The following is a 230686-nucleotide window of genomic DNA, read 5'->3' on the forward strand; positions in this document are numbered from 1 at the left end:
CGGGAGTCCACGCGAAAGCCCCACCCTCAACGAAGCGAACGGCAAAGCCGTGAGTGAGTAGGGTGGGGTAGTTTACTGGCATCTTTGCAGTCGCAGTGATGACTCCCTTTTTCTTCGTCGGATTCGACGTCGTCCCACAGACTGCCGGAGAGGCAGACGTATCGATGCGGTTCCTCGGCATGGTTATCAGCGTATCCGTCGCCTTCGCAGCGCTCTTCTACATCGCTGTGATCTGGGCTGCAGGGAGTTCCGTCCCGACCGCGACGCTGGCTGACAGCACTCTTCCAGCGGCAAAAGCGATGGCTATCGTCTACGGAAGTGACGTCGCCGGGACGGTGATGGCGTTGGCCGGTCTCGCCGGAATCCTCACGAGCTGGAACGGATTCATCCTCGGGGCGAGCCGAGCGATCTACGCCCTCGCCGAATCCCACATGCTTCCCGACCAGTTAGCGCGGGTCCACTCTAAGTACAATACGCCCTCAAATGCCGTGTTACTCGTCGGCTTCGTCGCAGGACTGGCTCCCCTGTTCGGCGAACAGATGCTGGTATGGGTCGTGAACGCCGGCGGATTCGGACTCGTCATCGCCTGGGTGATGGTCGTGATTTCGTTTTTCGTTCTCCGGCGACGAGAACCAGAGATGGACCGTCCGTTCCGGCTCCCTGCCGGACGGTTTATCGGCGGCGTCGCACTCCTCCTCTCTCTGTTCTTCGTGACGCTGTATCTCCCGGGGTCGCCGTTGGCCCTCGCGTGGCCGTACGAATGGGGTATCATCGTCGGATGGATCCTTCTCGGGGTCGGTCTGATCGCTATCAACGGTGGCCTCCCGGCGCAGTCAGAAGCTGAAGTACACATGCTCGAACAATCGGATTGACTCACATTCCAATAATGAACGAGGTGGCACGTACGGGTCCAAGCAACATCGCCCGACTCCAGCGACCTCGCTGGCAGTACCGTCAAAATCAGACACAGATGCGGTAGGCTCGGATGAGCAACTCGCCGAACGGTTCGCTGATCGTCGGAGTTCGAAGCTGTCCGTAGCTACTCAACATTACGACGAGACGGACGGGGATGATTCAGTCCATTGAGGGAGCCGAATCCAGGTTCTGCATCCACTCGCGGACTTTCTCCTGGGTGGGTGGCCCCGTGAGCAGGCTCACTACAGTGAAGGTGAGGAAACTCGCGGTCAAGCCGTAGATGATGGGGAGGTTCGAAGAGAAGCCCTGCATCCAGAGAGTGTAGACGACGACAGTTGCGCTGACCGCGATGGACGAGAGCGCTCCCTGCCAGGTCGCACGCGTCCAAAAAAACGCCCCGAAGATGGGGACGAAGATGCTGCCGGTGAGCAGGTCGTACGCCAGGATGAGCGCCTGAACGACGTTGCCGATCGCGATCGCAGCGTAGATCATGATGCCCCCGAGGACGAGGATGACGATCCGGGAGACGCGCGAGTAGGTCTCGTCCGAAGCGTCCGAGTCGACGAACCGTTTGTAGATGTCGCTCGTGAAGAGGGTACTGGAGGCGAGCAGGGCGGAGTCTGCGGTCGACATCATCGCGGAGACGAATCCGGCGAGGATGAGTCCGGACAATCCGACGGGGACGACCTCCAAGATCATCCGAGGGAGCGCAAGTTCGGGGTCCTGCAGGTTCGGAAGGAGAACGAGCGCGATAGCGCCGAGGAACGCCGTCGCGATTCCGTAGATGATCGCGTACACGCCGGCAGCGATACTTCCTTTCCGGGCCGTTTCGGCGCTTTCCGCGGTGAACACCCGCTGCCAGATGTCCTGGCCGATCATTATCCCGAGGACGTACAGGAGGAAGTAGCTGGTAATCGTCTGCCACCCGATCGCAGTCGGGTCGAAGTACGTCGGATCGAGTTCGGCCGTGAGGCCCGAGATTCCGCCCACGGAACTGAGACCGAGGGGGAGGGCCAGCAGAAAGATGCCGACGGTCATGATGCACCACTGGACGAAATCGGTCATGGTCACGGTGAGCATTCCGCCGAGTGACGTGTAGGCGATGATGATGAGTCCGCCGACGAGGATCATCGTGTTTTGCTCGAACCCGAAGAGCGCCCCGAGGACTTTCCCGATGGCGATAGTCTGGGTGATGGCGATCGTGAGTGCATACACGCCGGCGATGACTGCGCCAACCGTACCGGAGTACTTGTCGAAGCGGCGTTCCAGGATCTCACCGAGCGAATACGCTTTCAGGTTCGCCAGGTTGGTCGAGATCAGTAGTCCGAGGGCGATGGTGCCGACTCCGAGCGAGATTACGAGCCACGCGCCCGAGACGCCGTGCTGATATCCCAGTCCGCCGCCGCCGATGGTGGATGCTCCGCCGAGGATGACCGCCGACATGACCGGGACGTACATCCAGAGAGGGATGTTCCTCCCGGCGACGAGATAATCGTCGAGAGAATCTGATTTCTGGTATCCCCAGTACCCGACGCCGATCATGCCGAGCATGTACAGTACGAGGACTCCCGTGTCAATGACGGACACTGCCATGGAATGACCATGCCACATTTAATATTTAACTCTTTGCAATCGTCTGCGAAACTTCTCTGAAATCACGAATCTACCGAATCGAACTACCAGCGGAAGGAACACGTTTATCGGCAGGTAACACCGTCGTACTGGCATGTCTGAGACTCTCGACCGACGAGCCTACGACCTCCTCCGGCTCATCGACGCCCACGAACCCATCGGTAGTCTTCGGCTCGTCGACCTCTTGCACCGGCATGGCTATTCCATCAAAGGGCGCACGGTCCGACTGACGCTCTCCAATCTCGACGATGCCGGTTTCACCGAGAAACTTCCGGGGAAGGGTCGACGCCTGACCGAGAAAGGCCGCTCCGAACTCCAGCGCGGCCACATCAACGGCCGCCTCGAACACGTCCGCGAACGAATCGCGATGCTCACCGGCCAGGTGACCTACGACCCGATCGAGGACACCGGCGAGGTCATCGCCTCTAGCGTTACCGTGTCCCGTGGCCGACTCTCGGACGCGCTCGAAACGTTGGCCCCACTGACGGACTCGCCCCTCGCTCCGGTTCCGATCGCCGTCGAGGACGAACCGGCGGAGTCTGCGGAATCCGACTCGGCCCGTATCTTCGCCCCATCGAGCATCACTCTCGATGGCGTCCTGCTCTCTCGCGGCATCAACGTCGAACTGCAGACGGCCGGAATCGTCGAATACCATCCCGACCCGGAGCCGGAGCAGTTTCCACACGACGGGGACGTGCTCCGCGAACACGGCGGAGCAGTCCTCCGATACACCGACGCGATTAGCGGCGAGGGCTCGACCGTCGACGTCGTGAGTCTCCTCATCGAGGCCGGTCGGACCGACGTCCGTCGGGCCATCGACGGTGATGACCCGAGTCTCCTCGTCGTCGACAACCGAGAGTTTCCCCTGATGCGATACGAGGAGGCAAACGACCTCACCATCGAGACCCGAGAGCGACTCGGTGGCGTTCTCGACATTCGGAAACCGCGAGAATCGGGGCCGTTCCCGAGCGAGAAGCCAGGGTGGGAGTTCGCAGCGCTGACCTACGGCGGCGTCGGCGAACTCCTCCTCTCGCTACTCGTCGAGGACGGCTACGCGGACTCGTGGGAAACGCTGTACGGGTTAGTTCCTCGGTCGACGTTCGAGCCGCTTCCCGCCGTCCGGGCACGGGAAAAGTAGCCGGCCTCATTCGGCGAACTGCCGCTCGACCAGCGTGACGAGGAGGTACGCTCCGAGAGTCTGCGTCGCCTTCGTCGGGTCGTACTCGGGCGCGATTTCCATCAGATCGGCCGCGCCGACCGCGTCGTGCGTGCCGAGAATCTCCATGACTTTCAGCGCCTGATGGGCGCTCAGTCCGTCCGGTTCGGGCGTCCCCGTTCCAGGTGCAACGCCCGGGTCGACGGAGTCGATGTCGAACGTCACGTAGACGGCGTCCGTGTCCGCTGCGGCAGCCTCGACGGCCTCCGTTACGACGTCGGTGATACCCTGCTCGTGCACGTCACGCATCGTGTACAGGTCGAGGCCGGTGTCCTCGACGAAGTCGAAGAAGTTCGGACTCTCGTATCCTCTGATGCCGACCTGACTGACGTGTTCGTAGTCGCTGTACTCCGATTCGGCGATGAGGCGGGTGCTCGATCCGTGGAACTGTTCGCCGAACACGGGACTCTCCTCGGCCGTATCGGTGTGAGCGTCGATCTGGACGAGGCCGACGTCGTCTGCGTCGGTGCCTTCGGCGAAGCCACGGAACGCGGGATAGGTGCAGTAGTGATCACCGCCGATCATCACGGGAAACGCCTGGTCCGCGGCGGTGGCAACGTGGGCAGCGATGCTCTCGGCGGTCTTCTCTCGATCCATCGGAAAGACGGGGATATCCCCGCAGTCGGCGAGGTTCAGGTCCGAGAAATCGACCTGAGTGGCCGTGTTCATGTTCGTCAACCCACCCTTGTATCCGGAGAGGTACGCCCACCAGCCGCTCGCGTGGCGGACGGCGTCGGGTCCGTACCGGGCGCCCGGCCGGTTGCTCGCAGCGGCGTCGAACGGCGCTCCGAGGACGGTGGCGTCGACATCACCGAGGTTCGTGACGTCTCTGGCCGGTGCCTTGAGGAACGTCTTCGGGTTGGCGTACGCCAGTTCGACGTTGGCACCCTCGTGTGCACGCCGGAATTCCTCGGCGCGCGAGGGCTCTGGATCACTCATCCGTGGTCTCCTCCCGAAGGGCTGCCCGAAGCGCACTGACGGTCCGTTCGAGCTGGTTCCGGGTGATCGTGAGCGGTGGCTGGAATCGCATCACGTTCTTGTAGTATCCGCCGACCCCCATGATGATACCTCGTTCCCGAAGCGTCTTCGCCACTGACGATGCGAGCGCAGCGTCGGGAGCGGCTGCGACCCCTCTCGGCCCGGTTTCGGCCGGGTCGACGAGTTCGACGCCGTGCATGAGTCCGCGACCGCGCGTCTCACCGACGACGCCGAACTCGGACTCCAGTTCGTCGAGTTGCTCCGAGAGCCACGTTCCCTTGGACGCGGCGTCGTCGACGATGCCGTCCTGCAGTTCGTCGATCGTCGCGAGGCTCGCCGCACACGCCACCGGATTCCCGCCGAACGTCGAGAGGTGATCGCCGGATTCGAACGCGTCTGCCACTCGTTCGGAGGCCGTGAACGCGCCGAGCGGCAGACCGTTCGCGATGCCTTTGGCCTGGGTGAGGATGTCCGGAGTCACGTCGGCGTGCTCGCTGGCGAACAGTTTCCCCGTTCGACCGTAGCCGGTCTGTACCTCGTCCACGACGAGCAGTGCGTCGTGGTCGTGGGCGATCTCCTGCACCTGCTGGAGCCAGCCGGCCGGTGGAACCACGATTCCTCCCTCTCCCATGATCGGTTCGACGACGATAGCGGCTACGTCGTCGCTCGTGTGCGTCCCGATGACGTGCTCTACGGTGGCAGCCGCCCGCTCCGCGAACTCTTCGTCCGACAGGTCGCGGTACTCGGATCGATAGCGATAGGGTGCGGGCGCGTGGGTCGCGTCGTTCATCGTCGGACCCATCTCGTGTTTGTAGGAGTGGTTCCCGGTGAGAGCGAGGCTTCCGAGCGTTCGCCCGTGGAATCCCATTTCGAGGGCGATGACTTCCTTACTCCCCGTGTACTTCCGTGCGAGCTTCACTGCTCCTTCGACGGCCTCCGTCCCCGAATTACAGAAGAAGCTCTTCTTGAGATCTCCGGGCGTCACTTCGGCGAGCCGTTCAGCGAGTCGACCGGCTTGCTGGTGAGGATGAACGTACGAACAGCTGTGAACCAGCTTGTCCAGCTGGTTCTTTGCCGCTTCGACGACCGCGTCGTTGCCGTGCCCCACGTTCGTTACCGAAATACCCGAGAAAACGTCCAGGTACTCGTTCCCCTCGAAATCCTCCAGCACACATCCTGACGCGCGCTCGATGGGGACGTTGAGACTCTTCCAGATCGGCATCAGGTACTCCCCGTATCGGTCTTCGACCTCCTCGTTCGCAACCTCTAATCTATTCTTTCGTGACATTATGTAGGCGCCCTGGTGGCAAGTACTTGCCACCGTTGCACCCTCTATCACCGCCTGGTAAATAATTATTGATGGTCAGTGGACAGGGTGTCGACACTACGAAGTCGAATCCTCACTGGTCGGTCGTAGCGTATCGGCCACGTTTCGTCGCCGAGAGATCGACCGGATCGCGTACCGCCGTTTATATCCCCATTGTAAACAAGGAAAATAGGTGCTAATACTTTCAATAGTTTAATGAAGGATTACGACTCTAGAGCTGTAATTCATGGTTCATAAAACGTTACGTAATAATCACACCACTTAGAAGATGTTCATATTAATCAGTTTCTCCTTGACCCCCTCATTGTGGTAGGAAGACACCCGGTTCTACGGAATCTCGCAGTCGCCGTACAGCTCTGACGGTCACCGTCGTACTCGATGACCCGACGTACTGGCCGACGGAGACGCCAGCTCTCTGTAACTTCGACGACACACTGCTGGAAGACATCCCTGTGGGTGACCTTCCGGAGCATGAGAGCTGGAACCTCTGTGCATCGTTCGTCTACCAGACTCTGTTCGACGGCGTCGCACGAGTCCTCGGCTGGGCGTTCGACGACCGTTACGGAAGTGCGAGGAGAAAGCCCCGCCGTAAACGGCGGGGATAAATCCTCACCCCCACCACAGACCACGTTCGATGTGCAGGACGGCTGTTTTAAGTCATCCAATCCCGTACTATTAGTCAACCGAGGCGGCCTGCCCGCCCACTTAATCGGACAGTATCGGGATTCCCTGATTCCACACAGAAAGCACCCTCTTTCTGTGGTGGGACTTCGGGGTGCAGTCAGCAAAAGTACCTCCGAATTCCCTGCCGGGAGAGGAGTAACGGCTGGTTGGCACAGCCAGTAGCCGTCCAACGCGGTGGCTACAAACCGTAAACATCCCACCCCAGCGGTGCGGTGCCGTGGGAATCCTCGCCCTTCAGGGCGAGGAGGATGTCAACCGTACGCTTACTTCGCCCCGACGACCACTGTCGACGACGTCGCAGTCGGCTACACGGAGGGTTGGATTTCCAACTCGGGAGCCACTGTCACCTCCCGACCACACGAGGCTGTGACGTATCGTCTATTCCCGGATTCGGACGACTGAACCGGTCCTGGCGGACTTGTGAATCGCCTCGATCGCGCGTAGATCGACCAGCCCGTGCCGGCCATCGGCGTCTATAGATCGACCGGAGAGGACGTGGTCGGCGAAGTATTCGAATTCCTCACGCATCTCTCGCTCGACGTCCAGCGATTCCATCTCGAGGGACATCGAGACTCCGTCGCGTGTGAGGTGGAGGTGGCAGTCTCCGTGAAACGCCGGCGACAGTTCGATACGTCCATCGGTGCCCACGAGCGTGAGCTCCGTGTCCTCAAGGCCGTTCTGACTCGTCGTACAGGCCATCTGGACGTCGTCTTCGAATCGCAGGACGAACGAGGCGCGTTCGTCCGGTACGTCGGAGAAGGCCTCGTGCACGGAAACCATCTCCGCCCGTGCCTCGATGGGGTCGCGTCGCAGGAGAAATCGCGCCGTGTTCAACGGATAGATGCCGAGGTCCATGACGGAGGTGCCGTATCCCGAGGCATCGGAATCTAGCCGCCACTGGTCGTGATTCGGATTGATTTCGAGGAGACGCTGGGAGTTCGTTCCATAAACGTGGACTGGATCACCGAGGAATCCATCGTCAACGAGTTCACGAGCGCGACGGACGACGGGATCGGTGTGCATCCGGTACGCAACCATCAACGGAATGTCGTTGGACTCGGCCACGTCTACGAGCCGACTTGCTCGCTCCATGCTTGCCTCCATCGGTTTCTCGACGATGACGGCCTTCCCGAGTTCTGATGCTGTCTCCACGTAGTCGAGGTGGTAGGCGTTCGGCGTCGCTACGTACACTGCATCGTACGTCTCGCTTGCTCTCCCCTCGTGGAACGCATCGTACGTGAGAGCGACGTCTGCAGCGCTATCGTCGACGTAATCCTGGGCCTTCTCCTCGGAGCTACTTACGAGCACCGTCGTTTCACAGATATCCGAGGATTCGAGGGCAGGAAGCACAACGTCCGTCGTCCACCAGCCCAGGCCTACCAGAGCGAATCGTACTGTCCCGCTGGGATTTGTCGACCAGTCTTGACGGTCCAACTCGTCGAACCAATCTCGGTAGTTCATACCCGTGTAGTCACGGAACAGTTATTTCATGGTTACGCTGTCTCATACGGAATCGCAGAGTCTACAGGCGGAGCAGGCCGAGTGCCTCGGGGCGTGACCCGAGGCGGTTCACCCAAACGCAACGCTCTCTAAAGGTCGTTTCTCAGCGAAAAGCAACAAACGAGTTGGGTTCGTTCAACACTAAAATTAAGTAAAAAACTTAATAGTATCAGTGGAGGATTTTGTATAGAAACTTCGTTATTTAGAATTGCAGAAGAGAAGGGAAGTATGGTCGGAAATAAAGAGAGATTGTCGCAGATAGAATCGGAATACTATAACTTACCATAATACGTTATTATAAGATTACTATATATAGTTGAACAGTGAAGGACAATTCCTCGCCAGAAACTGTAGTATCGTGGATTAACGGATTGCCACATCAAAAACGGTCAATATATTTTAACAGTCGATACAAAAACGAGGACTACGTTCTTTTTACCTACTGTGACAGAAGTCTTGAAAGACACAAAGGTCGAATTCACTTATGAGCTATCTGAATCCCATTACAATGCACTACGGTAACAGTGTGTACAAGGAACTAAAACCGTTGATTACCGTCTTTCAACAATGAAATCACCGTGGGATCTCCCTCCGAACTCGAACGTACGGTGACCAACTGGCGGCGATACTCCGAGACTGCTGTGTGTACGCCATTTCACAGACCATCGAGTTGATGCGCGACAGCAGGAGTAACGGACGGAATCTGGGAGCGACCGGACGTTGTCTGTTCTGAGGGCATGTCTCACGACTGTCGTAATCTGGGTCGGGGATATTCTGTGTCGGCCGCGAACGCTGGCACAGATATATCTCGAAGAAGGTTGACACAGTGGATAGAAATGAAAGGGACGTCACGGCAATACACTGACGGGAGAGAGACACCGGTCGATGAGTCGGATCGGCTTTGGACCGACGGAGGAGAGGAGAACGCAGGTAATTCCACTCTGGGAGAGACGTCGCCTATAAGCCAAGAATCGCACGGCGCGGATATCGAAGCCAGTGAGGAAGAAACACCAGTTCTCTATCTTGATTTAGAGGGATTGTTTCTCGATCTCCTCGGTCTCGAAGTGGACCTCGACGAGGTCGAGCTAACCATTACTGCCACGTCCGGACCCCGGCGGTTGCTAGGAACGAAAGTCAGCAACGCGCTGTCCACGGCAACTCCGGAAGAGAACCTGAACGACGACGGGAGCAAACGGCGAAGCGAAGACGAAGAAACGAGAGAAGAGGAGACGGACAAAACTTCATCGCTGCAGGAGATGTCCGATACGGAACTGCATTCGCTCGTAACCGAACTCCTGGATCAGCTCAGGCGCCGATAACCTCCACGCTAATGACAGGTGCGCTCGGCAGGTACCCGTCGCTCGAACCGGCCCGGATTAACGCTCGCTGTTGGCGGCGTGGGTCAGCAGTCGGGTTCGTCGCTACTCTCCTGTTCCTGGCACTGGCGTCGGCCAGTCGAGCGACGAACGAGAACGGGACGAGAGACGAGTACTACTAGCGGTTTGGTATCGACACTCCCGAGGTATCGAGCACGCGATTTCGTAGTGCTTCGCCCGTCTCGGCATCGAACAGGTGTATCGTCTCCTCGGGAATACGGGCGACGACCTCCTCTCCCGCTTCGACGGTTCGCATTCCGCCGAGCGTGACGACGAAGGTTCGGCGCTCTTCCGTCGCTTGCCCCTCCACCGTCGGGCCCTCGTCGCGCGCGGCAGCGAACCAGAGGTAGACGTTGTTCTCGTTGCCCATCGGCTCGATCACGTCCACGACGGTGCGGAAGTCGTGACCGTCGCTCTCTCGGTCGCTCTGTCCCGGGTCGTCGCTCCTGTCACGGACGATTTCCACGTCCTCCGGGCGGACGCCGAGGGTGACCTGCTTCACGTCGTCCAGTGCGGAGCGGGACTCCGAAGAGAGTGGGTACTCGAAGTGCTCGCCGACGAGCGTGTCGCCCTCCAGCGTCGTTTCGAAGAAGTTCATCGACGGTTCGCCGATGAAGCCGGCCACGAACCGATTCGCGGGGCGGTGGTACGCCTCGATGGGCGTGCCGACCTGTTGAAGTTTCCCGTCGTTCAGGATGGCGATGCGGTCGCCCATGGTCATCGCCTCCGTCTGGTCGTGGGTGACGTACACCGTCGTCACGCCCAGGTCCTCCTGCAGTCGCTGGAGTTCCGTCCGCATCTGTGCCCGCAACTTCGCGTCCAAATTCGATAGCGGTTCGTCCATCAGGAACACTTTCGGATCGCGGACGATGGCGCGCCCGAGTGCGACGCGCTGTTGCTGGCCGCCGGAGAGGTCGCTCGGCTTGCGGTCCAGCAGGTCGGCGATGCCCATCATCTCGGCGGTCTCCTCGACCCGGCGGTCCATCTCGTCGGCGGACAAGTCCGTCGACTCCTCCAGTCCGAAGCGCATGTTCTCTCGCACGGTCATGTGGGGGTAGAGCGCGTACGACTGAAACACCATTGCGATGTCCCGCGTCGTCGGCGGTTGGTCGTCGATGACCGTCCCGTCGAGCCGTATCTCGCCGGACGGAACGGTTTCCAGCCCCGCTATCATCCGTAGCGTCGTCGACTTGCCACAGCCCGAGGGACCGACGAGGACGAGGAGTTCCCCGTCCCGAATCGTCAGCGAGAGGTCGTCGACGGCGACGATTCGGTCACCGCCGTCGTCGAAGTGCTTGCTCACCCCGTCGAGCGTTAGTTCGGCCATCGTCTCACCCTCCGTTCGTTGGTTGCGTAGCGTTCGTCATGTTTCACCTGCGACGCCCTCGGCGAACTGCTCGCCGAACAGGACGTACACCAGCAGCGTCGGCAGCGCAGCGAGGAACGCGGCGGCCATCTGTAGGTTGTACTGCTGGACGAAGGATCCTTGCAGTTCGTTCAACGCCTGGGTCACGACGAAGTTCGACCGCGACGAGACCAGCACGAGCGCGAACAGCAGGTCGTTCCAGATGTTAGTAAACTGGTATATGAGCGTCACCGCGAACATGGGCTTCGACAGCGGCAGGACGATTCGCCGGTAGATGCGCGCCGTGCTCGCACCGTCCAGGCGAGCGGCTTCCAGCATCTCCTCGTCGAGCGTCTGGTAGTACCCCCGGAACAGCAACGTGCATATCGGCACTCCGTAGGCGGTGTGAGTCACGGTCAACTCGATCAGGTCGGTTCGAGAGGCCAGCGGCTCGATTCCCGCGAACAGCGTCCGCAAGTCCACTATCGTCCAGAACCGCGTGAGCGGAACCAGCACCGACTGGTACGGGATGAACACGCCGGCCAGAAACAGGAGCATGATTCCGACCTGCCCCCGCCAGTCGATGAGCGTGAGGCCGTAGGCCGCCAGACTCCCGAGGAACGCCGAGAACACCGTCGCCGGCACCACGAACAGTGCGCTGTTGACGATCGCGAACTCCAGTGCGTTCCATGCCTTGCCCCACGGCTGGACGGTGAACCCCTCGGGGGACGGCGGCGCGAACGGCGTCGTCCTGATGAACTCCGCCTGGGTCTTGAACGCCGTCGTCAGACCGCTTTCGAGCGGCGCGAGGTAGAACCCGACGAGCGCGACCAGCACCGCGTACAGCGCGACTCGACGCGCGCTCACTGCCGTGAGCGTCCGACGGAGTCTGGACCATCGGGACTCCTCCCGGACTGCCGGTTTCCCGCTCATAACTCACCCCGCTTGTGCTGCATCCAGAGGTACGGTGCGATGACGGCCAGGGCCATGACGAACAGGACCGTCGCGATCGCTGAGCCGTACGCCCAGTTGGTCGAGGAGAACGCCTGCCGGAACATCATCACCGAGAGGATGTCGACCGAAGGTCCGGGCGTGTCTCCGAACATCACGAACAGGAAGTCGAACGCCTTCAGCGCGAACACCATGAGCACGACGGCAGCGCTGGTCGTCGAGGCCCGGAGCTGGGGGATGATAACTCGTCGGTACATGCGGTAGGTGCTCGCACCGTCGGCCCTCGCAGCCTCGTACTGCTCCGTGGGAATCCCCCGGAGACCGGCGAGGTAAACGACCATGCAGTAGCCGCTGAACTGCCATATCAGCGCGAAGATGACTGCCGCCAGTTTGAACTGGGGGTTGCCGATCCAGGCCCGCGTCAGAAAGTCCAGGCCGAGCGTTCGCAAACCCACGTTTATCATCCCGACTCGCGGGTTGTACATCCACGCCCAGAAGATGGCGGTCACGACGAAAGACAGACTCATCGGCAGCAGATAGATGGTCCGAAAGGTGTTCTCGAACCGGATACCCCGGTCGATGAGGATAGCCAGCGTCAGCCCGACCGCCAGCGACGCGACGGTGAACGCCACGAGCAGCACTAACGTGTTGCCCAACGCGTTGACGAACGTGGGATCCGACACCATCTGCTCGTACGTCGAGAGGTCGAGCGAATCGTACTCGGGAGTGCCGAGACCGCTCCAGTCGGTCAGCGAGATGACGACGTTCCAGCCGATAGCGCCGTACACGAACAGGCCGACGAACAGCCCCCCTGGTAGCCAGAACGGAAGCGACCGGAGGAAGCCGCTTCGAAACACCGACCACACGGTGGCGCGTCGTCGGGGAGTCGTTCCGCCGTCGGCGCTCGGTTCGGGGTCGTCACTGGCAGTCAGCAGCCGGCGCGCGAGCGTCCGTAGCGAATCCATGGAAAGAAACCCGTCGAGGTCAGTTGAACGCGTTGACGATGCCCTGGTAGGTGGCGTCGACGTTGAACTGCTCGTTGAACCCGGAGAACGCCTCCTCGATCGCGGTTTTGGTCTCGGGGTCCACCCCCGAGCCGTGTGCCACGGTCAGCGGCTGGCTGTCGGAGTCCGAGAAGTCCTGCTTCTGTTGGGTGAGGAACGGCCCGAACTCGTCGTCCGGAACGTCGGTGCGCGGCGGAATCGACCCCTTTATCGGGTTGAACCGCTCCTGGGCGTCCACGCTACCGCAGTAGTTGAGGAACGCCTCGGTCGCTTCGGGCGAGGGGTTGCTGTCCGGATAGACGAACGAGTCGATCACCATCGAGTAGGCCCCTTGCGTGCCCGGGAACGGGACGTAATCCCACTGGTCCTGGTACGCGAACCCCTCCTGGGCCCTGTACTGGCCGGCCGCCCAGTCGCCCTGATGGATGAACGCGGCGTCGCCGTCGATGACCCTGGCGTTTGCCTGGTCCCAGGTCACCGACCCGGAGTCCTCTGGGAAGAACTCGCTGTACTGTGAAACGAGTTCGAGCGAACTCTTGATCTGGTCTTCCTGATCGGACGCGTTACCGTCCAGGAACCGCTGGAACGCCTGCAGTCCGTGCTGTCCGATGAACACCGTCTCCCACAGTTGAACCGTCGACCACGGCGACTGGGTCTGGTGGGCCATCCCGATGACGTCGGTCTCGGACTGAACCGTCTCCATCGCCCCGACGAGCGCGTCCGGACTGTCGATGCTGGACGGGTCGACGCCCGCCGACTCGACGACCTCGACGTTGTAGAAGAGGTTGTTCAGCCGGTGGATGTTGATCGGGACCGCCACGAGGTTGCCGGCCGGCCGTGCTACGTTCTGGACCGATTCGAGGTAGGCGTCACGCATCCCCTGTCCCCAGACGCTGTCGCCGATATCCACCAGGACGTCGCTCTCGATGTACGGCGTCAGCGATTCCCCCGGCCAGATCTGGAAGGTGCTCGGCGGGTTCTGGTTGACGATTCGATTTCTGATGACCGCGTCCAGTGCGCTTCCCGCGCCGCCGGGCGCGGGGTTGTTGTTGATTTCGACCTGTGGATTCTGCTCCTTGAAACCGTCCAGCAGGGCGTTCAGCGCCTCCTCCTCGCCGCCCGCCGTCCACCAGTGGACGATTTCGAGCGTCTGTCCCTGCTGCGCTCGGCTGGATCCAGCCATCCCCGCGAGACCGACCGCCCCGGCGAGACGTTTCACGTAACCCCGTCGTGATAGCCAGTGTCTTCCCCCATTCATCGTTATGATTCTCCAGTGAGAGTAACGCCGACCAATCACTTAATGGTATTTACATTTATTCAGGGGTGAGCTTCGAACCGGTTCAACACCTCGAATCGACCGAACAAACAGTCGGCCGAAGACGACGACCAGCCCACAGCAAACGCTCTCTCGACGAGCCGACACGACCGCACCTCGCCGAACTCCGTGCCGGGTACCGACCGTCGACCAGAAATCGACCGTCGCTCTGGTCCCACGGGCGTGCGCGGGCCGGGAACGGAAGGCCTCGGCTACCGTCGTAGATCGTCCAGCGGTCTCACCTAGTCGACGGCTCGAACACCTGTGTCAGTCTCAGTACGGTGCATCGAGTACGTCAATGGTACGTCTCGTCTCGTCGCCGACGAGGCAGTCGAATCGGCCGTCTGCGATTCTGTGAACTCGACGGTGACTTTGACGTCCTGATTCGTTCGCCGTTCGATCTCCCCTTCTAACCGCTCTGCGAGATCTGCATACCCCTGATTGGATGTTCGACTCACCTGCACAGTCACGTTCGTCGGTTCGACTCTCCCGCTCGGCCCGCCGTACGTGGTCTGTACGTTCGAGAGCGAGAGATTGGTGTACGCCGGTTGGTCGAGCGTTCGATCCACCTCCTGGTTCACCGCCTGTGTGAAGACGATATTCGTTGCGGTGAGATACCCGGTGCCGAGCGTCACCACCAAGAGCAAGAACAGCATGCCGTAGACGGCCACTTGGTGTTCAGAGGGTACCGACTCGCGAAGGGAGTGGTCTGCAACTCGCCAATCGGGCTGATAGCCCATTCCGAGCAACGTCAGAAAGGCACCGAGATTGATGGCGAGGATGTTGACCAGCAAGAGGAGGAAAGCACCGATACCGAACAGCGGGGCCATCCACGCCATCGCGAGGCCGGTTGCTGCAGCTGCAGGAATCAATGCGGCAGCAATCATGACACCGACGAGCGTGGTCGATTGTTCGGTCGTGTAGCCGAACGCACCGACGACACCCGCAATCACGGCTCCGATCGTCGAGAGGAACGTCGGTGCGAGGCGAACGCCGACCAACTCGATATCTGGGAGAACCAATCCTGGAGGGACGAATCCGGTCCAGCGAACGAGCCAGCCAAACACAGCAGCACCGATGATCGCAACGCCCAGACCAAGAGCCTGCTCTTTCACGCTGTCGACGAACAGCTTCCAATCGCCCAAGAGAATCCCGGTAGGGGCTGCGAGGGCCGAACTCACCTGCGGCGCGATAATCATCGAGCCGATGATGAGCGCTGGCTGATCGAGTAGAAGTCCGGCAGCCGCTGCGATGACACTCAAGATGGTACCGAGGTAGTACAGTTGATAGGGCCACTGGATTTCTCGGATTTTTTCGTGCAGCTCGGCCTTTGCGAGCTTTCGAACGGTGGTCGAGTGGCGTTCCCGGAAGCCGTCGAAATTTGGCGTCTCGACGATCTCTGCTTTCGTTAGGACCGTGTACGATTCGTCGTCGATACCCGCCTCTCGTAGCTCATCGAGGATAAGGGAGACCGCCGCCGTTGGGATCGGACACAGAACGAGAGTGTCACCCTCGTTTCCGGTTATCGTCGTAAAATCCCCACCGTAATCATCGAGGATCGATGTGACATCGTCGAGACGTTCGTCAGGAATTCGGATATGAAGCTCTCTCATGAACGACCGTGTGTACCTTCTATCTCCTGTGGTTTCTGGCCAGTACGATTGCGAAGATGTAGCTTACTGGCGTGGAACTCGACCGAACGATGATACGTTACAACTGTTCTCCGATGCGTACAGTCCACCGCAGTATCTAAGAAAAGAAAGGTCAGTGCTCTCGATCGTCTCCTCGTCGATATCGCTCGCTGAGCCGATAACCAGTAATGGTTCCCGACTCGTCGACGGTGATGCTGTACTGGCCCAGGATGTCCTGTGTGTCCGGTACAGCGCTGCGCTCTACCACCTCGACGAAGACCTGCCAGCCGTCTTCGTCGGCCGTTATCTCGATGATGCGGTCGAGGGGTTCTCTGAGGAGCTCGTTCGCCGCCGTCTCAACCCGGTCGCGGACCGCCATCACGCCGAAGTCGTCTTCTGTCTCGGAGCTCGGCGACCCGCTCTCCGCGTCGTCCGCGTCGTCCTCGTCGGCGGTCGAACTTTCTTCGAGGACGTCGTCGTACAACCCGTCGTCTATCGTCTCGTCGTCCGGCCCGTGGAGGTGACAGAATCCGTCTTCGCCCGCCGCGTTCGAGCAGCGCTCGCCGTCGGCGGTGAGTGCGCGACACTGCTCCTGGTCGCCCGTCGCCTGCTCGTCGGCTACTTCGGCCACGTCAGATCACCTCCCGAACCGTCTCACGCAACGGGTCGATTTCGCCCCGCGTCGCGGTCTTCGACGCCATCGCGTCGACGCAACACTGCACGACCGCGTCGTCGTCCGCACTCTCGTCGCCCCGTTCGAGCGCGGCGACGGCCTCGGCGGCCATGACGGCGGCGCGCGTTCCGACTGTCACGTCGAGCTGCGCCCGGACGGCGCGCACGGCGTCGACCACCGTCTCGACCAGGTCCGCGTCGGCGTCCTCGACGCGCGCCGCGACTATCTCGCGTTCGGTTTCGGCGTTGTAGTAGTCCAGATAGACGCCGACGAGCCGGTCCAGCAGTGCGTCCTGTGGCTCGTGAACGCCCGCGTACTCGGCGTCGTTCGACGTGAAGATGGCGCGGAACTCGGGGTGGACGTCGACGGATCTGTCCTCGCCGCGCTTTCCCGGGAGTTCGAGGACCCCCTCTTCGAACATCGACAGGAAGACGTTGTTCGCGGCGGGTTTCGTCCGGGAGAACTCGTTGTAGACGAGCGTCGCCCCCTCCCTGACGGCCGTCGTCAGGGCGTTGTCCACCCAGCGGTCTCGTTCGACGTCGGTGCGCTTCACCACGTCACGGACGAACTCGTCGCGGACCGAGTACCGCTCGCGTTCGCCGTACTCGCCGACGAGGTCGGCGGTTCGGAGGCTGGCGTCGCCGTTCACCAGGACGACGGGTCGGTCGCGCTCTGCGGCGACGTGGAGTGCGAGCGCGGTCTTGCCGCACCCCGTCGGCCCGACGAGATGGACCGGTCGACCGACCGACAACCAGTGTCCGACGCGCTCGCGGACGTCGCTGACTGCCTCCGTTTCGACGAACGGGTCGGGCGCGAGTTCCGAGCCATCTCCGAGGTCGGGCGAGGCGTCGTCGCGGTCTTCCAGTTCCTTCTTTCCTCTCCTGTTCTCTTTCTGCTTGCGGGGCGTCCGAATCTGGCGACCGCGCGTTCGCCGGTCGTGCGAGGATTCGGTCATCTTACGACGACGCTTCCACGTCCAGTTCCTGATACTGGAGGTCCTCCGAGGCCTCGGCTTTTTCTATCTTGGATATCTCTTCTGCGTAGTGGAGGAAGGTGTCCACCGACGCCGCGACGACCCGGGCCTCGACGGTGAGCACTTCGATACCGACGACGGAGATGCGGGCCCAGACGTCGATGACGACGCCTTTGTCCAGGATACGGTCCAGTACCTCGGCGAGACTCGACGCGTTGGGTTCCGCTCGTGACATAGGCTATACTCACCTTGTGTCAGAAAAATTGGTCCACACGTATTTGACGATTGGGGCCGATAGTGCAAGCCTCTTTTTAATGACACCGCAGAGCGATAAACGCTCGATTACGCCAGGTCGAGGTTCGGCGCTCGGACCGCCCCGACGGCTCTCTTAGACGGCGGTTCTGCGGGATTTCGGCGGAGTATCGACGGCGTGTCGTGAGGAAATCGCGCGTTGTAGGCGGACGAGCTGTAATCGTAGAAACAAGCGGAGTTCCGGAAACGGTGAACGTCGACGGCCGACGGACGAACGGTTGAGGGCGCCTCGGCCGTCTCTCCGCCGCCGTCGAGGGAGGCCCTCGTTCGGGATGCCGGATCGCCGCGGCGGTGGTCGACCGCGACGCTCGACACGACGGACCTCCTCGGTCGTTCCGTCATCGCTTTCGGCGATGCGGTCCGGAACTAGCGCCGTCTCGACCGATACGGTCGCGGCGACGTCGGCGGGCAGTCCGCCGCGGACGCGATGGAACGCGCGGCGGTGTGGCGGCGCGACTCGTCAGCTCGACGTTTCCACCTCCATCTCCTGGTAGTCGAGGTCGTCCGCGGCGCTGGCGTTCTCTATCTTGGATATCTCTTCCGCATAGTGGAGGAAGGTGTCCACCGACGCCGCGACGACCCGGGCCTCGACGGTGAGCACTTCGATACCGACGACGGAGATGCGGGCCCAGACGTCGATGACGACGCCTTTGTCCAGGATGCGGTCCAGTACCTCGGCGAGACTCGACGCGTTGGGTTCCGCTCGTGACATGGTTACGCTATTGGCAAGTGGGACAGCTATCGATTACCGGTTCAGGCTGCTAGGGCAAGCCCTTTTTACCCGTACGACCGTCTGGGAACAACCTCGGCGGCCCGCCAAACAACTTATTAGTGCACGTATCCAACTGCGAAGGGAAGAGTCCGTACTCCTCACCAACGATGAGCAGCCCCAATCTATACGTGTACGGAGTCGTGGAGCAGACCGATGTCGAGTTCGACGCGGATGCGGTCGGCGGTGCGGAGAGGGTGTACACCGTCGATTATCGGAGCCTTTCAGCCGTCGTCTCCGACATCGACACGACCGACCCCGAGCGCACGGACGAAGACAGCAAGGCCCACGACGAGATACTTCGTCGAGTCCTCGAATCGGACGACGTCGATAGCGTCGTCCCGATGCAGTTCGGGATGGCGTTCGAGGACGCACGGACGTTGAAGAGTGTCCTTCGCGGCGGCCGACGCGCGTTCACGAAAGCACTCAACGACGTGGAGGGGACCGTGGAACTCGGCGTGAAACTCGTCGTCGACGAGGACGCAGACCTCCCTCGGGACGAGATTCGTCAGGAGGTCGGCGACCGTCTGTCGGCCGTGAGCGAAGGGGAGACGGACGACGACCTGTTCAGCGACCGTCTCCTGCTGAACCGGTCGTATCTCGTGGCCGACGAGGACCGCGAGGCGTTCGACGAAGTAGTCGCCGACGTGCGCGAGGAGTACGACGGTCTCACGGTCCAGTACACCGGACCGTTCGCACCGTACAACTTCGTGGATATTCGCGTCGGAGCACAGCGATGATACTCGTCGACGACCTGCTCGTCAAGCCGTTCGTCTCGCTTCTCGACATCCTCCACGCGATGGCCGTCGAGGAGATGTACGACGTGGAAGCCATCCAGGACGAAATCAAGGAGAATCGACTCCTGTACGAACTCGGCGAGCGCCCGGAGTGGGAGTACGAGCGCCGTAAAGCGGACCTGGAAGCGCAACTCGAAACCGCCGAAGAAGTTCGTGAGCGACTACGGAACGGCAAGGTCGAGGTGAAACGATGACAGGAATCCTCCAAGGGCTAGCTCGACTCGCGTCGAGACTGGCCGACGACGATACGTTACGTGCGCGTGTCGGAGACGACCCCGGCACGCGAATCAACTACGGGGTCAGTATCGACTCCATCCGGAAGAACCGCTCTCGGCCGCGTCGCGGGGAGGCGTCTGAGCAGTCGAGGTCGCGCCGAGACGGCCGCGAACGTCGGACTCGACCACGGCCTCAGCGGTACCTGACTGACGCCCGCCAGGAGGACGGCGACGTGGTCGTGACGGTCGACCTGCCGGACGTTGCGGCAGACGACCTCTCCCTGGCCCGCGTCCCGGCGACCAACGAGGTCGTGATTCGCGATGGGGACGACCCCGTGAAGCGATTCGAACTCGACTGGGACGGCGAGGTGACCGACGCATCGTTCACAAACGGCGTGCTGCAGTTCCGAATCGAGGGAGTCCCCCAGAATGGATAGCGACCGTCTGCAGGAACTGGACGAGAGCGCTCGGTCGGGCATCGAACGCCTCGAATCGATGTTCGAGGACTCGGATTCGGACTCGTTCGAGACGATAACCGCCGAAGCGGAAAACCTCTGGGAGGTCGTCGAGGAGGCCGGGGAACTGCTGGAGGAGGTCGACCTGCGCGAACTCAGCGACGCGGTCGACCACGCCGACCTGACGGAGGCCATCGACTACGAGGACCTGCCGGAGGCGATGAAGGGCGACGTCGGGGAAGCGGTCGACCTCCGGGGACTACTGGCGGCGGTCAAGCTCCGCGAACTCTGGAACTCGACCGACGTTCGCGAGGTGTGGCGCGAGAGCCGGGAGTTCACCGAGGCAGTCGAAGAGGTCGGCGAGACGATGGACGACGACTCGAACGGTTCGTCGGCGGACGAGGACGACTTCCTCGACGTCGACGCGGACGAACTCGGCGTCAGCGACCGGGACGAGGTACCGACGGTCGCGTACCAGACGAAACTACAGACCGAACTCGCCGACAGCGTCGAGACGTTTCGCGAGAAGTTGCTGGACACCCGCAACCAACTGAAGCAGGCCAGGGAGGAAAACGAGTTGAAGCAGGCAGAGCGGTCCCGGAACCAGCCCGACTCCCGGAACCCGACCGCGTACTCGACGGTGCCGTCGGCTCGGCCGGGCACGGGGAACCCGGCGAAGTTCTCGACGGTGCCGAGGGAGACCCGCCACTCGACCGCTCCGAACTTCGAGCGCGTGTACGGCGACCGGTTCGAGGAGGACCACGACGATGAGTGACACGACCGGAGGTGAACGATGACCGACCCTGGACCGACGCGGAGCCAGGCCGACCTCGCAGAGATGCTGGAGATGCTGCTCGACAAGGGCGTCGTCATCAACGCCGACATCGCGGTGACGGTCGGTGAGACGGAACTGCTCGGCGTGAAGCTCCGGGCCGCAATCGCCTCCTTCGAGACGGCCGCCGAGTACGGCCTCGAGTTCCCCGAGGGGACTGACATGGAGCGCGTCGAGGCGGCCTCGGACCGGGACGCAATCGACGCCGAATCGGAGCGAGTGAGCATCGAAGCCTCGGCGTCGGACGACCGGAATGAGGCGGACGACGCCGACAGGACGAACGACGAGGGCACGGAGGAGCGCGAAACCGAGGAGTCGAGCGAGGAATCCCCGGACGCGGAGGTCGAAGACGGATGACGGAGATAGAAGTCGACGGCGAGGAGACTCGCTCGGGACTCGTCGCGCTCGTCGTTACCGTCGTCGAACTGCTGGTGGACGCGCTGGAGCGCGAGGCGGTCCGTCGGATGGAGCACGACGACCTCTCGCCGGCCGAGATAGAGCGCCTGGGCTCTCAACTCGCCGCGCTGGAGGAGGAGATAGAGCGCCTGAAGGAGTCCGAGGGGGTCGAGTCGGAGGTCGACGACCTCCGGGGGGACCTCGACGGCCTCCTCCGGCAGGCGCTCGTGGATACCGCGGACTCCCGTCCAGGAACCGTCCTCGGAGGGAACGATGAGTGAGAACGCGTCGGGGGCCGAGACGAACCGGGACGCGCCGGCGTTCGAGACGGGACGCTACCTCTACTGCGTGGTCGCGGCCGACGAGACGGACGAGTTCTCCGAGACGGGAATCGACGGCGAACCGGTGTCGCTGGTCGCGAGCGAGGGAGTGGGAGCCGTCGTCCAGCCCTGCGGAGACGCCTACGACTCCGACGACCTGGCGGCGGTCCGGGAGTGGCTGTTGACCCACCAGGAGGTCGTCGACGCGGCGGGCGAGGCGTTCGGCACGCCGCTGCCGTTCCGCTTCGACACCATCCTCAAGGGCGACGACGACCGCGTTCGCGAGTGGCTGGCCGACCAGCGCGAGACGCTCGCCGACTACCTCGACGACTTCGCCGACCACTGGGAGTATCGCGTCTCCGTTACCTGGGACGAGGAACGGATCCGCGAGGAGATAGCGTCCGGCGACGAGGAACTCGCCGACCTCCGCGAACGCATCGAGGACGCCGACGAGGGTACCGCCTTCCTGCTGGAGAAGCAGTACGACCAGCGACTCGGCGAGCGTCGCGAGGCCAGGCGACGCAGCCTCGACGAGCGCCTGCGCGAGCGACTCGACCCGCTGGTCCGGGAGTTCGACGACCGGGAGGACCAGGGTGGCCTCCTCGGGGACGACTCCGACAGCGTGGTCGACGTGGCGTTCCTCGCCCACGAGGACGACGAGCGAGCGGTCGGCGAGGCGCTCGACGAGATAGCGGCGGACCCCGGCGTCGAAGTCCGATTCACGGGGCCGTGGCCGCCGTACTCGTTCGCACCCGAACTCGACGCATGAAACCGACGAAGGACGACCACGCCGCCGTGGAACTGCTCGACGTCCTCCTCCGGGAGGGTGCGATAGTCCAGGCCGACGTGGTCGTGACGGTGGCCGACGTGCCGCTCGTCGGCGTCAGCCTCAGGGCGGCCATCGCGGGGATGTCGACGATGACGGACTACGGTTACTTCGAGGAGTGGGACGCCGTCCAGCGCGAACGTGCCCTGGACGAAGACGTCGAACGGTCGCTCGCCGCGGAGTCGTCGGGGCGCGCGCTCGGCGAGCAGGCGTCCGAGCGTCCGGACCGGGACGGTCCCGGAGAACGACCGGAGCGGTCCGACTCCGGGGAAGGAGAGTAGGTCCGGTACCACCGGCCGGCCACGGACGACGCTCACCGTCCACCCTCAGGCGATACCCGTGGAAGAATCGGCGCGTCAGTCGGCGAGTCGGCTCTCGGGAACAGTGCCATCGTTGGCCCATCCACGAACCTCGTAGTACTCGTCGAGCGCGGATTCGAACCCCTCTATCTCATACGGTAGTTCGTCGTCGTTTCGGTCGAACCCTCGCTGGTTGTTGAAGTGGCGTTCGAGGTCGACGATACGACTCCCGACGTCGAGCAGGTCGTCATAGTCGGCGCCAAACAGCGCCTCGTACCGCTCGGGGTTCATGTAGTCTCGCGAGAACTTGCAGACGATGCTGCTGTCGTTGAGCGCCATTAAATCCTCCTTCTCGACGAGCGCGGGTGGTTTCCCGTCCAACCCTTCGGGGTCCATCGCCTGCTCTTTGCTCACGAGGGGATACTCGTAGGAGTAGAAGACCGCGTACATGTGGTCCGCACCTCGATTGGCCGTCGCGTAGCTCAGCCCCTGTCCGTTCAACGTTCGACCGTCGTGCGCCGGGAACGCCAGTCCCTTCACGGTCCAGTTCTTCACGCCGAGTTCGTCGGCGAATCGGTCGATTCCCTCCGCGAGGACGTCACCGATTCCCTCCCGGTGAGCAATCTTCTCGACGGTCTCGTGGACGAGTTCCGCGTTTCCGAACTCGTCTTCGGCTTCGAGATACGCGGAGACGGCGTTGCCACAGGAGATGGTGTCCATGCCGAGTTCGTCGCAGAGTTCGTTCGACTGCATCACGTCCACGACGTCGTCGATCATTGGATTACCGCCGAAGGCCATCACGGTCTCGAACTCCGGACCTTCGGTTTCGACGCCGCGCTCTTCGTCTTTCGTCGGGAGTTTGCAGGCGAACGCACACGCGGAACAGGTTCCTTTCTCGTATTTCTTCGACTCGACCGCGTCGCCGTTTATGTTCTCCGCGCCGTCGAACGACTGCCGTTCGAAGTACTTCGTCGGGAACGCCTCTATCTCGTTGGCGAGGTCGGTGACGCTCGTCGTCCCCTGTCGCTTCATGATGTGGTCGTCCGTCGCGGCCTCGCGATGGATCTCCATCTGCGTCGCCGGAACCTCCACGTCGGGGGCCGAGTCGCCGCGGAAGCTGACCGCCTTGACGTTCTTCGAACCGAGCACCGCCCCGAGTCCCCCGCGACCGAACGCACGGTTCTCGCTCGTCATGATGGACGCGAACCGAACCCGGTTCTCCCCCGCAGGACCGACGACCGCGAGGTTGTCGACGCCGAGTCCGTGTTCCTCGGCCATGTACTCGTCCGTCTCGGGGACGGTCGCGCCGGAGAGCTTCGGTATCGACTCGAACGTGACCCCGTCGTCCGAGACGTGGACGGCGAGAAGGTCGTCGCTGACGCCCGTGATTTCTACGGCAGCGTACCCGGTGTCGGCGAAGTTGCGCGACACGAACCCCCCCGCGTTCGACGAGAGGAGTCCGTCGGTCAGCGGTGAGATACCGGTGCAGTTCGTCCGCCCGGTGAAGCTCATGTTCGACGTCTGCATCGGACCGGTCGTGAAGAAGAGGCTGTTCTCGGGCCCGAACGGGTCGGCGTCGAACGGAAGTCGGTCGTGCGCCAGTTTCGTGCCGATGCCCCGCCCGCCGATGAACGATTCGAGGACGTCGTCGATGGACTCCGTCCGTGTCTCTCTCGCCCCCACGTCGATAGTGAGTAGTTGCCCGCTCGTGTGAAGCATCACCGTGCCATTCGTCGGCGTAGCGTCAAAGTGGTTACGGAAACTGTGTACACTATTACCTAATATCGAACCCATTCTGAGATGCACAATCAGATATCGTATATGGCCTATATGGAAATCGTGGATAAGATATTTATAACTGTTCGACATGGTATGGCGTATGACGGCTGGTCCGCCGATCGATCAACTTCACTACGAGGATGCACCGAACGTCGAGACAGTTCCCGGCCCGAACACTCGCGAGTTACTGGACGAACAACGCGAGATAGACAGCAGTGCGGTCGCCTATCCCGAAGACATCCCCGTCGCGTTCGAGGAGGGCAAAGGCGCAACCGTTCGTGACGCCGATGGAAACACGTACATCGACATGTTCGCCGGCATCGGCGTGCTGAACGTCGGGCACGCTAATCCGTACGTGCTGGAAGCCGTCCACGAGCAGGCGGACAAGCTCGTCCACACCGTCGACTTTCCGAGCGAAGCCCGCCTCGAACTCATCGATAAACTCGACGAGATTGCTCCGGGACGGCTCCAGGGGAACAATCGGGTGCTCTTCGGCGGCCCGACCGGCAGCGACGCCATCGAGGCAGCGATAAAGCTCGCCAAGTACAACACGGGTGGCGACGGTCTCATCGCCTTCCGCGGCGGCTATCACGGCGCAACCAGCGGTGCGATGAGTCTCACCGGAAACAAGGATTTCAAGGGCCACTATACGCCACTCCTCTCGGACGTCGTCCACGCACCGTATCCCCATCCGTTCAGACAGGATGCGGCGCCGGAGGAAGCTGTCGACCGAGCGCTCGAAGAGGTTCGAGCGATCCTCGAAGATCCGTACGGTGGGTTGGCGAACCCGGCGGGCATCTTCGTCGAACCGATTCAGGGTGAAGGCGGCGTCATCGCCCCACCCGAGGGCTTTCTCGAAGGACTGCGGGAGATCGCCGACGACAACGACGTTCTGCTCGTCTTCGACGAGATTCAGAGCGGACTCGGGCGCTCCGGCCAATGGTGGGCGAGCGAGTGGTACGACGTCACGCCGGACGCGATGACGACGGCCAAGGCACTCGGTGGCGTCGGGTTCCCCCTCTCCGCGACGATCTATCACGAGGACTTCGACACGTGGGGTTCGGGCGATCACGCAGGCACGTACCGTGGGCACGTCGTCGCGATGCGCGCCGGGACGCGCGCCATCGAGTACATCCAGGACCACGACCTCCTCGCTCACGGGCGCGAACTCGGCGCACACATCCGGAATCGGCTACGCGACGTCGCAGCGGAGACCGATAGACTCGGAGAGGTTCGAGGGAAGGGACTGTTCATCGGCGCCGAGTTCGTGGACTCGGACGGAAATCCGGACAGCGACACCGTCGACGCCATCCAGCAGTACTGCTACGAACACGGCGTGCTCGTCTGGAAGGCCGGACGTCACGGGAACGTCCTGCGACTTCTCCCGCCGCTGGTGCTCACCGAGGAGCTGGCCGATACCGCGTTGGACGTCATCGTCGAGGCCGTCCAGCACGTCGTCAGCGAACGGCAGCCCACCGCCTGAATCGGTTCTAGAATCATGAACGATACCGACCGAATCGTTACGGACGATGCACCGCGCAACGACAATCCGTACTCGCAAGGCGTTCGCGCCGGGGACACGCTGTACGTCTCCGGCTACGGCCCCGTCGACCCCGAAACTGGAGAGGACGTCGAGGGCGGGATTCGAGCGCAGACCGACCAGGTTCTGGACAACGTCGGCGCCGTCGTCGACGACGCGGACGGCGATGGTCTCGCCGACGTGGTCAAGGTAACCGTCTATCTGACGGATCTCGACGACTACGACGAGGTCAACGAAGCCTACGGCGCCCGGTTCCCCGGCGACCCACCCGCGAGAGTCTGCATCGAGGTCTCGCGCCTTCCGGGAGACGTGCGCGTCGAGATGGACGCAGTGGCGTATCTCGGCTGACGGTTCCGTCGGAGTACGAATCAGTCGTTCAGGTCCTCGACGCGCTGGTCGCGCTGCTCCGCGGCGGCGTTGACCTTCGCGATGAACTCGTTCATCTGTTCTTTCATCTCCGAGCGCATGGACGTCGCGGAGAAGTCCTCGGATTCGGCGAGGAGACGGACGAACGCGCGGAGTTCCTCGTCGGTTATCTCGTCGAAGTCACCGAACTCGAGTTTGTCGATGACCTCGTCGACGTCTATCTGACCCACGGGGTCGACGTTGAAATCCACGGTCACCATGCGATAGTCCGACCCCGCCAGTTCTTGTTCCGCCTTGTTGACGCCCTGGCCGAGCATGTCCTTGAACGGAGTGTAGTATCCCATCGTCCCGAGGTGGAGGAACGCGAGCAGGTCGGTGATACCCTGCGTGTAGGCGTCCCTCGCGTCGTCGTCGGGATTGAAGACCGTCTCCCGATCCCGATCTTCGAGGTGTTCGAAGATGATCGTGAAATCGAGAATCGCGTTGCGGATGCGGCGGCGAATTCGATTCCGCTTCTGTTTCCGGGAGTGTTCGGTGTAATCTGACTTCCGACCGATCAGGAACTCCCTGTCGCTCGGCGTGAGGATACCTCGGTCCCGGTCAGCGGAGTAAGCGAGGTTATCCGGGGCCTCGAACTCGTTCGAGTCGTCGTTCATACACAGTTTTTGTATATTAGCAGGATTAAGGGTTACGGAGCATCCCCCCATCGTGTTCGACCCAAGGGGCGCGGCGGGGAACGGCTTGCGAAAGCGGTCCGTCGGCCCTCTACACCATTCACGGCGTTTCCCTCTTCGTAAACTGTGTCTGCTCGAACAGTCGCGGTTATCCGCGGTCTCGATAGCGTTATCGTGCTCCTCGCCGAAATATGCTCTGCGCCTTACCTGTTGTCGGCGTACACGGATACCGTTCTCGGGACAGTCTTGTAAACGTATACTGTATCCGCTGGCATCGATATCCGTAATATTTATCAGGGTCTTTCACGATGAGGGACGTGTGGCAACGCACGGCATGGTGAACGAGAGCACGCACTATCCATGACATACGAACTGCACGACCGCTGTGAGCACGAATCAGGGAATCGACTACCGAGAACGCATTCAGAACGAACCGGTTCGCGGTCGTGGGAGTGCAGGGACTCGACCCTCGAACCGGCGGTCGATGGGCCGCTGGACTGTCGGAAAAGAGGTGAAGCCGCGTGAGTTCGCCCGACGAACACGGTGCCGTCGCCGAATTCCTCGACGAGATCGAACCGACGATATTCGCGTTCGGCGCCGGAATCACGCTCCTGTTCGTCGCTGCTTTCGGGCTGAGCCCCGACGCTGCGTACAAGACGGTCGACGGAATGCGAGTCTGGATTCTAGCCCACTTCAACTGGTTCTTCCTCATCACGATGCTGGGGTTCGTCCTCTTCCTCGGATTCCTCATCTTCGGCCCGTGGGGCAAACTTCGGTTAGGGGACGAGGAGCCGGAGTACAGCTACTTCTCGTACTTCGCGATGATGTACTCCGCGGGTCTCGCGGCAGGCATCGTCTTCTGGGGGCCAGCCGAGGCGCTGTTCCACTACTCGTCGGTTCCACCGCTGTACGACGTACAGGCGAAGTCGGCCGCTGCGATGCCGGTCGCGGTCCAGTACTCGATTTTCCACTGGAGTCTCACCCAGTGGTCCTGTTTCACCGTAATGGGGCTCGGCATCGGCTACTTCGTCTACAACTACGGTGCCCCGCTCAGAGTGTCGGCAGTGTTGACGCCGATTCTCGGTGCGGATAACGTCGATGGGACGTTGGGGAAAATCGTCGACATCCTCGCGGTGTTCGCCACTATCGGCGGCGTCGCCACCTCCCTGGGGTTCATCGGGAGCCAGTTCATCACGGGTCTCCAGTTCCAGTGGGGTATCGAGCTCGGCGACCTCGGAACGATCCTGGTCATCACCGGAATGACGGTCATCTTCACCGTCTCCCTGGTGCTGGGAGTGGACCGTGGCATCCGGCGACTGTCGAATTTCAACATGACGATGTTCCTCCTGCTGATGGCCGCCACCCTCATCTTCGGCCCGACGGTCCGCATCCTGGAACTGGGGACGCAGGCGACCGGCAGATTCGTCGGCGACTTCTTCAAGACGAGCCTCTACACCGACTTCACCGGCGGTGGGGAGTGGGCGAACGCCTGGACGGTTTTCTACTGGCTGTGGCCGCTCGCGTGGTCGCCGTTCGCGGGACTGTTCATCGCCCGCATCTCCCGCGGTCGGAGCGTCCGCGAAGTCGCGTTCGCCGGCATCGGAGCGACGTCGATGGCGACCATCCCGTGGTTCGTCATCGTCGGCGGGTCGGCGGTCATCATGCAGAACAGGGGCACCGCGAAGATTCTCGGTCCCGTCACCGAGTACGGTGAGGCGGTGTCGGGATACGTCATGTTCGGCGCGCTCCCTATCGTGGGAACCGTCCTCCTCTTCGCCTTCCTCGTTCTCGTGACGACGTTCTTCGTCACGTCGGCGGACTCCTCGACGCTCGCCGTGTCGATGATGACGACCGGCGGAAAGGAACACCCCTCTTCCATCAACCGCGTCTTCTGGGCGTTGCTGCAGGGGACGGTCGCGTCCATCCTGATGGTCATCGGCGGTGTCAGGGCGCTCCAGTCGGCCGCCATAATCACCGGCGCTCCCTTCGCCATCGTCTGTCTCGTCGCCATGCTCGGACTCATCAGGACGTTCCAGGACGAGTACGGGCCCACCCTCCTGCAGGATCGCACGACGCTCTTCGGCGCGCCCGGCGGGAGCGACGAAACCGCAGGGCACGCGAAGGTGGCCGGGCAGGACGACGACTGACCGGCGACCGTCGTCGGCAAGAAAAACCACAACAACTTTTATTAACGCCATATACGAACTTTGTGTATGGACAGGGATACGGCTGAACCCGATGCGGACGCGCTTCCCGGGCCGAACGCGCAGAAGTGGATCGATTTCCACCACGAGCACGCAGCACCGAGCGAGTTCTCGCACGAGTTCGTCTGGGACGTCACGAAGGAAGCTGACGGGCCGTTCGTCACCGACGTCGACGGAAACGTCCTCCTCGATTTCACCTGCCACATCGGTGCGGCGCCACTCGGCTACAACAACGAGAAACTCCTCGACAAACTGCGGGAGTTCTCGCTCGTCGAACCGATGAAGATCGCCGGACAGGACATGTACTTCGGCGCAGGGGAAGACCCGAAGACCGCAGATTTCCCGGCGTCCAGCCACCTCGTCGAGAAACTCGTCGACGTCTCCAGCCAGTACGGGATGGACACCGTCTTCCTCTCGAACTCCGGGGCCGAGGCCGTGGAGAACGCGATGAAGATAACCCACGACCGCAACCCGACCGCCAAGTACGCCTACACGTTCGAGGGGAGTTTCCACGGACGGACGCTCGGTACCCTCTCCGTCACCCGTTCGAACGAGGTGTACACGCGTCACTACCCCGAAATCGCTGGCGTCCGCACGGTTCCGTTCTGCGACGACCACGACGGGACTGCCAAATCCTGCGACTGCGGATTCTTCACCGGAGACGGCTCACAGCTCCGAAACGCGCTTCAGCCCGAAGGAGGCCACGTCAACCCCGACGAGGTCGCGTTCGTCGTCGTCGAGCCGGTCCAGGGCGTCGGCGGCTATCGATTCCCGAGCACCGAGTTCATGGCCGAAGTGGGTGACGTCTGTGAGACGTACGACGTCCCGCTCGTCGTCGACGAGATTCAATCCGGCATCGGTCGCACGGGCGAGATGTGGGCCTCGGACCACTATCCCATCGAACCCGACGTCATCGCCAGCGCGAAGGCGCTCAGAGTTGGTGCCACGATCTCGCGGTCGGACATCTTCCCGACCGAGAAGAACCGGTTGGGTTCGACGTTCGGCGGCGGAGACGTTCTCTCGTCGATGCAGGGCGTCTTCACGCTCGAAGCTATCGAGGAGCACGACCTGCTCGCCAACGCGACGGAACGGGGCCAGCAGGCCCAGGAACTGCTCCGAGACGATGCGCCCCCGCACGTCGACGACGTGCGCGGCAAGGGACTGATGCTAGCCGTCGAGTTCGATACGGCAGAGCGGCGCGACGACGTCGTCCAGGAGGCGCTGAAACGCGGACTGCTCACCCTCGGCTGTGGCGAGAAGACGATCCGCCTGCTCCCGCCGCTCGACTCGACCGAGCGCGAGATCGAACTCGGCATCGGCATCATGAACGAGGCCATCGAGGCCGCCCGGATGACGGTATCGAGATAGCCGAAACGACCCTCAGCGGTTCTTCACCCGCGAGACCCGACCGAGAGGCGTTTCATTCGTCGAGGGTATCCTCGGCAACACTGATTCCGTTCCGTTCGTCCAGCGCATTCAGGACGTCGGAGAGGTGTTCCGGTCCGCTTCCCGCTACGCCGACGGTCACCGGCGTCCGGTTCGGGTCGTCCGTAGCCGTCCGGCGAGCACGCTCCAGCACGTCGAGTTCCGCACCGTGCCGTTCGACGGTCGCCGTGAGCGTCTCGACGCCGGTCGGCCAGTCGGCGATAGCGAGGCGGACCTCGGCGTACCGTCCGAGTTCCATGCGACCGGTGCGCGTGAGTTCGCCGTGCTCGGAGAGGTTCACGTTACCACCGGAGACGACGACGGCGACGTGTTCGTCGTCGACGTCCACCGTGCCGGAGAGCAGCGCGGCGAGCGGCGCTGCGCCGGCGGTCTCGGCCACGGTCTTGGCGCGTTCGGCGAGGAGGGTGACGGCGACGCTCATCTCGCGGTCGCTGACGCTGACCACGTCGTCGACGTGCTCGCGAACGACGGCGAAGGTCTTCTCTAGCAGGCGCGTGTCGGCGATTCCCTCCGCGACGGTGTCCACGTCGGAGAGTTCGTGGATCTCTCCGCGTTCGAGCGACGGTTTGGCGTGAGACGCCCCTTCGGGTTGAACGCCGACGACCCGGACGTCCGGGTCTCGGGCCTCGAGCACGGTTGCGATACCGGAGATCAGCCCGCCCCCGCCGATGGAGACGAGGACGGTGTCGAGTTCGGGGTACTGTTCCAACAGTTCGAGGCCGACGGTCCCTTGCCCCGCGATGATCGCCTCGTCGTTGAAGGGGTGGACGAACGACAGGTTCTCCTCGTCGGCCAACTCGAGCGCGTGTTCGTAGGAGCGCTCGTAGATGTCGCCTTCGACGACGACATCGGCACCGTAGCCGCGCGTCGCTTCTATCTTCGCGGAGGGGGTCACCTCGGGGACGACGATGGTCGTGTCGACCTCGAGCAACCGTCCCGCGAGGGCGACTCCCTGAGCGTGGTTGCCCGCACTCGACGCGACGACGCCCCGCTCGCGCTCCTCGGGCGAGAGCTGGGCCATCGTGTTGTACGCGCCGCGGCTCTTGAACGACCCCGTCCGCTGCATGTTCTCGAGTTTGAGCCCCACCGACGTCGCTCCGCTCCGTTCCGCGAACGTCGTCGAGCGGTCCAGCGGCGTCCGGTGAACCACGCCTTCGAGGCGTTCTCGGGCAGCTCTCACGTCGTCGGCGGTGACGATGTCGTCGGCGGTCGGCAGCCCGCCGTTCGTCCCTTCGGAACTCATTCACCGTCCTCCTCGACGGCGAGTATCGACTCGACGAGCACGTCGACGCCGATTCCGAGGCTCCGTTCGTCCACGTCGAACGTCGGCGTGTGATGACTCGTCGGGTGGTCGGTGCCGACGATGAGATACGTCGCGAGGCCGCCTTCCTCCTGCACTCGCTGCATCAGGAACGTGGCGTCCTCGCTCGCACCGAAGTCCGCGGTCGGGACGACCGAGTCGACGCCGTCGACGTCGCGGGCCACGTCCGCCACGACGTCGACGAGTTCGGGGTCGCTGTCGGCACGGGGGGATTCGCTGACGACGTCGACGTCGACGTCACATCCGTGCATCTCGGCTGCGGCTTCGAGCGTCCGCGTCAGACGGGACTTCACGTACTCCTTGAGTTCGGTCGTCTCGCCGCGCGCCTCCGCCTCGACGTGTGCGGTCTCGGCGATGACGTTGCTCGCGGTCCCGGCCTCGGCTCTCCCGAGGTTCACTCGCGTCATGCCATCCGAGTGACGGGGAATCGCGTAGGCGTTCTGGATGGCGGTTCCGAGCGCCTGCATCGCGTTGTCGCCCTCCTGGGGCGCTTTGCCCGCGTGCGCGGACGTTCCCGTGAACGTCGCATCGACGTGGCACATGGCGAGCGGGCGCTCGATGCCAGCGACGACCTCGCCCGTCGGATGGTCGAGACCGACGTGGACCGCGAAGAAGTAGTCGAGGTCGTCGGCGAACCGACTCTCGGCCATCGGACGACCGCCGCCGGACACCTCCTCGGCCGGCTGGAAGAAGACTACGAGTTTCCCGTCGAAGTCGCTCGCTTTCACGGCTTCGAGGGTGGCGAGGCCCCACGTCATGTGTGCGTCGTGGCCGCAGGCGTGCATCGTCCCCTCCCGTTCCGACCGGAACCCCTCGGCGGCGGGCGCGTGGTCGTCCGCCGTCGACTCCTTGATGAACAGGGCGTCGATGTCGACCCGGAGGCCGACGACCGGCCCGGGACCTTCGTCGAGGACGGCGACCGCTCCCGTGTGTCCGCCTTCGATTCGGTCGAGGAGGTCCGGGTCGGCGCCGCGTTCGAGCGCCCGCTCGTACCAGCGGTCCACGTCGTCGTCTTCGGGGACGGCCATGCGGTCTTCGCCGTCGTACGCCTCGGTCCCGACGGCGAGTTCGTCGACACCGATAGCGCGCAGTTCTTCGACGAGGCGGTGCGTCGTGTAGAATTCGCGCCACGCCGGTTCCGGATACCGATGGAACTCGCGTCGTACGTCGGAGAGTCGCTCCTGTATCGACTCGGCCATGTGTGGCGCTGACACTCTCCAACTACTTAATTGTAAACGCTTTTCGTTGATAGCGGTTACACAAAAGGACTAAGTTGGGGTGTCACAATCCTTCGACCATCGATTCGCGTCCGCCACGCGATGGTGAGAGAATGAGTGTGAACCCAGACATCGTCGTCCTCCGCGAGGGGACAGAAGGACTCTCGATGGAATCGTACGCCGAGGAACTACGCGAACGTCTTCCCGACCGGACGGTCGCACTCGCCCGGACACCGAAACAGGAGCGCAACCTCGTCACGGACGCACGGGTCGTCACCGGAATCACCGTCGACGAGGACCTGCTCACCCGCGCCGAGCGACTCGAACTGTTCGCGTGCACCTTCGCCGGGACCGACCACGTCCCGATGGACGCTTTCGCAGAACGCGGCGTCGCCGTGACAAACGCCGGAGGCATCCACGCACCCGGAATCGCCGAACAGGCCATCGGCAACGTGCTCGTCTTCGCACGTCGCCTCCACGAAGGCTGGCGACGCAAGCAACGCGCCGAGTGGCGACATTTCCAGTCGGGCGAACTCACCGACAGCACGGTCACCGTCGTCGGTCTCGGCTCCATCGGCAAAGCGGTCGTCCAGCGTCTCCAGGGGTTCGACGTCGAGACCATCGGCGTCCGGTACACGCCGGAGAAGGGCGGCCCGACGGACGAAGTCGTCGGTTTCGAGGAAGAAGCCATCCACGACGCCTTCTCGCGGAGCGAGTACGTCGTCGTCGCCTGTCCGCTCAACGATATGACGCGCGGGCTGGTCGGGGAGTCGGAGTTCGCGACGATGCCGACGGACGCTGTGCTCGTCAACACCGCACGCGGACCCATCGTCGATACCGACGCACTCGTCTCCGCACTGCGGTCGAACAAGATCCGCGGGGCGGCACTCGACGTTACCGACCCCGAACCGCTCCCGGCGGACCATCCGCTCTGGAACCTCGAGAACTGCCTCGTCACGCCACACACCGGCGGCCACACGCCGCGACACTGGGAACGACTCGCCGACATCGTCGCAGCGAACGTGGAGCGACTCGACACCGGTGAGACGCTGGAGAACCAGGTGCTCGCACCGAAACCCGACTGACGAGACGATGGCATCACAGGACCCCAGACCCGCCCGTGAACGGGCGGACGTGGACGCAGACACCGACTCTGCAGGCGACCCCGCAGACGACCCGCGAGCCGATTACGACTACGCGGGTGGCGACGTGACACGTCCGGGTCTCGTCGCTGACCTCAGCGACCGCGTCGAGGGCGACGTGCGATTCGACGAGTACACCCGTCAACTCTACGCGACCGACGCCAGCGCCTACGAGGTGACGCCCGTCGGCGTCGTCTTCCCGGAATCGACCGCAGACGTGGCGGCGGTGATGGAGTACTGCGCCGAGCGCGAGATACCCATCCTCCCTCGGGGCGGTGGCACGAGTCTCGCCGGACAGGCGGTCAACGAGGCGGTCGTTCTCGACTTCACGGACGCTATGGACGACGTCGTCGATGTCGACCCCGACGAACGACGAGCGCGAGCGCAGGCCGGGACCGTCCTCGCCGAGTTGAACGCGACGGTCGCCCCGCACGGGTTGAAGTTCGCGCCGGACCCGGCCGCCGGGAATCGGAGCACGCTCGGCGGCGCTATCGGGAACAACTCGACAGGTGCGCACTCGTTGAAGTACGGCAAGACCGACGCCTACGTCGAAGAAGTCGAGGTCGTGCTTGCCGACGGCACGGTGACGACGTTCGGCGAGGTGACCGTCGACGAACTCCGGGCCCGCGCCGACCCGGAGGGCGACCGCGAAGCGCAGATACACGACGCGCTCCGCCGCGTCGTCGACGAGCAAGCGGACGCGGTCCGGGAGGCGTTTCCTGACCTGAAGCGCAACGTCTCGGGGTACAACCTCGACCGACTGGTCGAAGAAGCGTGCGAGACGGGACACGCCTCGGACGAGACGGCTTCGCCGTCTCGCCGCTCGCGAGAAGACAGCGACGCCGCGAGCGAACCGGGGTCGGTCAACCTCGCTCGCGTCTTCGCCGGAAGCGAAGGAACGCTCGGCATCGTCACCGAAGCCACCGTCTCGCTCGAACCGAATCCCGAGACGAAGTCGGTCGCCCTCCTCACCTACCGCGACCTCCTCGACGCGATGGCCGACGTGAACGCCATCGTGCGCGACCACGACCCGGCCGCCGTCGAAGCCGTCGACGACGTGTTGCTCGACCTCGCGCGGGAGACCGAAGAGTTCGCGGAGGTCGCCGCGCGACTCCCGGAGGGGACCGAGACGGCGCTGCTCGTCGAATTCTACGCCGACTCGGACGACGAACGACGCCGGAAGGTCGCGGACCTCGTGGCCGACCGCGTCGGCGACCAGACGACAGCGGAGGCAGGCTCCGGTGATTCCGACGGAAACGACCGGTCGGGTGCGTTCGCTGCACTCGAAGCGTACGAGGACGACGAGCGCGAACAGCTGTGGAAGCTCAGAAAGAGCGGGATGCCCATCCTCCTCTCCCGAACGTCCGACGCGAAACACATCTCGTTCATCGAGGACACCGCCGTCCCGACCGAACATCTCGCCGACTACGTGGCGGACTTCCAGGAGGTGCTCGAAGACAACGACACGTTCGCCAGCTTCTACGCCCACGCCGGCCCCGGATGCATGCACATGCGACCGCTCGTGGACACGAAGAGTCCGGCCGGGGTGAACCAGCTGGAAGCCATCGCGGACGGGGTGACGGACCTCGTCGTCGAGTACGGCGGCAGCGTTTCGGGCGAGCACGGCGATGGCCGGGCGCGCACGCAGTGGAATCGGAAACTGTACGGCGAGGACGTCTGGGCGGTGTTCCGGGACCTCAAGACGGCATTCGACCCCGACTGGCTGTTGAACCCCGGCCAGGTCTGCGGCGACGTCGACATGACAGAAAATCTCCGATTCTCTCCCAGTTACGAGTTCGAATCGGGGTTCGAGCCGGCACTGAACTGGGAGAACGAGAACGGCTTCCAGGGGATGGTCGAACTCTGTCACGGCTGCGGCGGCTGTCGCGGCGGCCAGGAGACCACGGGCAGCGTTATGTGTCCGACCTACCGGGCCGCCGAAGAAGAGAGCCTCAGCACGCGCGGACGGGCGAACCTCCTCCGGCAGGCGATGAGTGGCGACCTGCCGGAGGGCGAGCAGTTCGACGTGGAGTTCATGGCGGAGGTGATGGACCTCTGCATCGGCTGCAAGGGCTGTGCCCGCGACTGCCCCAGCGAGGTCGACATGGCCAAACTCAAAGCCGAAGTCGAACACGAACACCACCAGCGCCACGGCGCGAGCCTCCGCGACCGCCTCTTCGCCGACGTCGAACGGCTCTCCGAACTCGGCAGCGCGCTCGCGCCCGTTTCGAACTGGGCGTCGAAGGTGCCGGGGGCGCGCGCCGTCATGGAGAAGGCGGTCGGCGTCGCCCGCGAACGAAGTCTGCCGACGTTCCACCGCGAGAGCCTGGAGGACTGGTTCGAGAGTCGCGGCGGGGCGCGCGTCCCCGAGACTGCGGCGACCCGGAGGGTGCTCCTGTTCCCGGACACCTACACGAACTACAACCATCCCGAGGCCGGGAAGGCAACCGTCCGGGTGCTCGAAGCGGCGGGCGTCTACGTCGAGATACCCGACGACGTGACCGCGACGGGGCGACCAGCGCATTCGAAAGGGTTCCTCGACACGTCTCGGGCACGAGCAGCGGACAACGTCTCGGCGCTCGCGCCGCACGTCGCCGACGGGTGGGACGTGGTTCTGGTCGAACCCTCCGACGCCGTGATGTTCCAGTCCGACTACCGCGACTTGCTCTCGGGGCAAGCCGTCGAGCGCGTCGCGGCGAACACGTACGGCGTCATGGAGTACCTCGACGCCTTCGACCTGACGGACGACCTCGCACTCGGAAGCCCCGACGAGCGTCTCACGTACCACGGCCACTGCCACCAGAAGGCGACGAAGAAGGAGGGTCACGCGGCCAACGTCCTCCGGGCGGCGGGGTACGAGGTGGACACACTCGATTCGGGCTGTTGTGGGATGGCGGGCTCGTTCGGATACGAGGCGGAACACTACTCGCTGAGCCGAGCCATCGCGGGCATCCTCTTCGACCAGATCGACGCCAGCGACGGGGACGTGGTCGTCGCGCCCGGCGCGTCGTGTCGAACCCAGATCGGCGACCGAGAGCGAGGGACAGAACCCGACCATCCGATCGAGCAGGTCGCCGAATTGATGCGGTAGCGGTCGCCGGTCGAGGGATTTCGACGTCGAAGGGGAAGGGACGACCACGGCCGAGAGAGGTGGAAGAGAGCGTCGATGAGGGCTGCGGAGTTCGGAAACGGCGAACGCCTTCTCTTCGACGAGACTGGAAGGCGAACCAGTGGCAGTCGGAGATAGAAACCGGGTGAACGCGACGGCCTCCGATTTTCGCTACTCTCAGGCAGTGAAGAGTTCTCGCGGGAACTCGGCCAGTGCTTCGGCACCGGTCGACGTGACGCGGAACGTCTCGCTGAGTTCGACGCCGAAGTCGTCGAACCAGAGGCCCGGAATCATGTGGAAGGTCATGTTCTCTTCGAGCACCGTCTCGTCGCCCGGCCGGAGACTGGCGGTGTGTTCCCCCCAGTCCGGCGGGTAGCCGAGCCCCATGGAGTAGCCGATTCGGTCTTCTTTCTCGATGTCGTACTTTCCGATGACGTCACGCCACGCCCGTTCGACCGACTCCGCGGTGACGCCGGGTTCGGCGTGGTCGAGCGCTGCTTCGAGTCCTTCGACGACGATTTCTGCCCTGGATTGCATCTCCTCGGGTGGGTCGCCGACGAAGGTCGTCCGCGCCAGCGGGGAGTGGTAGCGGTTCCGACAGCCGGAGAGTTCGATGATAACGGGGTCGCCACGCTCGAACGGGCGGTCGGTCCACGTGAGATGCGGCGTTCCCGTGTGGTCTCCGGACGGCATCAGTGGAACGATGGAGGGGTAGTCGCCCCCGAACTCGTCGGTCCCCCTGATGAGGCCATCGTAGATTTCCGCCGCCACCTCGTACTCGGGGACGCCTTCTCCGACCGCGTCGAGTCCGGCCTGCATCGCGTTCTCGGAGATGCGTGCGGCCTGCCGCATGTACTCCAGTTCCTGCTCGGACTTCCTGACTCGAACCCAGTTGACCAGGAGCGTCGCATCGTCGAACTCCGCCTCGGGGAGGTTCTGCTGAAGACGGGTGTACGACTTCGCAGTGAAGTAGTACGCGTCCATCTCCACGCCGATACGAGCGTCCGCTACATCCAGTTCCTCCAGTACGTCGGCGAAGAAATCCATCGGATGCAGGTCGTACGGCGAGTGAACGTGGTCGTCGCTGTACGACCAGATGTTCTCCTCGGCGAGCCACGTCGTCGCTCGCGCGCCGTTCGCATCCATCTCCCGGCCGACCCAGACCGGTTCGTCGCGTTCGTGGGTCACGATGACGGCCTGATGAACGTAGAACGACCACCCGTCGTAGCCCGCGAGGTAGTTCATGTTCGCGGGGTCCGAGACGACGAGCGCGTCCATTTCTGCCTCGCGCATCCGCTCTTTCGTCCGCTCTATCCGCCGTTCGTATTCGTTCCTGTCGAAGACTGCCTGTGGCATGACAACGTCGTTCAAATAGTCGAACGAGATATTTCTTAAGCTTTTTGTGTACCATACAAACGGAATGTGTGTACAGGGGGCCGTCGAGTCTCGCCTCGAACCATCCCCGGGACGGTGAACCGGCGCACGGCTACCACTTCGCTCGATGACACTATACGCTGGTTTTCCGCGCGACGATGGCGAGAACGCAGAAGTTACGTTCGCGAACGCCGTCGGTTGGGCTCGTTCTCCGTGACGGTTCGAGCGGCGTCCCATGACAGTGAGTATTTACCACCGGCGGACCATCGCCCCGCCATGGGTTATCACGTCGTACCGTTCGAAGACGTCGCCCCGACGCCGGACCGGCCCTCCGAACAACGGTCCGTGAGCGACGCCGTCGGCCTGGAGCGGATGGCACTCAACGTCTATCGAGCGGAACCGGGTGAACAGCTACCGCTGGCCTATCACGTCCACGACAAGCAGGAGGAAGCGTTCGTCGTTCTCTCGGGGGTACTCCACGTCGAGACGCCGGAAGAGACCCACGTCGTGGGCGAAGACGAGGTGTTCGTCGCAGAGCCGGAGAGCCCGCACCGGGCCTACAATCCGACGGACGCCGACGAGACGGTCCGGGTACTCGCCGTCGGCGCACCGTCGACCGACGACGTCCATCCCTACGAGCCCGAGGACGCGTGACGCCGACGCTGCCGAGGACGCTACGACGGGAAAGCTCGTAGCTATCATTATCGTTCATGTGTTTCTCCGCACCACGAGAACGAGAAACAATTTCAAGATAGGAGATATTTTAGGCTGAAGGAAAATGGAACCAGCCGAAAGCGGTACGGGACTCCTTTCGGCTCTCCCCTGTTCGCGGCAACGAGTCCAAGGTCGTCGTCCCGTTCGTCGGAAGGAACCGTAGTGGACGTGCCAGAGCTTAGCAACGCCGTAACTCGTTCGTACCGTTTTTGCGCGCAGTCGAGCTTTGAACTGTTCTCGGCGGTCCCGATTCGAGGCAGGGGCGCCGTGACGTACTTATCGACACGCTAACCCGATAACAACCGTTCGTCGTCCACGAACTGCCAGGGGTTATCTTATCCGTGGACTGTGGAGGAACAATCGCATCGTGACGGCCGGACGCCGGTTCGGTCGACCGAGCAACCAGAGGAACCGTTCGACGAACGCCAACCGTTCCCCGATCCGAGCCGCCCAACATGGACAACACGACGCATCTACTCAAAGAAACGCTGACCGTCGTAACGATGTTCACGACGTTCGTAAACACCATCGTCGAGTTCGCACAGGTAACGCACGTACGAATCGTCATCGTGATTCTCCTGGCCTGCCTACTCGGAGTGAATCTCCTCGTAACGGAGTGAGGACGAGGAGCGACAGCGACGCGCTCCTCGCGCCGGAGTAGTCAAAGCGTCGTCTCCCCGCTTCGACGAGGCTACGCGGTACCGATGTCCGCTAACCAGATATTCCGCCCCCCGAGCTCTGAGTACCGTTACGTCCCGCTAACTTTTCGTTCGAACTCCTGTATCGCGCCGTCACTGCCGGCGAGGAACACGTCGTCGCCGGCCTCGATCGTAGCGTGTTCGTCGGTGTGGACGGTGCCGTCGCGCGAGATGCCGACCACGGTCCACCTCTGTTCTGGCAGACGACGGGCGTCCGCCAGCGTATCCCCGACGAACGACGCCGCGTCGGCCCGTATCAGCCGTATTTGGCCCACAGGGTCCACGACTCGTTCGCCGTGAACCTCCGCCGCGACCAGGCGTGCGCACACCCGCTGGACGGAGAGGACGTAGTCGGCACCGGCTCTGAACGCCGCCGACGCTTTGTCGGCGTCGGTCACGCGTGCGAGAATCTCCATGTCATCAGAGAGTGAGCGAGCCATCGCTATAGTCAACAGTGCAGTCGCATCATCATCGACAGTGACGACCAGTGCCGATGCATTCTCGATATTGGCCGCCTGGAGCGTTTCTGGTTCAGTGACGTCACCGACGACATCGGGGTTCGCGTTCGCTGACTCGTCAATAGTGGTGGCCGACACACCCGTCGGAAGTGCATTGATAGCTGCAGTCCCGCCTTCGCCGAGGCCGGCGATAAGTACTCGCGATTGCGTCGATGCCCGCGGTGTCCGAACAGCGGTCAACTCACTTGTGACCGCGTTAATTTCACTCTCCGGTCCAGCAACGACCAACACAGTGTTGGGCGTGAGACGTTCGTCTGGCGAGGGTGACAGGCGTAACTCACCGTCGAACCACCCAGCGACCAGTGTCAAGTCCGGATGGTTCGTGAGTGGCGACTCTCGCAGTTGGACACCGTGGAGTGGACTGTTTCGCCGCACAAGTATCTCGCGGATGGTAACCGGGTCGGCGGTGGTCGACACGTCGACCGTGACTGGCGTCGTCGCTTTCTCGGCCAGTCGCCGGCCGATAAGGGCGTGCGGGGCAGCGATTCGGTCGACACCGATTTCGGCGAGCGCTGCCTTGCGGCGCGTCGAGGCCGTGAAGCTGATGACCCGTAGGTCCTCGTTTGCTTCTAACGCCGTCAGGACGATACTCGCAGTACTGTCGCCGGCGTCGGTGATGAGTAGCTTTGCCTTCTCGATGCTGGCGCGGTCGAGGTCCGAGCGCTCCTCGGGATCACCATTGATCACCTGATAACCGTCGTCGGAGAGCTGCTTCGCTTCGTCCTCGTCGGACTCAATGAGAACGTAGCCCACGTCCAATTCTTCGAGTTCGTCGAGCAGGACGCCGGTGTCGCGCTGGTACTCTGCGATGACGACGTGGTCGTTCTTTATCGAGAGGCGGTCGTCGAGGTTGAGCGGCGTCCGCTCGAACAGCGGGATGACGAGAATACGTAACGTGACGAATCCGATAGCGACGCCGGTGACCTGCATCGTCACCACCAGCAGATTCATCGCTGGCGTCGACCACGGTGAGTCCGCACCGTACCCCGTCGTCGTCATCGTCTCCGTGACCGTCTGGAGTGAGCGGAAAATCGACTGGGGACGATCTTCGAGCGTTCGCATTCCCAGGTTGTAGACGACCGTGTAGACGAGGATGACCGAGACGAGCCCGACCGCGTAGACGAGTATCAGTCGCTGTCGACGAGAGAGGTCTCGGGGGTGTAGCCCCTCTATATCTCGGAGTTCGCGCATTGGATGGCTCCCTACGTTCTGCCGATGGCTCTGTTCGCCCACTAAACCATCGGTATCTCGACCGACTTACGGGCGAGCAAGCAACACGGACGTGTCGACCGAGCGGACGACCCGGTCGGTCGTACTCCCGAGAAGGTGTTCTTTCAGGCCCGACCGACCGGTCGCCCCCATGACGACGAGGTCGACGTCGTGCTCGGAACAGTACTCGACGATTGCGTCGTGCGGAAATCCTTCGAGGATGGCCCGCTCGGACGCGACGTCGGCTCCTTCGGCCTTCGCTTCCGCCTCGCCGAGTATCTCGTTCGCGTCCTCTTCCAGCGTCTCGGTGAGGTCGTCAGCGACGGTTCCGACGCCGGACGCGGCCATCTCCGTCCCGACGTTGATCACGTGCAGGAAGTGCACCGTCGCGTCCTGCGGCGCTGCGATCGCTACGCCCTGCTCCACCGCCGCATCGCTCGCAGCGCTCAGTCGGTCGGAATCAGTATCTCGTCGTACACGTCGCTCGGTTACGTCGCCACGGCCAAAAGTCCGGGGACCGTCACCGGTGGGACGGTGGAACCGCTACTGCGTCAGCCCGAGGGCTCCGTCACCTGTTCCTTGTCGAGCGGGTCTTCGATGTCGCCGGTGACCGACTCCAGGAGGTCGGTCACGGTCACGAGACCGACGACCTCGCCGTTCTCGATGACGAGCGCGAGCTCCTGGTTCTCGGCCTGGAACTGGTCGATGGCGTCGCTCACGTCCGTGTCCGGCGAGAGCGTCATCGGCGGCGCTGCCAGTTCGGTGAAGTCGACGTCGCCCTCGGCCAACTTCTCGCGGTGACGGGCGAGGATCGGGAAGTAGACGATGCCGTGGAAGTCGGTCAGGTCCTCGCCGACCAGCGGATACCGGGTCTGTGGGCGCTCTGCCATCCGTCGGAAGTTCTCCTCGCCGTCGACTTCCGTGGAGAGCGCGACGATGTCCTCCGCCGGAATCATCATTTCCTCGACGGGTTGTTCGCCGATCTGGAGGGCGTTCATCACCTCCTCGTGGCGTTCGTCGGACAGATCCCCTTCTTCGAGAACCGAGCCGAGGCGGTTTCGGAGATCGGCTCGCGACTCGATGGCCTCCTCTTCGGTTTCGAGCCACTTTCCGGTCATCTCGATGCCGAAGAGTCCGAGCGTCGCCTTCGCCACCCAGTCGCCGACTTTGATGAGCGGCGAGATGATGTAGTTGAACCAGTACAGCGGCGCAGCCCCGTACCGACAGACCATCCGGGACCGTTCGACGCCCAGGTACGTCGGCGTCTGCTCGCCGTGCGTCAGGTGCACGAGGTTGATGATGAGGAAGGCGATGATCGCCCCGCCGCCGAGGGCCGCCACCGCCGTGTTCGCGAACAGCGGTTCGAACATGGCGGCCAGCGCGGGTTCGGCGACGATACCGACCGCGATACTCGACGCGGTGATTCCCACCTGGCAGGTCGTCAGGTAGATCTCCAGGTTCTGGGTCATTTCCCAGGCGCGCTCCAGCGAAGAGGAGTCGCCGACGAACTCCTCTTCAGTAAACTGGCGGGCGCGAGTCAGCGCGAACTCGATCGCCACGAAGAACGCGTTCGCCAGTATGAGTCCGATACCACCGAGTAGCCGAATCCAAATCTCGAGAGTGTTCATCGTCCCGGCAGTGACCTTCGAGCGTCAAATTATTGGTGGTATTTTACCGGTGCGAGGCGCATCGATTTCGCGATGCGCTCGCTTGGGAACCAGTACCACTGCGCTCGGCAGACGACGTTTATAATCGCCAGGACGGAGTACTACTAGTCGAATGGCTCGCGACGCTCCGAGGGTCGAGAACTTTTCGATGCCGGTAGTACGACGTGACCGGGGCGTGCTAGCCCTGGTAATCTTCGTCGTCCTGTTCGCGCAGGTGCTGCTCTATCCCGGAATCACGGATCTTGTCGCGACGCTCGGAGCGACGACGCAACTCGATGCCAGCACGTGGTTTCTCGCCGCGGAGTTCGTTGGCTTCGTTCTCTTCGCGGGCGTCTGGGGGGTGCTGAGCGACCGAACCGGCCGTCGCGTCCCGTTCATCGTCGTCGGAGCGCTCGGCGGGGCCGCGGGCTATCTCGCTCTCGCGTCGCTGGGGCCGGGTCACCACGTCGGCTTCGAGACGCTCCTTCTCCTGCGCTTCCTGCAGGGAGCGTCCACCATCGGTGCGTTCTCCCTCGCCATGACCATGCTGATGGATCTGGAGGGCGGCCACGGACGGAACATGGGGGCAGCAGGCATCGCCATCGGACTGGGAACGGCCCTCGGTGCACCGCTCGGTGGTCTACTCTACGAACGAGGTACCATCGTCCCGCTCTGGGTAGCGGGCGGTGCCCTCCTGCTGGCTGGCGTGCTGGCGACGCGACTCGTCGACCGGGCACCGTCCGAAGGGCGTCCGGGACTCCGTGAGGTGGTCCAGCGCCTCCGGACGACGCCGGCACTGGGCTTTCCGTACGCGTTCGGGTTCGTGGATCGACTCACGGCCGGCTTCTTTGCGCTCGTCGGCACGGTCTACTTCCGCGATACGTTCTCGCTTGACGCGGCGGGAGCCGGAATCGTGCTCGGACTGTTCTTCGGGCCCTTCGCACTCCTCCAGTACCCGCTGGGCGTTCTCTCCGACTGGGTCGGACGAAAGATTCCGGTGACGCTCGGCTCGCTCTGTTACGGAGCCGCCGTCGTCGCAGTGTATCTGGCACCGAACCTCTGGCTCGCTGGCGGTGCGATGGTACTGCTGGGCGTGTTCGGCGCCCTCGTCTCGCCGGCGACGATGGCACTGGTCTCCGACCTCGCGAGCGACGCCAATCGAGGCGTCGCGATGGGCGGCTTCAACGTCTTCGGTAACCTCGGTTTCCTCGCCGGGTTCGTCGTCGGCAGTGTCGTCACTGGCTCCTTCGGTTACGGTGCCGCATTCCTGACGGCCGGGCTTCTCGAAGCCGGAATCGTCGTCGTTACGCTTCCGGCGTTCCTCCGGCTCAATCTCACCCAGTCACCGACGTTCAGTGAGCGATAAGCGACGCCGACTGCTGGTCTACCGGCAGCGTCCGGGTACCAGCGACGCGACCGACCGAGGCGGCTGGTCATTTCAAGGATTGGCGTTCGGTCGATGCAGACACGCGTCGTGACACACCGGTCGTCGGCCGAAGAACATACGGGGTCGCCCATGCTTGGCTGGCCCGTGGACGACCTTCCCCGTCGTGAATTCGGTACGCTGCTAGCGACGTCGCTGGGAATCACTGCCGGCTGTAGTAATCTCATGACTTCAACGCAACCGACGTCGAACGCCACGGAGAGTACGCCAGGGAACGAGCCGAGCGAATCGGGAAACATCACGGTCGTCACGACGACTGAAGAGCTCGAGGCGGCCTTCGACGACCTTTCACGGGGTGACACGATACGCATCACCGACGAGAATGCGCCCTACCGGACGACGAGCTGGCTCGATATCGACGTCGATGGCGTGACGGTCGTCGGTCCAGGGATACAGACGCTCATCAAACCCGCCATGGGGGCGAACGTCGGTGGTATTCGGATCGGCCACCACAAACGCTGCCAAGAGATCGACGTTCGCGGTATCGGCTATCACGGCAACAGGGCCAACCAGAGCAGTAGCGCCGAGCGACTCCACGGAATCAGCGTCCGGAACGCCGAGAACGTGACGATCACGCGGAACCAGATTCGGGAAACGCATCCGCGGAAACACGGCAACGGTGGGAGCGGCATCAGCGTCACGCCGCGCTGCTCGGACGTCCGCATCTTCAACAACCAAATCCACGAGTTCGGTGACCGGGGCATCCAGCTCGGCGGGAAACGGCTCATGGTGTTCGGGAACGTCATCACGAACGGCCTCGATCGACCGATCGCCTGCGATCTCTGGTATCCCGACGGCAAAAACCGTACCGCACAGAGTGTCTCCATCTTCGGCAACCTCGTCGGTAACAGCGTCGAGGGGAGCCTCATCGGCGTCGCTCGAAACACCCCGACCGCCTCGAATAAGGGGTACGTCAACGTCTTCGGTAACGTCGGGTTCGGTTCGCACAAGTCGTTCTGTCACGTCCGTGGTCCGAAAGCGCTCCAGAACATCAGCATCCAGAACAACGTGAGCCTGCAGAAGACCGCCGGACTGCACACCGAGCAGACGACCAAGTTCGCAGGCATCGCCGTCGACGTCGCGAAGGGCCGGAACCTCGCTATCAAGAACAACGAACTCTACGATTACAGCGGCCACGGCATCCACATCGACAGTGACATCGAAGACGTCACCGTTCAACAAAACAGCGTCATCAGACCAGGAATCACGGGTATCCGACTCGTCGACGCAACCAACGGACTGGTCGACGGCAACCTCGTAACGGAGCCGAACGAGGCCGGGATTCGTCTCAAGCGAACGTCCAATCTCGCCCTCAGAGGGAACTACGTCGAACGAGCAGGGACGTACGGAATCGAAACGAGCGGCGCACGATCTACTCGGTCGGGCAACGACGTCGCAATCAACTACGTCGTGGACGACGACCAGCAGTCCGACGAGAATCTCCCCGCGATTCTCGTCCGTGATGTCGGGACGCGCGTACGAGGGAACACGATTCGTCAAACTGAGGGACCAGCCATCGCCGAGGCCGACGGCGCAGCGAGGAACCTCTACGAGAACAACTGGGCGGACGACACCCAACCCTGGCAGATATCGGCTCCCTCGTCGCAGGTGCAGAACCACACGCCAGCACTGGGGGTTCATCGCAATCTCTCGCCCTCCGCCGACAGTAACGAGATCGCCGTCGAGTTCGACAAGCCGTACGCTCGCTCACCGCGACTCGCGTTCGGACGTGGCCGGACGGCAGTGCAGGACGTCGAGTACGAGACCGATTCCAGCGGGAACTACGTCGGTGCGACGATAACGACCGAAGGGAGCGACGCGACACTCGACGTCTTCGTGGACGCTGACTGACGAACTCACTACACGGCGGCGGGCGCTGTAACGTCCCGAACGGCTTCGACTGCCGTATCCCGTATTCAGCTCTGTCATTCAGGTGCGTGCGGTGTGAAGACTCCCGGGCTTCTCGCGGGCATACTACTCGGGGAAGAGGCTGCCACGTCCACCGTGGATTATGTTGGTAATCCCATCGGCGTGCTGGACCAGGACCGTTCCGAGAATACTCATCACTAAGACGTAACCGACGGCGAACGCTGGAATCACCGACCGGAGCGTCTCCGTTCCCGACCCGGCAGCCAACGCCGCGATGACGAGCGAGAACTCCCCTCGCGGGACCAGGCCCAGTCCGACGCGGAGCGACCGCGTCTCGTCGAGGTCGTACACTCGACCGGAGAGCGTACCGCTCGCGACCTTCCCGACGGTCGTCAGGACGACGGCACTCGCGAGCAAGAGCACGACGTCACCGAGCACGGTCACGTCGGTCGTCAGTCCGATCGCGAAGAAGAACACCGCGGCGAAGAAGTCCCGGGTGGGAGCGACGACGTTCTCTATGCGTTCGGTGTGACCGGTGTTGCTGAACGCCGTCCCGACGAAGAACGCCGCGACGGCTTCGCTCAGTCCGACGGCTAGCGCGACGCCGGCGACGAGCGTCGTCGTCCCGAGGATGCGAAGCAGGAACAGTTCGTCCGACGGGACGTCGAACGCTCGCTCCACCGTCTCGGCCCCGTACCACGCAACGATCGTCAGGACACCGAGGAAGCCGAACGCCGTGCCGACGGCGGTCAACGCACCCACGACGGAACCGCCGCCGAGGACCACCGCGGACAACAACGCGAGATATATCGCGATGAGGATATCCTCGAACACTAACGTCCCGAGTATCGGACTGCTCTCCGGGTTCGCGATCCATCCGTTCTCCGTCAGCGACTTCGTGATGACCGCACTCGAGGAGATATACACGATGCCCGCGACGAACAGCGTCTCGACTATCGAGAACCCGAACGCGACGCCGAGAACGATTCCGAGCCCGAAGTTGACGAGAAAGTCGACGGTCCCGGCCTTCACGATTCGCGTTCGGTCGTTCAGCAGTTGCGAGATGCTGAACTCGAGGCCGAGAAAGAACAGCAGGAAGACGATACCGAGTTCGGCGAGGACGTCGATGAACTCGCGGTCTTCGACGAGCGTGAGCGATATCCCGGCGATGGACGACGGTTCGTTCGGGCCGATGAGGATGCCGACGAGTATGTAGGCGGGGATGACGGAGAGACCGATTCGGTTGGCCAACGTGCCAGCGACGGCGATACCGGTGAGTGCGATTCCGACCTCAAGCAACAACACCTCTGCCATTCTTAGGCGTCCTGGTCGTCGACTCGTTCGACGAGGTCGGAGAACGCCCGCTGTTCGTCCCGCATCCCGAGAGTAACGAGAACGTCGTCCGCCTGGATGACCGTGTCCGGTTGTGGATTGCCGATGGTCTCGTCGCCACGCTGGATTGCGAGCACGGAGACGCCCGTTCGCTCACGGATGTTCGCTTTCTGGAGTGATTGCCCAGCTAACGTCGACTCGGGGTCGATTTCGACCCACTCGATGATCGCATCCCCCATGGGAACCTGGATCTCGTCCATCTCGACGGGCTGGAAGTACGCACCTTCGAGAATCGACCCCAGCTGGCGGGCGCGCTTCCCGGGAAGGGCGAACAGCTTCTGACTGTCCGCGTTCTCTTCGGGGCGAAGATAGACCTCCCGCTTTCCGTCGTGATGGATGATTACGACCAGCCGCGAGTCCCCGTCGAGTTCGAGTTCGAACTTGTGTCCGACTCCCGGAACCTCCGTCTCGTAAATCGTCATGGAGGATACACTGAGCCGAAAAACGATAAACGTCATGTGTTCGCGAGACCGCTAGCTCGACGTCTACTCGCTCGTCCGACGTTTTCGCCGACGACTGCGGTTCCGACCCCGGCTTCGAGGCTCGAAGGCCGGTCCTCGATAAAGGCGATTTAAGTCCGTTCGTGACCATGTGGTAACGATGAGCTTCGAGACCCTCTATCTCCGTCTCGAGAAAGCAGACGCCCACGGGATTATCTCCGCGAAGGTGGAGGGCCTCCGTTCGAAGAGGGTCGACGATTCCATCGAATACCGGGGTACCGACGGGATGCTTCTCGCCGTTCTCTCCGATATCGACTCCGACGACGCGAGGGAATCGAAGTTGCGATACCAGGTCGGTGATCACACCGCCACTCGCTCACGGACGGACCAAAGCACGCGAAATACACGACGCCGTCGCCGAGTACAAAGAATCCCGGTAAAACACGACGACTGATTGCGTTCTTCCGGCCCCGCCCGGTCGTGGTCATCACCTACTTCTGACTCGGTATCATAGCGCATGAAGCTGAAGTAGCACTCCGGAGCGATTCGATGACCAGAGAGACCACCACAACCGACGCGGGCGAATCGAGCGGCACTCGTCGTGATTTCCTGCAGGCGGTTTCGTTCACGGCCGTGGGAGCGGACGCGGTGCTGGATCGGTCACTGGACTACGACGAGGAGGGCCGTCTCGACTCTCCCGACGGCGCCCGACTCGAACCGGTCGCCGACTTGCCGGAGGACGTCACCCGGCCGTGGATCGGCGACCAGTTCTGGACGAATCGGTTGCAGGACTGGCGACTCCACGACGGTCGCATCGAGTGTCGTCGGGGCGATTCGAAGCTCCCGGTTCGCACCGTCGGCGTCCTCACGCGCGAACTCGTTCGCCGGAACGCGCCGGGTCGCATCAGCGTCACTGCCGGTATCGTCGATACCGACCGTCGGTCCGACGGAACCGAATCCGGTGGGTTCTGCGGACTCCTCCTGGGGGTCAACCGGTCGCTCGACTACCGCGCCGCGGCCCTGGCACAGCAGTGTTCGGGAACGGGCGGCGGCTTCCTGTGCACGTTCGGTCGCGACGGGGTCGCTCGATTCCGTGAACACACGAGCACGACGACGCCCCTCGCGTTCGCCGAACTGCCGGCCGAACGACGAACGCCGACCGACGAGTCGACGGGGGTGACTCCCGGCCGGCGAATTCGGCTCGACGTCGACGTCGTTCCGGTAGCGGAGGAACGGTTCGACGTACGACTCGTCGCGCGCGACGCGGAGAGCGAGGACGTGCTCTCGGAGACGGTACGCCGCAACGTTCCCGAAACGGACCTGCTCGGGAGCATCGCACTCGTCTCGTCGCCGGGACAGGCCGGGACGCGCTGGTGGTTTCGCGACTTCCGAACCGGGGGCGAGAAGATCGACCGACTTCCCGACCGGACGTTCGGGCCGATCGCCGGGACGCTCTACTCGCTGAACGGGTCGGTGCTCAGGCTATCCGCGCAGTTCGTGCCGCTCGGTGCAAGCGACCCGCGAACGACGGAACTTCAGTACCGCCGCGTCGATACCGACGACGAGTGGACGACCGCTGGGACGGCCGACGTCGGTACCGGATACGCGGCGTTGTTCCGCGTCGAGGACTGGGACCCGACGCGTAGCTGGGAGTATCGCATCGTCTACCGGGACGGGAGGGGGGAACGAACGACGTACTCCGGACGGATTCGAGCAGATCCGGAACCCAGCGGCGACTGTTCTATCGCCCTTCTGGGCTGCTTCGCACCGACCGTCCGGGGGTTCCAGCGAGGCCGAAGACGGCGCGCTGCCAGCAGCGACGTCGAGCAGGTCACTCGGAAGCAGGCGAGCAAGTTCGGCCGCTACACGTCCGACAACTTCTACTTTCCGCACGACGAGTTAGTGCAGAACGTCCGGAAACAGGACCCCGATCTCCTCGTCTTCTCCGGGGACCAGTACTACCAGAACAACCCCATGACCGGGCTGGACGACGAGGATCCGACGCTGGATTACCTGTACAAGTGGTATCTCTGGATGTGGGCGTTTCGAGGATTGACGCGTAACAGGCCGACAGTGGTGCTCACCGACGACCACGACGTGTATCAGTCGAACCTCTGGGGTGCGAAGGGCAAGAGCGTGCCCTTCAACCACTACCGCCGCGGCGGATACGCCGGTACCAGCGAGTTCATCAATCTCGTCATCCGGACGCAGTGCTGTCACAACCCCGACCCGTACGATCCGACTCCGGTTCGAAGAGGGATCTCGGTCTACTACGGCGCGTTCCGTTACGGTGGCGTCGACTTCGCGATCGTGGAAGGTCGAAAGTTCAAATCGCCGCCGAAGAAGCCCGGGGACCGGCAGTTGCTCGGGAGGCGACAACGGCGATTCCTGCACGAGTGGGGAACCCGTATCGCCAGCGGACCGGCGCGAATGTGTCTCACCCAGGTGCCCTTCGCGTGTATAGAGACGACGCCGGAAGGACGGCCGAACAAGGACCTCGACTCCAACGGCTTCCCGAAGGATGGTCGGGACGACGCCGTCAGACTGTTGCGTGACGCTGGAGCGCTCGTACTGTCGGGTGACCGTCACCTCTCGACGCTGGTTCGCCACGGTATCGACACCCACACGGACGGCGTCGTCGAGTTCACCGGTCCCGCAGGCGGAACTCTCTTCCAGCGCTGGTTCGAACCGTCGCGACAGCTTCCCCACGGTACTGGCGAACCGAACACGGGACATTTCACCGACGCGTTCGGAAACAAGATTCAGGTACTGGCCGCCGCAAACCCGACGATTTCGTACGAGCGGTTCCGGCAGCGCGTCGACGGGCAAACGCGGAGTATCGGCGACCGAACGTGGAAGCGTGAGGGGTACGGACTCGTGCACGTCGACCACGAAGCCGAACGGTTCACGATCGAATGTTGGCCGTGGAACGAGGATCCGACCGCCCCGGACGCCGAACAGTTTCCCGGATGGCCCTTCCGGCTTTCGTTCGACGACGTGGCCCACGGAAAGTCAGCTCCCAGCGAGTGACATCGTCATGGAGTGTGGCCCCCCCGAATTCCCGGCGTAGTTCGAGAGGGCTGGCGGTTACCTTCGAGACGTCGGACCAAGAGTTTTGAACTCGGGGATGGTGGTAGAAACATGGGACAACCCAGTCTACACCACCACGGTGTTTCGGTAACCGACCGTGACCGCTTAGTGGAGTTCTACCGTAATGCGCTCGGATTCGACGTTATCGACCAGTACACGCTCTCCGGCGATGCGCTCGCGACGGCTATCGACGACGAAACGGCCACTGGTCATTTCGCACATCTCGCGGCCGACACGGCGCGTATCGAACTTGTCGAGTACGAAACCGACGGCGACGACGTGAGCGGCGGAGAGGTGTACGACGACGGGGCGAAACACCTCGGACTGAAAACGGACGACATCGACCAGTTCTACGCGAATCTCCCGGACGACGTCGAAACGATCAGCGAACCACAGACGACCGAAAGCGGAACGCGGATTTTCTTCCTACGAGACCCCGACGGGAACCTGATCGAAATTCTAGAAACCTAGACCGTACTTCTGTGTCGCGTAATTACGGGGAAGGTAAACGCATCACAACCGGTATTGCGCCTCCGTCGTTTGCAGCGGCACAGAGTGCCAATCCTACGCGTCCGGTCGTTTCGAATCGAGTAATCCCCTCACCGTCTCCGGGTCCTCCCAGAGGACCACGTCACCGTTCCGGGCATCGTACTCGATATACTGGTAGTCTTCCAGTTTCGGGAGATGGTTGTGATGCAGGGCCACCTCCATACGCTCGACGCGCTCGTAGGAAACGTCCTCGTCTCGCACGAGCTTCTCCGCGAGTTCTGCCCGAGTCAGTGACCCGTCGTCGGCGAGGAGCACCAGAACCTTTTGACGAACGGGATGAGTGAAGGCACCGAATCCACTCGAAAATAGCAGGGAGTCGTCGAGTCCTCCCGAAAGGACGAGTGCGAGATCGTCGACGAGACTCAGGAAGATTACTGTCAGCTCTTGTGCCATACCGACGACCATACCCGGTCAACTGTTCGTTCGTTCAATAAGGATTTCGCTGACTTTCGTCTCCACTCTCCGATAAAACGACTCGTAGTTCTGGTTAGGGCATCAGCTAGCGTCGGGTCACGAAGCTGTCGTCCACCGTAGACTTGCTGTTTCTCCCTTGAAGACGGCGGAAACGTCGAGTGGGCGAGAACGTGACGTGTCTCGGTCGTCTTCGCCGTCAGGCGTCGTAGTAGCCCCCGCCGTCTTCCTCAGTTGTCGTCTCGGTTGCCGTGCCCGTCGTCGATGTCTCGAATCCGGTCCCCAGTTCCACGTCGCCGCGCATGTCCTGGGGGGTGGTACTCGCAGTAGTACTCGGCCATCGCCTCGTCGGCAGTGAACGTCACGGAGACGGTCGCGCCCTGCTCGGTCGCAGAGTCACTTTCTACAGGCTGAGTAGGGCGAGTGCCTCGGGGTCGTTCGAGAGAGCGAAGCTCTCTCGTGATGACGAGACGCCGTCCAGATCCATCCACGTGATTTCGTACTTCTGGCCCGTCCGTAGCGAGAGCCTCGGGTTCTCCTCCCCGTGAACCGGCTCCGGTGCGAAACCGAGCCAGTGGCTCCCCTCGCCGCCGAGGAGAATCGGTATCGCGTCTCGTGTCTCGGCGGCCGTCGTTTCTTCCTCGACGGTCGTCTCCTGTCCGACTGTGACGCCGCCGATGCCCACCACAGTCCCGACGACGCCGATCGATTCGAGAAAATCCCGCCTTGATACCCGTCGAACGGGTCGTTGCGTGTCATTTCCTCTACCCCTGGTCGGGGGTACGACGCCGCCGTAGTAAGCCATGATTATTGTTCAAACACAACTTTCGGTCGACCGAATACGACCTCGTCGCCCGCAATCCGATAGAGGGGGACTGATTCCGACCGCTCCGATCGCTGCCAGAACGGGGTCCGGTACTGCTGGCCGCTTCCGTTCGGTTCCCGTCCAGTGTAGCGTCTGCCGGGAGCGTCGAAGGAGGAGAGGCTACTTTCGTCGACCGACGATTCAGTGGACTGTCCGGTCGTCCGACGCGTCGATTTCCTCGATGGCGGTGTGGTTCCCACGGACGACCTCCGGTCCATCCTCGTTCGGCGTAGCCCACTCGCAGGCGTTGCGGAGCACCTGTCGAATCTCGTCTTGGTGATAGACGGGATACGCTTCGTGGCCCGGTCGGAAGTAGAAAATCCGACCCTCGCCGCGATAGTAGCAACAACCCGACCGGAACACCTCGCCTCCTTCGAACCAGGAGGTGAAGACGAGCGAGTCAGGTTCGGGAATGTCGAAGTGCTCGCCGTACATCTCGGCGTCGGGAACTTCGATGTACTCGTCGACGCCGTCGGCAATCGGGTGAGCGGGATTCGTTACCCAGAGCCGCTCGGTCTCGGCGGCTTCACGCCACTTCAGCGCACAGCTAGTCCCCATCAGTTCACGAAATATCTTGGAGAAGTGCCCCGAGTGCATCACGACGAGCCCCATTCCGTCGAGGACGTGGGACTTCACCCGCTCGACGACCGCGTCATCGACCTCGTCGTGGGCAGCATGCCCCCACCACGTGAGGACGTCGGTCTCGTCGAGGACCTCCTCGGAGAGTCCGTGTTCGGGTTCGTGTAGCGTTGCGGTCTCGACGTCGAACCCGCCCTCGCGGAGCGCATCGGCGACGACAGCATGAATGCCGTCGGGGTATATCTCGGCGACCGTCTCGTTCTCTTGCTCGTGGACGTACTCGTTCCAGACGGTGACGCGAACGTCGTTCGACATGCTTCCTCGTTTGGCTAGACTTCGTATAAGCGTGCCTCTCTGGACAACACTCACCGGTGCTGGCTCCATCCCTATCGGGTCAGATGCGTATCGACGATGCAAGCAGGTGAATCCCGACTCGTATCTCCTCGTGCGAACGACGTTCGAAGGGTCCCTCGTCACGACGTTGGAACCGGATCGGGTACCGCTACCTCGACTGGCTCGTTCCGGACGAGCGTCGGGACGAGTTGCGCCGGGACCGGCGGGTAGTTGCTATCCACGGGATTCGCAATCGACGCCCATCTCTCGCTCGGATGAGCACTGATCCGGAACGTGAACGTTCGGAGCTGACAAAAACACGCTCCCGTTGAGTAGCGAATATTATACGTTGTAAATGCTACGAGAGGGCAAAATATTTACCCCTATCTGCGGAGAACGTCGGGGCGATCGTCGTCGCCGAAGGCCATAAACCAGTCGGCATCGTCACGGACCGGGACGTGGCGCTGGCCGTCAACGAGGAGGGCGACGTCGGGGGTAAACAGGTGCAGTCGGTCATGTCTGAGGACCCGGTGACGCTTCACGAAGACGAAGAAGCAATGGAGATCTCCCGGACCATCAGTGAGCACAACGTTCGGCGGATCCCCGTCGTCGATGACGAAGACAAACTGACGGGAATCGTGACGTTGGACGATCTCTACGCGACGATTGGGGAACAGTTAGATATCGCCGCAGACACGATCGAGCAATCACCCGAGTACAGCCCGTGAGGTCGGCGGTACGTCTCATCGAGGGCGCATTTTAACGTACCCCGATTCCGAGACCGCGGCGGTCGTCCGGAATCTCCTCGGTCGACCGACCACCGTTACTGCCGATGGATCGACCGTATATCGTCGGCAGCGTCGACTCGTTCGTCGACGAGAGGGAGACTGCGGAGCTGTTTCGCGTTCAGTCTGGCGATGACCCCACTGCGAACGGAGTGCGCCTGCGAGTCAGCGTACGCTTCTTCGATGTCTTCCTGGCTCGCGGCGGTCCGACAGCGAACGGTCGTGCCGGAAGCGTCGACGTCGAGTAGCGCGTACGCCTGGGGGAACGAGGAGAGCGGCGGAGCAACGAAGCCACGAACGCCGCTGTTCCAGAGGAGCGAAAGGAGGTGGACGTGCCCCGACAGATGCAACGGGACGTCGTGACACGAGAGGACGTCCAGGAGCGCGTCGGCGTTTCCGACCGGCGGATAGGGTGTCCACCCGTGCCCGCCGATGTGGTCGTGGAGTCCCGGCAGGTTGTGGTGCGTGACTACGATAGGGTCAGTCGCTGTCGGAAGCGTCTCCTCTAACCAATCGAGTTGCGCGTCCGATACGACGCCCCGTTCGACGTCACCGGTCCCTGGAGTCATCGCACTGTTCAGTCCGAGAACGTCGAGACCGTCGAGACGCTTGCGTATCGGAAATCCGTTCTCCGTGAACCGTCTCTCGAAGCGCTCGACGCTCACTTCCTTGACGTCGTGGTTACCGGGAACGACGACCATGGGGACGTCGTCGAGCACGGACTGCATCCAGTCGAGGTTGCGCTCCTCACCGTCCTTCGTGAGGTCGCCAGTGATGACGAGCGCGTCGACCTCTTCACGCTCGAGAGCGACCAGCGTCTCTCGAAACCGCTCTCGCGACCGGTGGTACATTTTCCACGTTCCACTCGCGTCGACTGCTATGTGGGGATCCGAGACAACCCCGAGCGTCGTCGGGGAAGTGGCCCGCGGGCGGTCGAAGCGTGCAACCGGTCTCCCGTACTCGACGAGCGACCGGAAAGTAGCTTCGTGAGTGGGACCGTCCCCGGTAAAGAGCGGTTGGTCGGAGAGCTTTTCGAGACTCATTCTCGTCTCGGGCTAGCGGTAAATAGAGAGATAAGCGTATCGTCGAGATATCGGGCCTCGTCTCCGCTCCCCCGCCCGCCGGGACTTCCAGCGACGACCGAGAACTAATATTTCAACCATAAGGTAGGGAATATAAGGGGTTACGCTCGACGTTTCCGGAGACGTATCTGCCTACACCGTCTCGTTCAACGAGACGACGTACCTCCAATCCTCGACGCTGGGCTTCGAATTCCAGAACCAGCCGACGTTCGGCGCCGCGACAGAGGGTACAGCTGGCACGAATATCACGATAACGGGCAGTGAAACCGGTACGTCCACCGAAACGTGGAATCCACTGTGGGACCAGTACGCCACCATCTCGGAGGACTACACGTTCCTCCGCGTCGGGTTGGCCGAGACGAGCGCGCCGAGTCGAGAAGCGAATCTGGAGATTCGCGTGTTCAACGACGGATTGGGATTCCGGTTCGCACTCAACGACGGTTTTGCCAGCAACAGCGGAAACGCTGTCATCACCTCCGAGAACACCCAGTTCAACTTCGCCGGTGACTACACGGCCTGGTGGATCAGAAACGAGTTCGTCAATCCCCGGTTCGAGCAGGAGTACCAGGAGACGAAGCTCAGCAGCGTCGAATCCGGCACGCGAACCATCCGACCGAACGACAACACCATCCGAAACGGTGCGCACACGCCGTTCACCGTCAAGGCCGGCGAGGACGCGTACCTGAGTATCCACGAAGCGGACCTCACGGACTACGCGACGATGTCGCTTGCTCCCCGATCTGACGACGGTGCGACGGACTTCGCGGCGGAACTCGCGCCACTCCCCGACGGAACGAAGGTGTCGACCAAAACCCCGGCAGTGACTCCCTGGCGGACGATACAGCTCGGAACGAGTCCGAGCGACCTCGTGGAATCGTCGCTGATTCCGCTCCTCAACGACGAACTGGACGAATCGGTCCTGCCGACCGTCGACGGCGAACCCGACACGAGCTGGATTACACCCAGGAAGTACGTCGGCATCTGGTGGACGATGATCGCAGGGAACGCCCACTGGGAGTACAAACCCGACGCTGAGATAGAGGCGAATGGGAACGACCCGGCGGCGTACGTTCACGGTGCCCGCACCGAGCGGATGAAGCGATACATGCAGTTCGCCAGCGAGAACGACATCGATAGCGTGCTCGTCGAGGGATGGAACCAGGGCTGGGACAGCTTCCCCGGTTCCGAGGTGACGATGGACTTCGACCAGTCGTATCCGGACTTCGACTTGGCCGAGGTTACCGACTATGGGCAGTCGCTCACACCGAGCGTCGAGATGACCGCCCACAACGAGACGGCCGGGAACCTCGTCACCTACGAGGACCAGATCCTGAACGACGACATCTTCCGGTACTATGAGAACAACGATATCCGGAGCATCAAGAACGGCTACGTCAACGACGACGGAATCGGCCACGAGGGAGACGGCGGGACGGCGACAATCAACCACCACTGTCAGATCGCGGTCAACCACCACGAACTGGTCGCACGGGAAGCGGCCGGAAACAGACAGTTGCTGGAGCGCCACGAAGCCGACAAACCCACCGGGAAACGCCGCACGTATCCAAACCTGGCGTCCACTGAAACGGTCAAAGCACAGGAGTACGACGGCTTCGGTGCGCTCGGCTCGGACGTCGGTCGAGACCACCACGTCACGCTGCCGTTCACCCGGATGCTGGCCGGCCCGGCGAGTTACCAGCCGGGGATCTTCGATATAACCTTCAACGACGACACCGGCGGGCAGATTCAGACGACCAGGGCGAAACAGCTCGCGATGTATCCGAACTACAACGCCGGACTGCAGATGGCCGCCGACCGCATCGAGGCCTACATCAATCCGGAACTGTCGGTCGGTGAACTCCTGCAGGCGGCTAGCGGAGACCTCGACGGGTTCGTCACGGGCGACGAGTGGCGCAACGCGTTCGGGACCAACTACGTCGCGGTCGACCCGGGTCGGGTGCCGTCTGGTTCTTCGGTCTCGTGGATGGTCACGGACGTGCCGTCCGACGGGACGTACGACCTACACCTTCGGTACGCCAGCGCGCCCGAAGAGAACTCGCCCCGAGTGGTCGAAGCCGGCGAGACGCGAGCAACCCTCCGGGTGAACGATTCGACCGAGACGATCAACCCGTCGTTCACGGAGTACTGGGACGACTGGCAGGTGTTCACGACGCAGGTCGAACTCACCGAGGGCGAGAACGCTATCGCCATTGAACTGCACTACGACGACTCCGGGGAGACGTTCACCGGCGACGTCGGCGGGTTCAACCTCAACACGGTAGCCGTCACGGAGAGCGGCGTTGAATCGCCGATTCCGGACAGCTATGCGGGATATACTCCGGGGAACGAGAACTTCGAGACGGAGACCGAGTTCGAGTTCCTCGAGAAAGTACCCGCAGGCGGCTGGGACGACACGGTCGTCGTCGATGCCGAAATAGGGGAGTACATCGTTACCGCTCGACGGAAGGCCGACGAGTGGTACGTCGGTGCGATGACCAACGGGGACGGTCGCGCCGTCGACGTTCCGCTGGACTTCCTCAACCTCGGGAAGAACGGCGGGGCAGAGGGCCCGAAGCACGTCGCCGAGATTTACTCCGACGGAAGCGACGCCCGCTACGACGAGAACCCCACTGACGTGTGGGCCGACGAGCAGATCGTCGACCCGAACTCGACCGTCCTCGCCTCGATGGCCGCCAGCGGCGGACAAGCGATCCGACTGCGGCCCGTGAACGCGACGGACATGAAGGAGCTTCCCGACTACGAACCGCCCGAGCAGGAATACGTCTCCTTCGAAGCGCCGGAGGTCGGAGTCTCCGGGCAGTCGATCAGCGTCGGAATCTCGGGGACGAACTCCGGGTCGGTCATCGGCGGGGAGGAGCTGAGCGTCTTCATCGACGGCGAGGAAGTCGAGGCCTCGTTCGTCCGGCTGGCCCCCGGCGAGAGCGAGAGCACCATGCAGTTCGAGCTACCCTATCTCTCGTCCGGCGATCACGAGATTCGAATCGGGCGGTCGCTGGACGAGGCGCTCCCGGCGCAGACGATCCGAATCCTACCGGCGATGCCGCTCTCCTCCGCCTGGCTGTTCCACAGGGGCGACGACGCGGCCTGGGCGGCCCCCGACTACGACGACGGCGACTGGGAGCGTGTCGAACTCCCTGCGAGCTGGGAAGACCACTCGGGGTACACCGAGGATCAGGTCTTCGGGTGGTACCGAAAAACGATCACCATCCCCGAGTCCTGGGAGGACTACGGAGAGGACCTGATACTACCGGTGGGCAAGATCGACGACGTCGACCAGACGTTCTTCAACGGGAACGCGATCGGCCAGAGCGGAGCTTTCCCTGAGGACGGTTTCAGTACGGCGTGGCAGGTGACGAGAGAGTACTCGGTGCCGGCCGAGAACGTCAACTTCGGTGGTGAAAACGTCATCGCGATCAGGGTCTACGACGCGTTCGGAGGCGGCGGTATCTACGCGGGGCCGCTGGGCCCCGTCCGGCCTAATTACGACAGTTCCTGAACCGGACTGATCGTCGCTTTTCGACGCTATCGACCGAGACGCTTTGCCGAACTCGGGGACTCCGCGATCAAACCTCCTCAAGGGTTCCCGGATCGAGCGGGGTCGCGGCGTCCCGGTACCGAGCGAAGGTCTCGTCGGCCCACTGTTTTACGGCCGGGTCATCGGTATCGACCGACGCCTGGAGGACGCCGTTCTCGTCGCGCAGCAGGAGGTGGACGACGTCGTCGGCGATGGTCACCGCGAGCGGAATCTCCTCCTCGCAGATCCGTACGTCCGCGCCGTCGGTCTCGAGCAGCGAGGCGAGTCGACGACGGAGTCTGGAGTCCTCGGCGAGTGCGTCGAGGACGTTCCGGGAGAAGACGCCCTGGAAGGTCTGCTCGCCGGTGGTCGTTCGCTCTTCGACGACGGTGAGACTCTGCACGTTAAACGCGTGGGAGAACACGCGGACGTCGTCGGCGTCGCGGATGAGATCGAGGACGCGTTGTACCGGAGCGTTCGGCCGCGTCTGGCTCGGCACCGTGATGGTCGCGGCCGCGAGATTCCGGAGGTCGAAATCCAGCGCGTCGGCCGGCAGGTACTCCACGACATCCCGAAGTTTCGCCTCGACTTCGAAGATGTCGAGCATCTCCGCGAACCCGTCCGCGACGAGCGTGCCCGTCGGCGTCGCGACGTATTCGCCGTCGTCCCGTTCGATCCAGGAACGCTCCTCGAAGTCGTGGAGGATGCGACCGATCGTCGCTTGCGAGGCGTCGGTAGCGTCTGCGAGTTCGCGACGCGTCCGTGCGCCCTCTGAGAGGACCGTAAGTACCGTGACCCGATTGGTCGAGAGTGCGAGAAACTCGATGTCCGCCAGTTCCTCTTCCATGTTGGTTCTGGTCGCCGACGAGGGAAACCGTTTTCGCACGTTAAAAATATTTCACGGTGCGCAACCCACGAGCGGCAGGGCGTATTTTACCGGCGGCAGCGTTTTTCTTACTGCGAAAATTTTCCTGAACGGAATTATAAGGCCGACCGTCCTATTCGGAAGTAAGATGACCCCAACTACCGATACGACGGCCCGACCCGGCTGTCGAGAAACCGTCGAGGTGATTCCGTAAGATGATCGGGCGTCGCACACTCGCGTTCTTCGCGGCGACGAGTATCCTCTTCGGCGGTACGTTCGTCGCGACGAAGGCCGGTCTCGACTACCTCCCGCCGCTCCTGTTCGTCGCACTACGGTACGACATCGCGACAGTTGCGGTCGCTCTCTACGCGGTCTACGCGATTCCGCGGAAGCAACTCCTACCGCGGACCGCCGGCGACGTCGCGAGTATCCTCGCGACCGGTGTCTTCGCGATCGGCCTGACGAACGCGTTGCTGTTCGTCGGCCAGCAGTACACGACCAGCGCGGTGGGTGCGATCATGTTCAGTCTCAACCCGATACTGACGCCGGTGTTCGCCGCGGTCCTCCTCGCGGACGAACGGCTCTCGGCGCGGGAGGCGGCCGGGATGGTGCTCGCTCTCGCCGGCGTCGTTCTCGTCGTGAATCCCGACCCGGGAAACCTGACTGGCGGCATCGTCGGGAAGTCGATCCTGTTCGCCGGGGCGGCGAGCGGGGCGCTCGGGAGCGTCCTCATTCGGCGAGCCGACAGCACCGTCTCGAGCACCGTCCGGACTGCCTGGGCCCTCCCCATCGCTGCCGCTCTCACGCACGGTCTGAGCTGGTGGCGTGGCGAGTCGGCCGCGTCGGTGGTCTGGACGTCGGAAGCCCTGTTCGCCCTCGCGTACGTCGGACTCTTCGCCGGCGCGATCGCGTACGTCGCCTACTTCGGTCTCATCGACGAAGCGGGCGCGATCCGCGCTAACCTCGCCTTTTACGTCGTCCCGGTCGTCGCCAGTCTCGGTGGCTGGGCGCTCCTCGGAGAGGTGATTTCGGGACTCGCCGTCGCGGGCTTCCTGACGATCCTCCTCGGGTTCGTCGTGCTCGGGAGCGACTCCATCGACGTCCGCGTTGTCTTCCCGGCTTTCACGGTCGAGAGTGGGGACGATGCCTCGGCGTCGATGCCAGAGCGCTCGAGAAACCCCGAACAGACCTGAGGACGAGGCACTGTAGCGTCGAAGCCGGTCACGATACTCGTCTGGTGCGAGCGCCAGCGAACGTGCTGACGCCATTCGGGCGGCGGATTCCCTCCTTGTAAGAAGATGGGCCGTCACGTTCCGAGGGTAGCCGTGAAGTCACCGTGGACGGCGAGACCGCTCTTGATCGCGTCGTACTGGTGATAGAGGGCGATACCCTGTTTCACCGACGATTCGTCCTTGATACCGAGCGCCGACGCAACTTTGAGAAGTGGCGTGATCGCGATCGACAGGAACAACTGCCGACGTGACGACGGAAGGATATAATCGCGATGGTTATCGAAATCGACGTTCGTGAACCCCAGGTCCGTGAGGTGGGCTCGAAAGTCCGCGACGTGAGAGAAGTTGGGAACGGCCCAACCATCGGCCAGCGTACGCATCGTTTTCTCTTCGTTAGCCGTTAAATCGTACTGGTTGACGAACCCGTCCGAGAGGAGGATTTTTCCACCGGGTTTCAAGACGCGTCGGGCCTCCCGCAGAAAATCCTTCTTGCGTTTCGTGTGACAGACGGTCTCGATTCCGGACAGCGCGTCGAACGTACTGTCAGGATACGGGATGTCGAGAAAGTTAGCGACCTCGAAATCGGTGTTCGATGCAACTCCCCGGCGGCGAGCGTTCGCTTTTGCCTCGTCTACGTGGCGTCGATCGATATCGATGCCGTGGACGTCTGCTCCGACGTGTTCGGCGATCCAGATTGGAAGACCACCACGGCCTGTTCCGACGTCCAGGACCGTATCTGTTCTTTCGACCCCCAACTTCTCCGCGTAAATCCGATTCGAATTTACCATCGCTTCCTCGTGGGTAGTGTGGTTCTCGTCGTAGAATCCGTAGTGGAGGTTGAAATCGCTCCAAAACGCTTTGTACTCCCACGCCGTATCGTTGTAGAATTCCACGATTTCCTCGGTGGTAAAGTCCTTCTGCTTCATGAATTTGCTTTGAGTCATGTTTTGACGGTGTTGTAGCCCGAATCGAGGAGCACATCCTGGGAGGAATGAACCCGAGTCGAGCGATGGGTGTCGTCGGATGCGCGGATAGTACCTGTTCCCGGCCTCATCTGTTACCCTTGGAACTATCTTTCGCAGTTCTGTGTTTAGATGGGTGGATTATTCAAAAAACTGCCGCGCCAAGCAGGCTCTTTATGTCGAAGCTCACCGGTAGACTGTGCTATCTCGTTCGAGATCGGCCGGCTCTGGTCGTGACTGTGACCGTCGATTCCGGCCGAATCTCGTGCGAACGTTCGGAGAAGCATCGCGGACATCGCCGCCCCCGTCCTCTCTCTTGACTTCAATCGCCTCGTATGAGAGTGAGTAGTCTTAGAGCGGTGCGAGAACGAAGTGAACCCCACATGGCCCAGAGTCCGAATCTTTGGTCGGACGAGTACGAGCAGTTTGGAATCCCGGAGACCCTTGAACCGTATCCGGATGAACCAGTTCACCGGTTTCTCTACGAGGCCGCGGACGAACATCCGGAACAGGGCGTCGTACAGTTCGGACGCAAGTTCACCTATCCGGAAATCGTCGAGGAGGTCGAACGGTTAGCAACCGCACTGCGAGAGAGGGGCGTCACGAAGGGGAGCCGCGTGGCAACGATTCTCCCCACGTCGACGCAGTTTATCGTCGCCACGAACGCGATCTCACGAGTCGGCGGCGTACACATCCCGAACGACTTTCTCGACGCGAAGGAGGACCTCGTCTACCGGCTAGAAGAGGGTCGTCCGGAGGTCCTGATCGGACACGACGAGCATCACGAACTGATCCGTTCCCTTTCGGAAGAGCTCGGAATCGAGGACGTCATCTTGACCTCGATAGACGACTACTCGGCGGACCCGCCTGCGAACCACGAGGAACTCGACGGCGTCGACTGGTGGACCGACGTCGTCGCCGACGCGGAACCACGTCCGCCAGACGTCACGTTCGACGTCGAGCAGGACGTTCACACGCTCTTGTTCACCGGCGGAACGACGGGCCTCCCGAAAGGATGTCTTCTCACGCATCGGAACCTCGTCGCCAACGCCCTCCAGGGGGTCGCCGCTCAGTCCAGGATATCCGAGCTAATGCGTGGCAGCGAGGCGGCCGTGATGGCGTTGCCGATGTACCACGCGTATGGGTACTCGGTCGCGAACTCCTTGCTCGAACTGGCACTGGACGTCCTCGTCGTCCCCGACGCCCGCGATACAGAGGTGATGAGCCAGCTCATCGAGGACCACTCCCCAGTTATCATGCTCGGCGTGCCGACGCAGTTCATGGAGATCGTCGACGAAGAGCTCGAAAACGACGTCATCGGAATTTCCGGTTCTGCACCGTTGGCTAACGAGACGAAAGAGCAGTTCCAAGACGAGAGTCGGGGGGTCTCTCAGGGGTACGGCCTATCGGAGATGTCGCCGATAACCCATTTCAACGTCCGAGGTCTACAGGAGTCGCTCACGGGGTCGAGTGACGAAACGGCCGGATACGATCAGCCGACCATCGGCGTTCCGGTGCCCGACACGGAGGTCAAGCTTGTCGACGTCGACTCGGAGGCGGAAATCCCGCTCGAACGAGCCGCAGCGGAGGAGCTCGAAGGCGAAATGCTGGTCCGTGGCCCACAGCGGATGAAAGGCTATCTCGACGACGGCAAGCAACCGTTCGACGAGGAGGGATTCGTCTCGACTGGAGACGTTGCGAAGGTTGATTCTAACGGTCAGTTCTACATCGTCGACCGCGTCAAGAACATGATCAACGTGTCGGGACTGAAAGTGTACTCGGAGGAGGTCGACGAGATCATGTTCGGCCTCGACGGCGTCAAACGTGCCGCCACCATCGGGATACCGGACCCGGAACGGCCGGGCAGCGAACGCGTCAAAATATACGTTGAACCCGACCCGGCGTACGATGGAGAGCTTTCGACGCAGGACGTCGTGGACTATCTCGAGGGCAAGGTACCGAGACAGGCGATGCCGTGGGAGATCGATTTCATCAAGGAGATACCGCTGACGGACGTCGGCAAGACGGACAAGTTCGCCCTTCGAGAACACGAGTCTGAAGATCGGTGAGCGGAGGGCTGATAGCGACCTCGGCTGTTTCACCGTATCGACGCCCTCCTCCGAAGGGCGACGAGTCCCACGTCGGATATCGTAGTCTGCTCCTGGGAGCGATAACTCGGAGATACTGTTGTCCAATATTCCCGGCACCGTTCACGTCAACGTTCGCTACCGTACTCTATTCGTCACAGACGTACGATCTACGTTCGATACGGTTTGCCTTCTGCTCTCGACTACAGCACGATCACGATTGGACGTGTTGCGTGACGCGGAGAAAACGGCGCTGGCGAGGACGAGACGAACGGTTACCCGTCCTTTTGCCGTCGCGGCGATGTCTCGCCGTTCTATCGGGGCGTCAGTTGAGCTCGCCCTCTTCTTTCAGCCCCGCCATGACGTCATCGACCAATGCGTCGGGGTCATCGTACGGGAAGTCCTGTCTGCCGCTCGCCCGGGCGTTTAGCTCCATGGCGGTGAAGCTAGTATCGCCAGATTCGAACTTCGTCGACGGCCCGTTCGGGAGCGCCGGAACGAGGTCCATCGGGTTACTGACGGGGTAATCCGCTCCCTCGAACGCTTCACGGAGTTGTCGTCTGAGATCGTCTCTATCGACCATTGCGTCCATGCGTAGTTCCCCGTACCAGGTAGCACTGATGCCTCCGATGAGAGGGAAATCAAGTGCCATCGTCGTCCGACCGGTTTCACCGATACTCCCTCGGAGCGTTCGCGGGCGGAACAGAATCTCGCTGCGAACGGCGGGGCATCTTCTCGGCGACGCTCTTCTACGGTGGCGGTGCCCGCGACTATGACGCTAACGCGACAGTCGCCGGCGACTGCCTCCGCGATTCGAGTCCGATGGTCGTCCGCGAGACGGGGCGAGGAGGAAGAGACGTCAGCTGTAGCGGGCGAACGTTCGTCAGGTCGTTGAGACGGCGTTTGGTCACGTCTACCGGCACGACGATTCACCGTCGGAATCAGTTCCGGATACGATACTCCACATCAAGTCCCGCGCATACGAGGGGAAATCGGCTTTTCGTCACGTACTAACGTTGAACACAGCGTACTCCCGATGAACTATACTACACCCGTCGTAGTGAAGGCGTACAGGACACCGCAGGGCAAGGAGGACGGCGTCTTCGCGGACGTTCGATCCGAGGACCTGTCGGTCCCGCTCGTCGACGAGATACTGGCCGAGACCGCTCTTTCGGGGGAACAGATAGACGATCTGATGTGGGGATGTGCACAGCAGCGCGACGAGCAGGGGAACAATCTCGCAAGAGTCATCGCGTTGCTCTCGGAACTGGGCGAGTCCGTTCCAGCAACGACGCTCAACCGCTGGTGTGCCTCCTCCGCACAAGCCCTCATCAGCGCCGCGGATGCCATCCGTGCGGGGCAGCGTGACGCAATCATCGCCGGCGGCGTCGAGAACATGAGTCGGGTGGAGATGGGAGCGAACATCCAAAATTTGCATCCGGAGTTGCTTGCGCACTACAACCCTTCGGACCTCCAGATGGGGATGACCGCCGAGAACGTCGCCGAGGAGTTCGACATCGGCCGGGAGACGCAGGACGAGTACGCCGCCCGCTCTCAACAGCGCGCAGTCGCGGCGACCGAGGAGGGACGCTTCGACGACGAAATCGTTCCCATCGAAACCGACGAGGGGGCCGTCGAAACGGACGAGGGGCTCCGCCCCGACACGACGGCCGAGAAGCTCGGCGAACTCCCGACCGTGTTCAAGGCGGACGGCACTGTCACTCCCGGCAACGCCTCGCAGGTCTCCGACGGGGCGGCGGCGCTACTCGTCACGAGTGCCGAGTTCGCGGACGAACACGGGTTGGAAGTGCTCGCCGAGGTCGGCAACAACAGCGTCGCCGGGGTCGATCCGACGATGATGGGAATCGGACCGATTCCCGCAGTCGAGGAGCTACTGGAGCGGTCGAATCGAGAGATCGACGACTACGACCTCGTCGAACTGAATGAGGCGTTCGCCAGCCAGACCGTCCACTGCAAGCGGGTTCTCGGAATTCCCGACGAACGATTCAACGTCAACGGCGGCGCTATCGCCATCGGACACCCGCTCGGGGCGAGCGGTGCGCGGCTCCCCGTGACGCTAGTTCACGAACTGCGGAAACGCGGGGCTAAACGCGGCTTAGCGACGGAGTGTGTCGGGTTTGGTCAGGGAGTGGCGATCGATTTCACGCTCCCAGAGAGATAGTTCATGTTCGAAAACATTCCCTTCGAGCGCGAGACGAAAGCGGTGTTTCAGGAGCGAGTGACGGAGGGTATCAACACTACCGCGATCAAAGTGGGCGTGGCGGTTGGCGTTCTCGTGAGTATGACCAGTCTACTGGTGCCCCTGTTCACGCAGCTGTACGGTGGACTGGTCGGCGGACTCGTAGCTGCGTACATCGTCGGTGGGACCGTCCGCGGTCCGATTCATGGTCTCCTCAGCGGCATAGGAGCTGGTCTGTCGCTGGGCGGGTTTGCGATGGTTCAGGGCGTGCTGCTCGGTATGTATCTCGAACCGCCAACGATGATCGGTGAGTTCACTGGGCCGATCGCCCCAACGTTCACGTTCGTCACGTTCGGTCCCCTGTTATTCGTGTTCGCGATAACGCTCTTCGTGGCTGTCGACGGAATCATCGGAGGCGTCCTCGGAGGAGTTCTGAGAATGCTCCGAAACGTAGCCGAATGAAAGACGATGCCTATCGACGGAATCGTTCGACTGACCATCCAAGCTAATATCGAAGACAAAGATGTCTCAAAAACGAACCGACGACGCGGCAGAGATCGTCCAACAGTACATCGACGAACGCCACAGCTACCTATCGTGGTTGGGCGCACGAGTGGAGAAAATAGAGCACGGAGAAGTCGTAGTGACCATCCCGTTCGACGAACGACTGACGAACAAGCCACCGAAAGGGGCGGACAGCGACCCTGAGCTGGGACCACAGATACACGGCGGGGTCGCTGCGACGCTGATCGATACGGCGGGCGGCATCGCACTCCGACCGTTTCTCGACGACCCGTTCAGCGGCAAGATAGCGACGGTGAACCTCAACGTTAACTACCTCCGTCCAGCAACCGACGACCTGACCGCAACCGCCGAAGTGATCCGTGCGGGGAGCACCATCGGCGTCTCGACGATCACCGTCGAGAGTGAGCAACCCGGCGGTGATACCCAACCCGTCGCCATCGGCCACGGCGCCTATCGGATGTTTCGGTCTGCCGGCGAGTAGTCTCCGTGCAGTATCGGGGAACGCTGCTTTCGCGCCACGAGCCCACGCGGGAGAACGGACGAAGTGTACTACGGGCTGATTTGTGTGAAAATCTTCGACTCGATTTTCCGGAGGTGTTCGCCGACGGTTCCGCCGGTCAGGTCGAGTTCTCGGGCGATGTCTTCGTGTGTCGCCTGCCGGGGAACGTCGTAGTATCCCACTTCGACGGCTTTGACAAGCGTGTCCTGCTGTCGGGAGGTGAGCTGCGCGAAAAACCGGTCTGCAGTCGGTACGTACTCTCCCGTCTGTTCGAGTTTGATTCTGACGTTTTTCGGCACCGCAGGAATAGCCTCGCGAATGGTGTTTTGCTTCCCGATGAGCCTGACGCTCAGTCCGCCGAGTTTCGTATACACCAACGGCGTGTCGAGTACGAGTTCGTACTCCTGCAGTACCTTCAACAGCTGATAGACCGTCTCGTTCGGGTCGAAGTGGATATAGGCCAACACCTCATCTCCGGTGCAGGTCGTGTTGTGCGTTATCACGTCGGACGAATCATCGAGGATCTCCTCCACACGCGTCGCGTCACCGGAAAGCTGGTACAGGGTGACTATCGTGTCGTCGCTCAGCAGGTTGATGTTGTGGAGGAGCTTCACGCTTACGTCCGTTTCGTTGGCCAACTGTTGTTCCGTCGGGTGTAGGCCTCCCTCGTCCGGGATGAGTACACACTCGACGTATCTCATACTCCAGGTGATTGTGGAAATCCTTATATAGATTTTGGCTAAAAGATGAAACATTCTCGTTCGGGGTGAACGCAAGCGTGGAGGAAGCGAGGTGTCCTTGGACGCGCTCATCCGCTTCCCGTAGCGCCTGCGTTCGTTCGTCAGACAGACGTAGAAGGGGACGTGAGTGAAGGCCGGACCGGCCTCACGGTTCGTCTGCTGTTTTCGTATACGGATCGCTATTAAGGAGTCTTGCATAAGAGGAGGAAAGTATACGCGGTTCCTCCATCGACTATCTGTGTGAAACAATGGCGAACAAAGACTCCACAACTGACTCGCTGATCTTCCCGAGCCAAGCGTGGTTCTCGACGTACGAAGATCGAATCAACGAGGACGATGAGTACGAGGAGATAAGCGAGGGCTGGGGCGTCGGATTCAATGGCGATTTCATCTTCGAACTGACGGAAATGCCCGTCGACGAGATGGATATCGACGCGATGCCCACGTACCTCCAGGAGGAGATCACTACCTACCTACGGGAGACGGACGATAGAGGGTACGTCGGACTCGCGTATCTCGGTCTGGAAGACGGAGAATGCACCGGAACGCGACTCGTCGAGAGCGAGGACGAGGTCGATAACGGATTCCATCTAACGGCGACGACCGAGAAGTGGAAGTCCCTCCTGAAGCAGGAACAGGGAATCATCGACGGGCTAATGAGCGGCGATTTCGAACTCGACGGCGACATGCAGAAAGTCCTTCAGTACTCCGACGCCGCGGTTCGACTGACGGATCTGGCGGGCTCGCTCGACGACGAGTTCGCAGACGAGAAGTTCAGACGGGGGTGAACCGCTTTTCCCATCGCTACTGTCTTTGCGTCGGTAGTGTGTACGAACCGCTAGTGTAGCCGAGTAGCGTCAGTCGTAACGCTCGACTGGTCGCGCGCCCACCCATTGTCGCATCCCGAACCGCAGCCCCAGTGACGGAAATGATTCATAAATAACGCTTCAGTATAACATTTATTTTATAATTTGAATTGATTCTACGTATGATATTCTACATTGGTATAAAGACCCTTGGATAAGGGACCAAAGACTGAGTACTAACAATGATAAAGAAACCTCCCAGGGTCATGGCACAACACACCATGATTCAGCCAGTACCCCGAGCAAGCGGACACACCAGGACACCACACAATGTACAATAGGAAACTATTCGCAAAGAGCATGGGAGCATCGTTTGCAATACTCGCAATCGTCGCGATGGTGATTATCTCGTCGGGTACCGCGTACGCACTACCGGTTGCCGGCGTCGGCGGATTCACTATCAAAGCCGACAAGATCACCGCATCGGATCAGATGCTCTACCCGGGAGTCGAAGACACGAGCGAACAGAAAGCCTACCCGGTGGCGGTCGTCGAACAGAAGAACACCAGAATCGTGAACATGGTGTTGATCAAACAACTGCCGGTCGACGAGGTGCCGATGTTGAACGGGAACGCACGCATCGTTATCTCCTCGAAGAAGGATAAAGTGAGAATAGACGAACAGATACTGAAAGCCAGTAACATTCAAGCGGAGAACGCGACGTTCGGTGGACAGCTAATCGACGACCATCCGAAAGGCTACGAGGACTCGTTCGGCATCAGAAACGGAAAGGAAGTCCAAGCGCAGGGAAAGATGGTTAACATCTCGGGGTCCAAACCGGCGGTCGTTCTCAAGGACGCCGAAATACAGGCCCACTACCTCGCCACGTCCCAAATTTCGCTGCCTGGTCTGCAAATCGACGTCCAGTACGACCCCGACGGTGACGGCAACTACGAACACAAAGCGACCGGAAAGGACGTCGAAGGGGACGACAACAGCAGTAACAGCTCCAGTTCGGGAAACGACAGTTGAAGTGTACGATTAGAAACGCAACCGAGAACTACGATTCAAACACCGAACGACTATGACTCCACAATCCGTCGAAACACGACTACGAACGATACGCAACTCCGTCAGTCGTCCGCGGCTTCCGTTCAAGGAGTACCGCTCGCGCCGACCGTTCCTCGGCGGAGTCCTATTGTGCGTCGCTGGACTCCTCATCGGCTGGGTGCCGCTACAGTTCGCCACTGAGCTCATCTTCGTCGGCGGTTCCTACACCTTCATCGGGCTGTTTTTCGCCGCGGGTGTGTTCCTCAGCGGCGTGTTCACGTTCATGCGCCCGGAGTTTTCGACCCAGCTCGGTATCGTCGGCGTGGCATTCTCGATTCTCTCGCTCTTCGGAGCCTTAGGAGGTCTACTCGTCGGCATGATCATCGGGATAATAGGTAGCAGCCTCTGTATCTCGTGGACTCCGAAGGAGGTCACCGAGGACGAACCGAACACCTCAGACGAATCGACCGAGTGATGAGACAGATACTACGTCGGCTCGGATCTGGCTTGACGAGTGCTCTCCCTGAATCGATCAAAAACGGCCGCTTCGTTCCACGTCGGGACAATGAGCGAACGTTTTGGGACGGCGTCACTGTCGGGACCGAGTCGACCAGCGAATCGGGGCGGACAGCGACGCAGGTCCGCTGTCTCGCGATAGTCGTGCTCCTCGCCGTGAGCACCACGATAGCAACGGTGCCAGCGACACAGGCCCAGGAGAGCGGCGGAGGCGGAGGCGACGACGCTATCACCGTCGAAATCGGCGCAATCGCCCTCCAGTCGGACGGGCGTATCTGTGCGGAGAAGCTGGACGACGGTCGAAACAAGCTCACAATTCAGAATGCGACGCTCAAGGAGTTCACCCTCTACTTCCCCGGAAGAGAGCGAGTACACACGGAGCGGGCACGAGTCGACGGACCCGTCGTACTGTACACAACCGGTGAAAACAGGGAGGTCAACCTACTGAGCGCCGCTAACCAGTGCGTCTCCACCGACCAGCTGAACCCCGGGGTGGTCAACGCTACTCAAGTGAGCAGTTCGTTATTCGCGACGAACTCCTTCGCGTTCGACTCGCTGAATGCCTCGACCACCGTCCCCGAACCGCACGGGTTCGAGTTCGGGGTAACGCCGGAGAACAACTCGACTGCGGAGTCGAATCACACCGTCACGAACGGGACAAACGACGCCCCGGGAGCGACGAATCCGGACTCCATCGACCGACCGCAGAAAGACGCCGAAGACGCCACGAACCGAACGACTGCCCCGGTCGACGATGCGGTGAATCGCACGAAAAACGAAACGACGGCCACCACTCCCGCCGATGCTGGACAGAACGCTACGGAACAAGTACCAGAGAGCGCAGACGACGCCGTGAAACGGGCAAATGGCACCGTCGACCGAACGACAGACCGAGCCACCGACACCGTCGACCGGGTGACGACCCGGACCGACGACGCAACGAATCGTACTAGCGACGGCGTCGACGACACCGTCGAAACGGTCGAAAACACGACGGAGCAGGTGAACGAATCAACAGGAGATGCAACGGACCGGGTAGCAAACGAATCGGACGACGTTACCGACACGGTCGAAGAGACGAAGGGCCGAGCGACGAACCAGACCGACGAGACGACCGAACAGGTAGCCAACCGAACCAACGAGACGGTTGACCGCGTGAAAAATGAAGCTGAAGAATCTGCCGACTCGACCGAGAAGACCGTAGAGCAGGTGACGAACCGGACTGACGACGCAACGAACCGTACCGGCGACGGCGTTGACGACACCGTCGAAACGGTCGAAAATACGACGGAACAGGTGAACGAATCAACGGGAGACGCGACGGAAACGGTAGGGAGCCAGACCGACGACGCGACGAATTGGACAAAGGATACCACCGAGACGGTCGAACGCACGACGAAGCAGACGAAAGAGTCGGTCGAAAGTACGGCACAACAAACGAAGAACGGAACCGACGGCGCCAACGAGACGATCGACGATGCGAAACGGACTACGAGTAGTTCCGTCACAACGGCGACGGAGACCGTCGAGACTACAACCGCGACGGAGACGAACGAAGAGACGCAGTCGGGAGAAAGCGATACCGTCTCGACGACATCGCCGACCGATTCCAGTGACAGCGCCTCTTCGGATGGGACGGTCACCGATGGTGGCACAAACGAGACCAACGTGCAGAAGTCGACCGAAACGACGTCGACCTCGACGACCACTGCGTCGACGTCGTCGAGTACCACTCCCGAGACGGAAAGGGCGACCGACGGTACGACGGCCTCGAACACGTCGCTAGCCCAGACGTCGTCAACCCCCGATACGACCATTCCCACGACCAAGCGCGAGACTCGTTCGTCGAAGTCGGCAGGGACGAACGCCACGAGCACCGGCACCGATTCCGGTGGAACGAACGAAGGGGAGAACACCACGTCGGGGGTGTCGCTGTGAAGTTCGATACCCCCTCCCTCGCCGATTTCGACCTCAGCCTCGGCGTCGACGAAGGTGAGGCGATCGTCGCGGGCGGGCTCGCCGGCGCGGTGCAAGCGGGACTAGTCGTCCAGCTTTGGGACACGTCCTCGATCCACAGAATCGGAGCACTCGTCGGTGCCGACTCGCTCAACGGCGGGTGGCTCGTGCTGCTTGCGCTCGGCGTGCTCTTCGCCGTTCCGTTCGGCGTGTTCGTCTCGGGATCGATAAACACCTTCGTCAACCGCGTGATTATGCTGTCGAGCCAGCGTCCGATGCTCCAGAAGGTGCTCGTCCCGCTACTCAACCGGTCGGCGCTCGCGGTCACGACGAACGCGCTTGGGAACGTCTACGGACTCGGCGTCGGTATCGTCTTCCACTTGGTCCTCATGCCGCTGTGGTTGAGCGTCTTCATGGGGGTTCAAACGCCCGTTCCGTACCTCACCGTTACGGGTCTCGTCGGCGTCCTCGGATGGACCCTCTACGGCGGCGTGCTCGGACTGGTCTACGGCCTCGTCATGGAGGCCTGACCCGCGCCGAACGGAATCGTCCGTTCTCGACGACCGGAACGCCGCCCAACGACACTGCCACACGAACGGGGGCGTTCACAATCAACGCGACTCGAAGTCGTCCGTACTGTTTTCGAGCAATCGCTGATGCCTGAACGGTGACGCCCAGCTTGCCGCAGGGAACTCCGTGGAGTGGTTGCCCCCGTTCCACGTTCGACATCGGGGACTGCGTCCGTTTGGACCGACAGACTCGGGAAATAAAAAAGGGCCCTGTATGAGAGGCGAAACGGTAATCGACGCTGCGGAACCATGTCGAACCGGTGTAAGAGTCAATGTCTCACAGACTACCGAGCGTGAGAGACGGACGGCGAGAGGCGTCGAGCGAATCGTACGTAGACCTCGTCAGCTGGCGGAGAAGGAGGACGGTCGGTCGGATATCCGTCGCAGAATCAGAACGGCGCGACGGTACGCGAGCGCGGTTTCGATCGGCGTGGGGCATAGAATGAATAGCTGATACGTCCAATGATACAACGGAAGTACTACGATGTCGACCGCATCGACGTGAGCGACCCCGTCCGAGAGCGACATCGGAACGCCGCAGCGGACGTCGTGAGCGAGGAGGAGTACGGCCTGCTGATCGGCGGAGATCGCTGCTCGTCCGCGAGCGGCGAGACGATGGCGGCGGTCGACGCGACGACCGGGGAGACGCTGGCGACGTTTCAGAACGGAACCCCCGAAGACGTCGAGCGCGCCGTTACGGCTGCACGAGAAGCGTTCGACGGACAGTGGGGAAACAAATCACCGCAGCAACGTGCGGCGCTCCTGAACGAGGTGGCCGACGAACTCGAAGAACGGAAGACCGAACTTGCACGGCTCGACAGCCTCGAAGTGGGGAAGGCCAACCAGCATTCGCTGTTCGTCGACACGACGATTATGATCGAGCAGTTCCGCCACTTCGCCGCCCTCGCCCGGACGACCGACGAAGGTCGTCTGCCGCCGATGGGTGACGACAAGGTCGGGTACACGCTCAAAGAACCCTACGGCGTCGTCGGCCAGATCAGCGCGTGGAACTTCCCCGCGATGTTCGTCGCCTGGAAGGTAGCTCCCGCGCTCGCGGCGGGGAACACCGTCGTCTACAAACCGTCTTCGCGCGCCGTCCTCTCCACGCTCGAGGCGGCGCAAATCATCGATTCGGTGCTCCCACCAGGGACGATCAACGTCGTCACCGGACCCGGTGGCGACGTGGGCGACGCCATCGCCAGCCACGACGCCGTCCGAAAGGTAGCGCTCACCGGCTCGACTGGCGCCGGACGACACGTCATGGAAAACGCAGCGCAGACGATCAAACCGGTCGCGCTCGAACTCGGCGGGAAGAGTCCGAACGTCGTGTTCCCGGACGCCGACGTCGAGAAGGCGGTCGAAGGGACGCTCATCGGTATCTTCTACAATCAGGGCGAACAGTGCACCGCCGGCTCTCGGCTGTACCTCCACGAGGACATCTACGACGAGTTCCTCGCGGAGTTCGTCGACGCCATCGACGGCCTGACCGTCGGCGACCCGCTCGCTCCGACAACCGATATCGGTCCGCTCGTCGATCACGACCACTTGCGAGACGTGCGGTCGTACATCGAGACGGCGGTGGAGGACGGCGCGAAGGTAGCGTACGGCGGGGAAGAGCCCACTGACTCCGATCTGGACGGTGCACCGTTCGTCGAGCCGACCGTCCTCGTCGACGTCGAGGACGACGATACGGTCGCCTGCGAGGAGATATTCGGCCCGGTGTTGAGCGTGTTCGAGTGGTCCGACCCGGAGCGGCTGGTCCGGCGGGTGAACGACACCAGGTTCGGCCTCGCCGCCGGCGTCTGGACGACCGACCTCGAGACGGCCCACCAGATGGCGAGCGCGATCGAAGCGGGCACCGTGTGGATAAACACCTACAACGACCTGTTCGAACCCGCGCCGTACGGTGGCTACAAGCAGAGCGGCATTGGACGCGAACTCGCCGTCGAGGCACTGGAAGGGTACAGGCAGGTCAAATCGGTCAAGCTCAACTTCGACGAACTTCCGAAGCTGGGGTAGCGGACGTGATTGAAACGCCAGAACGAACCAACCAACCATGAGAGCAGCAGTCTTTCAGGGGCCGAAAGAGCCCCTCGAGATAGAGGACGTCGAGCCGCCGGAGTGCGACGACGCCGGTATCGTCGTCGAAACGGACGCCTGTGGCATCTGCCGGAGCGACTGGCACGCCTGGCAGGGCGACTGGAGCTGGATCGGTATGCGACCGACGCCCGGACTCGTCTTCGGCCACGAACCCGTCGGCACAGTGGTGGAGGTCGGCGACGACGTAGAACGTATCAGGGAAGGCGACCGCGTCACCAACCCGTTCAATCTCAGCGACGGAACGTGCGTCCGCTGTCGGGAGGGACGAGGAAACATATGCGAGCGGTCAGTTCCGATGGGGTTCCTCGATTTCGCGCCGGGTGCGTTCGCCGAACGGTATCCCGTGCGTGAAGCGGACCAGAACGCCGTCGTGCTTCCCGACGGCGTCGACCCGACGGCGGTGGCGAGCCTCGGGTGTCGATTCGCCACCGCGTTCCACGGCGTCGCCCACCGCGTCGACGTCGACCCCGGCGACTGGGTCGCCGTCCACGGATGCGGCGGCGTCGGCCTCTCGGCCATCCACGTCGCCGACGCGCTCGGTGCGAGCGTCGTCGCCGTCGACCTGAATCGGGACTCGCTCGACAAGGCAGTCGAACTCGGCGCCGACGAGACGGTACACGCCGCCGAGGTCGCGGACGTTCCGCAGACAGTCAAGGGAGTCACCGAGCAGAGTCGCGGCGTCGACGTCTCCATCGATGCGCTCGGTATCGCGGAGACCTGCAAAAACTCGGTGAACAGTCTGGGAAAGGGCGGTCAACATCTCCAAATCGGGCTCACCACCACCGACGAGGAGGGAGAGGTTTCGCTCCCAATCGACATCATGGTGACGGACGAACGGGAGTTCTACGGCTCGTACGGCATGCCACCGCAGGAGTACGACGAAATCTTCCGCATGATGGAGCGGGGTAAGCTCGACCCCGGACGGATAGTCTCGGAGACCGTCTCGCTCGAAGACGTTCCGGAGAAGATTGCCACCCTCGGCGACTACGAGACGGTCGGTATCCCGGTTGTCAACGAGTTCTGATTTCGGGTCGGCGTGCTCGCCGCGACTCACCGCAGTTTTGTGGCGTCCCGACGTTCGACCGTGGTGTCACGGCAGGTCGAGGCCGAGTAGCTCCTCCTGGATCTCGTCTCCGGCTCGAAGGCGACAGTCGGCGCGAGGATAGGCGCTACACAGCAACACGTAGCCGTCGGTCCGTTCGTCGCGGTCGAGGGCGGTTCCGTCGCTCTGGTCCACCTCGCCTTCGAGCAGTTCGCCGGTACAGGAGGTGCAGTTTCCGCTTCGGCACGAGTACGGTAGATCGAGGCCCGTCTCGAGGCCCGCATCGAGGATGTACTCGTCGTCGGCGACTTCTATGTCGCGCGTCTCGCCGTCGAGTTCGACCGTAACTGTGTGCGTCGTCATAGCTTCTGCCTGAGCCTGTACAGCTCCAGCGCCTCCAGACGCGGATCGCCGGTGCTTCCGACGTCGTCTTCGAGGGCCGCACCGCTCACCATCTCGTTGAACGAGGTGCTGACGCCCTCCTCTTCGAACGTCGAATCCATGATGTACGCGACGTTGTTCCGGACCTCCTCCTCGCTCTCGTCGAGTTCGTCCGCGGCCTCGGCGATGGCCTCGTCCACCTCCTCGTCGCTCGCGGTGAACGACGCGCCGCGCGCGAGTTCGTGGAGTTCGCGGTCTCTCGCCATCAGCCCTCACCGCCATCCGTCGCGATGCTGCGCTTGCGCCGGTAGTGGGCCTGCTGATCGTCGAGCCTGCTGTCGATGTCCCACTCCCATATCTCATCGTAGCGGTCGCCGACGACGTCCATGACCCTCCGGTAATCGACGTCGCATCCTAGCGTTTCGTTGTACATTCCGTCGATGAGGTTGCTACCGCGCAACAGGACTTGGTCGATGTCGAGTTCGAGCGGGTCGTCCACCGCGTCGGTGAACATGTACCCGAAGTCGGCCATGTACGGGACGTCCTTGTAGAGCGTGTCGACGATGCCTTCCTCGACGCCTTGGAACTTCGGCTCGCCGGCGCGTTCCTTGTCGAGGAGTTCTTTTAGGAGTTCGACGCCGTGGGTGATGTGCCGGCCCTCGTCGGTGCTGATGAACTTGAAGGCGTAGTTCAGCAACGGGAAGTCCGCACGCTCGGGAAACCGACTGATCGCGCCCGCCCCCACCCGCGCGAGGACGCCTTCGACGTTCAGATGGTAGTTCGTCGCGGCCCTGGCGATGTCGACCGGATCGCGGGTCTGGGCGGCCTTCGCGGTCAGGAGTCCCTGACGTTCGAACACCTCGCCGAGCCCCGTCGCCTGCACGATCGGGACGCGCGTTCCCTCGCGCGGATCGAGTTCCGTGTAGTTGTCTCGGTCACACATCACCTCGTTCATGTAGATGTCGATGAACTGGGTGTGCTTGTGCTCGGTGAGCGTGAGCATCGTCATGAACATCTCCTTCTGGGTGTTGCCTTCGAGACAGTCGGCACCCATCACGCGCGAGAGATTCGTCGCAGCATCGCCGGCGACCTCGGTCTCACCGTCGAGGAAGCCCGATAGCAGGTATCGTATCTGGTCCCGCTCTCGCGGTTCGAGCGACTGCCACGACTCCCGATCCCGTTCGAACCCAATCTCCTCGAACAGTTTCTCGACGTTCCAGGTCCCGAGTTCGACGCCCTTCTGATACAGTTCGTACCACTCGTCTTCGGTATCGATTCGCTGACCCGTGTAACCAGGCTTGGGTGACTTTGACATACACGTTACTTCTATCGTCCCCTCACTCGTATCAGGATTGTTCCTGCCATTCTCGGCCATTAAAATAGATACCGGCTCTCCAGCCGCGCGGCGGTATCCCCCAGTTCTTCCGCGGCCTCGTTGTACGGGAGAATCGTCGTGGTCGATCCGTCGAGTTCGAGGCTCTCGGAGAAGATGGACTGCATGACGTCGGTCCCCTCGAGGAGGTCTTTCCAGTGCGCGTACGGACCAGTAAGGCCGAACCCGGAATCGCGCGCCGAGGGATCCTCGAGGACGTCCGTCTCTCGGCACCTACCGTCGTACAGGTCGACGTACGCGTAGATGGTGTCGTCGTGGACGTAGCGCTCGAACTGGTCGAGCAGGTCGTCGAGGTCGGGAGGATACTCTTCCCTGAGATCGGGGAACGTCGTCGCCGGCGTCTCCTCGAGTGACGTCGAGAGCAACGCCCCGACGAGCCGTTCACGCTCGGTGCCCTCGTGTTCGGCCATCCGATCTTCGAGCGCCGCTGGTGCGCCGGCGAGAAGTTCCTCGACGCGTTCGTCGGGGAGGGACCCGACGTTCTCGCGGAGCGGGTCCGTGAGGTCGTCGGGGAGATCCCCGACGGTCGTCTGCTCCACCGGAACTTCGGTGATTTCGAACAGGAAATCGCCGTCGAAGTCGACGCCCCATCCTTCGCTCCCAGTACGGTACGCCTCGTTGGCGTTCAGTGCACGTCGGTACGCCGCGAGCCATTCGCGGGACGGAAACCACTCGGCCATGGACGCACGTGAACGTTCGACGGGGAAGGCAGTTTGCGCTCGGATGCGCGGTCGTTGATATGCCGAACGGTGGCAGGAGCCGCCGGCGGGGAGCGATCCCCCTCCCGATTCCGCGGACCGGCTACGACGGTAGCCGTCTAGTCGAACGGCCTCCGTGACGTAGCCGTCACTTGTAGGCGCTCATCCCGGTCAGTTCCTTGCCGACGATGAGCTTCTGTATCTCGGTCGTTCCGTCGGGGATGGTCGTGACGCGCGCGTCGCGGTAGTAGCGCTCGAGTCGGTTCTCCGTCTTGAGTCCTTCTCCTCCGAAAATCTGAATGGCGTCGTCGGTCACCTCCTTGCTGGTCTCGCTGGTGTAGCCCTTTGCGAGCGAGGAGAACAGTCGCGCGTCGGTGTCGCCCCGTTCGAGCAGTTCAGCCGCCCGACGAGCGAGCTGTCTCGACGTCTCGAGTCCGGCCCGCATGTCGTAGAGCTTCTCCTGGACGAGCTGGTGCTGCGCGATTGGTTTGCCGAACGTCTCGCGGTCGGCCGCGTACGCGACCGCCTCGTCGAACGCGGCCTGCATGATACCCACCGCCATGAAGGACATTCCGGTCCGCATGAACGAGAACGTGGCGTTCAGGGGCTTTTGGTCGAAAAACAGCTGCGTAACGCTCTCCGGAAACGGAACGATCTCGTTCACGTCCTTCCCCGCCATGACGGCGTTGCTAAACATGTTCGACAGACGGTTGTCCGCCGGCACACGCACGTCGTTGAACGTGATTTTCGCGTTCGAGACGCCCTTCCAGCCGAGTTTGTCGATCTCCTCGGTCTCGAACGTAGCGTGCTCACGGTCGACCAGGAACATGTCCTGTGCCTCGGCCGACTCGTCGTGAGCGACGACCAGACACACGTCCGCGTAGTGGGCGTTCCCCACCCAGGTCTTCTGACCGTTGATCACGAACTCGTCGCCGTCTTTGCGTGCGGTCGTTCGCGGGCGGGCAGTGTCGCTCCCCCCGCTCGGTTCGGTCACCGCCAGACTACCGAGGCACTCCCCGGCTTCGAGCTTCGGCATCATCACCTCGCGGGTCCGTTCGGAGGCGAACCGGACGAACAGCGTGGGAAACGACATCAACAGTCCGACGTTCAGGCTGGGCCAGACGCGGCTTATCTCCTCGGACGCGATTGCGAATCGCCACACGTCGCCGAAGAACATCGGCGCGGTCTCGGGGTCGAACCCGATGCCGAGTTCTCGAAGGTCGGCGATGAACTCCATCAGGGTGGAGCGATCCATCGGTCCGTTCCGGTCGAGTTCGTCGACGACCGGATCGACGTTCTCCTGCAGGTAGCGACGGAGTTCGTCCCGGAATGCCGCCTGGTCGTCAGTCAGGTCCATAGTATGCCAGTACTTTCACGGGGTCGAGTATGGCCTTATCTCGCCGGATAACCGGCGATTTAAGTGTCCGTCCTCCACCGCACGACGTGCACGTTCCGCGGTACGTACGGTTCGGACGAACCCGTAGTTCTGGGCCACGAGCGTTGGGGGACGGGCGGCCGTCAGCCCGCTCCGAAGTCGGGGTCGGACGACGCCCGGGGACGGAGTGGCCTCGTTCGAGAGTGGTCACCGACAAGTCCGTGACTTCACCCACGGACAGTTGACTGCCTCGTCTCGTCGACGACGTCTAGCCGTAGCGACGCCCATCTCGGATGCCTTAATGCCCCTTGGATGACCGGAGGTAGAGATAGGGCGCTGTCCGCTGGAATACGTCGTATGGCGACGCAGACTCGTCCAGAAATGTTGCACCGTACCGACGGTCAGGGCCGGTACGATGACTGAGGTGGACCCCCTCACCGAGGACATCGTTCCCGAACACGCACGCGAAGCCAAACGGCAAGCCCGTGCGTTCGCGAACGAACACGTCGCTCCGAACGCCGAACGCTACTACCGAACAGGGGAGTACCCGTGGGACGTCGTCGAAGAGGCCCGAGAGCAGGACCTTATCGGGGCGAACGTCGGCGAAGAGTACGGAGGCCAGGGACTCGACATCTACGAACTGCTGGCGGTCGGCGAGGAACTGTTCCGCGCAGACGCGGGCATCGGACTCACGCTCAGTCTCGCCGCCTTCGGGACGGACATCCTCGAAAAGTACGGCGCGGAGTGGCAGAAAGAGGAGTTCCTCCGGCCGATTCCCGAGGGCAACGCGCTTTCCGGCCTCGCCGTCTCCGAACCCGTATCAGGGAGCGATCTCGTCGGGATGGAGACCACCGCGGAGAAAGACGGCGACGAGTGGGTCATCGACGGCGAGAAGTACTGGATCGGGAACGGCGTCGAGGCGGACTGGGTGACGCTGTACGCGAAGACCGGTGACGACGAGGACAATCGGTACGGTAACTACTCGCTGTTCGTCGTCCCGACCGACGCTCCGGGGTACGAGGCCGAACACGTTCCGGAGAAGATGGCGATGCGCGCATCCAAGCAGGCGGACGTGACGCTCGACGACTGCCGCATCCCCGAAGAGTACCTCATCGGAGCAGAAGGAGCAGGGTTCTACATGCTCGCCGACTTCTTCAACAAGGGACGGGTCGTCGTCGGAGGCCACGGCCTCGGTCTGGCGTCGGCCGCCATCGAAGAGGCGTGGACCTTCGTCCAGGACCGCGAGGCCTTCGACCGAACGATCAGCGACTTCCAGGCAGTCCAGCACGACCTCGCCGACATGCGCATCGAGTTCGAGTCGGCGCGCGCACTCAACTGGCGCGCCGCCGAGAAGGTGGCGAACGACGAGAACAGTGGACTGTGGGCCGCGCTCGCGAAGACGAAGTCGACCGAGGTCGCGACGACGTGCGCGAAGCGGGGAATGCAACTCCACGGCGGCCGGTCGATTTTCACGGACCGCCGTATTGCCAGGGTCTTCCGCGACGCGCGAATCCCCGTCATCTACGAAGGGGCGAACGAGGTCCAGCGGAACCTCATATACGGTCAGTCCAGGTTCTGACTCGTTTCCGTCTGAGACTGACAGACGAATTGCGTACGACGGGGAAAGCAGTTTTGCAGATGTGGCATGACACGACGTAGTCGATCCGCACACCTATTTACCAGCCTGTACGCTGTGCACCGTGTCCGAAGGGGCGATCTCGACAGCGGCGTGCGACCCAATAAACGGCCTCCTATGCGGCGAGAAATGACCTTGTGTTCGTTCTTCCATTATCTACGTGAACACCCATGGATTTCGGACTGGACGACAAGACCGCTCTGGTAACCGGAGGCGGCGGTCGAATCGGGAGCGTCGACTGTGAAGTTCTCGCCGAGGAGGGAGCGGAGATAGTCGTTCTCGACGTGGACCTGGACGCGGCGCAGAACACCGCCGACGAAGTCGAAGCGGTGGGCGCCACGGCGCACGCGGTCGAGTGCGACCTCACCGACCGCACGGACGTCGCGAACACGGTCGCTAGCGTGGAGGAGGAAACCGGCGGTATCGACGTCCTCATCAACAACGCAGGCATGGTCGACGCTCGGTCGCAGCTCAAGGACTTCGAGGACGACCTCTGGGATCGAGACGTTTCCGTGAACCTCGACGGGACGTACAACGTTACGAGGGAGGTGTTCCCGAACATGCTCGAGCGGGAGTGGGGTCGCATCGTCAACATGTCGTCGATCGCCGGGTGGCAGGGTGGCTTCGGCCAGGCCTCGTATGCCGCCACAAAGGCGGCGTTGATTGGATTCGGGAAGACGCTCGCACTCGAAGGAGCACAGAGCGGCGTCACCTGCAACGTAGTCGCGCCGAGTATCGTCGTTGGCGCGTTCGCCGACATGGACGTCGATCAACTGGAGAAGATGGACGAATACTTCGCCCGCATCGCCAAAGCGACCCCGATGCGTCGACTGGGGACCGAAGAGGACGTCGCCAATCTGGTCGCGTTCCTCTGCTCCGAGCAGGCGAACTACATAACGGGGCAAGTTATCGGCGTCACCGGAGGAGTCGACCTGTTCAGCTTCTGAACCGGGCTAAAGACGGTTGACTGCTGGCGAGAGTCATTCACCGTCTCCGGCCAGCTTTCCCTCCTGCATCGAGAAACGCGTCGTATCGGGTTCTCGTCTCTCCGTGGCTCAGCCCGGAACGTTCGACGAGAGCGTGTTCATTATCGGTGCCAGACGCGTGCCTTTCTGGACGGGGCCGTCCATCTCGTACCGCTGTTGCATGAACCCCTGAATCGGGTCGACGTTGCCGGTGATGAGACCGACGAGGACGTCCGCCGGACCGCTGATCTCGAGCGTCGGGTCGTCCACGTGGCCCGCCCCGCCGGCGACCGTCTCCGTCTCCTCGTCCACTTCGAGATGCCCTTTCATCGGACAGTCGTTGGCCGTGAAATTGACGGTGATGTCGTCGTTGATCTCCTCTTTCACTTCCGGAGTTCTCTCGACGAGCACGTTCATTCCGGTCCAGAGCAACGTCTGGAACTGGTCCGCGGTGTCCGGATTGGCGGAGACGAACTCGGCGATGTCCATTGTCTCCATTCTGTTTACGGTTCGTCCGAACACGGCCGGGTGCTCTCGTGCGAACTCCTCCGTCTGTCCTTGGATGTCGTCGAGCAGCGACGGAAGTTCGTCTTCGAGTTCTTCGTCCGATTTATCGATCGACGCTTCGATTCGTTGAATCAGTTCGCCATCAGTCATTGTAGATCACATCTGGGTTTTGCCACGGGATTCGCGATCCCGGTCAACACCCGTAGTTTCGGAGGAACAGAGCATGAGCCTAATCCGCCAGATGCGAGGTGATTTAATAGCCCTTCGGAAACGATACCCACCTACTCGAACCTGATTTCGAATTGACAGACGGCTGAAGCATTTGCTCTCACCCAGTCGGTGATCGGCGCCCCGGCGAGATAAGCAATACTTAAATCGTCTCAGTTTCATTGAACCGTTGTGTCGAATTACGACTGTATGGAATCGACGGCGAGAAGACGAAATCGGCGTTAACAAACCATGTCGGACGAGCAACGCGACGTTATCACCGGGATGCCCGTGGACAGGGAGTACGATTTCGAGGAGTACCACCAGACGGACGTTCCTAGGTACGTCCAGAACGAGGACGAACTCGACCGCATGCTGGCCGACATCCGCATGCGGAGGAAAACCGGGAAACTCCCTCGATTCCTGCTCGGCGGACCGACGGGATGCGGGAAGACGCACTGCGCGCGCTACTTGGCCTCTCACTTGGACATCCCCCTCATCACCATCCAGGGGAAGTACAGCCTCCACGAGGCCGATTTGCTCGGTTCGCCGGTTCTCGTCGACGATCGGACGATGTGGAACGACGGACCGCTCACCAGAGCGTTGCTCGCGAGCCGAGAGGGACCGGTCGTTCTCCTGCTCGACGAGGTGAACCGCGTCCGGCCCGAGGCCAAAGGCGTTCTGTTCAGCGCCCTCGACGACCGGGGGCGCGTGGAACTCGACGGTCGCGGCGGAGAAATCGTCCAGGGAGACCCGCAGAACCTAATCGTGATCGCGACGGTCAACCAGGGACCGGAATACGTCACGGAGCGTCTCGACAGGGCCGAGCGCCGGCGCTTCGGTAACAAGTTCTCGATCACCTATCTCGGGCTAATCGACGTCGAGAAGGAAGCGCGACTGGTTTCCGATCAGACCCCCGTATCGTTGCCGCTGGCCACCGAGATCGTGAAGACGGCGAACGACATCCGCACGCAAGCCAACGACGAGAACGGGTCGGCGATAAACGCCGGCGTCCCCACCGCGATGGTTCTCTCCTGGGCGCGCACCGCCTTCGCGTACCAGGACGCGGGTCTCGACGATCCGGCGGTCGAAGCGGCACGCGACGCCGTTCTCCACCCGTTTTACGACGAGAGCCGCGCCGCGCGGGAACAGGCCGTGGAGATAGTGAAGGACCGACTCTCCGGCATACCCGTCGGAAGAGACGCGGTCGAAGACTGGCTCGCCGACGAGCGAAGGGCGGTGAAGGGGAACGGGAGCGCGTAACTTCCGTCCGGACACGAACTGGAGACGACAATGGTGTTACGAGAAAGCGACGCGCTCCGAAATCTCCTCGAAACGCTCTCGAGCGTCCATACCGACGGCGAACGCCTCGACGTGGTGTTCGCCGACCGTTCGTCCGTCGTCGACGAGGACACGGTCGCCGTTTCGACCGACATCGACGCCGACGTGGAACTGTCCGAGGCTAACGAACTGCGGTTCGTCGTCGACGCGTTGAGTCACCACGCCTGGCGAATACGTACAGGAGCACGCGACGAGTTCGAGGGGTTCGTCCGCGACTATCCGACGGCACCGCACGTGGCTGGAGTCGTACGGAGTCTGGTCGAGAACGTGTACGTCGACGAGCAGCGGACGAACGAGTTCAAGGGACTGCGACGAACCGTCGCGTTCAAAGCCGACGTCGTCATGGCCGACGACGACCGGCGGCCGCCGCTGGACGCGCTTCCCCGGGAGGCGGCGCTGGTCGAGGGAGTCTGTCAGCTCGCCCTGGCGGGCCACGCGAAGGGAATCGCGTCGGTAGACGACGGCGTTCGCGCGTTCCTCGGCCGAGCCCGCTGCCACTTAGTCGAAGCCAGACGCGAACACGACGCGTCGCGACGACGGGAGCGGGCGCGTCGCGTGACAGACGCGCTCCTGTCACGGATCGCCGTCCCGCGAATCGCCGACGAGTACGCGAGGGACGCGACGTTTCCCACTGACTCCACTTCCGACGTTCGCCGCGTCCCGGGGGACGCGGTCGAACCGATAACCGCGCGTGCAGTTCTTGGCGACGCGCTGAGAGACGTCTCCTCGACCCTCGTCGCCGTCACCGTCCTGTTCGCCAGCGGCCTTCTCGGCGCGATACGCTGGCTACTCGGGAAGCTCCGCATACTCGCTCTCCTGCGGTGGGTAGCCGAAACGTCCGGAGTGCTCGGGGCGTGGCGCTGGCTACTCCGCACGTTCACCCTCGGACTCGCCGGTCGTGCCAGCGACGAGGAGCAGCGCGAGGCGACTGCGGCCGCGCTGTACCATCGGCTCGCCGCGGCGGGACACTCCGCGGAGGGTTTCCTGACCGCCGACGGAACGTTACCCCATGACGTCGACCCCGAGGCGGTTCGGCCGGAGCGCATCGACGTCGACGCGCTCCGCACGGTTTCGCCGGAGGCCCTGGTGACGCTAGACCACTCCGACCTCTCCGAACTGGACTCACCCTCTCCGGACGGGGACGAACTCGAGTTGGACGACAGCGCGGAGCGGGAGACCGCGACGACCGTGGGCGCGACGACGGACGTGGCGGACGAGGGCACGGCCGCCGACTGGTACCGGTGTAGCGACCGTTCGTACGGACGGCCGGACGCGAACACCGCGCATCGGTGGCGCGACCTGCAGCGGACGGAACGACTCCCGGCGAACGACGTCACGGCGCGGAAAGCGGCCCGTGACGCACGGACGTCGACGCACGGCGACGCGACGGACGTCAGAGCCGAACTCGACAGACGGGGACTCGCCCGGGAGATAGAGGCGGCGTTCTTCGCGTTCGGGACACGTACCGCCGAGCGGAGGGGACGGCGTGGCGAGCGTCTCGACGTTGGAGCGGCCGTGCGTCAGCGCGCTGGCGCATCGCACCGACAGGACGTGTTCCGTCACCGGCGGCGAACCGACGCCAGCGACCGAACGGTCGGCGTCGCAATCGACCTGAGCAGGAGCATGGACGTCTTCGAGGCGAAGGTCGCCCTGGGCGCGCTCTCCAGGGCGGCCTCAATCGTCGGCGACGACGTCGTCGCCAGCGGGTTCGGAACCGACAGGGAGAACGGGAACCGAATCGAAACACCGCTCGTAACGGGCCCCAACGAGACGTTCCAGTGGCGCCACCTGAACGCTATCAGCGAGATGGACGACACGCCGACTGCCGCGGGAATCGAGGACGTCCGCGGTCTCCTCGAGACCGACGGCAGCAGAGAGCGAGTGCTCATCGTGATAACGGACGGGAAACCGAACATTCCGCTCCGCGGAACGACGCCCGATCCGGAAGCGGCGGTGACGGACGCGAGAGAACAGGTTCGGCGGACCCGTCGCGATCACGACGCCGCGGTCATCGGCATCGGAGTCGGCGACGAAATAGACGAGGGAACCCTGCAGGAAGTCTTCGGGGAGTGGGGATACGCGCTGGCCGGCCGGTCGAACCTCACCGAGCGACTCGTCGACGTGTATCGCGGCCAGGTCGAGGGCGCTCGCCGCAGTGACGACGTCTGATGTCTCAGGGAACGCTTGTTTTCGGCTGAATCACCGTGGAGCGATAGATATGGAGGTTCCGAGCGTACGGAAGGCTCGTGCTCGATTATGGGGGATTTATGCTCGTCATCCTCTGGGTATCGGAACAGCAGATGCTCGCGTGGAGAACGAGACGATACATCGAGAACGCTACCCTATCGTCGTCGTTCAGGGTATCGACGTGCGACTCGACGGGCCCTCGGGGCTGGTCATCCCTCCGAATCCGCGGCAGCCACCCCACATCCCTATTAGTATCGTCGACGGCGCCGACGAAGTCCACAAACGCACCGTCGCCCACGATACCTTCGAAAACGTCGATCCAGGCGAGATCGAAAATCTCCTACACTACGAGCAACGATAGCTGCGTTCTCATTCGTATCTTCGGCTAGCGGGGGGCATGGATAATTGTCAGAGCCCCTGCGATGCCGACGTTCCGGACGCTAGAAGTCGTCCGGAATCGTCACGTCAGTCGTCGATTGGACGTTCCGCGACGACCGACCGACGAGCAGTTCGTGCGTTCCTGACAGTTCCGTCCACCCGGACTCCTCATCGTAGTAAGTGAACGCATCCCTGTCGAGCGTCACAGAGACATCGGTCTGCTCGCCTGGGGCGAGGGTGACCCTGGCGAATCCTTTCAATTCCCGGCCAGGACAGACCGCCGGCGTGTCTCGTTTCCGAACGTAGACTTGGACTGTCTCGGTTCCCTGGCGCTCGCCGACGTTCTGGACTGGGATGGTAACCACGAGTTTGCTATCGGCCGATTCAACGGTCGCCTCCCCGTACTCGTACTCGCCGTATGAGAGACCGTGACCGAACGGGAAGGCGGGATCGATATCTTGCTCGTCGAAGTGACGGTAGCCCACGAATATCCCCTCGTCGTATCGTGCTTCGTCTCCGACGCCCGGGAACCGCTCGTCACCGTTCGTCGGATAGTCCTCGACGGAACGGCCGAACGTGACCGGAAGTCGGCCCCCAGGATCGGCCTCGCCGAACAGAATGTCGGCGAGCGCGTTCCCGTCGGCCTGACCGGGATACCACATCTCGAGGACAGCGTCGACCTCGTCCAGCCACGGCATCTCGATCGGACCGCTCGTCCGAAGGATCACGACTGTCCGTTTGGCAGCCTCCGCGACGGCGGAAATCAATTCGTCCTGCCGACCCGGCAACCGAAGGCTGTCCCGGTCGAGAGCTTCCGTAGTATCGTCCTGGACGATGACGACCGCCGTGTCTGCTTTCTCCGTGGCGGCTACCGCGTCGTCGAGGCTGGCGTCTGGCGACGTCGTGGAGTCCGCTTCCGTCTCGTCAGTGACGAAGGCATCGAACAGCGACGTCTCTTCGACTGGGGGAATTCCCCGCTCGAACGAGATATCCGTTGCTCGCTCACGGAAGGCGTCAAGTGGGGCCGTCTCGACGAACGGCGCCACTTCCGAGGAACCACCGCCGCCAAGTTTGGCCGAATCCGCGTTCGGACCGATGAGGGCGACGGACTCGTCTGAATCGATCGGAAGCGTTCCGTCATTCTGCAACAGGACTGCGCCCTCGATGGCGACACGACGCGCCAGCTGGCGGTGTTCGGGCGTGTCCAGTTCCCCCTCGCGGTCGGCGTCGTCTAGAAGGCCGATCGAGTCCATCGTCCGGAGGATCCGCCGGACCTTTTCGTCGAGTACGAGTTCACTGACGGACCCGGACTCTACGGCGTCCCGAAGCGACTCCCCGAACAGTCGTCCCTTCCGCATGTTCGGAAGGAAATCCGGTATATCAACCTCCGACGGATCGACCCCTTCAGCGTCGAAGAGCTCGTAGGAGATATCCTCGAACGTGGTTCCGGGCATCTCCAAATCGAGTCCAGCATTGGCGGCGTCGACGGTGCTCTTGGTTCCCCACCAGTCGGAGACCACGAAGCCGTCGAAGTCGTACTCGCCTTTCAGCACCTCGGAGACGAGACGTGCGTGATCGCTCATGTGGATTCCGTTGACGCGGTTGTACGCAGTCATGACGGACTGTACGTCCGCCTCCTCGACCGCGGCACGGAAGGCAGGGAGGTAGATCTCGCGGAGTGTGCGCTCGTCGATTTCGGCGCTCACGTCGTACCGGTTGGTCTCCTGGTTGTTCGCTACGTAGTGTTTGATCGAAGCCACTACGTCCTCCGACTGTATTCCGGTCACACACTCGGCTGCTAGTCGGGCGTTCAGATACGGATCCTCGGTGTAGTACTCGAAGTTCCGCCCACCTTCGGGAACCCGAACGATGTTCACGCCCGGTCCGAACAAGACGTCTTGATCGTACGCCTTCGCTTCACGCGCCATTGCGGCGCCCTGTTCACGGGCGAGCGACGGATTCCACGAGGAGGCTAGGGAGATTGAGGCGGGAAATGCTGTCGCGGATTCGCCTTCCGCACGGATTCCTAGTGGACCGTCGACGAGCTTCAGCGGCGGTATGCCGAGCCGCTCCACGCCCGGAACGTATCCGGTTGCTCTCCCTTCGGGGGGAGCTACGCCGTGAACGAGCTGAATCTTCTCGTCGAGGGTGAGGTCGTCGACGAGGGACTCGATACGATCCTGCATTATCAACCCTCCTCTCTGATATCCTCACACGCGGGCTTATCTTTTTCCAGTTCTGTCGTCGGGCCGGATAGACGTCGGGCTTCTCGAGAGATACTATATAGCAGCTTTCACTTCCGCGTACTACCCACGGAACCATCAGAACTATGTGTACTGTTGCTCACATGTCGTATGAAGCGCTCTATGACTTGCCGGCTCGCGTGTCGTCCGGTGTTTGATCCGCTCGCGCCCCCCGCCGCGCGCCGGGCCCGATAGCCGCAGCACTCGGGTTCGTTTCGCTACGTCCTGTAGCCGCAGTGTACCGGTCAAACACACACGCCTATGCCGATATCCGCTGAGTCGCCGGCGCACAGCCGGGGCTCGCCCGACCTCGCATCGTCTCTCGAACAGCAGACGTATCGCTCGCGGTCGCAACGACCGCTCGAACCACGGCCAACGACCGCCGGAGGTGGTCGTCGATGACCTCGGCTGACCCAGCCGTGGAAGAGCCATCGCTGTGGCTGAACTCCGACTTCCGACGATTCTTCGCCGGACAGTTCGTGACGAACGCCGGGGACAGCCTCTACACCGTCGCCGTCCTATGGCTCGTGTTCGAACTCAGCGGCTCGACCGTCCTCACGGGAATCGCGAACGCGCTGTTGTTGCTCCCGTGGCTCTTGCAGATTCCCGCCGGGCCGATCGTGGACCGACTCCCACTCAAGCCCGTGCTCGTGGGATCACAGGTTCTGCAGGGTATCGTGGTTCTCGCGCTCCCACTCGCCGCAGCGACGGGACGGCTGAGCGTCGGCGTCTTGCTCGCAGTGATCCCAGTGCTGACGCTGGCGACGCTGCTGATGGCACCGATGCAGACGGCGCTCGTTCCTCGCATCGTGGCCGACACACGGTTGTCGCGAGCCAATTCCGCGCTCGCAACTGTCACGCTCGGACTTGACATGGTGTTCGACGCGCTCGGCGGCCCCGCCGTCTACGGCCTGTTGCTCGGCGCGCTCGGTATCAGCCGACTCGTCGGCTCACTCGTTGCGCCCTATCTCGAAAACGTTGCGTATGGACGGCTGGAGCTCGTCGGCCACTCGTTGGCCGCATGCTGCTGGCTCGCCGCAGTGTACACGCCGTCGACGGCGTTCACTGTCGTCCTGTTCGGACTCGCTTGGGTGCCTGCAGGCATCAGCGGTGTACTCACGTCGACGCTGAACCAGACCGTGTTTCCGGCCGACCTCCTCGGTCGCGTGTTGTCCATCAAGGGCACTGCCTCGGGGACCACGCTACCGTTCGGATCACTAGTCGGCGGCATCGTCGCCGAGATGCTGGGGACGACGACAATGGGGCTGGCCGCGTTCGGATTCGGGTTCACGGGGCTGTACATCCTCGTGCGCCCGCGGCTCCGGCAACTCCCCTTGGTCGGAGACGCCGACCCGGCGGCGTTCGACGTGACAACGTCATCCGGCCGCAACGGGGAATAAATCCAAACCTTTCTCCCACGTTCCGGGATTTCAGCAATTTCCATATGGTTTCCACGAAGGAGGTGCAAACGAGTGATTCCGTCCTGTCCGCACACCGTGCTCGTTGAGCAACCGGTGAACGATCCAGGGCGGTAAGAAGAGCTGCCTGTGACTCCCCGGATGATTCATAGACGATGTTTCCTCATCGGGATGGATGCTATGTCGTACTTTTCCGAGGCGGGGTCACACCTCCGATGGCCACTTGCTTGCGACTTAGCTCCCCATTCTCTCTTCCTGCTTCGTCGTCTCGTTCAGTAGGTCGGCAATTGCCCGACGTTTGAGGATTACAAATCCAGTGAAGACGACAAGGAAACCGGCGATTGTAAGGGGTGTAATGGATTCCCCTAGGGCGACAACTCCCACTATCGTCGCGACGACCGGGATAAGATAGGAAACCAGTGACGTTTCGAGTGCGCCCCGGACCTCCAGAAGAGTGAAATAGATGAAAAAGGCGATAGCGGTGGCAAAGATGCCGAGATATGCGACAGCAACACCGGCTTCGAAAGACGTCGGAAGTGAGAATGACTCGCCAAGACTGACGCTAACGGCGTGGAGGAGAAGCCCTCCAAAGAACATCGACCAGCCCGAGAGAGCAGCCTTGTCAAGCGTTGGACCTACCCGTTGAATGAGAACGCCTCCCAGCGCCACGCCTGCAACTTGGACAAAAACCAAGAGACGGCCGACGATTTCGCTTCCGAGTAGGTGAGCAGGATCCGGACGCACGATCAATCCGACACCGAGAAATCCCAACACGATACCGACAGCGCCAATCATCGAGACGCGTTCCTCTGGTAGGAAACCCAGCGCCCACAGTGATGTCATGATCGGGAGTAGACTCTGCAGGATAGCCGCCATTCCGGTAGACACGGTCTGCTGGCCGATAAAGAGGAATGCATTCGAGCCGACGAGGAACACTGCGCCGGCGAGAACGGCACTAACGTTCGCACGGTCGGTCGGTCGCCAGGTAGTGTTAGCGAAGGTCGCATAGCCAAGCAGGAGGACGGCGGCGACGTCGTATCGGAAGGCAGCGAGAAGCACCGGTTCGAGCGATTCGAGTCCGACGGAAATCGCAAGAAACGAAAGCCCCCACAAGATGGCCAGACTCCCAAACAATCCGACAGTAGCGAAACGATTGTTCACACCCCATCGGATGGCCGCTGTACTGTTATTCTTCCTGATTCTGTTCTACTCGGAAACGTACGACAGTCCCTTACGCCACCTCGTTTGGCGAAGCAACGTCCGTACGCTACGATAACTACAAGTACCGTCCACTCGCCGATTCACGATGTTCCCACTCCCGGTACCACCGAAACGTACTTATCGAAAGGGTATAAATAGTCGTTACAAGTTGCATCTTTATCATCAGCTTCGGTGACGTAGTAGGTAAGAACGAGTCGAAGACGGAGTGTTGGTTTAAACATAGAGATAACTACCATTCCATTCCGTAAAGGAAACAGTTGGTCTAGATTTTTGAGGAGGTACAGATCGTTCCATCTACAACTATTATATAGGATTGCAACTAACCTCTCTTCGATGCCCGTTCAACGTTCTGATAGTGAAGCGGAAAGCCAGGATCGGTTTGAGGACCTATCAATGCGGGTGGCGATGGGTAGTTACAAGCCACTGACGGACGATCTACTGCAATTGATGAAGCAGCTAGGCGTTGAGGACGTACTGCTTACTCCGCATCGTCATTCTGGATTCGATTCGGCAATGCCAATGGGGCGAGCCTGGACGTACGATGAAATCACATCTGTACAGGACCGTATCGAATCACATGGACTTCGTCTGTTTGCATTCGAGAAGATGCCGATTCCCTTGTACGAGATTCTGCTCGGAGACGAGAACGGTGAAGAGAAAACTGAGGCAATCAAGACGACGATTCGGAATCTGGGTCGGGCCGGTGTTCCTGTTTTAGGATATAGTGGCCATCCACCAGACGGGGCCGTTCGTACCTCTCGAACAGTAGAGATACGCGGTGGTGCCGAAGCATCCGCATTCTCGGACGAGCATATCGATGACGAGACGTTGCTCTACGACCGAGAGTACGACGAAGAAGAGATTTGGTCGGCGTACGAAGAGTACCTCTCAGAGATACTCCCTGTCGCTGAGGAGGCAGGGGTTACACTCGGTGTCCACCCCAGTGATCCTCCTGTGGAGAAACTAGGCGGTGTTCCTCTTCTATTCCGGAATTTCGAGAACTTTAAACGCGTGATGAATCTGGTTCCGAGTGACAACCATGGCCTCAAGTTTTGCCTCGGATGTTGGTCGGAGATGGGCGAAGATATTCCAGACGTCCTTCGGCACTTCGGCGGTGAAAATATCGTGTACGTCCACTTCCGCGATGTTGTCGGTACTGTCCCTGAGTTCCACGAAACGTTTCTCGACGACGAGGCCAGTAACTTCGACGAGTTCGAAGTGATGGAAACCCTCCAGGACATCGGCTTTTCGGGCGTGATGACTCCCGATCACGTCCCGGCTATGGAAGGAGACACCGACTGGGAGTTCGGGAGCGTCACAGGCCGTACGTATACTGTCGGCTACCTCAAAGGTCTCTTGAAAGGCGTCCAGGCACAGCAGCGGTAGTCCCCAGAGAACCTGGAACCGACAATCCGTTCTTGCACCCAATATTTATTATCCGTCTGGGGAATGTATTACAGGATGTCTAAGAGCGTCTATTTCGCAGCTCCGTTATTCACGGAAGCAGAATTAGAGTTCAACAAACGCGTTTGCGGCATGCTCGAAGCGGAAGGACACGACGTCTTCCTTCCTCAGCGGGACGGTCTTGAGAGCAACGTCCTCGTTGAGGATAAGAGTGAAGAAGAGGCGATGCAGGAGATCTTCGAACTTGATCGACAGAACGTGCTGGACGCGGATATTGTTACGGCCACGCTCGACGGCCGTGTCCCTTCCGAAGGCGTCTGCGTCGAAATGGCGTTCGCCTATGATCACGACATTCCCGTTATCGCGCTCAAGACTGACCGACGCACCTTCGGTCGGCAAGAAGAGTACAATGCCATGCTGCATGGGTTGTTCCAGCAGCGGGTCGATACCCCTGAGGCACTTGTTGAAGCGGTCAACAAACACGACGCTGGACAGTCGGGGCAGTAGCGGACAAGAGACCGTTTCTCAAGCCCTCTGTAGCGCTGTCAGAGAGGTAGTTTCGTCCAGAGAATTCGTCGCTCTATCTTCGACAGCACACACCTAACATTTGGTAGAGTATAGCATCATTTTAAGTAGTGGGTGGACGTGATTGCTACACATGGACGTGTACTTTGCGGGTCCGTTGTTCAACCAGGCAGAACGAGATTTCAACGAACGAGTGTGTGGAATGCTCGAAGCAGAAGGCTACGACGTCTTCCTTCCGCAGAGAGATGTCGGCGATATTGGCGAACTGGAGGTGATGAACGATGAGAACGCAACGACCCAGGATGTACTCCAGGAGATCTTCGAAATCGACCGCAATGGCGTGCTCGAGGCAGACGTCGTGACCGCAACCCTCGACGGTCGCGTTCCATCTGAGGGGACAGTTATCGAGGCAGCTATCGCGTACGAACACGATATCCCCGTCATCGGCCTGAAAACGGATCGACGTGTTTTCGCCAGGGACGAACCATACAATGCGATGGTCTACGGTGTTCTCGACGAGATCGTCGAAGAGCCAGAGGACCTGGTTGCTACAGTCAACGAGTATGCCAACCGCTCTTCGGAATTTACCGAGTAGCGACTACTCCGTGCGGGCCGGCTATCGATATTTGTGTATAGGAATTGTACGGTGTCACTCCTCAGTTGGATACTACGATTCTAAATTCAGTATCGTTCTCGACCCTCACTGTAGGCAGTCATGGAATTATCGGTGAGTGTCTGTCGTTGACGTACACGCTTGCGAGTTTCTTTCTCTCCCGTTATTCTCGACTCTGACCAGTAATTTTAATAGTTAAAGAGGGAAACCACCTGTGTGGTAGTCAATGGCAGACAGCACCAGTGATACGACTAGCAGGTTCGGATCGCTTAAATCGCAGATCGGCTCCGATTTCTCATCAACGACGACGTGGGTCCTGATTCCAGTCGGCATCGGATTGAACGCCGCAGGTGGTTTCATCGCTAACACGCTGAAACTCCCGCTGTTCCTCGACAATATCGGGACCATCTTGTTGGCCATCCTGGTCGGACCGTGGGCAGCTGCACTGACCGGCGGACTGAGTAACGTCGTCAGCGGAATGATCGGAAATCCGATACAGATGGCGTTCGTAATGTCACCCATCGCCATGGGACTCGTGGCCGGGTTCCTCGCTCGCCGAGGTTTGTTCGAAAACGCAAGAAAAGTCGTCATCGCCGGAGTACTGATCGGGCTTACGTCAGTGGTCTTTTCAGTCCCGGTCGTCGTCGTCGTCTTCGGCGGCGTAACGAGTGCCGGCATGAGCGTCGTTACGAGCCTCTTCGTCGCATCTGGCCTCAATATCGCGGTAAGCGCCTTGCTCTCTCAGTTAATCGTCGATATCGTCGACAAAACTATCATGGCGTATGCAGCCTATCTGATTGCGGAAGCAGTCCCTCAGCGCTATCTCCCAATGCAGGGCCAACAAGCGCTCTCCTGAAACCCCGCCAGAAACGAATTATTTTCACCCAGAGCCCAGCAGCCGTGGAAAGGATTCTACTAGAAATATCGAGGGTAACGACGATTGGGTGGAAATAGTCGGAGAAAGATTTGGTTTTCCTCGACGAGCTGCCGTGCGAATGCGGGAAGTTACTCCCCGAACGAACGCAACGATTCGAGGACGGTCTCGGCGTACCGCTCACCGTCGACGCCAAGTGCGACCTCACAGTTCGGCGACTGCTCGTAGACGCCGTGCTCGTCGTAGATCGTCGCACCGTTCGAGGGACCGCCCGTCGTGTCGATCTCGACGTACGCCTCCTCGAACTCCAGCGCATCGTTGACGATGTCGGCGAGCACGACAGCATCGCTCGCGAGACCACCGTCGTGACCGAACTTCGAACGCACCTCTTCGATACTGAACTCGAGGATAGACGCCATGGTGGAGAGAGGTGCGGGCTCCTCGGCGAGGGCACGGATATCTTCGGTGTCGACGTACACGTGCTCTGTCACGTCGAGTCCGACGACCTTCGGCCGGCCGTCCTGGACGACGCGAGCAGCGGCCGCGGCGTCAGCATAGAAGTTGAACGACGCTTGCGGTGTCACGTTCCCCGTCGTCTTCAGCGCTCCGCCCATCTGGTAGATGTCACCCACCATCTCCGGAAGAGCCGGCTCTTTCGCAAGTGCGAGTGCGAGATTCGTCTGAGGGCCGACGGCGGCGATCGTCAGGTCGTCGCCGTGCTCGCGAGCTTGCTCGATGATGAAATCGACAGCGTGGGTATCGATTGGGGTCGTACTACATTCGGGGAAATCTGCTCTGACTTCTTCGGGAAGACCGCCGGGCCCGTGAACGTGCTCTGCAGTTTCGAGTTCGTCTGCAAGTGGACGCGAGGCCCCTCGTGCGACTGGCACGTCGGTGCGGTCGACGTACTGGAGGAGTGTGAGAGCGTTTTCGGTCGTGTTCTCGATCGTCGTGTTCCCCATCACGGTCGTAACGCCGACGAGGTCGACCTCGTCGGAGCCGAGCGCGATGAACAGAGCGATTGCATCGTCGTTACCTGGATCGACGTCTAGCAGTAGTTTCTGGCTCATAGCGGATTTCGTTGTGGTTGTGGTAATTATCTTCTGGTTCGTAGTTATTTTGCTTCGATCGCGTCGAACAATTCGTCTACGGACATAACAGGTCCCACGCCGAGCTTCAAGCCGAATTGGGTTACGGTCGGTGGATGAACGTTCGAGCGAGCAAGGGTTTCGGGGTCGCCGAGCACCGTTTGCGTGTCACCGTCAGCGATCGCTGACCCCTGCGAGAGCAGGATTGTCCGGTCAGCGTGTTCGCGAACGAAGTCGATGTCGTGCGTGATGACGACGACAAGCTTGCCTCGATCGACGAGCGTCTCGACGGCGTTGCCGAGACACTGCCGGCCCGGGGCGTCCTGTCCACTCGTGGGCTCGTCAAGGACGATCACGGGCGTGTCCATCGCGACGATGGACGCCGCAGCGACTCGTTTGCGCCACGGTTCCCCGAAGTCGTAGGGGTTCTCTTCCCGTCGCTCGGTGAGTTCGAACAGTTCGAGCGCACGTTCGGTCTGCTTCTCGACCTCGTCTTCGTCGTAGTCTAGATTTCTGGGACCGTACTCTACTTCCTCCTCGACTGAATTGTGGAATAGCTGGTCGTCGGGATTTTGGAAGCTTAGACCGACATCGTGTGCGAGTTCCGCGACCGTCGCATCGCGGGTATCTGTGCCTCGCACGTACACTGCACCTTCGGTCGGACTGAGGAGGCCATTCAAGTGCTTCACCAGCGTCGACTTCCCCGCGCCGTTTTGTCCGATCAGACAGACACACCCATCCTCAAGCGAGAACGAGACGCCGCTAAGCGCCTCGACGCCGCTTGCGTACGTGTGGTGGAGATCGTCAAGGACGACTGGCTCGTCGCGATCGCTCCTGTTCGAGGACGACGGTCGGTTGATCGTGCTCCCGTCACTCCGTGTTTCTACTGCGGCATCCCCGCTAGGCGACGCTGGTGCCGGGACGAGGCGTTGGAGTTCGGTGAGACATTCCGTTTCCGTCAGCGGCACTGGTTCGTCCTCCGGAATAGCTCCAGCCGTGCGGAGACGATGACCGATTTCGATAGTCGTTGGGACGGGGATAGGGAGGTCCGTTTCGACAGCACGAGTAAGGATCGCTCGTGGCGAGTCGTCGAGGCGGATCTGTCCGTCCTCCATGTACAGCAGTCGATCCAGATGTGGGGCGAGCTGTTCGAGCTCTTGACTGACGATGATGACGGTGTACTCCTCATCGTTCATGTCGCTGACGATATCGAACACTTCCTCAGTGCCTTCGGGGTCGAGCTGCGCTGTGGGCTGCTGAAGGACGAGAATCTCGGGTTGCATCGCAATGACCGACGCGATGGCAACCCGTTGGCACTGGCCACCGGACAACTGCTGGGGGTCGCGGTCAATGAGGTCTTCGACGCCAATGACGGCGAGCGCTTCCTTCGCGCGCTCTCGCATCTCCCGGCTGGTGAGGCCACGGCTTTCAAGCCCGAACGCAACCTCTTCGAGCACCGTCGACGTCGCGCCAGTCATCTGGTCGTACGGGTTCTCGAAGACGAATCCGATTTTCTTCGAGAGTTCACCGATAGACTGCTCACTCGTTGGCGTTCCGTCGACCGTTGCTGTCCCGGAAAGGTCTCCGTTGTAGAAGTGCGGAATCTGTCCGGAGAGAAGCCGGCAGATCGTCGCCTTACCTGCTTCACTTGGTCCTGTGATTCCAACGAAGCTTCCCTTTTCGATGGCGAGTGAGGTGTCGGTAACTGCATACTCGTCGTCCGGCTGCGTCTGGTACTGGAACGTAACGTCTGATAGTTCGAGTTGGCTCATGCGACAATCCTCCATGCAAGTGTGGCGATGACGGCACCACCGGCTATGTAACGTAACGCTTGTTCACCTGTCGAGTCGGGAATGTCGTAGAGGAACGTCCGCTGCCCCGTTGCTTCGAATCCCCTTGCATTGAGTGCGAGTGCGCGTGTGTTCGCGACAATAAGGGTGCTGATGAGCAGTGGGGCCATCAATGCCGTTATCGATTGAAGTCTCGTTCGGAGGTTCGCTTTCGTATCGAGTCCACGTGCCTGTTGGGCTTCCGTGATCGATTGTGCTCGGTCGCGCATCTCCGGGATTATCTGGAGCGACGCCACGAACACGTACGCCAGTTTGTTCGGAACACCTTTCTCGATGAGAGCGATACGGATGCGCTGTGGTTGTGCCGTAGTAGCGAGAAGGAGAAACGCCAGGATTAGCACCGAGATACGGAGGAAGATGAGTCTAGCCGATACGAACCCTTGCTCCCAGATGGTAACGGGACCAATCGAGAGGAGTGGCGTGACTTTCTTCCCTGGTGCCAAGATGCCCTGAACAAGGAGCAGGAAGAAAGCGAACGGTAGGGCAACGACGCCATAGAGTCGTAGCACTAGGTTATGGACTCTGGCGATGAAGACGAACCCAAGCAAGGCGACGGCCAGTACCAGTGCGACTCGGTAATCGGGGGCGATGAAGACGATGAGCGAGAGACAAACAGCGAGGATGATTTCTGTGACGGGGTTTAGCCGGTGGAGAACGCTCTCGCCGGGTTGGTATATTGATGTGTCCTTCTCAGCCATGGTTTAGTGTTCGGTTGAAAGTATGCTGGTTGTGGGCAGTGCTCCGTCGTGCCATACCATATCGTGTCTCAACTACGAATATATATCTTGCCCCTGTGGTGGAAGGAAACGGGTGGGTACGGACTTCCCGATGAAGTATGCGACGAACGTCGAGCCACCCTTGTCGACGAACTCAACCGCCAGTTGGGCCGAGGCCGCACTTTCGATGAGGCTCCGGCCGCTCGCGACGAGCGTCGCGGTGACGAGGCTAGTCCCGGAACTGGTGACACCGCCGAAGACGAGAACGACGATGGGCGTTGCAATGATCCAGGCAACGAACGTCAAGACGACAGCCGGGACGGTTGCTTTCTTGACGCTATCGAACCAGCCGCGACGAGCCAACACGCCCGTTACGAAGCCAATCACAATCGGGACTGGCATGAATGCAAGTTGGACGGGATTCCCGAGCATTGCCTGAACGATGTTGGCTAACGCTCCCGTTACAACCGCCGCCCAAGGCCCGGCGAGGATACCGATGAGCATCGTCCCGATGTTATCGAGGAACAACGGGAGTTTCAGCGTGCTAGCGATGAATCCGCCGATGGCGTTGATACCGATACCGATCGGGATCAGGACCCACGTTGTCGTTGTGAAATCTGCTGATACACTTTCCTGGAGCCGTTCGATACGGCTGTTCGAGTCGGCTGTGGCGCTCATAGTTGATACGCTGTACCATAACAATGTATAACGATAACAATTAAAAATTGGGGTTAATCTCAGTTGCCAATTCGCTCCAAAAAGAAACGGAGATTACAGCTCGTTAACCGTACGAACCGTCACGAAACCATCGAAGCCGAGAATAATCGATTGCGCCATCTCACCGAACAGTGCCTTCCCCGCCGGCGACCGGCTCCTATTCGCGACGTACACGTGATCACAGCCATGATTCTCTGCCACATCGATCACCTTCGCCGAAGGTCGCGTATCCTCGACGGAATCACCGACGGATGTGTACGTCACCTGCAGGGAATCGAGGACATCGGCCCCAGCCGACGCCGCAAAGTGAGCGGCCACGTCAGCCGGGGTCTCTCCCGGTCCGCTGCTGGCGTCCCGGTCAGCCCACGACTGCATCCGATCGACTGACGCATAGTCACTGCCGTCGATGACGAGCGAGAGGACGACGACCTCTACGTCAGCCGTGGCAGCGATAGCTCCAGCCTCTTCCAGGAGTTCGAAGTCTGTTTCCGATGGTCCGACGATTGCGAGTATCTTGTCCATGTTTTCTTTGAGAGATTCGTCAGACCAGCGCCTCCAAATTCGACAGCACGATCTCACGACAGCGGTCGACGTCGACATCCAGCGCGACCTCGCAGTTCGGCGACTGCTCGTAGACGCCGTGCTCGTCGTAGATCGTCGCACCGTTCGAGGGGCCGCCCGTCGTGTCGACCTCGACGTACACCTCCTCGAACGTCACTGGATCCCCGAGGATACTGGCAAGCACGACTGCGTCGCTGGTGATGGAACCACCTTCAGCGACCACACCGTCAGGACCCTGTGCTTTGTATTCCAGGATGTCTGCGACAACGTCGCCAAACGCTCCTCGATTACGGAAGCCCTCTCGCGCCGCCGGCAGAAGATACGCCGGTTCGGTCACGTCGAGTCCGACGATCTTCGGCCGGCCGTCCTGGACGACGCGAGCAGCGGCCGCGGCGTCAACATAGAAGTTGAACGACGCTTGCGGTGTCACGTTCCCCGTCGTCTTCAGCGCCCCACCCATCTGGTAGATGTCGCCCACCATCTCCGGGAGTTCGGGTTCAAGTGCCATCGCGAGGGCAATATTCGTCTGGGGGCCAACGGCAGCGATCGTCAGGTCGTCGCCGTGCTCGCGAGCCTGTTCGATGATGAAATCGACAGCGTGAGAGTCGACGGTGTCGGTCGACGGGTCAGGGAGTGCAGCACGGACGTTCTCGGGAACACCGCCAGGGCCGTGGATGTACTCGGCCATCACAAGGTCGTCCGCGAGTGGACGTGACGCTCCCTGCGCGACTGGCACGTCGGTGCGGTCAACGAACTCCAACAGCGCGAGGGCATTTTCCGTCGTGTTCTCGATCGTCGTGTTCCCCATCACCGTGGAAAGCCCGACGACCTCGACATCGTCGTTCCCAAGCGCCATCAGAACTGCGAGTGCATCGTCGATGCCGGGATCGACGTCCAGAAGTAGCTTGTCCGTCATGGAGTCACCGATCCTCTGGCGGGGCGTCCCACTCCTCGCCATTGTCTCGCGGTTCGTAGCCGATAACCTCGCGAGCGTGGTCGATATCGAACCAGCGACGGTCGTTGTCGCTGACGCCATAGAAGACATCGAATTCGACGTCGTCGTCCTGCAGACAGCACTCGACCTGATGGGCCAGATCCCGCCGAGACTGCCACATCGCCTTCATCCGGGCGACCTTCTCCTCGTACTGGTCACTGCCACGTTCCCAGTCACCGTCGTCAACGCCGTGTTCGGCATCGCCATACGGATGGTCGTACTCTTCGTGACGCACCGAGCAGATTCGTAGCGCGTAGAACTGCTCCGGAGCATCGTAGTTCTCGACGTAGTACCGTCCGAGGTCCTCGTCGAAGGATTTCGACGAGCCATAGTAGGAGTCCGGACGCCGGGGAGACGTGTGATCGACAGTGAGATCGAAGTCTTGCTCGTAAATCTCGGGACTGAACTCGACCTCGTACATCCCGACGACGTGGTTCGTCGACCCGAAGACGAACTTCGGCACGCCGGCGTCCTTCGCCGCTTCTAGCGTGTTGTACATTCCGATGATGTTGTTCTCGAGTGTTTCTTTCCACGTCCCGTCAGTTTCGGGGTAGCCCGCGAGGTGAACGACGGCATCTTGATCGTCGAACGCGGGCCGTATCTCGTCGTAGTTCGATACGTCAGCGACGACGGTGTCGAAGCCATCACGGTCCGAACGATTGAGGTACGTGAACTCGTACTCGTCGCGGTCCGCTAGGTGTTCGATAATCGCAGTTCCTACCCGGCCGAACGGTCCAGTAAGGAGGACGTTGGTCGTCATAGCTTACGTGCTATTGTTTCTCACCCCTGCGTCAAAAAGGTTCAGGTGCCAGCGGCAAAATAGTATTATAGCCTGCGTCCACATTCGTGAACGATGCCGTCGGAAACCGAACTCGAATACTACGGCCTGTCGTCGTTCAGCATCGAACACGGAAGCACACATCTACTCGTGGATCCATGGCTTACCGAACCGGAGTGGGTCGACGTGGCGATCTCCGACTTCGCGGATGTCGAGTGTATCTTCGTCACACACGGTGCCTATGACCATCTCGGAGACGCCGCTGCTATCGCAGAAACGTCCGGCGCCCAGGTGTTCACCGAACCTGCCGTCGCAGACCATCTCGTCGACGAAGGGCTACCGTCCGAACAGGTCGAGCGAGTGATCTGGGGTAACGAGTTCGAGGTCGCCGGTATCGGCGTCCGCGTCCTCGAGACTCGTCACCTCTCGTATTTCGAATCGACGAACCAGCGATTGTCGGGGATGCCCATCGGATTCCACTTCGAATTCTCGGACAGCAGCCTCTACTACGTGGGGGACACGTCGCTGTTCAGCGACCTCGAACTGTTCGTCGAACAGAACGATCCTGACGTAGTGATGCTTCCCGTAGGTGGCGCTCCGGGGGACCGAGCCCCGCTTCCCCCGCGTGATGCGGCGACAGCTGCATCGTGGTTCGACGTCGAGCATATCGTACCGGTACACTACGTCCCCGGCAGCGATGAAGTAGACGAGTTCGAGACCGAGCTGGCCGCTCGCACTGACGGTGAGTTACCATCCGTCACCGAGTTAGACGTGAACGAGCGACTCGAACTCTGATTCGAGAACGGTCCGGAACCGTCGCTTAGATGCGGAACTCCTCGAGTGCGTCTCGTTTGAGTTCTACACCGTGGCCGCTACGGTCCGGCAGCTGAATCATACCGTCCTCAGGTTCGATCGGATATTCGAGGACGTCGTCGAACGCCTTGACGTCCGAGTCCCTGTAGAAGTACTCGATCCAGAGTCCGTTCTCGATGGCCGCGAGGAGCTGGATATGAAGATCCCAGTTGTAGTGGGGTGCAACGGGAATGTCGTGACACGCGGCCATGTTGGCGACGCGCATCCACTCGGTGACTCCACCGACGACCGTTACGTCGGGCTGAATGACTTCGACAGCATCTTCCCGGAGCAGGTCGGCAAAGCCGTACCGACTGAACTCGAGTTCTCCACCGGCGACGGCGTAATCGAGCGATTCGTTAACCTCGCTGTAGAGGTCGAGACTATCGGGCATGACCGGCTCCTCGATGAAGTACGGGTCGTACTCATCGAACGCCCGGCACGATCGTACGGCCTCCTGTTTGTTCTTCCACTTCCCGTTTGCGTCCATGAGAAGGGTGCGATTCGGCCCGATCGCCTCACGAGCGACCCGAACCCGCTCAACCTCCTCTTCCAGCGGTTGCCGGCCGACTTTCATCTTTACCACGTCGTGGCCACGGTCGACGTAACGTTCCATCTCCTCGCGAAGCCCTTCGAGCCCCTTGTCCTCGCGGTAGTACCCGCCACTAGCGTATGCGGGAACCTCTTCGGCGTGACCGCCGAGGAGTTTGTAGAGCGGCATATCCGCGGCCTTCGCCTTGATATCCCAGAGAGCGATGTCAATACAGGAGATCGCGCGCAGCATCACGCCTTTACGACCGATCTGTACCGTCCCATCGAACATCTCTCGCCAGAGGCGTGACGTGTCGCGCGGATCTTCACCTTCTATCATCGGGGCGAGGACGTCTTCGACAGCCTTGGCAACGACGTCCGCACCGCCATAGCCGAGCGTGTATCCCACGCCTTCGGTGCCGTCTTCTGTTCGCACGTAGACGATCGCGTGATCTCGCTGTTCGACGACGCGGGTTGCGAACGCGACAGGCTCTTCGAGCGGAATCGATACGGCAAAGCTTTCGACTTCTGTGACTTTCATGGTTGGATTCTCTGTTTCAATTTCGATCGTTCGGGTTGATTGTTCGTCGGTGTTTGCTTAAACAACATCAGCTACAACGCTACCAACACCGTCGACTTCGGCGCGAACCTCGTCGTCCGGTGTTATGTGAACTGCTCCTGGCGTCCCGGTGGAGATAACGTCGCCCGGCTCGAGCGTCATCACCTTGGAATGGAACGAAACCAGTTCTCGTGGCGGCGTCATCATGTTCCGCACGCCGTTCTCGGCGACAACTTCGTCGTTGCGTATCGTCCGAACCGTAAGATCATCGAGCAAGCCGACCTCGTCGGTCGTAAGCAGCGATGGTCCGAACACGAGGAAGGTGTCGAAGCTTTTCGCCCGGGTCAGGAACCGCGGGTTCCGGTTAAGTATGTCTTCCGCCGTCATGTCGATGACGGGAAGATACCCTGCGATGACGTCGTCCACTTCGTTCTCGGCGAGATTCGAGCACATCCGCCCGATGACGACCGCGAGTTCAGCTTCGGCGGTCACGTGGTCGGTGATGTCCGTCGGCGGTAGCCGGATCGGACCGTCTGGACCCGTCACGGACGACGCGGGTTTCATGAAACTCGCCGGTTCAGTGGGACGGTCCTCGTCCAAGTCCGCAGCGTGGTCTGCATAGTTCAGACCGATTCCCCAGAGCTTGCCAGGGCGTTCCAGCGGTGCTGCGATCGACAGCTCCGCTGCCGACGTGCGCTGTGCAACAGCGTCATCCGGCGTCGGTAGGGCGCCAGAGGCCGCTCGTGGAAGCGCGTCTTTGACGGATGTGAGCGATGGGTCTGCAGATGAGAGGGGGACGAACCCGTCTTCGTCACCGAGTAACGGCGTACCGTCTGTCGTGCGTGCTAATCGAGGCATACGCTCGTTAGAGGTTTGAAGCTCCCTGTCCACCGTCGACAGGAATCGCAGTTCCGTTAACGAAACTCGACTGTTCGGAGCTGAGGAATGCGACTACCTCGCCCAGTTCCATCGGATCCCCGATACGGCCGAGTGGGTTTCCTTCTCCTTTCGCAGCCAGTCCTTCCTCGTAGGAGTCGTATTCTCCGCGTTCGACGGCGTCCTCGATGAGTTCCTGTTGGCGTGCAGTCTCGTGAGGTGCAGGCAGAACAGCGTTTGCCCGCACCTCCGGTGCCAGTTCTTTCGATAGTGTCTTTTCGAGACCAACGACACTCATGCGAACGGAATTCGAGAGCACGAGTGAACCGATCGCTTCCTTGACGCTACGGGAGGTGATGGTAACAATCGTACCGCCGTTGCCTTCACGAAGATGGTCCGCAGCTTCGCGAACGAGGCGGACGACGCTCATCACGAGCAGATCGTAGGCGTCGTACCAGTCTTCGTCGGTCATTTCGAGAAACGGACCACTCGGTGGTCCACCCGAGTTCGTTACAAGGTGGTCGAGTCCTCCGAACGTATCGACGGTGCGGTCGACAAGCCGTTCGATGTCGTCTGGGTCCGTGAGATCCGCTTGTACTCCAACGACTTCGCCGTCGGCAACGTCTCGAACGTCTTCGACGGCGTCTTCGAGCCGGTCTTCATCACGACCGTTGATGACGACATTTGCACCTTCACTTGCGAGTGCTTTCGCTGCAGCTTTTCCGAGGCCGCTACTGGATGCCGCAACCAGAGCGGTATGCCCATCTATTCCATGGTCCATCGTTAGCAGTGGGGACATCGGACACCGACGGGATAAAAATTTCCCCTACAAAGCGGCGATCAGGCGATTTAGCGATGCTTACAGTCTGTTTCGAGAGCCCGGGTTTTCGGGTTCAGATATTGCGACTGATTTATATCGAAAGACTGTGCTGGGAAGATTGTTTAGCGAAGCTAAATAATCTTTATGTGGGTGTATGCCAATCGGGCAAATATGAAACAAGCAAAGAACCCCGTGATGGCCGTAGAAACTACTACCCGTATACTGAATCTAATTCACGAACGTAACGGAGCCAGGATAAGCGAAATCGCGGAACAGCTTGATACGACCCGAGCCACGGTACACAATCACCTTTCGACCCTCGAACAGGCTGAACTGGTGGTCAAAGAGGGAAACGAGTATCAGCTCGGTCTCCGATTCTTCACCTTCGGTGAGAACGTCAAAAACCAGCAGACGATTCTCAACGTTGGCGCTGCAGAAGTGGACAAACTCGCCGAAGAGACGGGTGAGCTTGGTAATATTCTCGTCGAAGAACATGGCCGAGGAATATATTTGCACCGTGCGAAAGGAGAGAACGCACTTTCTCTGGATACTGGCGTTGGCTCTCGCGTCTACCTCCATCAGACAGGCCTTGGCAAAGCAATTCTAGCGCATCTCCCGGAGGAGTACGTGACCGAGATCGTTAACCAACACGGCCTCGCACCGAGTACCGAAAATACGGTTAGTAATCGCGAGGAGCTTCTCGAGACGCTCGAAGACGTTCGAGAGCGAGGATACGCGTACGATATGGAAGAGAGAGCAAAAGGCATTCGCTGTGTGGCTGCACCAGTCATCACTAACGATGACCGGATCCAAGGTGCTGTCAGCGTAGCAGGCCCGGCGAGTCGTATGGAGGGGGACCGTCTTCACGATACTATTCCCGAACTCGTAACTCGCGCTGCGAACGTTATCGGAATCAATCTCTCCTATTCCTGACCAATTTAGCTCTGCTAAATTGGACCAATTCTAAAGAACAATGACGAGACGACTGGAATCACCCCACACGTGGACGGAACCGGATACTGGACGAACTCCTTGACCACCTGCGCCTCGATCCAGTTAACCCCATCCGAAAGTCGGTGAAACTCCTCGTGAACGCTCTCAGTGCTTCCCAACGTCGTTGCGGGCCGCCGGTTCGTCTTCAACCTCGGCGATTTCACTTTCGCCATTGTTGAGCTAGTTCGCTTCCTATATGAGGTCGGTGACGTGACTGGAATCGTCCTGCTCGGCGTCTGTGTATCGCCGGCGAATTCGTGGCGAGTCGTCCGGAGTTCTTCGAAACGCGTCTCGGTCGTCGCCCTCGGATTTCTGGTGTTCAAGGCTGCACTTGTCCTGTTCCCGTTATATTACAGTCCTGGTGTTGTAATAGGAATCTGTATCGTCCGGAGATAGACACAGTCGCCATCTTCGAAGAGTTCGTCGACTGGGTACGATCGCCCGCAAGGGTCGTAGGTACTCGTCGTCACCCGTCGAGTACACTTCGAGTTGCTCGCCCCTCCTCGTCAGTTCGTACTCGTTGGTTACCAGATGGACCTTACTTCGTCGCTCGTTACAGTTCTTGACGAGACGGTGAACAAGATTGTCAGCAATCATCTTGTCGGGGAAATTTGAAGGGTGTAGGTCGATATGTCGCAGGATGACTGGCTCAGCGGGCGGATCGACGCCGACTGGTAGAAGAGAACAAGAGCGGATGGTGAACGCCTTTCAAGGTATTGCAGCCCCTCACGCTCGCTACATCCCGGAGAAGCCGTGGGAAGCGTCCCTCGGAGAAGTTCTTGGTTTAGTCTGGGCTCAAACGCGTGAACTGCACGTTCGTTCTATCCGTCGGACGGTGGGGAACTGGGGTAGCCTCGAAACGGCGTTCCGCCAGACATTACAGTACTACCTTTGTAAAGATTAGCGGATCGCTTGTCGCTGAGAGAGGGAACGCAACTTTCGACGGTGTACCGTCTCGTAAGTCCCGAAACAGCCGTTAGTCGTCCGCTATGCCACAGTGAAGCATCGATGGCGGTGACAACCGAGAGCGACGGTGGCCGGTCGTGTCGACCCGTTTGTTTATGAATACTTCAGATTCAACTCGAGTTCGTTCCCCGTTCCGAGTAACAGGTTCGGAATTTCCCGGTTAAACCATTCACCTTTCATCCGGTGACTCGGTCCGGAGACGCTCAGTGCCCCGACCATTCTGCCGGAACTGTCCTTGATGGGAACGCCGACCGCCCGAAGTCCCTCCGTACTCTCCTCTTTGTTAACCGCGAACCCCTGCTCGCGGATGGTGTCCAGTTCGTCGAAAAGAGTAGCCCTGTCCGTGATGGTATTATCCGTCAGGGCAGGCAGTCCCCACTGGTCGAGAATCTGGTTGGTCTGTTCCTCGGGGAGGTTCGCAAGCACCGCCTTTCCAGCGGCGGTCGCGTGGAGATAGATCCGCTTACCGAGGCCGGAGTCGGTCCAGACCGCTCTACTACCGGTTTCCTTGTGGAGGTAGACGCCGCGGCCGTGTTCTTCGACGATGAACTGACATCGTTCCTCCGTTTCCTCGGCTAGTTCTTTTACCTTGGGTTCGATAAGGTCGAACGCCTCCTTGCGTTTCTTCGCAGTCTTGCCCAGTTTGAGAAAGCGCGAGGCGAGTTGGTACTCGTCACCTTCCTGCACCACGTAACCCATCTCGTATAGCGTTGCGAGGTGGCTATGTATCGTACTGTTGGCGAGTTCCAGGTGCTCGGCCAGCTGCGTCACTCGCGCTCCGTCGAGTTCCTCGAGTCCTTCGATGATAGCGAATGCAGTTTCGGTTGCCTTGACCGTTCGGCCGCCCGTGCCACTTCTTGACATGCCTATCTCCTGGTTCTACATCCAACTACTTATAGTTCGGCCCTCATGAATCGATATTCGCGCCGATACGGGAGGTTTCACCGTACTGTTCCCGGGTTAGGGTAGCGAAACTGCCGAGTAAGCTTCGAAAGGTAGGATATCGGCCCATTTACGCCTCGATTCGGCAACGGCGAAACGGTATTGGCCTCGTTCCGACTGCGCGTTCGACGATACTCCGGTGAAACGGCCAGACGAGACAGAAAAGGCCATTCTGCTACTGGCGTTCGAGGCGGTAGCGTGCGGTGTTCGACTCGGCGATGGCGAACGAGGCTTCTCAGTCGAGGTCTTCGGGCTGAGTCCCGACCCCTTCGATCCACCCTGGAGGCGTGGCGGCACTCGGTTGGGCGTGTTCGCGTTTCAGCACCATCGGCGTTCGTTCGAGCGACAGTACCAGTTCGTCGTGCTGATTGTACGCTCGCAACTCGGTCGTCACAATGCCGACGTGGTCTCGGGACTCGCTCTCCCGTTTGTCCACGACTTCGCTTTCCGCGAAGATAGTATCGCCGTGAAACACCGGCGCGTGATGTCGAATATCGTCGTAACCGAGGTTCGCGGTCGCGTTCTGGGAGACGTCGATGACGCTCATGCCGACGGCCAGCGCGATGACGTACGTTCCATCGACGAGTCGCTCGCCGAACTCGGTCTCCGCGGCGTACGCCTCGTTGAAGTGCATCGGATTGAGGTTCATACTGACGTTCGTGAACCAGACGTTGTCGGTTTCGGTCACGGTCCGCCCGTAAGGGTGTTTGTAGATATCCCCGACATCGAAGTCCTCGTAATAGCGTCCTTGCCACCCCGAGACGAGCTGTCGGGAGTTCGCATCGTCCTGGACGGAAGCATCCTCGTCGTCGGCGTCGGAGTTATCGGTATCCACCATCGTACCGATTACATAGCTAACTGAGGCGGTACTAAAACTTTCGCGGGGGGACGTTAGTAAGATCGAGGCGGTCCGAGCACCCTCTCCCCGACGTAGTTCAGCACGAGCTGCTGGGTTATCGGAACTAATCGCGTGGGTCGCGCCTCATGGAAGTACCGCTCGGCGTCGTATTCGGTCGCGACCCCGAACCCGCCGTGGGTCTGGACCGCGGCGTCGGCGGCCTCGAAACACGCCTCCGCTGCGAGGTACTTGGACATGTTGGCCCGCGCGCCGAGTTCGTCGCTCGACTCCGCGGTCGCATCGGCGGCGTCGTACGTCATCTGTTTGGAGGCCTGAACGTGGGCGTGGGCGTCCGCGAGCGGGTGTTGTACGGCCTGGTTCTTCCCGATAGGACGGCCGAACACCTCGCGCTCGTTGGCGTATTCGACGGCACGCTCGATAGCCAGTTCTCCGAGTCCAATGCACTCGGCGGCGATGACGAGTCGTTCCTCGTTCAGCCCATTCAGGACCTGGTAGAAACCCGATCCCTCCTCGCCGATCAGGTATTCCTCTGGGACGTGGAGGTCTTCGAACCACAGTTCGTACGAGTGGACGAACTCGCTAACCGACTTGGAAATCCGCTCCATGTCAAGCGCGCCCTGCGCCACGGCGTCGTCGAGGCCGACCAGGAACATCGAGATACCGCGAGTGTCCTTCTCGACCTCAGATTTGGGAGTGCTGCGGGCGACGAGGACGAGATAATCGCTCTGGTCGATCCGCGAGGTCCATATCTTCTGGCCGTTGATGGCGTACCACAGATCTCCCTGATACTTCGACGCACCAGCCGTTGCTGTTTGGACAGCGGGACAGTGTCCCTGAAGCGATGAACCATCGGTTTGCGTATGCGGTACGTCGAACTATAATTCCGGGGGTTACCGGTTGCGGACTAAGGCATCGACGACCGCGACGCCGTCCTCGCTAACGAGTACTGGATTGAGGTCGAGTTCGGCGACCGACTGTAACTCGACCGCGAGGTCGCCGACTCGGACGAGGAGATGGGCCAGCGCGGCCGCGTCGGCAGCGGACTCCGCGAGGAGCGCATCTCGATGCGCGTCGGCGATCGCGTCCGTCGTTTCCTCCGTCGTAATGGGCGGAACCCGCAACGCGCGCTCGTCGAGCAGTTCGACGAGCGTTCCGCCGGGCCCCACCGCCACGAGCGGGCCGAACTCGGGGTCGGTGGGAGCCCCCACAAGCGCCTCGACGCCGTCCTCGATCTGCGGTTGGACCAGCACGCCCTCGATGTCTGCATCGGGGCTCCGCGGTGAACGTTCGAAAGTATCTCCTCGTAGGCCTCGCAGGCAGCGGCCGGAGTTCGGTCGACCTCCGATCTCACGGCTCCCACCACGAGCGCCTCGTCCCGTACGTCGCAAGCACCGGCGCGACCCTCGAGTACAACGTCGAAGCGTTTCCGAGTCTCGACTGAGTTGGGCCGGGAGAGTCGGGGTCGGCCGACTAGATGTCGAACACGTCGAGGCCGGTCCGCTCGTCGAGTCGATGCGTGAGCGACGTCTCGCCGAGAGTCACGAGCACTTCGAACGTCCCCGAGACTCTGGCCCCCGAGCAGTGGCCACCGAGCGACTCGAACGCGTCGTTCGCCACTTGAATGTGGGTGTGTATCTTGTCCGGCCCGATATTTCCGAGGAAGCTCGTCACCTCGAACTGGCCCGTGAACTCCTCCTCGCTGTACTCCTGGGCGTCGACGTCGTAGTGGCCTAGCGTGACCCGATCGACGGCCCCGATGCCGGTCAGAAAGCCGTTCTCGATGTCGTACTCGTCGCGCAGCGTCTCGAGCGAGTCGAGGACTTCCTCGCCGGGGTCGAGGCGAACGACGATTCGGTCGTCTTCGCGTACGTGATCCATTGTTCCATTCGCCATGATGGTCACCTCCCACTTCGTAGTACCGCTTGCGAGTCGGCCCCCCGTCGTCAGTGGCGAATGCGAAGAACGGTCTCGAAGCTCAGCCGAGGTCGGGCTTGGAGAGTTCCGTCTCCTTGGCGGTGATGAACTCCAGCAAGACGGGCGTCCCCTCCCTGGTCTTCTCGACGCCACGCTCGATGGCGGCGATTTCGGCGGGGTCTTCGACGCGCTCACTGTAAGCGCCGAGTCCTTCAGCTACCGTTCCGAAATCGCCGCCGAACGGCGTCTCGGAGCCCGCCATCTCGAAGTTTTTCACCAAGATGGAGAGGACGGGGATGTCGTAGCGAGTGGCGGTTTCGAAGTCGAGCCCGGTCATGCCGATGGCACCGTCGCCCCAGACGTTAACGCAGAGCTTGTCCGAGCGTGCCAATTTGGCCCCCATCGCGAGACCGAGGCCATAGCCGAGTTGCGTCGTTTTTCCCCAGCCGATGTAGCTGAGCGGCTCCGTCGACACCCAGAAGGGCGCGAGGAAGTCGCGGGCGCTCGCCGTGGTGTTCTTTTCTCATCGTATTTTGAAGCGCTAGCTCCGTTGCCCTCTGCTGGTGACCATGACCGAGTGGGAAGGACCGCACTACCTTCGGCGGCGACCACCCTGCAAGGTTACAGTTTTTCGTCGTTCTCCGCACCTGAGTACTCGCTCAAGTTTATGTGTGGGCGAGAGATTCCATAGCCACTTATACGTATCGTCCGCCAAGCATCCGTATGCCTCCCGTACACGTGCTCGTCCCACTGGACGGCTCGCCGCTGGCGGACGAAGCGTTGACGCACGCTCTCACAGTCTTCGACTGTCGAGTAACTGTGCTAAACATCGTCACTCCGTTGGACGCCACGATGAGCGAGGGCGGCATACTGGAACCGGACGAAAGGCGACGGACGACCGCACGGGAACGGGCCGACCGGCTGATCGAGCGCGCCGAAGATCGAGCAGCAACTGAAGGCCGGACCATAGAAACGGTCGTCGAGACGGGTGATCCTGCAGAGACGATCCTCGAGTACGTCGAGAATCGTGACGTCGATCACGTCATTATGGGCGGGCACGGCGGCGAGCGCGGAGACGCTACCCGGCGGCTGTTGGGAACCGTCGCGACGGCCGTCGTCCGCGAGTCGCCCGTCACCGTCACCGTCGTCCGATAGCTCGGAAGTAGTTAGCGGACATCTCTAAAAGCGCCTTCCCCGCTGTTAGTTACTACACTAACTTGATACCGCTTGGTCGATTCTACAGGCGGAGCAGGCCGAGTGCCTCGGGGCGTGACCCCGAGGCGGTTCACCCTCTCCGCGGTACGGAATTTCGGCCAGCAACCAGCCGTTCGCTGGTGGAACCCCATTTCGTGCTTCCCCCAGGGCGTCGATTCGGTCGAATCCACTTCCGTTTAGGGATATAACCGGAAGTAGGTCGCACACCACCACTTCTGATGAAGATGGCCGCAACAGGATTCCTACCCCTCGGAAACGGCCATCTCTATTTTTATAAATCCTATACAGCGATATCAAATCGCCGGTCCCGCAGGTGAGAACGTGGCCAGGAGAGAGCCAGAACGAACGGAGGGAAGCCTTCGAGCCGGTCGACGGGCAGTCGAGTAGTACGCGGGTGGCCGCTACTCATAATTGTCCAGAGGTTGAAATGACGACGTCACATGGCCGACCAGCCTGTCGACGTGGAAGCGACGGGGAGGAACGTCGCTGGTGAGGCACCTGCCGAAGAGCCGGAAGCAGTAACAAATGACGTCACTGTCCACGACGACGACGTCGAACTCGAGCGGACGATCGGCCTCGTCGGCGGGTTGGCGATCGGAATCGGCACCATGATCGGCGCGGGCATCTTCGTCTTCCCGGGTCTGGCGGCAAACAATGCCGGTCTCGCGGCCACTCTCTCGTTCGCAATCGGAGGCATCATCGCATTACTGGTGGCCCTCCCGGCATCGGAACTCGCCACGGCGATGCCTCGAAGCGGTGGTGGCTACTACTTCATCTCGCGAGGGATGGGAACGCCCTATGGTGCGATCGTCGGCCTCGGCCTGTGGCTGGGTCTGGTGTTCGCCTCCGCGTTCTATCTCGTCCGTCTGGGGCACTACTCGACTGCCATCCTCGCCGAAATCGGCGTCGGACTCTCGTTCGATCCGATTGTCGTGACCGGACTGCTGTTCGGTGCAGGATTGACGGTGTTGAGCATCGGCGGAACGGAGAACACCGCAAAACTCCAGAACGGCGTGGTGGCTGTTCTCCTCGTAGTTCTGACTGGCTTCCTCACGTACGGTACCCTCGACGCTGTCGGCGTTTTCGGTGGCGAAACCATCTCGGAGGCATTCTTCTCCAAGGGCTACTTCCCGGTGTTGACGACCGCTGCACTGGTCTTTACCTCGTATCTGGGCTTCGCTCAGGTCGCAACCGTCGCTGGGGAGATCGAACAGCCGGGTCGGAATCTCCCGCTGGCGATGGTCGGCTCGGTACTCGTCGTCACCGTGTTCTACGTCGTGACGATTTTCGTCGCGATGAGCGCGTTCGGCGCGGACCGTCTGGGTAGATTCGGGGAGACGGCCATGGTCGAGGTTGCTCGTGACCTGCTCGGGTTACCCGGCGCGGTAGCGATCCTGTGTGCCGGCCTGTTGGCGACGTTTTCGAGCGCGAATGCCTCGATTCTCAGCGCCTCCCGGGCCGTGTACGCGCTGAGCCGCGACGCCTTACTCCCGCGAACCGCGAGCACGATCAACCTCCGGTACGGTACGCCGCACGTCGCGTTGCTCGCAGCGGGCGGTCCCATTCTCGTCCTCGTCGCTACTGGCCAGGTCGAGTTGCTCGCGGAGGTAGCTTCGTTCCTCCACCTGGTCATGTACGGACTGATTTGCGTCGCGATGATCGTGTTGCGACGGCGGAGTCCGGGTTGGTACACCCCCAGTTACCGGATGCCGGGCTATCCACTGTTACCGACCCTCGGTGCGCTCGCCAGCTTCGGCCTGATCGCATTCATGCAACCCGCGTCCATCGGTATCGGAATCGCAGTCATGATCGTGTCGTACCTCTGGTACCGCTATTACGCTGGGAACGTTACACTCAGAGGAGACGTCTGACCATGAGAGACCGACCATCGATACTCGTTCCGATTCGCGTGCTCGAAGGAGAAGCGATTCCGGAGGGCGTTCCCGAACTTCTCGCAAACGCCCACGTCGTGTTGCTGGGATATCACGTCATTCCGGATCAGACCGCTCTAGGACAGGCTCGAATGAAGTTCGAGGAACGCGCCATCCACAGGCTCGGCGAATACGAAGCGATATTCGAAGAGGCTGGGGCGGCGACCGAGCGACGACTCGTGTTTACGCACGACGAGCAGAAAACGATCGACCGAATGATTGCCGAGTACGACTGTCTGGCCGTCCTCATCCCGAACGCGACCGTACCGCCAGAGGAGGTGCTCGTCGCCGTTCGCGGTACCGTCGGGGCGGACCGTCTCGCCCGAATCGTCGCTGGCTTGTTCGGTGACACGGATATCCCGTGACGTTGTATCACGTAGCGGGTGCGGACGAAACCGACGATGATGTCCAGGCGGTCCTGGATGAGGTAGCGGACCGGTCGACGGATCTCGGGATGGACGGGTCGGCGATCGAGACGCGAATCGAACGCGACCGAGACGTCCTCGACGCGATCGTCGACGCCGCTGCGGCGTTCGACGCCGTCGTCATGGGCGAATCGGATCCGTCCCTGGTGACGTTCGTGTTCGGGATGCCAGTCGACCAGGTTGCCGAGCGGTTCCTCGGTCCGGTACTGGTGGTTCAGCACGAATCCGCCACGGAGGACGGCAACGGGTAGGGAGGTGATTCCGCTCGTCGGGTGTAGTTCCCGACTGGCTAGGTCGACGGACGCGACTCGGCGGGGAGCGCGTTTTTCGTCGCTTTCGTCGTCTGCAGTGGCGCGCCGTAGGACAGTGGTTCAGCGCGGATGGGTGACCAACGAGTTCCGCGCGTACCGACCGCTGTCACGTTTGGCCGTACTCCGAGGTGGCGACGCGGTGTTCGCGGTCTTCCTCACGAGCAATACGTTGCCCGGTCTCCGGGTCGAACCCGTGGACGAGTTCGTCCCGAATACCGAGCCAGATAGGCTCGTTGCGGGTAGCCTCCACGGTACTCGGTGCTTTCACCGTCAGTTCGATTGCCGCGTCTGACTCGTCACCGACGACGACGTCGATGATCTGTTCGTCGCCGAGCGGTTCGGTCACTTCGACCGTCCCTTCGATGGTGTAGTCGCCCGGCGTAGACCGGGCAGTGAAATACTGCGGCCGAACCCCGAGTTCGACGTGGTCGTAATCGGCGTAGCGTGCGGCGACGTCCGACTCGAATCGATACTCGAACGCGTCGACGTTTTGCGTCCGGACGAGTCCGTCCGCAGAGACCTCCACGTCGATGAAGTTCATGCTCGGCGAGCCGATGAATCCCGCGACGAACCGATTCGTCGGCTCGTGATACACTTCGTCGGGGGTGCCGACTTGCTGGATGTGCCCCTGATCCATCACGATCAGTTTGTCCCCCATCGTCATCGCCTCCTCCTGGTCGTGGGTCACGTACAGCGTCGTGATGCCGAGTTCCTTCTGGAGAACTTTGATTCGACCTCGCATACTGATCTTCAGCTTCGCGTCGAGGTTCGCCAGCGGCTCGTCCATCAGGAACACGGACGGGCGACGGATGATAGCACGACCGAGAGCAACCCGTTGCCGTTGTCCGCCGCTGAGATGGCCGACGTCCCTGTCCAGAAGCTCCGGAATTTCGAGCATCTCCGCGACCTCGTCGACGCGCTCCTGGCGGGTCGCCTTGTCCACTCCGGCAACCTTCAGCGGGTAGGCGATGTTTTTCCGCACGTTCATGTGTGGATACAGCGCGAAGTTCTGGAACACCATCGCCGTGTTTCGGTTCTTCGGATGGACGTCGGTCACGTCGTAGTCGTCGAGGTACACCCGCCCCGACGTCGGCTCGGTCAGTCCCGAGAGACATCGGAGGGTCGTCGTCTTCCCGCAGCCGCTGGGGCCGAGAAGCACGGCGAACTCGCCGTCCTCGACCGCGATGTCGATGTCCTCGACCGCGAGCGTATCACCGAAACGCTTCTCGACGGACTCGTATTTGACGCGCACCATCGACGTTCACCTTGATACGTGGTAACAGCGTGCGAGTACTTGTAGTTTCCTCAGCGAAGACGCGTTCGGTCGGTTCATTTCTCGACCGCCCCCATGCTGAACCCTCGCACGAGTTGATCGCGTGCAACGAACGCGAACACGAGCACGGGAACCAGCGCGATGGTTCCCGCCACGGTCATGTTCACCCATTCGACGGAGTACTTCGTGATGAATGACGCGAGGCCGACCGGGAGCGTCATCGCCGACTCGTTGAACGTGAGGATGATGGCGAACAGGAGCTCGTTCCAGGTGATTATCATCGTGAAGATGGCGGCCGCGATGAGGCCCGGTTTGACGAGCGGCAGGACGATCTTGAAGAACGCCCCGGCGTGCGTATGCCCGTCGAGGATCGCCGACTCGATGATACTCCGGGGAATCTCGTCGAAGAATCCCTTCATCATCCAGACCGCGAACGGAACGTTGAACATCACGTACACGAGAATGAGCCCCTGAAGCGTGTTCACGAGCCGGAAATCGCGGAGGATGACGAACAGCGGGATGATGGTCACGATCGGCGGCATGAACCGCGTCGAGAGGATGTAGAACGGGAGGTGGAAATCGAGGTTGTACGGGAAGTCGAACGCGACGAATCCGTAGGCGGCACACGCGCCGATGAGCGTCGCCACGATCGTCGTCACGATGGTGACCGTGACGCTGTTGACGATGAACCGGGTGAACTCCGGGCGCTGGGCAAACAACTGCAGATAGTTGCCGAACCCCATCTCGTAGGGGAGCCAGTGCGGCGGGAACGACAGTAGCGTTTTCCGGGTCTTCAGCGATCCAGTGATCATCCAGTAGACGGGGAACAGGGTCCAGACGAGATAGACCCCGAGTCCGAGGTACGTCAACCCCCTCGCGACCCCGGTTTCGACGAGTCGGTCGTACAGGCGTTCGCTCCGGGTCGGCATCGTGAACGGGAGTTGTCGTTCGTCTGGTTCTGTAGCCATGGTTCTGTTAGAATTCGACGTTTGCCGTTTTGACGAAGGTGATCGCGGTCACGAGGACGATGACGAGCAGCGAAATCGCCATCGCGGACGCCTCCCCCCAGTTGTTGAACCGGAAGGCGACGCGGTACATCTCCATGCTGACCACGTTGGTCGTACTCGCCGGACCGCCGCGGGTCAGGATGAAGACCTTGGCGAACACTCTGAGCGCGTCGACGACGCGAATGATGAGCACGAGCACGATGAGCGACTTGAGGTACGGAAGCGTGATGTCGATGAACCGCTGGCGGCGCGACGCGCCGTCCATGATGGCCGCTTCGCGCACGTGGTTCGGAATCGACTGCAGGCCGGCGAGCATCACCAGCACGACGAGCGGCGTCCACTGCCAGACGTCGGCGAGGATGACCGAGTAGAGCGCGACGTTCGGTTCGCTGATCCAGCCGACGTTGTGACCGATGATCGGTTGCGCGAGGAAATCGAGCAGTCCGTTCGGGGCGTACAGCAACCGCCAGATGAGTCCGATGACGGTCGGCGACAGAATCATCGGAATGAGGATGAGCGTCTGCAGGAGCCCCCGCTGCTTGAGATTTCTGTTGAGCACTATCGCGATAGCGAACCCGAGCAGGAACTCGGCGCTTACGGCGATGCCGATGAACTTCGCGGTTACCCAGAGCGAATGGAGGAACGCCTCGTTGCTGGCGAGGTCCACGTAGTTCTCCAGTCCCACGTAGGACCGTCCCACGGGGAGGAACCGGTGCAGCGACATCTCCGCCGCACGGACCAGCGGATAGAACGTGAGCGCGAACAGGATCACCACTGCAGGGAGCGTCAGCAACCACTGAAGATGGTCGTCGACCCACAGCAGGATCCGCTCTCGCCAGTCGTGCTGCGTTTCGATGATTTCTTCGAGGTCGCGCGTCGCCGACTCGTCGGCGGTGTCGATGGCCATAGTGCCGTCCGATTTACTCGTAGTATTCCGCCTGCTCCAGTATGCTCTCTACCTCGTCGTTCATCTGCGTGATCGCCTGCTGTGGCGATATCTGTCCGGTCAGTGCGGTGTTGAGGAGCCTGCCCTGGGTCGCCTCGAGTTCGCTCCAGAGCGGCGTCCGGGGCCGCCACTGCGCCGTCTGGAGACTCTCGAACAGCGCCGGGAACCACGGCTGAGCGTCCATGTTGTTCTGGAACGTGTCTCGTCGGAAGGGGACGCCGCCGAGGTCGACGTACATCTCCTGTGCTTCCTGCGAGACGAACGACCGCAGCACCTGCCCGGCGGCCCGCTTTTTCGCGTCGCTGACGAACGAGTTGATACCGGTGATCCAGTTGCCCTGCTGCGGGGCGCGTCGCTGGCCCTCCGGAATCGTCGTGAATTTGATGTTGTCCGCCTCGTCGGCCTGCTCCGGATTGAGGAGAATCGACGCGGCCGCGGGCCACGCGGGTGCCTGTGCGGCGCTACCGTCACCGAGGCTGTTGAGCACCTGGTCGCTGTCGAAGGACGCGACGCCGTCCGGGCTGATCGATTTCAGGTCATTGACGTAGAAGCTCACGGTTTCGGCACCGTTCTGGTCGTCCCACCGGTACCGCCAGTTCCCGTCGAACATGTCGCCGATTCTTGACATCCCCAGGCTGAAGAAGTTCGCCATGATGGGATTCCCGCGTCTTCCCCGGATGTTGTATCCGCTAGTGCCATCGATCTGCTCGTCGATCTTCCGGCCCGCGCGGAGCACGTCCTGCCACGAGTTCGGTTCCGACTCGTTCACCTGGTCGTAGAACTGCTGATTGTACGCGAACAGTTGCGTGTTACCGACGACGACGAGTCCCTTGAGTTGCTGTTCCTGGCCCTGTGCCGACGGCGGGTTCGGACCGCGCGGCGCTGGCCACGTCGCGATTTCGATCGTGGTATCGATGAACTGATCTTCCGGGATGTCGCTCGGCAGCCACTGCCGAATCGGGTCGACGTACTGGGCGAACAGTGGGAACCACGGATCGTCCATGAACACGATGTCGAACGCCGTTCCGTTCGTACTCAGGACGCTGTTCGTCCGTTCGAACAGGTTGGCGTACGGGAACAACGAGACGTCGACGTTGACCCCCGTGTCGTCCTGCACGTACTCGTTGATGAGACGACGGAACAGCTCTCCCTCTCCACCCCCGACCGCGGCTACAGAAACGCTCTGTGCGGCCTGGTTCGCTCGGAATCCACTAGCGTATCCCGACATCAATCCGGCCCCGAGTCCTGCCGTCGCACCGAGGAATCGGCGTCGCGTTCGTGAACGAACGGATGACTCTCCCCCCGCATCTCTGCCATGTGATGGCATGGCTCGATGTACAATATCACGGATAATAAAACGTTCTCTATTGTTCGCCTATGCTACACATACGGTTCGATCTACGGTCGCGAACTACGGCCATCCCGAACGACATCTCGGTCGGACGGAAAGAAGAGGTCACATTTCGATAAGCACCTTCCCGTCGATGCGCTCTGCCGCCTTTCGTACCGCGTCATCGGCGTCCGAAAGGCCGTACGTGTCGGTGACGAGCGGTAGATTGTCCAGATGCCCTGCGGCCATCAGCCGAATTACCCGGGGAAAGATCCGCTGACCGGTGTGGCCCTCGGATCCGTATATCTGGGCGGAGTTGCCCTGGTACTTCCTGAGATCGATCTCCGGGCTCGTTCCGGCGTTGCTGATGTGAACCACGTTCGCTCGCTCCGCCAACGAGTCCTCTATGGCGGGGTAGGTCTGTCGCACGGCCCCGGCCGTTTCGACGTGGACGTCGGCCCCCTCGCCGTCGGTCACGTCGTGGACGGTCGTAGTGGGATCTGCCACCGTCGGATCGAAGACGTGTTCGAAGCCGAGCGTGCGCGCGATCTCCCGACGTTCCGGCGACGGTTCGAACGCGATCACCGTCCCGGCCCCGGCGGCGCGCGCGACGTTCATACCCGTCAGGCCGATGGGACCGGCCCCGTGGAAGACGTAGTAGTCGCCGGGGACGATACCCTCCGCCCGGCCGAACAGCCCGTAGTACGTGATCGTACTCGGTTCGACCGTCGCCGCGGCCCGGAGCAGGTCGTCCTCGGAGTCGTACGACGCTCGAAGTGCGGACACGTCCCAGAGGATCTTCTCGGGGACTGCGACGTACTCCGCGTGTGCACCGGGAATCGTGAATCCGATCTGTTCGAAGTTCTCGCAGTGGCCGTGGAACCCCCGTCGGCACGTCTCGCACCGCCCGCAGTAGTCCGTCACCTCTGCCGTGACCAGATCACCCTCGGAAAACAGTCGCACGTCGGGGCCGGGTTCGACCACCTCACCTGAGAACTCGTGACCGAGAACGTTCGGCAGGCTAGCGTACGCCGAGTAGTGGAGGTATCCGTCGTCGTCCGTCTCTATCATCGAGACGTCGCTGCCGCAGACGCCAGCGTACCGGACCCTGACGAGCGCCTCGTCGGGCGCCGGCGTCGGTCGGTCACGGTCCACGACTCGCAGCGTCGGGTCCGTCCACACCTGAGACGCGTTCGTCGCGTTCCGCGTCCGTCGCTCGTCGTCGGTCAGGTCGTAGTCCGGACGTGGATTCCAGTCCCCGTCGAGGACGAGAGCTTGCATGTGAACAACTGTGGGACCGATTGGTATAATGTTGTGTGCTATTCTGTAACGCTCCGTCAGACGAGGCGTTCGCGCCGTACCTTCGGAGATGACGGCCGCACCGTCAGTTCCGACCCCCGGATTCGGTATCACCGATCCGGGAAACCGTCCGGTCGTAGAGTTCCTTGGCCTCCTCGTTCGCGGTACGGAGATGCGAGGTGTCCTTGCCGACGATCAGGAAGTCGAAGCCCTGTTCGAGTCGAGTCTCGACGTCGTCGGGGTCGACGGTGAGCGTCCCCACGGGAGTGTTCGAGCGATGTCCGGCCTCGACAACTCCTTTCATCGCGTCGGCGAGTCTGGGCGACTCCCACTCCGAGAACATCCCGAGGGAACTCGAGAGGTCCGCCGGCCCGACGAACAGCGCGTCGATGCCGTCGACTGCGGCGATCGCTTCGGCGTTTTCGATGCCCTCCTCCGTCTCGATCTGGACGATGGTGAGATTCGTTCCGTTGGCGGTGCGGACGTACTCCTCGAAGTCGCGTCCGTATCCCGACGCCCGACCGGACGCGACTCCGCGGACTCCTTCTGGCGGGTATCGGACCGCCCTGACGAGTTCTCTCGCCTCGTCGGCGGTTTCGACCATCGGTACCATCACCCCGTCGACGCCGATGTCTAGCACTCGCTTGAGTCGAACTGCGTCGTTCCACGGCACTCGGACGACCGTGGCCGTGGGTTCCTGGACGGCGTCGACTGCCCGGACGAGGTTCTCGACGGTTTCGAGATGCATCGCGGTGTGTTCGGTGTCCACGAGGACGAAGTCGAACGCCGACATCGCGCTGACCTCCGCGACGGTCGGATGACCGATAGATACCCACGTCCCGGCCGGATACTCGTACGCCCGAATGGATTCTTTCAGCTCGTTAGTCATGATTGTACAGTCGCTGGTCGTTTACGTCGGCGGTCTCCTGCCGTGAACTGCCCTGCTCCGAGGCGTCATCTGCAGATCTACTTCCGGTTTTCACGCCGAGCGACATAAAAATGCTCGCCGGGTTCACCTGCGCGGGGAGCAGTCGACACCCACCGGAAAGTATAATCCCGTCGCTACCGACACAGTCGTCGTCGCGGAACGTTCGAAGAGCGGAAGAGGCGGCCACTTTCGCCACGATTTCGCGTTCGCGGAACGGTAAAAGCCATGTACGAGGACTTTGCTTCGAAACTCGCGGCCACGATGTGGGCGGACTTCGACGTGACGCCCGACCGGGACGGGTCGACTGCAGGGGTAGAGATCACCGACCTCTCGACGAGGGTGATCGACGGGAACTTCCCGTGGACGCTCGTCACGGTCGAGACCGACGACGGGACGGTGGGCGTCGGCGAGGCCTACCCCTCCCCGGGCGTCCACGAAATCATCACCGACTACCTTCGACCGGTGTTGGTCGGTGAGAACCCCACCGACGTCGAACGGTTGTACAACCTGATGCGTGCGAGCCTCTCCGGTCGTGGCTCCCAGCAGGGCGTGGGAACGATCGCGATCAGCGGGGTCGAAATCGCACTGTGGGACGCGACGGGGAAGCTACTCGATCTGCCCGTCTACCAGTTGCTGGGCGGAAAGATGCGGGACTCGGTTCGAGTGTACGCCGATTGCCACGGCGGCGACGCGATGGTCTCGTCGGCCGAAGAGGGACAGACGGAGGAAACGTACCGGCCGGAGGCGTACGCGGCGGCCGCACGGAGCGCGGTCGACGACGGGTTCGACATCGTCAAATTCGACCTGGACGTTCCTGCCAGTCACGACGGTGATCGGAAGGCGCGCCACCTCGAAACCGCCGAAGTCGAACACAAACGCCGGCTCGTCGAGGCGGTGACCGATGAAGTCGGAACCGAGGCCGAGGTCGCGGTCGACCTGCACTGGAACTTCAGTCCGGAGGCCGCGGAAGCGCTCTGTCGAGCCATCGCGCCGTACGACGTCGCGTGGGTGGAGGACCCACTTCCGCCGGAGAACACCGACGCGCTGGCCGAACTCGGTCGGCGCGTCGACCTGCCGCTCCTGACCGGAGAGAATCGGTACGGTCGCCATGGGTTCCGCGACCTGATTGAGGACGAAGCGGTTGCTTTCCTCGCGCCGGACGTGCCGAAAACGGGCGGCATCGCGGAGACCAAGAAGATCGCCGATTTCGCCGAGACTCACTATCGGACCCTCGTCCTGCACAACATCGGCAGTCCGGTCGCGACCGTCGCCTCGGTGCACGTGGGCGCGGTGGTTCCGAACTTCCTGGCCCTCGAGTACCACGCCCGCGAGGTATCCTGGTGGGACGATCTCGTCGCGGGCGACGACCTCATCGACGATGGACGCATCGAAGTGCCGGACGGTCCGGGACTGGGCATCGAACTCGACTGGGGAGTCGTCGACGAGCACGAGCGGTGAGCATCACTCGTCCCGGTACGTCTCGAAGAGGTCGACGATGAGCGCCACGTCGTCGCGGGCTTCGGCGAACGTCGTACGCACGTCGGCATCACCGCGGACGCAGTCGACGAAGTACTCGAGTTCCCGTTTGAACGCCTCTTCCCGGGTCGGCGTGTAGACGGTGTCGGTGAGGTCCTCGACGCCCTGTTTCACTCGCAACGTTGCGGGGTTGTACCGAAGCATCGGATGGCCGAACTCGAGCGTGAGCAGACGGTCGGGCGCGTCGACGCGAACGTACTCTTCGAAGAAGTTACGGCCCGAGAGGCCGGTTTCGAGGATGCACCGTTTCCCGTCCTCGTACTCGAGTGCCGCCGTCGCGTACTTCCCGTCTGCGAAGATGTCGACGTGTCCGATCTCCTCGACGCGACCGAAGAGCCCGCGGAGCACGTTCACGTCGTGACAGACGTGTTCGAGCTGGAAGTCGTACGCCCACGCGAGCGTCTCGTCGGTCGTGCCGATCGCCTCCTCGACCTGCCTCCTGCGCTCGTCGGCGCTATCCTCGACGAACGCGTCCGGAAGCTCCGGGTCGACGAGGTCGTAGACCGTCGGGACGGTATGGGCGTAATCTGGATCGATGTCGAGGCAGGTGACGAGGTCGACCTCCTCGACTCGGTCGAGTTCCCGCTTCGCCAACCGATACGCCGGCTCGTAGCGCTTGTTGTACGCGACCATCGCGGTCGCGTCGGCGTCGTCGGCAGCCTCGACGAGACTGTCGGCGTCCTCGACCGTCACTGCGAGCGGTTTCTCGACGAGCGTGTCGATTCCAGCCTCCAGGGCGGGGACGGCCACGTCCACGTGCGTGTGCATCGGCGTCGTGACGATGACGGCGTCCAGTTCGGCCCCGAGATCTGCGACCAGTTCTGTCGGATCCGCGTATCGGTGCGGAACGGCGTACCGGTCGCCGACGGACTCGAGTACGTTTTCGGCGGGGTCGGCGATAGCGTGCAGCTCCGTCTCGGGGAACGCGGCGACGTTCGGGATGTGCATAATCTGTGCGATGCGCCCACATCCGAGGACTCCGAACTGCATCGTACCCCTCAACAAGCGTCGGGGATAAAAAGGTGTGTATTGGTATCGATTATCATCGTCCTGCGGGACTACCTTTATACTCTGGAACGGTGAAGCGGGGATAGCGTATGAGCACGGACGGAGGTCCACCGTTCGACGTTGGAGTGACCGGCGGACGGCAGTTCGACCTCGAGGTCGAGCGACGAGTCTTCGAGGGACTCGACGTGCAACTCCGACCGGTCGATATCGAAACGACGGACGACGCGATCGACGCGTTCGCCGACGTCGACGCGATAATCGACCGGCTCCTGACCGCACCGTACACGACTGCGGTCGTCGAGTCGCTCGCGAACTGTGCGGTCATCGCTCGCTGTGGCATCGGTGTCGATGGAATCGACACCGAGACGGCAACGAGGCGCGGAATTTACGTCGTCAACGTTCCAGACTACTGCCAGGACGAAGTGGCCGAACACACGCTCCTCTTGCTGCTCGCACTCACACGGAACCTCCTCGAGTACGACACGACGCTGAAAGCGGGCGTGTGGGAACGGCGGGTTCCGGACGCCGATATCCATCGGCTGAGCAGTTCGACGCTCGGACTGGTCGGGTTCGGCAGTATCGCCAGAGCCGTGTCAGGGAAAGCGCAGGCGTTCGGTATGGACGTCGTGGCAACCGACCCCTACGTCGACGAAAGCGAGATGGCCCACCACGGCGCGTCGAAACTAACGTTCGAACGCGTTCTGGAGACCGCGGACGTCGTCTCCGTCCACGCACCACTTACGGAGGAAACCAGGGGGCTCGTCGACGCGGACGCGTTCCGGACGATGAAGGAAACGGCGGCACTGATCAACGTCTCGCGGGGGGAAATCGTCGTCGAGGACGCTTTGATCGCGGCGCTCGACGCCGGTGAGATAGCGGGGGCAGGCCTCGACGTGTTCGAAACGGAGCCGTCGGGACGGCGAGTGCCGTTCGAGAGCGACCTCCGGGACCGGGACGACGTCGTGCTCACCCCGCACGTCGCGTGGTACTCCCGGGAGGCGGACAGGGAGCGTCGCCGCAAAGCGGCACGGGACGTCCGCCGGATTCTCGAGGGGACCCGACCGGAGAACGCGGTGAACCACCCCGACGGAGTGTCGTAGATCGACGCAAACAGCGAGTGGATCAGTTCTCCAGGTCGGCGAGGTCCCACTCGCCGGTGACGATCGCCCCCGAGTCGGGATCGTCCGGCCGAACCATCGCCTCGACGACGGCCGGTCCGTCGTGTGCGAACGCGTCGTCGAGGACGTCGCCGAGCGCTTCGGGTTTCACAACTCGCTCGGCGAACTCGACGTTGAACGCGTCGGCGAGCTTCAGGTAATCGATGTCCGTCTCCGGGTCGAACTCGGTGTCGAGCACCCGGTCCCAGCCGTACTTCTCGACCTGCAGGTTCCGAATCGACTTCCAGCCGTGGTTGTTGAGGACGAGGTACACGAGGTCGACGTCGTGCTGGACCGCGCAGGCGACCTCCTGGTTGGTCTGGAGGAAGCTGCCATCGCCCTCGACCGCGACGACCTGACGACCCGGACGAGCGAGTTTCGCGCCGATGGCGGCGGACACGCCGAAGCCCATCGTCGAGAACCCGCCACAGGAAACGTTCGTTCGCGGTTCGTAGACCGGGAATTCGGGATTGGTCGTCTCCTGCGGTTGGCCCGCGCTGGAGACGACGATACCGTCTCGGTCCATGGACTCTCGAAGGGCCGCCAGGACTCGAGAGATGCTCATCGGCACGCCGTCGTCGGCTCTGCGCGCTTCGACCATCTCGACCCACTCGCCCCAGCGTCGCTGGACTTCGTCGTAGTATTCGTTGTCGTCCGTCTCGACCGGTTCGGTCCTGTCGGCCACAGCGTCGTGAATCTGGTCAGTGACGACTTTGGCGTCGCCCTGGATGCCCACTTCGACCGGGTAGTTCTTGCCGATTTCGTGGGGGTCGATGTCGACGTGGACGAGCTCGCTCGGCGGAATCTCGAAGCTCACGCCCGGTTCGAACGACGAGGTGTGGAGATCCGAGAACCGAACGCCGATGGCGAGGATCACGTCGGCGTTGCTGGCGAGTTCGTTGGCCGCGGTACTCCCGATCCAGCCCGCGTAGCCGACGAAGAGGTCGTGATCCTCGGGAACGACCCCCTTTCCCTGGAAGGTGGGACTGACCGGTGCCCGCAGATACTCGGCGAGGGTCCGAACCTCGTCCCACGCCTCGGACAACACGCACCCGCCGCCCGGGACGATGACGGGACGGTCGGCGTCCGCCAGCAGGTCGGCGGCCGCCGCGACCGACTCGGGGTCGCCACCGGGACGGCTCTGCACCCGCGAGCGCTCCGGGTCGGGTATCTCCACGTCGACCACGGCACCCTGAATGTCCATCGGCACTTCCACGTGAACCGGGCCGGGACGACCGGTCAGCGCCTCCTGAAAGGCACGCCGAAGAATTCGCGGCAGTCGCTCGACGTCGTGGACGACGAAACTCTGTTTCGTGATGGGCTCCATCACGCTCGGGAAGTCACCCGGCTTCTCGCGCTCTATCTCCTGCAAGATACCTTCCCCGTACTCGTGGGTCTGGGGACCGCCGGTGAACACGACCATCGGAATCGAATCGACGAAGGCCGTCGCAACTCCCGTCACGGTGTTCGTCGCGCCTGGCCCGATGGAAGTGAACACGGCCAGCGGTTTCCCGCTCGCACGAGCGTATCCGTCCGCGAGGTGGGCCGCCCCCTGCTCGTGTCGAGGCTGTATCACCTCGACGTCGGAGTCGTTGAACGCGTCGAGTAGGTTCGTGCTCCCGTGTCCCGGAATGCCGACGAGATACTCTACTCCCTCCTTTTCGAGATACTCGGCGATGATCTCGCCCCCGTTGAGCTCCGCCATGACAACGAACACCATCGACGATTCGGCGCTTAAAGATTCGGCTTCCGATACTGCTTCTGTTAGCTCGTCGCGAGAAACGAACGGCCGGCGGTGACGGCACCCCTCGAATCACCACATGAAGTCGGGGCTTTCCAGCCGCATCGTCCGGTCGATGCCCTCGATGCGAGCCACGTCCTCGTCGTCGAGTTCCAGGTCGAGTGCGGCGTAGTTGTCCCGGACGTGCTCCTCGCTGGTGGCCTTCGGAATCGGTACCACGTTCTCCTTCGACAGCAACCACGCCAGCGATACCCGGGCTTCGCTGACGCCGTGTTTGGCCGCAATCTCCCGTAACACCGGTACGTCGAACACGTTCCCTTGCGCCAGCGGCGAATAGGCCACGAGAGTCATGTCTCGGTCACCGAGGAAATCGAGCAACTCCTCCTGCTGGAGCAACGGATGCATCTCCACCTGGTTCGCGAGAATCGGCGCGTCGGAGACCGCCAGGGCGTCCCGGAGGTGGTCGACGGTGAAGTTGCTGACTCCTAGATGGCGTATCGCACCGTCGTCCCGAAGGTCGTTCATGACAGGGAACACCACCTCGGGGTCGTAGTCGTGGGTCGGCCAGTGGACGTACAGCAGGTCGATGGCGTCGACGCCGAGTGCCTCGCGGCTCTCGGCGACCGCGGCTCTGACGTACTCCGGCGTCGGCTCCGGCTCCGTGAAGTGCCCGAACTTCGTCGCGACGAACAGGTCGTCGCGGTCGATTCCCGACCGTCTAATTCCCTCTCCGACGACGTCCTCGTTTTCGTACATCCGTGCCGTGTCGACGTGCCGGTACCCGACGTCGATAGCAGTAGCCACGGACTCCGCTCCCGTTTCGCCTCGCACGTCGTACGTTCCGTACCCGAGCCGCGGAATATTCGCTCCGCGCATAGCCGGACGTACGCCGAGCGCGACCGTAAAGCTATCTCGGAGACCCGTCGTCCCCGACGAGTGCCGTCCCCGGGAGAGGGCCGTGAGGGGTCGGTTCCACCAGTGTCGACGAGGACGACGGTGGTTGTCCTGACCGTTGCCGCCGGTTGGTCCTCCGTTCGAGCGCCGACAGTGGAGACGTGAGGGCCGTCCCCGTGAACGTTCACCGACCTGTCACGGACGTCGATGGACGCGAAACAGTGATGTCGACGGTCGACGACTGTCTATCTCCAATGGGGCGAGTTAGCTACGACTACACGGGCGAGACCGTCGTCGTCACGGGTGGAAGCTCCGGAATCGGCCGGGAGATAGCGGTACGGTTCGGCGACGCCGGGGCCACCGTGATCAACGGAGACGTGCGCGAACGACCGAAGGACCGGGGAGAAGAGAGGCCGACTCGCGAGGCGATACGGGAGGCCGGCGGGCAGGCCGAGTTCGTCGAAACCGACGTCTCGGACCCGAGCGCGATACGCACGCTCGTCGCGTCGGCCGGCGAGTACGGCGGCGTCGACGTCATGGTGAACAACGCGGGATGGTTCCTCGAATCGTCGCTTCGCGACGTGAGCCCCGAAGAGTTCGACCGGATCACGTCGATCAACGCCGGTGGAGTCTTCTTCGGTTGTCAGGCGGCGGCCGACGACATGATAGAGCGCGGCGAGCCAGGTGCCATCGTCAACACCGCCTCGATCAGTTCGACGCACGCGCAGAAGAACCAGATCCCGTACGACGCGACGAAGGGCGCCGTCCGGATGATAACTCGGGGGGCGGCGCTGGAACTGGCGGACCACGACGTCAGAGTCAACGCGGTCGCGCCGGGTCACATCGCGACGGAGTTCGGGAGCGGCGCTGAGAAGAAGAAAGAGGCGGTCGCCGCGGGCGAGGTGGCCAAGCCGGTTCCCATAGAGCGCGCGGGCACGCCGGAGGACGTCGCCGGTGCGGTCCTCTTTCTCGCCAGCGAGGACGCCTCCTACGTCACCGGTGAACTCCTCTACGTCGACGGGGGGTGGCAGGTGTACTGAGACGGCCACCGCTCAGAGCGACGGAACGACCTCGTCGCCCATCACCTCGAACAGTCGACCGGGGTCGGGACTCGTGTTCGCGACGGCGATGCGGTCGAACCCCATCGCCGCGTACTCCTCCAGTCGGGCCGCGAGCGTCGACGGGTCGTCGGCGACGAGGAACTTCTCCTCGACCTGCTCACGGGTGGCTTTCTCGCCCTCGGCCTCGATCCGCTTCGGATTCGCGAGCCCCCGGTCGAAGACGTCCTGCGTCGTCGCCCACCACGGCCGCGTCCCCTCGACCGCCCGCTTGTAGTCCGGGTCGTACGACGCGATGACCAACAGCGTCGTCTCTATCGCGTCGGGATCGCGCCCCTCCTCGGTCGCGTAGCGACGGACGGCCGGATAGAGGCGGTCCGTGTACTCGTCGCCTTTGATGACCGTGATGAACCCGTCCGCGTGGCGGGCGGCGAGCCGAGCGGTGTTCGGGCCGTTCGCGGCGACGTGGACTTCGGGGGTCGTCTCGGGCGTCGTGTACAGTTTCGCGTCGTCCAACTGGAACCGTTCCCCCTCGTACGTGACGAAGTCGTCTTCGTCCCAGAGCCGTCGGATGATTTCGAGCGTCTCTTCGAGACGGTCGCGACGTTCGGAGTACTCCGGCCAGTCGAACCCGAGCGGCGTCTCGTTCATCGCCTCGCCGGTGCTCAGCCCCAGCACGACGCGCTCGTCGTGCATCTCCTGAAGCGTGGCGAACGCTTGCGCGACGACGCCAGGATGGTAGTGGCCGGTGGCGGGCGTCACGCAGGTGCCGATCGGAAGGGAGAGGCGCTCGGTTGCGGCCCCCATCCACGACCACGCGAAACCGGCTTCAGCGTCGGTGTGGAACCACGGATGGAAGTGGTCTGACGTCCAGACGAAGTCGTAGCCGGCTCTCTCGGCGCGTTCCGCGTACGACAGTAGCCGACTCGGGCTGTACTGCTCCTGGTGCGCCATGTAGTCAATCGAAACCATGTGTCGGTAGGTTCGAACGCATCTCGGACGGCGAGTACCGGAGGAGGGTTCGCCACCGCATCGCCGACTCCCCGGAATCCGACGACACTACCGTCGGAGACCCCGCCGTCATCGAGCGCCCCCGTGTCGACCCGAGCATCTCGCTGACCGCGGAAGACTACTGCGTTCACGAGTCACCCCCTCTCGCCGTCGAGACCGTTTCGCCCGTTGAACGGGCACCCTCAGTCGACATAAGTTTTCGGTGAACCTCGATGGTTTCGGGGCAGACACGGCCCGGCCGAACGCCGCCGTCGGGGGTCACCCGAACCGTTAATACTCCGACCGTGGACGGAGTAGCCATGTCGGTGGGGTACTCGACTATCATGTACGATATCGACGAGATGGATAGAGCGATAAGCGACGTCGGAGCGTGTCGCTACGACGGCATAGAATTCAGCCTTCCGGAAATCCGAGAGGCCGGTCCGGACGAGATACGAGACCGCTGTGCCCGTCATGACCTCGAACCGTACTGCGTGATGGGGGAGTGGCTCGAGTCGGACGAGCAGGTAGAGCGCGTGGCGGCGGGGGCGTCGCTGGTGGCAGACGCCGGCGTCACCCGATACGGACTGCTCCCCCCGCGGCGGGGACTCGTCGGCGAGACGACGTTCGAGGGCTGGTTGAACGACCTCTGTGAGGCGTGCGACGACGCGGGCGTCACGCCGTTGCTCCACCACCACGGCGCGACGCTCGTCGAACGACCGAGCGAGATACGGACGTGGCTCGACGCGGGGCCGCCGAACCTGCGGCTCCTCTTCGACACCGCCCACTACTACCCGTACGGCGACGTTCGGGACGGGGTCGACCGGTTCGCGGACGACATCGGATACGTCCACTTCAAGGACGTTCGCCCACCGCACGGGTTCGAGGACCACGTCGAAGCGCTCACCGCGGCGAACTTCAACCTCGATCACGTCATCAACTACTTCCGGTCGTTCACGGATCTCGGCGACGGCGAGATAGAGTTCGCGGGCGTTCGGGATCGACTCCGAACCGCGGGGTACGACGGGCCGATCACCGTCGAGGTGGAGAACAGACACCGGAAACCGCTCGTTCACGCGAAGGAGAACTACGACTTCTACCGCGAGCACGTCCTCTAAACCAGAAATCCGTCCGTCTCGAATCGACCGACCAGAGTCGACCGGGACGAACGCGTCGACCGAGTGGTGACCGGGAACGAACGTGCCCCGAAAAGAACCGCAGTGAACCGACCGCTCGGCACTAGCTGTACCAGCGCTCCATCACGACTTTCTTCTCGGTGTAGAACTGGACCGCGTCCTCGCCCTGCGCGTGGGTGTCTCCGAAGAACGAGTCTTTCCGGCCGCCGAAGTGGAAAAAGCCCATCGGGGCACAGACGCCGACGTTCACTCCGACGTTGCCGGCGTCGACCTCGTACTTGTACTTGCGGGCCTCGCTACCCCTCTCGGTGAAGATGGAGGAGGCGTTGCCGTACCGGGTCGAGTTGACCATCTCGACGGCGTCGTCTAAGTCGTCGGCGCGTGCGAGACACAACACCGGGCCGAAAATCTCCTCCTGGGCGATCGCCATGTCGGCCGTGACGCCTTCGAGGATGGTCGGTCCGAGGAAGTTGCCGTCGTCGTGGTCGGGATGGTCGAAGTCGCGGCCGTCGAGGACGAGGTCGGCCCCCTCCTCAAGCGCTTCGTCTACCATCGCGACCACGCTCTCGCGGGCGTCCTCCGTGACCAGCGGGCCGACGTCGGTGTCCTCGTCGAGGCCATTTCCGACGACGAGTTCCTCCGTGTTCGAGACGACCTCCTCGCGCAGGTCGTCGTACACGTCGCCGACGCCGACCACGACGTCGTTCGCGAGACAGCGCTCGCCCGCGTTGCCGTACACCGAACCGACGATGTTCGGAACGGCGTCGTCCAGGATGGCACTGGGCGTGACGACCACGTAGTTTTTCGCGCCGCCCTGTGCCTGGACGCGCTTTCCGTGCCGGGCGGCGGTTTCGTAGACGTGTTTCGCGACCGGCGTGCTCCCGACGAACGAGACCCCTTCGACGTCCGGATGTTCGAGTATCGCGTTCACCGTGTCGGCCGCGCCGTTGACGAGATTGACGACGCCATCGGGGAGTCCGACCGCTTCGATAGCTTCCACGATGAGCTGCGAACTCAGCGGGACGCGCTCGCTCGGCTTGAGGACGAACGTGTTCCCGGTCGCGACGGCGTACGGCAGGAACCACAGCGGAATCATCGCCGGGAAGTTGAACGGAGTGATAGCCGCGAAGACGCCGAGCGGTTGGCGGACGGCCGTTTCGTCCATGCCCGCGGCCACGTCTTCGACGGTTCCACTCCCCTCACGCATCATGTTCGGAATGCCGGCCGCGACCTCGACGTTTTCGATTCCGCGACGGACCTCACCGCGTGCTTCCGTGACGGTCTTGCCGTGTTCGCGGGAGAGCGTTCGTGCGATGTCCTCCTGGCGGTTCTCCAGCTCCTGCTTGAGGTCGAACAGGTACTGGACGCGGTCGACCGGGGGTACCCGTCGCCACGATTCGAACGCCTCGCTCGCGGCGTCGACGGCCGCATCGACGTCGCGGTCGGCCGACAGCGTCACCGTAGCCAGTGTCTCACCTGTCGCCGGATTCGTTACCGGAAGAGACGTTTCGGCGGTAGCGTCCACCCACGCCCCGTCGGCGTAGTTACTAACGGAGTCGGGTACCGCAGGAGCGTCTCCCGCCTCTTCTTGCCTGCTCGTCATACCCGTAGAGCTACTCTGCACGTTTACAAAGGCATTACGTCCGCTCAGCGGAAGGAGACGGAGACGGGGCGTTCGAGGCCTTCAAACGACACCCGAGGCGTGGACGCGTTCCGGGACCGTTCGTCCCGGCGATATCCGCCGTACGACGTCGACGAAGCGCCCGTCTAACCGCGCTCGGAGAGCGACCCGAGAAACGACCTCGTTTGAACGACACGAACAGTTATGTGGGAACGAGTGGTATCGTGTCGTATGTCGGGGGAATCCAGTCCGGAAACGCCGGAGGGGGAGACCGGTTCGAGGACGATCCAGGCCGTACAAACGACGCTCGACATCATCGACGTCCTGCAGGAGCGAGACGGAGTGCGAGTGACGGAGCTGGCGGATCGACTCGACCGCTCGAAGGGAACGATTCACTGTCATCTGGCGACGCTGTTGCAGAACGAGCACGTCGTCAAAGAAGGAAACGAGTATCGACTCGGCTTGCGATATCTCGAACTCGGAGAGACGACGAAAGAGCGGTTCGGAATCTACGATATCGTTCGAGACGAGCTTACGGACCTCGCGGCGGAAACCGGCGAACTGGCGCAGTTCGCAACGGAGGAACACGGGCGGGCCGTATACATCCACAAAGCCGAAAGCGACGAGGCGGTTCGGACGGCTTCCAGCGTCGGAACGCGCGAACACCTCCACTGCATCGCGCTCGGAAAGGCGATTCTGGCTCACCTCGGTGAACGGCGGGTCGACGAAATCGTCGACCATCACGGACTGCCGACGTTCACGGAACGGACGATCACTACCCGCGAGGAACTGTTCGACGAACTGGCCCGCGTGCGGGAACGGGGATACGCCATCGACGACGAGGAGAAGATAGAAGGACTTCGGTGCGTTGCCGCACCCGTGCGAACGTCTTCCGAAGTTCTCGGCGCAGTGAGCGTCTCGGGTCCGTCGAGTCGAATGGAGGGAGAGTGGTTCGAGGGGGAACTTCCAGCCATGGTGAAGCGGTCGGCGAACGTGATCGAGATCAACGCCAGGTTCGCCTGAAGGCGGACTCGGCCCCGTCGAATCCGCCTTTTACCACGCGGGGTGCGGAGACGGAAGAGCCGTCCAGTGGAATGTATCAACACGACAGGGGTTTGAAAGCCTCAAACTCGGCGTTCACGGGTTCGGACCGGACGGCGAATCTCCGCTCGCGAGGAGCCGACCGATGGGGGTTCGGGCTTAGATTTCGGTCACGCGCTCGTAGCTCTCGTCGAGGGCGGCAGCGTCCTCCGGGAGCAGTGCCGTGACGAGGTAGTCGGAGTACTCGCTGAAGTAGTCCACGAGCGCGGCGATGCGGTCGGAGTCGATCGCCTCCAGCGAATCGAGGAGGATGAACGGCACTTCCTCGTACACGTCGTGGACGAGATAGCCGGCGAGCGCGAACACCAGCCCCGTGACCTCTCGCTCGGACTCGCTGAGGTGGTCCATGGTGTCCTCGTACGTCGCCCCCGACTCCGTACTCCTGACGACGTGCATGGTGAACGCGGTCTTCGAGACCTTCCGTCTGCCCTCCCGGACCTCCCGTTCGGTACGTTCGATCCAGATCCGGTCGAGGTTCTCGTAATCGAGCAGGTTCAGGACAGTCGCCATGTGCTCGTTGAACTCCTCGACCGCCTGGGCCTCGATCTGGTCGACGCGCGTCCGGAGTTCGGTAAGTTCCTCCTGAACGCTCTCGCGCTGGTTCTCCAGGTCGTCTCTGGTCGCCAGTTCGTCTTCGACCTCGCCGATCTCCTCTTCGACGGTTTCGAGGTCGTCTTCGATGCGACCGATCTCGATCTCGAGCTGGTTCGCTTCCTTGTGGAGGTCGAGAATGTCGCCGTAATCGTCCTGTTCGAGCTCTTCGACTTCCTCTTCGAGGGTTGCGATTTCGTCGGCGAACTCGTCGCGGGTCGTCCGCAACTCTTCGAGACGCGTCTCTCTGTCGTCGATCTCGGACTCCAGCTGTTCGAGACGACGAGTCGCTTCTTCGCGCTTTCGTCGTTCCTCCTCTATCGTGCGTTTCTCCGCCTGCAGGTCGTCGATCTCCGATCTGAGATCGTTACGTTCGCTGCGTTTCTCGCGGCGAAGCTCGCGAAGTCGGTCGAGTGTCGTCTCGATCTCCTCGCGGTCGACTTCCGACCCGCAGGTCCAGCAGACAACCGTGTCCGTGTCCTCGACCAGTTGATCGGTGAGGGAGCCGTCCGTCTCCGAACCGGCGTCGTCGTCCGTTCGCAACGCGTCGGCCACGTCCTGGCTCGTGCCCTCGAGCATCTCCTCGTTGAACTGGACGACCGACTGGAGCTCCGACATCGTCGCTTCGATCTCCTGTTTCCGGTCGCGCAATTGCCGGATTTCGCTGTCGAGGTCGTCGACCGCTCGCTCATCGACATCGCCGACGTCGTCCAGGTCGTCTTCGAGTTCCGCGACCTCGGCCTGCAGCGCCTCCAGGCTCTCCTTCTCGGTATCGATGTCGAAGCGCGTATCTTCGAGCCGGGAGCGCACGTCGCGCAGTTCGTCGAGCTTCTCCTCGAGCGCTTCCTTTTCCGATCGGGTCTCGTCCAGGTCGGCGTCGACGTCCTCGATCTCGGCCTCCTTGTCGGCGAGGTCCTCCCGTTTTGTTTCGAGGTCGGATTCGAGACGCGATCGCTCCCGTTCGAGTTCGGGTAGTCGGTTAGCGAGCGTGTCGAGTTCGTCTAGTCGCTCGTCGAGGTTTCGTTTCTCGCTCTCGAGTTGCTCGATTTCGGCCTGGATTCGGTCTGTGTCGATCGGCCGCATGATGAGGTCGCGCAGGTCGTCGCCGCGCGCGACCGCCCGCCGGGCTTCGTTCGATTCGAGCAGGAACGCGAACAGGTCGGCGAGTTCTGGATCGTCGAGGTATGGGTCGCCGCTCGTCGCGATTGTCCCGTTCGATCGCGTTAGCGTGCGCGTGTACGTCTCCTCGCCGAGTTCCAGCGTGACCGTTCCCTCGTCGGCGTCGGCCTTGAGCGACGCGCGTTCGCTCCCGAGAGCGGCCATGAGGGCCTGTAGCAGCGACGTGCGGTTCGTCGCGTTCCGCCCCGTCAATGCGGTTACACCGGAAGCCAGCGTTACCTCCGTCTCGTCGATGCCACCGATGTTCCGGACCGAAATCACCGGGTGAAGACGTTTATCCTGAGTTGCTCCCATATCACTGTCGTAGTGTTGCTCGTATATAAATCCGGTCTTCGATATCGCATCTATTACAGTCCTATGACTGTAACAGGTGTGGTTTACGCCGGGCGGGCACAGACACGGACACCGCCTTCGTCGACTCGTCGACCGTGCACGGCCGGCCGTGGTGTGACGGAACGCGGGACGTTCGGATTCACCGGGCAGGAGGGCTATTACGGACACAGTTCCGCGGGCTGGCGTTTGGAGATTGGAAACAGTACGAACGCAGTGGGAATCAAAGTTCTAATTCACGGGCAGGATGGAAGGTACGATGAGTCGAACGTTCCGAGCGTGACCGAGAAAATCGAGGAATCCCCAGTTTAGACGGTGTTTCTCCCGGACGAAGTGGTCGTCGCGCCGATTCCATGCCTGCTGATTCATCCCTCGAGGTCGTGTTTCCACTCGCCGTTTAGTATGATAAAACCCCTGGGCGTGAGTGGCGGACTGTGGCCGCTCGAAGAACGCCCGCAACCGCAGCGGGCCGAACGAGACCTACGCACGAAGCCGTTTCACTCGACGAGGAACCACCGGAAACAGCGCACTGTCGTCGCTCGAACGTGTCACTGGCCTCACGAACCAAAAGAGAATTACTACGGGTCCATCAATTGAGACTGTTCATGCGTATCCTGTACTTCGACGTCGACTCGTTGCGTCCGGACCATCTGGGCTGTTACGGCTACGACCGCAACACCTCGCCGACCGTCGACGCACTCGCTGAGGAGGGCCGTCGCTTCACGAACTACTACGCTTCGGACGTTCCCTGCCTCCCGTCGCGGACCGCGCTATTCACGGGACGGTTCGGCATCCACACGGGCGTCGTCAACCACGGCGGGCTGACCGCCGAACCGCACCGCCACGGCACGGAGCGAGCGTTCGAGAATCATCCCGACCACCGAACGTTCCCGTCGCTCCTCCGGGAGGCGGGCTATCAGACGGGATTCGTCAGTAGCTTCCCGCAGCGACACGGTGCCTGGCACGTCCTGGACGGGTTCGAGGAGTGGCGCGACCCTGGCGGCGAAGGCAGAGAGACCGCCGACGAGGTCGTACCGCACGCGCTCGACTGGCTCGACGCGCACGCGACCGAGGAGGACTGGTACCTTCACGTCAACGTCTGGGACCCTCACACACCCTACAACACGCCAGAGGAGTACGAGAACCCGTTCGCCGACGAACCGGCGCCTGCGTTCCCCGACGCGGAGACGATCAGCGAGCAGCACGAGAGCTACGGCCCTCACAGCGCCTGCGAGCCCCGTGGATGGACGGACGGCGCAGAGATGGAGCGGACGCCCGACGAGATTTCTTCCCGGAGCAAGTTCGAGCAGTGGATAGACGGATACGATATCGGCGTCCGCTTCATGGACGACCACCTCTCGATGCTGCTCGAAGCACTAGCCGAACACGGCGTTCGCGAGGAGACGCTGATCGTCGTCTCGGCGGACCACGGCGAGAACCAGGGCGAACTCAACGTCTACGGCGACCACCAGACCGCCGACGAGCGAACGTGCAACGTCCCCCTCGTCGTCTCGGGGCCGGACGTCGAACCAGGCGTCGACGACGAGTTCCACTATCAGGTCGACCTCGCGCCGACGCTCTGTGACCTCGCAGGCGTCGACTGGACCGCCGGCTGGGACGGCGAATCGTTTGCTGCCTCGATCACCGACGGTGACGACATCGGCCGTGAGTTCGTCGTCTGCAGTCAGGGTGCCTGGGCGGCCCAGCGGATGGTCCGGTGGGACGACTGGCTCCTGATTCGCACCTACCACGACGGTCTCAAAGCGCTCGACCCAGTGATGCTGTTCGACGTGGCCGCCGACCCCCACGAGACGACGAATCTCGCTCGTGAGCACACCGATGTCGCCCACCACGGCCTCTCGCTGCTCTCCGACTGGGTCGACGAACGGCTGCTGGAGTCGGCGACGGGCGTCGCGGGGGGGAATCCGTCGTCGCCCGGCGGCGTCACCGACCCGCTGTGGGAGATGATTCGCGATGGCGGTCCGTTCTACGCGCAAGGTCACGCCGAGGAGTATGCGGAGCGCCTGCGCGAAACCGGTCGTGAGGAGCACGCCGAGACGGTGCTCGCACGAGGTGGCATCGTCGAGCAGACCGCCGCCGACTATCTCGACGGCGAGTAGGCCTCGCGGCGTCTGTCGGAGTTACCGACGGGTCCACCGCAACCGTCCGCGTCGTTGGGGGCTCAGGAGGGACGGATGACGTCGCCGCCCCAGGTGTACCAGGCACCGTCGTGCCAGACTGCCTGCTCCGGGTGACCCGACGAGGTGTTCGTGCCGTCGTCGTACCCAGAGTCGTGCGCGTACTGGCCGGGCGTGGACGAGAGGTCCGTCGGCAGAATCTCCCCCTCCGAGCGCGTGCGGTCGCCGTTGTCCGCTACGAGGTACGTATCGTCCCAGTTGATGTTCGACTCCATGTGGACGTCGCACTGGGTCGAGTTCTCGTCGACGTAGACGGCGCCCTCGAGGTGGTTCCGGAACAGGCAGTTCCGGACGTGCGAGTTGATGCCGCCCTTGAAGTCGACGCCGCGCTCGGACCGGCCGCCGGCGCCGGCCCCCTGGAGGTAGCAGTTCTCGATCGACGCCTGCGTGTTGTGAACCTGAACGTCCGCGGAGTACTCGTGGTCCTCGTTGGCGCGCTGGTCGTCGCCGTTCCCTTCTAGGTAGGCGTCGCGGACGAACTGGTTCGCGCCGGGGGCGAATCGAATTCCGTGATGGCCGTTGCCCTGGTAGACGCCGCCCGCGATGTGCGTGCCGTAGCCGCCGACGTTCGCGCCGATTCCGTCGTTGTCCCAGGCGACGCAGAACTGGAGTCGACTCGCGTGATTGACGCCGGAGAATGGTAGGTGGAATCCGTTACCGCCCACGGTGAACACGTGGACGTTGTGGAGGTAGTTCATGAAGGACACTCCCGAGTTCCCCTTCTGGTCGAGGCTCGCTACTCCATGGGAGTTGGTGTTCCGTACGACCAGATGCTGAATCGTCGCGGACGTTTCCGGTGAGATGAGGACGCCGATCTCTCCTCCCTCGACGCGGAGGTTCTGTATCGCGTGGGTGAGGGGGTACGGCCGCTGGCCGTCGTCGATGCCCTCGCGGATCTCGAAGACGTTCTCGCCGGAGTCGCCCGCGTCGACGACGGTGCTTCCGCGGTGAGCACCGGTTACGTTGACGTGATTGGACAGGACGATGGGGAACGACTCGTTCGCCGAGTCGTAGCTCTCTGTGACGTAGATGCGGCCGCCAGCGTCCACGTCGTCGTGGGCGGCCTGAATCGTGTCGTACATCCAGTCCTCGTCGCCCACCACCTGTTCGGTTTCGAACGACGGGTCCGGTTGGCCGGAAGCGGCGCTCGCGGTTCCGCCTGCGACGCCCAGCAGCCCTGCTCCGCCCGCCATTGCCATCATCGCTCGCCGACTCAGTCGTAGTCCGTCTGGCTGTCTTTCGGCTGTCATAGTCGTATTCCGTGGTGATGGTGTCAGATCCACACCACACCAATGTATGCTACTCGTTACCTCAATAAACTTTATGTATAATTGTAGTCATTCAAAGCGCTCACCGGGCGAGACTGGACCTGGTTCGACCGTACACGCGACCGGTCACGGGACCGTCTCCACGGTATCACTCCCGGAATTTCTAATTCCGGGGGAAATTATAAGTGTTATAGACACGAAATAAATTCCTCCGGAACAGAGATGAGTTCCGGCAGACAAACAATGAGCGAGAGAACTCAGGAAAACCACGAGAAGTCCCGTATCGACTCCCTCGAACGGCGAATCGAGACCCTCGAAGCCGAGAACCAGAAGTTGAAAGAGCAGACCAGCGGTGGCCTGTTGGGGTCGAAGACGCGGCGACAGGTGCTCGGCGCCATGGTCGGAGGCGGCGCTCTCCTCGGCGCGAGCGGAACAGCGAGCGCCTTCGGAGATGACCACAACAGCAACGCCATCAATATGTGGGCGAAAATGCCGAATACCAGTACGTCCAAAACGCGGTGGACAACCTCGCAGTCGACAACACGGAATACAACGGCGAACCCCCGGTCCGCGCCGGGAAGGTCATTATCGAAGGAGACTACGCGGTGCCGGACAGCTTCCCCATCAAACTCGGGACGAACGATTGGGAGGGAGGCAATATCGTGATTCAGGGACACGGCCCCGGAGCGACGAGGATATCCGGAAACACCCCGATCTTCGAGATCAAGCCGACCGACGATGCGGCGACGACGCAGGTCACCATCCGGGACCTACAGGTCGAATACAGTCCCAACGTCGCCCGAGTGATGGGCGGCACCAACCACTACTTCGAGAACATCCGGTTCATCAAATCAAGCGGCGGAAGAGCCTTCAAATACGACGTCGACGAAGGCAACGACAACAAGGACAGCCAGTCGTTTTCGGCGACTTTCAGCCACATCAACACCCACGACGCCGGTCTAATCAACGCGAACATCGACAGCGGGGGCAACAACGCCATGCGGTTTTTCGGCTGCGACGTTACCTACCCCAGCGCAGTTCCACTACGATTTAACAGCGGTGACTCGGATATCTCCCTGTTCGGTTGCACACTGCAACTGGTCAGAGACAGCCACTACCACGTGCTTCTCGACGATGTCCAGTCGTTCAAGATGTACGGTGGGTACACCGAGTTCAAGAACGACCAGTCCAGCTATCCGGACGGCCAGTGGCTCGTCGGCTCCCTGGACAATGGAGACAACTCCACCGGTAACAACGGGTCGATGATTCTCGTCGACGGCGTCTGGGCAAACGGAGGAACCGGGTACGTTCGGGCGATGGACGACGACGATCGGGTCGTCGTTCGGAACTGCGAGTACACCGCCGGGATGGAATCCCTCGTCAACATCCAGGACGCCAGAAACGTCTTCGTCGAACAGTCCTCGTGTTGGTCGTCGGGAGATAGTTCCGCCGACGAACCGATTTACTCGGGCGATTCGTCGGTGGTGCGTGGTGATGGCGCTCGGTTCGTCCCGCAGGACCTCTCGGCGTCCGGCGCGGCGGAAGGGAGAGACCACGGTGATCTGGCCTTCCACACCGGCAGCAGTCCCCCTGTTCCAGCGTACTGGGATGCGAACGTCCCCGGCTGGCGACGGATGGACAACAACAATCTACTCTAGCGGACCGACCGACCGCCACGCACTGCGTGGCGCAATGTTTTGAGGGGACAGGATGTCCGCGCCCAGTCGAAGAAACCGCTCACGCGGACGGTACCGGCTACTCGTGGGGGCAGTCGAACGAAGGCGACGACACGTCCGTCGTCAGAACGCTTATTGTGTCACCTCCATACCTACCAGATGATGGACGTACTGGTTACGCTTCCGGACGGGGAACTGCGCGAGAACGTCCTTCCCCCGGAGCAGCGTCGCCGACTCGAACGGCTGGGAAACGTGACGTACAACGAGACCTCCGAACAGATGACCCGGACGGAGCTGGCCGACCGGCTCAGAGGCGTCGACGTCTGTGTCACCGGCTGGGGGACGCGGACGCTCGACGAGACGGTGCTGGCCGACGCCGAGGACCTCTCGCTCGTCGCGCACGTCGGAGGGAGCGTCGCGGTGATCGGCTCGCACGCCCTCTACGACGAGGGCGTCATCGTCTGCAGCGCCAACGAGGTGATGGCGAAATACGTCGCCGAGGGGGTTCTCACGTACGTCCTGACCGGACTCCGGGACGTGGCGAACCTGACCGCGGAGATGAGGGCCGGCGAGTGGCCGGACGGCTGGACCCAGACCGAGACGTTGTTCGACCGGACGGTGGGGTTCGTGGGGCTGGGCACCGTCGGTCGTGACCTGCTCGATTTGCTCGACCCGTTCGACGTCACGGCGCTCGTCTACGACCCGTACGTCGAGGAGTCTGCGCTCGACGGGTACGACGCCCGGCTCACGTCCCTCGACACCGTCCTCTCGGAGTCGCCGGTCGTGTCGATTCACGCGTCGCTAACGCCGGAGACCCACTACCTCCTCGACGCCGAGCGACTGGGCCAGCTCCAGAACGGTGCGCTGCTCGTCAACGCCGCCCGGGGGAGGCTCGTCGACCAATCGGCCCTGGTCGACGAACTGGAGGCAGAGCGCATCCGGGCAGTCTTAGACGTCTACGAGGAGGAACCGCTCCCCGCCGACAGTCCCCTCCGGACCCTCGAGAACGCCGTCCTGTTTCCACACGTCGCTGGCGCGCCCTCCCGGAGCCGGCTCGCCGGGACCGTGATATCGGAGATAGAACGCTTCGTCGAGGACGAACCGCTCTGTCACGAGATTCCGCGCGAGCGGTTCGAGATGATGACCGACGACCACGTCGAGTCCTGAGCATGGGGAGACGGATTCGAGGACAGGCACTCTATCCTCGACGTCCACCGCGACGGTGTGTCCGGCGACGAACACGGCGAACGGCTACGGGGGGCGTCGACGGTCACCGACTCCACGACGCGACCCCGCGACCACAACGGCGGAGCTGAGTTCGGCTCCGAACGCGGAACACCGACGTTTCGCTCGGCGAATAGGCCATCTCCCAACGAGCGGAGGCTCTCGCGGTCCACATTCTTCGGGGTCGACCACTTCCAGGATCACGCCAGTCACTTGAAGGACGACGGCTCTTCCACGCGTACGAGGTCGTACCCGGAGAGCGCGTAGATTTCGCCCTCGTCGCCGACCGTGATTCTGGGGTTGCCGTACCACTGGCCGTCGAGTCCGTCGACGACGGTCGTCACGTCGTACGTTCGAGGGTCGATCCTGATCACTGCCTCCGTACTTAGCCCGTAGACTGCCCCCTCGTGCGTCGCCAGCGTGGTCCAGCCGTCGGTGGCCGTCCCACGATGGACGACTTCGGGAACGTCGGGGTCGACGACGAAGAGTTCGCCGTCGACCGTGACCCCGTAAAGCGTCCCGTCGTGAGCCACGATGTCGTCGATGCCCGCCGTCTCCTCGACCGGAACGAGTTCCCACCCCGTCTCGAACGTCTCGGGGTCCCAGGAGACGAGGCGGGGGGTACTCGCGACCGGTTCGGTTCCGAGTCCGCCCTGGATCTCGCTTCCGAGGTAGACATCCGCGCCGTCGCGGGCGATGCTCGAAACCGATTGCTTCTCGACGACGTCCCGGTGGACCCGGACGTCGCCGGTCTCCCTGTCGAATGCGGCCACGGCACCGCCGATGTGCCCGTAATCCGGGCGGGTCCCGACGTAGAGGGCGTCGCGACCCTCGTCGTAGTGGATGGTCCGCGACCGGTTCTGGGTCTCGCCGATGGTCGCGAGCGTCCGCCGTTCGTCTCTCTTCGGGTCGTACTCGACGACGCTGGCGTCTGGATACGTGGCGAGATAGATCGTGCCGTCCACGGCCACCATCGCCTTCCCCTCGCCGGGAACGCTCCGGGTTTCGACGGCGTCGCCGTCGCGATGGCGGTGTATCTTCCCGTGGGACGTAACGTAGACAGCGTCGTCGAGCGCGAGAGCCGACTGGGGCCGTTCCGCTCCGCGACTCATGCCGGCGTCGGCCAGGTCGATTACTTCGACGTCGCCGACTCCGGACGACCAGACGGAGCCATCCGACGACGCCCCGACGGCGGCCCCGTCGTCGACCGAGAGCCAGAAGGGCTCGAAGTTGTCTATGCCCGATCCGATCGGTTCCGGGCCTCGGTCGGCTCCGTACTGGAGGACGGTCCCGTTCTTGAACCCGTACACTGTCTCCGCGTCGACGGCGACCGTCGAGACGCCCTCGTCGACGAGACGGAAAGAGGACGGGTCGTCGCGGTCGATCGCACAGAGCGTCCCGTCGGGAGTTAGCCGAACGATCACCTCGTCGTCGGTCAGCGCCAGTTCGTACGCTGTGTTCTCGTCGGTCAGTTCCGCTGGCAGAATCGATCGCTTCGCGCCGCTCTCCCGGTCTACCGCGACGAGCTGTGCCTTCGTGCCCACTCCCATGTAGATGGTGTCCTCGCTGGCGACGATGCTCCGGGCGTAGTCGATGTCCTCGCGCGCCCGTCCCAGCGAACGCGCCTTCTCCGCTTCGACGTCGTACTCGCGGACCGTCGCGTTCGGATACGTACCTGCATACACGCACCCGTCGACGGCCGCCACGTCCCAGACGAACGTCTCGTCGTCGAACGTGGCCAGTTCCGTCACGCCCGCACCGTCGGGGTCGATCCGGTAGAGGCTCGCCGGATGGTAGGTACCGAAGTAGACGACTCCGTCGTGTTCGACCATCCCGCGGATGCCGCCGACGCCGGGAACTTCGTGCTGGGCGTCTGTCGTCGCACTCGCCAGGTCGAGTGCCGCGACCCTCGTCGGGTGGACGCTCCGGGTCCCGACGTGGACGGCGTCACCGACGCGACACGACGCCGATATCGAGATGGTCGGTGCTGCCCGCCCGAGACTGGTGATTCGAAATCGCTCCTCCATACACTTCGATGCGACTGTGCCCCTATAAATCGTATCCCTGCCGCACGAAGGATCGTCGAACTTCGAGCGAGTTGCCGCACTCGTGGCCCTAGTTCCCTGGCATCGTCCTTCGTGTCCCGGCCGTCACAGTGGTCGATACCGTCGACCAAGATCGAACGGGTCCGTCGTCTCGAAGCCCCGCGTTTCACGCTTCCAAATCGACGTCGTTCGGCGGTCGAACCGCCTCTCGATTCCGGACGGCGTTCCATCTAGAGCTCCTCGTTGGCTATGAGCAAGTCGCGATTCAACACTTTTCACCGGCCTGTCCTTTACAGAGATGGTGATGTAACGACTGTGACGCCGAATGGGCCATCGTTTGGTAACCGGAAACATAGGCGGTCAGGAGGAGTGAGCGTCACGTCGCCAGTGATTACAGGACGCGTGGTGAGATTTTGGCGGAAAACCCTGCGTCGGACCGACTCACCGCCCTTTACCGGTACCGCAGTAGCTGGTTCGGCATCACTGCGTTTCGAAGAGTCAAACTCCGCTCGGGAGGTCCGATTCCGAGACGAGGACGGCGGACGAACGACGCACCGATGTCGGCCCGCGTCCTGTTAACGGGAATCGACAGGGACGGACGAAGATTTATTCGTCCGCGGTCACGTTCTCACGGCAATGGACGACAAGCGGAGAGTTCCGACAGACGAACGTCCGCTGGAACGCTCGCAGGAGCTGTTGCACCGTGCGACCGACGTCATCCCAGGCGGTTCACAGACCCAGAGCAAGGGGCCATCGAACTGGGTGCGAGGCGTCGCCCCGACACACGTCGAACGCGGAGAGGGGTCGCACGTCTGGGACGTCGACGGTAACGAGTACGTCGATTACACGATGGCGCTGGGGCCGGTCATCCTCGGTTACGACTATCCCGTCGTGACCGACGCCGTCGAAGCACAACTTCACGACGGGACGACGTTCTCGATGCCCCACCCTCTCCAGGTAGAGGTGGCGGAACTGTTCACGGACATCGTCCCCTGCGCGGAGATGGTGCGGTTCGCCAAGAACGGCAACGACGTGACGACGCTCGCCGCGAAAATCGCCCGAGCGTACACCGGCCGAGACGTCGTCGCGACGCAGGGGTATCACGGCTGGCCGGACGTGTGGACGGGCGCGACGGAGATGGAACGGGGCGTGCCCGCGTCGACCGCCGACCTTACTGCGACGTTCGAGTATAACGACGTCGAGAGCCTCAAACGGATATTCGAGGCGCACCCCGACGACGTGGCGGCCGTCGTCACGACGCCGGTGAACCTCCACCCGCCCGAGGACGACTTCCTCCAGCGGGTTCGCGAACTGACCAGTGAGCACGGCGCGCTCCTCGTCTTCGACGAGGTGTTGACCGGCTTCCGATTCGCCCTCGGCGGCGCGCAGGAGTTTTTCGACGTGACGCCCGACCTCGGCTGTTTCGCCAAGGGGATGGCGAACGGGTTCCCGATATCGGCGCTCGCCGGCCGCGAGGACGTGATGCGGACGCTGGAGGACGACGACGTGTTCTTCTCCACGACGTACGCCGGCGAGGCGATGTCGCTGGCGGCGACGAAGGCCTGCATCGACGTGATCCGCAAGAAGGACGTCACCGACCGAATCGCCGTGCGGGGACGGACGCTCCGCGACGGCTACAACGATCTCGCCGTGGAGTACGGACTCGCGGACCGGACGAGCGCCACGGGGTATCCGTGGCGGTTCGCGGTGCGGTTCCACGACGAGGACGGCGAGGTCGACACCGCCGCCAAGAGCCTGTTCATGCAGGAGTGTATGGACCGCGGCGTCCTCTTCTCCGGCACCCACTTGCCGTCGTACAGTCACACGACCGACGACGTCGCCTACACGCTCGACGTCTACGAGACGGCGCTCGCCGAACTGGCGGACGCCGTCGAGGACGACGAGGTCACCGACCGACTGCGCGGAGACCCCGTGGGTGCGACGCTCAGACAGCGCACCGGCGAACGCGACTGAGCCGCCCCTACGACGGCAGTTCGAGCGTCGCCGTCAGCGCGAGGTGGTCCGACGCGGGCGAGTCGACCCGCCTCACCGACCGCACGGTGACGTCCGGCGTGCAGAACACGTAGTCGATGCGGCGCTCCGGAGTCGTCGACTCGCCCGTTCCGGCGTCCGACGACGAAGCGGGGAACGTCGGCGCGTCGCCTGCGCCGCGGTCGTCGAACGCGTCGACGTACGTCTCGGTGAGCGCCGAGACGGAGGCGCTGTCGGGCGAGGCGTTGAAATCCCCGACGAGCACCTGCGGCAGTTGCGTCTCCATCGCCACGTCGAGAATGGCCCCGACCTGCCGTCGGCGTTCGTCGGCGGTCAGGCAGAGGTGCGTCGTGGCGAACGACAGGGACGTCCCCTCCAGTTCGACGTCCGTGACGAGGAGGACCCGCCGTTCCGACTCGGGGTCCGCCGGCAGTTCGAGCGTCCGCGACGACCGGACGGGGCCGCGACTCAGCACGGCGTTGCCGTACTGTCGGGGGTCGCCGCCGGAGTCGTCGGTCGCCTCCCGTTCCAGCGCCGGTGCGAACACGCCGTGGGCGTCCAGTCGGTCGCGCAGCACCGCGAACTGGTCCTCGTACTCGCTGCTCGCCCGGAACCGGCGGTCGACCTCCTGGAGGCCGACGACGTCGGGGTCCACCCGCCGCACGACGCTAGCCACGCGGTCGAGGTCGAGTCTTCCGTCGACGCCAATGCCGCCGTGAACGTTGTACGAGAGCACCTGGAGCGTGTCGCCCATGTGCTACGAATGGCGGGCGAAGTGCTTCAAGCGTTCGCCCGGGCCGTAACACGGTCGGGTACCGCCCGCACGTCGACGGGACACGTCACGTCACCCGGTCCACGACGCGCTCCCACACCGTCGGGAGGTGTTCCCAGTCGAGCAGCGCCTCGGGGGCCCAGTGGGGAGCACAGTCGGTGGCGTAGGCGAACGCACTCCCGTCGCCGGCATCGCCGACGACGAGGAAGGGGTCGTCGTCGACCGTCGCCCAGACCTCCGCCTCCGGTTTCGCCGCGAACCGGTTGTAACCGAGGACGTGGGGCCACTCCTCGGGCAGGTCGGCGTCGGGGACGCCGGCGTTCTGTGGGACGGCACCCGCGGGCTTCTCGACGCGGTCGTCGCCGGTCGACACCTCGACCGGGAGGACGTCGGCGACCGGGGTCGAGCCGTACCGCGCCTGCCCGCCTTTCCCTGCGAAACTCATGTAACCGCCCACCATTCCGAGCGCGCCCCCGTCGCGGACCCACTCCGCGAGTAGCGCACACCGGTCAGCGTCGGTGTCACCCGCAGCGACCCGTTCGGTTATCTGGAGCGTGTCAGCGCCGACATCGCTCAGGACGACGAGGTCGTACGCGTCTAGCTCCTCGCGCGTCCGGGGGAACGACTCCGCGGCGACGTGACACGGCTGGTAGGTCACCGACGCTCCCAGCCCTTCGAGCAACTGGACGTACCGGTCGGCGGCCTCGCCGTATTCGCTGGCCCGAATGACGTTCCTTCCTTTGATTTCGAGCTGTACGGTCACCCACGATTCGCCGGCCAGGAGGATGTCTGTCATCGTTCGAGGGTCAAATGCATCCTCTATAACGGTGTCGGTATATGGTAATTTATCTTACAGGACTCCCACGACGGACGTGCGGCCTGGCGGTTGGAGTAGGGTTAGAAGGGGAACAGTCGGTCGGCCGCCTCGTCGGTGAGCGGCCGGCCGTACTCGCTGGCCTCGAACGCCTCGGCGTACCGGACGTCTTCGCCGTCGACCCCGTACCGTTCGACGAGTCGTTCGCGGTAGCGGTCGGCGACGTCGGTCAGGGCCTCTACGTGCGGAAGGCCCCCGTCGCGCAGCCACTCGTACCGCTCTTCGGGGTCGTCCGGCACCTCGTCGAGCACGCCCTCGTTGTACGGCAGCCACTCGTACAGTTGGGACTCGTGACGGTCGAGCATCTCGAACTTTCGGTCTGCGACGTCGTCGACGGCGACGACGACGTCCGGCGAGAAGGGGTACGGTCGGTCGAACGCGTCGCTCAGGTACGCGAAGACGGGGTTGCGGTCGAGCGCCGGCGTCGCAGGGCAGACGTTCGGAACGGTCACCATGTACGCCGCGTCCCGGACGAGCTGCGCCGTGTACCGGTGGTCGGGGTGGTAGTCGTTCGGCCGGTGGCTCAGCACGAGGTCTGGTGCGTACTCCCGTATCAGTCGGATGACGTCGTCGCGGTTCTCGAGCGACGGCCGGAGCCGACCGTCCGGGTTGTCGAACATGCGGAACTCGATGCCGGCGACGTCGGCCGCCGCGTTCGCCTCGGCGCGGCGTCGCTCGACCAGCGTCACACCGGCCTGTTCGTGGTGCCCGGCAGCACCGTTCGTCATCGAGACGAACCGTACGTGGTGACCGCGGTCGGCGTACTTGCACGCGAGGCCGCCCGCCTTGAGGTCGCAGTCGTCCGGGTGCGCGCCGACGACGAGGACGCGAAGTGTGTCGGTCGTCATCGCTCGACACCAGTTCGCGAGGGGACATAAATGGTGGTGGGGCTCCGGCGCAGACGCCTGCCGTCTCGGAGGCGGGTGACGGGCAGTCACTGCCCGGCGGGGATGTACCACTCCGGTGCGACCGGAGCGAGGAACCCACCCCGACGTTCATTACGGTGGCCGGCCATTGCTCCCGCATGCAACGACTCGTACTCGCCGGAACGGGCTTCATGGCCGAGACGCACGTTCCCCAGTGGCAGCGGATGGACGACGTCTCCGTCGAGGCCGTCGTCTCACCGAGCGGTCCCGAACCGTTCCTCGACCGTCACGGCCTCGACGCCGCGGCGTACACCGACACAGTGACGGCCTGCGAGGAGAGCGACGCTGACGCCGTCGACGTCTGCACGCCGACGCACACGCACGCGGACATCGTCGACGCGGCAGCCGACCACGGTCTCGCGATCTTCTGCGAGAAGCCCCTGGCGCGGTCGCTCGACGAGGCCGCCGCCATCCGCGACACAGTGCGCGAGGCCGGCGTGCAGATCATGGTCGGGCACGTTCTGCGTTACTTCCCGCAGTACGCAGCCGCCAAGCGCGAGGTGGACGCGGGGGTGGTCGGGCGGCCGGGCGTCGCGCGTGCCCGGCGACTCTCGCCGTTCCCGCAGTGGGGGTCGGCGAACTGGTTCGCCGATCCGGACAAGAGCGGCGGCGTGTTCCTCGACCTGGCGATACACGACCTCGACTACCTCCGCTGGGTCTGGGGCGACGTCGACCGCGTGTTCGCCCGGCGAACCGGCGACGGCGCGCGCCAGCACGGCACCGTGACGCTCCGGTTCGCGAACGGGGCCACGGGTTACGTCGAGGCGTCGTGGGCGCAACCCGACTCGCGCGAACTCACGACGTCCCTGGAGTTTGCGGGCGACGAGGGCGTCGTCGCGGTGGACAGCGAGGACGCCCGACCGTATCGGGAGTTCACCGGCGACGAGGTGACCGTCGAGAGTCCCGTCGCAGAGGACGGCTACTACCGCGAGCTCGCGCACTTCGTCGACTGCCTGGAGAACGGAATCGCGCCGGACGTCGGCATCGGCGAGGCGATGGCGGCGATGCGGCTCTCGCTCGCCGCGCGGCGGTCGGCCGCCAGCGGAACGCCGGTCGCGCCAGCGGAGGTGGACGCGTGAGCGTTCCCGTCGGCATCCTCTCGGCGGCCCACGTTCACGCCGGTGCGTACGCTGCGGCGCTCGACACGAACGCAGACGCGGAGTTCGTCGGCGTCGCGGACGAGGACGCAGACCGGGGCCGGAGATTGGCCGACGAGCACGGCACGGACTACTGCTCCACGGACGAACTGCTCGACCGCGCGGCAGGCGTCGTCGTCTGCGCACCGAACGCGGCGCACCGCGACCGCATCGAGGCCGCGGCGGCGGCCGGCGTCGACGTCCTGTGTGAGAAACCCCTCGCGGCCGACCCGGACGACGCTCACACCGCCGTCGCCGCCTGCGAGGACGCCGGCGTCCGTCTCGGCGTGGCGATGCCGCTCCGGTTCAGCGAACCCGTGCAACGAGTGGAGCGGACGCTCGACGACGGCACGCTCGGCGACGTACACGCCGTCACGGGGACGAACCGCGGTCGGTGCCCGGGCGGCTGGTTCGTCGACCCCAGCCGGAGCGGCGGCGGGGCGGTCGTCGACCACTCGCCCCACGTCCTCGACCTCGTCCACCACCTCCTCGGCGAACGCGTCCGGGAGGTGTACGCCGAGTCGGGAACGCGGTTCAACGACATTCCGGTCGAGGACGTGAACCTGCTCTCGATGGAACTCGGCGACGGTACGCAGATAACACTCGACGGGTCGTGGAGTCGGCCGGACGAGTGGCCGACGTGGGGCGACGCCACGCTCGAACTTCACGGGACCGACGGCGTCGCGACCATCGACTGCTTCGACCAGACGCTGCTCCGCGTCGGCAGCGGAGGCGACCGCGACGCGACCTGGCCGTTCTGGGGGTCCAACCCGGACCGCGCGCTCGTCGCCGACTTCGTCGACGCCGTCGCGAACGGACGCGAGCCGGCGACGACCGGGCAGGAGGGCGCCGCGGTCGCCGCCGTCATCGAGGCCGCCTACCGGTCTATCGACCGCGGCGAGGCCGTGTCGGTCGACTACCGCGACGAGTGAGACGCACCGCAATCCGCTCTCGGCCACGGACCCAGTAGAACGGCCACCCCGCTCGACGGTTCCCGTCGCAGGGACCGGCGAGGGATTTATGTCACCGCCGCGGGAGGGTGTAGACGAGTCATGGAAGAGATCAACACCGACGAAGCACCGCCGAGTATCGGTCCTTTCTCGCAAGCCGTCCGCGACGGCGGCCGCATCTACGTCTCCGGCCAGGGCCCCGTCGACCCCGAATCGGGGGAGATAGTCGGGGACACCGTTCGGGAACAGACCGCGCGCACGCTCGAAAACGTCGCCGCCGTCCTCGAAGCCGCCGACAGGTCGCTCGACGACGTGGTGAAGGCGACGGTGTTCGTCCGGGACATGGACGACTACGACGCCGTCAACGACGTGTACGCCGACTACATGACGGAACCGTATCCGGCGCGCAGCGCCGTCGAAGTCGCCGACCTACCCATCGACATCGGCGTCGAAATCGAGGTCGTCGCGTCCGACCAATGAAGGCCATCGTCGTCGGCCGCGGGGAGTCGCGGCCGCGCGTCATCGAGAAATCGCGTCCGGAACCCGAGGCGGACGAGGCGCTCGTCCGGACGCTGCGGGTCGGCATCGACGGAACTGACCACGAGGTGCTGTCTGGCAACCACGGCGGGTTTCCGGAGGGTGCCGACCACCAGGTCCTCGGCCACGAGGCGGTCGGCGTCGTCGAGGACCCCAACGGCACTGACCTGGAGACCGGTGACGTCGTCGTGCCCACGGTGCGACGGCCGCCCGCCGACGGGTCGAATCGGTACTTCGACGCGGGCGAGCCGGACATGGCACCCGACGGGATGTACCGCGAGCGCGGCATCGCGGGCGCTCACGGGTTCATGGCCGAGTACTTCACGAGTCCGGCGGAGTTTCTCGTCCCGGTCCCCCGCGAGTTCGCGCCACACGCCTTCCTGATCGAACCCATCAGCAACTCCGAGAAGGCCTTCGAACTCGCGTACGGGTCGCGGTCGACGTTCGAGTGGACGCCCGAGAGCGCGATGGTCCTGGGCAACGGCCCGCTGGGGCTGTTGACGCTGGCGATGCTCGGCGAGAGGTTCGACCGTACCTACTGTCTCGGCCGGCGGGACCGCCCCGACAGGACCATCGACATCATCGAACGCCTCGGCGCGACCTACGTCGACTCGCGGGAGACGCCGGTTCCGGCGGTCGCCGACGCCCACGAACCGGTCGACTTCGTCTACGAGGCGACGGGGTACGCGAAACACGCCTTCGAGTGCGTCGACGCGCTCGCGCCGAACGGCGTCGCCGCGCTGCTCGGAATCCCCGAGGACTGGACGTTCGACGTCGACGGCGGCCGACTCCACAGGGAGTTCGTCCTCGAGAACAAGGCGCTCGTCGGCAGCGTCAACTCCTCCGTTCCGCACTTCGAGGCGGCGAAGGAGTCGCTGGCCGCCTTCCCCGACTGGTTCCTCGACGAACTGGTAACGGGCGTCTATTCCCCCGACGAGGTCGACGCGGCGTTCGAAACCGGCGACGACGTCATCAAGACCGTCGTCGAGTTCGACTCGCCGTAACGACCGCGCTCCGCGGCTCCGTCCCCGGCATTCGCGGGTGGAGGGACCGTCGAGCATACGTCGCCCCGGGCGAGTCGTTACGTGTCGAAGTGCGCCCGGAGGCGGTCGATTACGTAGTCGGTCTCATCGTCGGTGAGACACATGGGGTTAACGGTAAATCCCTCGGGGAGGCTGTCGGCCCCGACGAACACGCGCGGTTCCTCCCGGCGGAGCCCGGCGACCACCTCGGTCGCCGTGACGCCGGCCGCGTCGCCGTCGACCGTCGCGGCGACCTCGGGAGCGACCGCCGTCTTGTCGGTGGCGGTTATCGTCGTTTCGACGCCGGGAACCGAATCGAGAGCGTCCGCGACCCGCTCGGAGCGTGCCAGCCACTCCTCCCCGAGGGCGTCGTGGTCCTCCGCGACGAACGCCTTCAGCGCGCTGATGAGGCCGACGAGTTCCTCCTTGCCGACCTTCATCGGTCGGCCGATTCCCTGCCTGGGAACGCCGCCCAGTTCGTCCGGATCGAGGAGCGACGTCGGCGGTTCCCAGACGGACTCGGCTGCGTGCATGTCGAGGTGCTGGGCCGCGACCGACGAGACGAGGTCGGCGCGACCCGCGAGGATGCCCGTCGTCTGGGGTCCCCGGATAGCCTTCCCGCCGCTGAACGCGACGAGGTCAGCGCCGGCGTCCGTGAAGCGTTCGAGGTTGGTCGCGGGCGGCAGTTCCGCGGCTGCGTCGACGACGACGGGAACGCCCTCGTCGTGAGCTATCGCGCAGACCGTCTTCAGGTCGGGCTCCGTGTACGGTTTCGCCACGTAGGCGACGGCAGCGGTGTCCTCGGTGATGGCGTCGGCGTACTCCCACGGCTCGACGTTCCGTGACCCCGTACCGAGGTGCCGGTCGTTCGTCCCCACGTCGACGATGCGGGCCCCCGACGCCCTGACGGCGTGGTCGTACCCCGTTCGGTGGGTCCGCGCCATCACGACCTCGTCCGCCAGCCCCTCCGTGTCGGGGAGTCGGGCCATCGCGCCGAGGTCGTCGCCCGCGATGCAGGCCGCCGTACCGAGCGCGAGGGCCGAGGCCACCCCGCAGGTCACGTAGCCCGCGTCCGCGCCCGTGGCGTCGGCGACGAGGTCGCTCGCCCGGGCCTGCAGGTCGGAGAGGCGGACGAACGCCTCGGCCGCGCGATCCATCGCTTCCCGGGCTTCGGGGCGGATTCGACTCCCGCCGATGCGCGTCTTGGTCCCCGTCGCGTTGACCACGCTCGGAACGCCCAACTCCTCGTATATCGTGCTCCCTGGCATATCCTACCGGGTAAGGTGGTTCGAACCCTAAATAACTGGTCGTCCACGCCGACCGGTAGGTCTAATTCCCGGGGGGACGAGGGTGACGGTAACGGAGCACTCACATGACCGGCCTCGAAACTGGAACCAGCTACTTCGACGTGATGGACGTCCGGCACGCAGAGCGAGACCTCGACCGCTTCCGCGACGCCGGGCTAGACGCCGTCCTGCACACGTTCAGCGAACGGGACCGCGAGTACTTCGAACGAACGAAGGCCGACCTCGTGGCCGCGAGCCACGACCGCGACTTCACTGTCTACGTCAACCCCTGGGCCGTGGGCGGCGTCTTCGGCGGCGAGGCGTACTCCGGTCTCGTCGCCCGCGAGCCTTCGGTGCGACAGCGTCTCGCCTCGGGCGAGCGCGTCCCCGCCGCGTGCTTCAACGACCCCGACTTCAGGGAGTACGTCCGCGGATGGACCCGCGACGCCGTCGACATCGGCGCCGACGTGCTGTTCTGGGACGAGCCCCACTGGTACAACGTCGACTGGTTCCGGGAGTACGCCGCCGACGACTGGAGCTGTCGGTGCGAGCACTGCCGAGAGCGCTACCGCGAGCGCTTCGACGAGCCCATGCCCGTGACCGAGACGGAGGCGGTAACGCGGTTCCGAGAGGAGTCGCTGCTCGACTTTCTGGACGAGATGATGGCGCTGGGCCACGAACGCGGCGCGGAGAACGCCGTCTGCCTGATGCCAAAGAAGACGGCCGACTACGGGTTCAGCGACTGGTCGAGGGTGGCGACGAACGACCACCTCGACGTCCTCGCCACCGACCCCTACTGGGAGGCGTTCGGTGAGTCCAACGACCCCGAGTCGTTCGTCGCCGAGTTCGGCGAGACGGTGAGCAGCCTCGCGGCCGACAACGACCTGCGCAGCCAGCTCTGGGTGCAGGGGTTCGACCTGGAAGCGGGTGCCGCGGCGGACGTTCGAGCGGCAACGCGTGCGGCCCTCGACGTCGGCGTCGACAGCCTGTTCACGTGGGGCTACGACGGCTGTCGAACGATATCCGGAATCGCCGCCGACGAACCGGACGCGGTCTGGGACGCGTTCCTCGACGAGCTGCCCTGACTACTCCAGTATCGACGCGAGGTTCCCGTGGCGGATGCGGTCTTTCGCCTGGTCGTCGACCGGCAACTGCTCGACGTGGACGTAGTGAGCTTCGAAGATGCGGAACGGCAGTTTCGGGCCACAGACGAGGTTGTCGACGCCGACGTCGTCGACGATTTCGGCACCCTGGTGGGGAAAGAACATGTAGAGGTCGTCGAGGACGAACAGCGTCTCCCCGTCGCGGACAGCGTTGTCGAGGTGGACGCCGTCGGGGTACGACTGGGTCGTCTCCCTGGCGATACGGGCGGCGTTGTCCCACGCGTCGGCGACGACCACGTCGGCGTCCGGGGAGGCCTGCAACAGGTCGATTATCGCGTCCGCCTGTTCGTCCGAGAAGTACTTGCTCCGCATCCCCTCGAACCCGTTGAGGACGACTCGCGGATGGCGCTGGCGCTGGTCCTCGATGCTCGCGGCGACGACGACGGGGACGTCCCGCTCCGCGCAGGCGTCCAGGAGTTCCTTCGCCTCGGGTGCGTCCGGGTCGTAGTCGTGGTGCGCCGGTAGCATCTTCACCGCTCGCATGTCGAACTCGTCGATGCACTCGTCCAGGTCCTCCTCCCACGCTGGATACGTCGGGTCGATGGTCGCTATCGGAATCAGGCGCTCGTTACCGTCCAGGCGCTCGTGGAGCTCGCGGTTACCCGCGTGGGAGTTGCGATAGAAGAGGCTCTCTGCGGCCGAGACGAGCGCCCGGTCGACGCCCTTCTCGTCCATCGTCGCGAGGACGTCGTTCGGGTCGGCGTCGACCGGTCGGAACGGGAACTGCCCGACGAACGCGTTCGCGTCCACGACAGTGTCGGCGACAGGTTCCTCGGCCCGTTCGAATCGCTCGCGTATCTCCTCCCTGCGCCGGTCCACCTCCGCCTCCGGAAGCTTGTTCGCGGCGTCGTCGGGTACGAGGTCCTCCATGTTGTAGGCGACCGTCGCCTTCTGGTCCGGCGTCAGGTCGCACCCGAGAAGTTTGCCGACCCCCGGCAGGAACCATGTGTCGGTGCCGAAGACGAGGCGGTCGGCACCGAGGTAGTCGACGGCCATCTCCAGCATGCCGGTATCGGTAACGCTCCCGCTGACGTCGAGGTAGACGTTCTCCTGGTGCTGGATGTTCTTGATACGGTACTCCCAGTCGCCGCCGCCGGCGATGTGAGCGGCGATAATCTGCAGGTCCGGATACCGAGTCGCCAGTTCCATGACGTCCTCCGTGTACGACTCGGTCGGGTACTCCTCCGGATACGGCTCCTCGCGCTGCCCGACGTGGACGATGATGGGAACGCCCATCTCCGCCGCCGCCTCCGCGAGCGGGAAGAACTGGGGGTTCGACACCTTCATGTCCGACCCGCAGATGTCCCCGGGACCGAAGTGGTTCTTCAGGCCGACGAGACCGTCGTCCTCGACAGCGCGCTCGAACTCCGCGACGGCGTCGTCGCCCCACCGCGGGTTCGCCCGGGCCCACCCGTAGAAGAGGTCGGGGTGTTCCTCGACGTACGACGCCACTATCTCGTTGTTGCGGCGACACTCCTCGACGGTCTCGCCCAAGTCGCCGATGAGACAGATTCGGTCGACTCCCATCGTCTCGGCCATCTCCCGGACCTGCGACGCGCGCTCGGCCCGTTTTTCAGGGGTGGAGTTGTCCTCGGTCCAGAGGTGGAAGTGACTGTCTATCATCCGACAGTGACCGACGCGGGCGACCGATAAATAAGCACGGTCCACACGACGCGACGGTCGAGCGAAGTTTCACTCCCCGACCAGGTCGAGGCTGGCTTCGCGGAACGCCTCGACGCCGGCCGGTGCGAACTTGCAAGTGCGGACCTCGTAGCCGCCCTCGTCGAACGCCTCGACCGTGGGGAGGTAGCCGACGTACTCGTTCGCGTACCCGGCCACGACCAGCGGGTCGGCGTCCGCGGCCGCCTTGAACGCGAGACCGTGTTCGACGAACGCCTCGCCGGGAATTGAGAGGAAGCCGAGGGGACCGGCGTCGACGTACGCGAGTTCCGTCTCGTACGCGTCGCGGTTGCACTCCGCCAACCGCCGTTTCTCCTCTAGATACCAGCGGTCCCGGAACAGCGACGCGAGCCGACTATCGTCGTCCTGCAGACTGTGGAAGTCGACGGCAGCGGGGTCGCCGCCGAGCCGGTCGATTTCGGCCGTCAGTTCAGCGTGCCGTCGCTCCATCTCCTCGGGTGTCGACGTCGCCTGGAACGCGAGTTCCACGGTCCGGCGCTCGACGGTCAGGCCCGCGACGGCGAGCGGGTCGGCGTCGCGGGCCTCGGCGACAGCGTCGAGCGCCGTCTCGGCCACCTCCTCGCCGACCGTCGTCACGTAGCGGTAGACCGCCTCGTCCGGTCGCGTCTCGGAACTCCCCCGGGGGTTGACGTCGCCAGCGGCACCGTTCAGGAAGAGCGTCTCCATGCCGGTTTCAGAGCGAACCCGCTCGTACAGCGCCCCCGGCCAGTCCGCGGCGACGAGCGTCGCGTTGGCCGTCGTGCAGACGGGGTGGCAGGCGAAGTTCAACAGCAGCAGGTCCCGGGCGTCCGTCTCGACGACGACGGCGACCAGTTCCGGGTCGACGGGGCCGTCCGCCCGTCGGCGGTTCACCGCCACCGCGTCGTCGGTCGCACGCCCCACCCGGAGCGTCGCCGACGAGCGACGGTCGTACGCGTCCGATATCGCATCGACGACGGCCCGTTCGACGGTCGCAACGTAGTCGGTCGTGTCCGCGTCGTAGGATAGCAGCGGATTCACTTCGAGGAACCTACCCGGGACGTAGGGCGCGGCGTGCGTGTGAGTCGCGGCCACCGTCACGTGGTCGACGCCGAGCGCCGACGCCTCGTCGCGGACGGCCGCCGTCAGTTCGCGGGAGACGTTCAACAGGTCGACGGCGACGACGGCGACGGTCGTCGTCCCGTCGTCTAGGACGAGCGCCGTCGCCGACAGCGGCGAGTGGACGCCGGTCGAGGTTCGGTCGAGCGTCCCCGGTCCGTAGCCGCTCAGTTGAATCGGTTCGTCGGGGGTGATGTCGGTCCGGGCGCTCCCGGCGCGAAGCGTCGGCATGACCGGGAGTTCGTGGCCGTTCACTTCAATCCTTCTCCCGCACCGTTTCGGGCGCCGCACCGTCCACCGGTCGCGTCGCGGTGTCGTGCTTCGACCCCGGGTTCGCGACGGGGTAGTGCGGGTCGCTAGCGCACGGCGAAAGGATAAAGGCATTCTCGACCCACGTCTCGTCCGGTGACCACCGATTAAGACCGCAGTCGCACTCCCGGCAGAGCGCGACGAACGCTGGGAACTGGCCGCACAGATCGGCGTCGAGCAAGCAGTCGTCCATCCGCACATGAGCGAGGTGGACAACGGACGACGCGGCGACACGCCGTGGGAGTTCGACGACTTGCTCCGCATGAAGAACGCCTTCGAGCACGTGGGACTGGACGTCGGCGTGATCGAAGGCGGAACGCCGCTGACTGACGTGACCCGACTCGGACTCGACGGACGCGACGAGGAGATAGACCGCTTCTGCGAGTTCGTCCGCACGATGGGTCGCCTCGACATCCCCGTCCTCTGTTACAGTTGGATGACCCACTTCTGGTGGCTGCGCACCAGCGACCAGTATCCGACGCGCGGCGGTGCGCGAACGACCGCGTACGACCACGACCAGATGCAGCGCGGCCCAGTCCCCGACATCGGGGAGGTGACCGAGGAGGAGTTGTGGGACACCCTGGAGTACTTCCTCGAACGAGTCGTCCCCGTCGCCGAGGACGCGGGCGTGCGCCTCGCCCTCCACCCGGACGACCCACCGCTCAGTCCCATCCGTGGCGTCGGTCGCATCATTACTAGCGTCGAGGCGTACGACCGGGTGATGGACCTCTATCCGAGCGAGGCGAACGGTATCAACTTCTGTCAGGGGAACTTCGCCGCGATGGGTGTCGACCTCCCCGACGCTATCCGGCACTTCGGGGACGACATCGTCTTCGTGCACTATCGCGACATCGAGGGCGACGCCGAACGTCTGGTCGAGACGTGGCACGACGACGGCAAGACCGACATGGTAGCGGCGATGGAGGCCTACCGAGACGTCGGCTTCGACGGACCGGCCCGCCCGGACCACGTTCCGACGACGAGCGTCGAGTCCAACGACACCGCGGGGTACGAGTTCCGCGGACGACTGTTCGCCATCGGCTACATGCGCGGACTCATCGACTCGATGTACCGGGCGAGGTGACGCGGGCCTCCGTTCGTCGGTCGCTGATGTGGTACGGAAAGGCGACGAGGGCGGGTACGACCGGAGACGAAACGGGACGGGTATTCGACCCGAAACTTCGTAAGGCCCCCCTGCGAACGACCCACCACATGCGCAAGATACGCTTCCGCGACGAGACGGGTATCGAACGAACCGGCGAGTGGCCCGCCGGTGGCGACATCGAGGCGGCCGGGAAGACCTACGACCCCGAGGCAGTCGACGTCCTCCCGCCGTGCGAACCAACGAAGGTCGTCTGTCAGGCCGGCGGCTACATGGACCACCGCGAGGAGTCCGGGTTCGAAGACCGCCCGGAGCGGCCCGAACTGTTCCTCAAGGGGCCGAACAGCGTCTCCGCGCACGGCGACGCCATCGAACTGCCGCCGGGCCGCGACGTCGTCGAGTTCGAGGCGGAGTTCGGCGTCGTCATCGGCGAGCAGTGTCGCGCCGTCTCCGAAGACGAGGCGATGGAGTACGTCGCGGGCTACACCTGCGTCAACGACGTCTCCAACCGCGACGACCAGCAGGAGGAGCGAAACTGGGTGCGCGGGAAGGCGTTCGACGGGTCGCTTCCGATGGGGCCGGTCGTCGCCACGCCCGACGAAGTACCCGAAGATGCGACGCTTCGTCTCCGCCACAACGGCGAGGTGAAACAGGAGACGACGACCGAGATGATGATATTCAGCGTGCCGGAGCTCGTCGCGGAGGTCTCCGAACTCGTCACGCTCGAACCCGGCGACGTCATCGCGACAGGGACGCCGTACGGCCCGGACTCGCTGAGCGAGGGCGACACAGTCGAGGTCGAGTTCGAGGGCGTCGGCACGCTCGAAAATCACGTGACGACGCGCTAGGGTTTCGGTAGTCCCAGTCGGTCGTACTGGTTCTCGGCTACCGACAGCTCGTGCAGCGCGTCGACCAGCAGTTCCCACATCGCGTCCTCTTCGGACCGCTCCTCGCCTGCGAGGTTCGTCTCCTGGCGCGGGTCGGTGTCGGTGTCGAACAGCATCGGGTCGTCGTGGCGGGCGTACGACGGCCCCTCGAACCGCCAGACCGGACAGTCGGTGTACGGCAGGAATTCGCCGGCCTCGGCGTCCCCCTTCGGCTCCTTCGGCTTGAAGTTGCCGCGCGCGTTCATCATCGAGGTCGAGTGGAGCGCGGTGTCGACGCTCTCGTCGCAGGGGTGGAAGTACGTGTACCGGCCGTCGGTGACGTTCATTGAGGAACCCCAGTAGCCATACAGCGCCCGGTCGCGGTGGTGGTTGCGCTCGCCGCGGACGAGTGGGAGGATGCTCCGACTGTGAACGTTGTCGGGAACCGGCGCGTCGAGCGCCTCCAGTATCGTCGCGTACAGGTCGACCGCCGTCGTCAACTCGTCCACGCGGTCGCCATTGTGCGCACCGTCGGGATGCCAGACGAGCAGGGGCGTCCGAGCGAGGACATCGTACAGCGGCGCGGCGGGTTTCCCTATCCAGCCGTGTTCGCCGAGGTAGTGGCCATGGTCGGCCGTGACGACGACCATCGTATCGTCCCAGGCGCCGGTGTCGTCGAGGGCGTCGAGCACGCGACCGAACCAGCGGTCGACCATCGTCACCTTGCCGGCGAACTGCGCGCGAACGAAGTCGAGTTCCCGCTCCGAAAGCTCCGCCACGCCCTCGTCGATACGGCCGTAGTGGGGCCAGAACGTCAGCGCGGGGTCACAGGGGTCCTCGTCGGTGTACATCGAGGCGTACGGCTCCGGGCAGTGGAACGGCTCGTGGACGTCGAAGCTATCGACGTAGCAGAACCACTCGTCCCAGTCGGCGTTTTCCCTGAGCCAGTTCGACGCGAAGTCGAAGACCTTCGGCGCGAAGAACTCCGTCTCGTCGTTCTGGTCGAAGTCGGCGACGTTCCGGGCGTACTGCGCGCGGTTGATGTACTGCAGGCCGTCCGGTGCCCATCGGTCCGGGTCCGTCGCCTGCCGGAGCAACGCCTCGTCGTCGGGGACGCGCGGGGCAGTTTGCCACGCGTCGCACTCGTGACCGCGAACGAACTCGAAGCCGTGAAAGTCCTCGTAGTACCCGTTCGACCCGTGCTGGAAGTAGTGGTAGTGGTCGGTGACCAGTTGCGTAAGGACCTCGCTCTCTCGCGCGGCCCGAGGGAGGGTTACGTCGTAGGCTTCGACCGGCCCCCACGGCCGCCAGAGGAAGTCTTTCACGCCGGTCAGCCACTCGCGGCGTGCCGGCATGCACGCGAGACTGCCGGCGTAGTGGGTGTCGAACACCGCCGACCGTTCGGCGAACCGGTCGAGGTTGTCCGTCTCGACGTCGAACTCCACGTCGAGGTCGTAACAGCCGAGGAAGCGGCGACTCAAGCTGTCGACGGAGACGAATAGGACGTTCATCGGTCCGGGGACACTCCCGCGTCGGCCAGGAGTTCCTCGTGGTCGTCGCCGGTAACGAGTTCCCCGTCGACGGCGAGAAACGGTTCGTCGTAGCACAGTCCGCAACGCTGCAGGCAGGGCCACCCGACGCACTCCGCCGGAAGGGCCGCCCGCAGGTCGCTCGGGAGGTTGTCAACGCAGTACTCGATTCGGTCGACCATGCGCGAAGGGACGGCATCGGCGCTCTAATAACTATCCCGACCGGCGAACCTTTTTCTAACGTCGGGTTCTCGCCAGGGGTATGAGTTCACGAATCGGTATCGTCGGGTGCGGACTGATGGGTACCGAACACGCGAAGCGGATGGAACGCGCGGGCGGAGACATCGTCGCGGGCGTCGACGTCGCCCCGGAGGCGCGCGAGCGGTTCGCCGACGCCTTCGAAGCCGACGTCTACGAGGACTACGCCGACCTCTACGCCGGAGACGTCGACGGCGTCGTCGTCACGTTACCGAACGCGTTCCACGAGGAGGCGGCCGTCGTAGCGCTCGACGCCGGCCTCGACGTCCTGCTGGAGAAACCGGTCGCCCACGACCTGGCGAGCGCCGAACGCGTCGTCGCGGCCGCTCGCGACTCCGAGGGGTTCTGCATGACGGGGTTCACCATGCGATTCTACGCGGAGGTGACCGAACTGATGGGTCGCATCGAGTCGGGCGAGTTCGGCGACGTCACCCACGTAGAGGCCAGATACGTTCGCCGCGACGGCGTGCCCGAGAGCGGGTGGTTCATCGACCCGGACCTCGCTGGCGGTGGCGCGCTCGTCGACGTCGGCGTTCACGTCCTCGACCTGGCGCTGGCGGCCCTCGACTTCCCCGCCGTCGAGGGCGTGTACGGTCGCACCTGGGCCAAACGCGAGGACATCGACGTGGAGGACTCGGCGACGGCGCTCGTCCGGTGTGACGACGGCGCGACGGTCAGCCTCGACGTGTCGTGGGCGGCGAACGCCGACCCGAGCCAGTCGGTTGCCGTCCGCGGTAGCGACGGCGGTGCCCTCCTCGACGTCGGCGACGGGACGCTACGAGTGTACGACGACGCCGACGACGCCAAACGCGTCGAGACGGCCGACCACGACTGGCTCGCGCCCGAGGACGAGGCGTTCGTCGACGCCGTGGAGGTCGGCGCACCGCCGGCCGTCAGCGACGTCGAAGAGGGGTTGGCCGTCCAGCGGGTCGTCGACGCGATTTATCGCTCCAGCGAGACCGGAACGCTCGTCGCGCCGTCTCAGAACGCGAGGTAGAACTCGTCGTGCGGCGCGACGACGCTCTCGCCGGTGATGCGGACGGTCCGGTCGTCGACGCGTTCGACGTGGTCGGCGTCCTCGTCCCACCACCCCTCGCCCGGCGGAACGGGGTCGTAGTGTCGAACGTCGAGTTCGTACGGGGGTTCGAGACCGGTGTACGGCGGAACGTCGTCCAGTCGTTCGACGGCGCGGGCGGTGCCGTCGCGGACCGCCGCGCAGGCGTCGTCCGGGTCCCGGTGGACGGCCGACTCCTCGCCGGTGCCGCGCTTGACCGCCACCGTCTCGATCTCCGGGACGAACATCTCCGCCTCGTGGCAGGCCTTGTCGTCGCCCGAGAGGAAGACGGTCGGGACGTCCTGGTAACCGGCGACGAGCGCGCGACAGCCGAACTCGCCGACGAACGTGCCGTTCAGCCGGTAGTACTCGACCGACCGCGAGGAGTAGGTGTGTCGGAGCGGCGCGGCGACCGTTCCGGCCATCGCGTGCTGGCCGACGAACAGTTGGCCGTCGTACTCCGAGAGGTCGAAGTACGGCCGGCTATCTCCGGCGACGTACGTCGCGTCCTGGACGTCGTCCTCGCGCAGTCCGCCGGACCCGTGGCCGTCCCAGACGGTGACCTCGGCGTCGGGATAGACGTCTCGGACGCCGGCGATGCAGGCGTCGACCTCGCGGGCGAGTTGGTCCATCGCCGAAGCCTTCTGCGCTTCGTCTCGCGTGCGAGTGCGGTCGAAGGAGTCGATGCCGGCGACGCCTTCGATGTCGGTTACGACGAAAAATCGCATACGGTACGAGATGCCCGTCGGAGACCTTATGTGTTCGGGTCAGCCGCACTTCCGAACCATGTAGCCGGTCGCGATGGCCAACGGCAGTCCGAGCGCTGCCGAGAGGATGGTCACGTAGTAGCTCCCCGTCCCGGGTTCGACGATGAGCGCCACGAAGCCGAGCATCACGAGGAACACGACGTTCAGCGCGAACATCAGTCCCCAGACGAAGTCGAACTCGCAGGCGACCGTCCAGAACGTCTCCCTGAACTCGCTCATACGCGCAGTTCGGAGACGCGGGATTTAGTTCTTCCCGAACGCCGGTCGTCTACGGCTCCGGTGACCAGGTTTCGAACGCCGGCGACCGGACCCGGGCACCAACCTCGACCACGTACTCGTACCCCGCGTCCGGGTCCTCCGGGTCGACGAACGCCTCGACGGTCGTCGCACCGCCGACGTCGAAGGCGACGCGGTTCTCCCCCCGCCGCTCGACCGATTCGACCGGGTACACGCCGTTGGCGTCGCCAGCAACGTCGACGTAGAGGAAGTCGCCGACGGCCGCCTCGGGGTCGACCGCCTCGTCGAGTTCGACGACGAGTTCGTTCGACGACGAGAGGTCGCGCGTGAACTCGACGAGGCGGCCGGCAAACCGGTGGCGGGACGGGCGGGAGACGAGCGTCGCGCCGTCGGCGGTGTCGAGTTCGTCGCCATCACAGAGCTGGGCGGCCACGGGCGCACCGTCGACCGCGGAGTAGCGAGCGAAGAACCCGCTGAAGGCGAACGCGTCGCCGACCTCGTGGGTGGCGTCCGGGTCCGACGCCCACGCGAGGTAGTCGACGCGGCCAGTGTCGAGTTCCACGCGAACGGCCCTGGCGTCCGGGAGAGCGCCGTCTTCCCCCTCGCCGTTCGACGGGTCGTCCCCCGACGCGCCGCGGTCGTCCCGGCGGGTCACCGGCACCGCCGAGACGTCACGGACGCGGCGCTCCCCGCAGTGCGGTTCGAGGACGGCGGTGAACGCCGAGTCGGGGTCGTGGCCGCGATTGCGACAGAGCAGATAGCGGAGCGACTCGGGATTGCCCTCCTTGTTCCGCGGTGGTTCGCCGTCCGCCAGCGTCACCTCGTCGTAGTCGCCGAGCATCGTCAGGGTGAGGCGAACGTCCGCGTCGTCGTCCCGGACGTCCCAGGTGTCGGTCGCGTCCCACTCGACCTCGAACGCCCCGGATGGGTCACCGGCGGTCGCGACGTCGGTGAGGTAGTTGAACCCGCTGCCGACCGCGCGGTCGTAGTCGGTGACCTCCTCGTCGGCCGGCCGCGGGACGTCCACCCCGGCGAAGGTCCCGTCCCGAGCAGTCAGGTCGAGACCCTTCGTCGCGACGTCCCCCTCGGGGCCGTGGAAACTGTAGACGTGGTCCTCGCCGCCGGCCACCCGGAACAGGTCGACGACGTAGGCGTCCGACTCGTCTATCCGCACCATCGCCGTCGTTCGGCGGTAGACGTCCGTCTGCGGGTAGACGCGGGGGGCTTCGACGTCCGTCAGCGCCAGTCCGTCGTCGTCCGCGAAGTGGCGGGGGACGCCGACGGACTGCGGGCGTTGGCGCTCCGCGTCGACGACGACGGTGTTGTGGCTGACGGTGTTTTTGGTCCAGAAGCGCCCCTTCGGCCAATTGCCCGTGAACTCGGGATAGCCGAGGTCGGGCGAGAGACAGAGACCGTGAGCGTACAACGAGAGGTTCAGCGAGTCCTGGTGGGCGTGGCTCGTCCCCGTTTCGAAGCTGTTGCGTCCGTAGTACAGCCACAGCGCTCGCCGGTCGTCGTCCGTTCCGGCCGTCCCGCCGGTTCCACCCCGCTCGCTGGCTCCGGCCCCTCCACCTCGCTCGCCGGTTCCGGCCGCCCCGGCCGTCCCGCCCCGGAGCACGGTGAACCCGTAGCCGGGGAGCATCCGGCTCTCCGAGTTGAAGCGGCCGCCGCTGGCGACGACGTCGGCGATGCGGTCGGGGAGCGACCCCGCGTCCGCCGAGAAGACGTCCCCGTGCAGCCCCTCGGCCGAGTCGTCGTTCAACAGGTGGGCCGCTCGAGCGAACTCCGGGTCACCGTACCGCTGGAACCCCCGGAGCGCCGTCTCGACGGCGATACCCTGATCCGGTTCGCCGGCTTTCCCGCTGTCGCCGATGGAGGGCATGTACCGGTCGAGCGTGAGCAGCGGAAAGTGCGCCCCCGTCGCCCGCCTGAGTTTGGGGTGGGCGTAGAGGTCCGGGTCCACCGAGAGGTCCGCGTCGACGACGTCGGCGTACACGGAGAGGATGTCCGCGACGCGCAGCAGTTGGCGCTGGATGATGAGGTTGTAGTTGGGCGCGGCCTCGTCGGCGTAGCCGTCGCGGTCCAGGCGGTCGACCAGCGCGGCGGCGAGGTTACAGCCGGTCACGCGCCACTCCTGGGCTCTGGCCTCCTCGAATCCGGTTTCGCTGGCCGTCCACGGTTCCCCCGCCGCGTTGCGCAGTTCGCCTGACTCGAAGAGGAATGAGAGGGCGTCGCCGGTGTAGCCTCCGGGGTCGTCGGCCACCACCGCCGCCATCGCCAGTGCGGAGTGGTGCATTCCGAGATTGCCGCGAATCTGGGCCCGCCTCACGCCGGGGAGCACCCGCCGGACCAGTCGGGTTTCGACGTTCTTCCGAATCGCCGAGACGGAGTCCTTCGACGGGAGGTCCGGATACTCCTCGGCCTTCCCCGAGAGGAACTCGACGAGTTCGTCGTCGCCGTCCATCGCGGAGAAGAACGCGTCGTACGCCGAGACGTATGCCCGGACGAGGTTCGTCTCCCAGATGGATCCGACGGCCTTCCCGTCGCCGGTGCCACCGTGAGAGTTCCAGAACTTGTCGCCGTCGTGCGCCGAGATATCGAGGTCGGGGTAGGCGTCGGCGATGCGGTCGAGGAGCACCGTCCCGGCGCGGGCGTACCGCTGCTCGCCGGTGTACAGGTACGCGTCCCGGAGCGCGACGACGGCGTCGCGGACGCGGTACCAGACGTAGTAGTGGTTGTACTGGGCAACGACGGTCATCGTCGATCCGGGGTCGGCCACGTCGCCGGCCTCGTCCTCCCAGCCGAAGCCGTCGTCGACACCCCAGTCCTCGCCCCGCTCGGGGGAGCGTTCGTTGACGAGCAGCGAGTCGTCGGCCAACTCGGGATCGAACCACCCGCGTGCGTCCCGGCCGCTCTCGCGGTACGCCGCGAAGTCGTTCGTCGGCAGGACCGTCTCGCCGTCGGTGACCGTCCAGGGCTCCTCGCCGGGGGTCCAGCGGTCGTCCTGGGTGCCGTCGCCGGCGTAACCGGAGCGAGGTATCGCCTGGCCGGTCACCATCCGCCAGAGGCCGTCGAGACCCCGTTCCAGGAACTCGGTTGCGGCTTCGACGGCCTCGTCGCGCTGTCGGGCCGCCCACTCGTACTCCTCGACGTTTCGTCGCGCTGCGGCCACTCGCTCGGGCGTGAAGTATGTCGGCCGCGTCTTCGGAACGTACTCGGACATGTTGAAGGTCGTCACGCGAGGGTACGTGCATCGGTACCATAAATCCCGATGCCGGTCGGGTAAGATACAAGGTCGTTCCGCGTGCAGTTGCACTCGATGCAGACGTCAGTACTGACGAAGATGTTCGGCGAGCGAGACCTCCGCGACGCCTGCTCGGTGGCCGCCGAGGTGGGCTTCGACGCCGTGGAGTTGATGGGGCGCGACCCTCACTTCGGCGTAGAGACGGACGACGAACAGGCCCGCGAACTGCGGGCGCACCTCGACGAGCTCGGTCTCGACGTCTCCTGCGTGGCATCGTACACCGGAGGGTACGTCGACATGGACGAGACGGAGTGTGCGGAGCAACTCGACCGTCTGGAGCGGTTCTGCGAACTCGCTGACCTCGTGGACTGCGACATGATTCGCCACGGGCCGCGGGGTCCGCCAGAGCATCGCGCGACCGACACGGACTACGACAGGGCGGTCGAGTGGATGCGGCGCGCAGCCGACCTCGCCGACGAGTACGACAAGGAACTGCTCGTCGAGATACACTCGGTGACGATAATCGAGTCGGCGTCGACGGCCCGCGAGTTCTTCGAGCGGGTCGACCGGGACAACGTCGGGGCCATCCACGACGCGGGAAACATGTACATCTCGCGGGCCGACTTCGGCCGCGACTCGGTGGCCGAACTCGGCGACTGGCTCCGGCACGTCCACGTGAAAGACGAACTCCGCGTCGCCGACGAGGCGCTCGGGACCTTCGAGATGGAGACGCCAGCGGGGACCGAACTGTTCCAGCCCCGCCTCCTCGGGGAGGGCGCGGCCGACCACGGCCCGCTGTTCGCGGCGCTCGCGGAGCGAGACTACGACGGCTACGTCGTCGCCGAATGTCACCTCCCGCCGCACGACGCGCTCACGGACCGGTCCATCGCGGAGTGCGAACTCGCCGCGATGGAGCGCCTGGCGACCGAACCGACGAATGCCTGACTACCCGTCCGGAGCAAGTTCGAGGGCGTCCCGAGCGGCGGCGCGCACCTCCGGGTCAGAGTCGTGTTCTGCACACGCCCGGAGGGCCTCGTGTGCCTCCTCGACCCCCGTCGTTCCGAGTGCGTACGCGGCGTTCGCTCTGACGAACGCCGTCTCGTCGTCCAGCAACTCGACCAGCGACGGCACGGCGTCGGCCACGGTCGACGGGTCGCGTTCGCCGACGTACGAGAGAGTGCCGGCCGCCGTCCCGCGGGTCCGCGGGTACTCGCCGTCCAGCAACTCGACCAGCGACGGCACCACCGCATCGAGCGTTTCGGCGACGCTCCCGGGAGCGGCCTCGGCCAGGGCGCTCATCGCGTACGCCGCCGTCGCGCGATTCCCCTCGTTCCCGTCGGTCGTCAACGTCTCGCGCAGTGCATCCCGATGGCCGAGCACCGCGTCCGGCCGCCGCTCCGCGAGCGCGGCGAGGGCGTCCAGCGCGGCCCGACGGACGCCGTCCGCCTCGTCGTCGAGGAGCGCCGCGAGCGTCGCCGCGTGCGGCGCGACCGCCTCGGGGTCGTCGCCGGCGACGACGGCGAGGGTTCGGGCGGCGTGCTCGCGGAACGAGGCGGCCAGCGCGGGGTCGTCCGCCTCGTCTGCGGACGGCAACTCGGCCGGAAGCGCCGTCGCGTCGTCCTCGGCGTCGTCCGTTCCGAGGTGCTCGACGAGGGCCGGCACGGCGTCGGCGACTGCGTCCGGTCGAGCGTCCGCGGCCACCGCCAGCGCTCGCGTCGCTCGCTCCCGCGTCGGCAGGCCGTAGTCCTCCGCGACGTACTCACGGAGCGACTCCGTCAGCGGTGCGGCGACTGCCGGGTTGGACTTCCCGAGGTCGGCCAGCGCGAGCAGCGCCGTGTTCCGGGCGTAGTCGAACTCCCGCTCGACGATGGCCCGGAGCGCCGGCGCGGTCCGTTCCAGTGCGTCGGGATGGCGGTCGGCCAGTTGGGCGACGGTGCGCGCCGCGCCCTGGCGGACGCCGGCCTCCTCGGATTCGAGGAGCGTCGTCAGGCGGTCGGCCGCGTCCGGAACACAATCCGAGCGCGCCTCGGTGACGGTCGTGAACGCGTTCGCAGCCTCGTGGCGCGCGCGTTCGTCCTCGGTCGCCAGACAGTCGACCACGGCCTCGACGTCGACGGTCGCGGGGTCGACGCCCGCGGCCTCGCGCAGTTCCCGGGCACGCTCGTACGCGTCGTCGTCTCTCATATCAGTTCACCTGCGTGATTTCGTAGCCGCGGTCGCGGATGGTGCGTTTGATGGTCTCGGCGTGTTCGGTGCCGCTGGTCTCCATCTCGAACGTGATGTACGCCTCGCCGACGTCGAGGTCCGCGTTCGCCCGGTAGTGGTGGACGGTGCGGATGTTCGCGCTGTGGTCGCTGGCGACGCCGGATATCTCCTCGAGCACGCCCGGCTGGTCGTCGATGAGCACTCGCAACTGGAGTAGCCGGTTTCGTTCGGTGAGTTCGTGGGTGAGGACGGTCTGAAGCATCGAAACGTCGATGTTGCCGCCGCTCAGTACTGGTACGACGGTTTCCCCGGAGACGTCGATGGCGTCGGTGACGAGCGGTGCGACGGCCGCGGCCCCCGCCCCCTCGACGACCTGCTTCGCACGCTCCATCAGCAGGATGATTCCGCGCGCGATGGTGCCGTCCGAGACGGTCACCACCTCGTCGACGTGCGAGTCGATGAGGTCCAGGGTCAGCGACGCGATACCGCCCGTCGCGATACCGTCGGCGATGGTGTCCACCTCGTCCTCAGTGTGCGGTTCGCCCTTCTCTAAGCTCCGGGGAACCGTCGCCGCCGACTCGGCCTGGACGCCGACGAGACGGACGTCCGGTCGAAGCGCCTTCAGCGCGACGCCCACGCCGCCGATGAGGCCGCCACCCCCGATGGGAACGATGACTGTGTCCACCTCGGAGACGTCCTCGAGGATTTCGAGGCCGACGGTAGCTTGCCCGGCGACGATGTCCGGGTCGTCGTACGCGTGGACGAACTCCGTGCGGTCTGCCTCGGCGAGCGACTCCGCGTGGTCCATCGCCGTCCGGAAGTCTCGCCCGTGGAGCACGACCTCGGCTCCGTACTCCCGGGTCGCGTCTATCTTCGCCTGCGGTGCGTCCTGGGGCATCACGATGGTCGCGTCGAGATTCGCGGCAGACGCGGCCAGCGCGACGCCCTGCGCGTGGTTGCCGGCGCTCGCTGCGACGACCCGCTCCACGACGGAGTCGGCCACTCGCAGGCTCGCCATCTTGTTCGACGCCCCCCTGGTCTTGAACGAGCCGGTGCGCTGGAGGTGTTCCATCTTCAGAAACACCTCCGCGTCGGCCATCTCTCCCAGTGAGCGACTCCGGTCGACGGGCGTCCGCTCGACGATACCGTCGTCGAATTGCTCCGCCGCGGCACGTACGTCCTCGATGTCGACGCCGGTCATGCACGGTAGATACAGGTCATTATATTAGAGCGTTCCGCTACCGTGACCGGCCAGACCCACCACCCGTGCCCGGTCGCGGGCGGGCGTTCGAATCGCGGGAAACGGAAATCGAGTCGAGGATATCCGCGGATTCCAGCACCCTTGCCGGTGGCGAGCCGCCCCAACCGCTTCGCTCGCACCGCCGAACCGTACGGCGGCCGCCGCGCGACCCGCTGGCGCCGCACGGGGCCAACCTATTTATCGCAGGGAGTCCGTGAGGGAGGTGTGCTGTGCATCGAATCCTTCCGGACGCGACGCGGCGGTGATCTCCATGGCTGACGACCTTTCCTTCGACGCCGGAGGCGCTGGCTCGGAGTGGTCGCTGTTCGTCGCCGGCGACTGCGTCCCCGACCGGGACGACACCCCGCTCGTCGCCCCGACGGTGGTCGACCGCATCGCCGACGCCGACCTCGCGGCCGCGAACCTCGAAGCACCCGTCGAGACGGACGCCGACCCCGTTTCCAAGAGCGGCCCCGCCCTGACGGCCGACCCCGACGCCCCCGAGCGTCTCGCGGACGCCGGGTTCGACGTCCTCGCGCTGGCGAACAACCACGTGATGGATTACGGCGCGACCGGGATGCGAGCGACCCGCGAGGCCTGTGCGACGGCAGGCGTCCGGACGGCGGGTGCCGGCGAGGACCGAACCGACGCCCTCGAACCGGCGCGGTTCGAGGTCCGCGGCGTGGACGTCGCGGTGGTGAGCGTCTGCGAACGCGAGTTCGGCGTCGCCACTGCAGACCGACCGGGAACGGCCTGGAGCGGCCATCGCGACGCGGTCGCGGCCGTTCGCGGGGCGGCCGACGACGCGGACGCGGTCGTCGTCCTCTCCCACGGCGGTGCCGAGTACGTGCCACTCCCGCCGCCGAGTCGCCGGGCGCGCCTTCGCGAGTTCGTCGAGGCGGGCGCGGACCTCGTCGTCGGCCACCATCCGCACGTCGCGCAGGGATGGGAACTGTACGAGGACGCACCGGTGTTCTACAGCCTCGGCAACTTCGTCTTCGACAGGCAGGCCGACGAGGAGAACACGGCACGGGGCCTGGCCCTCGACGTTCGGTTCGCCAACGGCGCCGTGGCAGCCGTCGACCTCGTCCCGACCGTGCTCGACGGGTCGGTTCGGCTTCTCGACGGCGACGCCGCCGACGAGTACCGCGACTACCTCCACAGGGCGGCCGACGTGGTAGCCGACGAGGAGCGGTACGAGGCCCACTGGCAGGCCATCGCCGTCCGACTGTTCTACGAGCGGTACTCGAACTGGCTGATGACCGGCGTCGGCGAGAACCTCGCACTCGCCCGCACCAACCCGCACGACCCGGACGCCCAGCGTCCGCTCTGGGACCCTGAACGGCGACGGCGGGAACTGCTCACGCTGCTGAACCTCTTTCGGAACGAGTCACACGGCGCCGTCGTGACGACGGCGCTCGAAGTGCTGAGCGGCAACCGCTCCGACCGCAGAACCGAGTCGGTCGAAGAGAGCGTCGACGCGCTGCTCGCCTGGACGGGGCGCTAGTCGCCGGCGTCCGACTCGGCGGGACGCGGGGTGAGGTCCTCGGCTTCCACCATCGCGTCCAGCGGGTTGTCCGCGATGTCGAGCGGGAACTCGACGCGGCCGCGCCGCCGCGCAGACTCCCAGCAGCCGTAGATTATCTCGTTGGCGGTCAGGACGTTCTCGGCCCCGATGTCCGGCGTTTCGCCCGATTCCAGGCAGTCGACGACCTCCCTGACGGCACCGTGGAGCATCGTCTCGTGCGGTTCCTCGACGTCGTAGGCCTCGAACTCCTCTTCGCCGGTCTGTCGCACCCGAAGCTCCGGGCCCTCGTCGGGCCACAGTTCGACGGTGCCTTTGGTTCCGCGGACGCGCACGTAACAGCGAACGCTCTCGTGACCGACGCCGCTGGAGAGAATCGCGTGAACGCCGTTCTCGTACCGCCAGAGCGCGAGCGCCTGGTTCTCGTTGTGTGACCCGTACCGGACGTTCTCCTCCCGGTAGTCCACCTGGCAGAGCGCCCACTCCGCCTCGCACTCGGCGTTGATTCCGTTACAGATGTCGATGAGGTGGCTGCCGAAGTCGAAGAGATTCTGACCGCCGACCTCGAAGCGCCGCGGTTCGCCGATGAAGCCGCCTTCGATGAGATCGTACGCCTTGCGGTACGCGCCGCTGAACCGCCGCTGGTGGTTGAACGTCAACTGGACGTCGGCCCGGTCACAGGTTTCCGTCATCCGGCGACAGTCACCCCACGTGTCGGCCATCGGTTTCTCACAGTGGATGGCCGCGGGGATACCGCTCTCCGCGCAGTCCACGACGATGTCTGCGTGCGTCGGAACCGGGGTGCAGACGCTGACGACGTCCGGTTCGACGGCCTCCAGCATCTTGATGTAGTCCTCGAAGACGTTGGACGCGGGAAGGTCGAATCGGTCGGCGAACGCCGCTGCGTTCTCGCGGACGAGGTCCGCACAGCCGACGAGCGAACAGTCATCGAGGTCGTCGTAGGCCGCGGCGTGGCGGTAGGCCATCGCCGCGCTCGTGCCCCAGTTCTGGTCCCCGGGATCCGGACCGGTCCCGATAAACGCTACACGATAATTGATCATCTGTTGTTGTTCGTATTTTGTGGAGGTATTTGAATCCCCGTGTCGTTTTCCCGGGGGGTTTTTGCGGCGGGCCTACGAACGGGGCCTCATGCTCTCGGTCAGAGACACCGCCGGGTACGTACTCGACATGGAGTTCCGGATGCCGTTCCACTTCGGCGACACGGAGATAACGTCGCTCCCACACCTGTTTCTCGTCGTCGAGGCCGAATTCGACGGTGAGCGGGCGACCGGCCTCGCCGCGGAAGGGCTCTCGCCGCTGTGGTTCGTCAAGGACCCCGACCTGACGTTCGCGGGCGGCCTCGCCGACATGGTCGACGTGGTCGACTCGGCCCGCTCCCTCGCGGAGGAGCAGGCGGAGACGGCGTCGGTCTTCGACTACTGGCACCGCCTCTACGAGTCCCAGCGCGAGTGGGCGTCGGACACCGACCATCCGCCGCTCCTCTGGGGGTTCGGCGTCAGCATGGTCGAGCGCGGCCTCGTCGACGCCTACTGTCGCCACCACGACGTCTCGTTCGCCTCGGCGCTTCGGTCCGGTGCGTTCGGCGTCGACCCCGGACGCATCTATCCCGAACTCGACGGTGCCGACCCGGCCGACCTCCTCCCGCAGACGCCGGCCCGCGAGCTGACGCTGCGACACACCGTCGGGTTCACGGACCCGCTGACCGACGAGGACCTCGGCCCGAACGACCGCCTCGACGACGGACTACCGCAGACGCTTGCGGAGTACCTCGACGCCCAGCGCCTCACGCACTTCAAGGTGAAGCTGAGCGGTGACCCGTCGGCCGACGCCGACCGCCTCGGGGACCTCGCGTCCCTGTTCGACGACCGCGGCCTCGCCGAGTACGCCGTCACGCTCGACGCGAACGAGCAGTTCGACGACGCGGCGGCGTTCCGCGACGCGTGGACGACGTTCGTCGACGACCCCGACGTAGCGCCGTTGCTCGACCGTACACTGTACGTCGAGCAACCGCTGGCCCGCGACGAGGCGATGACGGCCGAGACTCGACGGACTTTCGCGTCGTGGGACGACCGACCGCCAACCATCGTCGACGAGTCCGACGCGCTGAACGACAGCCTCGGGCGCGCCCTCGACTGCGGCTACGACGGAACGAGTCACAAGAACTGCAAGGGCGTGTTCCGGGGCGTCGTCAACGCCTGCCTGCTGGAACGTCGCCGGCGCGAGAACCCCGACCGCGACTACGTGCTCAGCGGCGAGGACCTCACCACGGTCGGCCCCGTGTCGCTCCTTCAGGATCTCGCGGTCGTCGCCTCCCTCGACGTCGGCCACGTCGAACGCAACGGCCACCACTACTTCACCGGGCTCTCGATGCTGCCCGACGACGTGCAGTCGCGGTTGCTCGCGGAGCACGGCGACCTCTACCGCGAACACGAGGCCGGGTACGCGACGCTCGACGTGACCGACGGGCGCGTCCGCGTCGACTCGACGGTCGACGTCCCGTTCGGCTACGACGTCGAAGTGGACCCTTCGCGATTCACGCCGGTCGAGGACTGGACGTTCGACGCGTAACGCTGCAGGGGCGCCGGGAATGGTCTCTCCCCGGTTGGCGCACGACCCGAAGGGAGACTCACGGGTGTCACGGCGGGAACGAGGACGGACGATAACGGAACGCGGCGGAACGATACGACCATCGCCGTCCGGACGGTCCGAGGAGAGCGGTCACTGTCCCACCGCTGACCTGGCTTCGCCAGTTCGACGAAGACCGTTCCACGAAATCGACGCAATGGTTTTAAGAGGAAGCCCCGAAGTATTCTCGTTAACGCATGACAGCCATGGGACTCGTAGGTCTAGACACCAGCCACGCCGAGGCCTTCGCAGACGTCCTGTCGGGACGTGACGACGCGTCGGTTCGCGGGGTCTGGGACGGCGGAGCCGTTCGGGATTCAGATTACGTGCAGTCGTTCTGCGACGAGTACGGTGCCCGCCGGTTCGACGAACCTGCGGCGATGGCCGAAGCAGTCGACGCCGCGATGGTGCTGACCGTTGACTGGAAAACCCACGCCGCGCTCGCGGAACCGTTCCTCGAAGCGGGCGTTCCGACGCTCGTCGACAAGCCGCTGGCGGGCAGTTTCGAAGACATCGCGACCCTCGAAGCGGCCGCGGGTGACACGCCGTTGTTCGGTTGTTCGGCCGTCCCGTTCCACGAGGGGTTCACGGCGCTCCCGCGCGGTGGGAGCGAACGAACGCTGTTCGCCGCCGGCTACAACGACTACTTCTACTACCGGACACATCTCGCCGACACGGTCCGCTTCCTCGCGGACGACGACTGGACCGAGGTCGTCCCCGGCTCGGAGCCCGGAACGACCGCCGACGTCCACTTTACCAACGACGTTCACGCCACGCTCCGGTTCGACGGATCGCCGGAGGACGCCACGTTCAGCGTCCTCGACATCGGAGAGACGACCCGGACCGTCGAGATGGAGAGCAGTTCCGACGTTCTCTCCCGGACGTACGACCGGTTTCTGGACGCGTTCCTCGACGTCACCAGCGGAAACCGCGACGACACCGGCCGCATCCTCGACTCCGGCCGCCTCGCGCTGGCCATCGAGGCGGCGCTCGCCGAGGGCCACAGTGTGACCCCCGACTCTCCCGTCCTCGACATGTTCGAAGTGACCGGCGAATCGTTTCTCGCAGACTACGACCCATACTACTGAGCGAATGACCCCTGTCGACAGACTCCTCGGGTACTGGCCGGGTCGGGTCGCTCCCGACGGACGGGTGCCGGACCGCTCGGGGGCCGGCCATCACGGAGTTTACGGCCGCGACGCACGCTGGATCTGATAACTCAGCGGCCGGCGACGCGGGTCCACTCGCCCGTCTCGGCGGACTCGTACGTAGCGTCGAGCACGCGGAGCACCGTCAGCGCGTCTTCGAGGGTCGCCGGCGGTTCGCAGACGCCGTTCCGAGCCGCGAAGTACTCCTCGAAGAACTCCAGTCCCCACTTGCCGCCGTACCCGGGGGTTCCGTCGTACTCGTAGGTCTCGGAACGGTGGGGCGTGCTCGCCCACCCGTCGTCGGCGGAGTCGAGTTCGAGGGTCGTCTCCCCGTCGAACCCGAACGTCTTCCCCATCGGGTCCCACTCGCTCCGACCGCGGTCGCCGTAGACGGCGATGTGGGTGTCGTAGCGGCCCTGGCGAAGGAAGTACCCGCACGTCAGCGTGCCGATGGCGCCGGACTCCGTCTCGATCTGAAGCGCGGCCCCGTCCTCGACGTCGACCGTCGGCGTGCTAGCCGACGTCCGAGCGTTGACCCGGACTATCGGATCGTCGAGCATCCAAGGAACGAGGTCCAGCCAGTGGACGCCGAGCCACTGGACGATGCCGCCACGGCTAGCCGGTCCGTCGAACAGGTAGTGGTCGGTGTCCCGGGCGTCCAGCGCCGAGGCGACGAAGCGAGCGTCGAAGGCGTCCACGTCCCCGAAGAACCCGGCGTCCGCCAGGTCGCGGAGGCGTCGCGAGACGGGGTGGCCTCGCCAGGTGTACGAGACGCCGACCGTCGACGAGGAGTGCCGGGCGGCTTCGGCGACCGATTCCAGTTCCGTCGCCGTCCGGGCCGCAGGTTTCTCGGTGAACACGTCCACGTCGCGCTCGACGGCCGACCGGAGTACTGCGGGAGTGGCCCGATTCGAGAGGGTCACCCAGACGAGGTCGACGTCCTCCTCGGCCAGCAACTGATCCGGGTCGCGGTAGAACGCCACGTCGCCGAGGCCGTCCAGGTCGGCCGGCGTCGGGTCGCCGGACGGTTCGCAGGCGCAGGTCACTTCGGCGTCGAGTTGCGCGATGCTCTCCAGGTACGCCGGGCAGTGGTGGTGGTCGAGTCCGATGTAGGCGATGTCCGTCATAGGGTCAGTGGAACGACGGGATTACCTCGTTTCCGAACCTCTCCAGGCACTCCAGCGTCGGTTCCTGCGGTTGGCCGGGGAACTGGCACCGCACGAGCACGTGGTCGACACCGAGTTCCTCGTACGTCCGGAGCTGGTCGACGCACTCCTCTGGCGAACCGATGACGAACTTCTCGGCGAGTTCGTCGTAGTCCACCTCGACCTCGTGTTCGTCCATGTACGTCTGGCCCCAGCGAGCGTACAGCTTGTAGAGGTTGAGCAGATACGGCTCGATAGTTTTGCGGGCCTCCTCGACGGAGTCGGCGACGAAGCAGTCCCGCATCAGGACGACGTCGTTGTCGGCGCGGTCCATGCCGAACTCGTCGAGGGCGTCTTCGTACGTTCCGATCTGCTCCCGGAGGTCCTCGGTGGTCGAGGAGGCGCTGGCGATCCAGGCGTCCCCCCGATAGGCGGCGCGTTTGATTGCGACGTCGGCGTGGCCACCGATCCAGACGGGAACGTCGTCCGGGGCGGGACTGACGAACGCCTCGTCGTAGTTCCAGAAGTCGCCGTCGTGGGTGACTTCCTCGCCCGCCCAGAAGCGCTTCAGCAGTTCCACGGATTCGAGGAAGCGCCCGACGCGCTCGTCCATTTCGACGCCGAACGCCGCCAGCTCTCGCTCTCGATAGCCGAGGGCCGCGCCGAACGCCGCCCGGCCACCGGAGAGACGGTCGATGGTAGCGACGGTCTCGGCAAGATGAAGCGGCTCGTACAGGGCCGGGAGCATCGCCGCCGTCCCGAGTTCGAGCGAGTCGGTCCGGGCGGCGAGCGCGGCCAGACCCGTCAGCGGCTCGACGAACCCCTCCTCGTGAACGTGGCGCTCGCCCAACGTCGCCGAATCGAAGCCGACCGACTCCATGAGTTCGGCCTGTTCGATGAGGTCCGTCGCGTCGAAGGCGTCGTTCTCGGTGTAGTACTGGTTGAGGAACACGCCGAACTTCACGTTGCCATCACCACGGTTCGATGTCGCTCGCCAGTTCCAGTCAGCCGCGGGGCCGCGACTTCTCTGGGGCTACCGTTTCCAGATCGCATACTCGGTGATGTGACCCCCCAGGCTAAATAAGTTGCTCCCGGTGATTCGCTCGCACGAACTGTCTGCGGCGCTCGAAGGATGGAAAGAGAGCGACGGAACGCGGAAGCGGCGGCAGCCGACCGGTGCCGTAACACCGGCTACTTGGTCTTCGGAGTGAGATCGCCCGTTCGGAACCCAGTGAAGTACGGCATCATGGGACCGCGCTGCATCTCCTTGGTCGACGGCCAGTTCCAATCCTTCGTGTCCGCCCAGTGGTTGTGAGTGCCGGTCCAGATCTGCGGGCTGCAGCCGGTCTGGTTCCACGCCCACGAGAGGAAGTCGAGATGCTTCTGAAACTCGTCTTCGCTGACCGCGCTGCCGAGTTTGCGGAAGCGCTCGAGGACGTTGACCTCCCTGATAGTACCGTTGGGGTCGCCGACCGGCATCGGCACGGGGAAGTTCTCGACGTCCTTTCCCATCGGTTCGACGTACTGGTCGATTCCGGGGTCCCACTCCCACTGCATCTGGAACCACGGATGGTCGGGACCCATCGAGGCACCCCACCAGCTGACGAACACCTGGAAGTCGCCGTTGAAGAAGTCCTCGGCCCAGACGGAGCTCGATTTGGTGTCGATCTCCGCTTTGATACCGAACTCCTCCAACTGGTTCTTGAACGGGGTCTGGTACGTCGGGTCGCCACTGTTGTCGAGAACGATTTTGAACCGTTCTCCGTTGGGCTGGTACCACTTGCCGTTTCGCTTCGTGAATCCTGCTTCCTTGAAGAGACTCGCCGCTTTCTGCGGTTTCGGGCCCTCGTTGTACTGGTTTAAGTTGTTCCGGACCTTGTCCGAGAGCCGATTGGCGAAGTTGTGGCCGACGGGCGGTGGCGTCATGAGGTTGTCGGGGTTCGACGAGCCGGACTGGGTCCGCTTGGGGTCGTGGAGCCAGCACATCGCCTGGCGGGCCCGCCAGTCCTGGAAGCTGGGATGGTCGAAGTTCAGCAGGAAGCCGTAGCCGCCGACGGATGGCAGTAGATCGTGGCGAATGTGGTCCGGGAACTGTTTGGACACCTTCGGATCTGCGTCGCCAGCCACTCCGTCCACGTTGTCGTTGCGCATCTCCGCCCAGGGCTGTCCACCCTTCGCCTTGTGCGCTTCCAGTTTCGGAACGGCGACCCGGTCGGCGTAGTGGTACTTCCTGTGCTTCTTCGCGGTGAGTTTCGAGGGCGTCGCCTTCTCGAACTTGAACGGCCCGTTACCGACGGGGTCGGTCAGCTTGTAGGAGCTGACCTCCTTCTGCACCTCCTTTTTCTTCTCCTCGCTGTCGGCGTTACGGAACCGTTTCGCGAACGTGCCGAACTTGCTGTTCGGCGGGGTGTTGATCCTGATGCTGAGGATGACCGTCTGGAGGAGGTCCCTGTTCCTCGGCTCCGGGAGCGACAGTTCGACCGTCTTCTCGCCGACCGCCTTCGCACCGTCGATGAAGTTGGACGCCGTCGCGCCCATGCCGAGTTCGATGTCCATCTTGTCCTTGACGTGCTGGGCGGTGACGGGGGTTCCGTCGTGCCAGTGCGCGTCGTCCTGGAGCGTGATGGTCATCTTGTTTTCGGTCACTTTCCAGCTCTTGGCGAGGCTCGGAACGTACTCTCCGTCGTTCCGCTTTATCGCGAGGCGGTCGAACCAGAACTGGTTGGTAACCCAGGACTTGTTCTTGGAGTTGTACTGGTTCCACTGCAGTTCGTTCGGGAGGATTCCCGATCGGACGCGCGTCGAGTAGACGGGGTCGACTGGTTTCCCACCGCCATTCTTGTTGTTGTCGCCGGTCGACTGCGTTCCACCATCGGTCGTTCCGTCGTTACCATCGCCCTGATTTCCGCTACATCCCGCAACGCTGGCTGCCAAGCCGGTCGTCCCAGCCATCTTCATCCACTTCCGGCGAGAGACACGGCTCGTAGTGCTATCCATTTTGGAATGGTCTGGCATGCTTCGTCCTCACAAACATTACTAAGAGTATTTATAGTTTAGGGTCTTTCCGTTATGGTTTTCGGCCGTACTACCATCGCGAGGCATACCTTTAAGTCAATAATGGCATATCAACTGACCATGAAACGACGTACGTTCGTTTCGACGACAGTCTCGGCGCTAACTGCTGTGTCCCTCGCCGGGTGTACCAACAGCGGGGGGGCGAAGAAGAACGTGGAAGTGGTAAATGCCGAACTGCAGCGGAAAAACGAGGGCAAGACGAACGAGACGGTCCGCCTCGTCGGCAAGGTGAAGAACGTCAGCGATGACCCGATAGACGTCACGGTTACCGTCACCTTCTACAAAAAGAGCCAGAAGGCGAACAACTACAGCGAGACGCTCGAAGGCGTGAATGCGGGCGAAACGGCGTCGTTCAACATCGAAGCCGGCGCTATCGGACGGACGGCGTCTCAAATCGACGGTTACGTCCTCGAACTGGAGTCGAACGGGTACACGTACACGACGCAGGTCACCGCCAGCGGTTGAGGCGACGCGGGCGAGACGCGACTCCGCCGGCACTCGCGAACGGCGGTCCTCCGCCGCCGAGCGACTCCGCGAATCTATTCGTTTTCTTCCGACGGTTCATATTGTGGTCTAATAGCCGTACGACGGTTGGAAATGGCACCAAAAGGTATAACAGATAGCATCGGAATGTTGGTAGTGGTAACACATGAACAGGTGGTTCTTAAAACGCACAGCGCAGGTGTTCGTAACGGTACTCGGCGCGATCGGCATATCGTTCGCGCTGCTCCGCCTCATGCCCGGTGGACCCGTTTCGTACCTGCGAGCGCAGATGATCTCCCAGCCCGGGACGAGTTCGATTTCACAGGTTAACGACCAGATCGAGACGTACACGAACATCAACCCCTCGGACCCGCTCTACGTCCAGTTCCTGGATTACCTCACGGCCGTCCTGAACGGCGACTTCGGACAGTCGATATGGTACCAGAAGCCGGTGGTTGACATCCTCGCCGAAGCGCTGCCGTGGACGATATTCCTCTCCATCGTCTCGCTGGCCATCTCGTTCTCCCTCGCCATCGTCCTCGGCGCCACGATGGCCTACTTCGAAGGAACTCGCTTCGACTTCACGAGCTCCTCGCTGTCCATCCTGCTCAGTTCGATTCCGTTCTACGTGGTCGCCATCGCGTTACTCGCCGTACTGGGGTACGACCTGGGATGGTTCCCGACGGGCGGCCGGGTTTCGGACGCCGTCGAGCCAGGACTCAACACCGCGTTCATAAGAAGCATCGTTTACCACGCTGTTATGCCGCTCGCGGCCCTCATCGTCGCCGGGTTCGGCGGAACGGCGCTCTCGATGCGGGGTAACAGCATCCGCATCCTCGGCGAGGACTACCTGCGGGTCGCTCGCCTCCGCGGTCTCCCCGAGAAACTCATCGTTCTGCGGTACGTCGGTCGCAACGCACTGCTTCCGCTCTACACCGGCCTGATGATGAGTATCGCCTCCATCTTCGGCGGCTCGATAATTCTCGAGACCATCTTCACATATCCCGGGATGGGCTGGTATATGAACCGCGCGTTCCAGACCCGGGACTATCCGCTGTTGATGGGGAGTTTCCTCCTCACGACCACCATGGTCATACTCGGCATCTACGTCGCCGACCTGACGTACGGAAAGATCGACCCCCGCGTCGAACGAGGTGATCACCGTGAGTCATACTGACGACGACCAGACCTTCGACTTCGAGACGGTATCGGACGTGCAACTGACGCGGAAAGAACGGGCCCGTCGGCTCACCGACGAGTACGTACTGGCTCCGTTCCGCGTGCTCTGGAGCGACTACCGTGCGCGCATCGGGCTGATAATCATCGGCTTCTTCCTGCTTCTGGGGACGGTCGGGACCATGGTCGTTCCCGAACCGGAGTACCACGGAGCGCCGAAGCATCTCCAGCCGTTCGTGGACATGGCTCACCCGCTGGGAACAGACCATCAGGGCCGCGGGCTGATGAGCCAGGTCGTTCACGCCACCGCCCCGATGCTACAGATGATAATTGCCGGGGCCGTGTTCTCGACGTTCATGGCGACCATCATCGGCACGGTCAGCGGTTACAAGGGCGGCCCCGTCGACCGGGTTTCGATGTACATCGTCGACATCGTGATGACGATTCCCAGCCTCCCCCTGGTCATCGTGTTGGCGGCAACCCTGCAGCCGAAAGACCCGATCGTGGTCGGCCTCGTCCTCTCTATCACCGCCTGGGCGGGGCTCTCTCGAAACATCCGGTCGCAGGTTCTCTCTCTGCGCGAGGAGCCGTACATCGAGGCGTCGCGGACGATGGGCCTTTCGACGGCCACCATCCTCGCCAAGGACGTGACGCCAAACATCATGCCCTACGTGATGGTTCACTTCGTGCAGACCGCACGGAACATCATCTTCGCCTCCGTTGCGCTCTACTTCCTCGGCTTCCTGCCCGCGCAGTCGGGAACGAAGAACTGGGGCGTCATGCTGAACCAGGCGTACAACAACGGCGGCCTGATCGCGCCGAGCCTCTATTTCTGGTTCGCCGTGCCGATGGTCGCCATCGTTCTGCTGTCCTACGGCCTCATCATGCTGGGCCAGGGCACGGACAGGATATTCAACCCGCGCATCCGTGCGCGGCACGCGAAGACCGTCGACGACGACGACGAGACTAACATCAACAGCTAGAACAATGACTGTCAGCGAACACGCGTACGACATGCGAACGACCGAAGAAACGGTACTCGAAGTGGAGAACGCGAGCGTAACCTTCGACATGGACCGCGGGGAGTCCCGGGTCCTCGACGACGTCTCACTCGACATCCAGCGCGGCGAAATTCTCGGTATCGTCGGCGAGAGCGGGAGCGGAAAGTCGATGTTCGCGTCGTCGCTCCTGGACGCCGTCGTCGACCCGGGAGTGCTCACGGGCGACATCACGTATCATCCCCCCGACGGCGAACCCATCGACGTCCTCGACCTGAACAAACGCGAACTCCGGCAACTGCGCTGGGAGGAGATCTCGATGGTGTTCCAGGGCGCGATGAGTTCGTTCAATCCGACGACGACGATTCGCACGCATTTCGAGGAGACGCTTCAGGCACACGACGCGGACGTGAAGGAAGGGATGGAGCGGGCCAGGGAGATTCTCACGGACCTCTACCTCGACCCCAACAGAGTGCTCGACGTCCACCCACACGAACTCTCCGGCGGGATGCAACAGCGCGCGCTCATCGCGCTGTCGCTCGTGCTCGAACCGGAGGTACTCGTCATGGACGAACCGACGGCGGCACTCGACCTGCTCATGCAGCGGTCCATCCTCAAGATGCTTCGGGAGGTCCAGGAGAAGTACGACCTGACGCTCGTGTTCATCACGCACGACCTCCCGCTCGTGGCAGAGCTCGCCGACCGTCTCGCCGTCATGTACGCCTTCGAGTTCGTCGAGGTCGGAGCGTGCCAGGACATCCTCGAAGATGCGACCCACCCGTACACGCGAGCGTTACTGAACGCCACGCCGAACCTCAGCACCGACGTCGAGGAGATGAAACCGATCGAGGGTTCGAGTCCGGATCCGGTGAACGTTCCCCAGGGGTGTTCGTACCATCCGCGGTGCCCGCTGGCGACGGACGAGTGCACCCGGGACGACCCCGACTACTACGACGTCGGCGATGGACACCGTGCCGCCTGTCATCACTGGGAGCGGGCGCGTCGGGAGCTGCCTCTCAGCACGAGAGAGTCCGTCGAGACGGAGGAACGATGAGCGACGCCGACGACACCGTCGTCTCCCTGCAGGACGTCGAGGTACACTTCGAGGAGGACGACAGCCTCCTCGGGCTGTTCTCGGAACCGGACACCGTCCACGCCGTCGACGGCGTCTCTCTCGACATCTCCGAAAACGACGTCGTGGCGCTCGTCGGGGAGTCCGGTTGCGGGAAGACGACGTTGGGGAAGGCGGCCATCGGGATGCGACGACCGACCGGTGGGAGCGTTCGATACCGCGGACAGGACATCTGGGACGCCAAGGACGGCAGAGGCAACGTAACCGTCCCGTACCAGGACATCCGGAAGGCGCTCCAGATCATCCACCAGGACCCCGGGAGCGCACTCAACCCGTACCGAAAGGTGAAGAACAACCTCGAGGAGCCGCTGAAGCGGTGGCAGAAGGACCTCAGCGACGAGGACCGGACAGCCCGTATCCTCCACTTGCTCGAAACCGTGGGGATGACTCCTCCCGAGGACTACGCCGACCGGTATCCACACCAGCTTTCGGGCGGGGAGAAACAGCGCGTCGCGCTCATTCGGTCGCTCCTCATGAACCCGGACCTCATCCTCGCCGACGAGTCCGTCAGTGCCCTCGACGTCTCGCTACGGGTCGAGATGATGGACCTGATGCTGGAACTCCAGGACCAGTTCGATACGTCGTACCTCTTCATCTCCCACGACCTCTCGAACGCACGGTACATAACGGAGAAAGCCGACGGCCGCATCGGTATCATGTACCTCGGCAAACTCGTGGAAATCGGACCGCCCGAACAGATCCTGAACGATCCCCAGCACCCGTACACGAAGGCCCTACGGTGGTCGTCACCTGACCTTCGTATCGACCCGAGCGACGACGAACTCCCCATGCGGAAAATCGACATCCCCGACCCCGTCGACCCGCCGTCGGGGTGTCGATTCCACACGCGGTGTCCAGTCGCACGCGAGGCGTGCAAGGGTGAGACGCCGGAGGCATTCCCCGTCGACGACTCGGCCGACCACGAGGCGGCGTGTTATCGCGTGCTCGAGAATCACGAGTACTGGGAGAGCCAGCCACTCGACAACACGGAGGACGAACAGACGTACCGAAAGCAGTTCGGAGACTAACTCCGTCGTCGTGTCAGGTCGGTTTCGTTCATCGGTAAGACTAAAAGGATACGTGAAGGAGTTTTCGTGTACGATGTTACCGAAGGTGAAACAGGTCGATCCGTTAGCGGTCCTCCCCGAACCGTTTCAGCGTTTCTGGGTCCTCGCCATCACGTTGCTCGACGTGACCTTGTTCGGCGCTGCCGTCTACTTCGAGAACAACGGCCATCCGGAGGTCGCGGGCATCACGGTAACGATCGCCCTCTTCGTCGCCCTCTTCACGGCCGTCGTGTACGCCGCCATCTGGTGGCTTCGCCAGGTGTAGTCCACGTGGACCGTCGGTGCACGACTACGCCTATGAGCGACGCGACGTTCCAGACCGTTCGGATTTCTCCGTAGCGATGATGGCTGTCTCGCCGTAACCACCGGCTACCCTCCGACCGCAGTCCGTCGAACGGTGGTGCTGAACCGCTCCGTCGAGAACCCTCTCCGGAGATGTCCGGCCGTACGGTGCGCGACCGGGCGTCGTCGTTTGAACACTCCAAACGCTTAAGTCCCATTGGGCCGTCACCCTTAATACAGATGAACGACGCCCGGAACCCGGTCAAATCGGTGCAAACGTCGCTCGAAATCGTCGAAACGATCAAGAAGCACGACGAGATCGGCGTCACCGAGCTCGCCGAGGAGGTCGGTCTCACGAAGGGGACCGTCCACTGTCACCTCGCAACGCTCGAAAACGACGGCTACGTCGTGAACACGAACGGGCGCTACCGTCTCGGGCTGCGATTCGTGGACATCGCACACCACGTCCGGAGACGCGTCCCCATCTACGACATCGTGACGGAGGAGGTCGAGAAACTGGCAGAGAAGAGCGGCGAGCTCACGCTGTTCACCGTCGAAGAACAGAGAGAGGGCGTCTGTCTCTACAAGGCGAGTGGGGAGAACGCGGTGCAGACCGAGCTGTACGTCGGCTACCGCAACGAACTCCACCACACTGCCGTCGGAAAGGCCATCCTCGCGTTCAAATCTCAGGAGGAGATCGACGAGATCCTGGCGGAGATGGATCTGCAGAGCCTGACGGACGAGACGATCACCGACGAGCGCGAACTCCGCGAGGAACTGGAGGAGATACGAAAGCGCGGACTGGCGTACAATCGCGGGGAGACCATCCCGGGGCTCGTCGGCGTGGGTGCACCGATTCGTGACCACGACGACGACGTACACGGTGCCATCGCCATCATCGGGCCGACGAGTCGCATGAACGACCGCCTCGACGAGTTCTCGGAGATGCTCAACCACGCCGTCAACGTCATCGAAATCAACGCTACGTCGCTCTAAGCCACCGTACCGTCTGTTTTGTTATTCCAAACGATCGGGGTAGCCGACTCCGGGCGTCTTCGATTACACCCCTAACGCTGTAACGGCCGAGACCGTCCCGGACATCCGACGGTACACCGTCGGTCAGCGACGGCCTGACGGCCAGCAACGGTATGCCCTCGTCCGTTCGGTAGCGTCAGACGATTGCAGGCAGGTCATTACAGTATTAGTTCTGTAATCGTACAGGGTTATCAGTAATGTCGTTCGCGCGATCACCCCCGACGGTACGCGCCGATTTACGATGTCGTCGGCATCTAGCCGAAGTGCTGTTTGACATTCCTAAACGAAGACGGGCAGTAGCTCGCCGGATCACCGGACAAGGAGGGCGATTCGCCGGCGATGGCGACGGTAGTGGATTATCTCCGACCGTCCGTGTGGGAAAGCTTTACGTACGGGGTGACGGAACACGCGCCATGGGCGATAGGATTCAGGACAGGGACTGTCGTGAAAGCGCCGAGAGCGAACGAGCCCCGGACAGGGATGTTCCCCGTCCGCAGGTGCCGGACACCGCCGATAATCGGCTCGTAGACCGCCGAGACCCGGTCGACCGGAGCCAGAGCGGGCTCGTCTCGCGGGACTACCAACCCCGACGGGGCGGACCGGAACTGGTCGCCTCGTGGCCGCTCGGAACGCCGCCGCGACAGTCCCGACCCGGCAACGTCGACTGGAAGGTCGAAAGCGAGGAGTTCGTCCAGTTGCAGCGCAATCTCACGGTGAACCACTTCCTGGGACCCGTCGAGTTCACGAAACTCTACGTCGGGGTCCGGGGTCGCGGCCGTGTCGAAGGCGACGGGACGCTCGCACTGCGGCTCGAACCGATACACTTGGAGGGCGAGGAGTACCGGACGACCGTCGAGTTGGCCGACGGAAGCGACGCGCCGTTCGTGACGCCGATGGTGGAGTTCACACCGGATGCCCCCGACTACCGCCAACATACGTTCATCGGTCGCGAGATGTACGGCGGCTACGTCCTCTCCGCGAGAGCCATCGACGGGACCGGGTACCTCGACCAAGGGACGGCCGTCCACCTCTGGAGCGAGTGACGATGCGTACTATCGGCCTCCTGTACGACCTGCACGTCGGAATCGGACGATACGAGCACGAGGACGAGTCCGTCCAGCGCGCGGCCATCGACAAACTCAACGACGTGGGCGTGGACTGGACGCTGGCCGGCGGAGACCTTCGACTGCTCTCCCCCTGGGAGGAACAGACCCAGTGGGGCGAGTGGCACGGCGACCCGGACGACGCGTTCTACCACAGCGAGTTCGAGCGGGCCCGCGAACTGCTCGAGGACCACCTGGACAGCGGCTACCACGTCATCAGGGGGAACAACGAACGGCCGATGAGCGCGTACCGCAAGCATTTCCCGGCGGAGGAGTTCCCGCCCTGGTTCTACTTCGAGGACGACGGCGCGCGCTACGTCTTCCTCGACTCCAACCCTCACGACGGGTATCACCCGCTCGGCGAGATACAGAACTTCGTCACCGCTCCGCAGATTTCCATGCTGGAGCGGTTGATGGACGAAGACCCCGAGATACCGACGTTCGTGTTCTGTCACGCACCGCTGTGCAAACACACGGAGCTGGACGAGAACTGGGAGACGCACGCGAAGCCGTACTTCTACGTCCTCAACTGCCGGACGGTCCAGAACGTCCTCGAACGCGGAAACACCGTCTTCGTCAACAGCGGCCACTACTACTACGACCACGGTCGGGGAAGCCGCCGCATCGACGGCGTCGAGTACGTTCTCGCCCGCCACCTCAGCCACATGAGCGAGGAGTCGGACTACGGGGGTGACGTGCGCTGGATGAACGTCGACACCGACGAGAACCGCGCAGCGGTGCACTACTACGACGTCGGCGCGGACGAGGAAGGTCTCCTCACCGAGACGACGTGGTGAGGGGATAACTGGACGACGAGCGGAAAGACCGGACTACGATAGTTCGAGCGGTTCGGCCCGCTCGGCCGACTCGATGACGGCCCAGTTGAGTTCGAGCGTCCGCGTCGCGTCCGAGAACGACGACCGAACGTGGCTCTGGTCGCCGCGCTCGCAGGCCTCGATGAACCCCGCTACCTCGCGGCAGTAGCGGTCGCAGGTGCCGTCGAAGTCGATTTCCTGACCACCCACGGTGCCGGTCAGCGACTGCGCGGCGTAGTCCAGGGACAACTGGAAGTCCTCACCCGCAACGTCGATTTCGACCGTCCACTCCGGAGCCGTAATCGACGAGCTGACGGTCCCGACGACGCCGCTCTGGTGTTCGACGGTGGCGGCGACGCCGTCGGCGTAGTCCACCTCGTCGGTCCCGATTCGATCGGTATCGGTAGCGTACACCCGGTCGACGTCGCCGGCGAGATACCGCATCGTGTCGAGCACGTGCGTCGTCCGGATGTTGACGTCGCTGCCTGAGCGGGCCATCTCGTAGCCCCACTCGCTGTTGGGAAGTCCGCTCCAGTAACGGGCGTGGAGGAGGCCGATATCCCGGTCCCCCACGAGGTCGAGCGTTCGTTCGGTGATCCGGTCGTAACGAAACACGTAGCCGGACCCCGTGACGACGTCTGCGCCCCTCAAGTGCTCTTCCACTTCGCGGGCGTCCTCGGGACGGAGACCGACCGGCTTCTCGACGAACAGGTCGACGCCGTGTTCAGCGGCTAGTTCTGCCTGGTTTCCGTACGCGAACGGAGGAATCGCCAGGAACACGGCGTCGAAATCGTGGTCCGCGAAGAGCGCCTCGTGGTCGGTGAAGACGGCGGCCCCGCGGGGGTCCGCCGCGGCCACAGCCGCGGACTCGTCGACGTCACAGACGGCCGTGATCTCCGCACCATCGACGTCGTCCACGCACGCCATGAGATCGGACGCCATCTTACCCGCTCCGATAAATGCAACTCGCATGGTCACGTTGACCGTACGAAGGGTGATATTTCAACATTTGGGACGCGGTAACTTTGACTACACCGTCTAGGGCGTGCAGACCGACGGTCGAACGCTTCTAGCCGACCGCCGACCGAAGAAAGTCGAGGTCGGCGGCGATCGCTTCCGCGTACGGAGCGCTGTCGTGGACGAACTCGACGTTGACGTATCCCTCGAAGTCGGACGCCCGGAAGGCAGCCAGAACCCCCGAAACGTCGTAAAACGCCTCCGAAAGCGGACATCTCGACTCACCACCGCGCTCGGAGACGGCCTGTAGGTGGACGTGGTTGCTCAGCGGCGCGAGTTCCCGGGCCTCCGCGACGATGGCGTCGGGCGCCGCGTCGAACGAGGGCTGATAGTTCAGACCGAGGTTCGAATCGTCGACGGCCTCGACGAGTCGTCGCGCTCCTTCGCGCTCGTCCGTCAGCGTCCCGGCGTGTCGTTCCACGGTGACCTCGACGCCGCGGTCCGCCGCGAGCGCAGTCAGGTCCCGGAGGTCGGCAACGACCTGCTCCCAGTGGTCGGAGTCCCGTTCGGCGTACCCCTGGGTACCCGCCCAGACACGGATGCGGTCAGCGGCCAGTCGCTCCGCGACCGCGAGTTCATGCTCGCGTGCGTCCGCGAAGGCGTCCCCGCCCGCTCGGAGGTAGGAGCCGTAGACCGGCACGTCGAGGCCCAGGCGGTCGGCGTCGCGCCGGATGGCACGACAGGTCCGTTCGGAGCCGTCGCCGACGTGGTCACGACCCCATATCTCGACGCCGTCGTAGCCGGCCCGGGCGGCCTGCGATAGCACCGTCTCGACCGCCGCCTCGGCGTTCGATATGGTACAGAGTCCTACTCGCATGACCGGACCGTCGCGTGTCACCGACGTAAGCGTTCCGCCGGAACGGCCCCGTCGGGGAACGGAACTCGTTCGACGTCCCGGTTCGAAAGCGCCGCCAGGAGGTGGGGGACGTCGAGCGCGTCGACCACGTCGTACATCTTCACGCCGTGGTCGACGGAGACGTCGTGCGTCGTCGCCCGCTCGCGTTCGGCGGCGGCGAACTGGCGTTCGGCCATCGACCGCAGGTACGTCGGTAGCTGGTCTTCGACGTCGTAGTATCCGTCGACGTTCCGCTCGAATGGGTTCATCACGCTCCGACCATCGAACAGCGAGCAGGGAAAGGTTCGTCCGCGGCGGTTCGACCGAGTGCCGTTATGGTCGGGTCGGTCACACCAGTTCCGGAGCACAGCGCCGAATCTTCCGGACGGCGTCCCCGACGGAGCGGACGCCGGCCTCGGACGCGAGCAACACCTCGTGAGGCATCGTGACGGTCGTCGCGCACACCTCTTCGACCCCGGGCAGGTGAAGACTGCGATATGCGGGAACGTCGGCGTCCGCCGGAACGAGGGCCTCGACGGTCGCCCGGGAGAACGCAGGCTGGCGATACAGCGGTATCGCGTACCCCGTGCCGGCGGGGACGCCCTCCGCGTTCAACGCCTCGATGAACCGGTCCCGCGAGAGTCCGTCGAAGGCGTCGGGGTCGTACGCCAGGTCGAACAGGCAGTAGCCGCGAGCAGTGATGCGGTCGTCCTCGGGTTTCGCACTGATGTCGTCGACGTCGGCTATCTCCTCGCGCAGCGCCCGCTCGTTGTGTCGCCGGGTCTCGTTCTCCGCCGGGAGCTCGTCGAGTTGTGCACAGAGCAGCGCGCCCTGGAACTCCGTCATCCGGGCGTTCGAGGCTAACTCGTAATGGCGGTAGACACTGCCGTCCTGCCGACCGATGTTGTGGAGCAACTGGCCTCGTTCCGCGAGGACGTCGTCGTCGGTGACGACGATTCCCCCTTCGCCGCCGGCGAGCGACTTCGACTCCTGGAAGGAGAAGGTGCCCACGTCGCCGATCGTTCCGACCTTCTCGCCGCGCCACTCGGTGCCCTGCGCGTGGGCGGCGTCCTCGACGAGAAAGAGGTCGTAGTCGTCGAGGACGGGAAGGAGAGCGTCGAAGTCCATCGGGTAGCCGGCGACGTGCACGCCGACCATGCCGACCGTTCGGTCGGTCACCGCGTCGGCGACGGCGTCGGGATCGACGTTGTACGTGTCGGGGTCGACGTCCACGAACCGCGGCACCGCACTGAGGGAAGTGACGGCGCTCGCCGTGGCGATGAACGTGTACGGCGGTACGAGCACTTCGTCACCCGGCTGGACGTCGAGCATCCGGAGCGCCACCTCCAGGGCGACGGTACCGTTGGCGACGGCGATGGCGTGGTCGGCGTCGTGGTAGTCGGCGAACCGCTCCTCGAATCGGTCCACCCACTGCGCATCGTCGTAGACGCGACACCAGCTTTCGGACTCCAGTACGTCCAGCACGTTCTCGCGCGCGCCGTCCGGACACCGCGGCCAATCTGGAATGTCGAGCGCTTGCGCTGCCTCTGGGCCGCCACGAAGGGCGAGTTCGTCCATGCCATCTCGACGGACCGGCTGTGTATTAACTTTGTCCCGAGCGGTATCCAGACTCGGACGCGGATGACAACGCTTAATCCCGCCGAGCGGAGTGACTCACTCGATGGTGCGAATTGGTCTCATCGGCCACGGTTCCCTCGCCCAGAAACACGCGCAACGTTGCGCCGAACTACCTCGCGCGGACATCGTCGCAGTCGCCGGCAGCGGCCCTCTCGATAGCGATATCCTCGCGGACGCGGAAACGTACGACGACCCCGAGGAGATGTTCGACGACGCGGCACTCGACGCCGTGGACGTGTGCTCGTCGACCGGTCGGCGAAGAGCGGTGACCGCCGCGGCCGACCGTGACCTCCACGTCCTCTGTCCGGGCGCTCTCGCCGACTCGCCCGCGGACGGAGCAGCTATCGTGGAGGCGGTAACGACGGCCGGTGTCGTCTTCGTCGGCGGCCACGCGACGCCGTTCGCGCCCGAGTACGACGCGGCGACGACACGAGTCGAGAGCGGCAAAATCGGAGCAGTCGGCAACGCCCGCACGTCGCGCCGCGTCGGCGAGGAGCAGGCGGCCGGACTGTTCGATCTGGTGGGCCGCGACGTCGCGTTCCTGCGCCGGGTCTGCGGCGACGTCGACCGCGTCTTCACCCGAACGACGGAGAGCGACCGCGACGCGCGAGCGTTGATAACGCTCCGGTTCGAGGACGACATCGTCGGACATCTGGACGTGCGACGGACCGTAGCGGAAGAACGCCGCCCGGTCCGTCGCTTTGAACTCGCCGGAACCAACGGTCTCATCGAATTCGACAGCGAAGAAGCGACACCGCTGGCGATTTCTCGCACGGACCGCGACGACAGGTTCGTCCCGCTTCGCCGGGACGAACACTATCGCCAGATCGAACACTTCCTCGACTGCGTTGCCGGCGGGGAGCAGGAGGCAGGTCACGCCGCAGAGGCCCTCGCGACCCTCCGGGCGTGCGTCGCCGCGCGAGCGTCGGCCGAGCGCGGTACTCCCGTCGACCCGACGGAGGTGGGCGCGTGACCGTCTCGCTCGGAGTGCTGTCGACGGCCCACGTCCACGCCGACGGGTTCGCCGCGCTCTTGGACCGACGCGAGGACGTGGAGTTCGTCGGCGTCGCGGACGCAGACGCCGACCGCGGTCGCGAGGCGGCCGACCGATACGGTGTCCCGTACATGGCAACCGAAGAGTTACTCGCAGCCGTCGACGGGGCGCTGGTCTTCTCGACGAACACCACCCACGAGCGGTGGGTGACGGCCGCCGCCGATGCGGGCGTGGACGTCCTCTGTGAGAAACCGCTCGCCACGAGCCGCTCCACGGCCCGGCGTCTCGTCGAACGCTGCAAGGACGCCGGCGTTGCCCTGGGGATGAACATGCCGCTACCGTTTTCGGAGCCAGCACGGGCGGCGCGAAGGGCCTACCGGAACGACACTATCGGTGACCTGACGCTGGCGACCGGAACCAACCGTGCGAGATTCCGGAATCGTCACGAGGACGGCTGGTCGGCCGACCCCGAACGCGCCGGGGGCGGTGCGGTGATGGACCACACCGTCCACGTCGTCGACCTGGTCCGCTGGATTACGGGGCGGGAGGTGACCGAAGTGCACGCCGAACTCGCGACGATGCGCGACGGCCCCGAGGTCGAGGACATTAACGTCCTCTCGATGGAACTCGACGACGGGACGCCGTTCACGCTCGACGGGTCGTGGGACCGCCCGGACAACTGGGACTACTGGGGCGACGCAACGCTGAATCTCGTCGGCACAGCGGGGGAACTGACCGTCGACTGCTTCGATTACAAACTCCGTGAAACCCGGGACGTTGGGGAAGACCCGGGCATCGACTCGGTCTACTGGGGGGAGCTCCCGAACGAGGAACTACTCGCCGACTTCGTCGAGACGGTTCGTACGGGGCGGTCCCCCACGATTACCGGCGAGGACGGCTTCCGCGAGGCCGCCGTCTGCGTGGCGGCCTACGAGTCGGCCGAGGCGGGCGAACCGGTTTCGGTCGACTACTGAACGTGAACGGCCAGGGACCGATTCGGGCGTCACGAATATTTATATATCTACCGTATCTCATTGTTATCAATGGTCAGTATCGACGGACCGCGACTCGCCAGACCGGACGAGTTCGACGAGATGATGTCGTTGTTGGATCGGTATTTCGCCTACGAGCGCGGCGGCATGGCCGCCAGACTTCCACACGCCTACGACGAGGCCACGCCCGAGAACCACGCTATCGTCAGGAAGGACGGCGACATCGTGAGTCACGTCGGGGCGATACCTCAGACGCTCACCGTCGGCGAGGGGAACGAAATCGAGTGCTGGGGCGTGTCCGGAGTTACGACCGACAAGCGCCACCGTGGAAACGGCTACATGACGCAGTTGCTCGAGTTCTGGCTCGACCGGATGGCCGAAGAAGGGGTGGCGCTCGCCGACCTCGGCGGAAATCGCCAGCGATACGCCCACTTCGGCTGGGAGCAAGCGGGCCGGGAACACCACTACAAGATACGCGAGCGCTCCTTCGATGGGAGCGCCGGGGCAGGAATGATCACGACGTACGAGGGAGGTGACGAGCAGGTCGAGACGCTCCGGGAACTCCACGGAGACGAACCGTACCGGGTGAGACGAGGTCGGGAACGAAGCCGGACGGTGTTCGGACAGCGAGGGCTGGAGACTCTCCTCTACGAGAGCGACGGTGACACCGCCTATCTCAGTCTCACGCGTGAGAGCCGAGAGCGTACCATCGCCGAGTTCGGCGGGGCAGCAAGAGGCATCGAGGCCCTGATAGCCCACCTCTTCTCGGCGTACGACGTCGACTCCCTGACCGCCATCGTGCCACCGCGTCATCCACGAAACCCGGAGTTTCGGCGCCACAGTCGGTCGTGGTCGGTGAGCGAACATCGAAAGCTGAACGTCCGCAACCTCCAAGCAGTCCTCGCTCGCTTCGCCGACCAGATGGAGGCCCGTTGGTCGCGACGGGAAGTGGCGGCCAGTGGCCGGGTTACGCTCGGTCTCGAAGCGGAGTCAGAGGGAGTCGAACTCGTCTACGACCGGGATGGAATTACAGTCGAAGCGTTCGACGGGACTCCCGAGGTTCGGCGGCCACGAGGAGAGATGGCAGGCCTCCTGTTCGGAATGCACGACCGGGAAGCGGAACTCAAGGCCGACTATCCCGTCTTCGAGACGATCTTCCCGCTCGACTTCTTCATCTGGCCCGCCGACCGAGTGTGACTGTCTCGCGTCTCGTCACTGCGACGACGCCCAGGCTCGAGGCGAGGAACTCGACCGTATTCCCACCGACAGCGCTACTTTCGAACACCCTGCGCGTTTCATATACGGTATATCGCTATATCGATTGTGGCGGACCAGAGTGACGGTCCGCCAGATATCGTCATCCCGACAGAAGAAGCGCTGCGGGCACGCACGGCACTGCACGCCGACTTCTACGGAAGTACGGGCAAATCTCAGTGTTGCCGACCAGTTCATGCGGTTCAGTGCGGAACCCCCGCGCTGACGCTTTGGCTCCCGTTCGGCGGTCTCGTGGTTCACCCGCTAGTCGTACTCGCACCCCCAGTCCTCCAACAGTTCGGCGACTTCCTCCGGATGCTCCATCGCCACCAGGTAGGCAGCCTCCCGCACGTCCGTCAGGTACGTCGAGAATCCTGCGTCGGCCTCGACATCTCGCCGGAACTCGCTCTCGCGCTCCTGCGTACGTTCCCGAAAGTAGAACTGTACCATCTCTCGCTCGCTCTTCACGCTGTTCCGACGGACCGCCCACGGCACCCTTTCCGCTTCAGTACCATCGTCATCGGCATCAGTCTCGACCTGCTCGGCCGAGTTCGCGTCTGCGTCCACGTCCTCTTTTTCCGTCACAGATCCGTCCGTCTCGTCGAGTTCGTCGCTGAACGGATCGTCCCCGGTCCCCCCTTTCATAGATTGGCCAACTCCTCGAGGTGGCCGGCCAGCTCGTCGATCTTCGCGAGTGTTTCCCGTTCGTAGTCGCGTTCACGGTCGCGATGCTCATCGACGTACTGGAACGCGCTGGACTGTTTGCGCCAGCAGCCTTCGAACATCGACGAGCGTTTCCCGAGGACCACCGGGACGTTGAACCCCAGGCTGGAGACTCCCTCGAGGACGGCTTTCTGGTCGTTGGTCCCTTCGAAACGGTTCGGAACGACTGCCAGCACGCCGACGTTGATATCGAGGTTGTGTTCGATGCCGGCGACCACCGACTGGAGGCCTTCGATGGACTGGTCGCCTTTTCCGGACGGTTCGGCGGGGATGGTAAGCGAGCGCGTCGCGTTGATGGCGTTGAACAAGTGCGGGCCCGACGTGGCGGGCGGGTCAACGATGAGGACGTCGTACTGGTCGGGAATGTGGTTTTTCGCGAGTACGTGCCGTAGTCGGCCGTATCTCGAGAAGGTTTCGCCCGTCTATTCGGCGATGCTGGCAGCGTCGCCGAGCAGGTCGCCGAGACGCTCCAGCATGTTGTGCGACGGAACGACGTCGAAGCCTTCCGTCGTGCGGATGAGGTCGTCGAAGTCGCCTTTTGGCCTGTCGATCATGTGGTGGACGAGCGTGTCCGCGTCGTCGTCGCGACCGACGTCGACGCCGAGCAGGTAACTCAGGCAGCCGTCTTGGGGGTCGAGGTCGACAACGAGTACGCGGTGGCCGTGGTCGGCGTGTGCGCGCGCGAGATTTGCAGAGAGCGTCGTTTTGCCGACGCCGCCTGCCTCGCTGTAGGACGTATACGTGAGCATGGTAGGCTACTCGAAGAAGCGTGTTATAAAATTCCGTCAGACAACCTGGTTAGAACATGTTGCTATCTAGTTTAGTTAGGCTGACTAGTTATATTCTATAACCAGAATTAGTGCTGCTAGTATAAGGCCCCAAGAGGCTCTCCTGAGGCTAGATAGGGGGGGCTCTCTACGAGGGTAGTACGACCAGGTAACGGCCAGCAACCAGTTAGGTTGTTTCGTTAGGCTGTCTAGTTAGACTAGTGAGATAGTTTACCGACAGTGTTCGACACCGCAATTGCCGGGCGATGTTTCCGGGGTATAGATATAAGATAAGTATTATTTTACAGCACTGGTATCTATCCCAATATTTCTGTTCCAATAGGATGTCGAACCACCGTCTGTTTTTTGAACGAGACCGCTCGGTTGGTTCAGGATATCGACCCTTCTTTCCATGGCGGTAAATCGTTTGTTCTGCCTGTTAAAAGACCGGACGTCAACCAGTCGATGCCGGCGGTTGGGAGCACGCCGACCGAGGCGACGTCGTTACACTGGCTCGTTGTCAAAACGTAATCTATTATCGTCACCGGGGAGTTGCTGGACCTGGTTGCCGTTGACAGCGGTGTTTTGCTCCGGACATCGACGTAGTTCAGCCAGTTCCGCGAGCCCGTGCCGAAAACTGCTATCGGAAATATTGCCATCGCTGTTCGAGTCAGGAAGCACGCTGGTTATCGTAGACCAGGAATTAGCTGGCTAAGTTACGATGACGGAACGAATCGAAAGGTTTGCTAGCTCAGGTCCGCTTGTGCGAACCCTCTGTACCCGGTATACAACGGTACTGTCGCGAACCGCAGGGAGACGGCGACACTGAACAGGAAAACTGGCAGAGGTACACTCGTAGACTCAGACTCGTGACCGACTAGTATGAAGAGGCCCTCACGGACCGTCTGAAGTGCGACGAGGGGATTGAGATGATCGGTGACCCAGAACCACAGCGGTCCCGTTCGTTCGCATAGACGTACGACTCGTACGCCGTGAATCGGCCGGTGAAGAGAAACGAGAACGGGGGCGGGCTACCAGGTTCCAGAGGCCCACGCTGGTACCGAACAGGAGATACGTACCGAATACCGCCGCCAGGGTTCGGTGCAGAGCGAACCACAACGGAGGAATCCTCTCGCTTCATCGCCGAGGAGTTTCGAGACATCCACATCTGTGTTATGGTCAATACCTGCCTATCTCCCGACGAACAGCGTAACGAACAATACCACCGTTTTCGGACGGCAAACTCGTCGCCGATAGCTAAACGATGGCGGCTCTTTATGCAGTCCTCAACCGAACCGGACTGGCGCGATGGAAGAAAACAAGACACACGACGACGGCATCGAGATGGACGATAGCGCCGGAGGCGAAACGACGGAAGAATCGCGCCGTTCGTTCATGAAGAAGGGAGCGCTCGCTTCGGGGGCGACCGCACTTGGCCTTTCGAGCGTGGACAGCGCAGCAGCGCAGGAGGGCCCGACGCAAGTCCTGGTGTACACGTACAACTACTATCCGAACGTGGCCTTCGACGTCATCCAGCAACTGCAGGCGTCAACCACCGTCAACGTCCTCCGCCGTCCGAGTGGCAGGACGGTGCCGGAGATCAGCCAGCCCGACGACTACAACGGCTACGTCATCAACTACCGCCTCGGCGGGCAGGAAGGGCAGTCGGCCGGCATCACGACGCTGCTGTTCACCCGAGACGCGCTACAGACGAACGCACGCCACCGACTCTCCGGGAGCGCCCAGGTGTTCAGTTCGGAACTGAACCTCCTCTCGACGACCGCTCGTCAAACGGGCTGAGATATCTAGCGCCGCCCGAAAGCAGAGGCCACTCTCCCTCCACACGCCATTATCCCCGATTAGCTGAATGCAGGCGCTAAGCCCCCGTCCTCAAGGAGCACCGCAGGCCGCGAAGCGGACAAGGAGCGCAGTAGGGCGGGGATACAGCGCCGTCATCAGCTGTTCGTATACTGTTCTGTTGCAGACCCACAGGCCCACGCAATCGACACGTTTATAGTGCATAGCGTGCAATGTGTGCATACGGTGAAACGGAAGACTATCACCATCCGCGAAGACCAAGACGAATGGATTGAGGACCAGCACCTCAATCTCTCGTCGTTCATCCAAGAGAAGATAGACGAACTCATTGAGGAGCGCGAATAGCGGATGTACTACGCCTACAAATATCGCCTCAAGCCGTCCGACGCTCACCGTGAGGAGTTGGACCGCCACCGCGATATTTGTCGGCAACTGTACAACCACACCCGCTACCGCCTCAACGAGTACCAAGACAACCACGGTGAATTGCCGTCCATGACCACTCTTCGGTCAGAGCTACCCGACCTCAAGACGTGGTGGGACGACCTCTCGGATGTGTACTCGAAGGTTCTCCAAACCGTCGTGGAACGGCTGTTCGACAACCTCAATAGCCTCTCCAAACTCAAGGAGAACGGCTACGGCGTCGGCCAACTGAAGTGGAAGCCCCCACGGGAGTTCTGCAGTTTCACGTACAGTCAGTCTGGCTTCAAGCTCGACAAGAAGGGCGGTCAGGCTGTACTGTCCCTCTCGAAACTCGGGGACATACCGATCCGGCTTCACCGCTCCATCCCCGACGACGCCCAACTCAAGCAGGTCACGCTCAAGAAAGAACCGACGGGCGAGTGGTTCGCTACTTTCGGCGTGGAAGTTGACCGCGAACCACCAGAGAAACCCGACGAGTTGACCGAGACGGTCGGCATCGACGTGGGCATCCTGAAGTACGCTCACGACACCGATGGTCACGCAGTCGAGTCTCTCGACCTTTTGGACGAACGAGAGCGATTGGAACGCGAGCAACGCAAGCTCTCGCGGAAGGAACACGGGTCGAACAACTGGGAGACCCAACGGCGACGAGTCGCGGAGTGTCACGCCGACCTCCGACGCAAGCGCCGTGACTTCTTACACAAACTCTCGAACTACTACGCCCGAGAGTACGACCTCGTAGCGGTCGAAGACCTGAACGTGAAGGGGATGATGGAGTCGCCGTCGAACAGCCGCACTACCGCATCTGCCGCGTGGCGGACGTTCCTCTCGTTGCTCGAATACAAGTGCAAGCGAGCAGGAACGTACTTCGTGGCGGTCAACCCGAGAGGGACGACCAAAGAGTGCGCGTCATGCGGCATCTCGACGGACAAGCCGTTGTGGGTCCGTGAACATTCCTGTCCCGCCTGCGGGTTTGAGGCGGACAGGGACGCGAACGCGGCGTGGAACATTCTGTCTCGCGGTGCGAAACACGTAGGAGCGGGACGCTCCGAATCAATGTCTGTGGAGACTGCGCTCCCTACGGGGACCACCTCAGTCCCTGCAAAGCGCGTCATCGAAGCAGGAAGCCCCACCCTCACGCGCGAGCCGTCAGGCGAGCGGTAGGGTGGGGTAGTTCACTTGACCGGTGGCTCGTCTGCACGACGTCTATCGCCACGCATACGACAGGTGTTGAAGACGCCACCATCGACGGCGCCCTCGAGGACTGCTGGTGAACTCCTCTCTCGCTTTCTGTCCCGTCACCGGTCGCTGACGCACGGGCCGGCCGGTAGCGCTCGCACAGCGCATCGACGAGACGACTACCGGAGGGGTAACCGCGACTTACTGGATGTGCAGACGATAGTTAGTGGGACTCTTTATCCAGCCTTCGTTGCTACTTTTGGCACATAATCTTATCGGCAGCGATTGCTACTGTGGCCGTGGCCTCGGAACAGCGGTCTCCACTTGACGGGTTCGCAGGCGTCGTCGTCACCTCGCTTGGGCTCTTCTGTACCGCCATCGGAGTGCTCTTGCTCCCCCAGTCTAGCCTCACCGGACTCTGGATCGCGGCCATTGGTGCGAACTTCCTTGCCTCGGTTCTCGTCGGAACGACGTGGGGACGACGGCGTCTCGGTCTCGACCCCGGCGGTACCTCGGCAGCGCTGGTGTTCGTGGCGATTGCAGTCGTCCTCATCGTTACGTTCATCGTCGTCAACGTCGCGTCCGCGTCGATGGTTTCGGGTTGACGACGCTCCCATGCTCGAGGTTCGAGTGACGGTGGTGCGCTCGAGGTGCCCCGGCCATGGTACAACTACCGATGAGGGGTTGCCACCGACGCAGTTGCGTCCTCAGTCCCCGGTAGCGACCCCTTTCAATGGTCGCTTACTGCGTTAACGTCGCGTCCAGCGTGATGTCCGGTCCGGCGAGTGCCTTCGAGACGGGACAGTTGTCTTTGGCGCGCTGGGCAAGGTCGTCGAAGGTATCCTGGTCGATCTCGGGGATGGCAGCTTCCAGCGTCAGCTCGATACGCGGGATCTCGAATCCGCCACCGTCGGCTCGTTCGAGATGCACGTCCGCCTGCGTGTCGAGGCGGTCGGGCGTATATCCTTCCTCGTCGAGGAACGCCGTCAACTGCATCGAGAAACAGCCGGAGTGTGCGGCTCCGATCAGTTCTTCTGGGTTCGTTCCCGGTTCGTCCTCGAAGCGAGTCGGGAACCGGAAGGTTCCCTCGATCTGCCCGCTCTCGGTTTCGAAGTCACCGCTTCCGTCCTTTCCATCCTGCCAGTGAGTTTCGGCTTGTCTCGAGGTCATCTGCAGGCTCTAGTAGGGGCGGGAGCAGTATGGAAATACTGGCCAGAAGATTCCGTCTCTCCGGTGGGCGCTCGCAAGCAGTTCGTTTTCCCGTCCATCCTCCGGGGCACTGCCGTGCTGCTTATGCCGTTGATGTCACTAGAGGGGATAATGGACACCCCGTATGCGGTGTTGGGTCTCGATCCCGACGCCGACGAGGAGGCAATCGAACGCGCATACAGAGAACGGGTGAAAGAAACGCATCCCGACCAGGGTGGCTCGATAGAGGCATTTCGAGCGGTGAGAACGGCCTACGAACGACTCAAAGCAGGCTCACGGGGTAGCGACGAGATACCCGGCCGCAACCGGGCGGCCGACTCGAACGACACCCCGGACTACCGAGCGACGCCCTCGCAGGTCACGTACCTGAACTACGACGTCCTCGCCGACTACGGCTGGGAGCCCACTGACGAACGGCTCTTCGAGAAGGCGGCCGCTGTAGACCTCGACGAGACGGACTACGGCCAGTTTCAGGCCGAACCCGGTAAATCGCTCTTAGAAGCGGCCGAGAGCAACGGTCTCGAGTGGCCGTTTTCCTGCCGTGGTGGCGCCTGCGCCAACTGTGCGATCGCGGTCTCCGCCGGCGAGCTGTCGATGCCGGTCAATCACGTGCTCCCCGCGGAGATGCTAGAGCGGAACATCCGACTGTCCTGCAACGGAATCCCCATCACGAAGGACTTGCACGTGATCTACAACGTGAAGCACATGCCGGACCTCGAAGAACTCCTGCTGCCACCGCGCCCGTCCAGACAGCCATCGCGGTGAGTGATCGAGACTGGTATTCCGACAGTGTTCGTTCACGAACGCTCAGATGAGGACAGACGACCTACCGCATTTCCTCCAGCGTTTTGACGGTGTCCGACATGATCCACGCCGTCTCGCTCTCCGGTTCTTCGATACAGATGGCGAAAAACGAATCGCGGCCCTCGTCGACGGTGATTTTGTAGCCCCGACTCGCTAATTCGAGACCCTCGTCGGGAGATTCAGAGGTTGTCACACCGGCTCTCGGAGATAGCAGTAAATAACGGGCACGATTCGAAACGAGTGTTACTTGTTGACATCCTCCTCGCCCTGAAGGGCGAGGATTCCCACGGCACCGCACCGCTGGGGTGGGATGTTTACGGTTTGTAGCCACCGCGTTGGACGGCTACTGGCTGTGCCAACCAGCCGTTACTCCTATCCTGGCAGGGGATTCGGAGGTACTTTTGCTGACTGCACCCCGAAGTCCCACCACAGAAAGAGGGTGCTTTCTGAGTGGAATCAGGGAATCCCGATATTGTCCGAGTAAGTGGGCGGGCAGGCCGCCTCGGTCGACTAATAGTACGGGATTGGGTGACTTAAAACAGCCGTCCTGCACATCGAACGTGGTCTGTGGTGGGGGTGAGGATTTATCCCCGCCGTAAACGGCGGGGCTTTCTCCTCGCACTTCCGTAACTGACCCGGTATCGAGACTGTTGTTTACATATCAACCCGCCGTTTTTCGCTATTTGCTACCCTGGTTCATGGAAAGATGGTGTCTTCACGACCACAGTCGAAACGGGGAGCGCGAAACAAGGTGATGGGCGTGCTCGCCCTGCTGGCGGCCGGGTTGTTACTCTCGGCGGCTACCGGAACGTACCGCGCGTTCTCGTACCTTGCGGCGTTCTTCATCGCAGCGGTGCTGGGTACCGCCTCGGTCGAGCGAAACGACGGCGAACTCGACCTCGCGCCGTACTCGTGGCTGGTAGTCGGGCTCGGCGCTGTCTTCGTGACCGGGTTGACTATCATCTGGTTCACCTGGCGGCCGGGAACGACCGAGTACACGTACGTACTCGGACTGCCGGTTCCGACGCTAGCGTACGTCGTCTTCCTCTGGTTGCTGCCGATCCTCGGCGCGGTGTACTACGCCCTCGTCTTTCCGAGTATCGGCGACGAGCAGGTCGTCGACGATATCATGAGCGAGGTGCGGCAGGTTCAGGGAACGGGACGCTACCCGCTGTCGTCTCGACCAGAGGCCGACGGCGGCGAGGAGGCAGAAACGCCGCGAGCGTCGTCGGGACGCCGTTCGGACGGAACTGAAGGAGGGCCACGCGTAAACGAATCACGTCAGGAGACGGAACGCCCCGACGGAGGTGAGCGGCGATGACCGCGCCACCGCTCGTCCCGCTACAGGAGATTCCGGTCACGGACAGCCCGTACGTCCTGCTGTTTGGCAGTCTGTACCTTCTGTTGGTGCTGGCTATCGGCGTCTGGGGCTACCTCCAGACGGAGAGCACGGCGGACTTCCTCATCACCGGCAAGAGCATCGGGACGTGGGTGCTCGCGCTGACGGCGTTCTCGGTCATCCAGTCCGGGTTCGGCTTCGTTGGCGGGCCGGAACTCGTCTACTCGTTCGGGACGACAGCGCTGTGGATCTTCTTCACCGCCCCGCTCGGGTTCATCGTCACGTGGATACTGCTGGCCAAGCGGATGCGCCTGTTAGCAGACATCCGCGACGTGATGACGATAGCGGACGGGATGTACGTCAGGTACGAGAGTGCGTGGGTACGCGGACTGACGGCGGTCGCGGTCGTCGTCGGCGTAATGGCGTACCTGGCGACCAATCTCGCCGCGTTGCAGTACGTGATGCGGGCGATCTTCGGCCTTCCGGTGGTGTGGGGGCTGTTCATCGGTGCGCTCATTCTCCTGCTCTACAGCATGCTCGGCGGAATGATCGCAGGGGTCTGGACCGACTTCGTGCAGGCCATCACGATGATCGTCGGCGCCGTCTTCGTCTTCGCCTTCGCAATCTCGTTCGGGGGCGGGATGGAGACCATCTCGCGAAATCTCGCCAGCGCGGACCCGGCATTCGTCTCGCCGTTCGGAGCCATGGGGGCCCCGGTCGCGACGATCTTCACGGCACTCGGCTGGTGGATCCTCTTCTCCATCGGCGCGGCCGGTCAACCGCATCTGGTGACCAAGTTCTACATGAGTCGTAACCTCCGCATCCTCCGCTGGGGAGCGCCGATCGCCGCGGTGACGTACGCGATTTCGAGTCTCCTCGCGTTCTCGACCGGGCTGTCGATGCGGTCGATGGTCGAGTCCGGACAGGCCGCGGCACCGAAGAGCGCCTCCGTCGTCGGTCCGGTGTTCGTGCTGGAACACACGCCGGGCGTCCTGGCCGGACTCATCCTGGCGGCGCTGTTGGCGGCGATCATGAGCACGAGCGACTCGTTCCTCAACATCGGGGCGGCGGCCGTCGCCCGGGACATCCCACGTGCGCTGGGACGGCCCATCGAGGACGACAAGACGGAACTGCGGGTGACCCAAGCCGCGCTGGCGGGTATCACCATCGTGTCGACGCTCATCGTCTACTTCTCGGAGGCGCTAGTCGGTATCCTCGGGACCATCGGATGGGGATTCTTCGCGGCGGCGTTCTTCGCCATCGCGGCGCTCGGACTGAACTGGAAGGGGGCCACGAAGGAGGGCGCGATAGCCGCGCTCGTCGGTGGACTGGTGGTCAACCTCTTCTACAGCGCCGTCCCTCGAATCGCGGACACGGCCGGTCTCGGTGGACTCGCCAGCACCGTCGCGAGTCTCTACCCGTTCCCGGAATCGTTCCCGGTCGGAACGGTCGCACTCCTCGTCACCGTCGTCCTCTTCGTCGTCGTCTCGCTAGCGACGCAGGGAGACCGGACGGTGCCACGGGACATCGCCGTCCTCATCGAACGATGACGATGGCCGAATCGAACGAAACCCGGCTCGCGCGCTTCACGGGATGGTTCCGGCGACGTCCGACGTCGCTCGAGTTCTGGGAACTGCTCGTGACCGACAGACGCGTCGTCTGGTGTTTCGTCGGCGAGTCGTTCAAATCGCTCCTCCTGCGGGCGGACATCGGCGAACGCGGTCGCCGCGAGGTCGAGCGCTCGTCGGCCGAGCGAGCGCTGGCGCTCGACGACCGAAACTTCGCGGTCGAGCTCGAATCGCTCCAGTCCGTCCAACTCCGGGAGGGGTCGCGATTTCGGCGCACGGCGCTGACGGTGACGTGGCGCGACGACGACGCCTCGACCTCGGTCGAACTGTACGGCACGCGTTCGAGCGATTCGCAGGTCGACGTCGTCGAAGCGCTCGCAGAAGAGCCGGCGCTATCGCACGTGGATATCGGCGTCGAGACGAGCGGTCGACTGCTCTGACGTCTCCTATCGTTCCAGGACGGAGTTCCCTTCGTCTCGATTCGGTCGGTCCTCTTCGACGAGGGCCGGAAACGCCGCGACGATTCGACGAAGGACCTTCTGTTCGGCTCGTCGCAGGTTCTTCGAGGCCCCGGTCTTCGAGACGTCGAACGCGTCCGCCAGCGTTTCGAGCGTCGCGTCGCGCGGCGTTCGAAAGTACCCGCCGTCCACGGCTTTCTGGAGGGTCAGACGCTCCGTCTCGGAGAGTTCCCGACAGCCGTCGAGGAGCCCCTTCGCCGCGTCGAGGTGCTGGATGACGTCGAGGTAATCCTCGAACGACGTGGCGTTTCGAGCTTCGACCCGGAAATCGTTCTCGACTTCTAGGTCGGCGAGCGCGTCGTCCGCGTCGTCGCCGGTGTCGAACCCGACGTTCCAGAGCTCGCTTCCGTCCTGGATCTGAAACGGCCCGGTGATGTAGCCGTCGTGGTCGCGAATCGTCTGCATCGCGTTCGTCTGCCCGATGAACGACTTGATAACCGCCGTGTCCCCCCGCCGGGACAGGAGCTCGAATCCCAGCATCCGCTCGTGGTCCTGCAACTCGTTGAGGCCGTTCGTCAGCGCGCCGTGGTCGTCCCCTGTGACGAGGATTCTGGTCTCCAGTTCCTGCTGGGCGGTGTTGAAGTCCCAGTGCATCGTGTGAAAGGAGACATCGGCGACGTCCGTCACGTCGATGTACGGACAGTCGTACTGGACCATGTCCATTGTTACCGATATCATAGGACTCTGTCGTCGTTTATCGGGGAAATAGGTGATGGTATCGGAGGGCACTGCTAGATTGAGGTTGAACTGAGCGGAGTTCTTCGAGGGAAGTGGGAATATGCTGTTCGAAGAACTCCAAGTCGATGTAACGGGTTCTTCTGATGTGGAATTTTTGGATAGTGATCGGACGCGCACGCCAGCCTGGCTGATCAGGCTGGCGTGCGCTGTCCATGCTGGAGCGGCCTCGTTAGCAGAGTGTCGAGACCTCTGTAAGTGGTTCGGCGTCGAACGACGCCGAGCCACGATCCAGCACTGGTACCAAGCCTACGCTGATTATTACGAGCAAGACTTCACAGCAGAACCGGACCGTGTTGCGGTCGATGAGAAACAGATTCAACTCGGGAACGAAGAGAAAGCGTGGCTCTACGCTGCGATTGATGTCGATTCGAAAGTCGTGCTCCATGCACGACTTTCGAAGCACAGGGGTCGAGATCCCGCTGAACAGTTCTTAGAGGAGCTGAAAGAGAAACACCGCGTCGCAGACGCGGAGTTTCTCGTTGATGGGATGGGGTACCTGACTGCCCTTGTCCGAACTAATCTCAGCGGCGATCTCAACTACACTGACCGCAACATCGTTGAAAAGCTCTTTCAGACCTATACGATGCGAATCGAACGGTTCCACGAAACATGGAACGGCAGTCAGGCCAGCGCCGAGCGCTGGCTGATTGCCTACACCGCCTACTACAACCACCACCGCAGTCATCACGCACTCGACAATCAACCGCCAGTCGAAGCACTCAAACAGAAGGGTTCAATCTAGCAGTGCCTATCGGAGGGTAAGATAGAGAAATTTATGATTACTAAGTTGAAATTTCGTTTTGTCTATGGGTGGAGGAACGACTCGTTCGGGACGACGACCGGAGCTCCCGACGACGCACAGGAGACGCGAAAAGAACCGGCGGTCTGCTCGCGACAGCGGTCCGCCGACCCCGGTGAGGAGACGACCAGAGGCCCCGATTCGGTCGACCGCTGGTCGTCCGTCACCGGGAATCAAGAGCGTCGATGAGAGAGCTATGCTCGCAGCGCCATCTCGATGCGTTCCAGATCCGAGTCCCGTATCCGGTCGGGCGACTCCCTGACGGTTTCGATAGACAGGAACGTAGCCTCGAAGCCCTCCGCTTCAGGGGTTAGCTCCCCCGAGACCTCGGCGCGCTCCAGGACGTACGTGATGAGGTAGAAGGCGACGCGCGAACGCTCGGCGTGGAGGATGGTCAGGAACTGCAGGTCCGGGGGGTCTGCCCGGAGACCGGTCTCCTCTTCTAGCTCTCGGACGGCCGCCCGCTTCGGTCCCTCGTCGTACTTGGCGTGGCCGCCGGGAAGGCTCCAGACGCCCTCATGCTGCGGTATCGGTTCGTCGAGCAGTAGGACGTGGTCGTCGTCGTGGACGACGACGTGGACGCCCGGAACCGGATTCCGGGAGAGCACGAGTTCGCACTCCGAACACCAGGGATGCTCCCGGTCCTCGAACTCGCAGCTTCCGACGGCGGCGCCACACCGGTGGCAGTGATCGGGTTCGACGGCGACGGAGTCGATGTCGACGGATTCGATATCGACCATGTGAACCCGTTCCACGCCAGGAGACGAAAGTGTTCGTTTGCGGTCGCCCGGACACTCCGGGCAAGACGACGCGTCGAAACGAGACTACTCCCCGACCATCGAGGAGACGAGCTTCGACTCGGCTTTCCGCAAGTGTTCGGCGGCAGTACTGGGCGCGCAGTCGATTGCAGCGGCGATGTCCGTGTGGCTGGCTTCGCGCGGAATCTCGTAGTATCCCAGTTCGAACGCGGTCTCGATGGCCTCGCGCTGGCGCTCGCTCAGGTGCGTTTCAACGGTCGCGGCCGTCGCGTCCAGCCCGCCGATCTCCTCGATGGTCACGTCCACGGGGCCGGGCACGGTCTCGATAGCCGCCTGTATCTCCGCGTCCGGGCCGAAGAGCGAGAACGTCACCGTCCCGTCCTCGTGATACCGGATTGGCGGAACGACGACCAGTCCGCCCTGCGTGATGGGACCGAACAGTTCACCCAACGCGTCGGTCGTGGCGTCCCTGACGTAGACGTAGAAGGCGTCCTCGCCGACCCGTGCGATGTCGTAACCCAGAACCTCCGGAATCTCCTCGACGGCCGCCTCGAAGGCGTCGGCGTCGCCCACGGCGTAGTGGAGTATTCCCAGCGCGTCGCCCGTGAAGTTCCACTGGAGGGCAGTCGCGCGCTCGACGAAGGAAGCGTTGGCCCACACGTCGTACATCGGGTGAATCTCGGTCTCGCGACCGCCCGCGGTGATGCGAACCCGGACGTGCTTCATGTCGGAGACCACCGTGTCGGCCCTCTTAAACCTCCCGTGCGAATCCGGCGTTAGTATTTCGCAGCGCCAGCGACTATCCACATCTGTATGAAGGTGTTCATCACGGGTGCTACGGGTGTCCTCGGCCGTCGACTCGTCGACCGACTCACCGACCGCGACCACGAGGTCGTCGGACTGGTTCGTGACGAAGCGGGCAAGCGCATCGTCGGACGCCGGGGTGGAACTGCACGACGCGGTGACGTCCTCGACCCCGAGACGCTGGAGCGAGCGATAGACGACGACGTCGAGGTGGCGGTCCACGCCGCGACGGCCATCCCGGACTCGACCAAGCCCAGCGACGAGGAGTGGGCGCGAAACGACCGCGTCCGGTTCGAGGGTGCGAGGAATCTACTGGACGCAACCCCTGACGGGCTCCGGCAGGTCCTGTTCCCGAGCGTCGTTTGGGTCGCTCGCCAGCCCGACGGCTCGCGGTTCGACGAGACGGCCGACCGCCACCCCGACAGAGCCACGCGGTCGGCTGCCGACGTCGAGGACTTCCTCCAGGAACGCGCCGCCGGGGACGGCTTCGACGCGACGGTCCTCCGCTGCGGGTTCTTCTACGCGCCGGACGCGAGGGACACGCGCGCCTGGGGCGAACGACTGCTCGACGGCGACCTGCCCGTAGTGGGCGGCGGCCTGCTCGGCCGGCAGGACGCCGAACTCTCGTTTGTTCACGCCGACGACGCGGCGGCGGCGTTCGTCGCAGCCATCGAGACCGAAGCAGGCGGGACGTACCACGTCGTCGACGACGAACCGGTGACCGGGGCCGCGTTCTTCGAGACGTTCGCGGACCTGCTGGAGGCCCCGGAGCCGGGTCGAATCCCAGCTTGGCTGGCCCGATTTTTTGTCGGGAAGGTCAACTCCGAGGGGTTCACTAGCCCGATGCCGACGACCAACGAGAAGGCGAAGCGTGAACTCGGCTGGGAGCCGGAGTATCCGACCTACCGGGACGGCCTGGAGCAGGTCGTCGAGACCTGGAGGGCCGACGGCACGCTCGCCGAACTGCGGGACGAATCGACCGCCGAAACGACGACCTCGCTCCGAGGAGAGGCAGCGTGAAGGACGATGGGCACCCTCGGCTGCGACGACTACCCGAGCAGTCACGCGAGACGGCACGGGCCGTGTCGCTCACGCCGTCTCGTTCGCAACCGGCGTTGCCCGTCTCGAACGGCGGGCGGCTACGAGCGGGTACGATAGACGACGAAGATTCCCGCGAGCAGTAACAGGAGCGTCGAGAAGACCGTCGTGATACTGCCGAGTGCGAACAACTCCGGCGTCGCTCGCCGGGACGACGCGATCGAGAACACCTGAATCGGCATGGTGTTCTGGCGCCCGACGAGGAGGAGACTCCGCGTCGCCTCGTTGTACGAGAGGGTGAACGCGAAGACCGCCGCCCCCAGGACGGTCGGAGCGATCTGGGGGAGCGTTATCTCCCTGAACACCGTTCGTTCGTCGGCGCCCAGCACGCGCGCCGCCCGTTCGTTCTCCGGGAGGTTCGGCGGAATCCCCGCCAGAAGGACGATCATCGCGAACGGAAGCGTCCAGACGACGTGCACCGTAAGCGCGAGCCACAGACCTTTCGAGAACCCCAGAAGTTGATTCAGAAAGAGCGTCGCACCGACGCCGTACGTGATACCGGGCGTGATGATACCGAGCAAGAGGAGGTACAACACTGCGCGTCGCCCGGGAAACCGTCGGCGGTACGCGAGTACGGTCGCCGTCGCGAGAACCGTCGTGATCATCATCGTTACGAACGCGAGTTTGAGCGAGCGCTCTACGGCCGTGACGATGCCGCTGCTGGCGAGCAACTCGGCGTACCACTGCGTGCTGAAATCGACGAACGGGAACGTAAGCCCGCCTTCGTTGAACGAGAAGGCGATGAGTGACAGCATCGGGAGGTAGATGTAGAGCGAGATGAGAACGGCGTACGCCGCCAACAACCGTTTCACGCCGAGGCGCTCCGCGAACGAGGTCGCCGTTTCGGCGAGCGAGCGCCCGCCGGTCGGGCGGCGCGTCTCGCGTTCGGTCGCTTCGGTGTCGGCTGCCATCTCTCAGTGGTCCGTCTAACGGGTTGCCGGTCGGCGTTCAGCGGGCGTCCGCCCGTCCCGGGCCGCCCGGCGTCCGGGGCTATCCGTCGAAGTTCTGGGCGACGGTGTCCATCTCCTCGAACTGGACGTCGTCTTTCGTTTGCATGTGCTGGATGAGTTGCTCCAGCCGCTGAAGTCGGTGCGCCTGACCTATGACCTGGGGGTGCATCGTGAGGATGAACACGCCGTCGTCGACGTGGTCGTACATCCAGTCGAACTGGTCGTACCAGCGCTGGAAGATCGAATCTTCGCTGGCGTACCCCATCCGGTGTGGGCGAGACCACGTGAACGTCAACGGCGGCCAGTCGTCGCGCTGCCACGAGACGGGGAGCTCCACGAGGTCGGTCGGCTCCCCACGGTCGTATGGGCCATCTTCCGGCGCGCTCCAGTTCCCGTAGACGTAGTGCGGTCTGAAATCGGATGCCATCTTGCTCGAATCCCACTCGAATCCGAGCTCCTGCAGGATGTCGAGCGTGTGCTGGGAGAAATCCCAGGCCGGCGAGCGATAGCCGGTCGGTTCCCGGCCGGTGACGTCCTGGATGCTCTCGATGCCGCGTTCGATGTCGGCCTGTTCGTCCTCCTTACTCTCGAACGTCGCCGGACCGGTGTGACTCCACCCGTGGTGCTGGATGTCGTACCCCCGGTCCCACACCTCGCCGCAGATCTCCTCGAAGCTGTCGATCGTATGACCGGGGATGAACCAGGTCGCGGGAATGTCGTGCTCGTCGTGAAGGTCGAGCAATCGAGGAGCGGCTACTTCCGCACCGAACACGCCCCGTGAGTGTCTCGTCGGCATCTCCCAGGAGTCGTACGACCAGAGCCACGTCGATACCGCGTCGAAGTCGTATGAGAGACAGACGGTGGCACCTGTCATACGTTACCGCACACCGGGATGGGAGATAAGAATATCATAAAATATTCAGTAGGACCGCGGGTCATGCATCCCGCAATCGCCGCTGAAGTACCGTCGGGACGCGTTGAACCGAAGAAAGCAGGGGGTCGCCCGAATCGCTCACCCGTCCGTGGAGTCCGTACGTCGAGACCCGGGAGTATCGTACAACGCCTCGCCCGGACTCGCTCCTTCGTCAGCGCGTTCGGCGTCGATGGCATCGTCGATCGTGAGGAGTAGCTGGCTCACCTCGGTCGCACAGACGTACTGCTTCCGACGGTACGCGATGGGATCGAGAACGCCTGCGTCCACGGTATCCTCGATCGTTCCGTCCGGTAGGACTAACCCGACCCGTTCGGAGCGGGTCTCGTGGGCTGCCCGGAGGTCCGCGAGCGTCGTCACCGGGTCACGGCCCCCGTTCCTGGCCAGCGTCGTCACGACTCGGTCCACCGCATCGGCGTACGCCTCGATGGCGAGTTGCTCGCGCGTGTCCGTAGACCGCGCGGTGGTTCGAAGTGTCCGTGCGATACGCAGTTCCGTCGCCCCGCCCCCGGGAACGACACCTGGACGACGACCACCGAGTCCTCGAGCGGCGGCGACTGCGGCCGCGGCTTTCCGGACCTGTCGGGCCATCTGGTCGCCCGGCTGTCCCGAGACGCCGGTCAGTACTGCCGTCACGGTCTCGGGAGCGTCGCATTCGTCGAACACCAGGATGCGCCGTCGTTTGCGGCGATGTCGGCGTCGTCCGATGCGCTGCTCCTCAACGACGCCCGCGTGGCCGAGATCCGCCGCCGTCGCGTCGTCGGGTTTGAGTATCTCGGTCGCCCCCGTCCCGCGACAGACGTGTGAGAAATCGAGGCTCGTGACGCCACGTACCCCGAGAACGCCCGCGTCGACGAGGAGCCGGAGATAGTGGCGGTCGATTCCCGACCGCGTCACGACCACGTCGACGCCGAGTTCGACGAGGTGGTCGACGACCTCGCGGCGGCGAGCGTGCTCCGCGTCGGCCAGCGCGGCCTCGGTCGCGACCGAGTCGACTCGAACCCCCGCGATCGATTCCGGTTCCCACACCTGTAGTCCTCGATTGTCCTGTCCGCCGAGCGCGAGCACCGTCGCGTCCCGCTTCTCCCGCTCCATCTCGGGATGGGCTCGGCTGTAGCGATCGAGCACTGCGCCGTGGACGAGTCTCGACTCGTCGATTCGGCCGTTCGAGAACCGTCGGACGGCGAACGTCGTCTCGTCCGGCGTTCCGACGGTTTCGACGGCTTCGACCGCGAGCGGGGCCCAGTCGTCCGCGAACGCTCCGACGTCGTTGCCCGTCATCGCCGTTCGGGCGACGGCGCTGGCGGCGGCCGTCGAACTCGGGAACGCGGACAGGCTTCGGGTCGCGCCGTCCAGGACGTCCGCAACGACGGCGAGGGCGGTCTCGTAGCCCATGCTGACGGTCGTCGGGTGGAGTCCCTTCTCGAGTAACGTCGCCGCCTCCTTGAGTAGTGCGGCGCCGAGGACCACGGTCGTCGTGATTCCGTCCGGAATCCGTTCCCCCTCGACGTCGGTATCGCCGGGGCGTTCGGGGCCGACGACGCGCAACAGAACGGGTGCGATCGGATGTTCGAGCGGAAGTTCTTCGAGAACGGTCGCGCCGTCGCTCGCGACGACGTATTCGTCGGTGCCGGGAATGCCGCGGTCGGCGTCGCCGCTTCGCGTTTCGAGTTGCGACAGGACGAGCGTGTCCTGCGGCGTCGGGCCGAGCGTCGTGCGAAGGATCTCCGCGATGGCCCGGACGGCAGTGATGTTCGCCTGTGGAAATTGAGGCGCCGGTTCGGACTGCGAGCGTCCCACCTCTCGTCCCCCCATCGTTCAGTTCCTCCACAGCGTTGCGACGCTCTGGCGCCCGGCGGCGAGCGTAGTGCGGTCGGAGCGAGCGGCCATGGTCATTCGAACCGCTGGCGAACGCCGTCGATTCCGGCGTGCTGGTCGCAGGCCAGCATGAGCTTTATTCGGGCCTTGTGCGCCGGGAGGTCGCCCGCGAAGATGGCGCCGTGCTCGCGCAGTGTCTCACCGCCGCCGTCCCCGCCGTAAACCGGGGTGACGCTGCCGGCCGGACACCGTGACGCGACGACGACCGGGGTTCCCGCGTCGACGACGTCCGCGATAGCTCTCCCGAGCGGTGCGGTCGTGTTTCCGAGGCCGGTCGCTTCGACGACGATTCCGTCGACGCCTCGGTCCTGGGCGGCCCTGATTGCCGCGTCGTCGACGCCAACGTCCGAGGTGACGACGGCTATCCGGGCGTCGGGGTCGAGGACGGGGATGTGATCGGCGTAGCTGCCCGGCTGCCGGAAGTGACGAATCGAGTCGCGCGTGGTGACCGCCACCGGCCCCGTTTCGGGGGACTGGAACGTATCGAGGGCGCTCGTGTGCATCTTCCGAACGTCGCGGGCGGCGTGAACCTGCTGGTCGAACGCGACGTACACGCCGCCCGTCGTCCGGAATCGATCGTCGGTGGCGACGCGGACGGCGGTGCGGAGGTTGGCCGGTCCGTCGGGGCTCAGTTCGTCGGGACGGCGTTGTGCCCCGGTGAAGACGACCGGCGCGTCGATGTCGAGCGCGAGGTCGAGGTAGTACGCGGACGACTCCATCGTGTCCGTCCCGTGGGTGACAACGACGCCGTCCGCGCCGTCGGCGATGGCCTGCCGTGCTCGTCGGCCGATAGTTGCGACGGTGTCGACGTCGAGTTCGAAGCTGGGAACTTGGGCGACCTGTTCGACGTCGACCTCGGCGAACGCGTCGAGACCGGGGACGGCGTCGAGCAGCGCCGCTCCCGGTTCGGTGGGGGAGGCACCGCCTTCGTCCCGGGTACTCGCGATAGTTCCCCCGGTTCCGAGCACCTTGATTACAGGTGGCATGGAACAGGGTACGGGATTCTCAGGTAAGTGAGTTTATCCGTTTTCGGGACACGACGAGGATATTTTTGCGCGTACGGCCGTTCGACGCACGATACTCGCGATTAACTGCCGTCCGATTCGGGTCTATTTGAAACGCGTGACTCACAGCATCCGACATCAATCATGATTATGGATGGCGTTGGATGTTCACATGCATCATGGGAGACCCCTTAACGAGACGCAACTTCATGAAGTACGCGGGGTCGGCGTCGGCCGGTCTGGCGGTCGCCGACGGCGCCGCCGCAGACGCGGACGCCAGCCGCGTAGAGAGTCAGGACGGTCTCCAGAACGGACAACGGCCGGTTCAATGGGCGAGCACCGCCTACGCTGCTCGCGACGGCCAGAGTCAGAAGTTCGAGGAGATGACCGACATCCCGCTCAACCGGACGATTGGCGACCTTCCGACGACCCAGCAGCGGATCCTCGGCGGCGGCAACGAAACCTTCGACGCCGTTTCCGTCGACACCTCGAGCGCCGGCGCGCTCACGATGGACAACGACGTGACCGCGGCTACCCCGACCTCTGCGCTCGACAAGTGGGACAGCGACGCCATCGCCGACCTGTTCACCAGTCCTGAGGAACGGCTGTCCGACCAGATCGGCGCACAGGCGGAGACGCTCAGCCAGCAGCTCTGGATGGACGTGAACGACCAGCAACGGCTGCGCTTCCCGCCGACGATTTACAACTTCGACGCCATCGGCTACAACCCGAAGTTCGTCGAACCCGGTAGCGTCTCGAAGTGGTCGGCGCTCTTCGACGACCAGTACAGCGGGCAGGTCCTGTACGACGCCATCGCCGCCATCGGGATTCCCGAAGCCCTCATGCACATGATGGACAACAACATGGTCCAGGGGGAAGTCGGCCAGCTCAACGACCCGACCAAGGACCAGCTCGACCAGGCCATCGACTTCCTCGTCAAGGAGAAAAAGAGTGGCCAGTTCCGCTCGACGTGGACCGCGTACGGGAACTCGGTGAACCTGATGGCGAGCGAAGAGGCGGTCGTCGGCGACATCTGGCAACCGGCCGCACTGGACGTGCGGCGCTCGGGGACGCCCTGCAAGTACGCGACGATGAGCGAAGGCGTCCAGGGCTACCGCTTCTGGTACGCCGGCATCATCCCGACCAAACCCGGCGCCCAGCAGCGGAACAACGTCGACGAGGTCAACTCCCTCATCAACGACGTGCACTACGGCGCCTGGTTCCCGGGGTTCATCCAGGGGTGGGGCTACTCCGTCCCGCAGTACCCCAACACGGAACTCGTCCGTACCGGGTCGGACGACTCCGGACAGGGGATGGGGCCGGAGTACTACGACTGGGCGTACCGCGGCGAGCGCACGTACCAGCCCGTGGAGAACCCCAACCTGTTCGACCCGCAGAGCTACGACTGGTCGATGGAGGAGGGGGAACCCGACCAGAACGGCCAGCAGCGCGACTCCGGCCCGATCGAGGAGCGAATCGACCGCATCGGCTTCTTCCAGATCTGGCCGAGCAACGCCGACTACATGATCGAACGCTGGCGGGACTTCACGAGCGCCTGACCGTCTCTCACGTCTCGTCATGTCACCGTCACTCCGTTCCCGGGTTCGCCAGGCCGAAACGTCGCTTCTCGTCGGGCCGACGCTCCTCTGGTTCACCGTCTTCCTGCTGTTTCCGCTCGGCGTGATCCTCTACTACAGCTTCCTCACCTACTCGAGTTTCAGCGTCATCCACGAGTTCACGCTCGAAGCATGGCGGACGAGCGTCTTCGACGAGACCGTCTACGACGTCTTCGTCCGGACGCTCACCATCGGCGCGACCGTCACCATCGTGACCCTCCTGTTCGGCTATCCCCTCGCGTACTTCCTCCGCTTCTACATGAGCCAGACCGGCGGCATCGTCCTGCTCCTGTTTCTCGTGATTCCGTTCTGGACCTCCGGCGTCATCCGTACGCTCGGCTGGTATCCGGTCCTCGGCCGGACCGGCGTCGTCAACAAACTCCTCGTCTCCAGCGGACTCCTTCAGGAACCGCTCGGCTGGCTGTTGTTCTCCCCGTTCTCGCAGATCGTCGGGTATCTCCAGAACTACGTCGTCTTCATGGCCGCCCCCATCTACATCTCGCTCGCCCAGATCGACCCCGACCTCCTCGACGCGTCCGAGACGTTGCGCGGGAATCCGCTCGCCACGTTCCGGCACGTGACCTGGCCGCTGAGTCTCCCCGGCGTCGTCATCGGCTCTATCTTCGTGTTCGTGCTCTCGATCGGGAACTTCACCGTCCCGCAGTTCCTGAGCGGCGGCGAAAGCACCATCACGACGCTGATCTACCTCTCCGTCAACTCCGGACTCAACTACCCCGCCGCGTCCGCGCTCTCGATCGCCCTCCTCGTCGTCATCTTCGCGTTCGTCTACGGACTGACTCGCCTCGTCGACATCACCGAGATCAGCCAGGGGTGACCCGGACGGTCGAAACGGACCGCCCGTCTCTACCGCCTGGGGTCGCCGGTAACGACGGCGATGGTCCGGCCGGTCACTCGCCGAGGATGTCCTTCTGGAGGTCCACGTCGGGGACGACGCTCGTCTCCTCCAGCAGGAGTCCATCGCTGGCGTCCCACCCGACGGTTACGGTATCCTCGTCGACGTCGACCCGTTCCGGAATCTTGACCTGAACTTCCATCTCCTGTCCGCCGTCGCTGCGCGCCTCGAGAACGAGTCGGGTCCCTCGACTCGGCTGTCGGATGACGTCCACGACCGAGCACGTAAGCGTATTGTCGGCGTTCGAATCGAGCCGGAGCGCCTGCGGTCGCACGACGAACGGGAGTTCCCGGTCGAGGAGGTCACCGACGTCGGACCGGACCGTGCGTACACTCGCGGTGAACTCCCCGAACGGCGTCTCGACATCGACGGTTGCGGCGTCGGGTGAGACGTCCGTGACGCGACCCGTGAAGATGTTCGAGTCGCCGACGAAGGCAGCGACGAACGCCGTCGCGGGACGGTTGTAGACCGCCGAAACCGACCCCGACTGTTCGATACGGCCCTCGTTCATGACGACGATCTGGTCGGCGAGCCGCATCGCCTGGGACTGGTCGTGGGTGACGTACACGAACGTAGTGTCCAGTTCGCGGTGGATTCGCAGCAGTTCGCGTTCCATCCGCTTTTGCATCTTGTAGTCGAGGTCGCCCAGCGGCTCGTCCAGCAGCAACAGCTTCGGTTCAAGGACGAGACTCCGAGCGAGCGCGACGCGTTGCTTCTGCCCTGCGGACAGCGATTCCGGCGAACTGCCGCGAAGGGCCGTCAACTGCATCAACTCGAGCACGTCCTCGACGCGGTCGTCGCGGGTCGCACGGTCGGCCCGCGTCCGTTCCAGCCCGTATCGGACGTTGTCCTCGACGGAGAGGTGCGGAAACAGCTGGAAGTCCTGGAAGACGAGCCCAATGTCGCGCCGGTACGTCGGGACGTCCGTGACGTCCGTATCGCCAAGCACGATCTCCCCCTCGGTCGGTTCGACCTTCCCGATGATCGAGTGGAGCGTCGTCGACTTTCCACAGCCACTCGGCCCGATCAACACGCAGAAGTCGCCCGCCGCGACGCTGAAGTCGATGTCGTCGACGGCGAGCGTTCCGTCGTCGTAGATCTTCGTCAAGCCCCGGACCTGGAGGACGTCCGGCCGCGTTCCGCCCGTGGTCGAGTCGTCCGGACGGGAGGACTGCGGAACCTCCTCTCCTCGTGGCGTGTCGGTCATCGGTCAGAGCACCTCCAGGTCGTCGATCGTCGTCGTTTCGGTCACGCTGATGGTGTCGAAGTAGACGGCGTCCGTCGCGTCCCAGCCGACGGTAACGGACTCATGGAGATTGCCAGCGGACGCCTCCCCCGGCTCGACGACCGTCAGCGATCGTCGAATCCCGTCTCTCGCCGGTACGGCCACCGTGAACTCCGTTCGTTCGCCGGTGTACGTCCGTCCTTCGAGCGTTCCCTCGAACGCGTTGGCCTTCCCAGGTTCGCCGAGGACCGCGTTCTCCGGGCGGACGATGGTCACCGACTCGTCGGGGAGCGACTTCGAGCGTGCCATCGTCGTCGCCGTCATCTCGCCCACGTCCGTCTCGACGGTGACCGCTTCGCCGTTCTGATTCCGTAGTTGGCTCCGAAAGAGATTCGAATCACCGACGAACCGACCGACGAACGCGGTGGCCGGCCGGTCGTACACCTCCGTTGGCGCGCCTACTTGCTCGATCTGGCCGTCGTTCATCACGACGAGCGTATCGGCGAGTTCGAGCGCCTGCTCCTGGTTGTGCGTGACGTAGACGTACGTACTCCCGGAGTCGGCGTGCAATCGACGGAGTTCGAGTTCCATCCGCTTCTGGAGTTTGTAGTCCAGATCCGCGAGCGGGTCGTCCAGCAGCATCGTCTCGCAGTCGCGTACCAGCTGGCGGGCGAGTTCCACCCGTTGTTGCTGGCCGCCGCTCAACTCGTTCGGAGTGTCGTCTCTCGTCTCGGCGATCGCGAGCAACTCCAGCATCGAATCGACGCGGTCGTCGATGGCCTCTGAGGTGAGGTCGCCCTGCTGTTCGAGGCCGAACGCGACGTTCTCGGCAACAGTCTTGTGCGGAAAGAGCGTGTGCTCGAACTCCTGGAAGACGAAGCCCACGTTCGTCTCTCGAACCGGCATCGTCGTCACGTCGCGTCCGTCGAGTTCGACGTGGCCGGCGTCGATATCGTGTAGGCCAGCGATACACTTCAGCAGGGTGCTCTTCCCGCAACCGCTCGGACCGACGACGACGCAGAACTCGCCCGGGTCGACCGTGAGGTCGACGTTGGTGAGCACCGACTCGCGACCGAATGTCTTCGAGAGATTACTAACGGCGATACCGTGTGTGGCCATCCCTCCCCACCTGACTACCTAGCTATCGTTCGTGATAGAGAAAAGGATTGCCCACTCGGCGAGCGGCGAGGGGCGTTTCCGGTGTCACCGCCTGCTCGAAAATTCCCGAGGGTCACCCCGACCGAGACGCATCCAAGTGGGAGGGCGAGTCCCTAGACGCCCGGGTTCCCGTCGTCGACGACGAAGCTCGCGTCCGTCCGAATCGGGGCCCCTGGCCGGGTCACGTAGTCGACGACGCGGTAGTCGGTCCACCACTGGTCCGGCGTGAGTGTGCAGCGAACGTATCCGCGCTGGTTGTTGTAGTACTTGACGTTCTCGTTGTCCGACGTCACTTGCCGGCCGAAGTCGTCCATATCGGTACCGTCCCCACCGGAGCTGATGGAGGTCGCGACGAACTCGGTGCCGACCGTTTCCGAGTCGGGGTCGTCGAACTCTCGCTTGAGGTTGGTGGCGAAGTTCGCGTGGAAGTCCCCGGTGACGACGACGGGGTTAGAGACGTGTTGCTCGAAGGCTTCGAGGACCGTGTTCCGGTCCGCGACGTATCCGTCCCACTGGTCCGTGCGGTACCCCTCCTCGGGCCCTTCTTCGAAGTCCATCGAGGCCATGGGCACCTGGTTCGCGAGGACGTCCCAGGTCGCGTTCGAAGCGGCGAGGTTGTCCACCAGCCACTGCTCCTGTGCGTCGCCGAGGATGGTTCGGTTCTCGTCGAACCGCTCCGTGCAATCGACGACGTTGAACGCGTCGTCGCAGGCCTGGTCGGTTCGATACTGACGCGTGTCGAGCACGTTGAACTCGGCCAGGTCGCCGAACGTGAAGTTCCGGTACAGTTTCTGGCTCGAATCGTCCGGCATCTGCGCCTGCCGGAACGGCATGTGTTCGTAGTAGGCTGTGAACGCCGCGGCCCGGCGCTCGAGGAACGCTTCCCGCGTCTGTTTGTCGGGGTCCTGTGGCACGTCACCGGCCCAGTTGTTGTCGACTTCGTGGTCGTCCCTCGTGACGAGCCACGGCGCGCTCGCATGGGCGGCCCGCAAGTCGGGATCGGATTTGTAGAGACTGTACTGGAGGCGGTATCGGTCGAGCGTCTCTGTCTGGGAGCGGTAGGCCTGCGGAACCGCGGTATCGCGGGCGCCGCCGTTCGGCCCGATGCCGTACTCGTAGATGTAGTCGCCGAGGTGGACGACCAGGTCGAGGTCGTCCGCGGCCATGTGGTCGTAGGCCGTGTAGAACCCGCTGTCCCAGGACTGACAGGAGGCGAACGCGAACCTGAACTCCTCGGGACTGGCGTCGGGTGCCGGAGCGGTCTTCGTCCGACCAACTGGACTGCGGTGTCCAGCGGCGGTGAACTGGTAGTAGTACTCTGTGTCGGGGTCGAGACCCGTCACGTCCACGTGGACGGAATGTGCGTGTTCCGGCTTCGCGAAGACGACGCCGGCCTTCTCGACCGACGCCATGTCCTCCGTCGATGCGATTTTCCACCGAACGGGAACTTTCTTCCGGGGCATCCCGCCGCCTTTCTCGATAGGGTTCGGCGCGAGACGAGTCCACAACACCACGGAGTCCGGCAGGGGGTCGCCCGAGGCGACCCCCAGCGAGTACGGGTCTTCTTCGAACCGGCCGCTGTCGTCCATCACTGCGGTGGTCGTGCCCGACGTGCCGACGGCGGCGAGCGCCGTCGCGCCGCCGGTCCGCTTCAGAAACTGTCGTCGGCTGTGGTCCGTCGGATCCGGGTTCGATGGATTGTCTAACTCCATGCAAGTGGGAGTCCTACCATAATTATTTCAGTATTTATAATATTAATATATCTTGTGTGAGTAGGTGTAGTGGGGGAACGTACCCCTTTGTAGCGGTACGTACACAGCAGGACTCGGAGGCTGGGTTGGACAGTAACCCTTCGTCGTCCAGATGTCGGGCGCGAACCACGAGTAGCAATAGCTTTCGGCGATGCTCCCCAGGAACACGTATGACCCGAAAGCTGGTCCCGGTCACGGGAATGTCGTGCAGCAACTGCGAACAAACGGTCGAGAGCGCTCTCGGGAGGCTTGACAGCGTAACGCGCGTCGAGGCCGACCACGAGGACAACACCGTCGAGATAGTCGTCGATGACGACGTGGAGGACCGCGACATCCGCGAAACGATCGAGAGCGCGGGCTACGACGTTCCGGCGTAGTCGTCCGGCGTCTCTTCCGTCGCGGGTCCCGTTTCGTCACCCTCAACCGCGAAATCCGTGTTCACCTCTTCGCCGCCGAGCAGTTGTCCCACGAAACTGTTGGCCAGCACCGCCGACACCGATAGTACCATCACGATCATCGCGAACACCGGATGGACGAGGCCGGTCGTCGCGGCGGCGACGCCGATGCCGTTGAACGAGAACGCGGCGGCGAGATTCTGTCGCGTCTTCCGACGGCTCTCCGCACCGATCTCGTAGGCGTCCATCACGCCGCCGAGTCGCTCGCCCATCAGCACGATATCGGCGGACTCGATGGCGATGTCGGTGCCCGCGCCGATGGCGATGCCGACGTCCGCCTGCGTGAGCGCGGGCGCATCGTTGATTCCGTCGCCGACCATCGCCACGCGGTAGCCCAGGTCCTGCAGGCGGCCGATCTCCTCGCGCTTCTCGCCGGGGAGGACGTCGGCCATCACCCGGTCGATGCCGACCGCGTCCGCGACCGCGTTCGCGGTTCGCTCGTTGTCGCCCGTGATCACCACGGGCGTGACGTCGGCGTCCTCTATCCGCCGGACGGTTTCGGCGGCGTCGCTCTTTATCTTGTCGCCGATGCCGACCAGGCCGACGAGCGCACCGCCCTCCACCACGCCGGAGACGGTGAGCCCGCGGTGCTGAAGTCGCTCGATCTCGTCGCTCGCGGCCGAGAGGTCGACCCCTTCGGTTTCGAGCCAACCGGGCTTGCCCACCAGCACGTCCGAGCCGTCGACGGTGGCAGCAACGCCGTTTCCGGTCGTAGAGTCGAACGTTTCGGGGTCTCCGTACTCGACGCCACGTTCGTCGGCACACGCGAGGATGGCGGCGGCGAGCGGATGCTCGCTGAATGCCTCCGCACTCGCTGCCGCGGCCAGCACGTCCGCCTCGTTCCCGTCGAACGCCACGACCTCGGAGACCCCGGGCTCGCCGACGGTGACGGTGCCCGTCTTGTCGAGGACGACGTGGTCGACGTCCGGGAATATCTGGAAGGCGTCGCCACTACGCATCAGGATGCCCCGATTTGCGGCCTTCCCGCCGCCGCGGACGAGAGCCAGTGGAGTCGCCATACCGAGCGCACAGGGGTAGCCGAGGACGAGAACGGCGAGTGCGGCGAAGGCACCTCGCTGGACGTTTGGACTACCGCCCCACGTCGGCGGGGCGACCACCCAGAGCAGGAACGAGAGTCCCGCGACGGTGAGCACGCCGGGGACGAAGTACTCGAGGACGCGATCCGCGAGCCGGACGACCGCGGGCTTCGTCGCACGGGCCTCCTCGATTTCACGAGCGACCCGGTTCAGAAACGCGTCCTCTCCGGTCGCGGTCACCTCGACGAGGAGCGTCCCGGTCTCGTTCACACTTCCGCCGATCACCTCGTCGCCCGGCCGTTTGTCTTCGGGAGCGGACTCGCCGGTCGCCACGGACTGGTCGACGGTCGACTCCCCGTCGACGGGAACGCGTTCGCCGGGCTTGACCCGGACGCGGTCGCCGACAGCGAGGTCGGCGACGGCGACTTCTTCGACGTCACCCTCGACAGTGACGCGGCGAGCGGTGTCCGGTCGGAGGTCGAGCAGGTTCTGCACCGCCTGGGAGGCCCGCGTACGGACGAGCAAGCTGGTGTACTCCGAGAGGACGTGATAGGTGGTGATGAAGACCGAGACGGCGAAGAAGTGGACGGTCGGAAAGTCAGGGAAGACGGACAAACCGAGGAACCCCCCGAACAGCCCTGCGAACGCCCCCGCCTCGAGCAGCACGTGCTGGTTGAGGATGCCCCCTGCGGAGGCTGTTGTACGCCTTCTCGATAATGTAACGCCCCGGCCCAAACACCGTCCCGAGCGCGACCGCGAGCGTGACGAGGTCCATCGCCAGCGACTCGGATTCGAAGCGTCCCGTCACGAGTATCATCCACAGCATCAGCGCGGCGGTGGTGATGGAGGCGCCGCCGGCGAGCAGGAGTCGGCGCTTCCCGTCGGCGAGTTCCACCCGTCGTTCCTCGAATCGCTTCCGCTTGTTCAGGTCACGAATCGTGTATCCCAGGTCGCGGAGCGTGTCCTTCAGTTCGACCTCGCTTAGCGTCGCCTCGTCGTACCGGACGAGGACCTCCTCGTGGGCGAGGCTAACGTCGACGTCTTCGACGCCGTCCGTCCGGTCGTACGCCTTCTCGATGCTCTCGGCGCAGAACGAACAGGCCATGCCACCGACGTTGTACTGTTTCTGTGTCGTCCCCACCGTACTTTCACGTCGCCGTGTGATACCCATAACCATTACGACGTGAATCGTCGCGCGTCGCTGCCAGCGGTGCCGTCTGCGCACCAGCGTCTCGGTGTCCCACGTATCGCTCGCCGACGATCGAATGGCATCGGGACGGCGGGCCGCTGGGGAGGCGACGAGGTCGGAGAGTGTCGTTCGGTGGAGACCGTTCACACGTTTCAACGGAGTCGGAGACAGTTCAAAGAGTTCATCGGGCAAAACGATTCCCGGTGTCTAATACCACCCCGTCCGACTCCCGAAGCGCATCCGACAGTCCGACGGCGTCTGTGACTCGCGCCGACGTGGAAGTCGGATGCAGATGCGGTGATGACAGAAGCCACCCGTCGCCTGCGCCCACCGCATCAGGAGCCCCCTGCGCCCGTCGGTCGCTTCGACCGACGCTCACGGCTACCCACCCGCCGACGACGCTGTCATCCCCCCGCCGCTTTCCGGCGGAGTGCCCCGACTTCCGCCGTCCGTCTCTATCGTCCCGAAGAGTCCCGTCGCGGGTCGGAAACCGGAACTCCACACCGGGCGGTACGAGAGCCACCGACACCTGCTGGCGAGCGAGCCCGTTCGGGACTGCACGGGCGTGAGTCCGGTACCGCAGCTGTTCCGCCCACCGGGAGTTCTCGTCTCTCTTCAGGACTACGGACGGACGAGGCGAGTGCCTCGGCAAGTAGCGCCGATGCGGTTCACTCGGGGACTTGCAGCGGTTCGTAGATGAGTATGGTGTTGGTGCTCCGGACGACGACGAGCTTATCGTCGATCGTGAATCGGACTTCGACGTGGCTCCGTTTGTCTGCACTCGCGTCGATGAGCGCGTCGAGTGCATCCGGATCGAGATGATCGTACAGGGTGAGTGTCGTCTGACCGTCGTGTTCGCCCGCAGTCGTAGGTGCGATTCCGACGACGTCTGCTACGTCTTCGTGCGTCGACTGCCTGGGCGCGCTGTAGTATCCGACTTCGACTGCCGCCTCGAGCACTTCTCGTTGGCGAGTCGTCAGCAGTCTCGTGAACGAACTTTCGTCCGGTTCGTAGATACCCGTCTCGACGACCTCGAACGCAAGGGCGGTCTCCTCGACGACGTCCCGAAACAACGCCTGAAAGTCCGGGTCACTCCCCAGATGAGTTATTCGAAGCGACCCATCGGTGTTGATTTGAATCGGCATCTCGATGATGACATCCGATTCGCGTCCGAGTTCCAGGATTCGTCGCGTCGAGGGCGTCGGCTCGAACTGGCTCACCGCCATCCAGCGTTCCTCCCCGGAGACGAGATAGTCGACAACGTAGGGCGAGTCTCGCATGATCTCCCGATATCGGTCCCGGTCACCGCTCCCCTCGGCGAGCAACAGCACCGTACCGTCTGCGAGGAGTTCAACGTGGTGAATCGCTTCCCGCTTGAGCGATGGCTCCTCGGCGAGTTCCTTTCCGAGCGGATGGAACGTGCCGTTCTCGGCCGGGTGAGCGAGGACCGTGAGATATCGCATACGCGCGGAGGCAAGCGCCGACTGGACTTAAAGAATCGTGCATGACTTGCAGTCGGCGTTTCGCAGTCGACGACGAACGGAGACACATGGGACACACGGGAGAGACGCCCGACGTCGCGGTCGTCGGTGGCGGCATCTGCGGGCTGACCACGGCACTCGCGCTCGAACAGCGGGGTCTGGAGCCGACCGTCTACGAGGCCGCCTCGGAATATCGACCCATCGGTGCCGGAATCCTCCTGCAGACGAATGCGTTGTTTGTCTTCGACCATCTCGGTGTCGTCGACCGCATCCGTGCCGAGGGAGTTCCCCTCGAGGACAGTCAGATTCGGTCCCCGAGCGGACGGGTTCTGAAACGATTCGACCTAGACAGGGTCGAACGGAACGACTTCGGCTACGGCTACGTCGCGATACACCGGGCCAACCTGCTGCGGATACTCCTCGACGAACTGAACACCGAGGTCGAAACTGGAATGGCGTGTACGGCGGTGACCGACACGGACACGCCGACAGTCCGGTTCGCCGACGGGACGCACGTTCACCCGGACGTTCTCGTCGGGGCGGACGGCATCGACTCCGCCGTTCGCGACGCGGTCGCTCCGGACGTCGAACTGCAAGCGATGGACGGTATCGTCTATCGGGCCATCGCCACGCTCGAACTGCCCGAGCAATACCGCGCTCTGGGATTCGAGATATGGGGCGAGGGAACCTACACCGGTGGTGCACCGCTCGACTCCGACCGGTTCTACTGGTTCGCGACGGCACCCGAGCGACTGGCGGAGGATACGACCGACCCACGAGAGACGACCTCGGCGCTCCGCGACCACTTCGCTACGTTCCCCGACCCGATTCCATCCGTCGTTGAATCGCTCGACGAGAACGACGTAATCGTCACCGATCTGGAGGACGTGCCGCCACTCGAACGATGGTATCGCGGGTCGGTCGTCGTCGCCGGTGACGCGGCCCACGGAATGTTACCGTTCGCCGGACAGGGTGCGGCTCAGGCGATCGAGGACGCACTCGCGCTGGCCCACTCGATAGATGCACACGCGGATCGGTCAGCAGCCTTCGCGACGTACGAATCCGAACGAAAGCCCAGAGCCGACCGGATTCGGTCCGAGTCGGAGAGACTGGGGAGGCTCGGGACGATGCAATCGAGCATCGGCTGTCGGGCGCGCAATCTCGCGTTCGAACTGCTTCCGGACTTGCTCTTTCGACGGAGTCGGCGACGACGAGTATCCGGTACCTGGCTCCCCGAGGCCGCTATCGAGGAACACGATGCCAGCACCCGCGTTGCTCCGGACTGACGGTCAAAATGAGACTAGAGCGCGTGTCGTCCGAACTGCGGCTTACTCACGACCTCGGAAGAGGGTAACACTGTGGGTTCGGACGAGGCACGGTCAGTGGGAAGCGTTATGAAACAGTCATTTCTACATACATGTGTTATGTCAGATGTTACGACATCGGACCGGGGTGATCCCACAGCACCAGGCGAGAAGAGGTTCGCGGACTCGCCCGGCCACCAGACGACCGCGTTCTTCCTGGTGACCCTGCTCGTATCGTGGGGGTGCTGGGCCCTCACCTACGTCGCGTTGCCCAGCGGCGAGTTGACACAGGTTCATTTCGTCCCGGGCGCGTTCGGGCCGATGATAGCCGTGGCCCTCGTCACCTGGGCGAGCGGGGGTGACCTCCGGGCGTGGGCGGCACAGATCGTCGACTGGCGGGTTTCGCCGCGATGGTATCTCGTCGCGCTGGGGCTCCCCATCGTGCTTACGGTCCGGGGGCGTCACGGCCGGAGTCGCACTGGCGAGAGCTGAACCGCGACGCCGGACAGCCCCGCGACCGCACCCCGGCCTTGAAGCGCCGGTTACGGCGGCGTTCGGTCGGGGGTAGTGGAACGGACCGCGGAGGCTGGGAGCTGCGAAGTAGGTCGCCGTGATGACGACGAGTTACGAACGGTGCGCAGACGGGGCGGCCCGTTCGCGGACGACTACGAAGAGAGGAGAGGTTCGAAACGGCCACGAAAGCGCGTGAGAGCACCCGGTCTCGTGCAGTCGGAGCGACGGACGAGAGCTGGCTTACTTGCCCGGGTTGGGGTCGAACACCTCCGAGTTTTCGGGGCCGTCGGCCTGGACGATGGCCATACAGCCCTTGCGAGCGACCCGGGTCAACGAGTGGTCGACCAGCTTGAAATCACCCGGAACCGGGAAGTCCATCGTGGCGACGGTGGTGCTGCCGGGCGCGACCTGTTTGGTCTGGATGTGGGTCTGGGGTCGCGTCGTCAGCGATCCCTCGGGCCAGAGCTTCTTCCAGACGTTGCCGATGGGGTGGAAGCTACTGGTGAGGTTCGGCCCGCCCGTGACGAAGTACACCCGCGCGGTGTCGCCCGTCTCGACCTTGGCGGGGCCGTACTTGTCCGGCGTGCAGGCGTACTTCTCGCCGTTTATGACGACGTACGTCGGTTCCTCGCGGCGCATCGCTCCCATGTCGAATTCGTGTTTCCCCTTCTTGCTCGCACGCTCGTTGGTGTATATCTCGTGTTGGCCGAAGTAGAACTCGTGGTCTACCTCCGGCAGGCCGTCCTCGGGTTCGACGAGGATGAGGCCGAACATTCCCGCCGAGATGTGCATGTCGAGGTTCGGCACGGCGCAGTGGTAGATGTACGCTCCGGGGTAGGTCGCCTTGAACTTCAGGCGGGCGGTCTCGCCCGGCGCGGTCATCGTGGCTTCGGCACCGCCGCCCGGTCCCGCGGCCGCGTGGAAGTCCACGTTGTGGGGCAGGTCGTTCTCGGCGGGATTGTCGAAGGTGAGGTTGACCGTGTCACCCTTCCGGACCCGGATGAGCGGGCCGGGAACCTGACCGTTGTAGGTCATGTACTTGAACCGCACCCCGTCCTCGATTTCAGCCGTGACCTCCTCCGGACGGAGGGTAACGTCGACTTCCTTCGGCTCGGTTCGGCTTATCGGCGACGGGATGTCCGCCGGGTCTGCAGCGACGCGACTGGCCATCTTCTGCTCGTTCATGGTTGTCTCCGTCTGGGTTTGGGTCTGGGTCGCTTCCGGGGTGGAACTCGTCGAACAGCCGGCCAACGAGGCCGCACCGCCGAGACCGATTCCCTGCAATACCGTGCGCCGATTGAGTTCTGGCATCGAGAGTCACCTCACACTTACAGGTAGTTTCTTACATGTATTGAAGCGGACATCCGATTCTCAGCCCGCTGGAAGGCTGCCGAACGTATTCGCACCGTTCCCGGAGTCTGGGAACCTGCGGCGTATCCCGAATACAATCGGACGACGTGACGAAAGAAGAACCCAAAGGCGAGCCGAGTGCAGTCAGTCGTCGCTCTCGACGACCGACCCGGCCACCACGGGAGTGTCGGCGGGGTCGTCGGTCGGCGTCGTCTCGCCACGGTTCGACACCTTCTTCACCACGTCGTAGCCGAAGATGACCGTGCCGAGAATGACCAACGTGTCACCAGGCATCCGGAGCCAGAACAACAGTTGGACGAGGTCGCCCTCGTAGAACGCCAGGCTCCGGGCGGCGTCGTAGCTCTGGGTGAACGCGACCTCGAGCTGGAGGAAGCCGACCGGAAGCAGGCTGATACCGACCATCAGCGCCAGTCCCAGATTCCAGGCCCAGAACGCCCGCCGGAGGTTGGTCTCGTCCCACTTCGCTTCGGGCACCGCGATGCGGAGCATGTAGGTCACCATGCCGAGCGCGAGGAAGCCGAACGCGCCGAACATCGCAGCGTGGGCGTGCGCGACAGTGAGGTAGGTCCCGTGCTCGAAGTAGTTGATGAACGGGAGGTTGATGAAGAACCCGAGCACGCCCGCACCGACGAAGTTCCAGACGCCGCTGGCGACGATGAACATGAACGGCAGCGTGTAGGGGAACCGCTCGCCGCTCGTCGACATCGCCCGGTACTGGCCGATGGCCTCGTAGAGAA

206 protein-coding genes and 6 pseudogenes (1 of these 212 cut by a window edge) are annotated in these 230686 nt (G+C 63.2%); 101 read left to right on the forward strand and 111 right to left on the reverse strand.

Annotated elements, in window-relative coordinates; genetic code table 11:
* Positions 1-80 precede the first annotated feature (80 nt).
* Positions 81-872: an APC family permease gene (locus ACRYA2_RS09815; RefSeq protein ID WP_433627767.1), complete on the forward strand. Its 792-nt coding sequence runs from the start codon at positions 81-83 to the stop codon at positions 870-872.
* Between the two features lie 202 nt (positions 873-1074).
* Here ACRYA2_RS09815 and ACRYA2_RS09820 read toward each other — a convergent pair whose 3' ends face one another.
* Positions 1075-2508 carry a sodium:solute symporter family protein gene (locus ACRYA2_RS09820; RefSeq protein ID WP_433627133.1) on the reverse strand — a complete coding sequence of 478 codons (1434 nt, stop codon included), beginning with the start codon at positions 2506-2508 and terminating at the stop codon, positions 1075-1077.
* 133 nt (positions 2509-2641) lie between these two features.
* Here ACRYA2_RS09820 and ACRYA2_RS09825 point away from each other — a divergent pair, with 133 nt between their 5' ends.
* Positions 2642-3685, forward strand: a complete 1044-nt coding sequence (locus ACRYA2_RS09825) for an NrpR regulatory domain-containing protein (protein WP_433627136.1) — start codon at positions 2642-2644, stop codon at positions 3683-3685.
* A gap of 6 nt (positions 3686-3691) precedes the next feature.
* On the opposite strand, the gene ACRYA2_RS09830 is transcribed toward ACRYA2_RS09825, so the two are convergent.
* The 3 genes from ACRYA2_RS09830 to gfo6 form a co-directional block, all read right to left on the reverse strand.
* The gene (locus ACRYA2_RS09830) at positions 3692-4702 is read right to left on the reverse strand and encodes an agmatinase family protein (RefSeq protein WP_433627139.1); all 1011 of its coding nucleotides are present in this window, start codon (positions 4700-4702) and stop codon (positions 3692-3694) included.
* Positions 4695-6029 (reverse strand): aspartate aminotransferase family protein, encoded by a 1335-nt coding sequence (locus ACRYA2_RS09835; RefSeq protein WP_433627142.1) that lies wholly within the window; start codon positions 6027-6029, stop codon positions 4695-4697. The genes ACRYA2_RS09830 and ACRYA2_RS09835 overlap by 8 nt, the downstream gene beginning before the upstream one ends.
* Positions 6030-7130: 1101 nt before the next feature.
* The gene (gfo6, locus tag ACRYA2_RS09840) at positions 7131-8213 is read right to left on the reverse strand and encodes a D-xylose 1-dehydrogenase Gfo6 (protein ID WP_433627144.1); all 1083 of its coding nucleotides are present in this window, start codon (positions 8211-8213) and stop codon (positions 7131-7133) included.
* An 875-nt stretch (positions 8214-9088) separates the two neighbouring features.
* On the opposite strand from gfo6, the gene ACRYA2_RS09845 reads away from it, so the two are divergent.
* The gene (locus tag ACRYA2_RS09845; RefSeq protein WP_433627146.1) at positions 9089-9571 is read left to right on the forward strand and encodes a hypothetical protein; all 483 of its coding nucleotides are present in this window, start codon (positions 9089-9091) and stop codon (positions 9569-9571) included.
* A 175-nt stretch (positions 9572-9746) separates the two neighbouring features.
* On the opposite strand, the gene ACRYA2_RS09850 is transcribed toward ACRYA2_RS09845, so the two are convergent.
* From ACRYA2_RS09850 to gvpA (ACRYA2_RS09895), 10 genes are all read right to left on the reverse strand, one after another.
* Entirely contained in the window at positions 9747-10955 is a 1209-nt protein-coding gene (locus ACRYA2_RS09850; RefSeq protein WP_433627148.1) for an ABC transporter ATP-binding protein, read from the reverse strand.
* A 36-nt stretch (positions 10956-10991) separates the two neighbouring features.
* On the reverse strand, positions 10992-11906 hold the full coding sequence (locus ACRYA2_RS09855) for a carbohydrate ABC transporter permease (protein WP_433627150.1): 915 nt from the start codon (positions 11904-11906) through the stop codon (positions 10992-10994).
* Positions 11903-12889 (reverse strand): carbohydrate ABC transporter permease, encoded by a 987-nt coding sequence (locus tag ACRYA2_RS09860; protein ID WP_433627152.1) that lies wholly within the window; start codon positions 12887-12889, stop codon positions 11903-11905. The genes ACRYA2_RS09855 and ACRYA2_RS09860 overlap by 4 nt, the downstream gene beginning before the upstream one ends.
* A 19-nt stretch (positions 12890-12908) precedes the next feature.
* Positions 12909-14147: an ABC transporter substrate-binding protein gene (locus ACRYA2_RS09865; RefSeq protein ID WP_433627154.1), complete on the reverse strand. Its 1239-nt coding sequence runs from the start codon at positions 14145-14147 to the stop codon at positions 12909-12911.
* Positions 14148-14485: 338 nt separating this feature from the next.
* On the reverse strand, positions 14486-15856 hold the full coding sequence (locus tag ACRYA2_RS09870; RefSeq protein ID WP_433627157.1) for a TIGR00341 family protein: 1371 nt from the start codon (positions 15854-15856) through the stop codon (positions 14486-14488).
* Positions 15857-16007: 151 nt separating this feature from the next.
* Entirely contained in the window at positions 16008-16505 is a 498-nt protein-coding gene (gene gvpO, locus ACRYA2_RS09875; protein WP_433627160.1) for a gas vesicle protein GvpO, halophile-type, read from the reverse strand.
* Position 16506: 1 nt separating this feature from the next.
* Entirely contained in the window at positions 16507-17502 is a 996-nt protein-coding gene (gene gvpN, locus ACRYA2_RS09880; protein WP_433627163.1) for a gas vesicle protein GvpN, read from the reverse strand.
* A gap of 1 nt (position 17503) precedes the next feature.
* A complete protein-coding gene (gene gvpA, locus ACRYA2_RS09885) occupies positions 17504-17755 on the reverse strand; it encodes a gas vesicle protein GvpA (protein ID WP_433627166.1) in 252 nt (83 codons plus the stop codon).
* A 107-nt stretch (positions 17756-17862) separates the two neighbouring features.
* Positions 17863-18147 (reverse strand): hypothetical protein, encoded by a 285-nt coding sequence (locus ACRYA2_RS09890; RefSeq protein ID WP_433627169.1) that lies wholly within the window; start codon positions 18145-18147, stop codon positions 17863-17865.
* A 145-nt stretch (positions 18148-18292) separates the two neighbouring features.
* The gene (gvpA, locus tag ACRYA2_RS09895) at positions 18293-18544 is read right to left on the reverse strand and encodes a gas vesicle protein GvpA (protein WP_433627171.1); all 252 of its coding nucleotides are present in this window, start codon (positions 18542-18544) and stop codon (positions 18293-18295) included.
* Between the two features lie 167 nt (positions 18545-18711).
* Here gvpA (ACRYA2_RS09895) and ACRYA2_RS09900 point away from each other — a divergent pair, with 167 nt between their 5' ends.
* Genes ACRYA2_RS09900 through gvpM form a run of 8 tightly spaced genes read left to right on the forward strand, consistent with a single transcriptional unit; the run spans position 18712 to position 22723 of the window.
* The gene (locus tag ACRYA2_RS09900; protein ID WP_433627174.1) at positions 18712-19341 is read left to right on the forward strand and encodes a GvpL/GvpF family gas vesicle protein; all 630 of its coding nucleotides are present in this window, start codon (positions 18712-18714) and stop codon (positions 19339-19341) included.
* Entirely contained in the window at positions 19338-19592 is a 255-nt protein-coding gene (gene gvpG / locus ACRYA2_RS09905) for a gas vesicle protein GvpG (RefSeq protein ID WP_433627176.1), read from the forward strand. Before ACRYA2_RS09900 ends, gvpG begins: the two co-directional genes overlap by 4 nt.
* Positions 19589-20050, forward strand: coding sequence for an Hsp20/alpha crystallin family protein (locus ACRYA2_RS09910; protein WP_433627178.1), 462 nt, complete (start codon positions 19589-19591; stop codon positions 20048-20050). Before gvpG ends, ACRYA2_RS09910 begins: the two co-directional genes overlap by 4 nt.
* The gene (locus ACRYA2_RS09915; RefSeq protein ID WP_433627180.1) at positions 20043-20843 is read left to right on the forward strand and encodes a hypothetical protein; all 801 of its coding nucleotides are present in this window, start codon (positions 20043-20045) and stop codon (positions 20841-20843) included. The genes ACRYA2_RS09910 and ACRYA2_RS09915 overlap by 8 nt, the downstream gene beginning before the upstream one ends.
* An 18-nt stretch (positions 20844-20861) precedes the next feature.
* Complete coding sequence (gene gvpJ, locus ACRYA2_RS09920) at positions 20862-21257, forward strand: gas vesicle protein GvpJ (protein WP_433627182.1); 396 nt, start codon at positions 20862-20864, stop codon at positions 21255-21257.
* Positions 21254-21577, forward strand: a complete 324-nt coding sequence (gvpK, locus tag ACRYA2_RS09925) for a gas vesicle protein GvpK (RefSeq protein WP_433627184.1) — start codon at positions 21254-21256, stop codon at positions 21575-21577. The genes gvpJ and gvpK overlap by 4 nt, the downstream gene beginning before the upstream one ends.
* Positions 21570-22385, forward strand: a complete 816-nt coding sequence (gene gvpL / locus ACRYA2_RS09930; RefSeq protein ID WP_433627186.1) for a gas vesicle protein GvpL — start codon at positions 21570-21572, stop codon at positions 22383-22385. The genes gvpK and gvpL overlap by 8 nt, the downstream gene beginning before the upstream one ends.
* Positions 22382-22723 carry a gas vesicle protein GvpM gene (gvpM, locus tag ACRYA2_RS09935; RefSeq protein WP_433627188.1) on the forward strand — a complete coding sequence of 114 codons (342 nt, stop codon included), beginning with the start codon at positions 22382-22384 and terminating at the stop codon, positions 22721-22723. Before gvpL ends, gvpM begins: the two co-directional genes overlap by 4 nt.
* A gap of 75 nt (positions 22724-22798) precedes the next feature.
* Here the strand turns inward: gvpM and ACRYA2_RS09940 are convergent, their stop codons facing one another.
* Complete coding sequence (locus tag ACRYA2_RS09940) at positions 22799-24460, reverse strand: aldehyde ferredoxin oxidoreductase family protein (RefSeq protein ID WP_433627190.1); 1662 nt, start codon at positions 24458-24460, stop codon at positions 22799-22801.
* 160 nt (positions 24461-24620) lie between these two features.
* Here ACRYA2_RS09940 and ACRYA2_RS09945 point away from each other — a divergent pair, with 160 nt between their 5' ends.
* Positions 24621-26003 carry an aspartate aminotransferase family protein gene (locus ACRYA2_RS09945; RefSeq protein WP_433627192.1) on the forward strand — a complete coding sequence of 461 codons (1383 nt, stop codon included), beginning with the start codon at positions 24621-24623 and terminating at the stop codon, positions 26001-26003.
* A 15-nt stretch (positions 26004-26018) separates the two neighbouring features.
* Positions 26019-26408 carry a Rid family detoxifying hydrolase gene (locus ACRYA2_RS09950; protein ID WP_433627194.1) on the forward strand — a complete coding sequence of 130 codons (390 nt, stop codon included), beginning with the start codon at positions 26019-26021 and terminating at the stop codon, positions 26406-26408.
* Positions 26409-26428: 20 nt separating this feature from the next.
* Here the strand turns inward: ACRYA2_RS09950 and ACRYA2_RS09955 are convergent, their stop codons facing one another.
* Positions 26429-27082: a DUF8102 family protein gene (locus tag ACRYA2_RS09955; RefSeq protein WP_433627196.1), complete on the reverse strand. Its 654-nt coding sequence runs from the start codon at positions 27080-27082 to the stop codon at positions 26429-26431.
* Between the two features lie 539 nt (positions 27083-27621).
* Between ACRYA2_RS09955 and ACRYA2_RS09960 the strand changes: the two genes are divergently transcribed.
* Positions 27622-29247 carry a BCCT family transporter gene (locus ACRYA2_RS09960; RefSeq protein WP_433627198.1) on the forward strand — a complete coding sequence of 542 codons (1626 nt, stop codon included), beginning with the start codon at positions 27622-27624 and terminating at the stop codon, positions 29245-29247.
* A 66-nt stretch (positions 29248-29313) separates the two neighbouring features.
* On the forward strand, positions 29314-30672 hold the full coding sequence (locus tag ACRYA2_RS09965; RefSeq protein WP_433627200.1) for an aminotransferase class III-fold pyridoxal phosphate-dependent enzyme: 1359 nt from the start codon (positions 29314-29316) through the stop codon (positions 30670-30672).
* 52 nt (positions 30673-30724) lie between these two features.
* On the opposite strand, the gene ilvA (ACRYA2_RS09970) is transcribed toward ACRYA2_RS09965, so the two are convergent.
* Positions 30725-31993 carry a threonine ammonia-lyase gene (gene ilvA / locus ACRYA2_RS09970; RefSeq protein WP_433627202.1) on the reverse strand — a complete coding sequence of 423 codons (1269 nt, stop codon included), beginning with the start codon at positions 31991-31993 and terminating at the stop codon, positions 30725-30727.
* On the reverse strand, positions 31990-33270 hold the full coding sequence (locus tag ACRYA2_RS09975; protein ID WP_433627205.1) for an amidohydrolase: 1281 nt from the start codon (positions 33268-33270) through the stop codon (positions 31990-31992). The genes ilvA (ACRYA2_RS09970) and ACRYA2_RS09975 overlap by 4 nt, the downstream gene beginning before the upstream one ends.
* A 131-nt stretch (positions 33271-33401) precedes the next feature.
* Here ACRYA2_RS09975 and ACRYA2_RS09980 point away from each other — a divergent pair, with 131 nt between their 5' ends.
* Together ACRYA2_RS09980 and ACRYA2_RS09985 are read left to right on the forward strand one after the other, a co-directional pair.
* Entirely contained in the window at positions 33402-34373 is a 972-nt protein-coding gene (locus ACRYA2_RS09980) for an NAD(P)-dependent oxidoreductase (protein WP_433627208.1), read from the forward strand.
* Positions 34374-34380: 7 nt separating this feature from the next.
* Positions 34381-37521: an FAD-binding and (Fe-S)-binding domain-containing protein gene (locus ACRYA2_RS09985; protein ID WP_433627211.1), complete on the forward strand. Its 3141-nt coding sequence runs from the start codon at positions 34381-34383 to the stop codon at positions 37519-37521.
* Positions 37522-37716: 195 nt separating this feature from the next.
* Here the strand turns inward: ACRYA2_RS09985 and ACRYA2_RS09990 are convergent, their stop codons facing one another.
* A complete protein-coding gene (locus ACRYA2_RS09990; RefSeq protein WP_433627213.1) occupies positions 37717-38895 on the reverse strand; it encodes a M24 family metallopeptidase in 1179 nt (392 codons plus the stop codon).
* A 294-nt stretch (positions 38896-39189) separates the two neighbouring features.
* On the opposite strand from ACRYA2_RS09990, the gene ACRYA2_RS09995 reads away from it, so the two are divergent.
* Together ACRYA2_RS09995 and ACRYA2_RS10000 are read left to right on the forward strand one after the other, a co-directional pair.
* Entirely contained in the window at positions 39190-39567 is a 378-nt protein-coding gene (locus ACRYA2_RS09995) for a cupin domain-containing protein (RefSeq protein ID WP_433627216.1), read from the forward strand.
* A 515-nt stretch (positions 39568-40082) separates the two neighbouring features.
* Positions 40083-40247, forward strand: coding sequence for a hypothetical protein (locus ACRYA2_RS10000; RefSeq protein WP_433627219.1), 165 nt, complete (start codon positions 40083-40085; stop codon positions 40245-40247).
* 128 nt (positions 40248-40375) lie between these two features.
* Here the strand turns inward: ACRYA2_RS10000 and ACRYA2_RS10005 are convergent, their stop codons facing one another.
* The 3 genes from ACRYA2_RS10005 to ACRYA2_RS10015 all read right to left on the reverse strand — a co-directional run bounded on the left by ACRYA2_RS10005 (position 40376) and on the right by ACRYA2_RS10015 (position 43680).
* On the reverse strand, positions 40376-42034 hold the full coding sequence (locus ACRYA2_RS10005) for a potassium channel family protein (protein ID WP_433627222.1): 1659 nt from the start codon (positions 42032-42034) through the stop codon (positions 40376-40378).
* 66 nt (positions 42035-42100) lie between these two features.
* Positions 42101-42478, reverse strand: a complete 378-nt coding sequence (locus tag ACRYA2_RS10010) for a universal stress protein (RefSeq protein WP_433627224.1) — start codon at positions 42476-42478, stop codon at positions 42101-42103.
* A 125-nt stretch (positions 42479-42603) separates the two neighbouring features.
* Entirely contained in the window at positions 42604-43680 is a 1077-nt protein-coding gene (locus ACRYA2_RS10015) for a CNNM domain-containing protein (protein WP_433627227.1), read from the reverse strand.
* A 187-nt stretch (positions 43681-43867) separates the two neighbouring features.
* Between ACRYA2_RS10015 and ACRYA2_RS10020 the strand changes: the two genes are divergently transcribed.
* Complete coding sequence (locus ACRYA2_RS10020) at positions 43868-45064, forward strand: MFS transporter (RefSeq protein WP_433627230.1); 1197 nt, start codon at positions 43868-43870, stop codon at positions 45062-45064.
* A 243-nt stretch (positions 45065-45307) separates the two neighbouring features.
* The gene (locus ACRYA2_RS10025; RefSeq protein WP_433627232.1) at positions 45308-46993 is read left to right on the forward strand and encodes a right-handed parallel beta-helix repeat-containing protein; all 1686 of its coding nucleotides are present in this window, start codon (positions 45308-45310) and stop codon (positions 46991-46993) included.
* A 123-nt stretch (positions 46994-47116) separates the two neighbouring features.
* Here ACRYA2_RS10025 and ACRYA2_RS10030 read toward each other — a convergent pair whose 3' ends face one another.
* Entirely contained in the window at positions 47117-48325 is a 1209-nt protein-coding gene (locus tag ACRYA2_RS10030) for a cation:proton antiporter (RefSeq protein WP_433627235.1), read from the reverse strand.
* Between the two features lie 2 nt (positions 48326-48327).
* Positions 48328-48825, reverse strand: a complete 498-nt coding sequence (locus tag ACRYA2_RS10035; RefSeq protein WP_433627237.1) for a cation:proton antiporter regulatory subunit — start codon at positions 48823-48825, stop codon at positions 48328-48330.
* Positions 48826-49392: 567 nt separating this feature from the next.
* On the opposite strand from ACRYA2_RS10035, the gene ACRYA2_RS10040 reads away from it, so the two are divergent.
* Both ACRYA2_RS10040 and ACRYA2_RS10045 read left to right on the forward strand, forming a co-directional pair.
* Positions 49393-51873 carry an alkaline phosphatase D family protein gene (locus ACRYA2_RS10040; RefSeq protein WP_433627239.1) on the forward strand — a complete coding sequence of 827 codons (2481 nt, stop codon included), beginning with the start codon at positions 49393-49395 and terminating at the stop codon, positions 51871-51873.
* Between the two features lie 111 nt (positions 51874-51984).
* Complete coding sequence (locus ACRYA2_RS10045; RefSeq protein ID WP_433627242.1) at positions 51985-52404, forward strand: VOC family protein; 420 nt, start codon at positions 51985-51987, stop codon at positions 52402-52404.
* 93 nt (positions 52405-52497) lie between these two features.
* Here ACRYA2_RS10045 and ACRYA2_RS10050 read toward each other — a convergent pair whose 3' ends face one another.
* The 3 genes from ACRYA2_RS10050 to ACRYA2_RS10060 all read right to left on the reverse strand — a co-directional run bounded on the left by ACRYA2_RS10050 (position 52498) and on the right by ACRYA2_RS10060 (position 54652).
* Positions 52498-52875 (reverse strand): DUF7344 domain-containing protein, encoded by a 378-nt coding sequence (locus tag ACRYA2_RS10050; protein WP_433627245.1) that lies wholly within the window; start codon positions 52873-52875, stop codon positions 52498-52500.
* 421 nt (positions 52876-53296) lie between these two features.
* Positions 53297-53581 carry a hypothetical protein gene (locus ACRYA2_RS10055; protein ID WP_433627247.1) on the reverse strand — a complete coding sequence of 95 codons (285 nt, stop codon included), beginning with the start codon at positions 53579-53581 and terminating at the stop codon, positions 53297-53299.
* 318 nt (positions 53582-53899) lie between these two features.
* On the reverse strand, positions 53900-54652 hold the full coding sequence (locus ACRYA2_RS10060; protein ID WP_433627249.1) for a ThuA domain-containing protein: 753 nt from the start codon (positions 54650-54652) through the stop codon (positions 53900-53902).
* A gap of 362 nt (positions 54653-55014) precedes the next feature.
* Between ACRYA2_RS10060 and ACRYA2_RS10065 the strand changes: the two genes are divergently transcribed.
* Positions 55015-55398 (forward strand): CBS domain-containing protein, encoded by a 384-nt coding sequence (locus ACRYA2_RS10065; protein WP_433627770.1) that lies wholly within the window; start codon positions 55015-55017, stop codon positions 55396-55398.
* A gap of 95 nt (positions 55399-55493) precedes the next feature.
* On the opposite strand, the gene ACRYA2_RS10070 is transcribed toward ACRYA2_RS10065, so the two are convergent.
* Positions 55494-56498: a metallophosphoesterase family protein gene (locus ACRYA2_RS10070; RefSeq protein ID WP_433627251.1), complete on the reverse strand. Its 1005-nt coding sequence runs from the start codon at positions 56496-56498 to the stop codon at positions 55494-55496.
* Positions 56499-56637: 139 nt separating this feature from the next.
* On the opposite strand from ACRYA2_RS10070, the pseudogene ACRYA2_RS10075 reads away from it, so the two are divergent.
* A pseudogene (locus tag ACRYA2_RS10075) lies at positions 56638-60054 on the forward strand (glycoside hydrolase family 97 N-terminal domain-containing protein); the annotation flags it as partial.
* A 67-nt stretch (positions 60055-60121) separates the two neighbouring features.
* Here ACRYA2_RS10075 and ACRYA2_RS10080 read toward each other — a convergent pair.
* Entirely contained in the window at positions 60122-60919 is a 798-nt protein-coding gene (locus ACRYA2_RS10080) for a helix-turn-helix transcriptional regulator (protein ID WP_433627254.1), read from the reverse strand.
* Between the two features lie 233 nt (positions 60920-61152).
* Between ACRYA2_RS10080 and ACRYA2_RS10085 the strand changes: the two genes are divergently transcribed.
* Positions 61153-62130 carry a DMT family transporter gene (locus ACRYA2_RS10085; RefSeq protein ID WP_433627257.1) on the forward strand — a complete coding sequence of 326 codons (978 nt, stop codon included), beginning with the start codon at positions 61153-61155 and terminating at the stop codon, positions 62128-62130.
* Positions 62131-62243: 113 nt separating this feature from the next.
* Here ACRYA2_RS10085 and ACRYA2_RS10090 read toward each other — a convergent pair whose 3' ends face one another.
* Positions 62244-63113, reverse strand: coding sequence for an SAM-dependent methyltransferase (locus ACRYA2_RS10090; RefSeq protein ID WP_433627260.1), 870 nt, complete (start codon positions 63111-63113; stop codon positions 62244-62246).
* A gap of 401 nt (positions 63114-63514) precedes the next feature.
* On the opposite strand from ACRYA2_RS10090, the gene ACRYA2_RS10095 reads away from it, so the two are divergent.
* Positions 63515-65200: an AMP-binding protein gene (locus tag ACRYA2_RS10095; protein WP_433627262.1), complete on the forward strand. Its 1686-nt coding sequence runs from the start codon at positions 63515-63517 to the stop codon at positions 65198-65200.
* Positions 65201-65543: 343 nt separating this feature from the next.
* Here the strand turns inward: ACRYA2_RS10095 and ACRYA2_RS10100 are convergent, their stop codons facing one another.
* On the reverse strand, positions 65544-65801 hold the full coding sequence (locus ACRYA2_RS10100) for an MTH865 family protein (RefSeq protein ID WP_433627773.1): 258 nt from the start codon (positions 65799-65801) through the stop codon (positions 65544-65546).
* Between the two features lie 453 nt (positions 65802-66254).
* Here ACRYA2_RS10100 and ACRYA2_RS10105 point away from each other — a divergent pair, with 453 nt between their 5' ends.
* From ACRYA2_RS10105 to ACRYA2_RS10115, 3 genes are all read left to right on the forward strand, one after another.
* Entirely contained in the window at positions 66255-67400 is a 1146-nt protein-coding gene (locus ACRYA2_RS10105) for a thiolase family protein (RefSeq protein ID WP_433627265.1), read from the forward strand.
* 3 nt (positions 67401-67403) lie between these two features.
* Positions 67404-67880 carry a hypothetical protein gene (locus ACRYA2_RS10110; protein WP_433627268.1) on the forward strand — a complete coding sequence of 159 codons (477 nt, stop codon included), beginning with the start codon at positions 67404-67406 and terminating at the stop codon, positions 67878-67880.
* A 61-nt stretch (positions 67881-67941) separates the two neighbouring features.
* Positions 67942-68424, forward strand: coding sequence for a PaaI family thioesterase (locus ACRYA2_RS10115; RefSeq protein WP_433627270.1), 483 nt, complete (start codon positions 67942-67944; stop codon positions 68422-68424).
* A 68-nt stretch (positions 68425-68492) separates the two neighbouring features.
* Here ACRYA2_RS10115 and ACRYA2_RS10120 read toward each other — a convergent pair whose 3' ends face one another.
* The gene (locus ACRYA2_RS10120) at positions 68493-69380 is read right to left on the reverse strand and encodes a helix-turn-helix domain-containing protein (RefSeq protein ID WP_433627273.1); all 888 of its coding nucleotides are present in this window, start codon (positions 69378-69380) and stop codon (positions 68493-68495) included.
* Between the two features lie 50 nt (positions 69381-69430).
* Here ACRYA2_RS10120 and ACRYA2_RS10125 point away from each other — a divergent pair, with 50 nt between their 5' ends.
* From ACRYA2_RS10125 to ACRYA2_RS10155, 7 genes are all read left to right on the forward strand, one after another.
* The gene (locus ACRYA2_RS10125; protein ID WP_433627275.1) at positions 69431-69970 is read left to right on the forward strand and encodes a sterol carrier protein; all 540 of its coding nucleotides are present in this window, start codon (positions 69431-69433) and stop codon (positions 69968-69970) included.
* Positions 69971-70348: 378 nt separating this feature from the next.
* A complete protein-coding gene (locus ACRYA2_RS10130) occupies positions 70349-71020 on the forward strand; it encodes a DUF6230 family protein (RefSeq protein WP_433627278.1) in 672 nt (223 codons plus the stop codon).
* 52 nt (positions 71021-71072) lie between these two features.
* A complete protein-coding gene (locus tag ACRYA2_RS10135; RefSeq protein WP_433627281.1) occupies positions 71073-71513 on the forward strand; it encodes a DUF6114 domain-containing protein in 441 nt (146 codons plus the stop codon).
* A 197-nt stretch (positions 71514-71710) separates the two neighbouring features.
* Positions 71711-73492 (forward strand): hypothetical protein, encoded by a 1782-nt coding sequence (locus tag ACRYA2_RS10140; RefSeq protein WP_433627283.1) that lies wholly within the window; start codon positions 71711-71713, stop codon positions 73490-73492.
* Positions 73489-74040, forward strand: coding sequence for a hypothetical protein (locus ACRYA2_RS10145; RefSeq protein WP_433627286.1), 552 nt, complete (start codon positions 73489-73491; stop codon positions 74038-74040). Before ACRYA2_RS10140 ends, ACRYA2_RS10145 begins: the two co-directional genes overlap by 4 nt.
* 501 nt (positions 74041-74541) lie before the next feature.
* Positions 74542-76098, forward strand: coding sequence for an aldehyde dehydrogenase family protein (locus ACRYA2_RS10150; RefSeq protein WP_433627289.1), 1557 nt, complete (start codon positions 74542-74544; stop codon positions 76096-76098).
* Positions 76099-76135: 37 nt separating this feature from the next.
* Positions 76136-77203 carry a zinc-dependent alcohol dehydrogenase family protein gene (locus tag ACRYA2_RS10155; RefSeq protein WP_433627292.1) on the forward strand — a complete coding sequence of 356 codons (1068 nt, stop codon included), beginning with the start codon at positions 76136-76138 and terminating at the stop codon, positions 77201-77203.
* Between the two features lie 66 nt (positions 77204-77269).
* Here the strand turns inward: ACRYA2_RS10155 and ACRYA2_RS10160 are convergent, their stop codons facing one another.
* The 5 genes from ACRYA2_RS10160 to ACRYA2_RS10180 form a co-directional block, all read right to left on the reverse strand.
* Positions 77270-77584, reverse strand: coding sequence for a 2Fe-2S iron-sulfur cluster-binding protein (locus ACRYA2_RS10160; RefSeq protein WP_433627294.1), 315 nt, complete (start codon positions 77582-77584; stop codon positions 77270-77272).
* Positions 77581-77868 (reverse strand): hypothetical protein, encoded by a 288-nt coding sequence (locus ACRYA2_RS10165; RefSeq protein ID WP_433627296.1) that lies wholly within the window; start codon positions 77866-77868, stop codon positions 77581-77583. Before ACRYA2_RS10165 ends, ACRYA2_RS10160 begins: the two co-directional genes overlap by 4 nt.
* Positions 77868-78917, reverse strand: a complete 1050-nt coding sequence (locus ACRYA2_RS10170) for a ferritin family protein (RefSeq protein ID WP_433627299.1) — start codon at positions 78915-78917, stop codon at positions 77868-77870. The genes ACRYA2_RS10165 and ACRYA2_RS10170 overlap by 1 nt, the downstream gene beginning before the upstream one ends.
* A 59-nt stretch (positions 78918-78976) precedes the next feature.
* Positions 78977-79675: a sterol carrier protein gene (locus ACRYA2_RS10175; protein ID WP_433627302.1), complete on the reverse strand. Its 699-nt coding sequence runs from the start codon at positions 79673-79675 to the stop codon at positions 78977-78979.
* A 166-nt stretch (positions 79676-79841) separates the two neighbouring features.
* Positions 79842-81050 carry an acyl-CoA dehydrogenase family protein gene (locus ACRYA2_RS10180; RefSeq protein ID WP_433627304.1) on the reverse strand — a complete coding sequence of 403 codons (1209 nt, stop codon included), beginning with the start codon at positions 81048-81050 and terminating at the stop codon, positions 79842-79844.
* Positions 81051-81492: 442 nt separating this feature from the next.
* On the opposite strand from ACRYA2_RS10180, the gene ACRYA2_RS10185 reads away from it, so the two are divergent.
* Both ACRYA2_RS10185 and ACRYA2_RS10190 read left to right on the forward strand, forming a co-directional pair.
* Positions 81493-82647, forward strand: a complete 1155-nt coding sequence (locus ACRYA2_RS10185) for an acyl-CoA dehydrogenase family protein (protein WP_433627776.1) — start codon at positions 81493-81495, stop codon at positions 82645-82647.
* Between the two features lie 227 nt (positions 82648-82874).
* Entirely contained in the window at positions 82875-83651 is a 777-nt protein-coding gene (locus ACRYA2_RS10190; RefSeq protein WP_433627306.1) for an SDR family NAD(P)-dependent oxidoreductase, read from the forward strand.
* 108 nt (positions 83652-83759) lie between these two features.
* On the opposite strand, the gene ACRYA2_RS10195 is transcribed toward ACRYA2_RS10190, so the two are convergent.
* Positions 83760-84326 (reverse strand): SCP2 sterol-binding domain-containing protein, encoded by a 567-nt coding sequence (locus ACRYA2_RS10195; protein WP_433627309.1) that lies wholly within the window; start codon positions 84324-84326, stop codon positions 83760-83762.
* 309 nt (positions 84327-84635) lie between these two features.
* On the opposite strand from ACRYA2_RS10195, the gene ACRYA2_RS10200 reads away from it, so the two are divergent.
* The 3 genes from ACRYA2_RS10200 to ACRYA2_RS10210 all read left to right on the forward strand — a co-directional run bounded on the left by ACRYA2_RS10200 (position 84636) and on the right by ACRYA2_RS10210 (position 88272).
* Positions 84636-85646 (forward strand): AAA family ATPase, encoded by a 1011-nt coding sequence (locus ACRYA2_RS10200; RefSeq protein WP_433627312.1) that lies wholly within the window; start codon positions 84636-84638, stop codon positions 85644-85646.
* Positions 85647-85676: 30 nt separating this feature from the next.
* Positions 85677-87893: a hypothetical protein gene (locus ACRYA2_RS10205; protein WP_433627315.1), complete on the forward strand. Its 2217-nt coding sequence runs from the start codon at positions 85677-85679 to the stop codon at positions 87891-87893.
* Positions 87894-88032: 139 nt separating this feature from the next.
* A complete protein-coding gene (locus ACRYA2_RS10210) occupies positions 88033-88272 on the forward strand; it encodes a hypothetical protein (protein ID WP_433627317.1) in 240 nt (79 codons plus the stop codon).
* A 79-nt stretch (positions 88273-88351) separates the two neighbouring features.
* Here ACRYA2_RS10210 and ACRYA2_RS10215 read toward each other — a convergent pair whose 3' ends face one another.
* Entirely contained in the window at positions 88352-90475 is a 2124-nt protein-coding gene (locus ACRYA2_RS10215; RefSeq protein ID WP_433627320.1) for a beta-glucosidase, read from the reverse strand.
* A gap of 455 nt (positions 90476-90930) precedes the next feature.
* Between ACRYA2_RS10215 and ACRYA2_RS10220 the strand changes: the two genes are divergently transcribed.
* Complete coding sequence (locus ACRYA2_RS10220) at positions 90931-91932, forward strand: MFS transporter (RefSeq protein ID WP_433627322.1); 1002 nt, start codon at positions 90931-90933, stop codon at positions 91930-91932.
* Between the two features lie 252 nt (positions 91933-92184).
* Here ACRYA2_RS10220 and ACRYA2_RS10225 read toward each other — a convergent pair whose 3' ends face one another.
* Positions 92185-93063, reverse strand: a complete 879-nt coding sequence (locus ACRYA2_RS10225) for a DMT family transporter (protein ID WP_433627325.1) — start codon at positions 93061-93063, stop codon at positions 92185-92187.
* 441 nt (positions 93064-93504) lie between these two features.
* Here ACRYA2_RS10225 and ACRYA2_RS10230 point away from each other — a divergent pair, with 441 nt between their 5' ends.
* From ACRYA2_RS10230 to ACRYA2_RS10245, 4 genes are all read left to right on the forward strand, one after another.
* A complete protein-coding gene (locus tag ACRYA2_RS10230; RefSeq protein WP_433627327.1) occupies positions 93505-94557 on the forward strand; it encodes a mannonate dehydratase in 1053 nt (350 codons plus the stop codon).
* 75 nt (positions 94558-94632) lie between these two features.
* On the forward strand, positions 94633-95082 hold the full coding sequence (locus ACRYA2_RS10235) for a nucleoside 2-deoxyribosyltransferase (RefSeq protein WP_433627330.1): 450 nt from the start codon (positions 94633-94635) through the stop codon (positions 95080-95082).
* Positions 95083-95233: 151 nt separating this feature from the next.
* Positions 95234-95695 (forward strand): nucleoside 2-deoxyribosyltransferase, encoded by a 462-nt coding sequence (locus tag ACRYA2_RS10240; RefSeq protein ID WP_433627332.1) that lies wholly within the window; start codon positions 95234-95236, stop codon positions 95693-95695.
* A 244-nt stretch (positions 95696-95939) separates the two neighbouring features.
* A complete protein-coding gene (locus tag ACRYA2_RS10245) occupies positions 95940-96569 on the forward strand; it encodes an ECF transporter S component (protein WP_433627335.1) in 630 nt (209 codons plus the stop codon).
* Positions 96570-96718: 149 nt separating this feature from the next.
* Here the strand turns inward: ACRYA2_RS10245 and ACRYA2_RS10250 are convergent, their stop codons facing one another.
* The 7 genes from ACRYA2_RS10250 to ACRYA2_RS10280 form a co-directional block, all read right to left on the reverse strand.
* Positions 96719-97657, reverse strand: coding sequence for a nucleoside hydrolase (locus ACRYA2_RS10250; RefSeq protein ID WP_433627338.1), 939 nt, complete (start codon positions 97655-97657; stop codon positions 96719-96721).
* 44 nt (positions 97658-97701) lie between these two features.
* Positions 97702-99447, reverse strand: a complete 1746-nt coding sequence (locus ACRYA2_RS10255) for an ABC transporter ATP-binding protein (protein WP_433627341.1) — start codon at positions 99445-99447, stop codon at positions 97702-97704.
* Complete coding sequence (locus ACRYA2_RS10260) at positions 99444-100223, reverse strand: energy-coupling factor transporter transmembrane component T family protein (RefSeq protein ID WP_433627344.1); 780 nt, start codon at positions 100221-100223, stop codon at positions 99444-99446. Before ACRYA2_RS10260 ends, ACRYA2_RS10255 begins: the two co-directional genes overlap by 4 nt.
* Before the next feature lie 72 nt (positions 100224-100295).
* Positions 100296-100919, reverse strand: a complete 624-nt coding sequence (locus ACRYA2_RS10265) for an ECF transporter S component (protein WP_433627347.1) — start codon at positions 100917-100919, stop codon at positions 100296-100298.
* 93 nt (positions 100920-101012) lie between these two features.
* Positions 101013-101480, reverse strand: a complete 468-nt coding sequence (locus ACRYA2_RS10270; RefSeq protein ID WP_433627350.1) for a universal stress protein — start codon at positions 101478-101480, stop codon at positions 101013-101015.
* Positions 101481-101499: 19 nt separating this feature from the next.
* Complete coding sequence (locus tag ACRYA2_RS10275; RefSeq protein WP_433627353.1) at positions 101500-102435, reverse strand: nucleoside hydrolase; 936 nt, start codon at positions 102433-102435, stop codon at positions 101500-101502.
* A 4-nt stretch (positions 102436-102439) separates the two neighbouring features.
* Positions 102440-103273: an NAD-dependent epimerase/dehydratase family protein gene (locus ACRYA2_RS10280; RefSeq protein ID WP_433627356.1), complete on the reverse strand. Its 834-nt coding sequence runs from the start codon at positions 103271-103273 to the stop codon at positions 102440-102442.
* A 93-nt stretch (positions 103274-103366) separates the two neighbouring features.
* Here ACRYA2_RS10280 and ACRYA2_RS10285 point away from each other — a divergent pair, with 93 nt between their 5' ends.
* Positions 103367-104086 carry a metal-dependent hydrolase gene (locus ACRYA2_RS10285; RefSeq protein WP_433627359.1) on the forward strand — a complete coding sequence of 240 codons (720 nt, stop codon included), beginning with the start codon at positions 103367-103369 and terminating at the stop codon, positions 104084-104086.
* Between the two features lie 25 nt (positions 104087-104111).
* On the opposite strand, the gene ACRYA2_RS10290 is transcribed toward ACRYA2_RS10285, so the two are convergent.
* The 3 genes from ACRYA2_RS10290 to ACRYA2_RS10300 are packed head-to-tail and all read right to left on the reverse strand — an operon-like array spanning position 104112 to position 106890.
* Positions 104112-105215 carry a mandelate racemase/muconate lactonizing enzyme family protein gene (locus tag ACRYA2_RS10290; protein ID WP_433627361.1) on the reverse strand — a complete coding sequence of 368 codons (1104 nt, stop codon included), beginning with the start codon at positions 105213-105215 and terminating at the stop codon, positions 104112-104114.
* A 57-nt stretch (positions 105216-105272) separates the two neighbouring features.
* A complete protein-coding gene (locus tag ACRYA2_RS10295; protein WP_433627778.1) occupies positions 105273-106091 on the reverse strand; it encodes a fumarylacetoacetate hydrolase family protein in 819 nt (272 codons plus the stop codon).
* Between the two features lie 7 nt (positions 106092-106098).
* Positions 106099-106890 carry an SDR family oxidoreductase gene (locus tag ACRYA2_RS10300; RefSeq protein ID WP_433627364.1) on the reverse strand — a complete coding sequence of 264 codons (792 nt, stop codon included), beginning with the start codon at positions 106888-106890 and terminating at the stop codon, positions 106099-106101.
* 210 nt (positions 106891-107100) lie between these two features.
* Between ACRYA2_RS10300 and ACRYA2_RS10305 the strand changes: the two genes are divergently transcribed.
* Together ACRYA2_RS10305 and ACRYA2_RS10310 are read left to right on the forward strand one after the other, a co-directional pair.
* Entirely contained in the window at positions 107101-107862 is a 762-nt protein-coding gene (locus ACRYA2_RS10305) for an IclR family transcriptional regulator (protein WP_433627367.1), read from the forward strand.
* A gap of 168 nt (positions 107863-108030) precedes the next feature.
* Entirely contained in the window at positions 108031-108318 is a 288-nt protein-coding gene (locus tag ACRYA2_RS10310; protein WP_433627370.1) for a hypothetical protein, read from the forward strand.
* 663 nt (positions 108319-108981) lie between these two features.
* Here the strand turns inward: ACRYA2_RS10310 and ACRYA2_RS10315 are convergent.
* The 4 genes and pseudogenes from ACRYA2_RS10315 to ACRYA2_RS10330 form a co-directional block, all read right to left on the reverse strand.
* The gene (locus tag ACRYA2_RS10315; RefSeq protein ID WP_433627373.1) at positions 108982-109752 is read right to left on the reverse strand and encodes an IclR family transcriptional regulator; all 771 of its coding nucleotides are present in this window, start codon (positions 109750-109752) and stop codon (positions 108982-108984) included.
* A gap of 313 nt (positions 109753-110065) precedes the next feature.
* A complete protein-coding gene (locus ACRYA2_RS10320; protein WP_433627376.1) occupies positions 110066-110668 on the reverse strand; it encodes a MaoC family dehydratase in 603 nt (200 codons plus the stop codon).
* A gap of 53 nt (positions 110669-110721) precedes the next feature.
* Positions 110722-111462: pseudogene (locus ACRYA2_RS10325) on the reverse strand (acyl-CoA dehydrogenase family protein); the annotation flags it as partial.
* 117 nt (positions 111463-111579) lie between these two features.
* Entirely contained in the window at positions 111580-112035 is a 456-nt protein-coding gene (locus ACRYA2_RS10330; protein ID WP_433627781.1) for an acetate--CoA ligase family protein, read from the reverse strand.
* Between ACRYA2_RS10330 and ACRYA2_RS10335 the strand changes: the two genes are divergently transcribed.
* Entirely contained in the window at positions 111969-112130 is a 162-nt protein-coding gene (locus tag ACRYA2_RS10335) for a hypothetical protein (RefSeq protein ID WP_433627796.1), read from the forward strand. The two genes, ACRYA2_RS10330 and ACRYA2_RS10335, sit on opposite strands and share 67 nt — an antisense overlap.
* A gap of 29 nt (positions 112131-112159) precedes the next feature.
* Here ACRYA2_RS10335 and ACRYA2_RS10340 read toward each other — a convergent pair whose 3' ends face one another.
* Complete coding sequence (locus ACRYA2_RS10340) at positions 112160-112567, reverse strand: PPC domain-containing DNA-binding protein (protein ID WP_433627783.1); 408 nt, start codon at positions 112565-112567, stop codon at positions 112160-112162.
* A 97-nt stretch (positions 112568-112664) separates the two neighbouring features.
* Positions 112665-113102: pseudogene (locus ACRYA2_RS10345) on the reverse strand (thiamine pyrophosphate-dependent enzyme); the annotation flags it as partial.
* Between the two features lie 224 nt (positions 113103-113326).
* Between ACRYA2_RS10345 and ACRYA2_RS10350 the strand changes: the two are divergent.
* The 3 genes and pseudogenes from ACRYA2_RS10350 to ACRYA2_RS10360 all read left to right on the forward strand — a co-directional run bounded on the left by ACRYA2_RS10350 (position 113327) and on the right by ACRYA2_RS10360 (position 116425).
* A complete protein-coding gene (locus ACRYA2_RS10350) occupies positions 113327-113758 on the forward strand; it encodes a universal stress protein (protein ID WP_433627379.1) in 432 nt (143 codons plus the stop codon).
* Between the two features lie 500 nt (positions 113759-114258).
* Positions 114259-115689 carry an APC family permease gene (locus tag ACRYA2_RS10355; RefSeq protein WP_433627381.1) on the forward strand — a complete coding sequence of 477 codons (1431 nt, stop codon included), beginning with the start codon at positions 114259-114261 and terminating at the stop codon, positions 115687-115689.
* Between the two features lie 2 nt (positions 115690-115691).
* A pseudogene (locus ACRYA2_RS10360) lies at positions 115692-116425 on the forward strand (universal stress protein).
* A gap of 166 nt (positions 116426-116591) precedes the next feature.
* On the opposite strand, the gene ACRYA2_RS10365 reads toward ACRYA2_RS10360, so the two are convergent.
* From ACRYA2_RS10365 to ACRYA2_RS10395, 7 genes are all read right to left on the reverse strand, one after another.
* Positions 116592-117740, reverse strand: coding sequence for an ABC transporter ATP-binding protein (locus ACRYA2_RS10365; RefSeq protein WP_433627384.1), 1149 nt, complete (start codon positions 117738-117740; stop codon positions 116592-116594).
* Between the two features lie 74 nt (positions 117741-117814).
* A complete protein-coding gene (locus ACRYA2_RS10370; RefSeq protein WP_433627387.1) occupies positions 117815-118726 on the reverse strand; it encodes a carbohydrate ABC transporter permease in 912 nt (303 codons plus the stop codon).
* 7 nt (positions 118727-118733) lie between these two features.
* A complete protein-coding gene (locus tag ACRYA2_RS10375) occupies positions 118734-119672 on the reverse strand; it encodes a carbohydrate ABC transporter permease (protein WP_433627390.1) in 939 nt (312 codons plus the stop codon).
* A 13-nt stretch (positions 119673-119685) separates the two neighbouring features.
* Entirely contained in the window at positions 119686-120939 is a 1254-nt protein-coding gene (locus tag ACRYA2_RS10380; protein ID WP_433627392.1) for an extracellular solute-binding protein, read from the reverse strand.
* Between the two features lie 228 nt (positions 120940-121167).
* A complete protein-coding gene (gene iolM / locus ACRYA2_RS10385) occupies positions 121168-122322 on the reverse strand; it encodes a scyllo-inosose 3-dehydrogenase (protein ID WP_433627394.1) in 1155 nt (384 codons plus the stop codon).
* A 103-nt stretch (positions 122323-122425) separates the two neighbouring features.
* A complete protein-coding gene (locus tag ACRYA2_RS10390) occupies positions 122426-123229 on the reverse strand; it encodes an HpcH/HpaI aldolase family protein (RefSeq protein ID WP_433627396.1) in 804 nt (267 codons plus the stop codon).
* Positions 123222-123464: a hypothetical protein gene (locus tag ACRYA2_RS10395; RefSeq protein ID WP_433627399.1), complete on the reverse strand. Its 243-nt coding sequence runs from the start codon at positions 123462-123464 to the stop codon at positions 123222-123224. Before ACRYA2_RS10395 ends, ACRYA2_RS10390 begins: the two co-directional genes overlap by 8 nt.
* Before the next feature lie 29 nt (positions 123465-123493).
* On the opposite strand from ACRYA2_RS10395, the gene ACRYA2_RS10400 reads away from it, so the two are divergent.
* A complete protein-coding gene (locus ACRYA2_RS10400) occupies positions 123494-124726 on the forward strand; it encodes a mandelate racemase/muconate lactonizing enzyme family protein (RefSeq protein ID WP_433627402.1) in 1233 nt (410 codons plus the stop codon).
* A 3-nt stretch (positions 124727-124729) separates the two neighbouring features.
* On the opposite strand, the gene ACRYA2_RS10405 is transcribed toward ACRYA2_RS10400, so the two are convergent.
* Positions 124730-125794 carry a Gfo/Idh/MocA family protein gene (locus ACRYA2_RS10405; protein WP_433627405.1) on the reverse strand — a complete coding sequence of 355 codons (1065 nt, stop codon included), beginning with the start codon at positions 125792-125794 and terminating at the stop codon, positions 124730-124732.
* Positions 125795-125901: 107 nt separating this feature from the next.
* Between ACRYA2_RS10405 and ACRYA2_RS10410 the strand changes: the two genes are divergently transcribed.
* Positions 125902-126912, forward strand: a complete 1011-nt coding sequence (locus tag ACRYA2_RS10410) for a C-terminal binding protein (protein ID WP_433627408.1) — start codon at positions 125902-125904, stop codon at positions 126910-126912.
* Positions 126913-126934: 22 nt separating this feature from the next.
* Here the strand turns inward: ACRYA2_RS10410 and ACRYA2_RS10415 are convergent, their stop codons facing one another.
* Both ACRYA2_RS10415 and ACRYA2_RS10420 read right to left on the reverse strand, forming a co-directional pair.
* Positions 126935-128674: a thiamine pyrophosphate-binding protein gene (locus ACRYA2_RS10415; protein WP_433627411.1), complete on the reverse strand. Its 1740-nt coding sequence runs from the start codon at positions 128672-128674 to the stop codon at positions 126935-126937.
* Positions 128675-128782: 108 nt separating this feature from the next.
* Entirely contained in the window at positions 128783-129586 is an 804-nt protein-coding gene (locus ACRYA2_RS10420) for an aldo/keto reductase (RefSeq protein ID WP_433627414.1), read from the reverse strand.
* A gap of 272 nt (positions 129587-129858) precedes the next feature.
* Here ACRYA2_RS10420 and ACRYA2_RS10425 point away from each other — a divergent pair, with 272 nt between their 5' ends.
* Positions 129859-130644 carry an SDR family NAD(P)-dependent oxidoreductase gene (locus ACRYA2_RS10425; RefSeq protein ID WP_433627417.1) on the forward strand — a complete coding sequence of 262 codons (786 nt, stop codon included), beginning with the start codon at positions 129859-129861 and terminating at the stop codon, positions 130642-130644.
* Positions 130645-130656: 12 nt separating this feature from the next.
* Here the strand turns inward: ACRYA2_RS10425 and ACRYA2_RS10430 are convergent, their stop codons facing one another.
* The gene (locus ACRYA2_RS10430; protein ID WP_433627419.1) at positions 130657-131634 is read right to left on the reverse strand and encodes a TIGR03557 family F420-dependent LLM class oxidoreductase; all 978 of its coding nucleotides are present in this window, start codon (positions 131632-131634) and stop codon (positions 130657-130659) included.
* Between the two features lie 338 nt (positions 131635-131972).
* Here ACRYA2_RS10430 and ACRYA2_RS10435 point away from each other — a divergent pair, with 338 nt between their 5' ends.
* On the forward strand, positions 131973-132770 hold the full coding sequence (locus ACRYA2_RS10435; protein ID WP_433627422.1) for a sugar phosphate isomerase/epimerase family protein: 798 nt from the start codon (positions 131973-131975) through the stop codon (positions 132768-132770).
* Positions 132771-132891: 121 nt separating this feature from the next.
* Here the strand turns inward: ACRYA2_RS10435 and ACRYA2_RS10440 are convergent, their stop codons facing one another.
* Positions 132892-134391, reverse strand: coding sequence for a CoA-acylating methylmalonate-semialdehyde dehydrogenase (locus ACRYA2_RS10440; protein ID WP_433627424.1), 1500 nt, complete (start codon positions 134389-134391; stop codon positions 132892-132894).
* A 249-nt stretch (positions 134392-134640) separates the two neighbouring features.
* Here ACRYA2_RS10440 and ACRYA2_RS10445 point away from each other — a divergent pair, with 249 nt between their 5' ends.
* Positions 134641-135432, forward strand: a complete 792-nt coding sequence (locus tag ACRYA2_RS10445; RefSeq protein WP_433627427.1) for an IclR family transcriptional regulator — start codon at positions 134641-134643, stop codon at positions 135430-135432.
* Positions 135433-135609: 177 nt separating this feature from the next.
* Here the strand turns inward: ACRYA2_RS10445 and ACRYA2_RS10450 are convergent, their stop codons facing one another.
* Positions 135610-137574, reverse strand: coding sequence for an archaea-specific SMC-related protein (locus tag ACRYA2_RS10450; RefSeq protein ID WP_433627430.1), 1965 nt, complete (start codon positions 137572-137574; stop codon positions 135610-135612).
* 641 nt (positions 137575-138215) lie between these two features.
* Between ACRYA2_RS10450 and ACRYA2_RS10455 the strand changes: the two genes are divergently transcribed.
* Entirely contained in the window at positions 138216-139730 is a 1515-nt protein-coding gene (locus tag ACRYA2_RS10455; RefSeq protein WP_433627433.1) for a sulfatase family protein, read from the forward strand.
* 62 nt (positions 139731-139792) lie between these two features.
* Here the strand turns inward: ACRYA2_RS10455 and ACRYA2_RS10460 are convergent, their stop codons facing one another.
* Positions 139793-141001, reverse strand: a complete 1209-nt coding sequence (locus ACRYA2_RS10460) for a hypothetical protein (protein ID WP_433627435.1) — start codon at positions 140999-141001, stop codon at positions 139793-139795.
* Between the two features lie 554 nt (positions 141002-141555).
* Between ACRYA2_RS10460 and ACRYA2_RS10465 the strand changes: the two genes are divergently transcribed.
* Both ACRYA2_RS10465 and ACRYA2_RS10470 read left to right on the forward strand, forming a co-directional pair.
* Positions 141556-142734 carry a hypothetical protein gene (locus ACRYA2_RS10465; protein ID WP_433627437.1) on the forward strand — a complete coding sequence of 393 codons (1179 nt, stop codon included), beginning with the start codon at positions 141556-141558 and terminating at the stop codon, positions 142732-142734.
* 180 nt (positions 142735-142914) lie between these two features.
* Positions 142915-143919, forward strand: a complete 1005-nt coding sequence (locus tag ACRYA2_RS10470) for a hydroxyacid dehydrogenase (protein WP_433627440.1) — start codon at positions 142915-142917, stop codon at positions 143917-143919.
* A 266-nt stretch (positions 143920-144185) separates the two neighbouring features.
* Here the strand turns inward: ACRYA2_RS10470 and ACRYA2_RS10475 are convergent, their stop codons facing one another.
* Positions 144186-146003, reverse strand: coding sequence for a hypothetical protein (locus tag ACRYA2_RS10475; RefSeq protein ID WP_433627442.1), 1818 nt, complete (start codon positions 146001-146003; stop codon positions 144186-144188).
* Positions 146004-146657: 654 nt separating this feature from the next.
* Between ACRYA2_RS10475 and ACRYA2_RS10480 the strand changes: the two genes are divergently transcribed.
* Positions 146658-147995, forward strand: coding sequence for an aminotransferase class III-fold pyridoxal phosphate-dependent enzyme (locus ACRYA2_RS10480; protein WP_433627444.1), 1338 nt, complete (start codon positions 146658-146660; stop codon positions 147993-147995).
* A gap of 7 nt (positions 147996-148002) precedes the next feature.
* Here the strand turns inward: ACRYA2_RS10480 and ACRYA2_RS10485 are convergent, their stop codons facing one another.
* From ACRYA2_RS10485 to ACRYA2_RS10495, 3 genes are all read right to left on the reverse strand, one after another.
* Positions 148003-148767, reverse strand: a complete 765-nt coding sequence (locus ACRYA2_RS10485; protein WP_433627446.1) for an endonuclease/exonuclease/phosphatase family protein — start codon at positions 148765-148767, stop codon at positions 148003-148005.
* A gap of 85 nt (positions 148768-148852) precedes the next feature.
* Positions 148853-149581, reverse strand: a complete 729-nt coding sequence (locus tag ACRYA2_RS10490; protein ID WP_433627449.1) for a glutamine amidotransferase — start codon at positions 149579-149581, stop codon at positions 148853-148855.
* 101 nt (positions 149582-149682) lie between these two features.
* Positions 149683-150507: a PIG-L deacetylase family protein gene (locus ACRYA2_RS10495; RefSeq protein WP_433627452.1), complete on the reverse strand. Its 825-nt coding sequence runs from the start codon at positions 150505-150507 to the stop codon at positions 149683-149685.
* Between the two features lie 176 nt (positions 150508-150683).
* Between ACRYA2_RS10495 and ACRYA2_RS10500 the strand changes: the two genes are divergently transcribed.
* The 4 genes from ACRYA2_RS10500 (at position 150684) to ACRYA2_RS10515 (ending at position 154212) form a co-directional block, all read left to right on the forward strand.
* Positions 150684-151664, forward strand: a complete 981-nt coding sequence (locus ACRYA2_RS10500) for a Gfo/Idh/MocA family protein (protein WP_433627455.1) — start codon at positions 150684-150686, stop codon at positions 151662-151664.
* Entirely contained in the window at positions 151661-152653 is a 993-nt protein-coding gene (locus ACRYA2_RS10505; protein WP_433627458.1) for a Gfo/Idh/MocA family protein, read from the forward strand. The genes ACRYA2_RS10500 and ACRYA2_RS10505 overlap by 4 nt, the downstream gene beginning before the upstream one ends.
* A 120-nt stretch (positions 152654-152773) precedes the next feature.
* Positions 152774-153151, forward strand: coding sequence for a Rid family detoxifying hydrolase (locus ACRYA2_RS10510; RefSeq protein WP_433627460.1), 378 nt, complete (start codon positions 152774-152776; stop codon positions 153149-153151).
* The gene (locus tag ACRYA2_RS10515; protein ID WP_433627463.1) at positions 153148-154212 is read left to right on the forward strand and encodes a glucose 1-dehydrogenase; all 1065 of its coding nucleotides are present in this window, start codon (positions 153148-153150) and stop codon (positions 154210-154212) included. Before ACRYA2_RS10510 ends, ACRYA2_RS10515 begins: the two co-directional genes overlap by 4 nt.
* 77 nt (positions 154213-154289) lie before the next feature.
* Here ACRYA2_RS10515 and ACRYA2_RS10520 read toward each other — a convergent pair whose 3' ends face one another.
* Positions 154290-155498: an aminotransferase class V-fold PLP-dependent enzyme gene (locus tag ACRYA2_RS10520; RefSeq protein ID WP_433627465.1), complete on the reverse strand. Its 1209-nt coding sequence runs from the start codon at positions 155496-155498 to the stop codon at positions 154290-154292.
* Positions 155499-155602: 104 nt separating this feature from the next.
* Here ACRYA2_RS10520 and ACRYA2_RS10525 point away from each other — a divergent pair, with 104 nt between their 5' ends.
* The gene (locus ACRYA2_RS10525) at positions 155603-156601 is read left to right on the forward strand and encodes a hypothetical protein (protein ID WP_433627468.1); all 999 of its coding nucleotides are present in this window, start codon (positions 155603-155605) and stop codon (positions 156599-156601) included.
* On the opposite strand, the gene ACRYA2_RS10530 is transcribed toward ACRYA2_RS10525, so the two are convergent.
* From ACRYA2_RS10530 to ACRYA2_RS10540, 3 genes are all read right to left on the reverse strand, one after another.
* Complete coding sequence (locus ACRYA2_RS10530; protein ID WP_433627471.1) at positions 156602-158302, reverse strand: amidohydrolase family protein; 1701 nt, start codon at positions 158300-158302, stop codon at positions 156602-156604. It lies immediately after the preceding gene.
* Positions 158303-158371: 69 nt separating this feature from the next.
* Positions 158372-159712, reverse strand: a complete 1341-nt coding sequence (locus ACRYA2_RS10535; RefSeq protein ID WP_433627473.1) for a neutral/alkaline non-lysosomal ceramidase N-terminal domain-containing protein — start codon at positions 159710-159712, stop codon at positions 158372-158374.
* Position 159713: 1 nt separating this feature from the next.
* Complete coding sequence (locus ACRYA2_RS10540) at positions 159714-159947, reverse strand: hypothetical protein (RefSeq protein WP_433627476.1); 234 nt, start codon at positions 159945-159947, stop codon at positions 159714-159716.
* Here ACRYA2_RS10540 and ACRYA2_RS10545 point away from each other — a divergent pair.
* Positions 159873-160850: a mannonate dehydratase gene (locus ACRYA2_RS10545; RefSeq protein WP_433627785.1), complete on the forward strand. Its 978-nt coding sequence runs from the start codon at positions 159873-159875 to the stop codon at positions 160848-160850. The two genes, ACRYA2_RS10540 and ACRYA2_RS10545, sit on opposite strands and share 75 nt — an antisense overlap.
* A 128-nt stretch (positions 160851-160978) precedes the next feature.
* Positions 160979-161716, forward strand: a complete 738-nt coding sequence (locus ACRYA2_RS10550) for a fumarylacetoacetate hydrolase family protein (protein ID WP_433627479.1) — start codon at positions 160979-160981, stop codon at positions 161714-161716.
* Here ACRYA2_RS10550 and ACRYA2_RS10555 read toward each other — a convergent pair.
* Together ACRYA2_RS10555 and ACRYA2_RS10560 are read right to left on the reverse strand one after the other, a co-directional pair.
* Entirely contained in the window at positions 161713-163245 is a 1533-nt protein-coding gene (locus ACRYA2_RS10555; RefSeq protein ID WP_433627482.1) for a sulfatase, read from the reverse strand. The two genes, ACRYA2_RS10550 and ACRYA2_RS10555, sit on opposite strands and share 4 nt — an antisense overlap.
* The gene (locus tag ACRYA2_RS10560; RefSeq protein ID WP_433627485.1) at positions 163242-163445 is read right to left on the reverse strand and encodes a DUF1450 domain-containing protein; all 204 of its coding nucleotides are present in this window, start codon (positions 163443-163445) and stop codon (positions 163242-163244) included. The genes ACRYA2_RS10555 and ACRYA2_RS10560 overlap by 4 nt, the downstream gene beginning before the upstream one ends.
* Before the next feature lie 80 nt (positions 163446-163525).
* On the opposite strand from ACRYA2_RS10560, the gene ACRYA2_RS10565 reads away from it, so the two are divergent.
* Positions 163526-164518, forward strand: coding sequence for a Gfo/Idh/MocA family protein (locus ACRYA2_RS10565; protein ID WP_433627487.1), 993 nt, complete (start codon positions 163526-163528; stop codon positions 164516-164518).
* Here the strand turns inward: ACRYA2_RS10565 and ACRYA2_RS10570 are convergent.
* The 3 genes from ACRYA2_RS10570 to ACRYA2_RS10580 are packed head-to-tail and all read right to left on the reverse strand — an operon-like array spanning position 164503 to position 168817.
* Positions 164503-165303, reverse strand: coding sequence for a M55 family metallopeptidase (locus ACRYA2_RS10570; protein WP_433627489.1), 801 nt, complete (start codon positions 165301-165303; stop codon positions 164503-164505). The two genes, ACRYA2_RS10565 and ACRYA2_RS10570, sit on opposite strands and share 16 nt — an antisense overlap.
* A 39-nt stretch (positions 165304-165342) precedes the next feature.
* Positions 165343-165561 (reverse strand): hypothetical protein, encoded by a 219-nt coding sequence (locus ACRYA2_RS10575; protein ID WP_433627492.1) that lies wholly within the window; start codon positions 165559-165561, stop codon positions 165343-165345.
* Positions 165562-165610: 49 nt separating this feature from the next.
* The gene (locus ACRYA2_RS10580) at positions 165611-168817 is read right to left on the reverse strand and encodes a heparinase II/III domain-containing protein (RefSeq protein ID WP_433627494.1); all 3207 of its coding nucleotides are present in this window, start codon (positions 168815-168817) and stop codon (positions 165611-165613) included.
* 81 nt (positions 168818-168898) lie between these two features.
* Here ACRYA2_RS10580 and ACRYA2_RS10585 point away from each other — a divergent pair, with 81 nt between their 5' ends.
* Positions 168899-169768 (forward strand): sugar phosphate isomerase/epimerase family protein, encoded by an 870-nt coding sequence (locus tag ACRYA2_RS10585; protein WP_433627496.1) that lies wholly within the window; start codon positions 168899-168901, stop codon positions 169766-169768.
* Here ACRYA2_RS10585 and ACRYA2_RS10590 read toward each other — a convergent pair whose 3' ends face one another.
* Together ACRYA2_RS10590 and ilvA (ACRYA2_RS10595) are read right to left on the reverse strand one after the other, a co-directional pair.
* Positions 169769-171007: a HEAT repeat domain-containing protein gene (locus ACRYA2_RS10590; protein WP_433627499.1), complete on the reverse strand. Its 1239-nt coding sequence runs from the start codon at positions 171005-171007 to the stop codon at positions 169769-169771.
* 1 nt (position 171008) lies between these two features.
* A complete protein-coding gene (ilvA, locus tag ACRYA2_RS10595; RefSeq protein ID WP_433627502.1) occupies positions 171009-172229 on the reverse strand; it encodes a threonine ammonia-lyase in 1221 nt (406 codons plus the stop codon).
* A gap of 310 nt (positions 172230-172539) precedes the next feature.
* Here ilvA (ACRYA2_RS10595) and ACRYA2_RS10600 point away from each other — a divergent pair, with 310 nt between their 5' ends.
* Positions 172540-173775, forward strand: coding sequence for a CapA family protein (locus ACRYA2_RS10600; protein WP_433627505.1), 1236 nt, complete (start codon positions 172540-172542; stop codon positions 173773-173775).
* On the opposite strand, the gene ACRYA2_RS10605 is transcribed toward ACRYA2_RS10600, so the two are convergent.
* Complete coding sequence (locus tag ACRYA2_RS10605; protein ID WP_433627788.1) at positions 173772-174851, reverse strand: Gfo/Idh/MocA family protein; 1080 nt, start codon at positions 174849-174851, stop codon at positions 173772-173774. The genes ACRYA2_RS10600 and ACRYA2_RS10605 overlap by 4 nt on opposite strands.
* Positions 174852-174942: 91 nt before the next feature.
* On the opposite strand from ACRYA2_RS10605, the gene ACRYA2_RS10610 reads away from it, so the two are divergent.
* Entirely contained in the window at positions 174943-176382 is a 1440-nt protein-coding gene (locus tag ACRYA2_RS10610) for an enolase-like domain-containing protein (RefSeq protein WP_433627507.1), read from the forward strand.
* A gap of 263 nt (positions 176383-176645) precedes the next feature.
* Positions 176646-177527, forward strand: coding sequence for a Gfo/Idh/MocA family oxidoreductase (locus tag ACRYA2_RS10615; RefSeq protein WP_433627509.1), 882 nt, complete (start codon positions 176646-176648; stop codon positions 177525-177527).
* A 131-nt stretch (positions 177528-177658) separates the two neighbouring features.
* Here the strand turns inward: ACRYA2_RS10615 and ACRYA2_RS10620 are convergent, their stop codons facing one another.
* The 3 genes from ACRYA2_RS10620 to ACRYA2_RS10630 form a co-directional block, all read right to left on the reverse strand.
* Complete coding sequence (locus ACRYA2_RS10620) at positions 177659-178714, reverse strand: Gfo/Idh/MocA family protein (protein WP_433627511.1); 1056 nt, start codon at positions 178712-178714, stop codon at positions 177659-177661.
* Positions 178715-178718: 4 nt separating this feature from the next.
* A complete protein-coding gene (locus ACRYA2_RS10625; RefSeq protein WP_433627514.1) occupies positions 178719-179696 on the reverse strand; it encodes an LLM class flavin-dependent oxidoreductase in 978 nt (325 codons plus the stop codon).
* 227 nt (positions 179697-179923) lie between these two features.
* On the reverse strand, positions 179924-181684 hold the full coding sequence (locus ACRYA2_RS10630) for an ABC transporter substrate-binding protein (protein ID WP_433627517.1): 1761 nt from the start codon (positions 181682-181684) through the stop codon (positions 179924-179926).
* Positions 181685-181867: 183 nt separating this feature from the next.
* On the opposite strand from ACRYA2_RS10630, the gene ACRYA2_RS10635 reads away from it, so the two are divergent.
* The 9 genes from ACRYA2_RS10635 (at position 181868) to ACRYA2_RS10675 (ending at position 189880) form a co-directional block, all read left to right on the forward strand.
* Positions 181868-182272 carry an FxLYD domain-containing protein gene (locus ACRYA2_RS10635; RefSeq protein ID WP_433627519.1) on the forward strand — a complete coding sequence of 135 codons (405 nt, stop codon included), beginning with the start codon at positions 181868-181870 and terminating at the stop codon, positions 182270-182272.
* A gap of 184 nt (positions 182273-182456) precedes the next feature.
* The gene (locus ACRYA2_RS10640; RefSeq protein ID WP_433627522.1) at positions 182457-183467 is read left to right on the forward strand and encodes an ABC transporter permease; all 1011 of its coding nucleotides are present in this window, start codon (positions 182457-182459) and stop codon (positions 183465-183467) included.
* Positions 183454-184449 carry an ABC transporter permease gene (locus ACRYA2_RS10645; RefSeq protein WP_433627524.1) on the forward strand — a complete coding sequence of 332 codons (996 nt, stop codon included), beginning with the start codon at positions 183454-183456 and terminating at the stop codon, positions 184447-184449. The genes ACRYA2_RS10640 and ACRYA2_RS10645 overlap by 14 nt, the downstream gene beginning before the upstream one ends.
* Positions 184450-184453: 4 nt before the next feature.
* On the forward strand, positions 184454-185518 hold the full coding sequence (locus ACRYA2_RS10650) for an ABC transporter ATP-binding protein (RefSeq protein ID WP_433627527.1): 1065 nt from the start codon (positions 184454-184456) through the stop codon (positions 185516-185518).
* Positions 185515-186624, forward strand: coding sequence for an ABC transporter ATP-binding protein (locus tag ACRYA2_RS10655; protein WP_433627530.1), 1110 nt, complete (start codon positions 185515-185517; stop codon positions 186622-186624). The genes ACRYA2_RS10650 and ACRYA2_RS10655 overlap by 4 nt, the downstream gene beginning before the upstream one ends.
* Before the next feature lie 52 nt (positions 186625-186676).
* The gene (locus ACRYA2_RS10660) at positions 186677-186928 is read left to right on the forward strand and encodes a hypothetical protein (protein ID WP_433627533.1); all 252 of its coding nucleotides are present in this window, start codon (positions 186677-186679) and stop codon (positions 186926-186928) included.
* A gap of 257 nt (positions 186929-187185) precedes the next feature.
* Positions 187186-187941: an IclR family transcriptional regulator gene (locus ACRYA2_RS10665; RefSeq protein ID WP_433627535.1), complete on the forward strand. Its 756-nt coding sequence runs from the start codon at positions 187186-187188 to the stop codon at positions 187939-187941.
* A gap of 452 nt (positions 187942-188393) precedes the next feature.
* Positions 188394-189023, forward strand: coding sequence for a hypothetical protein (locus tag ACRYA2_RS10670; protein ID WP_433627537.1), 630 nt, complete (start codon positions 188394-188396; stop codon positions 189021-189023).
* Between the two features lie 2 nt (positions 189024-189025).
* Entirely contained in the window at positions 189026-189880 is an 855-nt protein-coding gene (locus ACRYA2_RS10675; protein ID WP_433627539.1) for a metallophosphoesterase family protein, read from the forward strand.
* Between the two features lie 33 nt (positions 189881-189913).
* Here the strand turns inward: ACRYA2_RS10675 and ACRYA2_RS10680 are convergent, their stop codons facing one another.
* The 4 genes from ACRYA2_RS10680 to ACRYA2_RS10695 all read right to left on the reverse strand — a co-directional run bounded on the left by ACRYA2_RS10680 (position 189914) and on the right by ACRYA2_RS10695 (position 193328).
* On the reverse strand, positions 189914-190870 hold the full coding sequence (locus ACRYA2_RS10680; RefSeq protein WP_433627541.1) for a Gfo/Idh/MocA family protein: 957 nt from the start codon (positions 190868-190870) through the stop codon (positions 189914-189916).
* 97 nt (positions 190871-190967) lie between these two features.
* Positions 190968-191732 carry a sugar phosphate isomerase/epimerase family protein gene (locus ACRYA2_RS10685; protein ID WP_433627543.1) on the reverse strand — a complete coding sequence of 255 codons (765 nt, stop codon included), beginning with the start codon at positions 191730-191732 and terminating at the stop codon, positions 190968-190970.
* Between the two features lie 17 nt (positions 191733-191749).
* Positions 191750-192019, reverse strand: a complete 270-nt coding sequence (locus tag ACRYA2_RS10690) for a hypothetical protein (protein WP_433627546.1) — start codon at positions 192017-192019, stop codon at positions 191750-191752.
* A gap of 79 nt (positions 192020-192098) precedes the next feature.
* The gene (locus tag ACRYA2_RS10695) at positions 192099-193328 is read right to left on the reverse strand and encodes a DegT/DnrJ/EryC1/StrS family aminotransferase (protein WP_433627548.1); all 1230 of its coding nucleotides are present in this window, start codon (positions 193326-193328) and stop codon (positions 192099-192101) included.
* A gap of 103 nt (positions 193329-193431) precedes the next feature.
* Here ACRYA2_RS10695 and ACRYA2_RS10700 point away from each other — a divergent pair, with 103 nt between their 5' ends.
* The 3 genes from ACRYA2_RS10700 to ACRYA2_RS10710 all read left to right on the forward strand — a co-directional run bounded on the left by ACRYA2_RS10700 (position 193432) and on the right by ACRYA2_RS10710 (position 196571).
* Positions 193432-194361, forward strand: a complete 930-nt coding sequence (locus tag ACRYA2_RS10700) for a Gfo/Idh/MocA family protein (RefSeq protein ID WP_433627550.1) — start codon at positions 193432-193434, stop codon at positions 194359-194361.
* Positions 194358-195356 (forward strand): Gfo/Idh/MocA family protein, encoded by a 999-nt coding sequence (locus ACRYA2_RS10705; protein WP_433627552.1) that lies wholly within the window; start codon positions 194358-194360, stop codon positions 195354-195356. Before ACRYA2_RS10700 ends, ACRYA2_RS10705 begins: the two co-directional genes overlap by 4 nt.
* A gap of 69 nt (positions 195357-195425) precedes the next feature.
* Positions 195426-196571: a GNAT family N-acetyltransferase gene (locus ACRYA2_RS10710; protein ID WP_433627554.1), complete on the forward strand. Its 1146-nt coding sequence runs from the start codon at positions 195426-195428 to the stop codon at positions 196569-196571.
* 321 nt (positions 196572-196892) lie between these two features.
* Here ACRYA2_RS10710 and ACRYA2_RS10715 read toward each other — a convergent pair whose 3' ends face one another.
* Complete coding sequence (locus ACRYA2_RS10715) at positions 196893-197273, reverse strand: DUF7970 domain-containing protein (protein ID WP_433627557.1); 381 nt, start codon at positions 197271-197273, stop codon at positions 196893-196895.
* A pseudogene (locus ACRYA2_RS10720) lies at positions 197270-198100 on the reverse strand (ParA family protein). The gene ACRYA2_RS10715 and the pseudogene ACRYA2_RS10720 overlap by 4 nt, the downstream one beginning before the upstream one ends.
* Before the next feature lie 1326 nt (positions 198101-199426).
* On the opposite strand from ACRYA2_RS10720, the gene ACRYA2_RS10725 reads away from it, so the two are divergent.
* The 3 genes from ACRYA2_RS10725 to ACRYA2_RS10735 all read left to right on the forward strand — a co-directional run bounded on the left by ACRYA2_RS10725 (position 199427) and on the right by ACRYA2_RS10735 (position 202143).
* Positions 199427-199918, forward strand: coding sequence for a hypothetical protein (locus tag ACRYA2_RS10725; protein ID WP_433627560.1), 492 nt, complete (start codon positions 199427-199429; stop codon positions 199916-199918).
* Positions 199919-200284: 366 nt separating this feature from the next.
* On the forward strand, positions 200285-201523 hold the full coding sequence (locus tag ACRYA2_RS10730) for an RNA-guided endonuclease InsQ/TnpB family protein (protein ID WP_433627563.1): 1239 nt from the start codon (positions 200285-200287) through the stop codon (positions 201521-201523).
* Between the two features lie 314 nt (positions 201524-201837).
* Positions 201838-202143, forward strand: a complete 306-nt coding sequence (locus tag ACRYA2_RS10735) for a hypothetical protein (protein WP_433627565.1) — start codon at positions 201838-201840, stop codon at positions 202141-202143.
* Positions 202144-202279: 136 nt separating this feature from the next.
* On the opposite strand, the gene ACRYA2_RS10740 is transcribed toward ACRYA2_RS10735, so the two are convergent.
* Positions 202280-202708 carry an OsmC family protein gene (locus ACRYA2_RS10740; protein ID WP_433627567.1) on the reverse strand — a complete coding sequence of 143 codons (429 nt, stop codon included), beginning with the start codon at positions 202706-202708 and terminating at the stop codon, positions 202280-202282.
* Between the two features lie 150 nt (positions 202709-202858).
* Between ACRYA2_RS10740 and fer the strand changes: the two genes are divergently transcribed.
* On the forward strand, positions 202859-203512 hold the full coding sequence (gene fer, locus ACRYA2_RS10745; RefSeq protein ID WP_433627570.1) for a ferredoxin Fer: 654 nt from the start codon (positions 202859-202861) through the stop codon (positions 203510-203512).
* Between the two features lie 61 nt (positions 203513-203573).
* Here the strand turns inward: fer and ACRYA2_RS10750 are convergent, their stop codons facing one another.
* Positions 203574-203744, reverse strand: coding sequence for a hypothetical protein (locus ACRYA2_RS10750; RefSeq protein WP_433627573.1), 171 nt, complete (start codon positions 203742-203744; stop codon positions 203574-203576).
* A 516-nt stretch (positions 203745-204260) separates the two neighbouring features.
* On the opposite strand from ACRYA2_RS10750, the gene ACRYA2_RS10755 reads away from it, so the two are divergent.
* From ACRYA2_RS10755 to ACRYA2_RS10765, 3 genes are read left to right on the forward strand one after another with little or no spacing between them, the layout of a single operon-like run.
* Complete coding sequence (locus tag ACRYA2_RS10755) at positions 204261-204872, forward strand: hypothetical protein (protein ID WP_433627575.1); 612 nt, start codon at positions 204261-204263, stop codon at positions 204870-204872.
* Positions 204869-206440 carry a sodium:solute symporter family transporter gene (locus ACRYA2_RS10760; protein WP_433627578.1) on the forward strand — a complete coding sequence of 524 codons (1572 nt, stop codon included), beginning with the start codon at positions 204869-204871 and terminating at the stop codon, positions 206438-206440. The genes ACRYA2_RS10755 and ACRYA2_RS10760 overlap by 4 nt, the downstream gene beginning before the upstream one ends.
* Positions 206441-206442: 2 nt before the next feature.
* Positions 206443-206898: a hypothetical protein gene (locus tag ACRYA2_RS10765; protein WP_433627580.1), complete on the forward strand. Its 456-nt coding sequence runs from the start codon at positions 206443-206445 to the stop codon at positions 206896-206898.
* Positions 206899-206904: 6 nt separating this feature from the next.
* On the opposite strand, the gene ACRYA2_RS10770 is transcribed toward ACRYA2_RS10765, so the two are convergent.
* Positions 206905-207654: a helix-turn-helix domain-containing protein gene (locus ACRYA2_RS10770; RefSeq protein WP_433627582.1), complete on the reverse strand. Its 750-nt coding sequence runs from the start codon at positions 207652-207654 to the stop codon at positions 206905-206907.
* A 103-nt stretch (positions 207655-207757) separates the two neighbouring features.
* On the opposite strand from ACRYA2_RS10770, the gene ACRYA2_RS10775 reads away from it, so the two are divergent.
* On the forward strand, positions 207758-208456 hold the full coding sequence (locus ACRYA2_RS10775; protein ID WP_433627790.1) for an IS6 family transposase: 699 nt from the start codon (positions 207758-207760) through the stop codon (positions 208454-208456).
* Between the two features lie 251 nt (positions 208457-208707).
* Here ACRYA2_RS10775 and ACRYA2_RS10780 read toward each other — a convergent pair whose 3' ends face one another.
* A complete protein-coding gene (locus ACRYA2_RS10780) occupies positions 208708-209253 on the reverse strand; it encodes an NUDIX hydrolase (protein WP_433627584.1) in 546 nt (181 codons plus the stop codon).
* Between the two features lie 84 nt (positions 209254-209337).
* Complete coding sequence (locus tag ACRYA2_RS10785; RefSeq protein ID WP_433627586.1) at positions 209338-209997, reverse strand: helix-turn-helix domain-containing protein; 660 nt, start codon at positions 209995-209997, stop codon at positions 209338-209340.
* An 87-nt stretch (positions 209998-210084) separates the two neighbouring features.
* Here ACRYA2_RS10785 and ACRYA2_RS10790 point away from each other — a divergent pair, with 87 nt between their 5' ends.
* On the forward strand, positions 210085-211095 hold the full coding sequence (locus ACRYA2_RS10790) for an NAD-dependent epimerase/dehydratase family protein (RefSeq protein WP_433627589.1): 1011 nt from the start codon (positions 210085-210087) through the stop codon (positions 211093-211095).
* 119 nt (positions 211096-211214) lie between these two features.
* Here the strand turns inward: ACRYA2_RS10790 and ACRYA2_RS10795 are convergent, their stop codons facing one another.
* From ACRYA2_RS10795 to ACRYA2_RS10810, 4 genes are all read right to left on the reverse strand, one after another.
* Positions 211215-212084, reverse strand: a complete 870-nt coding sequence (locus ACRYA2_RS10795) for an ABC transporter permease (RefSeq protein WP_433627591.1) — start codon at positions 212082-212084, stop codon at positions 211215-211217.
* Between the two features lie 79 nt (positions 212085-212163).
* Positions 212164-212997, reverse strand: coding sequence for a polysaccharide deacetylase family protein (locus tag ACRYA2_RS10800; protein WP_433627593.1), 834 nt, complete (start codon positions 212995-212997; stop codon positions 212164-212166).
* 138 nt (positions 212998-213135) lie between these two features.
* A complete protein-coding gene (locus tag ACRYA2_RS10805) occupies positions 213136-214869 on the reverse strand; it encodes a TCP-1/cpn60 chaperonin family protein (protein WP_433627596.1) in 1734 nt (577 codons plus the stop codon).
* Between the two features lie 77 nt (positions 214870-214946).
* The gene (locus ACRYA2_RS10810; protein ID WP_433627598.1) at positions 214947-215918 is read right to left on the reverse strand and encodes an asparaginase; all 972 of its coding nucleotides are present in this window, start codon (positions 215916-215918) and stop codon (positions 214947-214949) included.
* Between the two features lie 197 nt (positions 215919-216115).
* Here ACRYA2_RS10810 and ACRYA2_RS10815 point away from each other — a divergent pair, with 197 nt between their 5' ends.
* Positions 216116-217495 carry an extracellular solute-binding protein gene (locus tag ACRYA2_RS10815; protein WP_433627601.1) on the forward strand — a complete coding sequence of 460 codons (1380 nt, stop codon included), beginning with the start codon at positions 216116-216118 and terminating at the stop codon, positions 217493-217495.
* 19 nt (positions 217496-217514) lie between these two features.
* Positions 217515-218387 carry an ABC transporter permease gene (locus tag ACRYA2_RS10820; RefSeq protein WP_433627603.1) on the forward strand — a complete coding sequence of 291 codons (873 nt, stop codon included), beginning with the start codon at positions 217515-217517 and terminating at the stop codon, positions 218385-218387.
* 73 nt (positions 218388-218460) lie between these two features.
* Here the strand turns inward: ACRYA2_RS10820 and ACRYA2_RS10825 are convergent, their stop codons facing one another.
* The 3 genes from ACRYA2_RS10825 to ACRYA2_RS10835 all read right to left on the reverse strand — a co-directional run bounded on the left by ACRYA2_RS10825 (position 218461) and on the right by ACRYA2_RS10835 (position 222560).
* Positions 218461-219672, reverse strand: coding sequence for an ABC transporter ATP-binding protein (locus ACRYA2_RS10825; RefSeq protein ID WP_433627606.1), 1212 nt, complete (start codon positions 219670-219672; stop codon positions 218461-218463).
* Between the two features lie 3 nt (positions 219673-219675).
* The gene (locus ACRYA2_RS10830) at positions 219676-220809 is read right to left on the reverse strand and encodes an ABC transporter ATP-binding protein (protein WP_433627608.1); all 1134 of its coding nucleotides are present in this window, start codon (positions 220807-220809) and stop codon (positions 219676-219678) included.
* Positions 220810-220961: 152 nt separating this feature from the next.
* Positions 220962-222560, reverse strand: a complete 1599-nt coding sequence (locus ACRYA2_RS10835; RefSeq protein ID WP_433627611.1) for an alkaline phosphatase D family protein — start codon at positions 222558-222560, stop codon at positions 220962-220964.
* A 209-nt stretch (positions 222561-222769) separates the two neighbouring features.
* Here ACRYA2_RS10835 and ACRYA2_RS10840 point away from each other — a divergent pair, with 209 nt between their 5' ends.
* Entirely contained in the window at positions 222770-222976 is a 207-nt protein-coding gene (locus ACRYA2_RS10840; RefSeq protein ID WP_433627614.1) for a heavy-metal-associated domain-containing protein, read from the forward strand.
* Here the strand turns inward: ACRYA2_RS10840 and ACRYA2_RS10845 are convergent.
* Both ACRYA2_RS10845 and ACRYA2_RS10850 read right to left on the reverse strand, forming a co-directional pair.
* Positions 222958-225232 (reverse strand): annotated as a pseudogene (locus tag ACRYA2_RS10845) (heavy metal translocating P-type ATPase). The gene ACRYA2_RS10840 and the pseudogene ACRYA2_RS10845 sit on opposite strands and share 19 nt — an antisense overlap.
* Before the next feature lie 716 nt (positions 225233-225948).
* Complete coding sequence (locus ACRYA2_RS10850) at positions 225949-226743, reverse strand: helix-turn-helix domain-containing protein (protein ID WP_433627617.1); 795 nt, start codon at positions 226741-226743, stop codon at positions 225949-225951.
* A gap of 86 nt (positions 226744-226829) precedes the next feature.
* Between ACRYA2_RS10850 and ACRYA2_RS10855 the strand changes: the two genes are divergently transcribed.
* Both ACRYA2_RS10855 and ACRYA2_RS10860 read left to right on the forward strand, forming a co-directional pair.
* On the forward strand, positions 226830-228047 hold the full coding sequence (locus ACRYA2_RS10855) for an FAD-dependent oxidoreductase (protein WP_433627620.1): 1218 nt from the start codon (positions 226830-226832) through the stop codon (positions 228045-228047).
* A 138-nt stretch (positions 228048-228185) separates the two neighbouring features.
* On the forward strand, positions 228186-228557 hold the full coding sequence (locus ACRYA2_RS10860; RefSeq protein ID WP_433627623.1) for a hypothetical protein: 372 nt from the start codon (positions 228186-228188) through the stop codon (positions 228555-228557).
* 261 nt (positions 228558-228818) lie between these two features.
* On the opposite strand, the gene nirK is transcribed toward ACRYA2_RS10860, so the two are convergent.
* Together nirK and ACRYA2_RS10870 are read right to left on the reverse strand one after the other, a co-directional pair.
* Positions 228819-229889: a copper-containing nitrite reductase gene (gene nirK, locus ACRYA2_RS10865; protein WP_433627626.1), complete on the reverse strand. Its 1071-nt coding sequence runs from the start codon at positions 229887-229889 to the stop codon at positions 228819-228821.
* 183 nt (positions 229890-230072) lie between these two features.
* Positions 230073-230686, reverse strand: partial view of a nitric-oxide reductase large subunit gene (locus ACRYA2_RS10870; protein WP_433627628.1) — the 3' portion only. The gene runs 1684 nt beyond the window's last position; 614 of the gene's 2298 nt are visible here — the last part of the coding sequence; its start codon lies off the right edge, out of view; it ends in the stop codon at positions 230073-230075.

Source organism: Halomicrococcus pelagicus (assembly GCF_050954125.1).

Excerpts from the sequence above, each read along its gene's own strand:
- ACRYA2_RS09820 (WP_433627133.1), bottom strand. The coding sequence starts at position 2,508 with ATGGCAGTGTCCGTCATTGACACGGGAGTCCTCGTACTGTACATGCTC.
- ACRYA2_RS09825 (WP_433627136.1), top strand. The coding sequence starts at position 2,642 with ATGTCTGAGACTCTCGACCGACGAGCCTACGACCTCCTCCGGCTCATC.
- ACRYA2_RS09830 (WP_433627139.1), bottom strand. The coding sequence starts at position 4,702 with ATGAGTGATCCAGAGCCCTCGCGCGCCGAGGAATTCCGGCGTGCACAC.
- ACRYA2_RS09835 (WP_433627142.1), bottom strand. The coding sequence starts at position 6,029 with ATGTCACGAAAGAATAGATTAGAGGTTGCGAACGAGGAGGTCGAAGAC.
- gfo6 (WP_433627144.1), bottom strand. The coding sequence starts at position 8,213 with ATGAACTACCGAGATTGGTTCGACGAGTTGGACCGTCAAGACTGGTCG.
- ACRYA2_RS09845 (WP_433627146.1), top strand. The coding sequence starts at position 9,089 with ATGAAAGGGACGTCACGGCAATACACTGACGGGAGAGAGACACCGGTC.
- ACRYA2_RS09850 (WP_433627148.1), bottom strand. The coding sequence starts at position 10,955 with ATGGCCGAACTAACGCTCGACGGGGTGAGCAAGCACTTCGACGACGGC.
- ACRYA2_RS09855 (WP_433627150.1), bottom strand. The coding sequence starts at position 11,906 with ATGAGCGGGAAACCGGCAGTCCGGGAGGAGTCCCGATGGTCCAGACTC.
- ACRYA2_RS09860 (WP_433627152.1), bottom strand. The coding sequence starts at position 12,889 with ATGGATTCGCTACGGACGCTCGCGCGCCGGCTGCTGACTGCCAGTGAC.
- ACRYA2_RS09870 (WP_433627157.1), bottom strand. The coding sequence starts at position 15,856 with ATGAGAGAGCTTCATATCCGAATTCCTGACGAACGTCTCGACGATGTC.
- gvpN (WP_433627163.1), bottom strand. The coding sequence starts at position 17,502 with ATGACCGAATCCTCGCACGACCGGCGAACGCGCGGTCGCCAGATTCGG.
- gvpA (WP_433627166.1), bottom strand. The coding sequence starts at position 17,755 with ATGTCACGAGCGGAACCCAACGCGTCGAGTCTCGCCGAGGTACTGGAC.
- gvpA (WP_433627171.1), bottom strand. The coding sequence starts at position 18,544 with ATGTCACGAGCGGAACCCAACGCGTCGAGTCTCGCCGAGGTACTGGAC.
- ACRYA2_RS09900 (WP_433627174.1), top strand. The coding sequence starts at position 18,712 with ATGAGCAGCCCCAATCTATACGTGTACGGAGTCGTGGAGCAGACCGAT.
- gvpG (WP_433627176.1), top strand. The coding sequence starts at position 19,338 with ATGATACTCGTCGACGACCTGCTCGTCAAGCCGTTCGTCTCGCTTCTC.
- ACRYA2_RS09910 (WP_433627178.1), top strand. The coding sequence starts at position 19,589 with ATGACAGGAATCCTCCAAGGGCTAGCTCGACTCGCGTCGAGACTGGCC.
- ACRYA2_RS09915 (WP_433627180.1), top strand. The coding sequence starts at position 20,043 with ATGGATAGCGACCGTCTGCAGGAACTGGACGAGAGCGCTCGGTCGGGC.
- gvpJ (WP_433627182.1), top strand. The coding sequence starts at position 20,862 with ATGACCGACCCTGGACCGACGCGGAGCCAGGCCGACCTCGCAGAGATG.
- gvpK (WP_433627184.1), top strand. The coding sequence starts at position 21,254 with ATGACGGAGATAGAAGTCGACGGCGAGGAGACTCGCTCGGGACTCGTC.
- gvpL (WP_433627186.1), top strand. The coding sequence starts at position 21,570 with ATGAGTGAGAACGCGTCGGGGGCCGAGACGAACCGGGACGCGCCGGCG.
- gvpM (WP_433627188.1), top strand. The coding sequence starts at position 22,382 with ATGAAACCGACGAAGGACGACCACGCCGCCGTGGAACTGCTCGACGTC.
- ACRYA2_RS09940 (WP_433627190.1), bottom strand. The coding sequence starts at position 24,460 with ATGCTTCACACGAGCGGGCAACTACTCACTATCGACGTGGGGGCGAGA.
- ACRYA2_RS09945 (WP_433627192.1), top strand. The coding sequence starts at position 24,621 with ATGACGGCTGGTCCGCCGATCGATCAACTTCACTACGAGGATGCACCG.
- ACRYA2_RS09950 (WP_433627194.1), top strand. The coding sequence starts at position 26,019 with ATGAACGATACCGACCGAATCGTTACGGACGATGCACCGCGCAACGAC.
- ACRYA2_RS09955 (WP_433627196.1), bottom strand. The coding sequence starts at position 27,082 with ATGAACGACGACTCGAACGAGTTCGAGGCCCCGGATAACCTCGCTTAC.
- ACRYA2_RS09965 (WP_433627200.1), top strand. The coding sequence starts at position 29,314 with ATGGACAGGGATACGGCTGAACCCGATGCGGACGCGCTTCCCGGGCCG.
- ilvA (WP_433627202.1), bottom strand. The coding sequence starts at position 31,993 with ATGAGTTCCGAAGGGACGAACGGCGGGCTGCCGACCGCCGACGACATC.
- ACRYA2_RS09975 (WP_433627205.1), bottom strand. The coding sequence starts at position 33,270 with ATGGCCGAGTCGATACAGGAGCGACTCTCCGACGTACGACGCGAGTTC.
- ACRYA2_RS09980 (WP_433627208.1), top strand. The coding sequence starts at position 33,402 with ATGAGTGTGAACCCAGACATCGTCGTCCTCCGCGAGGGGACAGAAGGA.
- ACRYA2_RS09985 (WP_433627211.1), top strand. The coding sequence starts at position 34,381 with ATGGCATCACAGGACCCCAGACCCGCCCGTGAACGGGCGGACGTGGAC.
- ACRYA2_RS09990 (WP_433627213.1), bottom strand. The coding sequence starts at position 38,895 with ATGCCACAGGCAGTCTTCGACAGGAACGAATACGAACGGCGGATAGAG.
- ACRYA2_RS09995 (WP_433627216.1), top strand. The coding sequence starts at position 39,190 with ATGGGTTATCACGTCGTACCGTTCGAAGACGTCGCCCCGACGCCGGAC.
- ACRYA2_RS10000 (WP_433627219.1), top strand. The coding sequence starts at position 40,083 with ATGGACAACACGACGCATCTACTCAAAGAAACGCTGACCGTCGTAACG.
- ACRYA2_RS10005 (WP_433627222.1), bottom strand. The coding sequence starts at position 42,034 with ATGCGCGAACTCCGAGATATAGAGGGGCTACACCCCCGAGACCTCTCT.
- ACRYA2_RS10015 (WP_433627227.1), bottom strand. The coding sequence starts at position 43,680 with ATGAACACTCTCGAGATTTGGATTCGGCTACTCGGTGGTATCGGACTC.
- ACRYA2_RS10020 (WP_433627230.1), top strand. The coding sequence starts at position 43,868 with ATGCCGGTAGTACGACGTGACCGGGGCGTGCTAGCCCTGGTAATCTTC.
- ACRYA2_RS10025 (WP_433627232.1), top strand. The coding sequence starts at position 45,308 with ATGACTTCAACGCAACCGACGTCGAACGCCACGGAGAGTACGCCAGGG.
- ACRYA2_RS10030 (WP_433627235.1), bottom strand. The coding sequence starts at position 48,325 with ATGGCAGAGGTGTTGTTGCTTGAGGTCGGAATCGCACTCACCGGTATC.
- ACRYA2_RS10035 (WP_433627237.1), bottom strand. The coding sequence starts at position 48,825 with ATGACGATTTACGAGACGGAGGTTCCGGGAGTCGGACACAAGTTCGAA.
- ACRYA2_RS10040 (WP_433627239.1), top strand. The coding sequence starts at position 49,393 with ATGACCAGAGAGACCACCACAACCGACGCGGGCGAATCGAGCGGCACT.
- ACRYA2_RS10045 (WP_433627242.1), top strand. The coding sequence starts at position 51,985 with ATGGGACAACCCAGTCTACACCACCACGGTGTTTCGGTAACCGACCGT.
- ACRYA2_RS10050 (WP_433627245.1), bottom strand. The coding sequence starts at position 52,875 with ATGGCACAAGAGCTGACAGTAATCTTCCTGAGTCTCGTCGACGATCTC.
- ACRYA2_RS10060 (WP_433627249.1), bottom strand. The coding sequence starts at position 54,652 with ATGTCGAACGACGTTCGCGTCACCGTCTGGAACGAGTACGTCCACGAG.
- ACRYA2_RS10070 (WP_433627251.1), bottom strand. The coding sequence starts at position 56,498 with ATGAGTCTCGAAAAGCTCTCCGACCAACCGCTCTTTACCGGGGACGGT.
- ACRYA2_RS10080 (WP_433627254.1), bottom strand. The coding sequence starts at position 60,919 with ATGGAAGAGGAACTGGCGGACATCGAGTTTCTCGCACTCTCGACCAAT.
- ACRYA2_RS10085 (WP_433627257.1), top strand. The coding sequence starts at position 61,153 with ATGATCGGGCGTCGCACACTCGCGTTCTTCGCGGCGACGAGTATCCTC.
- ACRYA2_RS10090 (WP_433627260.1), bottom strand. The coding sequence starts at position 63,113 with ATGACTCAAAGCAAATTCATGAAGCAGAAGGACTTTACCACCGAGGAA.
- ACRYA2_RS10095 (WP_433627262.1), top strand. The coding sequence starts at position 63,515 with ATGGCCCAGAGTCCGAATCTTTGGTCGGACGAGTACGAGCAGTTTGGA.
- ACRYA2_RS10100 (WP_433627773.1), bottom strand. The coding sequence starts at position 65,801 with ATGGTCGATAGAGACGATCTCAGACGACAACTCCGTGAAGCGTTCGAG.
- ACRYA2_RS10105 (WP_433627265.1), top strand. The coding sequence starts at position 66,255 with ATGAACTATACTACACCCGTCGTAGTGAAGGCGTACAGGACACCGCAG.
- ACRYA2_RS10110 (WP_433627268.1), top strand. The coding sequence starts at position 67,404 with ATGTTCGAAAACATTCCCTTCGAGCGCGAGACGAAAGCGGTGTTTCAG.
- ACRYA2_RS10115 (WP_433627270.1), top strand. The coding sequence starts at position 67,942 with ATGTCTCAAAAACGAACCGACGACGCGGCAGAGATCGTCCAACAGTAC.
- ACRYA2_RS10120 (WP_433627273.1), bottom strand. The coding sequence starts at position 69,380 with ATGCAAGACTCCTTAATAGCGATCCGTATACGAAAACAGCAGACGAAC.
- ACRYA2_RS10125 (WP_433627275.1), top strand. The coding sequence starts at position 69,431 with ATGGCGAACAAAGACTCCACAACTGACTCGCTGATCTTCCCGAGCCAA.
- ACRYA2_RS10130 (WP_433627278.1), top strand. The coding sequence starts at position 70,349 with ATGGGAGCATCGTTTGCAATACTCGCAATCGTCGCGATGGTGATTATC.
- ACRYA2_RS10135 (WP_433627281.1), top strand. The coding sequence starts at position 71,073 with ATGACTCCACAATCCGTCGAAACACGACTACGAACGATACGCAACTCC.
- ACRYA2_RS10150 (WP_433627289.1), top strand. The coding sequence starts at position 74,542 with ATGATACAACGGAAGTACTACGATGTCGACCGCATCGACGTGAGCGAC.
- ACRYA2_RS10155 (WP_433627292.1), top strand. The coding sequence starts at position 76,136 with ATGAGAGCAGCAGTCTTTCAGGGGCCGAAAGAGCCCCTCGAGATAGAG.
- ACRYA2_RS10160 (WP_433627294.1), bottom strand. The coding sequence starts at position 77,584 with ATGACGACGCACACAGTTACGGTCGAACTCGACGGCGAGACGCGCGAC.
- ACRYA2_RS10165 (WP_433627296.1), bottom strand. The coding sequence starts at position 77,868 with ATGGCGAGAGACCGCGAACTCCACGAACTCGCGCGCGGCGCGTCGTTC.
- ACRYA2_RS10170 (WP_433627299.1), bottom strand. The coding sequence starts at position 78,917 with ATGTCAAAGTCACCCAAGCCTGGTTACACGGGTCAGCGAATCGATACC.
- ACRYA2_RS10175 (WP_433627302.1), bottom strand. The coding sequence starts at position 79,675 with ATGGCCGAGTGGTTTCCGTCCCGCGAATGGCTCGCGGCGTACCGACGT.
- ACRYA2_RS10180 (WP_433627304.1), bottom strand. The coding sequence starts at position 81,050 with ATGGACCTGACTGACGACCAGGCGGCATTCCGGGACGAACTCCGTCGC.
- ACRYA2_RS10190 (WP_433627306.1), top strand. The coding sequence starts at position 82,875 with ATGGATTTCGGACTGGACGACAAGACCGCTCTGGTAACCGGAGGCGGC.
- ACRYA2_RS10195 (WP_433627309.1), bottom strand. The coding sequence starts at position 84,326 with ATGACTGATGGCGAACTGATTCAACGAATCGAAGCGTCGATCGATAAA.
- ACRYA2_RS10200 (WP_433627312.1), top strand. The coding sequence starts at position 84,636 with ATGTCGGACGAGCAACGCGACGTTATCACCGGGATGCCCGTGGACAGG.
- ACRYA2_RS10205 (WP_433627315.1), top strand. The coding sequence starts at position 85,677 with ATGGTGTTACGAGAAAGCGACGCGCTCCGAAATCTCCTCGAAACGCTC.
- ACRYA2_RS10215 (WP_433627320.1), bottom strand. The coding sequence starts at position 90,475 with ATGCAGGATCGTATCGAGTCCCTCGTCGACGACCTCACCCTCGACGAG.
- ACRYA2_RS10220 (WP_433627322.1), top strand. The coding sequence starts at position 90,931 with ATGACCTCGGCTGACCCAGCCGTGGAAGAGCCATCGCTGTGGCTGAAC.
- ACRYA2_RS10230 (WP_433627327.1), top strand. The coding sequence starts at position 93,505 with ATGCCCGTTCAACGTTCTGATAGTGAAGCGGAAAGCCAGGATCGGTTT.
- ACRYA2_RS10235 (WP_433627330.1), top strand. The coding sequence starts at position 94,633 with ATGTCTAAGAGCGTCTATTTCGCAGCTCCGTTATTCACGGAAGCAGAA.
- ACRYA2_RS10240 (WP_433627332.1), top strand. The coding sequence starts at position 95,234 with ATGGACGTGTACTTTGCGGGTCCGTTGTTCAACCAGGCAGAACGAGAT.
- ACRYA2_RS10245 (WP_433627335.1), top strand. The coding sequence starts at position 95,940 with ATGGCAGACAGCACCAGTGATACGACTAGCAGGTTCGGATCGCTTAAA.
- ACRYA2_RS10250 (WP_433627338.1), bottom strand. The coding sequence starts at position 97,657 with ATGAGCCAGAAACTACTGCTAGACGTCGATCCAGGTAACGACGATGCA.
- ACRYA2_RS10255 (WP_433627341.1), bottom strand. The coding sequence starts at position 99,447 with ATGAGCCAACTCGAACTATCAGACGTTACGTTCCAGTACCAGACGCAG.
- ACRYA2_RS10260 (WP_433627344.1), bottom strand. The coding sequence starts at position 100,223 with ATGGCTGAGAAGGACACATCAATATACCAACCCGGCGAGAGCGTTCTC.
- ACRYA2_RS10265 (WP_433627347.1), bottom strand. The coding sequence starts at position 100,919 with ATGAGCGCCACAGCCGACTCGAACAGCCGTATCGAACGGCTCCAGGAA.
- ACRYA2_RS10270 (WP_433627350.1), bottom strand. The coding sequence starts at position 101,480 with ATGGACAAGATACTCGCAATCGTCGGACCATCGGAAACAGACTTCGAA.
- ACRYA2_RS10275 (WP_433627353.1), bottom strand. The coding sequence starts at position 102,435 with ATGACGGACAAGCTACTTCTGGACGTCGATCCCGGCATCGACGATGCA.
- ACRYA2_RS10280 (WP_433627356.1), bottom strand. The coding sequence starts at position 103,273 with ATGACGACCAACGTCCTCCTTACTGGACCGTTCGGCCGGGTAGGAACT.
- ACRYA2_RS10285 (WP_433627359.1), top strand. The coding sequence starts at position 103,367 with ATGCCGTCGGAAACCGAACTCGAATACTACGGCCTGTCGTCGTTCAGC.
- ACRYA2_RS10290 (WP_433627361.1), bottom strand. The coding sequence starts at position 105,215 with ATGAAAGTCACAGAAGTCGAAAGCTTTGCCGTATCGATTCCGCTCGAA.
- ACRYA2_RS10295 (WP_433627778.1), bottom strand. The coding sequence starts at position 106,091 with ATGCCTCGATTAGCACGCACGACAGACGGTACGCCGTTACTCGGTGAC.
- ACRYA2_RS10300 (WP_433627364.1), bottom strand. The coding sequence starts at position 106,890 with ATGGACCATGGAATAGATGGGCATACCGCTCTGGTTGCGGCATCCAGT.
- ACRYA2_RS10305 (WP_433627367.1), top strand. The coding sequence starts at position 107,101 with ATGAAACAAGCAAAGAACCCCGTGATGGCCGTAGAAACTACTACCCGT.
- ACRYA2_RS10315 (WP_433627373.1), bottom strand. The coding sequence starts at position 109,752 with ATGTCAAGAAGTGGCACGGGCGGCCGAACGGTCAAGGCAACCGAAACT.
- ACRYA2_RS10320 (WP_433627376.1), bottom strand. The coding sequence starts at position 110,668 with ATGGTGGATACCGATAACTCCGACGCCGACGACGAGGATGCTTCCGTC.
- ACRYA2_RS10340 (WP_433627783.1), bottom strand. The coding sequence starts at position 112,567 with ATGGATCACGTACGCGAAGACGACCGAATCGTCGTTCGCCTCGACCCC.
- ACRYA2_RS10350 (WP_433627379.1), top strand. The coding sequence starts at position 113,327 with ATGCCTCCCGTACACGTGCTCGTCCCACTGGACGGCTCGCCGCTGGCG.
- ACRYA2_RS10355 (WP_433627381.1), top strand. The coding sequence starts at position 114,259 with ATGGCCGACCAGCCTGTCGACGTGGAAGCGACGGGGAGGAACGTCGCT.
- ACRYA2_RS10365 (WP_433627384.1), bottom strand. The coding sequence starts at position 117,740 with ATGGTGCGCGTCAAATACGAGTCCGTCGAGAAGCGTTTCGGTGATACG.
- ACRYA2_RS10370 (WP_433627387.1), bottom strand. The coding sequence starts at position 118,726 with ATGGCTACAGAACCAGACGAACGACAACTCCCGTTCACGATGCCGACC.
- ACRYA2_RS10375 (WP_433627390.1), bottom strand. The coding sequence starts at position 119,672 with ATGGCCATCGACACCGCCGACGAGTCGGCGACGCGCGACCTCGAAGAA.
- ACRYA2_RS10380 (WP_433627392.1), bottom strand. The coding sequence starts at position 120,939 with ATGTCGGGATACGCTAGTGGATTCCGAGCGAACCAGGCCGCACAGAGC.
- iolM (WP_433627394.1), bottom strand. The coding sequence starts at position 122,322 with ATGCAAGCTCTCGTCCTCGACGGGGACTGGAATCCACGTCCGGACTAC.
- ACRYA2_RS10390 (WP_433627396.1), bottom strand. The coding sequence starts at position 123,229 with ATGACTAACGAGCTGAAAGAATCCATTCGGGCGTACGAGTATCCGGCC.
- ACRYA2_RS10400 (WP_433627402.1), top strand. The coding sequence starts at position 123,494 with ATGTACGAGGACTTTGCTTCGAAACTCGCGGCCACGATGTGGGCGGAC.
- ACRYA2_RS10405 (WP_433627405.1), bottom strand. The coding sequence starts at position 125,794 with ATGCAGTTCGGAGTCCTCGGATGTGGGCGCATCGCACAGATTATGCAC.
- ACRYA2_RS10410 (WP_433627408.1), top strand. The coding sequence starts at position 125,902 with ATGAGCACGGACGGAGGTCCACCGTTCGACGTTGGAGTGACCGGCGGA.
- ACRYA2_RS10415 (WP_433627411.1), bottom strand. The coding sequence starts at position 128,674 with ATGGCGGAGCTCAACGGGGGCGAGATCATCGCCGAGTATCTCGAAAAG.
- ACRYA2_RS10420 (WP_433627414.1), bottom strand. The coding sequence starts at position 129,586 with ATGCGCGGAGCGAATATTCCGCGGCTCGGGTACGGAACGTACGACGTG.
- ACRYA2_RS10425 (WP_433627417.1), top strand. The coding sequence starts at position 129,859 with ATGGGGCGAGTTAGCTACGACTACACGGGCGAGACCGTCGTCGTCACG.
- ACRYA2_RS10430 (WP_433627419.1), bottom strand. The coding sequence starts at position 131,634 with ATGGTTTCGATTGACTACATGGCGCACCAGGAGCAGTACAGCCCGAGT.
- ACRYA2_RS10435 (WP_433627422.1), top strand. The coding sequence starts at position 131,973 with ATGTCGGTGGGGTACTCGACTATCATGTACGATATCGACGAGATGGAT.
- ACRYA2_RS10440 (WP_433627424.1), bottom strand. The coding sequence starts at position 134,391 with ATGACGAGCAGGCAAGAAGAGGCGGGAGACGCTCCTGCGGTACCCGAC.
- ACRYA2_RS10445 (WP_433627427.1), top strand. The coding sequence starts at position 134,641 with ATGTCGGGGGAATCCAGTCCGGAAACGCCGGAGGGGGAGACCGGTTCG.
- ACRYA2_RS10450 (WP_433627430.1), bottom strand. The coding sequence starts at position 137,574 with ATGGGAGCAACTCAGGATAAACGTCTTCACCCGGTGATTTCGGTCCGG.
- ACRYA2_RS10455 (WP_433627433.1), top strand. The coding sequence starts at position 138,216 with ATGCGTATCCTGTACTTCGACGTCGACTCGTTGCGTCCGGACCATCTG.
- ACRYA2_RS10460 (WP_433627435.1), bottom strand. The coding sequence starts at position 141,001 with ATGGCGGGCGGAGCAGGGCTGCTGGGCGTCGCAGGCGGAACCGCGAGC.
- ACRYA2_RS10470 (WP_433627440.1), top strand. The coding sequence starts at position 142,915 with ATGGACGTACTGGTTACGCTTCCGGACGGGGAACTGCGCGAGAACGTC.
- ACRYA2_RS10475 (WP_433627442.1), bottom strand. The coding sequence starts at position 146,003 with ATGGAGGAGCGATTTCGAATCACCAGTCTCGGGCGGGCAGCACCGACC.
- ACRYA2_RS10480 (WP_433627444.1), top strand. The coding sequence starts at position 146,658 with ATGGACGACAAGCGGAGAGTTCCGACAGACGAACGTCCGCTGGAACGC.
- ACRYA2_RS10485 (WP_433627446.1), bottom strand. The coding sequence starts at position 148,767 with ATGGGCGACACGCTCCAGGTGCTCTCGTACAACGTTCACGGCGGCATT.
- ACRYA2_RS10490 (WP_433627449.1), bottom strand. The coding sequence starts at position 149,581 with ATGACAGACATCCTCCTGGCCGGCGAATCGTGGGTGACCGTACAGCTC.
- ACRYA2_RS10495 (WP_433627452.1), bottom strand. The coding sequence starts at position 150,507 with ATGACGACCGACACACTTCGCGTCCTCGTCGTCGGCGCGCACCCGGAC.
- ACRYA2_RS10500 (WP_433627455.1), top strand. The coding sequence starts at position 150,684 with ATGCAACGACTCGTACTCGCCGGAACGGGCTTCATGGCCGAGACGCAC.
- ACRYA2_RS10510 (WP_433627460.1), top strand. The coding sequence starts at position 152,774 with ATGGAAGAGATCAACACCGACGAAGCACCGCCGAGTATCGGTCCTTTC.
- ACRYA2_RS10515 (WP_433627463.1), top strand. The coding sequence starts at position 153,148 with ATGAAGGCCATCGTCGTCGGCCGCGGGGAGTCGCGGCCGCGCGTCATC.
- ACRYA2_RS10520 (WP_433627465.1), bottom strand. The coding sequence starts at position 155,498 with ATGCCAGGGAGCACGATATACGAGGAGTTGGGCGTTCCGAGCGTGGTC.
- ACRYA2_RS10525 (WP_433627468.1), top strand. The coding sequence starts at position 155,603 with ATGACCGGCCTCGAAACTGGAACCAGCTACTTCGACGTGATGGACGTC.
- ACRYA2_RS10530 (WP_433627471.1), bottom strand. The coding sequence starts at position 158,302 with ATGATAGACAGTCACTTCCACCTCTGGACCGAGGACAACTCCACCCCT.
- ACRYA2_RS10550 (WP_433627479.1), top strand. The coding sequence starts at position 160,979 with ATGCGCAAGATACGCTTCCGCGACGAGACGGGTATCGAACGAACCGGC.
- ACRYA2_RS10555 (WP_433627482.1), bottom strand. The coding sequence starts at position 163,245 with ATGAACGTCCTATTCGTCTCCGTCGACAGCTTGAGTCGCCGCTTCCTC.
- ACRYA2_RS10560 (WP_433627485.1), bottom strand. The coding sequence starts at position 163,445 with ATGGTCGACCGAATCGAGTACTGCGTTGACAACCTCCCGAGCGACCTG.
- ACRYA2_RS10565 (WP_433627487.1), top strand. The coding sequence starts at position 163,526 with ATGAGTTCACGAATCGGTATCGTCGGGTGCGGACTGATGGGTACCGAA.
- ACRYA2_RS10570 (WP_433627489.1), bottom strand. The coding sequence starts at position 165,303 with ATGCGATTTTTCGTCGTAACCGACATCGAAGGCGTCGCCGGCATCGAC.
- ACRYA2_RS10575 (WP_433627492.1), bottom strand. The coding sequence starts at position 165,561 with ATGAGCGAGTTCAGGGAGACGTTCTGGACGGTCGCCTGCGAGTTCGAC.
- ACRYA2_RS10585 (WP_433627496.1), top strand. The coding sequence starts at position 168,899 with ATGCAGACGTCAGTACTGACGAAGATGTTCGGCGAGCGAGACCTCCGC.
- ACRYA2_RS10590 (WP_433627499.1), bottom strand. The coding sequence starts at position 171,007 with ATGAGAGACGACGACGCGTACGAGCGTGCCCGGGAACTGCGCGAGGCC.
- ilvA (WP_433627502.1), bottom strand. The coding sequence starts at position 172,229 with ATGACCGGCGTCGACATCGAGGACGTACGTGCCGCGGCGGAGCAATTC.
- ACRYA2_RS10600 (WP_433627505.1), top strand. The coding sequence starts at position 172,540 with ATGGCTGACGACCTTTCCTTCGACGCCGGAGGCGCTGGCTCGGAGTGG.
- ACRYA2_RS10610 (WP_433627507.1), top strand. The coding sequence starts at position 174,943 with ATGCTCTCGGTCAGAGACACCGCCGGGTACGTACTCGACATGGAGTTC.
- ACRYA2_RS10615 (WP_433627509.1), top strand. The coding sequence starts at position 176,646 with ATGGGACTCGTAGGTCTAGACACCAGCCACGCCGAGGCCTTCGCAGAC.
- ACRYA2_RS10620 (WP_433627511.1), bottom strand. The coding sequence starts at position 178,714 with ATGACGGACATCGCCTACATCGGACTCGACCACCACCACTGCCCGGCG.
- ACRYA2_RS10630 (WP_433627517.1), bottom strand. The coding sequence starts at position 181,684 with ATGGCTGGGACGACCGGCTTGGCAGCCAGCGTTGCGGGATGTAGCGGA.
- ACRYA2_RS10635 (WP_433627519.1), top strand. The coding sequence starts at position 181,868 with ATGAAACGACGTACGTTCGTTTCGACGACAGTCTCGGCGCTAACTGCT.
- ACRYA2_RS10640 (WP_433627522.1), top strand. The coding sequence starts at position 182,457 with ATGAACAGGTGGTTCTTAAAACGCACAGCGCAGGTGTTCGTAACGGTA.
- ACRYA2_RS10650 (WP_433627527.1), top strand. The coding sequence starts at position 184,454 with ATGACTGTCAGCGAACACGCGTACGACATGCGAACGACCGAAGAAACG.
- ACRYA2_RS10655 (WP_433627530.1), top strand. The coding sequence starts at position 185,515 with ATGAGCGACGCCGACGACACCGTCGTCTCCCTGCAGGACGTCGAGGTA.
- ACRYA2_RS10665 (WP_433627535.1), top strand. The coding sequence starts at position 187,186 with ATGAACGACGCCCGGAACCCGGTCAAATCGGTGCAAACGTCGCTCGAA.
- ACRYA2_RS10670 (WP_433627537.1), top strand. The coding sequence starts at position 188,394 with ATGGGCGATAGGATTCAGGACAGGGACTGTCGTGAAAGCGCCGAGAGC.
- ACRYA2_RS10675 (WP_433627539.1), top strand. The coding sequence starts at position 189,026 with ATGCGTACTATCGGCCTCCTGTACGACCTGCACGTCGGAATCGGACGA.
- ACRYA2_RS10680 (WP_433627541.1), bottom strand. The coding sequence starts at position 190,870 with ATGCGAGTTGCATTTATCGGAGCGGGTAAGATGGCGTCCGATCTCATG.
- ACRYA2_RS10685 (WP_433627543.1), bottom strand. The coding sequence starts at position 191,732 with ATGCGAGTAGGACTCTGTACCATATCGAACGCCGAGGCGGCGGTCGAG.
- ACRYA2_RS10690 (WP_433627546.1), bottom strand. The coding sequence starts at position 192,019 with ATGAACCCATTCGAGCGGAACGTCGACGGATACTACGACGTCGAAGAC.
- ACRYA2_RS10695 (WP_433627548.1), bottom strand. The coding sequence starts at position 193,328 with ATGGACGAACTCGCCCTTCGTGGCGGCCCAGAGGCAGCGCAAGCGCTC.
- ACRYA2_RS10700 (WP_433627550.1), top strand. The coding sequence starts at position 193,432 with ATGGTGCGAATTGGTCTCATCGGCCACGGTTCCCTCGCCCAGAAACAC.
- ACRYA2_RS10710 (WP_433627554.1), top strand. The coding sequence starts at position 195,426 with ATGGTCAGTATCGACGGACCGCGACTCGCCAGACCGGACGAGTTCGAC.
- ACRYA2_RS10715 (WP_433627557.1), bottom strand. The coding sequence starts at position 197,273 with ATGAAAGGGGGGACCGGGGACGATCCGTTCAGCGACGAACTCGACGAG.
- ACRYA2_RS10725 (WP_433627560.1), top strand. The coding sequence starts at position 199,427 with ATGGAAGAAAACAAGACACACGACGACGGCATCGAGATGGACGATAGC.
- ACRYA2_RS10730 (WP_433627563.1), top strand. The coding sequence starts at position 200,285 with ATGTACTACGCCTACAAATATCGCCTCAAGCCGTCCGACGCTCACCGT.
- ACRYA2_RS10740 (WP_433627567.1), bottom strand. The coding sequence starts at position 202,708 with ATGACCTCGAGACAAGCCGAAACTCACTGGCAGGATGGAAAGGACGGA.
- fer (WP_433627570.1), top strand. The coding sequence starts at position 202,859 with ATGGACACCCCGTATGCGGTGTTGGGTCTCGATCCCGACGCCGACGAG.
- ACRYA2_RS10760 (WP_433627578.1), top strand. The coding sequence starts at position 204,869 with ATGACCGCGCCACCGCTCGTCCCGCTACAGGAGATTCCGGTCACGGAC.
- ACRYA2_RS10765 (WP_433627580.1), top strand. The coding sequence starts at position 206,443 with ATGGCCGAATCGAACGAAACCCGGCTCGCGCGCTTCACGGGATGGTTC.
- ACRYA2_RS10770 (WP_433627582.1), bottom strand. The coding sequence starts at position 207,654 with ATGATATCGGTAACAATGGACATGGTCCAGTACGACTGTCCGTACATC.
- ACRYA2_RS10780 (WP_433627584.1), bottom strand. The coding sequence starts at position 209,253 with ATGGTCGATATCGAATCCGTCGACATCGACTCCGTCGCCGTCGAACCC.
- ACRYA2_RS10785 (WP_433627586.1), bottom strand. The coding sequence starts at position 209,997 with ATGAAGCACGTCCGGGTTCGCATCACCGCGGGCGGTCGCGAGACCGAG.
- ACRYA2_RS10790 (WP_433627589.1), top strand. The coding sequence starts at position 210,085 with ATGAAGGTGTTCATCACGGGTGCTACGGGTGTCCTCGGCCGTCGACTC.
- ACRYA2_RS10795 (WP_433627591.1), bottom strand. The coding sequence starts at position 212,084 with ATGGCAGCCGACACCGAAGCGACCGAACGCGAGACGCGCCGCCCGACC.
- ACRYA2_RS10800 (WP_433627593.1), bottom strand. The coding sequence starts at position 212,997 with ATGACAGGTGCCACCGTCTGTCTCTCATACGACTTCGACGCGGTATCG.
- ACRYA2_RS10805 (WP_433627596.1), bottom strand. The coding sequence starts at position 214,869 with ATGGGGGGACGAGAGGTGGGACGCTCGCAGTCCGAACCGGCGCCTCAA.
- ACRYA2_RS10810 (WP_433627598.1), bottom strand. The coding sequence starts at position 215,918 with ATGCCACCTGTAATCAAGGTGCTCGGAACCGGGGGAACTATCGCGAGT.
- ACRYA2_RS10815 (WP_433627601.1), top strand. The coding sequence starts at position 216,116 with ATGGGAGACCCCTTAACGAGACGCAACTTCATGAAGTACGCGGGGTCG.
- ACRYA2_RS10820 (WP_433627603.1), top strand. The coding sequence starts at position 217,515 with ATGTCACCGTCACTCCGTTCCCGGGTTCGCCAGGCCGAAACGTCGCTT.
- ACRYA2_RS10825 (WP_433627606.1), bottom strand. The coding sequence starts at position 219,672 with ATGACCGACACGCCACGAGGAGAGGAGGTTCCGCAGTCCTCCCGTCCG.
- ACRYA2_RS10830 (WP_433627608.1), bottom strand. The coding sequence starts at position 220,809 with ATGGCCACACACGGTATCGCCGTTAGTAATCTCTCGAAGACATTCGGT.
- ACRYA2_RS10835 (WP_433627611.1), bottom strand. The coding sequence starts at position 222,560 with ATGGAGTTAGACAATCCATCGAACCCGGATCCGACGGACCACAGCCGA.
- ACRYA2_RS10840 (WP_433627614.1), top strand. The coding sequence starts at position 222,770 with ATGACCCGAAAGCTGGTCCCGGTCACGGGAATGTCGTGCAGCAACTGC.
- ACRYA2_RS10850 (WP_433627617.1), bottom strand. The coding sequence starts at position 226,743 with ATGCGATATCTCACGGTCCTCGCTCACCCGGCCGAGAACGGCACGTTC.
- ACRYA2_RS10855 (WP_433627620.1), top strand. The coding sequence starts at position 226,830 with ATGGGACACACGGGAGAGACGCCCGACGTCGCGGTCGTCGGTGGCGGC.
- ACRYA2_RS10860 (WP_433627623.1), top strand. The coding sequence starts at position 228,186 with ATGTCAGATGTTACGACATCGGACCGGGGTGATCCCACAGCACCAGGC.
- nirK (WP_433627626.1), bottom strand. The coding sequence starts at position 229,889 with ATGCCAGAACTCAATCGGCGCACGGTATTGCAGGGAATCGGTCTCGGC.